Source organism: Bacillus sp. bc15, from assembly GCF_900142585.1.
Classification (GTDB): Bacteria; Bacillota; Bacilli; order Bacillales; family Bacillaceae_G; genus Bacillus_A; species Bacillus_A cereus.
On sequence record NZ_FRBJ01000001.1, the window covers coordinates 345160 to 575845 of the forward strand.

Consider the following 230686-nt stretch of genomic DNA (forward strand, 5'->3'; position numbering starts at 1 on the left):
GTGGTAGGACGAATACATAACAAATTTAAACAATAATAAAGTTTGAAAAAGGATAGGGATAATCCACTATTAATTAGGAAAAGAAACGGGATTATACGTTAGAGATGGTTATAGGATAGGTGATACTAATAAATTGAAGGATTAAGAGAGGGGCATATTAATATACAATCATTTAAGGCCGGAAAATATATTACATATGTTGCAATTGCTATATTACTTGTAGTCGCTATTATGTCTCCTTATGAATTACCTAAAAAGATTGGCTTTATTATAGGTGTTCTTATTTTAGGGGTATGTGCACTTGGTACTAATAAACTTTACGAACGGATATTCCTTATATGGAAGATATAACTGTAACTCAAAAAATGCACGATTTTAGTAGTATTGTAGGTTATGATGAGTATACAGCCAAGGTAGGTGCGGAATATAGTTCGCGCAAGTATGAATTGCTTTTAGAGAAAATTGATGTTCCGGATATTATTCCGTATTTCAGTGATCACGATATAACAATCCGCTTAGAATTGGGAGTAGGGACTTATGGGTATAAGCTTCACATGGGTCAAGAGAAAGGTTTTTATGCATCATACGAAGGTTTTGGAGGAGGTTTTTTCTTGAAACCTGAAAAAAAGGAGTAATCACACATGTTTAAACAAGGACGTATTTTGATGTATATTTTTACCGCGGTTTTATTTTTTTCTTCATTCTTTTTTCCGCAGCCAATGGAAAAAAGGTTTTTAACAGCTATTGCAGCATTGATTATTGGTGGAATAGGTATTGGAATTTCCTATCTATTAGAAATTTTGAGTAACAAGTCGAATATATCTAAAAAGAACGGAGAATGACGATGGAGCTTTTCCCGATTGGTTCAGTTGTGAAGCTAAAAGATCTAAACCAACCTGTTATGATTATTGGAAGAATGGTCATTTCAGCAGATAAACTTGATTTTGATTACGTAGGGGTTCTTTATCCGGTTGGTTATTTAGGCGATGAAAAAGTGTTATGCTTTAATCATGATAAGATTGTAGAGGAAATACATAGAGGGTATTTGAATGAGAGTGAATTAATTTTACGTGAGAGATTAGTAGAATTGTAAAAATATTGAAAAATACATATTGATTTTAAAAATACGATAGGGGAAACAAAATGGGAAAGATAATGAGAACTATAGTAATCATTGGCATACTTGTTCCTCCAGTGCTGCTGTGGAGTGCACCTGGTATTCCTTTAAATGATAAACTGCTGTTTACAGGTTTACAACTAACTGTAGGATTCACCACAGTAGTAGCGTTAGAGATTATATTTAAAAATCGAAAAAAGAAGAGGGCAAAATAGAGATAGATTGTATGGAATAACAGCTGAAAATATGTAACATGTATTATTAATCGTTTTACTTGGGAGGTGACCTACTGGTTGCCTCTTTTAACGTTATGCTTATAGTTTTATCTGAAAAAGAAAAAAGGAGCAATCAAGCATGTTTAAACAAGGGCGTATTTTAATGTGTACTTTTACCGCAGTGCTATTTTTTCTCCCTTCTTCTTTCCACAGCCAATGGGAAAAAAGGTTTTAACAGCTATTGTTGCTCTAATTATTGGTGGAGTATGTATTGAGATTTCCTGTTTATTGGAAAATTTCAGTAGCAAGTCGAAAAATATATCTAAATAAGAAAAGAGAATAACGATAAAGCGTTCCTAATTGGTTCAGTTGAAAAGATAAAAGATTTAAATTGTTTTTTTATGTTATAAAAATTAACAAGCGTTAACAAGTAAATGCGTAGTATATCATATAGTAACGGCAAGCGGAGTACATGTGAATAGATATTAGTTAAGAAGAGGCTACTTATAATAGGCAGCCTCTCCTGCGTGTATTATGCATTATTATCGATACATCGTCCACATCCCAATGTCTTTAAACCCTAGTCGTTTATAAATTCGTCCAGCAGCTGGATTGTTATAAAATAAACAAAGTGTTCGGCCTTCTTTCGTAAAGTCTTGAATCATTTTTTGTAATATGAGTGAAGCGTAGCCATTTCCGCGATAATTCGGGTGTGTACATACACCAACTACCATAGCAGATAATGAATTTTCAGCGGAAGTAGAGGCGGATGCGATGATTGCACCGTCTTTTTCAATATAATATGTACGTCCTGTATTTGTTTCGATAGCCTGCCTTAATATTTTCTCTGATTCATTAGTAGTCGGAAATTCAGCGATGTCACTTCTTAATTGCATAATTCGCTCTACATCATCTAGTGTGGCAAGTTTAATTGTTTCTTGGATAGGCGTGCTAGGTAAGTTGTTGTCATTTAGACATTCGCAAAAATACATTTCATTTTTGGCGCCTAATTGTAGACTTGGAGAAGTTTCAAACCTTTCTACAATAGTTGACTTGCCAGAGAGTTTAAGCGGTTTATATGCGGAAAGAAGTGCCTCATAATCAATGGTAACAAAGTCTTCTTTACTATATGGTATAAATGAATCGTGGAATCGGAGTAGAATTGATTTTAATGTCCCATTCTCTTTAAATACTCCCCATAATTCTTGAAAATCTGTGTCATAACCGAAAGCTTCAATATCTCCAATAATAAACAAGTTAATGGCTGCTTCTTCTTTTAGGTAAGCGAATACTTGTTCATGATCTTTCTTTGTTAATTTTCGCATCATAACGAATCGACTTCTTTTTTTTATTTTTTCTAAATATTACAACTTAAGTTTTTTGAAATCAATATAAAATTTTATGTTTAGTTCACAAACTTTCGGAAAAACTAGGAAAGATATGACAAAGGAGGTTATGAACGGTGGATCATCCAATTCAAGGGTTAATGAAAGCAGCAATGGAAAATTTAAAAGAAATGGTTGATGTAAATACGATTGTTGGAGAGCCTGTTCAAACGGCTGACGGTGGTGTGGTGTTAACGGTTTCTAAAGTAGCGTTCGGTTTTGGAGCAGGAGGTTCTGATTTCCAAACGAATGATGGACAAAGAGCGAACGGTAACCCTGCATTTGGTGGCGGTAGCGCGGGTGGTGTTTCTATTACACCAGTAGCATTTCTTGTGGTGAATAAAGATGGAGTAAATATTCTTCATTTACAAAATGCGACACATTTAGCAGAAAAAATGATTGAATTAGCTCCACAAACAATTGATAAAATTCAATCGATGTTCCAAAAAGAAGAAAAGAAAGAGGGAAATCATCATCCTCAAAACCCTGATGAAATCCTTTAAAAACGCCTGCTTATGAGCAGGCGTTTTTTCTTGTAATCACTATGTAATAAAACACATGAAATTGTAAATAGTTTTTGAAGTTTTTTCTATGTTTCTAAAATTTTTCATGTTAAAATATGCTATAGAATTGAAACATATAAAACGAAGGTGGCTAGGTGCTTTGTCTGGAGGATCTGACCAAGTAAAGAATATGATATATATTAATGGTAATCGTCGAGGTCATTGTTTTATTACATCAGGAATTACGTTTAAAGAGTTTGCGAGTAACATCCCTTCACCGCTTCATCAAGTGTTGCTTTTGAAGCACAACTTTGAATGGACGGATTTTCATTATCATACTTTATTTGAATATGTTGAGGAAGAAAATATACATAAGTTAATTCAAGCAGAGATTGATGAATTTGATGAATTTTGTTGGGTAGATTTTGATGATGCAAGCGATTTAGATGAATTAGAGCCGAAAGAAATTGCAGAATTATTATATTTGGCTCACAAAAAAGAACCACTTGCAAGAACATTCTTTCCGTTACTGAAAAATAGATTTGTTTATTTTTCACATGATGACGGATGGTACAACAAAGTGTATTATCGTAGAATTGCCGATTTTGTAGGAATGTTAAGTAAAGTCATTCCGTATAAACTCGGTGCTTTCGGTAAGAAACGTTTTTCTTTCTTTCAAAAATCAAAAATTTTCCCAGCGATTTCAAAAGAATTGATTATGGGACTTATTCCACTAATGGAAGATGGTCTTTACATTGATCTAGCAGGAAAAATTGAGTCAAGAAGAGGTCTTGAAATTCCGGTATATGTAGTTGGTTCGTATGAAAGTACGGATGAGGTACTAGATAACATTGATGAATTGAAAGAACAAGCAACAGAAACAGGTTGGCTCATTTTTGATAAGAAAGAACAAGAGTGGCAATGGGTTGTTGACTAAGAAAACTTGGCGCATGAAGTCAAGTTTTCTTGTCATTTGAAAGGAGAAAAAATGAAGAAATATTATACAATTGTGGGTATTGTAAGTATTATTCTCGTGGCGATACTACTTATTACTTGTCCGAAAGAATCTGATTTTAATTTGTATTTAGAGGATAAGTATGCGTTGAATTGTAATGAGAGTAGTTTTGAATGCACGCAAAATGTAGATGGTAAAAAAGAAAAACTACAATTTGAAAGTACAGATGCACGAAATGGTGTATTCTTTATGACTGTAAAGCAAACATTTAAAACAGAAGCTGGTGTTTCAAAAGAATATAGCGGAGTAGGAATGTTTGGTACATTTCTTTTTGTTTCAGAGAAGACTTTCTAGTAATAGAAGGTCTTTTTTTTATGCTTATGTTCATATAGATGAAGTAAGACAAGCATAGGAGGGATAGCGATGAAGAACACATGTATCGTTTGCGGTGGTGAGGAGTTTTTTTCCTCAACATTATATGCACGTACGAAACAAGATTGGGCATATGCACCAAACATGTATCGGTTTGAAAAAGTATTTATTGAGCATAGGGATGAAGAAAATTATCCAGTGTTTCAAGAAATTACAGCGAAACATTGTTGTGGATGCGGTCATATTATGTTGTATCATGAATGAACACACCAAGTATAACTTGGTGTGTTTTTTTAAAACGCTGACAAAGCAAGCGGATAAAGTAAAGTAAATAAAACAGAAAAACTACCAAAACCAATTGCTGTATATCCAAGTGTTCTTGCTCCGAAATTGACAGCTAATAGGCCAACTAAAATTGCTAGGGAGCCGAGCGTAACTGGATAAAAAGCAATGGAGAATAACGAAAGAAATAAAGCGACATAGCCTACCATTGCGCCGGTATTTGTACCTTCTATTTCATTTGCAATTTCTTTACGCTTATGTCTAATTGGTATGCCAGCTGGTGATATTTCAGCAGCATACTCTTCGTTTTTTTCACCACTTTTAAAATGATGATTTCTCTTTCTTCGCATGTACATCCCTCTCTTTCAATTGGGTGTACCTATAGTATCTTACATAAAGGTAAGAACATGAGTATGAGTTAAACCCAAGTAAAGCAAAAAATGGAGAATACGTATTCCATCGTTAACATATCCATTTCCTATTGAAGATAAAGTGCGGGATTTTTTCCATCACGACTGATTATCAGCCAGCAACAATTGGATTTTTATGAGCAGTTCTCTCCCATTAACTGGTCCGCATCCATTGAATTTTGAGGTAGGTGTCTTACTGCAAGCGGGATAAAACAGGAATTTTGGAAAATGATGTAGAATGAAATGAATGATAATACGTGAAGGTAGGGGAATGTATGACAACATTTAATTGGCATGAATCAGCAGAGAAGAAATGGGATAGTAGTGCGGAGTTTTGGAATAAAAATAGTCAGGAAATGTGGGATAGCGGGAGTAGGAGCACAATTATTCCGTTTTTTGAACAATACGTAAAGAAAGAAGCACAAGTGCTCGATGTTGGTTGTGGTGATGGGTACGGTACATATAAATTAAGTAGCGCAGGCTATAAAGCAGTGGGAGTAGATTTATCGGAAGTGATGATTCAAAAAGGTAAGGAGCGCGGAGAAGGACCAAATTTATCTTTTATAAAAGGAGATCTTTCTGCATTACCATTTGAAAATGAGCAATTTGAATCAATTATGGCAATTAATTCTTTAGAGTGGACGGAAGAGCCATTACGAGCGTTAAATGAAATAAAGCGTGTGTTAAAGAAAGATGGATATGCATGTATTGCAATTTTAGGACCGACAGCAAAGCCACGAGAGAACAGTTATCCTCGCTTGTATGGAAAAGACGTTGTTTGTAATACGATGATGCCTTGGGAATTTGAACAGTTAGCGAAAGAACAAGGTTTTAAAGTTATAGATGGCATCGGCGTATATAAGCGCGGAGTAAATGAGAAGATGTTAGGTCAACTACCTACAGAGTTACAACAATCGTTAACATTCTTATGGGTATTTATGTTAAAAAACGTATAAAGAAATGAAAGAATTTTTAGGAGGTAAATAAGTGCAGAAAATACAAAAAACTGATACAATATCATCAGAACCAATTAAAGGGGGACTAGGGTATATGACAACTACTACAACAGTGAAATCCGATATTGAAATCGCACAAGAAGCGAGTATGAAGAAGATTCAAGAAATTGCAGCTGATTTAAATATTTTAGAAGATGAATTAGAGCCATACGGGCATTATAAAGGTAAGTTATCTCTTGATATTTTTAAGCGCTTACAAGATGAGAAAGACGGTAAAGTTGTTTTAGTAACAGCAATTAACCCAACTCCAGCTGGAGAAGGTAAATCAACAGTAACAGTTGGTTTAGGTCAAGCTTTTAACAAAATTGGTAAGAAAACAGTAATTGCACTTCGTGAACCATCTCTTGGACCGACGATGGGATTAAAAGGTGGAGCAGCAGGTGGCGGTTTTTCACAAGTCGTACCAATGGAAGACATTAACCTTCACTTTACTGGAGATATCCATGCGATCACAACTGCTAATAACGCATTAGCAGCGTTTATTGATAATCATATCCAACAAGGAAACACACTTGGAATTGATACGCGTAAAATTGTTTGGAAACGCTGTGTTGACTTAAATGATCGTGCCCTTCGTAACGTAGTAATTGGTCTTGGTGGACCTGTACAAGGTGTACCACGTGAAGACGGTTTTGACATTACAGTCGCATCTGAAATTATGGCTGTATTCTGCCTTGCAACAGATATTCAAGACTTAAAAGCGCGTCTATCTCGCATCGTAGTTGCTTATAACTTTGCAAATCAACCTGTAACGGTTAAAGATTTAGGTGTAGAAGGTGCGTTAACGCTATTATTAAAAGACGCATTAAAACCAAACTTAGTACAAACATTAGAAAATACACCAGCTATCATTCATGGCGGACCATTTGCGAATATCGCTCACGGTTGTAACAGTGTTATCGCTACAACAATGGCAGCAAAATTAGGTGATTATGTTATTACAGAAGCTGGATTCGGTGCTGATTTAGGCGCTGAGAAGTTTTTAGATATTAAAGCTCGTGCAGCTGGTATCAAACCAGAAGCAGTTGTTATTGTTGCGACTATTCGTGCACTTAAAATGCATGGCGGCGTAGCAAAAGATCAATTAAAAGAAGAAAATGTAGATGCATTAGCAAAAGGTATGGAAAACTTACAGAAGCATGTTGAAACAATTCAAAGCTTCGGTGTGCCTTTCGTAATTGCAATTAATAAATTCATTACAGATACAGATGCAGAAGTTACATACTTACAAGAGTGGTGTAATGAGCGTGGCTATGCAGTATCCTTAACAGAAGTTTGGGAGAAGGGTGGCCAAGGCGGAGTTGACCTTGCTGAAAAAGTACTAAAAGAAATCGAAAAAGGTGAGAACAACTACGCACCACTTTATGAATTAGAATTACCATTAGAAGAAAAAATTCGTACAATTGCTCAAAAAGTATATGGCGCAAAAGATATTGAATTTGCCCCGAAAGCACGTAAGCAATTAGCTCAATATGAAGGAGAAGGTTGGAGTAACCTACCAGTTTGTATGGCGAAAACACAATACTCTCTTTCTGACGATGCAACGAAATTAGGTCGTCCATCCGACTTTATCGTTACAATTCGTGAGCTAAAACCATCTATCGGTGCAGGTTTTATCGTTGCGTTAACAGGTACAATGTTAACAATGCCAGGTCTTCCAAAACAACCAGCAGCACTTCAAATGGATGTAAATGAAGATGGAAAAGCAGTAGGTTTATTCTAAAAGGTTGTAATTCATCTCGTTTATCTGTAAACTATATATACATCAAGTGGCGCCTTTCCATCGAAAGGCGCCTGTTTTTTGGAGGAAATTATGTTTGATCCAACTGCTTTTGACAATTTAAAAGTAATCGTAGAAGGTGCTGTGTATGATTTTGATCTACATGGAGATATTCTTGTAACAGATCGAAAAGATATGATGGACCTTGCCTCATTAAGTCGTATATATCATATCTCATTTCAATTAACAGAACCGTTCGAACCATTAGTAGAAGCAACATTTTCATTATCTGTGGATGCAAAGAACTTGTCTGGTGAAATACTAGAAGTGCCTCAGTTTACACCAGGTTGTGAAATGAAGCTAGCATTTTCATTCCCGTTAGAACAACCAGAAGTAGGATGCGAAGAAATTGAAACTTTAATGCGTTCTATATGGGGAAAAGAAAGAATGATTATGCAGAAAGTTTCATACGAATATAATAAGCGAGCGATTTCATATCATAATAAGGTAGAGGTTCTATTTCAAAAAGCGATTACAGAAGACCATGTTGATGATTTAATAGCTGTTATTTCACACATGATAGAAACGGTGCGAACAATACAGCATTTTCTTCAAAAATAGAGATAAAGGAGAAAAACAAATGATAAAAGATATGCAACCATTTTTACAACAAGCTTGGGAGAAGGCTGGTTTTAAAGAATTAACTGAAATTCAAAAACAAGCGATTCCAACTATTTTAGAAGGACAAGACGTTATAGCTGAATCTCCAACTGGAACAGGAAAAACGTTAGCGTACTTATTACCCCTTTTACATAAAATTAATCCTGAAGTAAAACAGCCACAAGTTGTTGTTTTAGCGCCAACACGTGAACTTGTAATGCAAATTCATGAAGAGGTTCAAAAGTTTACAGCAGGAACTGAAATTTCAGGTGCATCTTTAATTGGTGGTGCAGATATTAAGCGCCAAGTTGAAAAATTAAAGAAACATCCGAGAGTAATTGTCGGTTCACCAGGACGTATTTTAGAATTAATTCGTATGAAAAAGCTAAAAATGCATGAAGTGAAAACAATTGTATTTGATGAGTTTGATCAAATTGTAAAACAAAAGATGATGGACGCAGTACAAGATGTAATTAAATCAACGATGCGCGACCGTCAATTAGTATTCTTCTCAGCGACAATTACCAAAGCGGCAGAAGACGCGGCACGTGATTTGGCAGTTGAACCACAAGTGGTACGTGTAACACGTGCAGAGTCAAAAAGCTTAGTTGAGCATACGTACATCATTTGTGAGCGACGCGAAAAAAATGATTATGTAAGAAGAATTATGCATATGGGCGATGTAAAAGCAGTTGCTTTCTTAAACGACCCATTCCGTTTAGATGAAATTACTCAGAAATTGCAGTTCCGTAAAATGAAAGCAGCAGCTCTTCATGCAGAAGCAGGTAAGCAAGAGCGTGAAGCAACGATGCGTGCATTCCGCGGCGGAAAATTAGAAATTCTACTTGCTACTGATATTGCAGCACGCGGTATTGATATTGATGATTTAACACATGTAATTCACTTAGAATTACCGGACACAGTAGACCAATATATTCACCGCTCAGGACGTACAGGACGTATGGGTAAAGAAGGAACTGTCGTATCTCTTGTAACTCCACAAGAAGAGCGCAAATTACTACAATTTGCGAAAAAACTAGGCATCGTATTTACGAAGCAAGAAATGTTCAAAGGAACATTTGTAGAATCGAAGCCACCAGCACCTAAGAAAAAGAAACCAGCATTTACTGGGAAGAAAAAGCCTAGATAAATAATGGGGAAGGCGTAACTATTTATAGTTACGTCTTTTTGTTTGTAATTGAATAACAAAGGGAATTTAAATGTATCTATCTTATAAGAAATATCGATAAGGGTGAATCATTTCTCATTTAGTTTGTACAAGGAAGTAATATAAAAAAGTCGAATATTAAACTGATGCGAAATAATAAAAAGAAGGTACATATATGGATAGGAAATTAGGAATGTTTTTGAATACGAAACATATTGAAGTAAACGAAGGAATACAAAAAGCAAGGGAATGGGATTTAGAATATACTCAATTATATGCTATGAATAAAAACTTCAACTTAGCTAATATTCCAGTGGTAGAATGGACTGCTTTAAAGAAAAGCTTATCTTTTAATGGGATAAAGATTCCATCATTAGCAATTAGTTTTGGAGAAAATGGAATTACAGGAACAGAAGCTGACAGTGCAATAAATCAGATTAAATATATTACTGACAGAGGTTTGGAGCTGGGAGCAAAGATAATAACAGCTCATATTGGGAAAGTTCCAGATGATGAAAAAAGTGAGAGCTATGATAAAATGGTGCGGGTTTGTTATGAGATAGGGGAATTAGCATTCAAATTTGGGGGAGTCTTTGCTATTGAGACAGGATCTGAAAAAGCAATAGTATTAAAACGATTTTTAGAAAATGCAAACTCGAAAGGACTAGCTGTTAACTTTGACCCAGCAAATTTAATAAGTGATGTAAATGAAAATCCGTTAGAAGGTTTATTACTATTAAAAGATTATATAGTACAAACTCATATTAAAGATTGTAAAGAAGTGAAAAGTAATAGTTCAAGTAAGTATATAGAAGTAGCGGTAGGAAATGGTGAAGTGGATTTCGATATATTCTTCAAAGTATTAGATGAAATTGGATTCGACGGATATAACATGATTGAAAGAAACAATTATTTTGACGAACTGGATGGGATGAGTCAGTCGATAAATTTTGCAAAGAAGTACATACCAACTCAAAAGGAATAACGATACCAGCTGTAGAAAGCTACATAGAATGTAAAAAAACAATAGGAGGAATACAAATGATTCATAAAGTAGGACAAATTATGTTATATGTAAATAATCAAGATGAGGCAGTAAATTTTTGGACGGAAAAGGTAGGGTTTCATGTAGTTGCGGAGGAAGATAACAAGCAAGGAATGAGATGGATTGAAATTGCTCCAACTAATGGTGCTGAAACGAGCATTATATTACATAATAAAGAAGTTATTTCGAAAATGAGCCCAGAATTAAATCTTGGTACACCGTCCTTAATGTTCTTCTCAGAAAATCTGGATCAATTATATGCAGGTTTAAAAAATAAAAATGTTACTGTTGGAGAAATGGTAACTATGCCTTCTGGTAAAGTGTTTAACTTTGCTGATAGTGAAGGGAATTATTTTGCGGTTATGGAGAAGAATCAATAATAATATTGCTATGTGAAAATCCCCCTCAAATATATTGAGGGGGATTAAATCTTTGAAGTGGATTTTTCATGAGAGAGTTGTTTAATAAAAAATGCACCTTTTTCAATAGCGGTTTCAATGTAACCGACAATTTGATTAAACGTAAACACCTGTAAGTCTTCATGCAAATGTTGCTCGGGATACAACATATCTTCAAAAAGATACTTTCGAAAAGCTAAAACGTTTTCTTTAGAAACCTCTTCAATATCCACAATGTGAGCCTCTTGATTGAGAAGAGAGAAGAGCTGTTGTTCTTTATCGTAATGATGAAGCAACTTTGCATTTAACAATTTAAAATCGTTATAGTACAGGGGTGCGATAGTTTCGTCATTTTCTATTCTATTTTTTAGCCATGGTAGAAAAAAGCCACTTAGCCAATTATCATCGGCAATGAGGTGGGTGTAATAGCCTAAAATAAAGGGGGAATCTATATGTGCTTCGTATTTATGAAAAAATGAATCATAATCTATTCTTCTCGTATAGTTCTTCGTTGTACCAGCATAAAAATGTGAGGTTCCTTTTTCTTTTTTTGAATGAACAGCATCAGGGGCTACAGCTCCAAGTAAGAAAGAAGTTTTATCTTGAATAGATAGTTTCTCAGCAATACCGTTAGCGATAATAACATGCATAATTCGTGATCCCATGAATGCCACCTCTGTTTCAAGTATTCATTTCAGGAAGAAGACTGAACAGTTAGTATTACTTTCCCTGTACTTTTTCTACTTTCGACCCATTCATGTGCTTTCCCTGCATCTTGAAGGGGAAAAGATTTTGTAGCTTTCATTTGCAAACTTCCGTCACGCAAATAACGGAAAACTTCATTTGCCGTTTCTTGGAGTAGTTCAGGACGTTTTTTCCGTGTAGTGCCAAAGCTAAAGCCTAGTATAGAGCGGCAACTTGCGTGTAAATCTTTCGTTTTGAAATTGCCAATTTTACCGCTTGCATTACCGAAATGAACGAGGCGACCGTAATAAGCTAGGCAGTTTAAACTTCTTTCAGAGACAGTTCCAGAAATAGAGTCCAAAATTATATTCACTCCTTCTCCGTTTGTCAGCTCATTGACTTTCTCTACAAAATCTTCATCTTGATGACAAATAACATAATCAGCTCCAGCATCTAAAGCGATTTCTTTTTTCGTTTCACTTCCGACAGTACCGATAACTGTTCCAGCCCCTAATCGTTTTGCAAGTTGAATCGCGGTAGTACCAATTCCGCCAGCAGCTGCATGAATCAGCACGGATTCATTTTGTTGAAGCCTTGCAACATTCACGAGTAAATTATAGCTTGTGAAAGATACGATCGGACAAGCAGCTGCAGTTTGAAAGTCGACTTCATGGGGTAAAACGAAAGTGAGATTTTCATTTGAAACAACGTACTCTGCGTAAGATCCATTTTGAGGAAAAGAAATGACACGCTGTCCAGGTTGAATATTTTTCACATGAGAACCGACGCGTTCTACAATACCAGTTGCATCTATTCCTGGAATAAAAGGTAGTGCTTTATTTCCTTTTTTGCCATAACGTGATTTAATATCAGCGAAATTTACACTAGTAGCAACAACGCGAATTAAAACTTGATCTTCTGAAATAGCCGGTATATCCAAATCTGTATATTTCATCACTTCAGGACCACCGAACGACGTTACAACGATAGCTTTCATCATATATCCTCCTAAATTTGACTATATAAATCATTTTAAATCTTTATCAGAAATTGGAAAATTATATAATAGTTATGCGTGGTTATAAGTGAAGCTTATGAACTCATCGGATCATAATATTAATTTATATAAAAAATTTTTTCGGAAAAATCGAACGAAATATGAATTACTTGTCAATATATAGTGTAAGGCAAAGGAGGGCTGGAATATGAAGGCTGAAATAGATTACGCACATTTAATTCGATTAACTTTATCAGGAAATAAAGAAGCGTATAGCGAATTGTATGATGTAACGATTCAAGAAGTATATAAAACAGCACATTTTTTAATTGAAGATAAAACGGATGTAGATGATGTCGTTCAAGAAGTATACATACAGCTATATGAATCGCTTCGTAAATATGATAGCGAGAAGCCATTTCGCCCTTGGCTAATTGGGCTTGCGATTAAACAAATTCATTCTTATAGAAGAAAGAGGTGGATGCGACTACGAATTATGAAAAAAGCAGAAGAGCAAAGAAAGCCAGTGCAAATTGATTTTTCTAACGATGTTGTAAGTAAAATATCAAACCAAAAACTAATCAAACTCATTCATAAATTACCGTATAAATTGAAACAAGTTATTATCTTAAGATACTTATACGAATATTCACAAGAAGAAGTAGCACAAATATTACATATTCCAATTGGTACAGTGAAGTCTAGAATTCATGCGGCATTAAAGAAACTACGTCAAAAAGAGCAAGTAGAAGAAATCCTTTTAGGAGAGGTAGGGAATGTGAAATGAGTTTAGATTGTAGAGTTAGAGAATCTATACGAGAAGAAGCGAAGGGGATTGTTGCCCCGCCGGAGTTAAAAGAAAAAGTAATTGTTCAAATCAAAATGAATCGCGGGGGAAGTAAGGTGAAGAAACGTCTTATCGCCGGAGTGCTTGCAGCAGCATTTTTAATCCCTACGACCGGTTTTGCATATCAATCTATTATGGCGGATGGTATATACGGATCTTTTGAGAATTTAAAAAAACACGCCGGAGCGATGACATTAGAAACGTATATGCGTTTTAATGCAAAATTATCAGAAGCGAAAGATGAAATGAGTTCGAAGGAATATGAAGAGTTTACAAAAGAACTGAAAAAATTAACTAATGCAAAGCTTGCGTACGGGGATTCGAACGGTAATATAGATTATGATCAATTATCACCAGCTAAAAAAGAGGAATTGAAAAAGGTAGTAATGGAGCTTCATCCGTATTTTGATAAATTAAATGGCCATAAATCTAGTAAAGAAGTATTAACGCAAGAAGAGTTTGATCATCGCTATATGGAAGCTTTAATGACACATGAAATAGTACGAGTGAAGACAAAATCAACTGGTGCAATAAAAATAGAAGAAGTACCTGAGGCGTACAAAGAAAGATTTATTAAAGCGGAGCAGTTTATGGAGTATGTAGATGAAAAGGTGAGATAAGTAAAAAAGCTCAAAGCTTTAGTTTTGAGCTTTCTTTATTAAAAGAAAATAGAGCATTCAATTATATTTTTTCATCGTTGCATTGTCCTTTTGTATAAAACAATCTAAAAGGGAATAACCAGCTATTAAACTAATAATCGTAACAAAAGTTGTATTTATTAGAATAATATTAACTAAATAAGGTAGGTATTCGGCAAGTGGTGAAAAGAGTAGTGCTGGGGAAAAGGAAATAAATAGTGTAGGCACTGTAATAGCAATAAATTTATCCGGTTGAAAGCTCCAGTTTTGTTTACTCGTTTCGCGATTAATAGATTGAAGGAATCGTAATAAAATGCCAACTATAAGAGGGAAGAGTGTAAAGTAGAATAATCTTGGATAAACGTTAAAGTTCACTTGTGCATCTGTATCTAAATAAAATTGAATTTTTACTCCTACAAATAATAATAAGACGATAAATAATGTGAAGCAGAGGTATAGCATCACTTTTTGCATTATATTCCACCATCCTTTACTCAAAATATATTCGAAAAAAGAAGAGATATACAATAACTACTGTTGTATATCTCTTCTTTTACTGTTAGTTAATAGTGGAGTTTGCTTTTTTTTGCTTCGTGAAATAATCAATAATGCCCATTGCGCTAATTTCTATATCTAGATGTAAAATATTATAAACGGAATGATCTGATGGAACGTTTAACTTTGTAAGATGAGAAGAGATTTTATCCATTAACAAAGTTTGTAAAGCTTTAGTTGCTTCATCGAAATCATTATACTTTTCAAAGACTTCCTTACCAGTATGAACGAAAATAGGTAGCCAATATTCCAGTTGATTATATACTTCTGTAACATGAGAGGATGCACCGTAATGACCGAAATAAATAGTATCTACATTCATACTTTGAATGTGATTTTTAGAAGTAATCATCGCATCTGGTTGGAATTGTGAAGGGGACGTTGATGGTAGATATAACTCTACATCAACGTCTGCGAGTTCTCTATAATAAATTCCAATTGTATCGCCAGTAAAAATCCCGTTTGTTAATGAATCGTGAATGCTAATATGGTGCTTCGCATGTCCTGGTGTATCATAAAATGTAAGGGTACGGTTTTTTGCAATTTTTAACGTATCACTATGTTGTACAATATGAACACGTTCTTCTTCAATTGGAAGAATTGGATCAAAGAGTTTATCGAAATCTTCTTTGTAGACAGCTTTTGCACCCAAAATAAGTTTTGTTGGATCAATCATATGACGAGCACCACGAGAATGCACATATAACGTAGCATTTGGGCACTTTTCCATCATTAAACCAGCTGCGCCAGCGTGATCTAAATGCACATGTGTAACGATAATGTTTTTAACATCGTTTAAATCAATATGTAATTGTTGTAAGCCGTCTAAAATATACGGAAGAGAAGGGGCTGCACAAGTTTCAATTAAAGTAATATCGTCACCTAATAAAACGTACGTACCTGTTCGTTCATTATGCTGTAAATCGAAATCATCAATAAGATATAGGTGAGAAGATAATTGCTCTACTTTTTTCATAGTTATCACTCCTTATATACTGCATGTTTTTATTATACGCTAAAATAGAAAAAAGGCAGAAAACGAAGCTCGTCTTCTGCCTTTTTGTAATATTATTATTTCGTTTGTTGTTTATTAATAGACATAATGAACAGTCCAACAATCCCGCCTGCTAATGGAAGCATAATCTCTCCTGCTAAATTAAAGTAGGAGCTTAAGAATAAACCATTTACATCGATTACCCAGCCAGTAACATACAATAACATCATATATAGTACGAAATAAAACTCGCGATTTGAAATCGTTTCATGTTGTGCAGTTTTCATAATGAACACCATCCTTTTCTTTTATAATGGAATATAAACTGTCACATTTTGTTCACATTTCAATTGTAAAACTTTCCATCATAAAAGTCTAGTAGTTTGTGTCGAATTTTCGAACGGAAATAAAGCGCTATCATTACAACTTATAAGTACGTAATAAGAGCTGGATATTCACGAATGTAGTATAGTATAAACATAGAATGATAGTGAAGAGAGGGGCAAAGACAATGACAGTTTATGATTTTTCAGCTAAAACAATTACAGGTGAAGAAAAATCGTTAAAAGATTACGAAGGAAAAGCACTTCTTATTGTCAATGTAGCTAGCAAATGTGGTTTCACACCACAATATAAAGGATTACAAGAGGTATATGATAAATATAAAGACCAAGGACTCGAAATACTCGGATTTCCTTGTAACCAATTCGGGGGACAAGAACCAGGTACAGAAGCGGACATTACTAGTTTTTGTGAATTAAACTACGGTGTAAACTTCCCGATGTTTGCAAAGGTTGATGTGAAAGGTGATAAGGCTCACCCTCTATATACATACATGACAGAACAAGCACCAGGTTTACTTGGTATGAAAGCAGTGAAATGGAATTTTACGAAGTTTTTAATCGGAAAAGACGGGAAAGTAGTAGGGCGTTTTGCTCCGCAGACGAAGCCGGTAGATTTAGAGGTTGAGATTGAGAAGGTGCTTGGGGAATAAGTAGGAGTTTCACTTTATTAAAAAACGTCTCAAAGAACAATGTAGTTCTTTGAGACGTTTTCTTTAAACTCAAATTTTCAAGATTAAATAACTGTATCAAAGCCATCTGATTTAGGTAGAGAAGCTGCTTTTTTCATAAGCACTTCCCATAAGTGTACGGATTTCTTCCATTCTACCGTAGCCTGCCCCTGTTGATACATAGCGTTCTCATAACTGGCAGTAAGTTGTTGCATATCGGCCGAGTTGTAAAGTGTATCGATATGGAGAGCGTATTCTCGGAATGTTTGACTTTCACCCCGTGGTATGCCAATTCTCGCAAATTGTTTTAAAAGTGCACCGTAAGCTTTTTGATAAACAGCATCATCTTTTCGGTATTTATAGAAATGAATAATAAGAAATGTCATCCATTTCATTCTAGTGGTGAAGAGAATGTATCCTATAATACTAATTAGTATCGTAGAGAGGAATACGTACCACCAAGAAAAACTAGTTTTAGAATTTGTGACCTTTTTAGTAGAAGCTTCTTCTGTATTTTCAATTAAACTTTTAAGTTTTGCTTCATTATTTCGTTGTTGTATTTGCTCGTTATTAGAATTATTTGCTTCGCTATTTTGTGAAATAGGAGCAGGCGTATTATTTATAAAATTATAGGGATTAGTAAATCCTTTTGTCGGTTCGAATGGAATCCATCCGTATTCTGGGAAATATACTTCGACCCAAGAGTGTGCGTTATCGTTCGTGATTGTATAAACATCCTCACCTTCTGCAGAGGCAAGTGTATTGTCAAGAGTTCCTTCTGTATAGCCTTTCACCCAGCGAGCTGGAATCCCGGCAGAACGAAGTAGTACAATCATAGACGTCGAAAAATTATTACAGTAGCCGCTTTTTGTATCGAAAAGGAATTGATCTACATAATCTTGGCTTTTGGCAGGGAATGAGACATTCGTTGATTCGTATGTAAAAGAGTTGTCTGTGAAGTAATTTTCAATAGCTAATACTTTATCATATCGGTTGTCTTTATCATTTGTAAGATTGATAGCCAAGTCTTTTACGCGCTGTGGTAATGACTCGGGAAGTTGTGTGTACTTTGTCATAAAATAAGGATTTGTTTCTTGACCTTCATTTGTTTTTACAGCTTTCAAGTTTTTTATGGAAAACTCAGGGATCTCATATGTTACTTTATACGAATGTAAAGTAGTAGAAGAGTCTCCATTCATTGTATAAATTTTTTCTGAAAACGGGTCAACACTGTATGATACATCAGAAGAAGCTTCAACTGTTACTAATCCTGCTGGATAGGTAAGGTGAGGGTAACTTTTTTGCATGGTAATTGTTGCCTCAGTAGTTTCTGTTTTTGTATTTTGTTCGTACCAGCTTACGACGTCGTTTTTATTTTTAAAAGAAACCTTTTTCGGATTTTCAGAAACCTCCCAGCCTTTTCCGGTATAAAAATCTTTCGTTTCGACTCTCCAATATTGTTTGTTTTGCGTTCGTGCTGTGAAAACAATTGTAGGATCCGCCTTAAAAGGACCACCTAATCGTGAGTCATCTAAACCATACCCAATTGTAGAAACTTTTTTTTCTTTACTTGCTTCAGATGTGTTGAATTTTAAGAAATCCATTGGGTTTGGCCATTGAGGGCCAAATTTTGGAGCAAAGTATGCGATGGTTGCTAATAATACAATAAATATTGTAAGTGGTCTAAGTAATTTTGAGATTTCCCTAGCATAATTTTGTAAGTGTTCACGTTCTTTTATTCGTTCTACTTGAAGAAGACTAAGCATAAAAAAGCCGATGACAACAGTACGAATAATAGCGTAGTTTGCATTGTATAAATGTAAGTTATGAAAAGTTGCGATATAAATAATAGTCAATACAAGAAATAGAAACCCACGTTTTTTATGAATAATCCAAAATGAAGTAAAAGAACTCAAAAACCAAAATGAGAGAAAAAATAAAACCGTCGGAAAAACTGGAGAAATATCTAGTAAATTCCCTTGGAAAAACAGGGAGGAATTTCGAAACATATCAGAAAAGAATGCTGTTAGCCAAGATGGATTTATAAAAGCATTTTTATAATATAGGGAATGAATGATAAATAGGACTGTGACAATTTTTATTGGAATCTGCCACCTCGTTTGAAAAAAAGAGAGAGCGAAGCAAATTCCTATAAATGTTACGAAAATATCTAATCTACCTACATTTGTAATACCTATAAGAGGTCTTAGCCATTCTAGTAAAAGAAGAAATACACATGCATGCATAAAGAATCTGTTCGTATCCCACTTGTATTTTGTTTGTAATGTTATCATTTGCTCACCTCAAAAAACACGTTTGTATAACGGTTTTCATAAACCGTGTTTACAAATATTTGTCGTTTTTTTAGAGTTTCTATTATACTGATTTCTCGGTGTGAAAGTTGATTCGCTTTTTCTTTCACGACAAAAACCATACATTTTCTATTTCTTATAGCAGCACAATCAGCCGCCTTTTGAATATCGGGAGAAAGATTACTGGTCACGAGTATAACCGTGACGGGCTCATAAATTTTTCTTAGTTCCATGTCTACACTCTGGGAGAGCGGGAATACACTGTCTGCTTGCACTTTTGCTAAATGACAAAGGATTTGTTGTAACTGCGTATCTCCATTGTCTAAAGGGAAAATAGTTTGTTCTTTTCCGATAGACACGAATGATGCTGGTGAATTTTGTTTCAAGACAGTCCTTACGATAGAGGCAGTAAATGTGACGACTGATTCGAATAGAGGAGACTCGGTTCTGTCTATGAATATCATGACATTATGGCTGCGCTGTTGTTCAAACTCTTTTGTCATAATAGTGTTTGTTCGTGCAGTTGCTTTCCAATCAATCCATGAAAAGCGATCACCAGGTTTATAGTCTCTGACACCGACAGAGATTGTAGAGTCTTTTGCTGAATTTATATTTGCTGAAAGCGCTCCTTGTTCGAAATGATTTTCCAATTGTCGATATGCTATATCTACATACTGGGGATAGACTAAAAATGTATCTGGAACTGAAAAAGTTACTTCTTTCTCTATCATGCCGAATAAATCGCCAGTTTTTACACGAACGCTTGAAAAAGTGTGCTCGCCTCTAGAGATTGTGTCAATAACATATTGAAACGAAATATTTCGTTTCAATCCTGGGAAGAGTACTACCTTATTCATCTTTGTTTGTTTACAACTTATAAATTGTGGTGGCAGTTCATCTTCTATAACTAAATAAAGTAAGGGAAAAGGAAATTTTCTTTTTATTGTAATCGTGCTTATAAATTGTTCTCCTACTACATATCCATTTTGGTTTGTTATTCGTCTTACTTCAGCGTCCCGAAAAGCGTAAAAGGGGAGTAGTAGTGAATAAAGAGCAATGGGAATTGTGCTGTAAAACAAAAACCAACTTACAAACCCTCCTTGAAACATAGCGTACACAAATGTTAAGACTAGACATAAAGGGAGTAGCAATAACTTCGTAACGTGATATAGCGCTCGCAGTATTCGTTTCATCAAGGGTTCATCGTCCTTTGAGTCGGCACAGTAGTTCGTGCAACGATTTTTGCGATAACTTGTTCTCCAGTTATTCCTTCAAATTTTGCTTCCATTTTTAAAATGAGTCTATGTGCTAAAACGTAAGGAGCTAAAAATTTAACATCGTCTGGAATAACATAATTTCTGCCATGGATAAATGCATAAGCTTGTGAAGCTTTCATTAAAGCAATTGAGCCACGTGGACTTGCACCTAGCTGTATAGAACTGTACGTACGAGTCTGATTAACAAGTTTTACAATGTAATGCTTAATTGCTTTGTCCATACTTACTACCCGTACGCTTTGTTGTAAATAAATTAATTCTTCTATTGTAGTAATGGTCTGTAATTGAGAGAGTGGATTTGTTTTTTCCATCCGGTTTAAAATTTCAAATTCTTCTTCTGGTGTAGGATATCCCATTTTTAGTTTCAATAAGAAACGATCGAGCTGAGCTTCTGGTAGAGAATATGTTCCTTCATATTCGACCGGATTTTGTGTAGCCATGACAAAGAACGGCTTTGGTAAAGGCCTTGTAATGCCATCGATTGTAATATTGCCTTCTTCCATACATTCAAGTAAAGCAGATTGTGTCTTTGGAGATGTACGATTAATTTCATCAGCAAGTACAAAATTCCCCATAATTGGTCCAGGCTTGAACTCAAATTGGAGCTCTTTCGGATTATAAATAGAAACTCCTGTTACATCTGACGGCAATAAATCAGGTGTAAATTGAATTCGCTTATAATCAGCATCAATGGATTTAGAAAGAGCACGTACTAGCATTGTTTTCCCGACACCAGGAACATCTTCTAATAGCACATGACCGTCAGCTAAGAGAGCTGTCAAAGCTAAGATCGTTTCTTTTCGTTTTCCGACCATTATTTTTTCAATATTATTGATTATTTTTTCTACAGTGGGATGTAATGAATCAAGCTGGGGCATCGTAATCCTCCTAATGTTATTATCGTTTTCTAATCTATTTAGTGGACATATTTCTAATTCTATTTGTAGATAGTAAAACTTTTACCTTAAATTCTGAGAATATTCAGATTATTTATTTCGATTACATCTAGTATAATTGTTTCCGTAACTAAGGGCAATACAGTAAATAATGATTTGTAGTTTTATGTAAAATCAGACTCGATATAAAATAATAACATTGGGAAAAAATTTTTTACATACAATTTATACTCTTTTCCTTATGGCAGTTTTGAAATAATATCAAAACTCTTTTTCTTTTGCAAAATAGTCGATACCTCAAAATACCATTCTCCTAATAATTAAGATTAACCATAATCTTCACAACGGAACACAAGATTTTCTCACAAACTTATTTTCTACTGAATTTTTGACAATCTCTTGAACTGTGCGAAATGTCACATCTGTATTTTACAACCTCTCTTATAGTAAGGGTATGTAAGAGAGACGTATTAAAGGAGTGAACAGTATGAAGAAAAAAACTTCAGCACTAATGAGACGTTTAAAATATTTTTCACCAATAGATCGTTATAACGATAATCATACACAAGAAACATATGAAGATCGCGAATGGGAAAATGTGTACAGAAAGCGTTGGCAGCATGATAAAGTAATTCGTTCTACACACGGCGTGAACTGTACTGGTTCATGTAGCTGGAATATATATGTGAAAGATGGAATTGTGACGTGGGAAGGGCAGGAGCTTAACTATCCAACGACAGGTCCTGATATGCCAGATTTTGAACCGCGAGGATGCCCACGTGGAGCAAGTTTTTCTTGGTACATTTATAGTCCACTTCGTGTGAAATATCCGTATGTACGTGGTGTTCTTTGGAGTATGTGGCAAGATGAACTACAAAATAACGAGTCACCACTAGATGCTTGGAAAAGTATTGTGGAAAACCCTGAAAAAGCACGTAAGTATAAGCAGGCGCGTGGTAAAGGTGGATTTATTCGTGCGAATTGGGATGAAGTATTACAACTCGTTTCAGCTTCTCTACTTTATACAGTAATTAAATACGGGCCAGATCGAAATGTTGGCTTTTCACCAATTCCAGCTATGTCGATGTTAAGTCATGCTGCTGGTAGTCGTTTTATGCAACTTATGGGTGGGCCGATGCTTAGTTTCTATGATTGGTACGCAGATTTACCACCAGCTTCTCCGCAAATTTGGGGCGATCAAACAGATGTACCAGAAAGTAGTGACTGGTATAACTCTGGTTACATTATGACATGGGGTTCAAATGTACCGATGACGAGAACACCAGATGCTCACTTTTTAGCAGAGGTTCGATATAAAGGAACGAAAGTCGTTTCTGTCAGTCCTGACTTCGCTGAATCTACAAAGTTTGCGGATGATTGGATTAGTGTGAAACAAGGTACAGATGGTGCACTTGCGATGGCAATGGGGCATGTGATCTTACAAGAATTTTACGTAGATAATCAAGTGGAATATTTCACAAAGTATGCGAAGCAATATACTGATTTTCCTTTCTTTGTCACATTGAAACAAAAAGGAGATCAATTCGTTGCTGATCGTTTCTTAAACGCTGCTGATATTGGACGCGAAACGAAGTTAGGAGAATGGAAACCTGTTCTTTGGAACGAGAACACGAATGATTTTGCAACACCTCAAGGCACAATGGGCTCACGTTGGGATAACGAAAAGAAATGGAACTTGCGTTTAGAAGATGAAGAAACAGGTGAAAAGATTGATCCACGTCTTTCTTTACTTGGAATGGAAGAAACGATTGGAACGGTACAAATTCCGTACTTCTCTGATGATGGAAACAAAGTATTAGAACGTACAATTCCAGTGAAAAAGGTTATGACAGAAGAAGGCGAAGTGTTCGTTACAACTGTATACGACTTAACGTTAGCAAATTACGGGGTGAACCGAGGGTTTGGCGGACAAGAGCCGAAAGACTTCAATGATGATGTACCGTTTACACCTGCATGGCAAGAGAAAATGACAGGAGTGAAACGAGAACTAATTATTCAAATCGCTCGTGAGTTCGCACAAAATGCCGCTGATACAAATGGTCGCTCGATGATTATTGTTGGAGCTGGTATTAACCATTGGTTTAATTCTGATACGATTTATCGCGCAGTTTTAAATCTTGTTCTTCTAGTTGGGGCACAAGGAGTAAACGGCGGGGGATGGGCGCATTATGTTGGTCAAGAAAAGTTACGACCTGCAGAAGGATGGCAAACAATCGCGATGGCAAAAGATTGGCAAGGGCCACCAAAATTACAAAATGGTACGTCTTTCTTCTATTTCGTAACAGATCAATGGCGCTATGAAGATACACCTGTTGGACATTTAGCATCACCAATTGAAGGTAACTCACGTTATCAACATCACGGTGATTACAATGTATTAGCAGCACGACTCGGCTGGTTACCTTCTTATCCAACATTCGAGAAAAATGGAATTGAATTATATAAAGAAGCTGTTGCTGCTGGTGCAACAACGCAAGAAGAAATCGGAAAATATGTTGCACAAAAATTAAAAGAAAAAGAACTGAAATTTGCGATTGAAGATCCTGATAATAAAAACAACTTCCCGCGCAACTTATTCGTGTGGCGTGCGAATTTAATTTCAAGTTCTGGTAAAGGGCATGAATATTTCTTAAAACATTTATTAGGTACAACAAACGGATTAATGAATGACGATAGTGATTCATTACGACCAGAAGAAATTAAGTGGCATGAAGAAGCACCAGAAGGGAAGCTTGATTTACTCATTAATTTAGATTTCCGTATGGCTGGAACAGCGCTGTATTCTGATATCGTCTTACCTGCTTCAACTTGGTACGAAAAACATGATTTAAGTAGTACAGATATGCATCCATTTGTGCATCCATTTAATCCAGCAATCGGTTCACCGTGGGAAGCACGCTCTGACTGGGATATTTTCACTTCACTTTCTAAAGCTGTGTCAGATTTAGCGAAGAAAATAGATCTTGAACCAATGAAAGAAGTTGTTGCAACACCACTTCTTCATGATACACCGCAAGAATTAGCGCAACCACTTGGCAAGATTAAAGATTGGAGTAAAGGTGAATGTGAACCAATCCCGGGTAAAACGATGCCACAAATTCATGTTGTTGAAAGGGATTATAAAACGATTTATGACAAAATGACAGCACTTGGACCAAATGCCGGAAAACAACCGATTGGTACGAAAGGGATCTCTTGGTCAGCAGAAAAAGAGTATGAGCAATTAAAGAGCAAATTAGGAGTTGTTCGAACGGATACTATTGCGAAAGGTTGCCCAGACATAAAAGAAGCAATCAATGCTGCTGAAGCGGTATTAACGCTTTCTTCTACAACAAACGGTCATATGGCAGTAAAAGCATGGGAAGCACTTGAAAAACAAACAGATCTAAAATTACGTGATTTAGCAGAAGAACGTGAAGAAGAATGCTTTACATTCGAACAAATTACAGCACAACCGAAAACAGTAATTACTTCTCCGGCCTTTACAGGTTCAGAAAAAGGTGGACGACGTTACTCACCGTTTACAACAAATGTGGAACGTCTTATTCCTTGGAGAACGATAACTGGTCGACAATCTTTCTACTTAGACCATGACATGATGAAAGAATTTGGTGAAACGATGGCAACATTTAAACCAATTCTGCAACATAAACCGTTCCGTAAGTCACGCCCTGAAGTAGAAGGGAAAGAGATTACACTAAACTATTTAACACCGCATAATAAGTGGTCGATTCATAGTATGTATTTCGATTCATTACCGATGTTAACGCTGTTTAGAGGTGGTCCAACTGTTTGGATGAATAAAGAGGACGCTGCAGAAGCTGGCGTTGCTGATAATGATTGGATCGAGTGCTTTAACCGTAACGGTGTTGTCGTAGCGCGTGCTGTTGTAACGCACCGTATACCGAGGGGAATGGCATTTATGCACCATGCGCAAGATCGCCACATTAACGTGCCTGGTACGAAATTAACAAGCACCCGTGGGGGAACGCATAATAGTCCAACCCGTATTCATGTTAAACCAACACATATGATTGGTGGATATGGCCAATTAAGCTATGGATTTAACTATTATGGTCCGACTGGGAACCAGCGTGATTTAAATGTTGTAATCCGTAAACTGAAGGAGGTAGATTGGCTTGAAGATTAAAGCGCAAGTCGGAATGGTAATGAACCTAGATAAATGCATCGGCTGTCATACTTGTAGCGTAACGTGCAAAAACACCTGGACAAATCGTCCAGGTGCGGAATATATGTACTTCAATAACGTAGAAACGAAGCCTGGAATTGGTTATCCGAAACAATGGGAAGATCAGGAGAAATATAAAGGCGGATGGGAATTGAAAAATGGTGAAATTCAGCTGAAATCTGGTTCGAAAATGAAACGTCTTATGAACATTTTCCACAATCCAGATCAACCAACAATTGATGATTACTTTGAACCTTGGAATTATGATTATGAAACATTAACAAATAGCCCGCAGCGTAAGCATCAACCAGTTGCTCGTCCGAAATCAGCAATTACAGGCGAATTTATCGACAAAATTGAATGGGGTCCGAACTGGGAAGATGATTTAGCTGGTGGACATATAACAGGATTACAAGATCCGAACGTAAAGAAAATGGAAGAAGAAATTAAAACAGATTTTGAAAACGTCTTTATGATGTATTTACCACGCATATGTGAACATTGTATGAATCCGTCTTGCGTATCATCTTGTCCATCTGGTGCGATGTATAAACGTGAAGAAGACGGCATTGTTCTTGTAGATCAAAATGCATGTCGTGCTTGGAGGTTCTGCGTATCATCTTGTCCATATAAAAAAGTGTATTTTAACTGGCAAACGAATAAAGCTGAAAAATGTACAATGTGTTTCCCACGTATTGAGGCTGGTATGCCAACAATTTGTTCAGAAACATGTGTGGGACGTATCAGGTATATTGGGGTAATGCTATATGACGCTGACAAAGTAAAAGAAGCAGCTTCTGTTGAAGACGAAAAAGATTTATATGAATCTCAGCTTACTGTTTTCCTAGATCCAAATGATCCAGAAGTAGCAGCTGAAGCGAAAAAACAAGGCATTCCTGAAGAATGGATTAAAGCAGCACAAGAGTCACCAATCTATAAAATGATTATCGATTGGAAAATTGCTCTGCCTCTTCATCCAGAGTACCGTACAATGCCGATGGTTTGGTATATTCCGCCGCTTAGCCCAATTATGAATATGGTGGAAGGGAAAGGCAGTAACTGGCAAGCAGAAGCGATTTTCCCTGCTATCGATAATATGCGTATTCCAATTCAATATTTAGCGAATTTACTCACTGCAGGAGATGAATCACACATTCGTCTTACATTGAAGAAAATGGCTGTTATGCGAACGCATATGAGAGCGCTGCAAATTAATAAAGAGCCAAATGAAGCTGTATTAAAAGAACTTGGTTTAACGAAACAGGATGTAGAAGATATGTATCGTCTTCTTGCTATTGCGAAATATAAAGATCGCTTCGTCATTCCGGGCACTCACCGTGAACAAGTGGCAGATTTATATAGCGAACAAGGAAGCTGTGGTTTAGCATTCGCAGGTGGTCCAGGCTCTTGTATGACAATTTCTTAAATAAAGGGGGCAGAAAATGATGAAACAAAGTTTACAAACTGCTTTTTCTTGTTCTTCTTTTCTTCTCTCCTATCCTGAACTAGGGTGGAGAGAAGCTGTAACTGAATTGCAAGAAGAGATTGAAACGATAGAAAAGGAAGAAGTTAAAGCATCACTTACAGCCTTTATAAAGCAAGCGCTAGATAAAACGAATGATCAACTCATTGATAGTTACGTATATACATTCGATTTTGGTAAGAAAACAAATATGTATCTTACTTATATGAACACTGGTGAACAAAGAGAAAGAGGTATTGAATTATTAGAGTTAAAGCAGCATTATAAAAAATCTGGTTTTGAAGTAACGGATAAAGAACTACCTGATTATTTACCACTTTTTCTTGAGTTTTTTGCAAATGCAAATGAGCAAGACAGTGAACCAATTATGAATAAATACAAGCAGAATATACAAGCATTACACGTTCAGTTAAAAGAAGCAGGTAGTATGTATGAACCAATTCTTGCGGCTGTGCTACTCGCTATCGAAGCATGGGATGTACAGACAAATTAGAAAGGAGAGTTGTTAAAATGATGAATCAATTTCTATGGGTATTGTTTCCCTATATCATTTTTGCAATCTTTATCGGTGGACATATTTTTAGATACAACTATGATCAATTTGGATGGACATCAAAATCTAGTGAACTATTAGAAAAGAAAATGCTCCGAATCGGAAGTCTATTATTCCACTTTGGGATTATGTTCGTAATTGGCGGTCATGTTATGGGGATATTAATTCCAGAAGCTGTATACCGTTCGATAGGTATTTCTGAGCATACGTATCACATAATGGCAATTAGTTTCGGGCTTCCGGCAGGTGTTGCTTCTATCATCGGTTTAATTATATTAACGTACCGCCGCGTAACTGTAAAACGTATCATTGCAACGAGCACAAAGGGAGATTATATTGCGCTTATTTTATTACTTATCGTAATGTTAGCAGGACTTTCTTCAACATTTTTAAATATCGATTCAAAAGGATTTGATTATCGTACAACAATTGGCCCTTGGTTCCGAAGTCTCTTTATTTTCCAACCGAAAGTTGAATATATGACGGAAGTACCAGTATGGTTTAAAATTCATATTCTTGCAGGGATGGGTTTATTCGCAGTGTGGCCATTTACAAGACTAGTACATGTATTTAGTGCCCCAATTAAATATGTAAGCCGTAGTTATGTAATTTACAGAAGACGTATTCCTAATGAGTTGAAAAAATAATACTGCTGTAAACGGATAGGAGTTAGCAGCTAAAACGAAACGAGGTCTCATATGGCAGGCCTCGTTTTTGTTTACATAGGAAATAATCGTTAATAAGTAGTTTAAATTGAAAAAAGATTAGCATCTAAATAAGATGCTAATCAATGCTACAAACAGAAGCAGAGCAATCTTCACAAGCAATTTCACATTTTAAAAATTGTAAATCGTGGATTGTAATCTTTCCTTTATGAATCGAAATTGTACCTTGCTTTTTTAATTCATTTAACATTCGATTTACACTTTCACGTGAAGTTGCACAGAAATTAGCAAGTTCTTGATTCGTTAATGGTAAATCGATGAGAATCCCATTTTCTTTTAATACACCGTAACTATTTGTCATTCGTATAAGAGTAGAATACAGGGCACCTTTTTTGCCGTGTAATACTAAATCTCGAAACTTCGTTTGCATTCTTCTTAAATGTTCACTAATCCATTTCATAAATTCAAATACAAGTGCGGGTTTTTGGAGTAATGCTTTTTCTAAGGTTTCACGCTTTATAACTCCTACTTCAACATCTTCAAGGCATTTTGAATTTAATAAATACTTCGCATTGTCCGTGAATAATGTTAATTCTCCAATAATGTCGTATGCCGAACAAATACGGAGTGTTAATTCTTGCCCGTCAGCACTTAATTTACTAATTTGTACTTTTCCTGAGTGGATGATATAGAGCTCTGTTGCCTCCATACCCTCTTGAAAAATAAAACTACCTTTTTTAATTTGCATTTTATATTCAACAGATGCAAGTAATTCTTTTAAATCTTGAGATAATGTCATACTGTTTGCCACAGTGATCACCTTTCTTCTTATAAGCAATACATTTCCTATTTTGAGTGTAAGTATGATGAAAATGCAAGAGCTATTTTAAAAATAAATTGAAATTTCAATGACCGTAAGGGGAAGAAATCTTCAGTTTTTAGTTTGAAAAATTCAATAGACAAAGCGGATGAGATTAAAGATGTGAACAAAATTCGAACGGATTTGTGAAGAATTTTTGAATGGGGAAAGTAATGTGAGAAAAGTCACATTGAATATGTAGCTTCTTTTTTATAATGAAGGCAAATAAAAAAATTGAAAGCTTACTAAGGATTGCAGCAGAAAAGAAGGGATATAGATGCACGAGAACATGAAAGATTCTTTAGAACGGCCACTTCAAGATTTACGTATTTCAGTTATTGATCGTTGTAATTTTAGGTGTACATACTGTATGCCTGCTGAAGTGTTCGGACCTGATTACACTTTTTTAAAGGAAGAGCTTTTATTAACGTTCGATGAAATAGAAAGATTAGCGAGATTATTTATAAGTATGGGAGTCAATAAAATTAGGCTTACTGGCGGTGAACCTTTATTGCGTAAAGACTTACCGACGTTAATTGCAAGACTTGCAAAGCTAGAAGGCTTAAAAGATATTGGACTCACAACAAACGGTATTCATTTAGCAAAACAAGCAAAGGCGTTAAAAGAAGCGGGATTAAAACGTGTAAATATTAGTTTAGATGCGATAGAGGATTATGTCTTCAAAAAAATTAATGGACGAAATATAAGTACAAAACCTGTATTAAAAGGAATTGAAGAAGCGAAGAACGCAGGGTTAGAAGTAAAGGTAAATATGGTCGTAAAAAAAGGAATGAATGATAGTCAAATTCTTCATATGGCTCGTTACTTTAAAGAACAAGAAATTCAGCTCCGTTTTATAGAGTTTATGGATGTGGGCAGTACAAACGGCTGGAACTTTGAACAAGTTATTACGAAGGAACAATTAATAGAGAAGATTAATCGTGTATATCCGATTGAGCCTGTTAAACCTCGTTACTTTGGAGAGGTTGCGAAAATGTATCGATATGTAGGGAGCGATGCAGAAGTTGGATTTATTACTTCTGTTTCTGAGTCATTTTGTTCTTCTTGTACGAGAGCCCGTATTTCGGCAGATGGTAAGTTTTTTACATGTTTATTTGGAACAAAAGGAACGGATTTGCGAACGCTTCTTCGAGAAAATATTTCTGACGCCTCATTATTAAAAATTTTACAACATACATGGCGATATAGAACAGATCGATATTCAGATGAAAGAACGGTTGAAAGTACAAGTAAACGTCCAAAAGTTGAAATGTCTTACATTGGTGGATAGTGAAAGGCGGAGTTCTTATGCAAGAGCGTTATGCAAGACAAGTATTGTTTTCTAGAATTGGTGAAATGGGACAAAGAAAAATAAGAGAAAAGCATGTGCTCCTAATCGGTGCGGGTGCACTAGGAGCTGCAAATGCAGAAGCTCTTGTTAGAATGGGAATTGGGAAATTGACAATTGCTGACCGTGACTACGTCGAATGGAGTAATTTACAACGGCAACAGTTATATACAGAAGAAGATGCACAGCAGTGCAAACCGAAAGCAATTGCAGCGGCAGAGCATTTAAGAAAGATTAATTCTGAAGTGGAAATTGTATCAGTTGTATCGGATGTCACACTGCAAGAAATAAAAGAGTTAACAAAAGAAGTGGATCTCATATTAGATGCGACTGACAATTTTGATACGCGCCTACTTATAAATGACATTTCACAAAAAGAAAATATACCTTGGATATACGGTGGATGTATTGGAAGTTACGGTGTAACGTATACAATTCTTCCAGGGAAAACACCATGTTTTCGCTGCTTAATGGATCATCCTATGGGTGGTGCAACATGCGATACAGCAGGAATCATTCAACCAGCTGTACAAATGGTCGTTACTCATCAAGTAACAGAGGCGATGAAAATATTGGTGGATGATTTCGAGGCGCTAAGAGGAACAATGTTATCATTTGATATTTGGAACAATCAATATCTCTCATTAAAAGTAAATAGACAGAAGAAAAATACATGTCCATCTTGTGGAAATACACGCACGTACCCAAGTTTAACATTTGAAGCACAGATGAAAATGGAAGTGCTATGCGGACGGAATACGGTTCAAATCCGTTCAGGGGTAAAACGTGTTCTTCATTTAGAGGAAGTTCAAAAACGATTACAAAAAAGTGTACTTGTCCAAAAAACGCCTTACTTACTATCATTTCTAATTGATGAATATCGTTTCGTTTTATTTACAGACGGTAGGGCATTTATTCATGGAACAAATGATGTGAAAATAGCAAAACGATTATACGCAAAATATATAGGATGAACAGAAAGAGAGTTGCCCCTTATTAAAACGAGGTGAAAAAGAATGTTAGAAAAACGTATACCAATTCCAGTGGCAGAAGCAGTTGCACGTGTAATGGAATATGCTTACCAAGGTGAAATAGAAAAGGTTTCTCTTATAGAAAGCTACGGTAGAACACTTGGAGAAGATGTTATTGCAGATCATGATGTCCCGCATTTCAATCGTTCTCCATACGACGGATTTGCGATTCGAGCAGAAGATACAAAAGAAGCAAGTAGCAGTAATCCCATTCTGTTTGAAGTGATTGGTGAAATTGGAGCAGGTTTTGTTTTTACAGAAGATGTGAAAGCATTTCAAGCTGTCCGTATTATGACAGGTGCGGCAATTCCTGCGGGGTGTAATGCAGTAGTTATGTTAGAGCTAACGGAAGGATTTGAAGAAAACGAAAAGACTTATATGAAATTGAAACGCTCCTTTGTTGCTGGGGATAACATTTCTTTTAAAGGAGAAGATGTAAAACAAAATAGCATTCTGGTGAAAAAAGGGACTGTTATTAATCCTGGAGTTGCAGCACTTCTTGCTACGTTTGGTTATAGTACGGTATATGTTGTAAAACAGCCAGTCATTGGAATTGTAACGACAGGAAGTGAACTGCTCGAAGTACATGAACAATTAAAGCCAGGGAAGATTCGAAATAGTAACTCTTATATGGTAGCTGCTCAAATTGAACGAGCAGGTGGAATTGTACAGTATTATGGGCAATTCGCTGACAATTTTGAGACGTGTTATAACACTGTAAAAAAAGCGATAAAAGAAGTTGATATATTAATTACAACTGGTGGCATTTCAGTAGGAGACTATGATTATTTACCGGCTATTTATGAGAGATTACAAGCTAATGTACTTTTTAACAAAATAGCGATGCGACCAGGAAGTGTGACAACTGTAGCTGAGTTAGAGGGAAAACTATTATTTGGTCTATCTGGTAATCCTTCTGCTTGTTATGTCGGATGTGAATTGTATGTTCGACCTGTCATTGGAACATACTTGCATAGGAAAGATCCGCACATATATCGTGCAGAGGCAATTTTACAGAAAGACATTTCGAAAGCAAATCCGTTTACTCGTTTTGTAAGAGGGAGAGTAGAAATTGTAGATGGGCAATTGCAAGTTACACCAGTCGGTTTAGATAAATCTAGCGCAATTTCTTCAATTGCAGAAGCGAATGCATTTATCGTTCTGCCGGGAGGAACAAGAGGATTTGAAACAGGAATAACCGTTTCGGTACTGTTATTAGAATCGAACGTCGGAAGTGAGTGGCCGTGGGAAGAGCCGCTTCGATCATACAAGTAATAGAAAAAGAGATTGCTAACTTATATAAGGATCAGAGGTGCAAGATGACACATACGTATTATGAAGTAATTGATACACCTATTTCAATTGAAGAAGTTACAAACAAAGTAATTCGTCGTGAGTGTGGTGCGGTTACTACTTTTATTGGTACTGTTAGAGAATTTACGAAAGGTCGACGTACACTTTGTTTAGAGTATGTAGCTTATAAGACAATGGCGGAGAAACAACTTGAGAGAATTGGCACTGAAGTAGGAGAGAAGTGGCCGGGGACATATGTCGCTATTACACATCGTATTGGTACATTACAAATTTCTGATCTTGCTGTTGTTGTCGCTGTTTCTACACCACACCGGAAAGCTGCATATGAGGCGAACGAATATATTATGGAGCGTATTAAACAAATTGTTCCAATTTGGAAGAAAGAGTTTTGGGAAAATGGTGAGTCATGGATAGGTGATCAGTTAGAGAAGGTAACATATGCAAATGGTGAGCCTGGAAAGGAGAGGAGTATATGATTGAAGTACTATTATTTGCACATTTACAAGAAGAAGTAAGTAAGCCAGCATTACACATAGATTGTGAAAATATTACAGTTGCGAAGCTGAAGGAAGTTCTGATTAAGGAATATAATGTAGCAATTTCAAACGAGATTATGGTCGCGATAAATGAAGAGTATGCAAATGAGGATGACATCATTCAAGTTGGCGATGTCGTAGCAATGATTCCGCCAGTAAGTGGTGGTTGATTCTTCTCAGCCTAATCATGTTAGGACGTGATTAGGCTGGAGAGAATAAATATAACTATGCATACATAGGAGGGAACAGGATGAAAAGTCCTAATTTTCAATTAATTTTACAAACTTCTAATCTAGTTATCGGTTTTATGGTATGGGTCATTTTATCATCATTAATGCCTTATATTAAAGCGGATATTCCATTAACTGCGGGACAAATTTCTATGGTAACAGCAGTACCGGTTATTTTAGGTTCTGTTCTTCGCATTCCAATTGGTTATTGGACAAATCGTTTCGGAGCAAGAAAATTATTCTTTATTAGTTTTATTTTATTATTATTTCCTGTCTTTTATATTAGTGTTGCCAATTCTATGATGGATTTAATTATTGGTGGATTATTTGTCGGAATCGGTGGTGCTGTATTCTCTGTAGGGGTAACTTCTTTACCAAAATACTTTCCGAAAGAGAGTCACGGTTTTGTAAATGGTATTTACGGTGTAGGTAATGCCGGAACAGCAATTACTTCATTTTTAGCGCCTGTTATCGCAACTTCAGTTGGCTGGAGAGCGACAGTACAATGTTATTTGGTTTTACTTGCAGCATTTGCACTTATGAATTTTTTATTAGGCGATCGTAAAGAGAAAAAGGTGAATACACCATTAATGGAACAAATAAAAGGTGTATATAAAAATGAAAAACTTTGGTTTTTATGTATCTTTTACTTTTTAACATTCGGATCATTTGTCGCATTTACCGTATACTTACCAAACTTTTTAGTATCTCACTTCGGATTAGAGAAAGTAGATGCAGGTATGCGGACAGCTGGATTCATCGTACTCGCAACAATTATGCGCCCAATTGGTGGTTGGCTCGGTGATAAGTTTAATCCATTTAAAATATTAATCTTTGTATTTATCGGTTTAACACTTTCAGGTATTATTTTATCATTTATGCCTAGCATGAACGTGTATACATTTGGTTGCCTACTAGTCGCATTTTGTGCAGGTATAGGTAATGGTACAATCTTTAAACTCGTTCCAATGTATTTCTCAGAACAAGCTGGTATTGTAAATGGTCTCGTATCAGCTTTAGGTGGACTAGGAGGATTCTTCCCACCGCTAATTTTAACGTTACTATTCCAATTAACAGGTCATTATGCAATTGGATTTATGGCGTTATCAGAAGTCGCACTTGCTTGTTTAATCATTACAGTATGGATGTATAGCCAAGAGAAATTGTTAGTGATGTTAAAGAATCATTAATAAGGAAAAAGAACTGTCCCAAAGTATTTTGGGATGGTTCTTTTTGTAATAGGCTTCAACATGTTTTTATTGCTATCTCAACAAACGCTCGTTTTCTAAAAGAATGTGTTTTTAAAATGAAAAACAGAAGGTTTATGGAATTTTATTTTAAAATATAGAAGTCAAAAGTTATTCAATTAAAGGGTAGATTAGTGAAGGAAATCTTAAATCTATTCTAAAGATCGAACTCATTTTTAGAATGCAAATATTTAATTGAATCGGGATGTTTAGATGAAAAAAATATAAGTCCACTCAAGATAAACAAGTATCAGGTATGTTAGGTGTTTTAAGCGACAAGTATGGAATTGATGTAAGTATTCTTCGCATAGTAACTGCAGTATCAGATTTTTCTAGGGCCAGATTTTTTGGTAAGGCTAATGGATATTGTGAAAAAGAATACTTATAAATAAAAAATACCGTTTAGGTTGATAAGATAAAATTATGAATTTGTATAAACAATCCATAATTTTCTTTATGAGTTATATTTGATATGTTAAAGAAAAGAGAGGGGAGGGAAATGAAATAAGAATTTTTGATGAGCATTTTCATATTATTGATTTAAGTTTTCTGATTATTAAGAACTGAGGGTGTTTTCAGACGAAATAAATGTGGTCCATATTTAGTAAAGAGTTTAATCCAACTATAATATATTTGGAATGAGGTTTTACATGTTTGTTTTTATTATATTAGACGTGATATTACCAATATTAATATTGATGCTAATTGGTGCAATCTTACAAAGAAAGTTTCAATTTAACTTAAAGCAGCTATCTACACTTATTACTTATTGCTTGATGCCAGCGGCTGTATTTGTGAATATATATGATATTCGTATAGAAACAGGTTTGTTGCTCCAGATAATATACTATTTAATGCTTTATAGTCTGAGTCTGATCATAGTAAGTCATTTCATTTCAAAAATATTAAAGTTAGAAAAAGGAGAAAGTGCAGCTCTAAAAAATAGCATTTCGTTAATGAATTCCGGTAATTATGGGTTACCAGTAAGTCAATTGATTTTCAGTCACAATCCAGTGGGGGTTTCCATTCAAATTTTTATTGTTATTTTCCAGAATCTTTTAACTTATTCATATGGGATATATAACTTACTATCAGCAACAAAAACAATCGGAGGTATTATTCAATCATTTCTAAGACTGCCTGTATTTCATGCACTCGTATTAGGGGTTTTCTTTCAATCTTTTACAATTCAAATACCTAATTCTATCTTTATTCCTCTTAATCAGCTTGCGAATGGTTTTGTTGCAATAGCACTCATATTGCTAGGGGCACAATTATCCAACATTAAGCTTAATTTTTTCCATCGAGTCATAACATGGGCTTTAATTGGAAGGTTACTGATGGGACCATTATTAGCACTTGCTATGATATATCTACTAAACATGGATGGTATTGTTGCACAATCATTATTTATTGCAAGTTCTTTTCCTACGTCAAGAAATACATCAACCATTGCTATGGAGTATCAAATAGAACCTGAATTACATGCACAAATCGTTTTATTTTCAACACTTTTCAGCATTATTACAGTAACTGTCGTTATTTATTTGTCATATATTTTGTTTTGAATGTACGTGCAAAAAACGAATAGATTTGAGGTGGTAAATGATGGACGGAAATCCCATCGATATGAGAAGAAAACAGTCTTAAATATATTGAGTGTCGTTTACAATTGTACTATGTCTGATAATCAAGTGGCTTAATTCAAAAAAAGGAAACTCATTAGGGGTTATTTCGTATGTAAATCTTTAAAGCATCTACATATAGATTTGCGAAAAAAGACATAATCTCGCTTATAATTGACGTTACATGAGCTTAGGTTGATAGTGATGGGGGAGCGTCAAGTAAGAATTTTATCTTTATTGATTCCATGTAGTTTTTCCGTATTATTGTAAATAAGGGGGATGATTCCAAGTTGAGTAAACAGAATATCAGCACAACAGTTTCAGGAGATATAATTGTTACCCATCTAGTTGGTAATATAAAAACAGATGATGTGTATGAATGGTTTAATGGTTTCGAGCAGGTTTGTCAGCAATTCATTTCCGAAGGGCGGAAATACAAATTGTTGGTGGATAGAAAAGGATACACGCCAAATCATTTTTCTGTTCAAAAAGTATGGAAAGAGAAGTTTTTCAATGAAACCATTTTGAATCACAGTAAGGCAATTGCATTTCTCCTTGAAGAGGGGGAGATAATGGATTATTTACAACAATCTAATACGAAAGAATCTGTGAGATTTTTTGATGATTATGAACAAGCGCTAATTTGGTTGAATGAATATCCAATATAAAACCTATATTGAAGCAGTTGCTCTCAAGCAACTGTTTTTTATGTCCGTAATTGTTGACGTTGTTTCCAGGCTTCCAACACCGTTATTTTTCTTCACAGATTCTTGTCCAATTGCTTGTCTGAGCCTAAAAAACGAAACTAAAGCAAAAAGAACAAACGCCTCTAAAAACGTTTGTTCAAAGTTAATTACTATTTTAGCTGAGTGATAGATTACAATTTGCGAGTATGAGAAAGTTTTTTTATAAGTTTAGGAAGTATAGATGTTAATTCTTGCTTCATGCGCTTCGTAAACGATGGGTCCTTACCTGAAGTTGAAATAGTGACAACATATTCATCATTTCGAATGACACCAGGTGTGTGAAAAGATGATGCTGTACTACCACTTACAACGTTAACCCACTGGAAATCATGAGCGGCCTGTTTGACCATCATATTTACAGCATGTTGATTTGTAGCTGCATAAATAAGATGAGCATCTTTAATATCATCATTACTAAAAGTTTTTTGCTTCCAAGTAATATAAGAAAGTTCCTTCATTTCCTCGCAAATTTCTGGGCTGACAACAGTGACGAAAGCACCTGTATTTTTTAATCCAGACGCTTTTCGATATGCAATTTTACCTCCACCAATGATAACGACCACTTTATTTTGTAGATTAAACATAAGAGGGTACATGTTATACATATATGCATTCCTCCATTCGTTCTAATAATGTTAACTTCATGTATGTATCAAACTGAAGACAGTTACAAGTCGTAACGTGATCATATTTTTTTGTATGCAATTTAATTTTTTGAAGTAATAATCCGGTAAAGAGAAGATACGGCATGACATATACATGGGACGCAGTCGATGTTATAGCCTTGAGCTCAGCAGCAAAAGAGGGAGTTCCTTTCGTTAAAAAGGAACAGGATACTGGCATACCAAGTTTTCGTTCGACAGCTGCTCTGATTTGTTGTAATTCATGTATCGGTTGTGGATCACTACTGCCTCGTCCTACGAGTAAAATACTACTATTTTGCATTGACATAGCTTCACGTATTCTTTTCACTACAAGTTCCACCATATGTGGATGTGTACTAAAAGGAGGTACAACTGAAAATGTTATTTGTGGATATTTCTTTTGTAGTTGCTCTATTTCAAAAGGAATATCACGTTTATAGTGAGCTGCTGCAAATAATAAAACAGGTACAATCATTATTTCAGTTACTCCCTCTATTATCGTTTCTGTAACTGCATCCGAAATAGTAGGTGTCGTTAGTTCTAGAAAAGCTATTTTTTGAATTCTTTCGTTTCGCTCTTTCATAACAGATTGAATAAATTGAATGAATTGTTCATTACCTTCTTGTAGCCGGCTCCCATGTCCAACATATACAATTCCTTTCATTGTCTCACCATGTCTTTCTTCATAAGAGTTTCTTGTAATTGATGATCTACGTTATGAAACCCAACTTTATTTGCATAGTGTAAAGTTGGAACGTCGGTATACGAGAATGGGAGAGTAAGAATATTGATAAAGCCAAGGCGTTTTATTTCTGCTAGAAACGTATCAATAGAAGCACGACCTTCAAATACAATGCTATCCCATGAGAATTCAGAAAGAATACGTGAATGAATTTCATCGAAGCGATGATCAATTGTGTACTCATGAGTCATCATATAGGAACCAGCACCAATTTTTTCTTGAATAACAGCAATTCGGTTAATGTTTCGTCCTAAATAAATCGTTGAATTCGAAGAAAATTGCGCAGGTTTACTGAACAATCCATATTGCATGAGCTTTTCTTGAATAGAAAGGTTCATATACTGAAGTTCTGCCTGTAAGGAACGAATATCTTTATGATATTTACTGCATGATTGCATTAAGATGTCTACACTGTCAGCGGAACAAAATACAAGACGATCAACGTTAAAAATCTTATTGATTTGTTCAGAGGTTAATGTGTATTCTTTCTTTTTGAAAGTTGGAATTTGATATATTTCTGCACCGGACTCTTGTAACATTTGCTTTATTGCGCTTTTTTTATTTGTTGCAGATGCAAATAAAATTTTCTTGCTGTGCAATGGCTTGCGTTCTTTCCAAGAGATTTGATTACGTAAGGAAACGACATCACCAACAATTGTCATAGAAGGATTAGAAATATTTTCGTTTTTGACAATAGAAACAATGGTAGACAGTGTCCCTGTGACAACGCGCTGTTTACCAGTTGTACCCCATTCAATGACTGCTACTGGCGTATCTTCTTTTTTTCCTGCTTGTAGTAAGTTTTCACAAATTGTAGGTAAGTTTTTTATACCCATGTAGTAGGCAATCGTGTCGCTATTGTAAGATGAATTATATTTTCCATGATCGCTTAAAGGACCTTTTGCATGTCCGGTTAATAAAGTGACACTATTACTGTAGTCACGGTGGGTGAGGGGAATACCTGCATAGATACTAGCGGCGATGCTAGATGTAATACCTGGTACAATTTCATATGGAATATTTGCTGATGCTAAAGTTTCTGCTTCTTCACCAACACGGCCAAAAATAGATGGATCTCCGCCTTTTAAGCGGACTACGATTTTTCCTTCTTTCGCAAATTGAAGGAGGTGTGAGTTAATCATTTCTTGACGCATAGTATGATTCTTTGGCATTTTTCCGCAATAAATAAGTTCACATGTTTCTTTTGTATAATTAAGAAAGGAAGGGTTTAATAAGCGGTCATATAAGACGATATCTGCACGATTTAAGCACTCTATCGCTTTTTTTGTAATAAGCCCTTCATCACCTGGTCCTGCACCAACTAAATATACATATCCGTTCATATTCGCACCTCGTCTATTTTTATTTAAAAGGAAGCCAGGGGAGGCTTCCTTTTGTAAATTACATGTATATATAAATATCTCCGTCAATAACTTCTACTTCATACGTTTGAATACAACCGTCATCAGGTTTTTGAACTTCACCTGTTAGTAGTGAAATTTTCCAATCATGTAGTGGACAAAAGACGAATTCTCCAGATACAATACCTTCCGCTAATGGCCCGTTTTTATGAGGACAACGATTTTCTACAGCTCGAATATCGCCATTTGAAAGGCGGAATAGGGCGAAAGACATACCTTTCATTTGCACCTCTTTACCGATTTGAATAGGAAGGTCTTCTGCACGCATAACTTTTATTTTTTCTTTCGTTTGTATCATATAGGTCACAGCTCCTTATTTCACAGTTTCTACTTCATACATCGCTTTTAATGATTTCGTTTCTAGTGCTTGTCCCCATGCTTCTTTATATGTGCCACGAGCTTTTTGGAAACGTTCATTTAACGTAGTAACCATATTTGCATCTTGCAGTATTTCTTTTATGTGATCGAAGCCTAAACGTTCTGTCCAGTAGGCAGTACGCTCTCCGTAAATACCAGTTTCACGATAATATTGCATGTAAGCTGTAGCGATGCGAAGGACATCATCTTCAGTAGGGACAATCATTACAAAATCAGCTTCACGTACTTCTGTGCCACCATTTCCGCCAATACAAAGTTGATATCCATTTTCGACACAAACAACGCCAAAATCTTTCGTCAGTACTTCCGCACAGTTACGCGGACAACCAGTTACACCCATTTTCATTTTATGAGGTGTATCTACCATTTCTAATGATTGTTCAAGCAACATACCAAGTCCTAATGAATCTTTCGTACCGAAACGGCAAAAACGAGAGCCAACACATGATTTTACATTACGAAGAGATTTTGAATACGCATATCCAGAAGTCATATTTAAGTCAGCCCATACGTTAGGTAAATCTTGTTTCTTGACACCGTATAAGCCAATTCGGCTTGCACCGGTAATTTTCACAAGTGGAACATCATACTTCTTCGCAACTTCAGCAATTTTCATTAAATCATCTGCTGTTGTAACGCCTCCGTACATACGTGGAATAACAGAGAATGTACCATCGTGTTGGATGTTACCATTCATTCTTTCATTAACGAAACGGGACGATTTATCATCTTCATATTCTTCTGGAATCGCCATACGTAAATAGTAGTTTAAAGCAGGGCGGCATTTCGAACAGCCGTCTTCATGTGCAAAACCAAGAACATTTCGTACTTCTTTTGGAGATTTTAAGCCTTTCTCGTGAATGGCCGCTACGACTTCATCACGGGATAAAGGTGTACATCCACACATACCGGCAGATTGCGCTGAGGCATCAAAAGCATCTCCAAGTGTATGAGATAAAACTTGTTCCACAAGCGGACGACATTTACCACAAGACCCTGCGGCTTTCGTACAGCCTTTAACTTCTTCAAAAGTCGTTAACTCTTGTTCTAAAATGGCGTGAACGATTGTACCTTTCGTAACACCATTACATCCGCAAATCGTGTCATCAGCACTCATAGTAGCAACGTCAAGTTCACTCTCTTCACCAGCTTTGTGAAGAATGGAAGCTGGTGTATATTCTTGTATATCTTCTTCTTTCTTTAACATGCTAAAGAGGCGTGTACCGTCAGCTGTGTCACCATATAAAACGATACCGACGACTTTATTATCACGAATTAATACTTTTTTATAGGAACGTTTACATTCATCAAAGATGGATATTGCTTTCGTTTGATCATCTTCATAAATTTGACCAGCAGAGAATAAATCACAACCAGCAACTTTTAATTGCGTACCGACGATACTGCCCGAATATCCATCAGTTTGTAAATTTGTTATATGTTTTGCTAATATCGCACCTTGTTCATAAAGAGGAGCAACAAGTCCATATGCGATACCGTCATGCTCTGCACATTCTCCAACTGCATAAATGGACTCATCATTTGTTAGCATATAGTCATTGACTACAATACCGCGATTTACAATTAAACCAGCATCTTTTGCTATTTGCGTATTTGGGCGTATTCCGACAGCCATTACGACTAAATCACAATCTACAACTTCACCATCTTCAAATTGAATGCCCTCAACATGGTCTGTACCAAGAATTTTTGCAGTTTTCTTTTCCATTAGAAATTTCATGCCTTGCGCTTCCAAATCTTCGCGTAATAGAGAAGCTGCTTTCGTATCTAGTTGCTGCTCCATTAAGTTTGGCATTAAATGAACAACATGTACGTCCATCCCTAAGTCAATAAGACCTCTTGCGGCTTCTAAACCAAGTAACCCACCACCAATAACAACGGCCTTTTTCTTTTCTTTAGCGGTGTCTATCATAAATTGTGTATCTTCAATTGTTCGAAATCCTGTTACACCAGGAAGAGTAGAACCTTCAACAGGTAAAATAAAAGCACTAGAACCTGTTGCGATAATGAGTTTGTCATATGTAAGAGTACGATTTTTTTCTGTGATAATGATTTTTGCTTCTCGGTTAATAATTTGAACTCTTTCGTTTGTATATAAAGTTATTTCGTTTTCTTCATACCAACTGTATTCATTCATAATGATATCTTGCATATTTGTTTTGCCTTGTAAAACGTGAGAGAGCATAATGCGATTGTAGTTTGGATGCGGTTCATCTCCCAAAATAGTAATCTCATATGAATCACTATTATGTTTTAATATTTCTTCCATACAGCGTATTCCAGCCATACCATTTCCGATCATAACTAAACGTTTTTTCATTTTCGTTTCCCCTTTTTCTGTGAAATGTTGAACAAAGGATTATATTTCTATTATAGAAAATCCAAAAAAGGGGAAATGTGATATTTATCACATTTTTATAATGATTCACAAATTGTTAAAATTCGGATTTATTCGAGAGGGATGTGTATATTCTTTACCAAATGAAAAAACAGGACATAAGTATGTATACTCATGTCCTGCACTTGATTTATACTCTCGTAATTGCACGTGGAAATAAAATGTTATTTTCTAAATGAATATGCTCAAATAAATCAGACTCTAGTGCTTCAAGGCGTTGGTAAACAAGTCGATAAGTGCCGCAAGCTCCTTCTGGAGGAGTAAAGTCATTTGTAACTTTACGAAGCTCTTTAATAATGTTGCCTGCGTGGTTATGTTCATTTTCCAACTTATCTACTACTTTACGTAAATTCACATAGTTTTCTTCAATTGGATTTTGTTCAAATTCTAAAATTAATGGAAAATCTTCTGTTTCTTCTTTAATTAAATGTTGTTCTAATTCCATCTTTAATTCGTGAAATAGCTTATGAATTTGAGCTAAGTGAGGCTGACTTGCTCCGTGGACGCGTAATACTTTCGTCACATACGGACTTAACTGTGGTAATTCTTCATTTAAATAGCGATGATGCTTATTTATAACATAATCAATCAATTCACGATAAGAAGCATTTTTCCAATCAATTTCAGATTCATTTAATCGTTTCGTATTATTATAAAGTGTATTTAATTCTGTAAGTACTTCTGTTGCTGATAAATTTCTTTCATGAATTGCATCAATAAGTGGTTTATTGCCACCACAACAAAAGTCTATTCTATATGATTTAAAAAGATCACTAGCTTTCGGGAATTGTGTAACGATCTCACCGACAATAGAAGTTTCAGTAAATGCATGTTTCATATGAACGCCTCCATAAAGTTTGAATGTAATAACTAAATTAAGAATAGCGATAAATGAAAATCAATGTGGTGATTGAAATCACTTATTATGTGTCAGTTTTAAGGATAATAAAATGAATTTTATAAAAGGAAGTGGGAGGGGAATTCGTCGTAATAGTTTTTGATAATAAAAAAGAAGCTTACTAGAAGCTTCTTTTTTATTACTATTTTTCGCATGCAACTCCATCGCCATCACGATCAAGATGTGAGTCATAACCTGGTTGTCCTTTATGTAAAGGGGCTTTCCCAGCCGCTCTAACTGCAGCACAATTTTTGTAGTATGCACTACTAGTATTTCCTGAAGCGGGTTGTGTTTGAGTTTGCTGTGCTTTTTGCTCTTCTTGTTGTTGTTTACGAGCCTGTTCGTCAGCCTGACGTTTTTGTTCTCCTTGTTGTTTACGAGCTTGTTCATCAGCTTGTCGTTTTTGTTCTTCTTGTTGCTTACGAGCCTGTTCATCAGCTAGACGTTTTTGTTCTTCTTGTTGTTTACGAGCTTGTTCCTCAGCCTGACGTTTTTCATCTTCTTGCTTACGAGCTTGTTCCTCGGCTTGACGCTTCTCATCTTCTTGCTTTTGAGTTTTTTCGTCCGCCTCTTTCTTTTCTAGCTCTTTTTTCTGTTCACTATCTTTTTGTTCTTCATTGTTAGATGCCACTTTTGTACTAGTTGCTGTCGTTTTTTCAGAAGAAGGAGCTGAAATACCTGATAGCGCAACAAAAATGACAAATAATAAGGCTGTAATAATAAATTGTTTTTTCGCTACACCTGTTTTCTTAATTACAGATAAGATTGCTATAACAAGGAAGAATATAAATAGAATGAAACTTAAAGTAGAAAAAAACTCGACGACGGGGTGTTCCGATTTTGTTGTACCGGTCGTTATTAATATAATAGTAGAAATCATAAAAAGAATAACGGTAGGACGTCCATATTGTTTTGCTTTTCCATTTTTCTTAAAGAATGAAATGATACATAAGATTAAAAGAATAAAAGCAATAGAAAATAAAGCTGCACCAATATTACTCAAAATCGCCATTTTCATACCTCCATTTGTAAGATTTTTCTTATTGATTATATAGGAACTTATTGGATATTACACGTTTTATATAAATTTAGAAAATTAATATTTTTACTAGACTTATAAACGATTATTTTATATATAGGGAAAAATAGATATATTTCCTATTACTTTTTGAAAGATATTTCATAAATTATAGTATATCGATTGAAAGGAGGAGATTTGAATGGAATTTCAATTGTTGGTAACTTGTATATTACAAGAAGGTAATGCTTACTTTTTAGTAACGAAGGTAGACGATGTTATTACGTTAAAAGTACCGATTACTGCGGGAGTAGCAGGTTTATTTTTAGCTTTAGGTGTACCAAGATGTTCTTAATTTAAATCTCTATAGTAGAAGGGGAAGGGACATGCCTTCCTTTTCTACTATTACATAATATAATTATGTAAACTTAAATGTCATATTTGTGATAGCACGTTTGAAATGGACATGCATATACTATAATGTTTCATTGGATGTTAGCGGTGAAAGGTAGTTTTAATAAGTACATCCAGTGATATTTTTAAGCTATGAAAATAAAAGAGGTGCTATTATATATGAAAAGAAAAACATTGGATATTCCAGTTACATTGCGAAGAGAGTGGTTTTTAATAGAGTTAGCTCATTTAACGAAAAAATATGGAATTGAAATTGCAACTAGCAAAATGGATGCTGCACCGTTTTTAAGAGATCAAGTTACAGAATCAAAGATAGGGAAAGGGTTACAATACGATAAATATGATGATGAATATATAATTGAAAATTAAAGGGTAACAACAAAATTAAATTAATTTATAACAAAATATAAAATAAAGCAGATTCTAAATATAGAATCTGCTTTATTATGAAATACTTGTAGTCAACTAACCTCTTTCTAGTGTTTTTCCTACATATTTCTCTTGCGTTATTCCAAAAGATTCACGAAGAATGCGAGCATAATCTTTAGATTCTATTGGTCGTTTATTTTTAGTGCCTTTAAAGGTTTCTGTATAATTTTTATTTGTTAATGATATGTGACCATAAGTAGTTAATTTACAAGTGATAGCCCCTTTATTAAAAGGAGATTCTTTATGCTCTACAATCACTTTTTGAATGTTATTCACTTTTTTCTCATCTATTGGATCTACAGTGAAAGCATAGCCTATTTTCCATTCATTTGAAGGTTCAGATTGTAAGAAACTTGTAGATTCTCCGTTAGCTCCTTTTCTCATTTCTAAAATATGCGTACCTTTTCGAGTATTTCGCTTACGAATTCGATATTCTCCTGTTTGAGAGGAGATGATATCTCCGTTAAAAGGGACTGGATGTAAAGGGAGATGAGATGCAAAACCTGCATCCACAACATAATCTTTATCCTCAAGACTTAATATGATAATGACATGACCATCATCGGGTTTCCATTTATTATCGTACAGATCATAAACAGTACCGGCTACTTTGTATACTTGAAACCCACAATCAATTAAAAAATAATACAATAAGGAGTTTAATTCATAACAAAGTCCACCTCGTTTTTGAATAAGTAACTTTTCTATTAAGTTATCTTTTGAGATATTTTTAATAGTACCAGCCATAATATCAAGATTTTCATAGGGGAGAATCATTCCCATTTTTAAGAGAATTTCATCTAAATCATCAAATGTTATTTCTTTTGCAGGAATTTTTAAGCGTTTAAAAAACTCCTTTTGTAATTTGGTCATCATAAAGTATTCTCCTTTCTTTTTACAGAATTTTCTTCTGCTCACCGATAGGTTAGTACTTCTAAAAAGTTAATTCAAGTGTACGGAAATTATCATAATATATGTTTCTGGAAATATAACTATCTATTCGGAAATTTCAGTTTAATTTTTAATCGTAGGAAAGTCTTATAATATAAGCTCCTTTAAAATTAGTTTGTATTTAATGAAAAGAAAGTACATATCTTTATTATATTTTTAAATAACTAACTAGTAATAAAATGTTTTTTTACTAAAATTTTTTCAAGATTTGTATGCTTTATATAAACAATAATGATTAAAAAAATATCTGGGTGTACCGAAGTTAACAATTATTGAGAAACTTTTTTGTCGTATTCTATCAAAAGGAAGAGGTAGAAACAAAGAGAATAACGAGAGTTAAGGAAGAGGGTATACAACTAGTAACCTTCTAAAAATAGGGCTAACATCTTTTTAAAATAAAAGATTAGCTATTATTAAGGAAGGGAAAATATAAAATATTATAAAGAACACCTTCTTTCAAAAAAATAGGGGGAGTAATATGCGACTGATGAGAAGATGTGTGGCCTTACTAATTGTATTTTTTATCATGGCTCCAACGATTAGCACAAATGTACAGGCAGAAGTTGTAAAAGAGCTTGGAAAGGGGTTTCCTGATACAGAAGTATTCACACCTGGAGAATGGTTTTTAGGCCAAAAACCTGCTAATTATGATGAGAATAAACCGCCAATTCTCTTTGTACAAGGAAGAAATGGTAATGCTGATAGTTGGTATGGAAAGACAGTATATCATGATATAAATGATATGTATGATTATGCTTTAAAAGCAGGCTATCAAACAGTGTTTATACAATTGTATGATGCTGCGGGGAAAGGTTCCGCTAGTCAGTGGGATAACGGAAAATTGTTAGCACAAAAACTTGAAGAAATATATAATCATTTCGGTAAAAAAGTTAATATTGTAGCACATAGTAAAGGTGGTATTGATACACAAGCTGCATTAGTTGAATATGGTGCGAATCGATTTGTTGGAAAGGTTATTACACTTGCTACACCGCATCACGGATCAAATTTAGCAGATTTATCATATAGTTGGTGGGCAGGGTGGCTTGCTTCTATATTAGGTCAAAAAGATGATGGTACGTATTCGTTACAAATAGGTGAAATGGCAAAGTTTCGTTCAACAATAGATAACAACCCAGCAGCTAAATTAAACCGTTACTATACGGCTACTGGGACTAGCTGGGGGCCAACATTTTCTGCATTATCTATGGGCGGGTTATATTTATCGTCGTACGGTTCAAATGATGGACTAGTAAATGAATGGAGTGCGAAGCTATCGTACGGTACACATTTATTTACAGATTCAAGATTTGATCATGACAATATAAGAAAAGGATCAGCTGTTTTTGCACGAATTGAACCATATTTACGTACGACAAATGTGGGGTTACCAGCTTTAGTAGCATCCAGCACTAGTTCAAATGAAAATCTAGAACAATTAAATACAACTTCAAATCAAAATATTTTAGGAGGCGAATTACCACAAAATCAGTGGATAGAGCAAAGTATTTCTGTTGATAAAAAGGCTGAAGGAATAGTTTCTGTACTAACTGCTTCTTCTGATGTAGAAGTACAAATGGTATCTCCAAAAGGAAAAATCTATGCAAACAAAGATAGCGCTATAACTACTGGTGAAGGCGAATCTTTCTTTAATGGGGCGACAATTAGAACATTCAAGTTTGATAAATTGGAAGTAGGCGAATGGAAAATCAAAATGATGGCGAAGCAGTCGAAAGATGCATATTTAGTTGTAAGCGATTACAAGAATGACGCGCCATTTGTTCTTCAAATGCCTACAAAGGTTAAAGTAAATAAACCTGAGTATAAACTGAAAAAATCACCAGTGGCACCTGAAATGAAAGGGGATCTTTCCATAACAGTAAGAGTCGTTAATAAAGAAGGTAAGTTAGTCTCTGAATTTAATGAATTACAAAATGTTAATACGAATACATTTACAGGTGCTTTGAAAGATATAAAACAACCGGGAGTATATAACGTTACGATGGATATAAAAGGGATGAATAAAGAAGGAAAACCATATAATCGTACGATTGTTAAGTCGGTTTATGTAGAGAAATAAGGAAGAATAAATAAGCATAATATAAAAGTGCAGAAATCTTGAGTTAGAAAGAATTCTGCACTTTTTTTGCGTGATGAGAGATAATAAAAGTCGAAGAAAACTGTTATTCAATAAAAAAAGATGCTGAAATAGCATCTGAATGTGAAGAAATAATATTAACTTAGTTTTGTAACTGTTAATTCAACTGAATTTATACCATTGTCACAAGTTACAATACTTTGACGATTAAAGCCACTATTATTTCTAAGTTGAAGAGTTGAATTAGCTGGCACTGTAACAATCGTTTCGCCAACGAGTTGAAGACATTCGTTATTTGATGAAGTATTCATTTGAATAGCGAAGTCACCTTGACTATTAGCAAGTGGATTGTTATTTAAAAATATAGTTATGACTGGGATATGTGGAAATACAGGATTTAAAGTAGTATTAATACTGGAAATGAACGAAACTCTATAATCACCAGCTTGTCTAAATTGTATAGTAGTAGGGTTTAGTAAGGAAACGCCTCCTGCTAAAGGTCCAACGTGATTAAATGGAAAAGGGTTTCCAAAAGGAACAGTTATAAATTCAGTTTGCCAAAAAGTTCCGTATGCAGGACAGCTTCGTTTATGTGAATGGTCACATGAACATTTTTTATTTGAACTGGAAGAAGATTTACATGAGCATTTTTTATACGAGTTTGAAGAATGATAGTATGAACCCAATATATTACCTCCTATTCTTAATAAATGTAAAACACATAATAGTTTATGAAAATGAATCACAATTGGCGTGTATGCTTGTACGATAAAAGGAGATAGATTTAGAATATAAAGTGCTCAAATGATGAAATATAGTATTGGGGTATTACCTGTAACACTTTTTGAAGATGATAAGGTTCATAATTTGATAGAAAAATGAATGGGATTTCTAAATGGATTAAAGTAATGAGGAAACGTTTATCCCGCTATTTTCCGAGCGGTAAGACCCCACCTCAAAATTCAGTGAAAGCAAAGAAGTTAGTTGGGGGATGAACAAAACCCCCACTGAGTAAAGTTTCACTTTACTATATTAATTTCGTCTGACAAACAGCAATATTATCTTTTGCTGTATGGATGTTATCGTTTGGTGAAGTTATAATATTTAATCGTATGTATATTAGATTATTTAGTTTATTTTTTTATTTTATTTGTGTAGCTGGGCAGGAAGAAGTCAGAAAATATAGAATAAATGTACATATGAAGCATCGTTTGTTTTTGGTGTGAATAGTAATTAAAGATACGCTAAAATATTTAAAATTGTAACGAAAGAGAGATTAAATAATAGAAGGAGCAACTTACATGGAAAATATATTAAAGGTATCTTCAAAATCAAGCCCAAATTCAGTCGCGGGTGCAATAGCGGGTGTACTAAGAACAAGTGGTAATGTGGAAATTCAAGCGATTGGGGCTGGAGCTATAAATCAAGCGATTAAAGCAATTGCGATTGCGAGAGGGTTCGTCGCTCCAAGTGGTATTGACTTAGCTTTTGTTCCAGCGTTTCAAGAGATTTCTATCAATAATGAAGAAAGAACAGCGATTAAATTAATTGTAGGCCCTAGAAAGAAAAGGTCTTAAAAGTAATTGTGAATGGTTCGTATCAATACAAAGTTCACAACAGTAAAAGCAAAGCATACTATGTAACTGCTAATCCTGCTTATGTGTATGCAAAATGAAAATTATAAAAGCAGAACTCTCATAAGGTTCTGCTTTTATTTGTTGTAATTAATTATCGCTATCTAGTGTAAATCCCTATATAGTTTTTTTTCTTCAATTAACTTAACATTTTTTAAGTTTACAGACATTTCATATTCTGATTTTTCAACATTTTCATATATTGTATTTTTTATCCTTTTTTTAATAAATCAACGGTGTGTTCTAACCATTCTAAAGGTGTTACTTTTAATCCCTCAAAATATATTCCATCTGCAGCTTCTTTTATATATCTATTTTTTTCTTCCTTACTGTAATCACTTTGAATAAATTTAGTTAAGAAAATAATAGCATCTTGTATATATTCTTTGTTTTCCTCTTCTATTAGTTCTTGAATTACCTCTTCATAGAAAGAATCTTGATGAAAGTTTCCTGCTAGGAATTGATAAATTTCATCTTCTGGATTGTGTTTTAATAACATATTTATCCTCCTATTTATTAATTTGGATAGCCAGTTAAAATAAATTTTCCGTTTGCATCTTTCTTTAAAATAATTTTAGCATTGGTCATTTCCTCAATTGTCGTAGAACCTCTTTGAATTCCTCTACCAATTATTTCATTACCACCTGAGAAAGCCAAATTATCGCCTTTGCTCAATATTTGTCCAGCTTTTGAGATACCTTGAGAGAATTTAGCACCTTGCGCTAGCTTTGCAGCTTTACTGACTCCTTTATCCCCCCAATAAGACCTAATCCAATTTGTGTTAAAGCATACGATCCCCATCTTGCGCGGGTTTCTGCATCTCCATTTATCACATCTTTCTTAAAAGAATCTGATAACGCATCCCACATAGCAGGTAAAGCTTTATCTAAATGGGTAACAGTGTAGCCCATACCTTTCCAAGTTTCCCAGTCACCTAATGCCTTTGATATAGGAAAGAACAGATAGAAAAATAAAACAGGCCTAATTCATTTAGTTTTATATTTTGTGGGGGCACCCACAACCCCACCCGCAATTTACCCACAAAATATAAAAAGTGATGAATCACTATGAAATATCATTTTTATAAAAGCTTGATAAATCAACGTTTTTAGCGCACTTTAAAACTTGATGAATTAAGAGGATATATTTAGAACAAAAGTTCAACAAATGGAAGGGGAATGTTTATTTATCAAGGGGATCTAATACAGTTTAATTAAAAGGTTATTATTTGCTCACATTTTGCTCACAAATAATATAAAAACATGTGAAAAAATATGAAATACCCTTTTGAAGTAGAATATAATATAACAAATAAAAAGCGTCGCAAATGCTTGTATAACAGGCATTTGCGACGCTTTTATAGTTTTTCTGAACATAAAATAAACAACCCTAAAACTGTTCATTCTTCTCCCAAGATTCTACGATATAATGAGCAATCGTCGGATTGAAGCCTTTACCAACTAAAAACATAATCGCAGCAACTTCTGTTAATGCGTGTTCGTGTGATGTATGTTTTGCTTCATTTAAACCGTAATCTACCCATGGTTTTACGAAATCTAGTACGGGTTTCTTGAAAGGTAAAAACTGTGTACCGACAACTTGTTGAATTTGTTGTTGTGTTGGTTCAGTAATTGGTCCAGGTGGTAAGATTTGTGGTTGTGTAATGTCTAATGTTGGTCCTGGCGGTAAAATTTGTGGCTGCGTTGGATCTATTGTTGGTGGTTTAGGTGGTGAGACACGTGCGTCGTAGTTTGGTTGATACATTTGTTGTTGGTATTGCGGTTGTTGTGGTTGAGTTGTGTATGGGTTTTGTGGTGCTGCATATGGATTTTGTTGATATGGTTGTTCTTGGTTTTGTGGTGCTGCATATGGATTTTGCTGATATGGTTGTTCTTGGTTTTGTGGTACCGCATATGGATTTTGAGGATATTCATAATTTGGACGTGTTTCATATGGATTTTGTTGAAATTCAGTTTCTTGATTTTGCGTTGTTGCATATGGGTTTTCGTCATATTGTTGTTCTTGCTGTTGTAACTCTTGTTCTTCGTATTGTTCTGTGTATCTTTGTTCTTGTTGTTGAGGGTAAAATGGTTGCCTTGGATAAGGCGGTTGATTATTATAGAACATATTTATTCCTCCTTCATGATGATGCTTACCACTCAGTGTATGGGCGGACAAGAAAATATGTGATGAAAAAATGTGGGCGTGTTACAATAAGTAACTGGGTGAAGATAAAATGACAAAACAAGAAAAGATTCAAAAAACAATTACTTTTGTAAAACATATTTTAGAAAAAGATGCGAGTGGGCATGATTGGTATCATATTGAACGCGTACATAAACTGGCGATTTCTTTATCCGAGCAAGAAGGGGGAAATCGTTTTATAATTGAAATGGCAGCATTACTTCACGATGTGGCAGATGAGAAGTTAAATGAAAGTGAAGAAGAAGGAATGAAAAAAGTTTCTGATTGGTTAGAAGAGTTACATGTGGAAGAAGAGGAAAGTAAACATGTTCTTCATATTATCGCCAATATGTCTTATAAAGGTGGTCATGGCGGTAAAGTGGATTCACTTGAAGGGAAGCTTGTTCAAGATGCGGATCGCTTAGACGCCCTTGGAGCAATTGGAATAGCTCGCACATTTGCGTATGGTGGAGCGAAAGGGAGATTAATGTATGATCCAACTATTCCTCCGCGTGAAGTGATGACGAAAGATGAATATAGAAAAAATAACGATCCATCTTTAAATCATTTTTATGAAAAACTTTTGAAATTAAAAGACTTAATGAACACGAACGCAGCAAAACAAGAGGCGGAAGTTCGTCATCGTTATATGGAACAGTTTATTGAACAATTTATGAAAGAGTGGAATGCACAAATATGAAAATGTTAACTGTGGAAAACTTATCAAAATCATATGGAGAAAAACCGTTATTTGATGGATTATCATTTAGTATTGCAGAAGGACACCGTGCCGGAATTATCGGTGTAAACGGAACTGGTAAATCGACGTTATTAAAAATTATTGCAGGGGCAGAAATTCCTGATACAGGTGATATGACTCATTCTCGTGGGTATACAATTAGTTATTTATCACAGCAACCAGAGTTTGATGAACAACTAACAGTGCTAGAGCAAGTCTTCCATGGTGATACTCCTTTAATTCGTCTTCTTCGTGAGTATGAAAAGGCGCTATTACATATCGAAAAAGATCCAAGTAATGAAAAAGTACAGGAACAATTATTTGCAGTGCAGCAACGTATGGATGCAATGAGTGCATGGGAAGCAAATGCAAATGCGAAATCTCTTTTAACGAAATTAGGAATTACCGACTTCACTGCAACTGTTGGAAATTTATCTGGTGGACAGAAAAAACGTATTGCGATGGCGCAATGTTTTATTGAAACACCGGATCTATTAATTTTAGATGAGCCTACGAACCATCTTGATCATGAGACAGTGGAATGGTTAGAGGAATATTTAGCTCGATATAATGGCGCAGTATTACTTGTAACCCATGATCGTTATTTCTTAGATCGTGTGACGAATCGTATTTTCGAATTAGATAATGGAAAACTGTATAGTTATGAAGGGAATTACAGTACGTTTTTAGAAGCGAAAGCACTTCGTGAAGAACAAGAAATTGCGCAAGAATCAAAACGTCAAAACTTATATCGCCGCGAACTAGCATGGATCCGCCGCGGTGCAAAAGCCCGTTCAACAAAGCAAAAGGCACGTATTCAACGATTTGATGAGCTAAAGGGCCAAGAAGGGCCAGCTGCAAAACAGTCAGTTGATATTGCACTTAGCGGTAGCCGTCTTGGGAAAAAAGTACTTGAGTTAAAAGATGTGACGAAAAAATTTGGTGATAAAACGGTATTAAACAACTTTAATCATATCGTGAAACCAGGCGATCGCATCGGAATTATTGGAGCGAATGGAAGCGGGAAATCTTCGCTATTAAATATGCTTGCAGGTAAGTTATCTCCTGATAGTGGTGAAATTGAAGTTGGGCAAACTGTAAAAGTTGCTTATTATACGCAAGAAAATGAAGAGATGAATTTAAATCAGCGTATGATTGAATACATTAAAGAGATTGCAGAAGTTATTCATACAACAGATGGAAAAGTAATTGGTGCATCTCAAATGTTAGAACGTTTCTTATTCCCGACTCATTCACATGGTACACCGCTTGGTAAACTATCTGGTGGTGAAAGAAGACGTTTATATTTATTACGTATTTTAATGGGAGAACCAAACGTACTTTTACTTGATGAACCTACGAATGATCTAGATACACAAACATTAACAGTACTAGAAGATTATTTAGAAGATTTCCCAGGTGTCGTTTTAACTGTATCGCATGACCGTTACTTCTTAGATAAAGTAGTAGATGAACTGTTCATCTTTACTGGCGGAGGCGAAGTGCGTGAGTTCCTAGGTAGTTATACAGATTATTTAGAAATGGAAAAAACGAGAGAACTTATGGAGAAAGCGGAAGTTCAAAAAGAGAAAAAAGTAGTAGAAGAAGCTCCAAAACAACAACGTAAACGTAAACTTTCATACAATGAGCAGCGTGAATGGGAAACGATTGAAGATACAATTGCCGAACTTGAAGAAAAAATTGAGTCAATTGGAGAAGAACTTGCGAAAGTTGGATCTGACTTCACAAAAGCACAAGAATTATCTGAAGCACAGCAGAAAACAGAAGAAGAGCTAGAAAAAAAGATGGAAAGATGGAGTGAACTATCAGACATGGTTGAAGGATTAAAATAAAAACAAGCTGCATATATTGAAAAGTAAAGAGAAAAACTTTACACTATTGGTAGAACCTATTTTAGGAGGGAAAAAATGAGAACATCTAATCCAATGTTGAAAAAAGAGGCATTCCGTAAAGAGGGAGCAAGCGCTTCTGCGATGACAATTGGCGGAACAGTAGGCAAAACGTTCATTATGCTTATCTTGCTACTTGCAACGTCTGTCTATTCATACATACAGATGATGCAGGGGACGATGAAGATGCCAGTATTAATTGGTGCTTTAATCGTTGCGGCAATCATCGCATTTGCGTCTATGTTCTTCCCGCGTATTTCACCTTTTGGTGCACCAATCTATGCGGCGGTAGAAGGGGTTGTGTTAGGAAGTATTTCAGCAGTTTATACAATGAAATTTGGCGATTCTATCGTTTTAAATGCTGTATTACTAACAATCTCAATTCTATTTGCAATGTTAGTGTTATATGCAACACGCGTAGTAAAAGTAACGGATAAATTCCGTACAGGCGTTATGGCAGCAACACTCGGAATTATGGTTATGTATTTAGTCGTATTCCTACTAAATATGTTTGGTGTAACTGTTCCATACATTCACCAAGGTGGTACAATCGGTATTATTATTAGTGCAGTTGTTATTGTAGTTGCTGCATTAAACTTATTACTAGATTTCGATTTAATCGAAAATGGTGTACGTAGTCAAGCTCCGAAATATATGGAGTGGTACACTGCAATGGGACTAATGCTTACATTAGTTTGGTTATACTTAGAAATTCTTCGTTTCGTTTCTTACTTTACGAAAAATGACTAATAAAAAAATCCTGCATGAAAAATGCAGGTTTTTTTTATTTTCAAAGATATATTGAACGTATGGTATAATATGGATGTTATCAACTTGAATTGAAGGAGATGGAATATGATGAAAGGGAAGAAGGGGATTATGAAAAAACTATTTTCTAAAAGTTTTTTCATAGAACTAGATGAAGCTTTAACGTATCCATCATCTGAAGTTATTACTTCAGCGATTGAAGGATATGCAACTGAATGCAATGAAAGACTAAAATTTGAGAGTAAAGTTAAACCGATTACTTTTTACTTAGAAAATGTAATGTACCGTGCTGAAATAAAGATGGCTCGCGGAGGATATTACATATCTTGTACTGAAGTGTAATAAATTTTGAAACCATACATGTTTGAACTATGTATGGTTTCTTTTTTTGTTTTGTAAGGTCTAAATTAATACTTTTTACTTACGGATACATCATTTTGTGCTTTTTACCATTCATCCATTTCTCCTTACAATGGAGAAAAATATGTGAGGTGGTATAACTTATGATGAATCGAGTTGTATTAATCGGTAGATTGACAAAGGAGCCAGAATTATACTACACAAAACAAGGCGTTGCTTATGCAAGAATATGTATTGCGGTGAATAGAGGATTTCGAAATAGTTTAGGTGAACAACAAGTCGATTTTATTAATTGTGTCGTTTGGCGAAAATCGGCTGAGAATGTAACTGAATATTGTAAGAAGGGATCACTTGTTGGGATTACAGGGCGTATTCAGACGAGTAATTACGATGATGAACAAGGCAAGAGAATATATAGAACTGAAGTTGTGATTGAGAGTATTACCTTTTTGGAGAGAAGGTGGGAGGGGGCATCGTAATAAAAGGTGATTTTAAGTAATAGCTACGGAAAAAATTGTGGAAAGTATTTTAATAAACTTAAAGAAGGAGTACCGCCAGCTTTTTTTGGAAAACAAGTAAAGAGTATACAAAATTTTATTACGTTTTTCGGCTAATCCAGTAACAATCGAGAACCGTAAAACCCATGCCAGGATAGGAATGTATAAAAAGAAGAATCGAGTGATAGAAAATAAAAAAGGGGATCCTTTCTGAGAGTAAGGAATCCCCCTTTTTATTGTTTCTTGCAAGTGAATTATTTAAATTCTTGTCTATATAATTTAAACGAATAAATAGCTCCAACGAAGAATACAAAGGCTTCAAATAATATAAAGATTTGACGGAAATTCTCAATATCTTTACCAACTAAAGAAATAAATATGCAATTCATTAGAATTTGAGTAGTAAACATACAAGAAATAATTTTAAAATGAATAGGAGTTGTTCTTTCATCTGGTTTACCAATTTTTTTGTAAATAATAATAAGTGTAATTACTGAACCCAAAAATAGAAGTGCTGTAAGTCCTACAACGATATTGAAATTTCCTGTACTTTCTAACATCCATTTATTTAATAAATCAATCATTATTATCTTCCTTTCCTACATAAGAGAATATTTCGTTCTTCTTTTTCACTATAATAAAAAAAGAAAAAGGAAAACATCGAACTTTCTTACAAATACTCGTGTATTCTTACAGTTTTGTCATTTTGCAAATGTATTCATCGCCTTGTCTTTCACTATTTTCTTTGGAAAACATAGTGAATTACGAGAAAGAGCGCTACAAGATCAACTTCCGAGAACGAAAAATATGTAAATAAGCTGTCTATATGGACAGCTTATTATATTTTTTTGCTTAGCGTGTGTTTTTTTTTAATACTGGTGGTACCTCAAGAAATGGATAAAAAATAAAAAGCATCGGAAACGAAAACTTTTAAAACCTCATTCCTAATTTGAAATGTAAATAGAATGAAATAGTATGGTAGCGGGAAGAAAGTAGTAAAATTAAGCATCCGAGTAGGAGTATAGAGTGATAACATGTTACAATACAGCTAAGAACACGCAATAAAGGAGAGTTTTTTACGTGAAGATTAAAGCAATTGAACCGACGCCAAGTCCAAATACAATGAAAGTTATTTTGAATGAAGTATTACCATCAGGAGCGCGTAATAATTATACAAATGAAAATAAAGAACAAGCACCAATGCAAGTGCAAGAAATTTTGAAAATTGAAGGCATTAAAGGTGTGTATCATGTAGCTGACTTTTTAGCAGTCGAGCGAAATGCAAAGTATGACTGGAAAGTATTATTACAACAAGTTCGTGCTGTTTTTGGCGAAGAAGTAGTGGAAGAAAGTGAAGAACAACAACTGTCTCATTTTGGAGAAGTGAAAGTGTTTGTTCAAATGTTCTTTACAATTCCAATGCAAGTAAAGTTAACAGATGGAACATCGGAAGAACGCGTTGGCTTACCAGATCGTTTCAAAGAATCAATTATGAAAGTACAAATGTCTGCACCAAACGTTGTAAAAGAGCGTAAATGGGTAGAACAAAGTACACGTTACGGTAATTTTGAAGAAATTGGGAAAGAAGTAGTAGAAGAGATTGTTGCTGCTTATTCAGAAGAACGTGTAAATGAAACGGTTAAAGAATTATTAAATCAAGCAGGTGCTGTTGAAGTAACGATTCAAAAGCGTGAACCATATAAAGTAACAGAAGAGATGATGAAAGATTCTGACTGGAAAAACCGTTTTGCAGCATTAGAACAAATGGATCCTACTGAAGAAGATATTCCAGTGTTGAAGATGGCGTTAGATGATGAAAAAGTTTCAATACGCCGTTTAGCAACAGCGTATTTAGGTATGGTAAAAGGTGATGAAGTATTACCGTTATTATATAAAGCGTTGTTAGATCGCTCTGTAAGTGTTCGTCGTACTGCAGGAGATTGTTTATCAGATGTAGGTGATCCGGCAGCGATGTTCGTTATGATTAAATCTCTGAAAGATCCAAGTAAATTAGTACGCTGGCGTGCAGCGATGTTTTTATTTGAACTTGGAGATGAAAGTGCGATTCCAGCATTAAAAGCAGCGCAAGATGATTCAGAGTTTGAAGTAGCGATGCAAGCACGTCTAGCATTAGAGCGTATTGAAGGCGGAGAAGAAGCAAAAGGTTCTGTATGGAAACAAATGACGGAGTCTCGTAAAGGGGAATAATGTATGATTGTTTTCTATGATAGTTGGTGTCCGATGTGTACGGCCGTTGCAGAACGTACGAAAAAATTAGATAAAAAGGGTAAGATGAAATTTGCTTCATTTCGAAATGAAGATGTAGTTGAGAAATATAAGCTTTCTCAAGAACTACAAAGTAAAATGGAACAAAGACTGTATATTTTTAAAAATAATAAGTGGTATGACGGCATTCAGAGCATAGATGTATTAGCAAAGGCCGTTCCATCTTATTGGTTTGCAGTTCCTTTTATAAAGCTATCTATCGTACTTGGTTTTGGAAGTAAAGTATACGATTATATCGCTAATAATAGAAAACTTGTTCCAGTGGGACATTGCCGCGGTGGGGTTTGTGAAATCCCTACAAAAAAATGAAATCATCGTTATCTTTCTTTTGCACCTATTAATAGAGCGTGATATGATGAATTTGGAATGAAAGTTGAAGGAGAGATTACAAGATGTCAAATGCTTATGAAGAATACATGCGCCAAATGGTAATCCCAATGCGCCAAGAGTTAGTGCGTTCTGGGTTTGAAGAGTTAACTACAGAAGAAGCTGTAACAGAATTTATGGAAAATACATCAGGTACAACTTTAGTAGTTGTAAACTCTGTTTGTGGTTGTGCAGCTGGTTTAGCACGTCCATCAGCAGGTCAAGCGGTTGTTCGTGCTGAAAAACAACCTGATCATCTTGTAACTGTATTCGCAGGTCAAGATAAAGATGCTACTGCAAAAATGCGTGAATACTTCGGAGAAATTCCTCCATCTTCACCATCTATGGCATTATTAAAAGGAAAAGAAGTTGTTCACTTCATTCACCGTCATGAAATTGAAGGTGCAACTATGGACGAAATTATTACGAACTTAGAGCAAGCTTTCGAAAAGAATTGTTAAAGAAGGGGGAGAGTAAATCTCCCTCTTTTCTTTATATAGAGGTGAAACAATGATCGTAACAACAGCAGGAAGAACAAACAAAGAAATGACAGCATATGCAAAAAAGGTAGCAGAAGAATTAAATCGTTCTTTCATTTTACGTAATGATATACCAGTGCATAAATTACATGAGCAGTATGAACAAGATATACTTGTCGTAGGAAAGAACCGATTAGCTATTTATCCGAAAGGTACGGAAGAATCATTTTTCTTTCATCCGAACTCAGCGATGTTTCGTGTGAAAAGGTTAATGCGTGGAGAACACGATCCGTTTGTACAAGCTGCTAAATTAGAGAGCGGAATGACAGTGTTAGATTGTACGCTCGGTATGGCATCAGATAGTATTGTAGCTAGTTATGTTGTTGGTGAAAGTGGAACAGTAACAGGACTTGAAGGCAATGAATATATGGCTTATATCATGAGAAATGGTTTGAAAACATGGTCTTCATCTGTTTCTGAAATCGATGAAGCAATGCAAAGAATCCAAGTAACGCAAACGGAGCATTTTTCATTTTTAGCGCAATGTGAAGACAATAGTTATGATGTCGTTTACCTTGATCCGATGTTTGAAGAAACTGTCATAGAATCTGACGGAATTAAAGGATTAAAACACTTCGCTTTGTATCATGATATTACTGACGAAACAATTGCGGAGGCAAAACGAGTGGCGAGAAAACGTGTCGTTTTAAAAGATCATTTTCGTAGTTCTAGATTTGAAAAACACAATTTTCATGTATACAAAAGAAAAAGTGCTAAGTTTCACTTTGGTGTAATTGACCCTTGCTAATTGTTTGAAAAGATGTATAATAAGCAATAATTAATTAAATATACTGTCTGTGATGAAGAGAGTAGTCTTTTTTAGAAGGAAAGCGAGCTAGGGATGGTGTGAGCCTAGTACGGAAGAAAAAGATGAAGCGCACTTCGGAGATGCTTCTTGAACGAATAGTAGAGAAAGCCGAGGCCCCCTGTCCTCGTTATAAACGGGAAAGTGGTTCGTAACGAACAACAAGGGTGGTACCACGGGTTCAAACTCGTCTCTTTTTTAGAGACGAGTTTTTTGTGTTTTAAAAAATAAGGAGGTTGTATCATGGATTATAAAATGCAGTTTGCGGAAAGTTTATCTAATATTTTCACGAATGAATTAACGCAAAAACAAATTTTAGATTTAATTGAAACACCGAAACAAGATGAATTTGGAGATGCAGCGTTCCCATGTTTTTCATTAGCGAAGCAATATAAAAAAGCACCAGCTCTTATCGCAAAGGAAGTTGCTGAGAAATTAAATGATCCGTTTTTTACGAAAGTAGAAGCCGTTGGTCCTTATGTAAATGTATTTTTCAATCGTGAAACTGTAAGTGATGCAGTATTAAAAACAGTTTTAGCGGAGAAAGAAGAGTTCGGTCAAAACCACTTTGGCTGTGAAAAAACAGTAGTAATTGATTATTCCTCTCCTAATATCGCGAAACCTTTTTCGATGGGGCATTTACGTTCTACAATGATAGGAAATTCGCTGAAACATATCGCTGAAAAATGTGGCTATGAAGTTGTAGGGATTAATTATATAGGAGATTGGGGAACACAGTTTGGAAAATTAATTACGGCTTATAAAAAATGGGGAAATGAAGCAGTAGTTAAAGAAGATCCAATACGTGAGCTATTTAAGTTATATGTTCAGTTTCATGTAGAAGTAAAAGAGAATGATGAATTAGAAGAAGAAGGACGTGCTTGGTTTAAAAAGCTAGAAGAAGGCGATGAAGAAGCAGTTGAACTTTGGAATTGGTTCCGTCACGAATCATTAAAAGAATTTTCTCGTATTTATGAACTTCTCGGTGTGGAATTTACTAATTTTCAAGGCGAAGCTTTCTATAATGATAAAATGGAAGACTTTATTGGGATTTTAGAAGAGCACGACTTACTGGAAGAATCAGAAGGCGCATTAGTCGTTAATTTAGAAGAAGAAGGAATGCCGCCTTGCTTAATTAGAAAATCAGATGGTGCGACGATTTATGCAACGCGTGACTTAACGGCAGCTTTATATCGTCAAAACACTTATGGGTTTGATAAAGCGCTATATGTTGTTGGTCCAGAACAAAGCTTACATTTCAATCAATTTTTCACCGTATTAAAAAAACTTGGCTATACTTGGGTTGATGGTATGGAACACGTACCGTTTGGCTTCATTTTAAAAGATGGTAAGAAAATGTCGACACGTAAAGGAAGAGTTATTTTACTTGAAGAAGTACTCGAAGAAGCAATCGAACTTGCAAAACAAAATATTGAAGAGAAAAATCCAAACTTAAAACAAAAAGAAGTAGTAGCAAAGCAAGTCGGTGTTGGTGCAGTCATCTTCCACGATTTAAAAAATGAGCGTATGCATAATATCGAATTCTCATTAGAAAATATGCTGAAATTTGAAGGAGAAACAGGACCTTACGTACAGTACACACATGCACGTGCTTGTTCTATTTTAAGAAAAGAAAGTGTAGAATTTGAAACATGTACATTTGCTTTAAAAGACGATCATAGCTGGAGTGTCGTAAAATTACTTAATAAATTCCCTCAAGTAATTGAAGCAGCTTTCAATAAAAATGAGCCATCGATTATTTCGAAATATATATTAGATGTAGCACAATCGTTCAATAAATATTACGGTAATGTTCGTATATTAGAAGAGAGTGAAGAAAAAGACAGCAGACTCGCATTGGTTTATGCTGTGACGGTTGTATTAAAAGAAGGATTACGTTTACTTGGGGTGGAGGCTCCTGAGGAGATGTAGCATAGAAGGTGTATGTATCATTACAGATATGTATGCCTTTTTATTTGGTATAGGAGTCATGTAAGCAGTAATCTCACCTTATTAAAACCAATTTCTGGGGGAATTATTAAAAATGTAGGAATGTTTTTGTTAAATGGAGAATTGTAAGGGGTGTATATAAAAGGAGGCGTTAGAGGTTGGAAACATACGATTGGAACAGTAAACTAGCGTATTTAAAAAATACGAGAGATTTATATTACAATAGCGATTATGTAAGTTTTCTAGTGAATTCAGTTTGGAAGATTTCTGAGCCAGTCCATGTTGTTGATTATGGTTGTGGATATGGTTATTTAGGCTTATTATTAATGCCTTTACTTCCAGAAGGATCAAAGTATACAGGCATTGATAGTGGAGAAACATTATTAGCTGAAGCGAGAGAGTTGTTTCGTTTACTTCCGTACGAGTCAGAATTTCTGGAGGGAGATGCTATAGAAATTGAATTGAACGATACATATGATATAGCAATTTGTCATGCCTTCTTATTACATATGAGTTCACCAAAAACGATGCTACAAAAAATGATTCATTCAGTTAAAAGTGGCGGGAAAATAATCTGTGTTGAACCACATTGGATATCAAATATGTCTTCATACACTTTGGATGGAGAGAACCAATCGGAAATTATCCAGCTAGGCATTTTGCAGAATTTATTTGAAAGTGATAAACAAAGAAATGGTAAAGATGGCAATATAGGCATGAAAATACCGATATATTTAAGTGAATTAGGTGTGAAAAATATTGAATGTAGAGTAAGCGATAAAGTGAACTTTTTAGATTCAAATATGCATCACAATGATAAAAACGATTTGTATCAATCATTAAAAGAAGAGGGGATTGCAGGCAATCCAGGTGATAAGCAGCAATTTATAGAACGTTTAATAGGCAGAGGATTAACATATGATAATGCGCTAGCTCAATATGAAGCTGAACTACGATTTTTTAAAATATTTCATGTACATTCTTCTTTAGTGTACGCTCCGAATATGAAAATTACATTTGGTGACATAGTATGTTAAAAGGTATGATATATAAGGATTGTCATTTAATGTCGATAAGTCGATATTCGACATATAATCGCTGATAAATGTTAAGAATCGGTCTATATAATTTGAAAATCGCCGATAAAATGAAAGAATCGCTGATATATTTGAATTATCGCCGATATAATTTTATGTACTGATTTCAGCTTCTACAAGATAAAAAACCGCATGTTACGTTATTCCATATAATCAAACAAAATACAGAGAAAAACAATCATTTTTACTATATTTTGTTATAAATTTGAATAATATTAATTAATACCATCCATTATAAGAGATTTTAGTTGAATACATACTATATGGTGTGTAAAATCTAAGCAAGTAGCAGTATAAATATAAATTCGAGGTGAATGCATGCTAGATTTTAAGCAGTTAGAAACTTGTTTAAAAGACAAGAGATTTGTAGATGGATTACAGGAAATAAATAATGAAATTGCATATATAAAAGAAACGAATACTTTATCCTATGTGAAGAATTGGCTTGCCAATATTACTTCGCATAAGGAGTTCGATATATTAATTCGCCTTACTGATGAAGGGCTTATGCACCAATACAGTTCATTCCTCATTCGTTACGCTTATAAAAAATTCCCAAATATGAGAACGCTCTCTTTATATTGTGATGAGTTAATTGATGAGCGGAAAATTCTTGAAGCAGAGCAGTTGTTAAAATCTTCTTTAGAAGAGTTAAGTAAAGAAGAAATAGATGCAGATTTTTTAGCGAAAACATATTTTACATTAGTACGATGTCTTTTAGAAATGAAAAGAAATGAAGAAGCGCTAATGTATATGCAAAAAGTAGAGGAGTACAGTACGCGCGTAGTGTTTGATAAATGGGGCTACGTTTATATGCATACAGGCGAATGGGAGAAAGCGGAAGAACAATTTATTGCTGGCATGCAGCATGAAGATTGTGAAGAGTTATCTACCTATTTATTATCACAATTGTATGCAAATAAAGGAGAACAAAAACGTGCGATACAGTTAATTAATGATGCGATTGTAAAGTTCCCACAAGTACCATATTTTCATTTTGAGAAGATAAAGTATTTATTAGATTTAGAGCAATATGAAGAGATGTTAGCGGTAATAGATAACATAAATACTCAGCTGCCATATCATGCTTATAACACTTACTTTGTACATTTACGTGCAGAAGCGCTGTACAAAATGAATAAATTTGCAGATTTACAAAAGCTATTAAAAGAAGAAAAGAGTTTAAAAGAATCTTTATATCATAATTTAGAAAAAAATCCGGATGGAAAAAAGGTTCACTTGCCGATAGTTCCTATTGTACAAAAGGATAATTATTGTGTTCCGACAAGTTTAGAGATGATGTTGCGTATATGGGGAGAGACACGTACACAAGATGAAATAGCAGAGTTTATTTTTGATATGACAGGATCGAAGTTTTCAGATACTGTTTCTTATTTAGAAGAATTAGGTTATGAATATCGTTATTTTAAAGGGAATGAAGAGAATTATAAGAGACTGATTGATGAAGGAATTCCTGTTTTATTAAGTATAGATATTGAGCATGCCTCACACGTACAAGTTCTATCTGGATATGATGATACATTGCAAGCTTTCTATGTTCAAGATCCAAACTTTATAGAACCAGTTCTTGTAGAATATAGTAAATTACAAGAAAAATATCGTTATACAGGCTGTTTAGCAATCACGTTTGTTCCGAAAGAAAAGAAGGCGCAACTAGCGTTTCTAAGTGAGGAAGAAAATCGTTATTTTAAATCTATTTTTTCTCTTACGGATCATTTAGATGAACATGACAAAGAGGGAATTAGTAACTTAGTACAATTTTTAAAAGAAACGAGCGATAATCCAAATACGTGGCTATATACGATAAAGCACTTAGATGTTGAAGTAGATAAAGAATTTATTTTATATTGTATCGATAAGTTAATGGAAAAGTTTCCGAACTCGGACTTTGTTAAATTGCATGGTGCACAGTGTTTTATTCGTCTTCAGGAAGTAGAGAAAGCGGAGCAAATGCTGACAAGCGTTGAGAAGAAAAATAATCGTGCATTATATCATTTGATAAATGGAAGATATGCTTTTGAGCAGGAAAGTTATATAGAAGCGATTTCAAGCTTTCGTTCATCGTTACAATTAGACGCAGATCAGCCTATTGCTTGGAGTTTTCTCGCTTTATCCTATATGTATATTGATCAATCTGAAAAAGCATTGCAATACTCTCAAGTTGCGTTAGAGCGCAGTCCTGAAAGGTTCACTTTAACGAATCACGGTTTAATATTAATAGATTTAGAAAGATATGAAGAAGCATATGAAATCTTTAATGACTTGTTAAAAGAGTATAAATATGAAGCACATGTATGGTATGAACGAGCGAGATGTGCACATCAACTAGGAAAATTATATTTAGCAATAAAAGGGCTTAAAGTAGCGATTCTTTTGGATAGTAATGCACCTTACATTTATACGAAACTTTCGGAAATATACGAATCTGATTTGAAGGATGAGGAAAGTACGAAAGAAATTTTATTAAACGGTATTGAGAATTGTGATGATAAAGCACCTCTTTACGTAAAATTAGGTGACTATAATTTTCAAAATGATAGCTTGGAAGAAGCAGAAGTATTGTATAAGCGTGCTTTAGAAGAAAATGATGAGGATGTTTATTCTCACTTCGGACTTACACAAGTGTATATGGCAAGAGAACAATACAAGGAAGCAAAAGAATATATTCTTGGTCTTGAGAAGCAAATTGAAAAGAGCCAAGATTTCCTCATGAATGCAGGAATGGTTTTATGGGATGCTGAAATTGAACTTGGTGGAAATGAAGAAGGATTTAAAGTAGCGCTATCTAAGTTAGAAAATGGTATAAAGAAAAGTGATTATAATGTAGCAAGTGCGTTAGATGAATATGTGAATCGAATTAAAGGAACGGAATTTGTACAACGAGGTATAGCGTTTTTAAGAACGTTACACAAAGAAAGAAATGAAGTAAGTGAGTACGGTTGTTATGCAGGTATTTTATATGAATCTATTGGACAGTATGGCCAAGCGATGAAAAGATATAATAAGGCGATAGAACAAAAGGACACGGCATTACCGTATTACCGAATTGGTGAAACACTTATGGCATTAGGGCAATTGACGGAAGCAAAACAAGCGTATGAAACATGTTTAGAGCTTGATGGGAATTTCGTAGGTGTACATTTACAGCTTGCGGAAATATACGAAAAAGAAGAAAACCGTTCTAAAGAACAAAGTCATATGGTTCAGGCGATGAAGGAAGAGCCATTGCATATTAATATGGAATATTTGGCACAGCTTTCAGTAGATATGAATCTTCAGGAAGAATTGCTGACGGAACTAGAACAATTAGCGGACGAAGTACCTGAAATATGGCGTTTAGATGCGATTGCATATGTGTACGGAGCGATGAATGAAATAGATAAAGAACAAGAACAGATTGAATACGCGCTACAATTAGATGGTGAGCATATAGAAGTTCTATATCATTATGCAAAAGTATTAGTGAAAAAAAGAAATGTAAAAGCAATTGAAGTTGCAATGAAAGTAATACAAAAAGATTTTGATAATGAACGTATATTTGATGTTTATGTAAAAGCAGTAGAGCAACATAAAAAATTGTCTAACATACGAGATTTTCTTCATACGTTAAAGGTGAAAAAAGCAGAAAGAAGTACAGCATTCATGTATGCTGCAGCTGCGGTTACGGAAATATGGATTGAACGGCAGCTGCATGAACAGCCAAAACGATCTATCATTACGAGAGCTTTTTATCGTATGAAAAATCGTGCGAAAGAAATTTCAATGGTTACTATGATAATTGATTTATATGAAATCTCTTTAAAGTTAAATCCGAAAAATAGTATGGCAGCACAGCGATTTGCGCTATTTTATGAGAATGTAGAGATGAATAAAGAAGCAATAGAGATTTTGCACACGTCACTAGAAAATAGATGGGATTATGAAGTAGCGAAGCAACTTGTAAATCTTTTCGTTGAGTGCGAGGAAGAAGATATGTTAAGAGATGCTTTGGAATTAACGAAGCAAATGGTTCGAGAACTACCAGATGATTATGATACACTTCTTCTGCAAGCACAAGTATTCTTTAAAGCAGGGGAAGAAAGAAAAGCAGAAAAGATGATCTTACAATTAATGGAGCAAACACCGTTCGTAAGTAGAGCATTTCTTGCTTTAGGAGAAATGTATCAAAGTCAAGAAAGGTTTGAAGAGGCAATTCATCTATTAGAAAATGCTTCTATAAATCATCCAAATGAAACAGCAATTCTCCTTTCTTTAGCGTCTTCATATCATGGTGCCGGCCAAACACTAAAGGCAGAAAAAATAACAAATGAAGTATTAACAATGGATGCAAGTGATTTGTTAGCAAGATATGATCGTGCTTGTTATTTAGCACAGTTAAATAGAAATGAAGAGGCGAAGAAAGAGCTTGAAATTGTCCTTCGTGAGGATGAATCGGGATTCTTTGCTGAACTTATTGAGGATGATGAAAATTTAGCAGCATTGCGAGAATTTGAAAAGTAATTGTATAAGAATAGGGGAAAAGATAAGGATATATTTTGAATTAGTTGACAATTAGTTGTCAAATGGCATAAAATAACTTTTAACAAAGTATACAAATCTGAAGACGAGAAAGAGTAAAATAGTGAACTGTTCTCCAGAGAGCCGGTATATTGCTGAAAGCCGGTGGGCAGACGTTATTTGAAAATCATCTCCGAGGAGCCGAGGCTGAAAGTGAGTAAGCCCGGACGGATGTCTATCGTTACAAAGAACACGTATGATAGTACGTTGCTAAGCGCTATTAGTGAAAAAGCTAATAGAATTAGGGTGGTAACGCGGGTAAACCCGTCCCTACTTCATAGGGACGGGTTTTTTGTGTGCTTTTAAAACATTCAAAGGAGTGATTGTAGATGAAGAAAGTAGATGTAAAAGAGTCAGCTGTAGGGAGAGAAACACGTATTCGTAAGCAGTGGAACGAACAAAGCATTTTTGAACAATCAATTCAGAATCGAGAAGGCGCGCAATCGTTTGTGTTTTATGAAGGACCACCAACGGCGAACGGTTTACCACACGTCGGCCATGCACTTGGTCGGGCAATTAAAGATTTAGTAGCAAGATATAAAACGATGGCTGGTTATAAAGTAGTAAGAAAAGCAGGATGGGATACACATGGTTTACCTGTAGAACTAGGTGTTGAGAAGCAACTTGGTATTTCTGGTAAACATGAGATCGAAGAATATGGCATTGAACCATTTATTCAAAAGTGTAAAGAGAGTGTTTTCACATATGAAAAGCAGTGGCGTGAATTCACTGAAAGTATTGGTTATTGGGTAGATATGGATGATCCATATGTAACTTTAAAGAATCCATATATCGAAAGTGTATGGCATATTTTGGGGACAATCCATGAAAAAGGATTGTTATATAAAGGACATAGAGTTTCACCATACTGTCCAAGCTGCCAAACCTCATTGAGCTCACATGAGGTTGCACAAGGGTATAAAACAGTAAAAGATTTAAGTGCAACTGTGAAGTTTAAAGTGAAAGATAGTGAAAATGAGTATTTCTTAGGCTGGACAACAACGCCTTGGACACTTCCAGCAAACGTAGCGCTTGCTGTACATCCAAATATGGAATATGTTAAAGCAAAACAAGAAGGTCATGTATACATTGTTGCGAAAGAACGTGTACAAGAAGTATTAAAAGAAAACTATGAAGTATTATCTGTTCATAAAGGCGAAGAATTATTAAACACATCTTATACAGCGCCATTTCCGATGAAAGAAGTTACAAATGGTTACCGCGTTATCGCAGCAGAGTTTGTAACGGCAGATAGTGGTACAGGACTTGTTCATATTGCTCCAGCATATGGAGAGGACGATTATAGAGTTGTTCAAAGTGAAGGATTGTCATTCTTGCACGTTGTAGATGAAAAAGGTGAGTATACAGAAGCGGTACCATTTTTGAAAGGTAAATTTGTAAAAGATTGTGACGTTGACATTGTTCGTTATTTAGCGAAAGAAGGTTTACTATATCATAAAGAAAAATATGAACATAGCTATCCACATTGCTGGCGTTGTGATTCACCACTTCTTTATTATGCAGGAGAAAGTTGGTTAATCCGAACAACTGCAATTAAAGATACATTTTTACAAAATAATGATTCAGTTACTTGGTATCCGGATCATATGAAACATGGACGCTTTGGTAAGTTTTTAGAAAATATGGTGGACTGGAATATTAGCCGAAATAGATATTGGGGAACGCCATTAAACGTATGGGAATGTGAAAGTTGTGATCATCAGTTTGCGCCGAAAAGCATTGCCAAATTAAGAAAGCATAGTACGAAAGAAACACCGGAAGATTTAGAATTGCATAAGCCTTATGTAGATGAAGTTCAAGTCTGCTGCGAAAAATGCGGAGGCACAATGAATCGTACACCAGAAGTAATTGATGTTTGGTTTGATAGTGGTTCCATGCCATTTGCACAATATCATTACCCATTTGAAAATAAAGAGTTATTTGAAGAGCAGTTTCCAGCTGATGTTATTGCAGAGGGAATTGATCAAACACGCGGCTGGTTTTATAGTTTATTAGCAGTCTCAGCACTGTATACAGGAAAAGTACCGTATAAACGAGTGTTATCACTAGGGCATGTTTTAGATGAAGAAGGGCAGAAAATGTCTAAAAGTAAAGGGAATGCACTAGATCCAGTTGATTTAGTAGATAAGTTTGGTGCAGATGCGCTAAGATGGGCTTTACTTGTTGATAGTGCTCCGTGGAATGCGAAGCGTTTTTCTGAAAGAACCGTACTGGAAGCGAAATCTAAATTTGTAGATACATTAGTCAATGTGTATAGCTTCTACGTTTTATATGCAAATTTAGATGAGTATAACCCGAAAGAAACGTATGATGTAAAGCGTACGAAATTAGACGAATGGGTATTATCAAGATTGCATAGTACAACGAAAAAAGTGAGAACAGCACTTGATGATTATCAATTTACGAATGCAGCTCGTGAAATTGCAGCACTTGTAGATGAAGTGAGTAACTGGTATGTAAGACGCTCACGTAATCGTTTCTGGGAATCTGGTATGAACGCTGAAAAAGCTGCTGCGTATGAGACACTTCATGAAGTACTTGTAACAATTAGTAAATTAATTGCACCATTCACACCGTTTGTCGCGGAAGACATTCATCTTAATTTAGAAGGAAGTAGCGTTCATTTAGCTGATTATCCAGTTGTAAATGAATCACTACTTCAGCCGAAATTAGAAGCGGAAATGGATGCTGTTTTACAAGTTGTTGAACTTGGAAGAAGTAACCGTAATCAGCATTCTTTAAAAGTAAAACAGCCGCTAGCAGAACTTGTATTACTTGAGCATAACGAGAATGATATGGATTGGGAATCTTATCATGATATCGTTATGGATGAGTTAAATGTAAAAGCGTTCCATGTTGAACTCGATGAAACAAAATACACATCATATCAATTAAAGCTCAATTTTAAAACAGCAGGGCCGAAATTCGGTAAAAATGTGAATGCAGTGAATGGTTGGCTAAAACAATTATCACAAGAAGAAGTACAAAACTTTGTATCAACAGAAAGAGCAGTTTACGAAGCAACACCAGGAGAAGAAGTAGTTGTAACTGCTGAAGATGTGTTAGTTGAGAAAGTTGCAAAATCAGGATTCTCTAACACGACTAACGGACAATATACGGTTATGTTAGATACGAATGTAACGGAAGAATTGTTACAAGAAGGAGTAGCGCGTGAATTCATTCGTGCGGTTCAAGAATATCGTAAACAGTTGAATTTACCAGTTAATTTACGAGTCGATGTTATTCTCGATACAGAAGAAGAACTACAACGAACGTTAACGAACCATAAAGATTTATTGGAAGAAAACTTACTCGTTAAACAATTTACATTTGGTCACTTAACGAACGAAGACGATGAACTTTCTTTAGGTGAAACAAAACTTAGAATTAAATTAAGTGCAGCTAATTAAAGAAAAAAGGAAGTTGGAATGATTCCAACTTCCTTTTTCGTATGGAGGTAAATTAACTAGCTAATTTCCTCATAATCCATTCAATAGGTCCTCTAGAAAATTTCTTTCTCCATAATACGCTAAACAAAATACTGAAAATGAAAAATACAGTAGCAAATAATAAAACGAAAAGTAGTGTTTGATGTTCCATTCTATTGAATAGAATTAATGTCCCAATCCCGATAAATACATGACTTACATAATGAGTTAATGTTAATTGACCTGTTTGTATAATGGAAGTAACAAACCAATTATTTTCATATTTTTCAGTGATATAGAGGCAAAGTATTAATATAGCAATAGCAGATCCTGTTGCAGATAAAATGTACAATACATTTGGTAAAATGGGTCCTGTATTAAACAAAAATGTAGCAACTGCTTTGCCAATGTGTGGAATGAAGTAGTACGTGAGCCCTTTTGATAAAAGTTCTATCAGTATGGTGAATGTAATACCGAGCAAGAGCAACCTATCTCTAATCTTTTTATTATGAAGATCTAATCTGCCAATTATCATACCGATTAAGAAGAATGAAAACCATGGGAAAAAAGGGTGATAACCATTAAAGAATAAATTGCGAAGAAAACCGTTAACTGTCCAGAAGTCTACATAGTTTATAAATGGAGTAGGGCCTCCCCAACCTTCGAAAGCATTGAAAGTAAGCTGAAGAGATTGTGCCAAGAGTAGGATAATAATAGATAAGAAGAGTAATGCTTTTTTTCGGACTGTAATGAGTAAGGCAGCAACGAAAAGGTAAACACCGTAGTAGTGTAATATATCCCCAGTCCACTCCATTACGTATAAAAATAATCCTAAAATAAATAAGAATAGTGCCCGTTTCCAGATGATTTTTCGGCTATTAGAAATTTTTATTTTTTCATTGCTAGCAACAGATGATCTAGTCATTAAAGATATGCCCATTCCAGCAAGTATAACAAACAAGGCAGAAGCTCTACCTTCAAAAAGTGACATGAAAGTTATTAAAAATGGGGGACCATTTCCTTCTGCACCTGTTATCACCATAAAATTAACAAGCAGCATACCAAACATCGCCAAGGCCCTAGCAAAGTCTAAGCCGATAATTCGTTTTTTAGTATTCAATTCAATCCCTTCTTTCAAAAATACTGTTTACAGCTTCCATCCATATTTGTCTATAATCTATATCCACATGTAACATCATAAAATTCCCGACATTATCAAGCACTAATGCTAACATATGAGCTTTTGAAACTAGATTTTTATTTTCAATCAATTGAAGCTCATTTGCTTTTGTAAGGAGGGATTCAAATCCTTGTAAATATTCTGTTTGCACAGTTAGTAATCGATCTTTGTACATATCATTTCTTGAAGATAGTAATACATATTCTTGCAACACACGATTAAAATAAGGATCGTTCTGCTGTTCATCAATTATTTTGAATCCAATTTCAATGCATTTCTCAATAAAATTTTCTTTCGTAAACTCTTCTGTATGGAAGAAGGAAGAAAACTGCATCGCAGCACATAATTCTGTGAAAATACATTCGATTAATGCATCTTTAGATTTAAAGTAATAATAAATGGACGGTTTAGCAATTCCGACTTCTTCAGCAATCATTGAATAAGTCGTTTTGGTAATACCATGTCCGGCAAACAGTCGATAGCTTGCTTCCATAATTGAAGAGAGTGTTTCTTCACTTTTGCTCATAATAAAGCCTCCTAAAAAAAGGTTATATAAATCGTATCATTCATTAATGTTTTTTCAACCTACCGTTAGGTAAAAAAGTGGCCTGTTTTTTACAAAGTCATTTAAAAAGTTTAAGAGTTAAGGAATTGCTTTAGAAATATATTTCTAAAGTATTGTGTTCACTTTACACATAAATATTGAGAAAATTTCACTTACCCTAAATGAAAAGGTAATAGAAGTGTTTATAGAGAATTACTCGTAGATTCAATTTTTATCCCCCCATTTTGTGGGGAATGATTGCCTAGTGGTAATGGGATAAGGTTGAGCTACTTTATTAGGGGGAGTGGTTCTATGTTTAATAAAAAAATGGTGGCAATGGCAATGACTGTACCGTTAGTAATGGGGACGATTTCTACGGTTTCGGCATTGGAAAAACAACAGCAAGTAAAGTTAGAAGCTTATTCGCCACAGAAAAAAGCAACTGAATATTTAAAAGAAAATGCTGCGCAGTATGGATTGAAAACAGACCTTTCAGACTTGCAATATATTTCTACAACAGAAACGTCAGTAGCTTCATATGTTAGGTTCCAACAAGTTGTTAATGGTGCACCTGTATTTTCAAAACAAATAACAGTTACGCTTAACGGAGAGGGAAAGGGAGTACTCGCTGTTTCTGATTATCAGCCTGTTACAGGTGTGAAGGAAGTAACGACAAAAATTAGTGAAAAAGATGCAATACAAAAATCAATGGCGTATGTTGGAGAAGCAAGTGAGCAAAATTTATGGGCTCCTACAGATAAAGAGTTCGGATATATTGTTGAAGAAGGAATTGCTCGTCCAGTATATAAAGTTGTAGTCCATTCTAATAATCCATTTGGTGCATGGGAAACATTTATTGATGCAGAAAATGGAAAGTTAATTAAAAAGGTTGATATAAACCGAAAAGCTGAAGGGTCAGGGAAAGTATTTTTACCTAACCCAGTCGTATCTAGCGGTAGTAAAGTAGGCTTAAAAGATAATAACGATGCAGATTCAACAGCTCTAACGAACCAACTGAAAACTGTTACGTTAAAAGGTTTAGATGGAACAGGATTTTTAATTGGAGAATATGTAACGATTTCTTCAAAAGCGAAAACAAAATCTACGAATTTACAATTTAACTATACACGCGCAAATGATAGCTTTGAAGATGTTATGTCGTACTATCATATCGACACATTGCAACGTTACATTCAAAGTCTAGGTTTTAAAAATATTAATAACCGTTCGATAAAAGTGAATGTTAATGGTACAACTGATGATAACTCATTCTATTCTCCATCAACAAAAGCTTTAACTTTCGGTACTGGCGGTGTTGATGATGCAGAAGATGCTGGTATTATCGCACATGAATATGGGCATTCGATTCAAGATAACCAAGTTCCTGGCTTTGGTAGTTCAGCAGAAGGTGGAGCGATGGGAGAAGGATTTGGCGACTTCTTAGGTGCTACATATGAAGATGCAGTATCGACTACTGGATATGGTAAAGCATGTGTTGGAGAATGGGATGCGACAGCTTATTCTAGTTCAGATCCAACATGCTTACGCCGATTAGATACGAATAAAGTATATCCGAAAGATATAACGAATGAAGTGCATGATGATGGTGAAATTTGGGCTCAAGGTCAATACGAAATGGCACAAGCTTTTGGCCGTGATGTAGCAACGAAAATCATTTTACAATCACACTGGTCATTAACACCAAACTCTAAATTCAGTGATGGAGCAAAAGCGATTAAGCAAGCGGATGCTCTTTTATATGGCGGACAACATGCTGCTGATATCGATCGCATTTGGGCAGCGAGAGGCATTAGTACGAATTAATATAAAAAGTCGTGGCATTTATAAGCCACGACTTTTTAATTTGCTTACGAACTGGTACTAGTAAATAAAGCTATATCAATGATAGTGTGAATATATCCGTATCCCATTTACTTTTTAGCTTCTTTAAAAACAAAATGCTCTTTAAATTTTCTAGATTCAACTTTTTGACCATTTCGCATCGATCGGAATGGGTGCTCTTGCCATGTAATAATAACATCAACTTCATCTGCTTTTGTAGCAACAGGTAAATTAGCGTGTTCAAATCCAGTTTTTCCACTTGCTAAACGACTTTCCTTTAGGGAAAAGAGTTCATATTTCGTTTTCTTATTTGGTTCGTTGCGGAATACTTCGACGTTTACGTTATATACCTCACTATTCCCAACATTCTTTACTGAAAAATGATATGTTTGAAATTCATCTTTTTTAGCTTGAAGCATATTCTTGTTTGTTTTTTTCGGTTTATCAATATTCACTTGCCATTGATCAGAGTTTTGAGAGATTGGTAAAGATTTTGGTGAATAGGCGTATGTTTCGTTTACTACAATTAGGCAAAACAATAGGAGAAAGAAACTAATTGCTTTTTGCATATACACACCTCGCTATAAAATTTTTTATTAATATGCGTAAATGAATTGGGTTTTATGTAAAAAATGGAAAAATGTTAGAGGTGTAATTTCGAATTTGATACATAAGAATATGTATTACAAAATTAACTTTTCACACTTTAGAAGAATTTAGGAGTTAGAAAATCAGAATGTTTCAAAAAAGGCTTGCGTTTTATAAGGAGAGGAGTTAGAATACTCTGTAAATATAAAAAGTGATGATCAGGAAAAGTACATGGTGCAAAGGTCTACAGAGAGCAGCCGGTTGCTGGGAAGGTTGCGATACCGCATGATGGAAAGACACCTGTGAGCGTTGCTTTGAACGTGATTATTAGTAAAAGCAAACGGTACCTACCGTTATCAGGGCTAAGATGATCAGTATGACAATTTGGGTGGTACCGCGGAAAAAAATCCGTCCCTATTTATAGGGGCGGATTTTTGTATTCTTTGAAAGGGGGTGAGTGACCGTGGATGATGACGATGACAACAATAACGTAAATAAATATAAAATTACTGGAGGGAAAAATAATGGATTCAATAATGAAGCGTTCACTCACAAAAGAATGTACAAAGCAAAGTGGAAAGGTTGTATTACTTCAAGGATGGGTAAAAAAAATTCGGCACCTTGGAAATGTTAGTTTTTTATTATTACGGGACAGAACAGGAGTAATTCAATGTGTATTAGAAAATGAATTGGCCGGATATAAAGTTGATGTAGAAAGTGTTGTCCATGTAATCGGTGAGATAGTCGAGACGTCGAAAACGGAATTGGGTGTTGAAGTACTTGCTCATGAAGTGAAAGTAATAAACGGTGCAGAACCACTTCCATTTGAAATAAACAAAAAGAAGTTACAAGTTGGATTAGATCAACTATTGAATGAGCGGGTACTCTCACTAAGACATGAGCGAACCGCAGCGATTTTTAAAGTGAAATCTACACTCGTTCAGAGCTTTAGTGAATTTCTTATAGAGAACGATTTCACACGTATATTTACGCCGAAAATTGTTTCGCAAGGGGCAGAAGGAGGAGCAAATGTTTTTAAGCTTCCATACTTCCAAAAAGAAGCTTATTTAGCGCAATCACCACAGTTCTACAAACAAATGATGGTAGCGGGTGGGTTAGAACGAGTTTTTGAAATTGCACCTGTATATAGAGCAGAACATCATAACTCTTCCCGTCATTTGAATGAATATATATCGTTAGACGTAGAACTTGGTTTTATTCATGATTTTTATGAAGTGATGCAACTAGAAACTGATGTTTTACGATATATGTTTCAACAAGTAGCGAAAAAATGTGAAATAGAACTACAACTATTACAAATAGAAGTACCTGTTATTACTGAAATACCTAAAATTACATTGTTAGAAGCACAAGAAATTTTGAAAAGTAAGTATCGTAAAGAATCTCCTGTAGGGGATTTAGATACAGAAGGTGAAAAGTTACTAGGGAAATATGTAAAGGAAACATATAATAGTGAATTTGTTTTCATTACACATTATCCGAAAGAAGCGAGACCGATGTATACGATGCAAAATAAAGAGAATCCAGCTATTACTGATTCATTCGACTTATTATATAAAGGGTTAGAAATAACGTCAGGGGCACAGCGAATTCATAATTATGAAATGTTACTCGCTTCGTTTAAAGAAAAAGGATTACACCCAGAGAAATTTCAATCTTATTTAAATACATTCCGATACGGTTGTCCCCCGCATGGAGGTTTCGGAATTGGGTTAGAAAGGATTGTATATAAACTATTAGAATTAACAAATGTACGAGAGGCGAGTGCTTTTCCGAGAGATTGTACTCGTCTTATACCGTAAAAAGAATCTTCGCGACTATCGTGAAGATTCTTTTTTTATAGTTCGTTTGAAAAGGTGAAAATATAGACTCTTTCTTTTGCTAATAAGCTTAGTGAAAGTGAGTTATCAATATGAACCATTTCGACAAAAAATCAATATATTCCTTGACAGTTACAAATATAACCGATATACTTCATATTAATTTCAAAAGAAAATATATTCTAAATATTAAAATGTGTTGAATAGGAGTAGTAAGGTCATGTATTTGTACAGAGAGCTATGGGTTGGTGCGACATAGTCAAATGACATCCTGAACTCGCCTAGGAGCAGTAAGGTGGAACGGAATCACATTCTTAGTAAATCTTAACGGTTAACCTTCGATATTAGGTTTGTAATCAAACGATTACTACTAAGGTGGATTCATAATGGAATCAATAAGGGTGGTACCGCGTTAAGTAAATGGCTTAGCGTCTCTTTATATAGAGATGCTAGGCCATTTTTTATTATATGGAAGAAGAAATGGAGGGTTTGTTTGGATAGGTCTATAAAATTTATTTATTTATATAAAAAGATTTAATTAGGAGGAAAATGAGATGAAACAGACGGAGCAATGGACTTCGAAATTAGGGTTTATAATGGCTGCAGCAGGATCAGCAATTGGACTTGGTGCGATATGGAAGTTTCCTTATATCGCTGGGAAGAGTGGGGGAGGAGCGTTCTTTTTAATCTTTATATTATTTACTGTTTTAATTGGACTACCGCTACTTATAGCTGAATTTATGATTGGACGCAGTACGCAGAAACAAGCAGTTGGAGCATTTAAAAGCATCGCACCAAATACAGGATGGCACTGGATCGGACGCCTTGGCGTTGGAACGTGTTTTATACTACTTTCGTTTTATAGTGTTGTAGGTGGATGGGTATTAATTTATTTATTCAGAGGAATAACTGGACAACTGATTACTCCAGGACAAAATTACGGTGCGTTATTTACTGAAACAATTGGGAATCCCACTTGGGCTATTATAGGACATTTCGCTTTTATGTTCATTACGATATGGGTTGTATCAAAGGGTGTACAAAACGGAATTGAAAAAGCAAGTAAATATATGTTGCCAGCATTGTTCGTTTTATTTGTCGCTCTTATTATTCGTTCGTTAACACTTGATGATGCAATGAAAGGTGTGAAGTTTTTCTTACAACCAGATTTCTCAAAGATTACTTCGGAAAGTATTTTGTTCGCAATGGGGCAATCATTCTTTGCGATTAGTATCGGGATTTCAATTATGGTTACCTATAGTTCCTATTTAAATAAAAAAGAAAGTTTACCAAAATCAGCAATAACAATTGTTGGATTGAATTTATTTGTTTCTTTATTTGCGGGTCTTGCCATTTTTCCGGCCGTATTTTCATTAGGAATGGAGCCGACAGAAGGACCTGGATTACTATTTATCGTATTACCATCTGTATTTAGTCAAATCCCATTCGGTGGATTTTTCTTAACAGTATTCCTTGCACTATTTACATTTGCGACATTAACATCGGCATTTTCTCTACTAGAAACTGTTGTTTCAGCATTAGCAAATGGTGAACAAGAAAGAAGAACGAAACTATCATGGATCATTGGTTTCTGTATTTTCTTAGTAGGTATACCATCTGCGTTATCATTTGGAGTATGGAGTGATATTACGATTTTTGGAAAGAATATTTTTGATGCGGTAGACTTTTTATCTAGTAATATATTAATGCCACTTGGAGCACTATTTATTAGTATTTTCGTTTCATTCAAAATGGAGAAGAAGGTACTAGAAGCAGAGTTTTTTGTAGGTGGTAATTATGGAAAGAAAGTATTTACTTGTTGGGCATTTTTACTTCGATTTGTAGCACCACTTGCAATAATTATAGTCTTCTTAAATGTAATAGGGATTATTTAACATTAAATGTTATAATATTCAGTAAAAAAGGGAGGTGATGATCATAAAGGCAAATTTGATAGAAGCAGGGAAATACATGCATATTAAAGGCAAAAAGCTATACGTTGAAACGCATGGAAACCCTAAAAATCAACCAGTTCTATACTTGCATGGTGGACCAGGAGAAAGTTGTTACGATTTTTCATTTCATCAAGCGGAACGTTTAAAAGATTCTTTATATGTAATGATGATAGATCAAAGGGGTGTTTGTCGCTCAGAAGAAATTACTGAGGATGAAGCTTTTGGATTAAATGATTTAATTGAAGACTGTGAGGAACTAAGAAAAGCATTACAAATTGAAAAGTGGTCTGTAATTGGACATTCTTTCGGTGGCTATTTAGCATTGTTATATGCGTCGATATATCCAAGTTCAATAGAGAAAATAATATTTGAAGGGCCAACTTTCGACTTTGCATTAACAAGTAGAGCTTTGTTGCAAAAGACAGGGCATTTATTAAAAAAATATGGAAAAGAAGAAGTAGCAGAAGAGTCTCTTGCTTATTCATCTAGCAATGCTAGTTCAAAAGAGTTGTTAGAAGCTTATATAAGACTAAGCAATGAATTAGAAGAAAAAAGAATGGAGATTTACAATTATAAGGAAGATAGGACAGATGAGAGTTTATACAGTGATGAAGAGTGGGAAGTATTTTCAAATCGCTCTCAAATTCATTTTGATAGATTAAAATTAGAGGGCTTATGTCATACGTCATTATTATATAAAATAAAAGAAGTACAGAATCAAATGTTATTAATTGTAGGAAAACATGATGTAGTAACGTGTGAAGAACAAATTAAAACATTTAATAAAGATGCCCGAAACGGCAAGTATATCGTATTTGAAGAGAGCGGTCATTCACCTCATTATGAGGAAGCAGATAGGTTTGCAGAAACAGTCATATATTTTTTGAAATGAAGAAAAGGGTGCTTCTATAAATGCGGGGCACCCTTTCTATATTTCTGGATATGTGATTGTGATGTTAGGCCACTTACTTTGCCAATTCTTTTTTATAACTCTGTTTTTGTACATATGTAATCGTTCTTTCGATTCAAGAAAATGAGCTGTTGGTCTCACTTGTAAGGAAAGGACATCTTCAATACCACATGGGGCTGTTAATATGACGTTGTTTAGTTCATCAAGTGTAACTCCTAAAGCTGTTGCTGTTTCAGGAAATTTAGAAATAGCATCAACAGAAGAATATGGTGGCATATTATTCACTACATGCATACGAGCTTGATTTTTTACAGACCAAGGGATAGTAGCATCAATATTCCTTAATTTCGTTTCTAATGATTGTTCGTATATCTCATCTTGATGTAGACTATCATAATAAATTACATCAACATCAGGCATAGCCGTTTTAGCTTCATAGTCATGTAAAGTATCCCAAATTTTAGAACGAACAAAGCCGGCACAAACCCACCAATCAGGTAACTCTAGTGATTTTGCCATTTGTAATACATTCATCATCCATTCGTCGTTTTCTATTAAGCGAATGATATCTTGTTCTGTTTGTATAGTCATTTGTTATCTCACCTGCTTTTTTTTAGAGAGTAAATTTAATTCATAAGCTTTATAATCCATGTAATCCAGTAAGCACCTGGTATGAATAACAGTTGAGCTAGTAATGTACCAAAAAGTCTAGAAATCATTAGCCAAGCATACATTTTACTCATTGCTTCAGCACCTTCTTCTGATTGAAGAGCTCGCTCTGTTAAAAGAGCAATACGTGGATCTAGTAGCACTGTTAATAAAATAGTAGCAAAACCATTAATAAGACCAGAAGCTGTAGTGGCTTTTGTTGCGAAATCTGGAATTAAAAAAGAAGCATATAGTGCGGAAAGAACTCCCGCTGTATAAATTGCAGTAGCGAACATGTTAATAAGCATTATACGCTTTGGAATACCGCCGATACGCAGTCTATGAATCATTTCTAACTTTGGAAAGCGGACATATTTTTTTGTGTACTTTAATTTTTGAATGTTATTCGTTTTCATCATTCGAATGAAAGAACCGTCTGTTTCAAAGTTTTGAATGACATATCCAAATAGTTTTGTCAAAGTTGGATACAGTATAATCGCAAGCAATGTACCGATAGAAGCAGATAATAGTACAAGACGTATAATATGCTCTAAATCAATAGAAGGATCTAGTTTTGCTTCGTCCACAATCCCGCCAAGTAAAAAGGCTTGTAGTAAGTTTGACGTTCTTGAAATGAGTAATACGATTCCTACGACGGATAATGCGACAGCAATCTTCTTTAAACGAACCCCCGCTAATCGAATACTATAAGAGCTTGTTTCAACTGCGTGGATTACAATTGTGAAAGCCATTATAAAAATTAACGTAATTGACATTTGTTTCACCAGTTTCTATTAAAATAATTGTAACTTTTTTACTTTATCATATCTATCGTATTTTGTAACTGAAAGTATGTGACATATGGAAATTGATTTTTCGAAAAAATAGATAATGATAGTATAATAGGGAGAAGTGGAAGAGATGTTAGCAGTTATTTATACAGCAAATTAAGTGGAGGAATGAAACATGTATAAAACATTTCTATTTGATTTAGATGGAACTTTAACGGATCCGAAAGAAGGGATTGTAAATTCGGTTTTGTATGCGTTAAAAAAAGTAGGAATTGAAGAAGTACATATAAGTGAGTTAGATTCATTTATAGGTCCTCCTATTCAGCAATCATTCATAGAGAGATATAATATGAGTGAAGGAGAGCTTGAACGTGCTGTTCTTTATTTCCGTGAGTATTTAAAGCAGCGTGGATTGTTTGAGAATAATGTATACGAGGGGATTCTGAAGCTCTTGCAACAATTAAAAAGTTCAGGGAATCGCATATTTGTAGCTACTTCAAAGCCCACTGTATTTGCGAAACAAGTTATAGAACATTTTCAATTAACGAATTATTTCGAAGATATCATTGGAAGTAATTTAGATGGTACGAGAATAAAAAAAGAAGAAATAATTGCTCATATTTTACAAACAAATGAAGAACTAAATAAAGAAGAAATGATAATGATTGGTGATAGAAAGCACGATATAATAGGTGCGAATCAGAATGGAATTGCTTCAATTGGTGTTTTATATGGCTATGGCTGTGAGAAAGAACTGACTGAAGTTAGTGCGACTTACATAGTGAAAGATGTTGAAGAACTGTATCATTTTTGTGCAGAAAAAAGTTTAATAAATTAGTAAATATAGATGCTAGCAATCCCTTTATAACGTATGATGAGGAATTCGTTTCTGTTTAAAGGGATTTTTCATATGTAATCGAATATTTATAATTAGACATTTTTAGCATGAAAAAATTGCATGAATAAGAGGAGGGATGTCAGAATTAAAAGATTAGTAGAAGTTTATCAATAAAATTTAGAATATTCTGTTTAATGGAGGGGTAAAATTGGAGTTAGTTATTATATTATTAGCACTAAGTTTACTTATGTTCGTAGCATACAGAGGCTTTTCTGTTATTCTATTCGCACCGATATTTGCATTATTTGCAGTATTTTTGACAGAACCTAGTTATGTATTACCTTTCTTTTCTAATATCTTTATGGAGAAAATGGTTGGATTTATAAAGTTATATTTTCCTGTGTTTTTATTAGGAGCAATATTTGGAAAAGTAGTGGAAATGTCAGGAATTGCAGATTCTATCGCAAAAACGATTATTGAGTTAGTTGGTGAAAAACGTACTATATTAGCGATTGTATTAATGGGGGCTATTTTAACGTATAGTGGTGTTAGTGTGTATGTAGTAGTGTTTGCTGTTTATCCGTTCGCAGCTAAGTTGTTTCGACAAGCTAATATTCCAAAACGTTTAATCCCTGGAACGATTGTTCTTGGAGCAGTAACGTTTACAATGGATGCACTACCTGGATCACCACAAATTCAAAATGTAATACCTACAACATTTTTTAAAACGGATATTTATGCTGCACCGATACTTGGGATTGTAGGAGCAATTTTTGTTCTTACATTAGGTTTACTATATTTAGAGAGTAGACGTAAGAAGGCAAAAGCAGCAGGTGAAGGGTATTTTGGTTTTAATAATGGAAATACTGAAATGGCAGCATCTTTGCAATTAGAACAAAAAAATATGCCATTAATTAATAACATTGAAATCACAAGAGCACAACAACTTATTGCATTTATACCACTTATTTTAGTAGGTGTAATGAATAAAGTGTTTACTATTATGATACCGAAGTGGTATCCAAGCGGTTTTGATTTTTCTGCAATTGGTATGAAAGCATTTGGAAAAGTAGAATTAAGTGCAGTAGTAGGAATCTGGTCTGTAGAATTGGCACTTATTATAGGGATCTTAACAACGTTATTATTATATTGGAAGCGAGTAGTAACAGGTTTCCAAGCTGGATTGAATACAAGTATTGGTGGAGCACTACTTGCAACGATGAATACAGGAGCTGAGTTTGGATTCGGTGGTGTCATTGCAGCACTTCCAGGCTTCGCAATTATGAGAGATGGTATCTCTGCTACTTTCACAAATCCGTTAGTGAATGGTGCAGTAACGACGAATATTTTAGCTGGAATTACAGGCTCTGCATCAGGAGGTATGGGAATAGTATTAAGTGCAATGGGAGATAAATTTATTGCAGCGGCCAATCAATTTGATATTCCATTAGAAGTTATGCACCGTATCGTATCAATGGCATCAGGAGGAATGGATACACTACCGCATAACGGGGCTATTATTACTATTCTTACAGTAACAGGATTAACACATAAACAGTCCTATAAAGATATATTTGCTATTACAATTTTGAAAACGGTTGCTGTATTTTTAGTTATCGCGTTCTATACTTTAACAGGACTCTATTAAACATTCGAATCGTAAAGATTCATCAAATCGATAATTTATATCATAAAATATTAATTAGGATAAGAAGGGGTGGAGTACTTGCAAGAAGTTTCTGAGTTTCGTATGCCAAAGTCGGTATTATATGGAAGGAATTCGCTTGAAAAACTGGGGGAACAATCAAAAAAGTTAGGGAAAAGAGCTTTTATAGTTACTGATACAATTATGGAGAAATTAGGATATGTTGAAAAGTGTATAAAACAACTAAATAAGAAAAGTATTACTGTTAGTACATATAATAAAGTAGATGCTGAGCCTACAAATATACACGTGTTAGAAGCGTTATCTCTTTGTAAAGAGGAAAAGTGTGATTTTATTATCGGTATTGGTGGTGGAAGTTGTATTGATGCTGCGAAAGCAGTAGCGGTTTTATATACAAATGGTGGAGAAGTTGAGGATTATGTCCAAAAGGATATTGAAATAGAAAACAACCCACTACCACTTATTGCAATTCCGACAACTTCTGGTACTGGATCGGAAGTTACAAGTGTAGCAGTAATTACGAATAAAAAAACAGATGTAAAAATGATGATGAAGCATCCTAGTTTTATACCGAAAGTAGCAATTATAGATCCAGTTTTGACAAGTTCATTACCACCACAAATTACGGCAGCAACAGGAATAGATGCGTTATGTCATGCAATTGAAGCGTATATTTCTAAAGTTTCACAACCACTTACAGATGTACTTGCTCTTTCAGCTATTGAAAGTATTATGAAATATTTACGTATAGCATATGAAGATGGACGTAATATGGAGGCAAGAGAAGCGATGATGATTGCTTCCTTACAAGCTGGAATTGCATTTTCTAATGCATCAGTTACATTAGTTCATGGAATGTCAAGGCCAGTGGGAGCATTATTTCATGTACCGCATGGAATATCAAATGCCATACTATTACCTACAGTGTTAGAGTTTACAAAAACAAGTGCAATGAAAAGGTTAGCAAAAATTGGACGTAGTTTAAATAAGGATTTGTATTCGAATTCTGATGAGGAAGTAGCAGATTACACACTTGGTGAAATAAAAAAACTTTGCTTTGATCTTCGTATTCCAAATTTAAAAGAATACGGAATCGATGAAATTGAATTTGAAAATGCTATTTCTAAAATGGCATCAGATGCAATTGAAAGTGGTAGCCCAGCTAATAACCCACGTGTTCCATCATATGATGAAATCAAAGAGCTGTATCGAGAGTGTTTTAATTATAAGTATAAAGAATTCATAAAAAAATCAGATTACTAATTTCAGAATATTATATAAAAATTTCCTTGGAAATGAAAGTAGAATTATTCTTTATTATTTCCGTATTTTCCGTTAAAACAAGACTTTATATTCCAAACTTAAAGTCTTGTTTTATTATGTATAATATACATAATAAAACATTGCTATTAGTTTTATAAAAATAGTTTAGGTAGGTGTTTGTATGAAAACGATAGGTCTTATAGGTGGTATGAGTTGGGAATCAACTTCTGAATATTATCGAATTATTAATGAAGAAATAAAAGAGAGATTAGGAGGGCTACATTCAGCAAAATGTTTGATTAATAGTGTGGACTTTGAAGAGATTGAAAGATTCCAGTCTAGAGGAGATTGGAATGGAGCAGGTGAAGTTTTAGCGAATGCGGCGTATTCATTACAGAAGGGAGGAGCAGACTTTATAATCATTTGTACAAATACAATGCATAAGGTAGTTGGAAAAATAAAGGAGAAAATTGATATTCCAGTCTTACATATTGCTGATGCAACTGCAAAAGCAATTAAAAGAAAAGACATTCAAAAGGTTGGTCTGCTTGGAACTAAATATACAATGGAGCAAGATTTCTATAAGTCACGTATAGAAGAAAATAATATAAAAGTAATAGTACCATCAGAAAAAAATAGAAAAGAAATAAATAAAGTAATATATACAGAATTATGTTTAGGAAAAATAGTATTTCAATCTAGAGAGTATTATAAAAGGGTTATAGAAGAATTAGTACAAGAAGGAGCACAAGGAATTATATTAGGTTGTACGGAAATAGGTTTATTAATAAAGCAAGAAAACGTATCAGTCCCGATATTTGATACGACTTATATACATGCAATTGAAGCAGTCAAGGTAGCTTTAGATAAATAGATTATAATTATATTATGTAAACTTAATTCATATATCTGGAAAACATTCAGAAAATATTTTATAATGTAAGTGGTTACATTTAAGGGGGAATGCGTATGTTTTCAGTTCAACCAATCGCATTTGTACATAATGAAAGAAAGGAAATAAAAGATGATGATTGGGGAGAAGTAAGATCCCGTATAACTTTAACTGAAATGTATGCAGAAGAAAGTATACAAGGGATTGAAGATTTTTCCCATATTGAAGTTGTTTTTTATTTTCATAAAGTAACTGACGAGCAAATTCAGTATTTTGCTAGACATCCTAGAAATAATAAAGATTATCCTGAAGTAGGTATTTTTGCACAGCGCGGAAAAAATCGCCCGAATCGCATAGGTGTAACAATTGTAAAGGTGATCAAAAGAGAAGGTAAATCAATTATTGTTGAGGGATTAGATGCTATTAATGGTACTCCTATATTGGATATAAAACCAATAATGAAAGAGTTTATGCCGAAAGAAGAAATACACCAGCCTAAATGGGCAACGGATATAATGAGACAGTATTGGAAGGGGAATGGAGTAAAATGAGAATATATGAGGCAACAATTGCAGATTTAGATGGACTAGCATCAGTTTTTAATAACTATCGCATGTTTTATAGGCAGGATTCTGATTTAGAAGGTGCAAAAGTATTTTTACGAAATCGAATTGAGAAAAAAGAGTCCGTTATTTTCGTAGCAGTTGAAGACGGCGAATATATTGGGTTCACACAACTATATCCATCATTTTCTTCCATTTCAATGAAAGAATTATGGATTTTAAATGATTTATTTGTACAAGCGGCGAAGCGTGGAGCCGGAACAGGTAAAAAATTATTAGAAGCTGCTAAAGAATACGCATTAGAGAATGGAGCAAAAGGTGTAAAATTGCAAACAGAGATTGATAATTTATCAGCACAACGATTATATGCTGAAAATGGTTATTTGAGAGATAATCGTTATTTCCATTACGAATTAACGTTTTAAAAAATTAAGTTGAAAGAGACATTTTCAAGAAAAAGAATTTCTTTGTAATGAGAAATTCTTTTTTATTTTTGCCTAAATTAAACGCAATGAAAACGATATTTATTTATTGTTAAACGATAAAAAATATGATAAAATTATGTTATCATTAAAAAAATGAGGTATTGTAAATGAATCTTAAACGAAGTTCAACAACGTTCTTAAAAGTAATTATTTTTCTTGCTGGAATTTCAGTACTTGCTTTATGCATATTTTTAGTGCCGGAAATGGCGGATTTCACAGAGAATTTGTATCCTAATATTGCTTCGATAAAATATCTTGTTTTCATTGTGATGTATGGAGCAGCTGTGCCTTTTTACGTTGCTCTTTATCAGGCTTTCAATCTTTTACAGTATATTGACGAGAACACAGCGTTCTCGGAATTATCTGTAAAGGCGTTAAAGAATATAAAGCACTGTGCAGTTACAATCAGTGGTTTGTATGTATTGGGTTTGCCACTTTTTCATTTTATAGCGAAAAAAATGGACCCTCCTATTGGGTTAGTGGGACTTATTATCGTTTTTGCTTCGCTCGTTATCGCCGTTTTTGCCGCTATCCTTCAACGCCTTCTACAAGAAGCAATTAACATAAAATCAGAAAATGATTTGACAGTCTGAGGTGGTGGATATGACAATTATTATTAATATTGACGTCATGTTAGCAAAACGAAAGATGAGTGTAACGGAACTTTCGGAGAAGGTTGGAATTACGATGGCGAATCTTTCTATTTTGAAAAATGGGAAAGCAAAAGCGGTTCGTTTTTCAACATTAGAAGCGATATGTAAAGCTTTGGAGTGTCAGCCAGGGGATATTTTGGAGTATAAAAACGATGAGAATACTCAATAAAAAAAGATAACAAATGTAAATAATAGAAGTCAATAAAGAAGGGATAGCCACTAAGCTATTCCTTCTTTACGTTAATTGCTGTTACTAATAAAAAATAAAATTTGAATTGCAATGTTTGCTTATCAAAAGGGAACTTGCTACCTTTTGAGGTAATCCGTTTTGTGGAAGACAATTATTTGCCAAAAAGGCTATTTTAACTATGTTTTAAATTATTTTGAGCGCATCAAAATCTTCATTTGTATTATAGTTGATTTAAAACCCAGTTTGTTGCATCTTCAAAGTTATCTGCAATGTAGTTTGGTTCAATATGTGCCCATTTGTCTCGGTACGTATGCAAAGCATCATACCCAGCGCCTGTTCGGACTAGAATCGTTGTCGCATTTACTTTTGCTCCTGCAACAATATCAGTCCAGCGATCACCAACTACAGCACATTGTGTTAAATCAAGCCCATGTTTTTTTGCTGCTTTAAGCAGCATGCCTGTACTTGGTTTACGGCATTCACAACCATCACCGTGTTTATGAGGACATACATAAATATCATCAAAACCGAAGCCTTCTAATTCTTGTACAAAATCGGCTACAGTTGCTATTCCATCTGCGATACCAGGTTGATTTGTGAAAGAGAAAATTTTTATATTTTTAGCTTTTAGTTTTTGCAAGGATGTTTTTGTGAATGGAAATAATGTAAAAGATCCTGGATAATGTATTGTAGTGTCACCACCAATTGTACCGTCACGATCAATGAAAATTGCTTTAATGTTTGTCATAGTTATAGTCCCTTCAATTATAAGTAGTTTAAAAATGTTTTACAAATCGGTAGCCATTTACTTCATATCCTAATTTTTTGTAAAAAGGATGAGCTTCTACTCTTTTTGTTCCACTAACTAGCCATGTGCCAATGCAATTATGTTTCTTTGCTAATTGCTCTGCATAATCCATCAATACTTGTCCAATGCCTTTCCGTCGTATGTTAGAATCGACGCTAATAATTGAAATCTCTCCATAACGTGTTACATCTTCTAAATTTTCACGTATACGAAATCCAAGTAATCCAAATATAGCTTCTTCTTCCTCGTAAACATATAAAAAATCAAACGGACTCATTTGTACGAATTGTAATCGATTGTTCATATCTTCATAGGAAATAGAGGAACCTTTTAATTCTTTCGTTAAAGAACAAAGTGCGTCTATATCATCTATCGTTGCTTCACGAATTTGAAAAGACATATTATTCACCCCAATAAAATGTAATCAAACATTTAATATTCTGTTAAAAAATGTTTTTTCCTGCTATGAAAATAAATATTTTATAATGATATACAGATAGTTATATGTTATTCTTTTCCTTGATTGTATTGGAAATGGAAAGAGGGGAAATGCATGTTAGAAGTAAATATCCGCTCAGCCGGATATGAAATAGGCGAAAAAACAATTCATGATATAGCTTTTTCTATCGAAAAAGGTGAACTAGTTGCTCTTATTGGAGCAAATGGTGCTGGGAAGAGTACGACGATAAAAACGATGCTCGGATTACTTGTAAATATGGACGGTGAAATATCATTCGGTGAAAAGAAAAATCCGTATGCATACGTGCCAGAACATCCAACATACTATGATTACTTGACGCTCTGGGAACATATTGAATTATTAATGGCTGCTCGTGGAAGTGAAATGGGAAGCTGGGAAGAACGAGCGGAACAATTATTACATACTTTTCGAATGGATAAGCATAAACATGAGTATTTATCAAAGTTTTCAAAAGGTATGAAACAAAAATCGATGCTAATATTGGCGTTTTTAACTGAGCCAGATTTTTATATCATTGATGAACCCTTTATCGGTTTAGATCCAGTAGCTACGAAAGAGTTTTTAAGTTATTTATATAAAGAAAAAGAGCGCGGAGCAGGAATTTTACTTTGTACGCACGTATTGGATACTGCTGAAAAAATTTGTGAAAGATTTTTACTCATTTCACAAGGTACATTAGTCGCAGATGGACATTTAGAATCTATTCAAATGTTAGCGGAAATGCCGGGTAGCTCATTACTAGACTGCTTTGATGTAATCGTAAGGCGTGAACAACATGATTAAACAACAATTTTATAAAAGATTACGCCATGAGCTTCAGCGGAAGTGGAAGTCTATACGTTCGGTAACAGATTGGACAGTTGCATTATATATTATTATTCCAGCACTTATATTTATGGGAATTTATTATCGATCGCTATGGATGGGAAATTTATCAATGGAAGAGACGATTTATTTCGGATTAGGATTACTCGTATTTTATCTAATAACATATCCGAGAGGAGTTCGTTCGTTTTTTGAACAAGCGGATAGTTTATTTTTAATTTCATATCCAAATCATATGCGAAAATTAGTCCAGTACGGCATGATGTACACATTTGTTCGAATAGCGATAACGAATGTAATAGTAGTTGTTATTATGTTACCGGTGTTGATGAAAAGTATCGGAGTAACAGAGATACAAGTCCTATTATTTTGGGTATTCTTTACTATATTTCGATTTATGATGTCGTTGTTAACGAGATTTATTCATGTACATGCGGAGAAACGATGGGTTTTATGGATTGTAAAAAATGTAGTATTTTCTATGAGCGTGTCCTTTTTTGGAATTAGTTTATTTTTTATTTATAAAAATCCATTTTATTCAATTCTATTTATCGGTTTAGTAATTTTCTTAAGTAGTGTATTAGTAAAAGCGAAAATGAATTATAAAAAGTTCTTTTTTAAAGAAATTGAGAAAGAAAAGGAGGAAAGCATGCGCTGGACGAGCGGAATTATGCAAGTTGGTGGTCATGCGGCTAAACCGAGTAGTTCGAATAAAAAACCGTGGATGTTTCCGTACTCTAAAAGACTTTTAGGAAAAAAAGCTGATTCTCGTATTGTCGAATCTTTTTTGAAAGAATTTTTCCGTACAAGTACTGCACGAATATTTTATATTCAAATTGTATGTATCAGTACTGCAAGTATAATTATGACTCCTAGGTGGATTGCAGCTATTGTTCTCGTATTTGCTGTAGTTGCAATTTCTCGCTATGCACGTGATTATTGGAATGAATTTACGAATAAGATGTTTCTTCATTTATATTGTGATGAAGGGAACTTACTTTTGTTAAGATGGAAGGCAAATCGTTATTTACTACTACCAGCAATACTTTTGTATGGAATAGTTATACTTGCCCAGTTTTATTTATTGCCAGCTGTGATTGGTGGCATTATTTTTATTTTATTAATTGTATGGATTGTATTTTTACCATTAAAAAAGAGCCATTGACGGCTCTTTTTCTAGTCTGTAACACATTGATAAATAAAATATACTAAAACGAGTATGCTTGCGGCGGAATACATGACATCTAAAGTCATCTGATCGCCTCCTTATTATTGTTGTATTTTTATTGTATGAAACCTTACAATTTCATATTCAAGTGAAAAATATGTGAACGTTAACAAAATTGTAAAGTGCAAAAATTACAATCATTTTGTATAATAGAAGAAACCACCGTTATATAAAAAAATAATGAGTGAAAGGGGAGGGAACATAAATGCCAAATTGGTTTAGAAAAACCTTAGTCGCATTAATTACCGTATTTACATTTGGTTTAGTGACGCCTCCTTCCATATTACTTGATAATGCCAAAGCTGCGGACAAGCCTACGAGCACAGCTGGGCAACAAAGTTTGGAGAGCACGTCCTATACATATGAAGAAACGAATGACAGGTTAACCACCGATACTTTTATTACTTATGCAATGCAAGAAGCAGAAAAGCAGTCGATGCAAAAGTTTGGTACTAAAATTGGTCCAGTAATTGAAGATGAGTTTAAAGATGTAATATTACCGAAAATTGAAGAGGCAATTGCTGAGCTTGCTAGTGATGTACCAGAAGATTCACTACAATCATTAGCGATTTCTCAAAAACCAGCTGGTGGAAATAATGAAAAGATTTTTCACGTCTACGATACGAAATCAGGAAATGATTTATTGCGTTTCCATGTAAGAAGAGATCATCCGCCGCAAGATGGTTATTATTTTAATTTCCATTATCACCGTTTTGATGATGGATACTCTGGACATCATGAGTTAGGAAATATTTATTGGAATACGAATGTACCGCCGAAATGGTTGTCTTAAAAAGAACAAGAGAAAATCTTGTTCTTTTTTATTTTTATAGAAGGGACAGACAACTATGTTGTTGAATAACATAGGTTTAGAAAAAAGAAGCAAAAGGAGTATGGAGATGCAAAAATATATTGTTTTTGACTTTGATGGCACATTAGTAGATTCACAAAATATATTTGTACCGATTTATAATCAACTTGCTGAAAAACATGGGTATAAAGCAGTAAAGGAAGACGAAATTGAACATTTACGTAAATTAACGATGACAGAGAGATGTAAACAACTCGATGTACCACTGTATAAATTACCGATATTAGCTTTGGAATTTTATAAATTGTATCAGCCTGCTATAAAAAATCTTGTTTTATTTCATGGGATGAAGGATGTATTAGATGAACTACATAAAACAGGATACGGTATTGCGGTCATATCATCTAACTCAGAAGAGCATATTCGGGCGTTTTTGCACAATAATGGTATCGAAAATATTCAAGAAGTGTATTGTTCTAAAAATTTGTTTGGTAAAGATAAAATGATAAAAAGATTTTTAAAATCGAAAAAGATAACAGAGCAAGATATGTTATACATTGGTGATGAACAGCGAGATGTAGCAGCTTGTAAAAAGGCTGGGGTGAATGTAATTTGGGTATCTTGGGGATATGATGTTATTGAAACAGTGAAAAAAGACGCACCCGATTATATGGTTCATAAGCCGATGGAAATTGTGCAAGTAGTACAAGGAGTGTATTCATCATATTGAATTTTGAGTAGCAAATTTAGAGGAATCCATTTCTTATTATGATAAGTTGTTTCCGATAATTGGATGGAGAAAGTTAAATGAAGTAGCATATAGCACGGGAGAAAGTGAAATATACTTTAAAGAAGTAGATGAGGAAATCGTAAGGACGTTAGGTCCTAGACATATTTGTTATCAAGCTATTCATAGAGAAGTAGTTGATGAAGTAGCAGATTTTCTTTCTAGTACGAAAGTGAAGGTAATACGTGGTCCAATTGAAATGAATCATTATTCAAAAAGGTACTATACGATTGATTTTTACGATTCGAATGGATTTATTGTAGAAGTAGCCTATACACCAAATGCAGAAATGTAAGGGAAATAGATATGAAGATAATTACAGCACGGCAAAACAATATACAAATTGTAAAAGATGCAGCGAATATTGAAGAAATTTCTAAAGGTTTCTCTCCAGATAAGAAATATGTAATTACGAATGCAAATAATGAAAAATATTTATTTCGGACAGGAGATATAAAAGAGTATGAAAGAAAGAAAATAGAGTTTCAAATTTTAAATGAAATGGTAAAACGTAACGTACAGGCACAAAGGCCAATTGAAATAGGTATATTGGAAGAAGAAGGTGTATGCTATAGTATTTTTTCATATTTAGAAGGGGAAGATGCGAAGAAGCTATTGCCTACGTATTCACCAAAAGAACAATATGATATTGGCATAGAGGCAGGAAAAGATTTAGCAAAAATGCATACATATGAAGCTCCTAATGATATACTTCCATGGCATGAAAGAGCAATGAAAAAACATAGTAAATATTTAGAAGCATACAAAACATGCGGAATAAAAATAAAAAATGATGATAAGATTATTAAGTTTATAGATGAAAATGAAATGTATGTAAAGGATCGCCCAAATCGATTTCAACACGATGATTTTCATTTAGAAAATATAATTGTACGGGATGGGAAATATGTAGGTGTAGTTGATTTTAATGGTTATGACTGGGGCGATCCACTGCATGATTTCGTGAAAATTGCACTATTTGCAAGGGACATTAGTATTCCGTATTCAATCGGACAAATAGAAGGATACTTTAATAGGAGAATACCAGAGGAGTTCTGGAAATTATATGCGGTGTACGTTGGCATGACAGTTTTCTCATCAGTTGTCTGGACATTAAGAGCAGCACCACATATGTTGGATGATACGTTAGAGCGTCTTACTATTGTATTGGAAGATCATAAAAACTTTGAGTTATCAAAACCAAGTTGGTTTCAACCAGATAAGATTGATATGAAATAGAAAAGGTAGGTGTGATTTGCACCTACCTTTATTTTTTACCATCAAAATAATTATTTAATTTTCTTAAATGTAAGCGGCTGTGTACTTAACATAGCAGGTACATGTAACTGAAGGGATGGGAATTCACCACGTACATTCATTTCATAAGCGAATAATAAGCTCATTTTCATTTGGAATAAGTCAACTTTTGTAGAGAAGATGTCGTAATGATGATGCCCTAATTGAATATCCATTTCCATAAATTGTACATATAACGAATCATCTCGTTTGTATACTTGTAATGTTCCGTATGCAGGATGTTCAAAAGTACCAGTATAATCCTCTAACTTGTGCGAAGGTGTAGTCCCTTTAATTTGTTCAGGGAGGGATTCAGTTGCTTCTTTCATCATTTCCTTCATTTTTTTAGTATCTTCTACAGCACGTTTATGCCAATCAATGGATTCTAATTCAAGTAGTTCGTCATAAATTTGATTAGCGAGATAAGTAGGAAGTAATGTTCCTCCAGCATTCGTTAAAATGACAAGGCCTATGTTTTCTGTTGGTATAAATGAAACAAGCGCTGAAAATCCATCGATATTACCGCCATGATGAATCACTTTTTTACCACGATAAGCGCTAATAAACCAACCAAGACCGTAACTATTTAATGGAGATTCAGGGAGTGATAAAACCGGTTGGTCTGGAATTGAATTGTGTGGTGTATACATTTGTTGTAATAATTCAGAGGAGATTAATTCATGATCTCCAAATTTTCCTTCATTTAAGTGGAGAAGTACCCAATTTGCCATATCTTCAATTGTGGAATTAATACACCCAGCAGCGCCAACTGTATCGATGTTACGGAATGGAACTGCTTTTATTTCACCGTCATTTTCAATGTAAGGTAAAGCATAATCATCTGTAGTTTGTGAATCGTTAACAGAGAAGTTTGTATGTCTCATATTTAAAGGTTCTAAAATATGTTCTGTAGTGTATTGCTCCCACGTTTGATTTGTAATGTTTTCAACAATGTAGCTAATTGTTGCATACATTAAGTTGTTATATAGAAATGCAGTCCGGAACGGTGCATCAAGTGGTAAATGTTTTATTTTTTCAACGAGATCTTTTCGAGATAAGGAAGAACTATACCAAAGAGCCTCATGACGACTTACTCCAGTTCGATGAGAAGCTAAATCCCGTCCTGTAACTTGTGAGCTAGCAAGTAGTTCAGATAAAGTAAAGTTAGGTATATAAGACTGGATAGGGGTATCCCAATTAAACTTTTTTTGCTGTGCTAACAAGCTTAATGAAAGTGTGCCAAATGCTTTCGTTGAGGAACCGATTGCGAATCGAGTATTCGGTGTAACAGCCTCTTTTGTTTCTATATTACGATAGCCGAAACCTTCTGAAATAATAACTTCACCGTCTTTTATAACAGCGACAGCAGCACCAGGAACATTTAAATCCTTCATCATTTTTTCAACCGCTGTTTGTAAAGAAGTCATAACAGGCGTTTCAATTTTAGACATACTTCTAACCTCCAAATATAAATTTTGTTCTACCGCACTATACTTTCGGTAATAGAAAATGAAAACCTTTTTAAATTTGGAAAGTTAATAATTTTGTAAGAATTAGCGGAAGAAATTTTATTAATTAGGATTATTAAATTTACCATTTTTCATGTTATGATAAATTGCATATACGATTGAAAGAAGGTTTTCCTACATATGAAACATGCTGAAAATGAATACTTAAATTTATGCCGCCATGTAATGGAACATGGTACGAAGAAAGAAGATCGTACAGGGACAGGAACTGTATCTGTATTTGGATATCAAATGCGTTTTGATTTGAGTAAAGGATTTCCTTTATTAACGACAAAAAGAGTACCATTTCGCCTTGTAGCAAGTGAACTACTTTGGTTTATGAAAGGTGATACAAATATTCGCTATTTATTGCAGCATAATAATAATATTTGGAATGAATGGGCGTTTAAGAGCTGGGTAGAAAGTGATGAGTATACTGGTCCTGACATGACGGATTTTGGTCTTCGCTCACAACAAGATGAAGAATTTAAAGTACAGTACGATGAGCAGATGGAATTGTTTAAAAAGAACGTTTTAGAAGATGATGATTTCTCAAATAAATATGGTTATTTAGGAGACGTTTACGGTAAACAGTGGCGAGCTTGGAAAACGACAGCTGGTGAGACACTTGATCAATTAAAAGATGTAATTGAAATGATTAAAAAAACACCAGACTCACGTCGTTTAATCGTTTCTGCTTGGAATCCTGAAGACGTACCAAGTATGGCATTACCCCCTTGTCATACATTATTCCAGTTTTATGTAGCGGACGGAAAGCTTTCTTGTCAGCTATATCAAAGAAGTGGTGACATATTCCTTGGAATACCATTTAACATCGCAAGTTATTCACTACTAACACATTTAATTGCACACGAATGTGGTCTTGAAGTAGGGGGATTTGTTCATACAATTGGTGATGCACACATTTATACAAATCATTTTGAACAAGTAGAAAAGCAATTGGCACGTGAACCACGTCCGTTCCCGAAACTTACATTAAATCCAGATGTGAAATCTGTTTTCGATTTTGAAATGGAAGATTTAACGATTGAAGGATACGATCCGCATCCAGCAATTAAAGCACCGGTTGCAGTATAATTGTAGAGGAGATGAAAAAATGATTGTTTCATTTATGGTCGCAATGGACGAAAATAGAGTAATTGGTAAAGATAATAATTTACCTTGGCGTTTACCGAGTGAATTACAATACGTGAAGAAAACAACGATGGGTCACCCGCTTATTATGGGAAGAAAGAACTATGAAGCGATTGGTAGACCGCTGCCTGGAAGACGTAATATTATTGTAACTCGTAATGAAGGATATCACGTTGAAGGATGTGAAGTTGTTCATTCTGTAGAAGAAGTATTCGAACTATGTAAAAATGAAGAAGAGATTTTTATTTTTGGCGGAGCGCAAATTTACGATCTCTTTTTACCATACGTAGACAAGTTGTATATAACAAAAATTCATTATGCATTTGAAGGAGATACATTCTTCCCAGAAATGGATATGACAAATTGGAAAGAGATTTTTGTAGAAAAAGGTTTAACAGATGAAAAAAACCCGTATACGTATTATTACCACGTATATGAGAAACAACAATAATAAAGAAGATTGATGTGAGAATTCGCATCAATCTTTTTATTTATATTCACCAATATAAGTTTATAGATGAGATTCGATAGTGCTATAATGATAGGTAGCATGTAAAAATGCTAAAATTTTCAAAAGTACTAATATAGAAAGAGGAGGAGAATCGATTGAGAAAGATATGGGGGATTCTTTTTCTTTGCTTAACATTCATGTTAGTTGGATGTGGTAAAGAAGAAAAACCACAAGAAGCGTTTGATACATATGTAAAAGCGTGGAATAAACAAAAATTTGCAGATATGTATGATCAACTATCAAAAAATGCAAAAAAAGATATTTCAAAGAAAGAGTTTACTGAGAAATATGAAAAAATTTATTCTGGTATCGAAGTGAAAGACTTAAAGGTAGAAACAGGGGAAATAAAAGAAGATAAAAAAGATGAAGGCCCTGTTCCTTTTAAAGTAAGCATGGATACAGTTGGTGGTAAAATTACTTTTGGCCATGAAGCAAAAATGGTGAAAGAAAAAGATGGAGATAAAGAATCTTGGAAAATAGATTGGACTCCTGATTTTATTTTCCCTGGCATGACGAAAGATAGTAAAGTACGTATGCAGACAACACAGCCAAAACGTGGTGAAATATACGATCGTAATGGAAAAGGTCTTGCAACGAATGGGAAAGCTTCTGAAATCGGATTGATTCCTGAAAAGTTAGGCGATACTGCTCCGCAAACGAAAGAAACAGTAGCGAAGTTATTAAATATGTCTGTAGAAGAAATTGATCAAAAATTAGCTGCTAAATGGGTAAAACCAGGGTATCTCGTACCAATTGGAATTTTGCCTGAAGGGGCAACGCAAAATACGTACATTGATTTACCAGGTGTTTCAACAAAACCTGTAAATGTTCGTACATATCCGTTAGGGGAAGCGGCAGCTCATCTGACTGGTTATATTGGAAAGGTAAATGCTGAAGATTTAAAAACGCTACAAAAGAAAGGCTATCAAGCTGATGACCCAGTTGGTAAAGCTGGTTTAGAGCAAGTATTAGAGGAAAAGCTACGCGGTAAAAAAGGTGGCCGTGTCTTTGTAGAAGATGCGCAAGGAAAAGAAATTAAAAACTTGGCAAAAACAGATGCTGTTGATGGAGAAAATGTAACTTTAACTATTGATAGTGCTGTTCAAGAAAAAACGTATAATGAAATGAAGGGCGAAGCTGGTTCAAGTGCAGCAATCAATCCGAAAAGTGGAGAAACAATTGCACTAGTAAGTAGTCCAGCATATGATCCTAATTTAATTGCACGAGGAACATCGAAAGCGCAACGCGAAGCTTGGAATAATGATCCGAAAAAACCGATGACGAATCGCTTTACACAATTATCGGTACCGGGTTCTGTATTTAAACCAATTACAGCTGCAATTGGTCTTGAAACGAAAACAATCGATCCAAAAGAAGAGTTGAAAATTGAAGGATTAAAATGGACAAAAGATTCTTCTTGGGGTAATTATTATGTAACGCGTGTGAAAGATGCAAATCCGATTGATTTTGATAAGGCGATGAAATACTCGGATAATATTTACTTCGCACAAGAAGCTTTGAAAATCGGAAAAGACAAGTTTATGAGTGAAGCGAAAAAATTCGGATTCGATGAGAAACTACCAATTGAATATGGATTCCCTGCTTCTAAAATTGCAAATGACGGCATTAAAAATGATATTCAAATGGCTGATACAGGATATGGACAAGGTCAAGTATTAATGACTCCTCTTCATTTAGCTTTAACGTATGCGCCAATTGTAAATGATGGAACGATTCCATCACCGTATATTATTAAAACAGATAAACAACCAAAAGCTTGGAAAGAAAATGTAATTTCTAAAGGAAATCAGGATATATTAAAAACTGCTATGACGAAAGTAATTAATGATCCGGATGGTACAGGGAAAATTGCTAAAATTGATGGAATGACTCTTGCTGGAAAAACAGGTACAGCGGAATTAAAAGTATCAAAAGAGGCCGAAGGAAAAGAACTAGGCTGGTTCGCTGCATTTGATTTGAATGCGCCAGATATGGTCATTACAATGATGATTGAAGATGTAAAAGGTAGAGGTGGAAGTAACATTCCAGCTGAAAAAGTAAAACATGTTTTTCAAAAATAATATGTAATAAAAGGCTATCTCTATAATTTATAGAGGTAGCCTTTTTGTATGAGAAGTCTTAATATCTGTATACTAAATTTTAGAGAAACAAAATAAATCATTAACTTACGAAAAAAAAGTAGCTATTTTTTATTGACATTGAATAAAACTTTTTGTATTATACTTACATAAGGTAAGTTATTAACTTTTAAAAAACAAATCTTGAATTGAAGATAAAGAGGAAAAAGGGAGAGAATACAATGACAAAAGTACTATTTATCACAGCAAATCCAAATTCAGCAGAAGGTTCTTTCGGAATGGCAGTAGGGGAAGCTTTCATCGAGGCTTATAAAAACGAGCATCCACAAGACGAAGTTGTAACAATTGATCTATTCAATACTACTGTACCAGCAATCGATGCAGATGTATTTGCCGCTTGGGGTAAATTTGCAGCAGGTGAAGGCTTTGAAACTTTAACGGAAGCTCAACAACAAAAAGTAGCAGCAATGAACACAAACTTAGAAACATTTATGCATGCAGATCGTTATGTATTCGTAACTCCAATGTGGAACTTTAGCTATCCACCAGTAGTAAAAGCATACTTAGATAACGTAGCAATCGCAGGTAAAACATTCAAATATACTGAAAATGGTCCAGTCGGCTTATTAGAAGGTAAAAAAGCACTTCACATTCAAGCAACAGGTGGCGTATATTCTGAAGGAGCATACGCAGCTGTAGACTTCGGACGCAATCATTTAAAAACTGTATTAGGATTTGTCGGTGTAAATGATACTGATTATATTGCAGTTGAGGGTATGAATGCAAACCCTGAAAAAGCACAAGAAATTAAAGAAGCGGCAATTGCTAATGCTCGTGAATTAGCAAAACGTTTCTAATATAGAATGCTTAAAAAGTCCAAACACTTGCTGTTTGGACTTTTTTTCTTCTTTTTCCTTCGTTTGTCTAGTATAATGAAGGTCGGAATGATAATAGGTGGGGGTTCTGTATGATTCAAACGTTTTTTAAAATCTTTTATTTAATTTTAATTGTAATTGCGATTACACCGAGAATGTGGCGTCTTAAAAGACAAGTAAATACGATGGCGCCAAAAGAAAAAGATAATGCTGTGTATAAAACGACAAATTGGTTTGGTAAGAAAATGGTACGTGTAGCTGGAGGGACAGTAGAAGTGAAAGGGCTTGAAAATGTTCCGAAAGACAAGCCGGTACTAGTTGTAAGTAATCACCAAAGTAATATGGATATCCCTGTTTTACTAGGTTACTTAAATAAACCAATTGGATTCGTGTCAAAGGCAGAGATTAAAAAGTTCCCAGTTGTACCAACTTGGATGGAACTTATGAATTGTGTATTTATGGATCGTAGCGATCGTCGTCAATCTCTTAAAGCAATTAAAGATGGAATCGAACTATTAAAGAATGGACATTCTATCGTAATTTTCCCAGAAGGAACGAGAAGTAAAGGTGGCGAAGTTGGAGAGTTTAAGGCTGGTAGTTTCCATCTTGCAGTAAAATCAGGTGTAGCAATTTTACCTGTAACGTTAGATGGTACATATAAGATGTTTGAAGCGAATGGAAATCGTATGAAGTCAGCTCATGCAACAGTAACAATTTCTAAGCCGATTACACCTGAAGAGTATGCGAATATGGATATTAAAGAATTAACGAAGCATACACAGGAAGTTATCGCATTACAATTACATAAGTAATAAAAAAGGTTTCAGCTTATAGTAAGCTGAAACCTTTTTTATTATGCTGTAGGTAAGACATAAAAGAGTACACAGAAGAACATCATCGTACTACCACCTAAAACGAACAGGTGCCATATGGCATGGTTGAAAGGTAGCTTTTCCCAAAGGAAGAATATAGCTCCGACAGAATATAAAATTCCACCTGCTAAAAGTAGTGAAAAACCATGTCCAGTTAGATTTTCATAAAGTGGTTTAATGGCAACGATTATGAGCCAGCCCATAATGATGTAACATAAAGTTGATGCCTTTATAAAGCGACGTACAAAGAAGATTTTGAAGACGATACCTCCGATTGCAAGTGTCCAAATTATAGCAAGCAACGTCCATCCTAATGGGCCACGAAGTGTAATAAGTAGAAAAGGAGTATACGTGCCAGCAATCAATAAATAAATGGCTGAATGATCTAAAATAGTAAATATTTTTTCTACTTTAGGATGATGAATGCTATGTAGCAATGTTGAAAACAAGTACAGTAAGAACATGCTTACACCATAAACAGTAAATGCGACTACAGCTGATGCGGTACCGTGCTTAGAAGCATGAATAATCAATATGATTAAGGCAGGGATGCTTAAAATGGCACCGATACCATGTGTAATTGCATTTGCAATTTCTTCTTTTACAAATTGGGTCATTCGTGTCATTTTTTCAGTCATAATGCAAATCCTTTCTACTATCATAAAATAATATGTCATTTCCCTTACCATATCATACACAAGAGCAATAGAAAATGAAATTTGTATAATTGATTATATTTTTGAATTTTTTTGACAAAAGGCAATGGATTTGTTGACGTTTTCAAACTTTTTTGACAAAATAAAATTATGTAATAGTAGGACAAGGAAACTACTAATAAAGGGGATGGGGAAATGTTTTCAAATATTGGCTTTCCAGGGTTAATTTTAATTTTAGTAGCAGTACTCATTTTATTTGGACCTAAAAAATTGCCGGAAATCGGGAAGGCTTTAGGGGAAACGTTAAAAGAGTTTAAAAAATCAACGAAAGAATTGACAGATGACGCATTTCAAGAAAAGGAAAAGAAAGAAAAACTGTAATGTATTTTCCTTGTAATGGATAAATAAAGTGTGGTGAACGAGATGGAAGATCGGGAAATGAGCGTAGTAGAACATATTGTTGAACTTCGAAAAAGAGTAATATATACGGTGTTATCCTTTGTACTATTTTTAATTATTGGATTTACTTTTACAAAGGATATTTATTTTTGGCTTGTAAAAGATTTACCAATGAAATTAACTGTTCTCGGTCCAAGTGATGTATTGTGGATTTTTTTCTCGATTGCTACAGTATTTGCTATCGTTTGTACAATTCCTTTTGCTGCTATACAAATTTGGTTATTTGTAAAACCGGGTTTACATCCAAATGAACAAAAGATGACAATAATGTATATACCGGTATTGTCTATATTATTTATCGCAGGTTTATGTTTTGGATACTTTATTGTAATGCCGTTTCTATTTCACTTTTTAACTACGATAGGTAATGAAATGTTTAATACGATGTTTACGACAGAAAAGTATTTTCATTTTGTACTTAATTTAACAGTTCCATTTGCGGTGATTTTTGAATTGCCAGTTGTTGTAATGTTTTTAACTAGTATTGGAATACTTACGGCGGAATTTTTAATAAAAATAAGAAGGTACGCTTACGTAGCATTGATTATCATTGCATCTTGTATATCACCGCCTGACTTTTTATCTCATAGTTTAGTTGCGGTGCCGCTTATTTGTATTTATGAAGTAAGTATTGCTTTATCAAAGGTTGTAAGTAAGAGGAAAAAGAAAAGAGAAGAAATGCAGTCGAAAAGTGCCTCGTTATAAAGGCACTTTTTTATTTATTTGTTATACTATAGCTATAAACGTATACAATATATAGAAGAAAAAAATTATAGAATCTCCAAAATTTAGACAAACTTTGCGCTTTTATAAGCTTATACTAAATGTATTAAACAATTGATGGGTAATGAGGTTCCCGTCTCAGGGATATTTAGGACGGGAAGATGGATTAGGTGGAGATGAATAGAGTATAAATCTTCTAGCCATAAGGACTACAGAAATCATATAAGTCTGATTTTACTCCACTTTAAACAACGTCTTACAGCGCAAAGTAGAGGAAGTTCAAAAATCCAATGAAAAAGAGGATTGATATTGTGATTACGAAAAGTTTTTATTTCACTCATTCAACAGGGGATTGTATTAAAATATTCGAAATCCCTGTCCTACAGGCACAGCATCCATTATCGTTTCTAATTCAGTCTCGTCTTCAATTATTTATTGCAAAAATTCAAAAACAAAAACATCCAAGATTTTCATATTCTTTCCGTGAATATTTACAAAATTGTTTGAAGTGGAATGATTATTTAAATGTATATAAAACAAATACTCTTGAAAAAAATGCATGATATAGAGTAGAGACAGGGTTAGGAGCTCTGTCTTTTTCATTTTAGATATAAAAATATAATTAATTTGATGAAATTTCGTTCCAAATTGTTGAAAGCAGTGGGAATACTAGTATAATAACAAGGAGAGCGTATTGGAAAGGGAAGAATATAATATGCAAAAAATTAAAATTGTAACAGATTCAACGGCAGATTTATCACAAGAGGTAATCGAGAAGTATGACATTCATGTTCTACCATTATCAATCTCTGTAAATGGACAAACATATTTAGATCGCGTTGATCTACAACCAGATGAATTTATTGAAGAAATGATTAAATCAGAGGAACTACCAAAAACATCACAACCTGCAATGGGTACATTTGTAGAAATGTACGACAAGTTAGGTGAAGATGGAAGTGAAGTACTTTCCATTCATATGACAAGTGGAATGAGTGGTACTGTAGCAACTGCAAATAGTGCTGCATCAATGACTGATACAAAAGTAACAGTTGTTGATTCTCAATTTATTACACATGCTTTAGCATATCAAGTGATTGAAGCTGCAAAAATGGCAAATGAAGGACGCTCACTAGAAGAAATTTTAAAACGTGTAGATGAAGTAAGAAAGAATACTCGTTTATATGTAGTAGTAGATACATTAGAAAACTTAGTGAAGGGTGGACGTATCGGTAAAGGAAAGGCGTTTATCGGTTCGCTGCTTAATATAAAGCCAATTGCTAGTCTTGAAGATGGTGTTTATAATCCTGTAACGAAAGTTCGTAGCCAAGGCCAAATTGTAAAAACATTAGCTAAGTTATTTGAGCAAGATACAGCTGGAAAAGTTGTAAAGGCTGTTGCAATTCCGCATGCGAAAGCAATTCCTTTAGCTGAAAGTATGAAAGCGGCGGTTGAAAAAGTGAGTGGGTTTGCTCAATCAGAAATTTTCTATACAACGCCTATAATTAGTACTCATACAGGTCCAGGTGCAATCGGATTTATGTATTTAGCAGAGTAATAAAAAAGCTACTTGAAAATATATTTCAAGTAGCTTTTTTATGTAAATAGAAAGTAAGAAATAAGAAGAGCTATACAGGCACTACCGCTAATAATATAGCGAGTCTGTAAATATTCATTCATAGATAACACCCTTTATCCTGCTATTTGCGGACAGTAAAACTCCCACCTCAAAATTTAGCTGGAGCAAAGAGGTTAGGTGGCGGGCTGTCCGTAAAAGCCCGATTGGTGAAGGTTAATAATCAGTGGGGATAAAGAAACTCCCACTGATTAAAATTTCATTATAGGATTTTCTATATTATATGTTGGATATAGAAAATCAGTCGTTACGTTACACTACACATGTAAAGTTTCAATTTTTTCATTTACTTGCTTATCATTTGTTGCGTTACTATAAATAAAAGTTTGGCCTAAAAAGAGTACATGCAGTTGTTCCCATGGTAACATGCGCAAATTCCAATTATTTCGAAGTCTAGTTATTGCTTCACGAGGTGTTTCATCGGCGAGTGCAAAAGCTCCGTAATGCATCGGTATAAAATGCGTAGCGTTTAAATCTAAATAAGCTTGCACAGCTTCTTCAGGTGAAACATGAGATACTTTCATAAACCATTCTGGTTCATAAGCGCCAATGGGCATAAGAGCAATATCAATTAAAAAGCGTTCACCGATTTCTTTGAAACCTTGGAAATAGCCACTGTCGCCACAAAAATATATGGTTTCCATAGTCGTTTCATTATCAATAATCCATCCGCCCCAGTGAGACGTATTCATATCAAATAAGAATCTTCTCGTCCAGTGCTGAGCAGGTACGAAGTGAAAAGAAACTTCGTTAATTATCGTACTTTCCCACCATTTATACTCTTCTACATGTTTAAATTTCTTACGAGTAAATAATTTTTTTAATCCGATAGGTACAAGATATAGAACATCATCATTCAACTGACGAAGAGTTGAAAAGTCTAAATGATCATAATGACCATGTGAAATAAGGACAATATCAATTTTAGGCAGTGCTTCTATAGAGAGTCCAGGTTCTGTAAGTCTTGTAACTAGCTTTAATTTATTGGCCCATACTGGATCTGTTAATATATTAAGTCCATTCGTTTGGATAAGAAAAGTAGAATGCCCAATCCATGTGACAGTCGTTTTTTTTACATTACTTTGCAAAAATGCACTTTGTTTAACGGGTGATTGTTCTACTAAGAAAGAAAAATCTTTTTTGTTTTGCTTTCGTTCTTTACGCCAGCGTAAAAAAGAGCGAATTGATTTTTTTGTACTAACATTATCCATATTTTCATAGCGCTTTGCCATGAACATCACCTCATTTACAATCGTTGTATTTGTATTGTACCGAAATGTTGTTAAGGAATACAGTGTAAAACATGGATTAATGTTTAAGGAATTGTTAAAAAATAGGGAGAGGTATTTACAAAAGTAACAATAAAATTAGTTTTATCAATTCTATTTATAGAAATAATAGTAAAAAAATATATTTTGTCTAGTAATTCGCTTGAAATAAAGAAGTAACATACGTAAATTCGTACGATTTCGTGAACAAATGTAGTAAACAATTTTCTCGTAGTGTTAACTTTTGTTATTATAAACATAACCTATTTAAATTTAGGATAGAGAAAAGAGGTTTATAAATGAAGCGTTATCAAAAAATAATTGGTCTTATGGTTGTATTTTGTCTCTTTGTACTTGCTGGATGTAGTGAATCAGGTTCAAAGCTTCGTAAACCATTAAATTGGGATTTAGAAACTTTCCAATTTACAAATCAAGATGGAAAGCAATTTGGTACAAAAGATTTAAAAGGGAAAGTTTGGGTTGCAGATTTTATGTTCACAAATTGTCAAACAGTTTGTCCACCAATGACTGCAAATATGGCCAAGCTGCAAAAGATGGCAAAAGAAGAGAAGATAGACGTTCAGTTTGTTTCATTTAGTGTAGATCCAGACCTTGATAAGCCGGAAAATCTGAAAGCTTTTATTCAAAAGTTTACAGAGGATACTAGTAACTGGAATTTATTAACGGGATATTCGTTAGAAGATATTACGAAGTTTTCAAAAGATAATTTCCAATCACTTGTAGATAAGCCGGAGAATGGTCAGGTCATGCATGGTACATCATTTTATTTAATTGATCAAAACGGAAAAGTAATGAAAAAGTATAGTGGAATTAGTAATACGCCATATGAAGACATTATACGTGATATGAAGCGATTAGTGGATTAAAAATAAGGGTGCTATGCACCCTTATTTTTTTGCATTAGTCTATGGATAAAATGTCATGTTGTTGGGGAAGTTTCGGCGCCCGAATTTCTAATACGCCGTTTTGATAAGAAGCTTTTGCTGCTTTTTTATTAATTGAATACGGCAACTTAATCAATCTTGATGCTTCTGAAATGGAACGTTCCCGGCGATAATAGTTATGGGATGTTTCTTCTTCTTCTTCGAGTATCTCTTCTTTTACAGAGACTTTTAAGTATTCACTTTGTATTTCAATTTGAATTTGCTCTTTTTGTATACCTGGTAGTTCAGCTGTAACAACGAGTTCTTCACCAACTTCATATAAATCTACAGGGAATGTTAATAAACGGTTTCCTTTTTGGAAAAAATGATTTAAATCAGCGATTACATTGCGAAGAGGTGTTTGCTCGAAGAAATCATCAATTTGCTTTAAGTAATTACGAACCGGTGGGCGAGAAGAATCTTTTTTTTCTTCACTCATGGTATTCCCTCCTAGAAATCAATTTGCAATATCATATGACAAAAGCGGAGAAAGGTGAGTGCCTAGTTTTCATGTTTTCATAAAAAATTGTTAAAAATGTGAAATGGAGTGATTTTTTTATAGTTTTTGGTCGCCATATTCAGTTGATTATGCTAGTATAAATAGGGTTGATATAGTAGTATAGAAACAGAATGAAAACCGAAAGAGGGTAAGAAGTATGTGTGGTTTTGTAGGATGTTTATGTGAAAACCCTAGAGAGTTTTCAGAAACAGAAAAACATCAATTTGAAAATATGAACACGATGATTTTCCACCGTGGTCCAGATGACGAAGGATATTTTCGTGATGAACATGTACAATTTGGCTTCCGCCGTTTAAGTATCATTGACTTAGAGGCAGGACATCAGCCGCTAACTTATGAAAATGATCGATATGTAATTATTTTTAATGGTGAAATTTACAACTATGTAGAATTACGTGAAATGTTACTTGAAAAAGGTGCAACGTTTGCAACACAATCTGATACAGAAGTTATCATTGCATTGTATGCACATATGAAAGAAAAATGTGTAGACTATCTTCGTGGTATGTTTGCATTTATGATTTGGGATCGTGAAGAGAAGAAACTTTTCGGTGCACGTGACCACTTCGGTATTAAACCTTTATACGTCGCACAACAAGGTGATACTACATTCTTCGCATCTGAGAAGAAAAGTATTATGCATGTCATGGAAGATAAAGGAGTTAATCCAACGTCACTACAACATTACTTTACGTACCAATATGGTCCAGAGCCAGAAACATTAACAATTGATGTTAATAAAATTGAGCCTGGTCATTATTTCGTAAAAGAAATCGGTAAAGAGATGGAGATCCATCGCTACTGGAAACCTTATTTCAATGCTTCAAGCGCAACGAAAGAGGAGCATATCCAAGCAATTCGTGATGTGTTATACGATTCAGTAAAAGTGCATATGCGCAGTGATGTACCAGTAGGTTCATTCTTATCTGGTGGTATCGATTCATCTATTATCGCTTCTATCGCAAGAGAAATGAATCCAAATCTTTTAACATTCTCTATTGGTTTTGAACAACGTGGTTTCAGTGAAGTTGATGTTGCCAAAGAAACTGCTGAGAAATTAGGCGTTAAAAACCATAACGTATTCATTTCAGCGAAAGAGTTTATGGATGAGTTCCCAAAAATCATTTGGCATATGGATGATCCTTTAGCAGATCCAGCAGCTGTACCATTGTACTTCGTTGCAAAAGAAGCACGTAAGCATGTAACAGTTGTTCTTTCAGGTGAAGGTGCAGACGAGCTATTTGGTGGTTATAACATTTATCGTGAGCCAAACTCACTAAAAATGTTCTCTTACATTCCTAGCCCAGGTAAGAGCGTTCTAAAAGCATTAAGTGGTGCTCTTAAAGAAGGATTTAAAGGTAAGAGCTTCCTAGAGCGTGGATGTACGCCAATTGAAGAGCGTTACTATGGAAACGCGAAAATCTTCCGTGAAGAAGAGAAAGTTGAATTAATGAAGTATTACAATGAAAGTGTTAACTATATGGATATCACGAAACCATTGTATAACGAGATTAAAGATTATGATGATGTAAGCAAAATGCAGTACATTGACATGTTCACATGGTTACGTGGTGACATTTTATTAAAAGCTGATAAAATGACAATGGCAAACTCATTAGAACTTCGTGTACCGTTCTTAGATAAAGAAGTATTCGATGTTGCATCTAAAATTCCAACTGAATTTAAGATTGCTAACGGAACTACGAAAGCTATTTTACGTGAAGCAGCACGCGGAATCGTTCCAGATCACGTATTAGATCGTAAAAAACTTGGATTCCCAGTACCAATTCGTCACTGGTTAAAAGACGAAATGCATGATTGGGCTATCAATATTATAAACGAGAGTAAAACAGAGCATTTAATCGACAAACAGTATGTATTAAACTTACTGGAAGCACATTGTGCAGATAAAGGCGATTATAGCCGTAAAATTTGGACTGTCCTTGCGTTTATGGTATGGCACCAAATTTATGTTGAGCATAAATACGATACGAATAAGTTCCATGAAGAAACAAAACGTGCGTATAGCTTAGTTTAATTAGAAAAACCTTAAGATCGCATACGGTCTTAAGGTTTTTTTCATAAATAGGAAATATTATTGATACAATAATAGTAAAAGGATGGACGACATATGATTACGTTTGAGAAAGTTACTGTAGAAAATGAAAGCGTTGTTAAAGAAATGTTTAAATCGCATAGTTTAGGTGAGAAAAAGGTACAGTACTGTGTGAAAGTTGATGATACATATATTGGTGTAATAGATTATAGTGTTCAAGAGGAACGAGCTGTTTTATCACAGCTAATTATTCATTTTGATTACCAAGGTTACGGTTATGGTGCAAATACGTATTTTACATTTGAAGAAATGATGAAACAAAGAAATGTGAAAGAAATAAAAGTGCTACAAGAGGAATTAACAGAAAAGGCGAAGTCTTTCATAGAGAGTTTTGGTTTTACTTCAGAAGATGAAGAGTATGTAAAGAAAATATAACGATGATTACTTATGCGATAAAATAAATATAAGGCAGGTGGATGTATGACGATGACTTCTGGTCTTGTATTAATTGGAGGGTGCTTTATAGTAGCAGAATTATGTCATATACTCATTCGGAAAAGAATGAGTAAGAAAAAAAAGCCGTATGAATTACAATACGTCCCTGTCTTTTTCATTATGTTTTGTATGCTTAGTACATTACAAAATCTAATGAACTTTCCACCACTTGTGAATGTTTTTTTAAAGTTCGGTTTACTTTATAGTGGTGCTGGAATAACACTTTTATTTATTTTATTTTGCATACGTTATGTTCACTATCAATCGTATATATTTATTTTAAATTGGTTAAAGCAAGATGATAGAAAACGCCTTACATAAGGCGTTTTTTTTATTTGTAATTGTAACAGAACTTGTACATTTCACATAAAATAGGACGAGTAGCAATGCAAACATATTACAAGAAAGGGGCGGGGCAATAAAATGAAACTTGTTATAGACGCAGGGCACGGTGGATATGATTCTGGTGCTGTTGGTAATGGTTTAGTAGAAAAAAACTTAACACTTCAAATTGCTAGACGCGTTCGAGACATTTTAACGGTAAATTACCCAATTACAATTAAAATGACACGTGATAGTGATGTGTTTATTGCTTTATCGGAACGTGCTAATATTGCCAATGCTTTTGGTGCGGATTATTTTATTTCATTTCATATTAATAGCGGCGGGGGTACAGGTTTTGAAAGCTATATTTATAATGCGTTATCCAACAGCAGCACTGCATATGCAAAGCAACAAAAGATGCATACAGCAGTAAATCCTGTATTAACAAAATACGGTCTTCGTGATCGAGGAGCAAAAAAAGAAAATTATGCGGTATTAAGAGAAACCACAATGGATGCAATTTTAACTGAGACTGCCTTTATTGATACAACGTTTGATGCAAATTTATTAAAAAATCCACAATTTATTGAAGATCTAAGTCAAGCGTATGCGAATGGAATAGCGGCTATTTTTGGAGTAGCTCCAAATCCACAACCTCCTAACCCACAACCGACACCTCAAACGAAGGGAATCGCTTATATCCTTGGGAAAAATGTAAATTTAAGAAATGGTCCATCAACTTCTTCCTCAGTTATTCGTCAATTAAATTCTCCAGAATCTTACGTTGTATATCAGGAAAGTAACGGATGGTTAGATTTGGGGAATGGACAATGGGTGTATAATGATCCTTCTTACATTAATTTTGTAAAGACAAGTAATAGTGATGGAAGTCCGATTGGGGTTGCATATATACAAGGGATGAATGTAAATTTAAGAAGTGGTCCATCAACTACATCTGCAGTTATCCGCCAATTAAATTCTCCAGAATCTTATTTAGTATATATAAATGAAAATGGTTGGTTAAACCTTGGTGGAAAGCAGTGGGTATATAATGATCCATCGTATATTAAGTATACTCAATATTAGCAATTAAAATGATAATGCAATATGGATGCGTATCTTTGTTATGTATAACAAGGGTACGCATTTTAATAACAACATTTATTCTCATACTTATGCACTATGTTTTAAAAAGAAACATTAGAAAAGCGGATAGAATCTAAATAGTATATATTAAAAAAGTTTTCTGATATACATTGACAATGTATGTAGGATACATTAATCTTTAATTGCTAATGATAATCGATTTCATCTAGGGAGGACATATGATACATACTAAAAAACTAATTATGTTCTGCATTATGATACTCATGGTTGTAATTGCAGGATGTAGTAAAGAAGAGAAAAAGGAAAATGATATATCAGCGAAAGCAAAAGATTCATATACGGTAAAGCATGCAATGGGCGAAACGACAGTAAATGGTACACCTAAAAAAGTTGTTGTTTTAACGAATGAAGGTGCAGAGGCTCTTCTAGCTGTGGGCGTAACTCCAGTGGGGACTACAAAACCACGTGCTGGTGATGAATGGTATCCTCATGTAGCGAAAGAGTTAAAAAATACGGAAGTTGTAGGAACTGAACGTGATATTAATTTAGAGGCTGTAATGAAGCTTAAGCCAGATTTAATTATCGGAAATAAAATGCGTCACGAAAAAATATATGATCAGCTAAAAGAAATCGCACCAACTGTTTATGCAGAAACATTACGCGGTGATTGGAAAGAAAACTTTACGCTTTATACAAAAGCTGTAAATAGAGAAAAAGAAGGGCAAAAAGCTCTTGATGATTATAAAAAACGTATTGAAGGAATGAAAGAGAAGTTAGGCGATAAATTGAATTCTAAAGTTTCTATTATTCGTTTCGTGCCAGGTGATGTTCGTATTTATCAAAAAAACTCATTCTCGGGAGTTGTGTTAAATGATATTGGGTTTAAACGACCACCATTACAAGATAAAGATGATTTTGCGATAAAAGGAATTACAAAAGAGCAAATTCCAAATATGGACGGAGACTACTTATTCTATTTCACGTCTGATAAAGATGCAGATAAGAATAATGAAGGAAATTCGTTAGCAAAGGAATGGACAGAAGATCCACTCTTTAAGCAACTACAGGCTTCTAAAAATAATAAAGTATTCCAAGCAGATGAGGTAATCTGGAATACAGCAGGCGGTATTAAAGCTGCGAACCTTATGTTAGATGATATTGAAAAATATTTCCTTAAATAAATGATAAAATACATCACTTTTACGAAGTGATGTATTTTTTGTTTGTGAAAATACAGAAAATTCCTTCTTTCGGGGTGACATAAGTTGTACAATAAAATCAATCATGTGATAAAGGAGTGGGGAAGAATGAAAGCTACTCATAAAGATTGGATCTTGTTTAATGGGAGAATGATTAATACGAAGGAAGAACAGCCGATGGTCGCATTAGAAGAGCGCGGTTTCCAATTTGGTGATGGTATTTATGAAGTATTTAGACTATACGATGGCAAGCCTCATTTATTAGATTTACATTTAGAACGATTCTTTAACTCTATGGCAGAAATAAAACTAATTCCACCATTTACGAAGGAAGAATTAGTAGAAGAGTTATATCAAATGATTGAAAAAAATCAATTTCAAGAAGATGGGAATGTATATTTACAAATATCAAGAGGTGCACAACCGCGCAATCATGTATATGAATCAGATTTACAACCGACATATTTTGCAAATCTTGTTTCGTTCCCAAGACCAGTTGCTTCAATGGAGGCAGGGATTAAGGTAACAGTAGAAGAGGACATCAGGTGGAAGTTTTGCCATATAAAATCTTTAAATTTACTTCCTAATATTATGATCAAAAACAAAATAAATGAACAAGGATATCAAGAAGCAATATTAGTACGGGATGGCATTGTGACTGAAGGGTGTCATTCCAATTTCTTTATTGTGAAAAATAATAAGTTAATTACACATCCAGCGGATCATTTCATTTTACATGGTATTACACGTCACTACGTGATTACATTAGCGAAAGAGTTACATATCGAAGTAGAAGAACGAGAGTTTTCGTTACAAGAAGTATATGAAGCTGATGAGTGCTTCTTTACAGCGACGCCACTTGAAATATTCCCAGTCATTCAGATTGGTGATGAACAGTTTGGAGCTGGTGAAAGAGGACCAATTACGAAAAAATTACAAGCTGCATATGAAGAGAGTATTCGTTTGTTTAAAGTGACAAATTAATCATGAAGAAAAAAGCTGGTATTCTTCCGGCTTTTTTTCATGATATAATTCAAGCATAGGACAAGTTTTGAAAACGCTGTAAAAAGGGGATTTAATATATGAATTATGAAGATTTTAAAGAAGTAATTCACGGAAGACGAAGTGTTAGAAAGTTTAAAGATCAAGAAGTATCTACTAATGATATAAAAGAAATAATTGATTGTGCGCGTTACGCACCGAGTGATACGAATTCACAAACGTGGGAATTCTTAGTTATCATGAATCGAGAGAAGATTAAAGAAATTGAACAAATGACATGGGATGCATTACATAAACTTGCGGCAAAAGCAGCAGAAAATGGAGAAGAGAAAGCAGGGAAATTACTTACACGTTCTTTCGGACCATATGCAACAGCTTTCTCGGAGGCACCAGTATTAATCGTATGTTTGGCAACACCATATGAATCAAAGTTCCGTGAAAAGATATTTGATCCAATTGCTTTTGTTCCAGATTCAGTTTGGGAAGAAGAAGGGATTAAGAGTAGCTGTTTAGCGGCACAAAACTTAATGTTAGCTGCACATGCAAAGGGACTTGGTACTTGTCCAATGACAGGGCCAGTATTGCTAGCTCAAGATGAACTGCGCCAATATTTACAAATTGAGCCTGAAAAACAAATAAATATGGTTATTTCACTAGGATTTCCGAAAGATAAGCCAAAAAAACTTCCAAGAAAAGAAGTAGAAGAAATCACAACATTTGTTTTTTAAAGTGCTACATAGAAAAGACATTGGACATATCAATGTCTTTTTATTTTTGAGGGGGTATTATATCGATTTGTTGGGCTAAAATGATAAATAAGAAGGAATTACTATTTATTTCATAAAAAAAATTAATGTTCTATTAAGGAAAGTATGATACATTAATCGTGAGCAAGCTTCTATATGTTCATAAAAGTTTTAAAAGTTGTCTTAAAATTTAAAAGTTATTTTTGTATAATAAATTATAATCAAATGACAGGGGGGATGAATTTTGAAAAAATTCATAATCACTGGATTGTCTGTATTGTTATTAGTTGGTTGCGGTGCTCCACAGGAAAAAGAGGACGCGCAATCAAAACAGGAAGAACAAGTTGTAAACGCAAGTGATGAGAATATGGTTGTATTTCCTGAAGGAGCAATGTCAATTGGAGAAGGGAAAGTAAAAGTTATTACTCCAGATGGTACTTCTGAAAACGGCAATATACCGACTGTATTCATCAAAAAGGATACGTTAATTCAGCAAGTTGAATTAGAACTTTCTAATTTTCAAAGTGATAAAGAAACATTCGTATTTGTAGATCAAATGTATACAGATAAACATCAAGTAACTAGTACAACGCAGACAACAGTGCAGTTAAAAGAAAAAACGCTGGAAACAGGTAGTCATACAATTACTGCAGTTCAGTATGAAAACAATGACCCGAAAGGAAAGGTTATTAGTTTTAATCAAGCAACATTTGAGACAAAACCTGCGTCTTAACAAGAATAAAAAGTACATTACTCAAAAAGTAGTGTGCTTTTTTGTTTGGACTAGAGTGTGCAAGAGTGAATAACTTATTTCATTTTCTAATACGATTAAATAGGAAGTAATCACTTGTTACTACTATGACAGAGAAAGAGGTTGAAGATGTGAATCGGTGTATTCGTATCGTCTTGATTAGTATGATGATGGCAGTATTTTGGTTTACGATACAAGAGATGATTCAAGCTACGCTCAATTATCAAATTCATGACTTATCAATAGGAGCTATTTGTTTTACCATTGTTTATCTATTATATCCCGCACTAACGGGCAGTAAGACCTTACCTTAAAACTCGGTATAGGTGAGGAGATTAGGTGGGAGATCAGCTGCCTGTAAATGCACGATTGATGAGGGCTGATAATCATTGGAGATGAACAAACTCTCCAATGATTAAAGTTTCACTTTATGATAAACTCGAATTAAGGTAAGTTTTACAAGAAAAATGTAGGTATTTCATTTGAAATGTCGAATAGTACATACGATGTCGTAATAACAAATTTTCTATTGTTTACTGTGAAACAGAAGAAGGAGAGATAGTAGTTATGAAACGAGCTCTTATTAATATTGATTATACATATGATTTTGTAGCGGAAAAAGGTGCTTTAACTTGCGGAAAACCAGGACAGGAAATTGAGAAGGAAATTGTACATATAACGAAGCAATATATTGAAAATGGAGATTACGTTGTCTTTGCTATTGATAAACATGAAGAAAATGATGTATATCATCCAGAATCAAAGTTATTCCCGCCTCATAATATAGCTGGTACAAATGGAAGAGATTTGTTTGGTGAATTACAAGATGTGTACGAAACATATAAAAATGCAGAGAATGTATATTACATGGATAAAACACGGTATAGTGCATTTGCAGGAACAGACTTAGAGATGAAGCTAAGAGAAAGAGGAATAGCAGAAGTTCATCTTGTAGGTGTTTGTACTGATATTTGTGTTCTTCATACAGCAGTAGATGCTTATAATAAAGGGTTTAAAATTGTAGTTTTTGAAAAGGCGGTTGCATCTTTTAATGCACAAGGGCATGAATATGCACTTGGACATTTTAAGTCATGCCTACATGCAGAAGTGAAGTGAAAAAAGAGGCCTTTAAAAAAGGTCTCTTTTATTTGTCCTTGTTCATTGAAAACAGCTACCGCAACGCCTAATAAATTGAGTGGTCTTGATCCGACAACTTCTCTAATTTCTTCGATATACCCCATTGTAGGTAACCTCATTAAGGAAAAATAAGAGCATATAAACTATTCGTTATTATATAAATATATTCATCTTTATAAATGTAAGAGATGTCAAATATCTCATGTGTTTTATTTGGTAAAATATACATCAAAAAAGGTCAAACAAAAACTTTGACCTTTTTTGACCAAATGTTATAATAAAGGCAGAAAGAGATAATCTTTCATTCATAAATAATAAGGAGGAAAAAATATGCGTAATTTATTTCCAGAGATAACAAAACGTCAAAATGGTATTTTTGATTTTGGGCCTTCTTTATTAGAAGGGATGACAGATGCTTTCTTTAAGCCACTGAACATGGATACTTTTAAAGTAGATGTTCATGAGCAATCTGATAAATATACTGTGAAAGCAGATTTACCAGGTTTTCAAAAAGAAAACATTCAAGTTGATTTTGAACAAGATGTATTAACGATTCAAGCAACTAATCATAATGAAGTAGAAGAAAAAAATGAGAATGGCACATATATTCGTAAAGAACGTTCTATAGGTTCTGTAACTCGACGCTTTAGTTTTAAACAAGTTGAGGAAGAAAATGTTAGAGCAAATTATAAAGATGGCGTACTGACAATTGAATTGCCAAAATTGAAAGAAGAAAAAAGTAGTAAGACAACAATTAATATCGAATAAAAGAGCTGATAAATTCAGCTCTTTTTTTACGTAGTTAATGAATAAATGAGTTGAAATCGTAATGAGATGAATAAAGTTTTAACGTATAAAAAAATTTCACGATTTGCTCCCCCTTAGGTTATTAAAAAGGGTATATTTAAAGGGAAAGGAAAAAGAACAGCTAGACATACTGTTTAAAGTGAATTAGTAATAGAGTCAAAATACATAGTAAGGGTAGCGGCATTTTAGATTAGGATAATAGATTTTTCTGGAACAAACTTAGGCGATTATGAATTTTTTAATTAGTAAGGAAGTGGTTAAATGAGCTTATTAACGTATACGGAAGAATTTTTTAATTATGTAAGAGAGTTTTTACTTTTAAGATTTTTACTATTTGCTTTAGTTTTAATCATTATTTCTTTTGTAATAAACCGTATTATTGATTGGTTTTTTAGGAAATCAAGCTTTTTTGATGAAGAGGTAGAGCAGACAATTCAAAGTGTAATTCGATCTATTTTTAGATATATCATTATCATCAGTCTTATCATATATTTAATTAGCCAATTTGTAGATATAAAAAGTATTATTGCAGGTGCAGGGATAGCTGGAGTTGTCATCGGTTTTGCTGCACAACAGATGCTAAAAGATGTTATATTAGGTTTTGCAAGATTAGCGGACAAAGAGTTTCGAGTTGGTGATTTTGTAACTTTTAACGGAACAAATTCAGGAACTATTGAAGAGATTAGTATTCGTTTTATGCAAATTCGTGAATGGTCAGGAAAACTACTTACCATCCCGCACGGAGAGATTAGAACGATACAAAATTTTAATAAAGGATGGATGCGTGTAATTGAACGCATCACGGTAAGTTATCAGGAAGATCCAACAAGAGTGAAGGAATTGTTAGAAGAAGTATGTGTTATATGCAATGAAAAATTGAATCAAACTCTTTATAGAGTAGAGGATGAGGCTGTTGAACCATTTAAATACGTTGGTGTTACAGACTTAAATCCTAACTTGAAATATGTTGGCTATGAATTTTGTATTACAGGTTTAATAAAGCCAGAAGATTATTTTGAAACTTCTAGACAAGTAAGATTTGAATTAATGTCTATGTTCCATAAGAATCAAGTGCAAATGCCAGCAGCGAATATGGTTGTTACTACTGAAGGTTTACAGCATATCCATGGTGGACAATCTTTATCGGACAGCTAAAGTAGAATCGTTTGTTAACAAAAATTCTGCTTCCAACATTGGATAGAATAACAATAATAAAATGATTGATATAAAGAAAGGGCTGAAGGAATTCGGTTCTTTTTTTATTTATAGAATTTAGAAATTTCTTAATGTTATAATTGTAGTTGGTGATGAGAATGAACTTTGAAGAAAAAGAGATGCGTCGTTTAGAAGCATTAAAAGAAATTGCTGAATTATTAAATGAAGCAACAAACTTACAGGATATGTTAGAAAAAGTGTTGCATACATTGTTACAAGTAATGAATTTACAAACAGGGTGGATATTCTTTATTGATGAAAGTGGAAAGCACAGTATGCTTGTAGACGAAAATTTACCAGAGGCTCTTACGTGGCAAAAGAAGAAGCCGATGTGTGAAGGAAACTGTTGGTGTGTAGAACGTTTTGTAAATGGGAGATTGGAAAAAGCGACTAATATTATTGAATGTAAGCGAATAGAAGATGCAATTGAATGTAATTGGGGAGAGACAGAAGATGTTACACATCATGCGACAATTCCGCTTAGGTCTGGATCAGAAAAATTTGGTCTACTAAATGTGGCTGCACCTCATAAGACTCATTTTTCTGAGGAAGAGTTAGCATTATTAGAATCAATTGCATTTCAAATTGGAACGACAATACAACGTATTCAATTAGTTGAGAAAGAACGTAAATATGTAGTGGTAGCGGAAAGAAATCGACTTGCACGTGATTTACATGATTCAGTAAAACAATTGTTATTTTCTATTATGCTAACAGCGAAAGGTACTCTGAATATGACACAAGATAGAGAATTGCAAGAGATGTTAAGTTATATTGGGGAATTATCACAAGAAGCATTACAAGAGATGACGCTATTAATTTGGCAATTAAGACCTGAAGGATTGGAGAAAGGATTAGCAGAAGCAATTCAAAATTACGGGAAGTTATTAGGAGTTCAAGTGGAAGTTCGAATTGATGGGATGGTTTCAATGGGGGATGAAATAGAAGAAGTTTTATGGCGTATTAGCCAAGAGGCGCTACATAATTGTAAAAAGCATGCTTCGTGTGAAAAGGTACATATTCTTTTGAAAATAGAAAATAACCAGTTACATTTTTACATAGAAGACAATGGAATAGGATTTATACAAGAACAGGTAAGGGAATCAGCACTTGGCCTGAAAAGTATGGAGGAACGTATTCAGTTAATGAAGGGATCGTTTCAAATTATAACAGAGCTGAAAAAGGGTACAAAAATAGAAATTCAATTGCCGATTTGAAGGGGAGAATAAGGTTGAAGATTAAACTGCTACTAGTTGAGGATCATCATATCGTTCGAAGAGGACTTGTATTCTTTTTGAAAACGAGAGAAGAATTTGAAATTATTGGGGAAGCGGAAAATGGCGAAGAGGCATTACATTTCGTGCAAAAAGAAAGACCAGATGTCGTACTAATGGATGTATCGATGCCGAAAATGGATGGAATTGAGGCAACAAAACGTCTAAAGCAATATGATGAGACAATAAAGGTACTTATATTAAGTAGTTTTTCAGAGCAAGATTATGTTATACCAGCACTTGAAGCTGGAGCAGATGGTTATCAATTAAAAGAAGTACAACCTGAGCAACTTGTCGCTTCTATTATTGCAGTACATCAAGGAAATGCGAATTTTCACCCGAAAGTAACACCTGCATTAATGGGGCGTTCTGCAGTAAAGAAGGAAGTAGAAAATCCTTTTTCAATGTTAACGAAAAGAGAGCAAGAGGTACTTCGCGAAATTGCGAAAGGAAGAAGCAACAAGGAGATTGCAGCAGAACTTCATATTACAGAACAAACTGTGAAAACACACGTTTCAAACGTTTTAGCTAAATTGGAAGTGGATGATCGTACGCAAGCCGCATTATACGCAGTGAAACATGGAGAGAATTATTCATAAGCATGAATAATTCTGTTATATCGTATGACAGAATACATAGGAGCAATTAAAAATTATAGTAATCCCTAATATAGGTTTTTCTTCTTTCGATAATTAGGTACAATAAAGTGAAACTCTAATCAGTGGAGGACCATCCCCACTGATGATTAGTTCAACTAATCGGTTTTTACAGGATAAAGCTACGATGGAAGGGGAGGATATGCTATGCCTGGTACAAGAAGTGGGATTGGAAAGATTCAGGCTTCGTTAAATGGTTTATCACCGAAATTGCGAAGTATTGCCGAACATATTTTGAAACATCCACAAGATGTTGTACATAAATCTATTACAGAATTAGCTGAAGTTACGAGTAGTTCCGAAGCGACGATATTCCGCTTATGTAAACACCTTGGTTTGCAAGGTTTTCAAGATTTAAAGATTACATTAGCTCGTGAAATTGTACATACACCGATGCAAAATATTCATGAAGAGGTATCAGCAGAAGATAGTATGGTAACTGTTGCTAAAAAAGTTTTTCATTCGCATATTACAGGACTGCAAGATACTTTACATTTGCTAAATGAAACAGCACTTGAGCAGGCTGTACGAGCTTTGCAAGAAGCAAGGCGAATTGAGTTTTATGGAAATGGTGGCTCTGGTATTATTGCGATGGATGCGTATCATAAGTTTATGAGAACGGGTATTTCTTGTATCGCTCATACTGATTCGCATTTTCAAATTATGGGAGCAGGTTTACTCTCGGAAAATTCAGTTGTTATTGGCATTTCTCATTCTGGTAGCAATAAAGGGTTACTTGAAGCGTTAGAAGTAGCGAAAGCAAGAGGGGCCAAAATTATTGCGATTACGAGCTATAAGAAATCAGCATTAAGTCAGCTTGCTGATATAACGTTATATACATCAACACGTGAGACTGAATTCCGTACAGAAGCAAGTTCATCACGATTAGCACAGTTAAGCTTATTAGATACTTTGTATGTAGGGTTGTCGTTGCAGCGACAAGAAGAAACACTAAAAAATTTACAAAGTATACGTGAAACGATTTCGATGAAGCGAATATAAAAAAGCTCTTCAAATGAAGAGCTTTCAGATTGTAGACAAACTATTTTTGGAGAGTTCAAATGCTAAAAATAGTTTGTCTCGTATTTTATGGATAATTTATCTAATTGTATTTATATGTAGTGCTTTCTATATATAATTTACTATAAGTGAGGAAGGTGTCTTATGAAAATATCCGTTTATGTTGCAAGTGCATTTAGCAAGGGTCATAAAGGCGGAAATAAAGCAGGAGTGGTATTTATTGAGAATACAAATACATTGACCACTACTCAAAAAATGACAATAGCGAAACAACTGGGTTATGCGGAAACCGCATTTATATCAGAATCTGAAATTGCTGATTATAAATTTGAGTATTTTACTCCAAAAGAAGAAGTTGATTTATGTGGTCATGCCACAATTGGCTCTTTCGCGATACTGATGCATTTAAATAAAATTTTCAAGAATCGCTATACGATTGAAACGAACAGCGGTGTTCTTACTATTACCATAACAGATGACATCATATTCATGGAACAAAATAAACCGATATTCTATGATTTTGTATCTCCAAATGAGTTCACCGACTGTTTTGACATTAAAGATATAGACAATAAATACCCAATCCAAATTGTCTCCACGGGCTTAAAAGATATTTTAATTCCTATAAAAAGCGAAACACAATTACATGCACTGCAACCTAATTTTGAAAAAATTAAAGAAATCAGCAAGTATTATAATGTTGTTGGGATGCATCTATATACTTTTAATGACAATCGAATTATATGCAGAAATTTTGCTCCACTATACGACATTAATGAAGAAGCAGCGACTGGAACTTCAAACGGTGCATTAGCTTGCTACCTTTATGAACAGCACTATTTGCAAAAAGAAGTCTATGTATTTGAACAAGGTTATTCTTTACACTCGCCTTCCGAAATATTAGTTAAATTAGCAACCAATAGCAAAAATAAAATAGAAAAAGTTTATGTTGGCGGTAAAGGCTATTACTGTGAAACTAAGTGTTTAAATATAGAAAATATTGAGTGAAGAGCTTTTTTATCGATGAGAAGTTTGTTACTTTATTTTCTTTTAGAAATGTATGACTTACTTATAGTCAGTGATAAACTCTCATTTTTAAAAATTTAAAATAAAGACCGATTTGTGTAATAATTCAAATATTGTTCATAATTTCACAAATTGTTTATGAAGTGTCATGTTATGATGAAGATGTAAAGATGATTGAACACTTAAATTTGGTACAATAACTAGCCAAAGTAGTGAGGAAAGTAGTTGTGAGATAAACTCATTAAAACGCTAAAACACTAAAGGGGAGATCACATATGAAAGCAGTAGTGGTTAATAAAAACAGCAAAGCAAACATCGAAGTGATTGAAAAAGAATTACGTCCGTTACGCTTAGGCGAAGCGTTAGTAGATGTAGAGTATTGTGGAGTTTGCCACACTGATTTACACGTTGCGAATCATGATTTTGGTAACACTGATGGCCGTATTCTTGGTCATGAGGGTGTAGGTATTGTTACGAAAATAGCTGATGATGTTAATTCGCTAAAGATAGGTGACCGTGTAAGTATTGCATGGATGTTCCAATCTTGTGGACGTTGTGAATATTGCGTAACTGGTAGAGAAACATTTTGCCGTGAAGTTAAAAACGCAGGTTATTCAGTAGATGGTGGTATGGCTGAACAATGTATCGTTACAGCTGATTATGCGGTAAAAGTACCAGAAGGATTAGATCCTGCTCAAGCATCATCAATTACATGTGCTGGTGTAACTACATATAAAGCTATTAAAGTATCAGATATTAAACCTGGTCAACCTATTGTAATCTATGGCTGCGGTGGATTAGGTAACTTAGCTATCCAATATGCTAAAAATGTATTTGGTGCAAAGGTAATCGCAGTAGACATTAATGACGACAAATTAGCCTTAGCGAAAGAAGTTGGTGCTGATATGACTATCAATCCAATTTCTCAAGGTCCTGCTGATAAAATTGTTCAAGAGGAGCTTGGTGGCGCTTATGCTGCGGTAGTAACAGCAGTCTCTAAAGTAGCCTTTAACTCAGCAGTTGATGCAGTACGTGCTTGCGGTAAAGTAGTTGCAGTAGGGCTACCAGTAGAAACAATGGACTTAAACATCCCGCGACTTGTACTGGATGGAATTGAAGTAGTTGGTTCTCTAGTGGGTACTCGTAAAGATTTGGAAGAGGCGTTTATGTTTGGGGCAGAAGGAAAAGTAGTGCCGGTTGTTCAAACTTGTTCGCTAGATAAAGTACAAAATGTATTCGAAGAAATGGAACAAGGTAGAATTCAAGGGCGTATGGTAATTGATTTTAAAAAACATAATTGTGATTGCAAATAATTCACTTTAAATATAAAAAGCATGAGTCTAGCAAAGGACATGTAAAAAAGTTAAACAGCATAAGAAGATGATCCCTGTATTTAATAGGGATCATCTTCTTTATTTTCTACTAATATCGATGCCAATTAATACTTGATTAATGAGAAATGATTAAAGGTTTACTTTATTTGCAAACGAAAAGGAATCTTTATGTTTAACAAATTTTTTATGATCTGGAACGTTTTGAATTGCTACAATTTGCGAATCTCTTGCTTTCAGTGCATCTTGAATCCCGATGGTCATAAGCTTAATAAATAGAATCGTAATAAAGAATGAAGCGAGAGTATAAAAAATAATCCACCATGAAAGATTCATTTCATTACGATTTAATCCAATAAGACCTGCCCAATCATTAGATAGAGAAACAGGTTTGAGCACTCCGTCATAGAGTTCACGCATTTGTATGCCGCCAATTACAATGTTAAGCAACGCTAAATGGATAACGAGTATGAGTGTTTGGACGATATGTTCCATAAATAATACAAATAAGCGGTCAAGTAATAAGACTCGTAAGTGTTTTTTAATAATATGAAAACGACTAGCCCCCAGTAATTGTGAACTTAAGATGTAATCTTGTTTCATAAATTCATCAACCTCTGAGGATATGTATAAAGAAAGTGTAGGCAGAGCGACGAAAATAAGTACGAGTACTTGATAAAACGTAAATGAAATATTTGGATCTACCCCATCAGCATTTGATGTGATTATAATATTAACGGGCGTGATGAGTATGAATGCGATAAATAGAGTTGGAATATAATAAAAAACTTCTGAGCATGACTGGAAAAATCTCTTGAGTTTTGGAGCATATAAACTTAAGAGGATTCCTATACATGTTCCGCATAAAATTCGAAAGAAGCTAATTGCTACGGCTAATAAAATAGTGAATTTTGCTCCTTCTACAATTTGTAAGAAAACAGACTCTCCAAAACGATCAGATCCAAAAGGTGGAATTAACGATGGCGGAAAGGGGGCCTTTCCAAGTAATTCGTTATTGTCATTGTAAAGTAACTGAGGAGGTTTTGGGATGTTATCTTTAAAGAACCAACTATAAATAAAACTAGCTGAAATAAGTATGAATAGATAAGTAAAGCCGATTAAAAAGCGTTTTGATTTCCAAATAGATTTCATAATGATACTCCTTTCAATTGCTTTTTCCATCTATTCATCATGAATGAGACTATTTGGAAAATGGCATAAAACGGTAAAATAATCATAACAAGTATGATAAATGCAGCGGGAGGTGAAACAAACGCCTTATTAAATAGAAATTGAATAATGCCTTCCATATTAAAAACAAATTCTAAAATGAATAAATTAGAAAGTAAGAAAACAAAAATCGTTTTTAAATGGTGAAAGAAGTGGATAGATATATTTTTGAATAAATGAATGCAGAGTATATAACTTGATGAAAGACCTTTTCCATATGCAACCTCTACGTAATGTTTTCCTTCTTCTTCTTTTATGTATAACACCATCATCCGAAACATTTGTAATGTAGGTAAGACAGCTAATGATAAAATAGGGAGTAAATAAGCTCGATTTTCATTAAAAGAAATAATAGTGACAGGAGATTCCCCGAATTTTTGAAGTACCCATATGAAGAATATTTGCAAACAAATCATCATCATCATATCAGGGACAGCTTCTAATATGAACACAATTCGGTTTATCCATTTTTTTATATAATCTTTCGCTAAAAAATAAAAAAATGCCATGCTAGATGATAGAAAGAGAGCAAGAAAAAAGGCTAAAAATAATATAGTAAATGAATATAGGTAAGGTTCTAAAACAGTTGGAAATAATGGTGTTTTTTTGAAATGGCCAAACTTCGGGTCTGATCCTATAATCACTAATGATTCAGGGGAGAAGACCTGTTTTAACATGGTAACGATCTGATTAAAAAAATAAATTGGTTGAAAGGTAAACCCTTGTTGAGTGATAAATAAATAAGGTAAATTTAATAATAGTAAGAGTGATAAAAGAATTGATGAAAGCTTAATTGTGAATTGAGATATTTTATTTAACATTAAATCCCTCCGACATCTTTTTACAACATTATACAATAAATTCTATATTATTGTTTTATTTTTCTGAAAAATAAAAATACTATTAAATTTTATAGTATGTAAGATATATTTACAAGATAAAAAAGTGATAGCAGGGGGGCCGCGCTCTATGTTTATCAAGATAAAAGGACTAGTGAATCTAAAACAATAAACAAGAGCAAAATGCACAGAATTCTCATTCTGCGGGTAGTTACTTTTCTTGGCTTGATGGTTATGTAACGTGATCCCTAAAAATGAATATTGCTTTTCAACGCTTTTTCATGCAAATGAGTAGAACGTATGGAGGACTATGTATGTGTTGTTAATGAGAGGAAAGAGTGTATTGCGTAAAGAAGATAACGTAATTTTACCGCACGGAAAAGCTAAATTTAGTATATAAGTGAAATGGAATGAGGGGATTTACTTTTTGTTGTGAAAAAAATTTTCTTTTTATAACTTGATAAATAAAAAATATTTTATATAATAATTCATGTAAACGGTTTACTAAATCGTATTTTGCTAGAAATGAAGGGAAGATTCGCATGGAAACAAGGGGGAGAGTAATCGGGATTGATATCGGTACCACAAGTACAAAAACGGTTGTGTTCACAGAAAAAGGAAAAGTCATTGCATCACATGCAATCGATTACCCAATTATTCAACCGAATGTAGGATGGGCTGAGCAAGATCCTGATGTAATATGTGCCGCTGTATACAAAAGTGTAAGCGTTGCCATTGAAAAAGGTAATGTATTACCAGAAGATATTTCTTCAATCGGTATTAGTACAGCTATGCACGCATTAATTGCAGTAGATGAAAATGGTGCGCCATTAACGCGTTCTATCATTTGGGCAGATAATCGAAGTACGAAGCAATCAGAAAAATTATTACAACAAATGAATGGGCATGAAATTTATAGACGTACAGGTACACCGATTCATCCGATGTCACCACTTTCTAAATTGTTATGGATGAAAGAAGAGGAACCAGAGTTATATACAAGTGCCTATAAATTCATTTCCATTAAAGAGTATGTGATTTACCAATTATTTTCACGCTACGTAGTTGATTATTCGATTGCTTCTGCTACAGGGTTATTTAAATTAGAAACATTAAACTGGGATGAAGATGTTTTGACTATGTTACATATGTCACCAGAACAATTATCAACCCCTGTACCCACTACATATATTTTATCAGGTATGAAGCCAGAATTAGCACAGAAGATGGGGATAAGTGCAGAAACACCAATTGTCATCGGAGCAAGTGATGGGGTTCTTGCAAATGTAGGAGTTGGTGCGATATCACCGGGTGCGGCTGCAATTACGATTGGAACGAGTGGTGCGGTTCGAACAATCTCATCAAATATAAATACAGATGAGAAAGGGAGAACGTTTTGTTACGCATTAACAGATGAGCACTGGGTAATCGGTGGTCCAACGAATAACGGCGGAATATTACTGAGATGGTTACGTGATGAATTTGGTAGTCCAGAGCAAGAAGTAGCAAGAAAGCTCGGCATTGATCCTTATGATTTATTAATTAAATATGCAGAAAGCGTACCAGCTGGAGCGGATGGGCTATTGTTCTTACCTTTCTTATCTGGAGAACGCGCACCTTACTGGAATGCAAACGCTCGTGGTACATTCTTTGGAATCAATCTTCAACATAAACGAGAACATTTTATACGTGCAGTGATGGAAGGTGTTTGTATGAGTGTATATTCAGTAGCACTCGCAATCAGGGATTGTACAGGGCCACTTACTGAAATACGAGTTTCAGGAGGATTTGCAAAATCTGCATTTTGGAGACAAATGTTGTCCGATATGATGGGAAAAGAATTGCTTGTACCTGAAAGTCATGAAGCATCTGCGCTTGGGGCGGCGGCAGTTGCTTTATATGCTGTAGGAAAAATTGATTCTCTTGAAGAGGTAAAGGATTGGATTGATATTGTCCATCATCATGTACCGAATAAAGAAAATACGGCTATATATTTAGAAATGTTTTATATGTATGAACGACTTTACAATCGCTTGAAAGAAGAATTTGATTGTATAGCTGCTTTCCAACGTAAACAATAGGGGGATTGGGAGAAATGGTAGTTGGGATCGTACTAGCGGCAGTTGTCATACTACTTTTACTTATTACGGTAGTAAAATGGCATCCATTTGTCGCATTAATTTTAACAGCAATTGGTGTAGGTTTAGCAATGGGAATGCCTTTAATTGGAACTTCACCAAAAGATCCAGGGATTATTGATTCTATTAAACTAGGGCTTGGTAATACGTTAGGCTTTTTAGCGATAGTTTTAGCACTAGGAACGATGCTTGGAAAAATGATGGCCGAATCTGGCGGTGCTGAACGTATCGCTAACACATTAATTAATCGTTTTGGGAAGAAACGAGTTCACTGGGCGATGATGTTCGTTGCATTTTTAGTAGGGATTCCGGTATTTTTCCAAGTTGGATTCGTCCTATTAATTCCGTTAGTATTTACAATTGCGTTAGAAACCGGGGTATCACTTATTACAATCGGTATTCCGCTAGTAGCAGGACTGTCAGTCGTACACGGACTTGTCCCACCGCATCCAGCGGCAATGGCGGCAGTGGGTATTTTTAAAGCAGATGTAGGGAAGACAATTTTATATGCGTTAATTGTCGGACTTCCAACTGCAATTATTTCAGGTCCACTTTACGGGAAATGGATTGGTGCTCGTATACATAAGGAAGTACCATTAGATATAGCGGAGCAATTTATTGAAAGAGATAAGAAGAAAGAACTTCCTAGCTTCGGAAATACATTGTTTACTATTTTACTTCCAGTATTTCTTATGCTTGGTGCATCCATTGCTGAAGTAGCGTTACATAAAACGAGTCAACTTGCACAAGTGTTACACTTTATTGGAGATCCAATAGTCGCTTTATTAATTGCAACGATTTATTCTTTCTTTAGCCTTGGTTATGCAAAAGGATTTTCTAAAGATAAAGTATTACAATTTACAAATGATTGCCTTGGGCCAATTGCAAACATACTGTTAGTAATTGGTGCTGGTGGTGCATTTAATAAGGTATTATTAGATTCTGGAATTGGTACTACAATTGCTGAAATGGCGAAAGAATCACATATTTCACCAATATTACTTGGATGGGGAATTGCTGCACTTATCCGAGTTGCGACAGGATCGGCAACTGTTTCTATGATGACAGCAGCTGGTATTGTTGCGCCGATTGCAGCAAGTACACCAGGTGTAAATGTTGAATTATTAGCACTTGCAACAGGTGCAGGGTCATTAATTTTATCACACGTGAATGATTCAGGATTTTGGATGATTAAAGAGTATTTCGGAATGACTGTGAAAGAAACGTTATTAACATGGACTGCAATGGAGACTATATTATCTGTAGTAGCACTTGGGCTAATTTCGATATTAAATATATTTGTATAGAATAGGAGATTGATTAATATGAAACTAGGATTAATTGGATTAGGAAAAATGGGATTCCCATTAGCTGAACACTTACATGAAGACAAGCATGAAGTAGTTGTATACGATGTAAATAAAGAGCTTGTAGAAAAGGCAGGAAAACTAGGAATTACTGCACGTCATACATTAAAAGAAATGATCGCTGAATTAGAAGCTCCTCGTACGATCTGGGTAATGGTGCCTGCAGGAGAAGTTGTAGAGTCAGTATTAAAAGATGTGTATCCGTTATTAGATGAAGGTGATATCGTTATTGAAGGTGGAAATTCATTCTATAAAGATACGTTACGCCGTGCTGAAGAAGCAAAAAGCTTCGGATTACATTATGTAGATATCGGTACATCTGGCGGTGTAGAAGGAGCTAGATACGGTGCTTGTTTAATGGTTGGTGGAGAAAAAGAAATTTACGACCAATTAGAACCTTTATTTAAAGATTTAGCAGTAGAAAATGGCTATTCTTATGCTGGCCGCGTTGGTAGTGGTCATTTCTTAAAAATGGTTCATAACGGTATTGAATACGGCATGATGCAAGCAATTGCTGAAGGATTTGAAGTACTAGATAAGAGTGACTTTGATTTCAATTATGAAGATGTTGCAAAAGTATGGGCGAACGGATCAGTAATCCGCGGTTGGTTAATGGACTTAACTGAAAAAGCATTTGCAGATGATCCTAAACTTGATGGCATTAAAGGTGTAATGAACTCTTCAGGAGAAGGGAAATGGACTGTTGAAACTGCGCTTGAGTTACAAGCAGCGGCACCAGTAATCGCGATGTCATTATTTATGCGCTATCGTTCTCAGGAAGATGATACATTCCATGGAAAAGTAGTTTCAGCACTACGTAATCAGTTCGGTGGACATGAAGTTGTAAAAAAATAAGGATGTTTTTGAAAAGAAACTTGTGCATAAGCGCAAGTTTCTTTTTTATAGTTTAAGAAATTACTAATTTAAAAATACCAATCAATCATCGTTTTTTTGTCACAAATGACAGCTTCAACATTCATTGATTGAACAATATATTCTATATTTTCTTCTTTAGCTAATAATAAGGTTGTAAAGGAATCGTATATACTCATAAACGCATACTCATTGTCTTCTCCAGTAATAATTAACTCATTATTGCTAATGTCCCAAATATCTAATGAAGTAGTATTATTTACCTGTAATAATCCGTTTGTATCAAGAATTGGTTCAGAGAAATATAGATTTTTTGCACCTTTAGAACCGAGGAGTTTAAGTAATTTGTGTAATAAAAATATAGACGTATAATCTTCTGTTGGATAATAAAGATCTTTTTTTAAGTTTGAATGTAGCTTTTCAGCTAAATCCTCTCTTTTATATTCTTCTGAAAAGGCACTAATGGAAGTCAACATGGCCATTGCTAGGTCTGCGTATGAATGTAATCCACTACAAGACATCATTTCCTTCCAAGAAACGGATTTCCCATTGTGAATGATTTCTTCAGCGCTAGGATAGATGTGCTCATATGGTCTTTTTCTCACAGACTTTTCCCATCCTAAAGGCATTTGGACAAATGGATGTAGCAATATAGCTGCAGATTTAAAATTACTTGGTAGTTGTTCTAAAATTGGTGATTTGTCATTTAGCCAAATGTAATCCAACAAAATATAACCTCCTCTTATACTTTGAAATGTACGGATTCCCGTATTATGTTTTTTTGTATTGATTGTATCAAATATAAAGCGAAGCATGAAATATGTCCCAACATAAAAGTAAGAATAAATAAAATGAAGTTTTCATAAATAGTAAAAGGGTGCTTATGTCATCAGTATAGCTAAAAAATGTTGTTACATATGAGAAGAGCGTGTTAATAAAATATGAGGTGGTTAAATGGGAAATGAGCAAGTGAAGTCTGTAAAGGAAGAAAAAAAGTTATGTCTTTGTATGATTGTCAAAAATGAGTCTAGAATTATGGAAAGATGTTTAAATGCAACAAAATCAATTGTAGATTATGTTTCTATTTGTGATACTGGATCGACGGATAATACGCCTGAAATTATAGAAAATTGGTGTAAGGAAAATGAGATACCTGGGACAGTTCATCATGAGCCGTTTAAAAACTTTGGTTATAACAGAAGCTTAGCAGTTTCATTAGCGCAAAAAACATATCCAGAAGCGGATTATTTATTAATATTAGATGCGGATATGATTTTAGAGGTTGATCCGAATTTCGATAAAACGAGCTTAACGGAAGATCATTATCTTACATTGCAATATGATGTTCATATTAAATATTGGCTTACACGTCTATTAAAAGCTTCTTTACCATGGAAATCTGTCGGTGTTACTCATGAGTATTGGGATATAGATCGCTCAAAAGTTGGAGCGAATTACAATACGAGGGTAGATCGGTTAGAGACTCTTGTCGTGAATGATCCCGGAGATGGCGGGAGTAAAGCTGATAAATTTGAAAGAGATGAGAGGTTGTTGTTACAAGGAATAAACGACCCAGAAACAACGCCAGATTTGCATATAAGATATTTATTTTATTTAGCCCAAACTTATTTTCATTTAAGTCAATTTGAAGATTCGATTAAATGGTATAAAAAACGAGTGGAAGCAGGGGGTTGGGTTGAAGAGGTATTCTATTCGTTATTGCGAATAGGGTTTTGTTATGAGCAGTTAGCAAATCGTTCAGCAAATAAACAAAATGAAGTGACAGATGCTGATGAAAAAGAAACTGTTAAAGGGCAAGAAGAGAAATATTTAGCATTAGCTGTTTTTTATTTTCAAAAAGCGTGGGAATATAGACCAACTCGGGCTGAACCATTATACCAACTTGCAAGGTTGTATCGATTACGATCTCAAAACAATATTGCTTTGATGTATGCTCTGCAAGGGAAGGAAATTCCTTTTCCAAAGGATGATCTTTTATTTGTAGATTATCATGTGTATGATTACTTATTTGACTATGAAATTTCTATTAGTGCTTTCTATATACCTCATAAAAAACATTTAGGGGCCGTGTCGCAAAAGTATTTGGAATCGATTAAAGAAGAGATTCCATTTCATATAGCAAATGTAGTAGAGAATAATGCGAAATTTTATTAAATACATTTTCGGTTAAAGGAGTAGTGGAGTAATCATGGAATTAATGCGATGGGCGATTGAACTAGGAGAATCGGTGCATGGAAATACGTATGAAGAATTAATGCCACTACTAGACTATTATTATGACCGTGATCATTTAAAAGCGTATTGTATCGCAAATCTTCTTTTAAACATGGATGTATTAGATGAACATCGTGAAAGAATCGAATTAAGAAGATGCATCGCTGCTTATTATGCTGGATTATATAAAGTAGCAAGAAAACATGCAAATGAGTTAGTGCTTAAACATCCGGATGTAGATTTATATAAAAATAATTTAAAATTAATGGAAGCTTATTTGAATAAAGAATATGATTATTGTCTTTTTATATGCCCAAAGACATACGGTAGTTTCATAGATGTTGCGCGAGCTTTAAAGTGGCGGTTGGAGCAGGAGGGAAATACAGTAATTATATCAGAAACAATACTAGAAAATGTAAAGAATACAGTTGTTTTTGGAGCACATACATACGCATATAACCCGAATCTTCTTCCGAAAGATGCAATTATTTATAATTTAGAACAGCTATACGAAGGAAGTCCATATGCGCACCCCCTTTATTTAATATTATTAAAAGATAGAGTGATTTGGGATTATAGTAAACAAAATATAGAATGGCTAAAACAAAAAGGGGTAGGAAAAGAAATAAAACATGTAAAAATGAACTATGCTCCAACTTTGGAAATAAAAAAAGATGCATTTGAAGATGACATTACTGAAGATATTGATATTCTGTTTATAGGTGCTCTTAATCCGAGGCGGCAAGCTATTTTTGATCATCTAAAAGCGATTGCCCCAAATTTAAATATAGTTTTTAAAAATAATGCGTGGGGAATTGTTAGAAATGAATTGATTGCTAGAGCTAAAATTATATTAAATATTCATTTTTACTTATCAGGAATTCTTGAAACACCTCGCGTGTCTTATGCAGTCGCAAATAAGAAATTTATTATTTCCGAAAATAGTAATCCAGAAGATGAGGTAGAGTGGCCGGGAATTGTATTTACTCCGTACGAAAAAATAATTGAAAACGTAATGAAATATATAGAATTACCAGAAGAACGGAAAAAATTAGCGGGAAAAGCATATAATCATTTTGAAGTAAATGAAAGTTTAGGTACATTGAGTCTGAGAGATGAAACGAAGTAATTGTGCGAAACTCATACGAAAGTATGAGTTCTTTTTTGTTTATCATACTATTTTATGAAACAAGTTAACTCTTTATATTGTGTTTTGTATAGAAATTTCTGATAATATATAAGTAGAACTTGAAAACAAAGGGGAGAAATAATCATGAAACTAGTCGTTATTAACGGTACACCAAGAAAATTTGGTAGAACTCGCGTGGTGGCAAAATATATTGCGGATCAATTTGAAGGGGAATTATATGATTTAGCAATTGAGGAGTTACCTTTATACAATGGAGAAGAGTCACAACGTGATTTAGAGGCAGTAAAAAAATTGAAAACGTTAGTGAAAGCTGCGGATGGGGTTGTATTATGTACACCAGAATATCATAATGCGATGAGCGGTGCGCTGAAAAACTCTTTAGATTACTTAAGTAGTAGTGAATTTATTCATAAACCAGTTGCGTTGTTAGCGGTTGCTGGTGGCGGTAAAGGTGGAATAAATGCATTAAACAGCATGCGAACGGTCGCTAGAGGTGTTTATGCAAATGCCATTCCAAAACAAGTTGTGCTTGATGGATTACATGTGCAAGATGGTGAACTTGGGGAAGATGCCAAACCATTAATTCATGATGTAGTTAAAGAATTAAAAGCATATATGAGCGTATATAAAGAGGTGAAAAAGCAACTAGGAGTGGAGTGATATGTCCTCACTTTATCATGATTCTCGATTGTATTACATTCTAGGGGCCAATAGTCTATCTGCTATTGGTTCCGGAATTGTTATGATAACGATTCCGTGGCTGTTAATTAAAGAGAGTGGAGGAGAGACAACGTTTGGTTATGTTTCTATCATTGCAACCCTCATTATGTTTTTATTAACACCATTCATTGGGCAAAGTATTAATCGTTTTTCAAGAAAATCTTTATTGCTATGTAACGAAGGAATCGGAATTGCCGTAATTGGAATAATGGTTATATGGGGATTTGCTGGGCAACCTTATCATTCTATTCACTATATTCTTATTTATATAGCCGGATCATTCTACTATTTATTATTTTATCCTACAATATTTGCGTTCAACCAAGAGATATTTCAAGCGGAACATTATAAAAGTTTAAGTGGAACGATGGAAATACAAGGACAGTTAACACAAGTTATTTCTGGAGCGGCCGCGAGCTTCTTAATTGAAATTGTATCTTTGAAGTGGATTTTGTTAGTAGACATGTTAACTTTTGCTGGAGCATTTTTTCTTTTCTTATGTATACCGTACGTAAAGAAAAAAGAAGTGAAAAGAAAAATAACATTTAAGAAGCAATTGTTTGAAGGAATTCACTTTATGAAAAAACGTCCTAAGCTCTTTTGGTTCTTACTGGCTACTTATATGCCGTTTATAGGTGTCATGATGGCAAATTATTTAATACCCGTGTATATTTCGGATATACTCAAAGCCAATGCCTCTGTATACGCAGTAGAGGGCACGATGTACGGTGTCGGAGCGGTTGTTGCAGGAATTTGTATTCCACTCATAATGAAATATGTCAAAACAGAAGTTTCAATCGTTATGACGATGTTCATTTATGTAATTTCAATTACCGCAATGAGTATTGAACCTTCCGTAATGTTGTTATATGGACTAGCGATTTTTCATGCAATTGGAAATGCGGGGACAAGAGTGGCGAGAAATGTATTGATGATGGAGGAAATTCCAAATGAAGTAATGGGACGTGTAGACAGCTTATTTCGCCTAATTGGTACTGGAATACGAATTTTATTATTAATGTTGTTTACAGCGGGTGTATCTAAAGTGGGAGTCATGCTGCCGTTTTACGTACTAAGCTGCATATTGATCTTCTCATTAGGAATCGCTATTTATTATGTACTATCACAACGTAAAGTAGCGGCGCATGTTTCTAATAAATCAATCGTTTGAAAAAACACTTCTGCCTCCCTTTCTTTTTCTATATAATAACAAGAAAGGGAGTGAATACTTATTTATGAACAAATGGATCTTTCTTATAATTTTATTATTACCGCCACTATACATCATTTATATGACGTTTCGAATGAACAAAGTTGCTCGTGAAAAGTTGAGCTATCACTCTCCGTACGTTCTTATACTGGGTGCAAAGTTATTTGGAGATAGACCGTCTTTATCTCTTCAAAATCGTTTGGATGTAGCGTTGGAGTATTTATTTTCCCATCCTGAAGCGAAAGTAATTGTTTCAGGTGGTCAAGGAGAAGATGAAGATATACCGGAAGCTCATAGCATGAGAAATTATTTAATGGTACACGGTATAGATGAGAGTCGTATTTTAATAGAAGATCAATCTACAAATACGTATGAAAACTTAAAATTTAGTATGGATTTATATAATGTGAAACATGCGGTAGTTGTAAGTAATACATATCATTTATATCGAACGAAAATAATTGCAAAGCGTTTAGGCATGAAGATGGAGGCGCTAGCTGCTGAAACACCAATTCGTTCTAAGAGAAAAATGTATGTTCGCGAATATGCTGCTATTATGAAAACAATATTGTTCGACCGTTAGAGCTCAAATGCGAGCTCTTTTTTAATTTAAAAGCGTATCATTTGAAATGAATGCCATATTCCATCAAAATAAAGGAAACAACAGTAAAGGAGTTGTGTTTGTGATTCAATTTAATCATGTGTCAAAATCGTATGAAGATGGCACGAAAGCAGTGGATTCATTGCATTTAGAAATTAAAAAGGGAGAATTTTTCGTTCTCATCGGTCCGAGTGGTTGCGGGAAAACAACGACAATGAAGATGATTAATCGTTTAATCGAAACGACTGAAGGATCGATTTTAATCGATGGAAAAGATATTCAACAATATAATATAAACGAATTACGTTGGGATATAGGATACGTGTTGCAGCAAATCGCTTTGTTTCCTCATATGACAATCGCTGAAAATATTGCAGTTGTTCCTGAAATGAGGCAATGGAGCAAAAAGGAAATAAAAGCACGCGTCGATGACTTGTTACATATGGTTGGATTAGATCCGGATATATATCGAGATCGTATGCCTGATGAATTGTCAGGAGGACAAAAACAACGTGTCGGTGTCGTGCGAGCATTAGCCGCAAACCCGAAAATCGTTCTTATGGATGAACCATTTAGTGCGTTAGATCCATTAAGTAGGGAACAGCTTCAGAAGGATATTGTACAGTTGCAAAAAAAGATTCAAAAAACAATCGTGTTCGTAACACATGATATGCAAGAAGCATTATCACTTGGAGATCGCATTTGTATTATGAAAGAAGGAAAAGTTGTTCAACTAGATACACCAGAAGGAATTATACATAATCCGAAAAATGAATTTGTAGAGGAGTTCATTGGAAATCGTGGACGAACTTGGTATGAGGAGAAAAGTGTAGCAGATGTATTGCCGCTTGATCAAAGTGTGCAATTAGAAGGGCAGGCACTATCATTACATTCTTCTTTACAAGAAGCGTTAGTTCGTGTGCGTGATGAGGAAATCGTTCCAGTTGAAGAAAACGGTCAATATATTGGAGCGTTAACAAGTCGTCATATCGTCAATTACATTGTTGAACAAATGAAGGAAAGAGGCTAAACAGTGACTAATTTTATACAAACGTTCCAAGAACGAAAAATAGAATTACTAACTGCATTAAGTGAGCATTTACAAATATCGCTTATTTCATTATTTTTTGCAGTAATTATAGCGGTGCCACTTGGCATTTTATTAACAAGAAAAGAACGAATGGCTGAATTTATAATAGGAACTTCTGCAGTAATGCAGACAGTGCCATCACTTGCATTACTCGGACTATTAATTCCGTTAGTAGGAATCGGAAAACTTCCAGCGATTATTGCATTAGTTGTGTATGCACTATTACCTATTTTACGAAATACATATACAGGAATAAGGGAATTAGATGAATCACTAATAGAAGCCGCGAGAGCTATGGGGATGAATAGTTGGAGAAGGCTGTGGAAGGTAGAGCTTCCTCTTGCATTGCCTATCATTATGGCCGGTATTCGTACAGCGATGGTATTAATTGTTGGAACGGCTACATTAGCAGCTCTCATTGGTGCTGGTGGGCTCGGTAAGCTTATCTTATTAGGCATAGATCGAAATGATCATGCACTTATCATTTTAGGGGCCGTACCAGCCGCGTTACTCGCTTTATTCTTTGATATAGTACTTCGCATACTTGAACGACCGAAACGCTCTTCTAAGCGTGTTATATTGATGATATGTATAGTTGTAGTAATGATTGCTTCTCCATTTCTTTGGAGTACAGAAAAGAAAGATATTGTTATTGCGGGCAAACTTGGATCAGAACCTGAAATTTTAATTCAAATGTATAAGCAGCTTATTGAACAAGATACCGATTTAAACGTACAATTAAAACCAGGTCTTGGAAAAACAGCATTTGTATTTGAAGCGTTGAAATCCGGGGAAGTAGATATATACCCAGAATTTTCAGGAACAGCTTTATCTACTTTCGTGAAAGAAGAACCAAAGAGCACAAATCGTGATGAAGTATATGATCAGGCTCGCATTGGAATGGAAAAGAAATATAATATGGTTATGTTGAAGCCAATGGAGTATAACAATACATATGCACTAGCCATGCCGAAAAAAATAGCAGATCAAAAGAATATAAATACAATTTCTGATTTAGGGAATGTTGCGCAGGAAGCCAAAGTAGGGTTTACATTGGAATTTGCTGATCGTGAAGATGGTTATAAAGGAATGCAAAAATTATATAACTATAAGTTCTCGAATGTTAAAACGATGGAGCCGAAGCTGCGTTATAGCGCAATTCAATCTGGAGATGTTAACGTAATTGATGCATATTCAACAGATAGTGAATTGGAGCAATACGGACTGAAAGTGCTAAAAGATGATAAAGGGTTATTCCCACCTTATCAAGGGGCACCATTATTAAGAAAAGAAACGTTACAGAAATATCCTGAACTTGAAAAGGTATTAAATAAATTATCTGGAAAGATTACAGATGAAGAAATGCGAAAAATGAATTATGAAGTTAACGTAAATGGTAAAAGTAGTGAAGAAGTCGCAAAACAATTTTTAGAAAAAGAGAATTTACTTCGTTAAATTTACAAGAAATATACAAATTTATATGTTTGAAATGACCGTTCATTACAAAATGAGCGGTTTTTTTGTGCATACTTATACATTTTTTCAAAAAAGTATTCCATTTTTGTTCATTTTCTTTTAGAATAAGTAATGTTTTCCTGAAAAAATATAAGAGAAACGTCTATTAGAGAAAAAGGTGACTTTAATAGTTGAACGAACATAACACCTAGAATGACAGATGGGGTGGTACAAATAGAAAAGAAGTTAGGATTTTTTCCGTTAATCGCATTAGTAGTTGGAACAATGGTTGGTGGAGGTGTTTTTAGTTTACCGCATGATTTAGCAGTAGGAGCAAACAGTGGTGCAATAATAATTGGCTGGTGTATTACAGCGATGGGAATGATTCCACTTGCGCTCGTATATCAAACGTTAGCAAGACAAAAACCGGAACTTGAAGGTGGAATTTATAGTTATGCACGTGCTGGTTTCGGTGAATATATTGGATTTAATAGTGCTTGGGGATATTGGCTAGCAGGAATCTTAGGTAATGTCGCAACAATTATGTTACTGTTTAGTACATTAGGTTATTTCTTTCCAATTTTCAAAGGAGGAAATAATGTTGCATCTATCGTTGGGGCATCACTTTTATTATGGACACTTCATTTTCTAATTTTATTTGGAATCCGTGAAGCTTCTATTATGAATGTTATCGCAACAATAGGGAAGTTAGTTCCAATCGTTTTATTTATTGTTGTAATGGTAACAGCCTTTCGCTGGGACACATTTACACATGATTTTTGGGGAGAAGGAACCTTCTCACTTTCCGCTATACTTGGTCAAGTGAAAAATACAATGCTTGTAACACTTTGGGTTTTCATTGGAGTTGAAGGAGCGGTTGTATTATCCGGAAGAGCGAAGAATAGCCGAGATGTTGGTAAGGCAACAGTAATGGGACTTATTTTAGTAATGTCCATATATATTTTAATTTCTGTTCTGTCAATGGGAGCGATGACAAGAAGCGAACTTTCTGTGCTAGAAACTCCGTCAATGGGACATGTATTAGAGCATGTTGTTGGTCCATGGGGTGCAGTTGCGATTAACATTGGGTTAGTTGCTTCACTTGTCGGTACATTAATTGGCTGGTTTTTACTTGTTTCTGAAATTTCTCATGTAGCCGGAAAAGATGGCGTATTTCCGAAAGTCTTTACGAAAACAAATAAAAAGCAAACACCGCACATGGCATTATGGATTTCAAATGGTGTTGCCCAAATTATATTTATCATCGTTCTGTTTTCAGAATCAACATATCAAATTATGTATTTCATTGCATCAACATCAATTTTATTACCATATTTATTATCAGCGTTATTCCAATTTAAATTAGTCATTACAAACGAGCTAAAAGACGCTAAATTAAAAAATGGAGCGTTAGCTTTAATTGCTTCTATTTACTCTGTATGGCTTCTTTATGCAGCTGGTTTAAAGAATTTACTACTAGTTTCAATTGTGTATGGAATTGGAATTATTGTTTACACGTTTGCAAGAAAAGAACAAGGGAACCGTTGCTTTGCAGGTGCAGAGAAATATGTGATGTGGGCAATTATTATTGCGGCTATCACATCACTGTATATGTTATTAACTGGAAATATAAAAATGTAAAAAGTCCTTTTCATTTAAAGGGCTTTTTTCTTTGTTTAGAGAATATTTACTACATAAGATATTCAGGAGGGATGAGAATGGAAGAAAAAGAACAGCTGTCTAGAATAATTGATTTAGCTAGTGAGTTAAGGAAAGTATTAGTGCAAGAATCTTTTTTTAATCATCATCCTGAGTTGAGAGGAGTCATTGAGAATTTAGCAAGTTCTGTTGAAAATTTAGCGGAATTGCAAAAAAGTAAAGATGAAAATGCTGAAGATCGATTACGTTACGTACTTGCTAAAATGAAAATTGCTCATAATGCAATTTTACAAGAGAAAAAAGCATTTCCTTCTCATTAATATACGTTTTAATTTTGAACCTGGCGGATAACGTCAGGTTTTTTATTTCTAGTTTTTCGTTTCTTTCATACACTAAGAATAGTATGAAAAAAGAAGGTGACTAAGGTGAAATTACATAAAGCTCTTCAGCCAAGTTTTATAAAACGAATGTACTATATGAGATTTTTAGGGGAATTTACAAAAGCTGAAAAAGAGAAGAGTGGAGAGAATTTCTTTGTACAATGCTTATCGCCAATACCATTCACTTTACAGGAACAATTTGCAAATGAACCCTATGTATTTGAAGGATTATGTAGTAATAAAAAGAATGAAAAAATCTTTTTGGAATTAAAGAAGAGGAAATTAGAAAAGCAATTAGTGATGTTTCGTCTTTATTATGAAAGAGGAAATGTATACGTGGAGTTAATATGTACAGAAGAACCGAAAGAAATAGCAAGCAGCTATAAAATGATTCCGGCACCTAAAGTTACAAATAATAAAAAAAGAGAATCTTTAGAACGAAAACTTAGCAACGGTTATTTATCATTTCTTATGCCAAAATTTCCGAAAGACTTTGAGCCTCCCGAATTATTGTGGCACGATGGAAGACTGTATGGAAACATATCCTTAAAGTCATCAATTAGCTCAATCGCATATTTTGAACAGAAACGTGAATGTAAATATATAAACTGCAGTGACTGGACGAAGTATGTAGAAATAGCGGTAGAAGATCAATTATATTTTGTAAGTGATCATGTGTATGAGCAATTAAAAAAACGAATGCATGAAGAAGGTAAGCTAGTTGAAGTAGAGGATATAAAAGTGCAAAAAGATGAATGGGAATGGGATGAGCGTGAATCGTCCTTTTTACAGTATGTACAAAGTATGGTGCATAATAAAGGGCTATATTTGGATGCAACGGATATATATAATTTCCATATAAGTGTAAAAACAAATATGTTAACGATTCTTGGTGGTATACCGGGCGTTGGGAAATCACGTTTTGTGCAAACTTATGCAGAAGCATTAGGATTACAGTATGGGGAAGAATTGGTTTGGATTCCAATTTCACCATCGTATCAAGAACCACATGATTTACTTGGTTACCTTCATCCAAATGGTACTTTTATTGAAAGTGAAACGAAGTTAGTTAGGACGTTAATGAAGGCGAAAGAAAATCCCAATCAACTGTATATAATCGTTTTTGATGAAATGAACATGTCACATATTGAGCATTGGTTTACTCCATTTTTATCTGTTCTTCAACTTGAAACAAAAAATCGTATTTTAAACTTGTATGAGGGTGTTCAGGACATTGAGAATTCAATTCCATCAACAATTGAAATTGGAGAAAATATTATATTTGTAGGTACTGTGAATTTTGATGAAACAACGAAAGAGCTCTCCGATCGATTATTAGACCGAACGAACTTAATAACGTTACAAAAAATTCCGTTTTGTGAGATGGGCATGGAACTGGGGAAAGTCGTATTACACCCACCTTTGAAAGTAACAGCGGGAGAATTTCGGATAAATTGGATGAGAAATAAAGCGATGATTGAAGTGTTTTCTGAAGAAGAATTAGAGCTATTAGATAAGTTGCATGTCGTATTGTCATCACATGATGCGTCTAAGGGAATTTCTTTCCGATGTGCAAACGCAATTGCGACTTATTTGCAAAATATACCGTTCCAAAATAACCATACCTATATGATTAGTAGAGAAGAAGGGTTTGATTTACAAATAAAGCAGCGTGTATTGACGAAAATCAGAGGGACCGAAATGATGGTTGGTTCTTTACTTTCTGAAGAAGCAAAAAGGGGAGCGACCTTAGTACCTCTTTTGCAATCTGCACTTGCAAACAGAGTATCTACATTTGAACACTCTTTAGCATATATACGAGAAAAACGTAGGGAACTGGAGCTGTATGGATATGCAAAATGAAGGGCGTTACGAAACAAAAATCGTTGATACGAATGAAACGCTCCCTTTTGTATTAAAGTTAATCATTGGAAATGAGGGGAAAGGAGATTATATTTTATTAAATCGTCTTTGTACATCTACTACAGCATTAGTTCAATGCATTTATAAAGTACAAGAATTAAAACCGATTAGATTGCAGTACAATTATGAAATCCCAATGAATATTACTTTTATATGGAATAAAGTATATGAGGGACAGAAAAATATAAAAGAGGCTCAATATGAAATAAATGAAAAAAAACAAAGAGTATTAATATATGAACATGGGAAAACAGAATTCTTTTATCCATGGCGCTGTGGTTTATACCATTTTGAAGTTCGTATAGAAGATACAACGTATTATGGTGCTTTTCAAATCGTACCGAAAAACTTTTTTGATGATCAATTTGAAATGATTCAAGACTATGTGAAGTCAATTTTAAATGAGTTGATTTTGGATAGAGGTTATTATAAAAAGACTTTCTCTGCACTTAGCGATATTGAGGATTCTTCTTATTTAGTGTTGCTTAGAAAGTTACCCCAAAAAATGAAGATGATAAAGCAAATCTTTAAGAAAATAGAATCAAGCTCAAAATTTATAAATGCATATAAATGGGAAGGAAAAGAGAGAAAGCCAACAAGAAAAGGAACCATAGTGGCAGAAAGAAAACCTTATGCAAAACATTATAATCGTAAGTTTATGGAACAAAAAAATAGTAAGGAAAATGCATTTCTTAAATATAAATCGATGCAATTTTATCATTATTTAATTGAAGCTAAAAGTTTTTTACGTCAAACAATTGAAATATTAGAAAGAGAAAAAAAGAAAAAATCAGAAGAGTTTCAAGCCGTAAAAACAATTATACAAACAATTGAGCGTAATGGATCAGTAACCGATAGAGAGAAGCAAAAATATAAAAATATACATTTACTAAAAGAAGCCGATTTACGAAAGAGCTCAATGAAAATACAAGAATATAAAATATTGGCGCACATTGTTCATGAAAATGTACAATATTTTCAAATGTTAATGCACTCCTCGTTTTGGAGGGAAGTTACTGAAACAAGTAACATGAACTTACATGATTTACCGATACCACATCAACAATTACTACATCATTTAGAAGTACTCCCGCAATATACGGATCAATCTCCATCGTTATTATTTGTTTATAAGCCAACGTTTTTAGTGTATGAATATTACGCTTTTTTTATCGTTATTTCAATTTTAGAGCAAATTGGTTTTGAGGCTAGAAATTCCATTCGTGAACAAATACAAGAACATTTTTATGTAGATGGATTACAAGATGGAACGACAGTAGTTTTACAACGAGATGATTTAAAGGTGCATGTCGCATTTAATGACTTAATTGAAACACATCCTCTTATTGCATTAAGTAAAGGGAGTAATTTTTACAATGGTGAGGATACGAAGAAGCCAGATATTCGCTTAGACTGTTATGTAAAAGAAGATGGGAAATACGTATATAAATCTTCTATTATTATTGAAGTGAAGTATAGTCCAATGTACAATATTTTTCAGCACGTCGGAAATACGAAAGCAACTGAGCAAATGTATAAGTATTGGTCTATAAAGTATGTAGAAGAACAGGATGGAAAGCGAGTCTATTATCGAAGGTCAATTTATGAAGTCATTTGTGTATATCCAGGAAGCCATATGCATAGTAAAAAAATTGAGTCTGGATGCGGTGTTTTCTTGCAGTTATATCCATATAAGACGAAACAAGGGGAAGAGAAATTAGCTGGAAAACACGGGATGGTACAAATTTTTGAAAAGTGGTTAAAAAGCATTGAGAAGTAAAAGAAATCCTTTTTCATAAAGGATTTTTTTAGATTAAGAAGAATTATATGCTGTATGGAAAGAAACATATTGTAAGTTAGATTTGAAAAGTGATACAAATGTGTTATTAAAAGGAATGTGAGCGCGGGATAAAAGTCGATTAAATTGGAATCTAATTCATTTTGCAGAATATAATAAGTAATAAATATTTTTAGTTGCATACGAAGATTTGTTCTTATATGATAGATAGTGAAAGCGTTATCAAAAAACAGAGCGACGATGGGAAAGGCGGTTAAATATGTTCCAGCGTGTTCAAACAAAGGAAGAACATTTTGGGTTCGAGCAACTATGGGGAGATTTTTGTGAAGAAAGAAACTTAATGTTCGTAGAACGTAATTTAAATCCATCACGATTTTTATTAATAGAAGATGAACATCCTATTGGTACAGTAGAATGTATTAAGTATACGGTACCTGAACAATCAAATTCTGAGTTTTTCTATCCGTTTTCTAAAAATGATTTAGTAAAAGATTTGAAGAATGTGTATGAAATAGGCAAGTTAAGTATTTCGAAAACGTCTCGTGGGAGAGGACATTTTAAAAGGTTAACAGCTATTTTATTTATACATGCGTTAGAAACAAAAGCTGAATGGTACATTGCAGCAGTAACAAAAAGAATGTATATGTATTTACTTACACTCGGTTTTCCAATTGAACCGATAGATAATCCATTTCAGTTTCATGATACTTTACAAGGTGTACCAGTAAGAATTCATGCTCGAAAAGGGGTTACGCATTTGTATTCTTTAAAAGAATTTCGTGATGTGATTCAAGGGAATGCTCATGCACAGGCATTAATTGCAGAATACAGTAAAAATATTATGTTAACGAAATAAAACGAAGTGAATATGTATAATAAAGAGAATAATATTTTTATAAGATATAACTCTTCATTAAAAAAGACCCTTATTATTTTAATAAGGGTCTAAAAATTATAATCCAAATATACTAAAAATCATTTTGCGGCGCTTCGGTTTCTTTTCTCGTTCGTATGTTGGTTTTGAATCAGGAGTAATATAAATGGGTTCTTCTTTCGTTAGGGCAGCTTCTAACTTTTGAATTCGTTCTAACATTTCCTCCATTTCACGACGGTGTTGTAAAAGTTGGTACGTGACGACATCATTTGCCTTATCTTGCATTTGTTCTTCCATTCGATCGAGTCTTCTCGTAATAGTGTTTAATTGATCAGCTAATTGTTCAAAATCATTCGATGATATGTTTTGAACAATTGTATTGACTTGAGTTTTTAATTCTTCAACCTCATTTGAGGAAGTTTTTTGAGTAGGTTGAGGATTTTGAGACTGCTCTATTTGAAATAGATGGTGTTCTAACATTTGATCGACATCATCTTGTGTAAAAATAAAGTGGCCATATTTGTTTTTTTCTATCGTAAGATTTAATTGTTGCGCGATCCGGACAACAGCCTTTGGGCTAACACCTAATTTTTTTGCGATAAATGGTGTTTTATATTCCAAAATAATCCCTCCTATATATATCCTGTTGAATGATTTCGAGCTATGAAGTAAGTTCCCTTCTAGTGCGACAAAAGAAGTGTGGAATCGGCAAAGAAAGTGTTTTTTCACGAAATTGAGTTGAGAAGAATAGTTCGTTTAAATAAAAAAATTTTATCGTAACATTTAGAATAATTTGACGAGTGTAAATGAATTAGATTATCATAATGATAAATATCTTTTTTATGTATGCATATAATATATAAAAAGGTGGTTGCTAATGTAGAATTTTGTTAGAGTATTAGAATGCTTACTTCACTTGAATAAAATTAAGTAGGAGGTGGCTTCCTTGCTTACAATGTAAGTAAGGAAAAGTATTTGGACATATATAGTATAAGTATAGTGATTGTTTTAATTGCCTTAACGGCATTTTTCGTTGCAGCAGAATTTGCAATTGTTAAAGTGAGAAGTTCACGAATTGACTATTTAATTGCAGAAGGAAATAATCGTGCAACATCGGTCAAAACAGTCATTACAAACTTAGACGAATATTTATCTGCTTGTCAGTTAGGAATTACTGTTACAGCTTTAGGAATTGGGTGGTTTGGTAAACCTGCGTTAAAGCAAATGTTTGATACGCTTTTTGCAAATTGGAATATCTCTACTCAACTAGCAGACATTTTTGCTGTAACTTTAGTATTTTTGTTAATTACTTTTTTACATGTTGTAATAGGGGAATTGGCCCCAAAAACATTTGCAATTCAAAAATCTGAACAAGTGAGTTTGCTTGTTTCTAAGCCGTTAATTTTCTTTTATCGTATTGCATTCCCATTCATTTGGCTATTAAATGGTTCAGCTCGAATCATTACGAAGCTGCTAGGGCTGAAACCGCCGAAGGGGCATGATGAGGTTCATTCAGAAGAAGAATTACGGTTGTTAGTTTCAGAAAGTTATAAAAATGGTGAGATTAATCAATCTGAATATAAATATGTAAATAAAATTTTTGAATTTGATGATCGGATTGCAAAAGAAATAATGGTACCTCGAACTGAAATGAATATTATAAGTAAAGAAATGCCTGCTGAAGAAGCTTTGCAAAAAATGTCTCGCGAAAAATATACAAGGTATCCAGTTGTTGATGGTGACAAAGACCACGTAATAGGTTTTGTGAATTTTAAAGATATTTTTACTGAGTTTGTACAACATAAAGCTGTTAATAAGAAGACAGTAGAGCAATATATGAGACCAATTATTTTAGTTATCGATTCTATTCCAATTCATGATTTGTTTTTAAAAATGCAAAAAGAAAGAACACATATTGCTATATTGATAGATGAATATGGTGGGACATCTGGACTTGTTACTGTTGAAGATATTTTGGAAGAAATTGTTGGAGATATTCAGGATGAGTTTGATACGGATGAGCAGCCAGAAATTCAAAAGGTTAGTGAAACGAAGACGATACTAGAGGGAAAAGTACTTGTTAGTGAAGTGAATACGTTATTTGGTTTAGGGATTGATGATGATGGTGTTGATACAATCGGTGGTTGGATTTTAACGAAGAATATAGAGATTGCTGAAGAGGATTCCGTTGAAATTGAAAATTATAAGTTTTGTGTGAAAGAATTAGATGGACATTATATAAAAAGATTAGAAGTTACAAAGATAGTAGAATCGATTGTTATTTTAGAAGATGAAAAACAAATTTCGTTACAAGAGCAAATTAGCTCGTAAACTCTGCTATATAGCAGAGTTTTTTTGAGCATAATGTTTTTTGAGGGATAAGGGCTATGATACAATGACATAAGTTGAAACCTTCACTAGGTGAAGTATTGTTGTATACATATATTTGGAAGGAGAAGAAGTATGAAAAAGCATTTATATATAAACGGAAATTGGAAATCTGTAAACACGTATAAACCATTATACGCACCATATTCTGAAGAAACATTAGCGGAAATTGCACAAGGAACGGAAGAAGATGTAAAAGAGGCTGTTACTGCTGCAAAAAATGCAATGATAAAAATGAATAAATTATCTGCATATGATCGTGCGACTATTTTAGAGAAAGTTGCACAAAAAATGGATGAAAGAAGAGAAGAATTTGCAGAGATTATTGCAAAAGAAGCTGCAAAACCAATACGTGCTGCAAGGGGAGAAGTAGATCGTACTGTTCAAACGTACAAATTTGCAGCTGAAGAAGCGAAGCGTATATATGGTGAGACATTGCCATTAGACGCCGCACCTGGTGCGGATGGGCGTATTGCATATACAATCCGAAAGCCGATTGGGGTTATAGGGGCTATTACACCATTTAATTTCCCGTTAAATTTAGTAGCGCATAAAGTTGGACCAGCAATTGCTGCTGGAAATACAGTTGTATTAAAGCCAGCTGATCAAACGCCATTATCATCTTATGCATTAGTTGAGTTATTTGAAGAGGCAGGATTGCCAAATGGAGCTTTAAATATCATTTCTGGCCCTGGCGTCACGGTTGGTGAGGCAATCGTCAAAAATGATTACGTTGCTTCTATTACTTTTACTGGAAGTCCAAAAGTTGGAATCGGAATAAAACAAAAGGCTCGGCTAAAACGAGTTACGTTAGAACTAGGCTCAAATGCTGCTGTTATTATTGATGAAGATGTAGAGTTAACAGATGAAATAATTGAACGTGTAAAATGGGGAGCATTTGTTAATAATGGGCAAGTTTGTATTTCCGTACAACGTGTTTTTGTACATGAAACGAAAATGCATGAATTTCTCTCGAAGCTAAAGAAAGCGATGGAATCAGTTGTTGTTGGTGATCCACTGCTTGAGGAAACGGATGTATCAGCTTTAATTTCAAAAAAAGATGTAGAGCGAATTGATATGTGGGTTCAAGAAGCAATTAAGGAAGGAGCAACTGTTTTATGCGGTGGTAAGAAGCGGGATGCAAGAATTTTTGAACCAACTGTATTAACAAATGTTCCAGATCATGTATCTGTGCAGTGCCAAGAAGTATTCGGTCCACTCATGACAGTAAATACATTTAAAGAATTTGATGAAGCGATTGAGCAAGTAAATAATTCGCGTTACGGCTTACAGGCAGGAGTATTTACAAATAATTTATTTAAAGCAATGCGTGCAATTGATGAGCTAGAGGTTGGTGGTGTCATGATTAATGATATTCCAACGTTCAGAGTAGATCATATGCCTTATGGTGGTGTGAAAGAAAGTGGCACGGGGCGCGAAGGAATTAAATATGCAATAGAAGAAATGACAGAAATGAAATTAGTATGTATTAAAAAATAAAATAGAAAACTTAAAATTTGCGCTAAAAAACGAGTAGGGAATGTTTACGATTCCATACTCGTTTTTTTACGCTTTTAGTAACTATTTAATTAAGTGTAACTTTTACTTCATTTCTTGTTTGAAAATAGTATCTTCTACATAAATTTGTTCTTTATCTACAGCAGTAGCATGAGTTAATACTAAACCGATTGGTGTTTCTGTATCTTTATTTTGAACAATTGTAAAAGGAACATTTTTTTCGTTTGCTAATTTAATGTATTTTGATAAATGTGGGTAAGCAATGCTACCATTTAGGAGGAGTTGTAATGATTGAGAAGAGCGCATGCTACCTGCCACTTCAGAGTATACATTACTTTGCATTACTTGACCGATCGTTAAAGCGATTTCTACACGCTCACGTAATGTAGTTAAATACATATTACGTTCTTCTGGTTTGTTTTGCTTTTGGCCGTAAATGCCTTCTTGGAGATAATCTTCCACATTTTTATTTACCATATTTTTCACACCTTTCATTTTCTATTGTACGCAAGAATTAAAAATGATGCAAAAAAAAGTCGTTTTGACTACGGAAATAATGAAAATATGTGAAGGAAAAAGGGAATTTGCATACAATTAGTTAAATAAGAAAGAAAAAATAATTTTATCAACAGAAATTAACAAAATGTGACAAAAATCTATTAACGAATCGTATTTTTTGTGTTAATATTCAAAATATAAAGGGTATTCGTCGTATGGAAATGGAGGGAATGGAGGTTTTTCCAATCGATAAGGATATTAAAGAAATATTTTGTTCACACTTGAAAAACAATAGGCACCAATTCGTAGAGAACTGGAAAAACAAAATGATAATTTCCGAAAAAGATCCATTTAAACTAGAAGTAGTTCAAAATGGAGAGGATTTACTAGAGTTAATTATCGAACTTACTATGGAAGATAAAGATATAAATTATCTTCAACCGTTATGCGAGAAAATTGCTATTGAACGTGCTGGAGCAGATGCGAATATTGGAGATTTTGTTTATAACGCAAACGTGGGAAGAAATGAACTTTTCGAAGCGATGTGTGAATTAGATGTTAGCGCTCGTGAATTGAAACCAATTATGGCAAAAATACATACTTGTTTTGACAAATTAATTTATTATACTGTTTTAAAATACTCGGAAATTATATCGAAGAATTTAGAGGAAAAACAGCAATATATTAACGAAACACATAAAGAAAGGCTGACGATTCTAGGACAAATGTCAGCTAGTTTTGTACATGAATTTCGTAATCCGCTTACTTCCATTATGGGGTTTGTCAAATTATTAAAGGCAGATCATCCGAGTTTATCGTATTTAGATATTATTTCGCATGAATTAGATCAATTAAATTTTCGCATTTCGCAATTTTTACTCGTATCGAAAAAAGAAATGTGGAATGAATCGGAACGGTTTTGGCTTAATGACTTGTTTCAAGACATTATACAATTCTTATATCCGAGTTTGGTCAATGCGAATGTTTTGATTGAAAAGAATTTACCGTATCCAATTCCGCTTGTTGGTTATCGAAGTGAAGTGAGACAAGTATTTTTAAACATATTAATGAATTCAATTGATGCTCTTGAATCAATGAAAGAAGAACGAAAAATTATCATTGATGTATTTGAAGAAGATCAAGCTATTCGAATTGTGATAAAAAATAATGGACCAATGATTCCAGCTGAAAATGTAGAAACGATTTTTGAACCATTTGTAACTACTAAAAAGTTAGGAACTGGTATTGGATTATTTGTATGTAAACAAATTGTGGAAAAACATAATGGATCCATTATGTGTCGATCAGATAACGATTGGACAGAATTTCAAATTGCATTTCAAAAATAAACAGTCTACACCAAATGAATGGTGTAGACTGTTTTAATTTGTAAGTATAACGGCTTCTAATTTAGGATCTTTAGTTGAATAACCTACTATTGAAATTGTATAAATAACATTTGGTTCAACATTGAATTTCGGAATAGTCAATAAAACGTTTTTATTATCTGCGAGTGAAATTTCAATATCTGCTGTACCAGGGCTAACTTGTAAAAAATCTGTTATTTGTTTAAAGAGTACATTTTCAAATAAATGATCTCCATCTTTTAAATCTACATTTACAACAGGGGTATCTGGAGAGAAATGTGCAAAGCGTATTTTAGCTTGACCAGCTGGTAAATGTGTATTATCAAGTATAGGTTGTAATTGTAGGTGATTATCACTATTTATTGCAGCAAGAGTATAAGTATGATTTCCCATTATTGGTACCAATGCTGAAAAGATTGGAGTTTCATTTCCGACAGGGACAATATCTATACGGTATTTACCTTGCACTAATGATAAATAAGGGCTGAATTGCTTAAATGAAATACTTTTAATAACCTTTTGTCCGTTTACTAAAATATCAACCGCTGATATATTTGGATCGGCATGAAAAATTCTTATATGTGACGGTAAAGCAGCTTCTTGTGAATCCCTTTTCTCATGCGCCTGTACAAGTTTTGAAAGTGCATCGCAATATTTCATATATAATTCTATATATTTTTTAGGATTACGAAACTGATAGTAACGTGCGAGCTGTTCGTATTGCGTAACTTCTTGTCCATATTTTTCAATTTCAGATTGAGACATGAACATTCCTCCTTTGTCATCATTAAAACTATATGCGAAGCAAGAAAGCGGTTATGCGAAAAAAATAATTTTATAAAGGGAAAATTAAAAATTGACAACAAATATGTTTTCATAAAGAGGTGCTGGTGCTTATGAGTATTTGGCAGAGTAAAGCAGTACATATGACTGCACGAAAGTAAAATAAATGCCAAATTGAAACTGCATTTCAATTAACATATTGAATACATGTCCAGCAATCGCTAGAAAACTAGAGTTTTTTTTAATTATAGGCAAATACACATACAAAGTGATAATTGTCCTACATAAATTATAAAGGAAAGGTAGTTTGAATCTGAGGAAAGGGGTGCCACTTCGGGATAGGGATATCCCGATAGTAATTGTGAATGAAGTTATGAAAAGGTTTTGTCTTATAGGCTGTAGGATGAATTTGTAAACATGATTTTTCTATTTATTTTAGCAATTGACAGTATTAACCCATAAGAGAGCGTCATGACGAACTGATTAGTGTGGTTAATCGGTTCTTTTTTTATAGTTTAAAAATGAAAAGTTTACATATTAAATATGAATTTGAATTGGTTAGTAAGGTGGGATGTCGAAATTTGTTTTAAAATATGCAATTTAAAGTAGGATATTAGGAAGGAGTTTAACGGGAGTTCCGTCGAAGTGTACAGAATGTCGGCATTTAAGGGCAGCTGGCATTATGCTATAAAAACATTTGGTGATGTAGTCATTTCATATAAAAGGGAGGGTTATTTGGGCGTATAGAAAAGGATTGGTCTTCACTTTGAGTTCTGAATTTTCTGTTTTATAAATATTTTTAAGCACTCATTTGTATATTTTATAATAGTTTTTTGATAAATTCACTGCTTTTGCAGAGGATTCTTTTTTATGAAAGAAACGTCAATTTTCTTCATATATATATACAAATTGGAGAAATGGGGGAGCGCTATGCGCGATTACTTAATTAAACCACTTGTTGGTCAGCCGTATCCAATGATTTCACATGGAAAAGGTGTTTATTTGTATGATCAAAATGGTAATAAATATTTTGATGGTTCGTCAGGAGCAATTACGGCAGGTATTGGGCATGGCGTAAAGGAGATTGCAGACGTTATTAAAAAGCAAGCTGAGGAGATTGCTTTTGTTTATAGATCACAGTTTACGAGTGAACCAGCTGAAAAATTAGCAAAGAAGTTAAGTGATTTAAGTGTAGGAGATTTGAACTGGAGTTTCTTTGTAAATAGTGGTACGGAAGCAAATGAAACAGCTATGAAAATTGCAATTCAGCATTTTCAAGAGCGAGGTATTCAAGGGAAACATAAAATATTATCAAGATGGATGAGTTATCACGGTATTACGATGGGTGCGTTATCGATGTCTGGTCACCCACTACGTAGACAACGTTTCGTATCTATTTTGGAAGATTATCCGACTATACCAGCTCCATATTGTTTCAGATGCCCTGTTCAAAAGGTATATCCAACTTGTCAGCTGGCATGTGCGACTGAACTAGAAAGATCAATTGAAAGAATTGGTGCAGAGCATATTGCTGCTTTTATTGCTGAGCCGATTATCGGAGCAGCTGGAGGCGCGGTTGTTCCGCCGAAAGACTATTATAAAGTCATTAAAGATATTTGCGACCATTACGATATTTTATTTATTGCGGATGAAGTGATGACTGGGCTTGGTCGTACTGGAGCATGGTTTGCAATGGAGCATTGGGGTGTAGAACCGGATATCATGACACTTGGTAAAGGGTTAGGAGCGGGATATACACCGATGGCAGCGACAGTTGTAAGTGATCGTGTTATGGAACCAATATTACGTGGGTCACGTTCAGTAATGAGCGGTCATACGTTAAGTGCCAATCCATTGTCTGCAGCAACGGCTTTAGCTGTTATTGAATATATGGAGAAACATAATCTCCCTGAAAAAACAGCAGAAAAGGGAGAGTATTTAATAAAAGGCTTACAGAAAGTTCAGCAACAATCGACAATCATTGCTGATGTGCGCGGAAAAGGGTTGCTAATCGGAGTAGAATTGCAACCGTTTACAAAAGCGTCGGAGCTTATTTCAGTTGCAGCTAAAAATGGCCTACTTTTATACCAAGCAGTTTCAGGGCAAGCAGGAAAAGAAGATAGTGCACTGCTTGTAGCACCGCCAATGACAACTACATATTCCGAGTTAGATGAATTACTTTCAATTTTCTCTAAAAGTGTGGAAGAGATGATGCAAAAAGGAGGGCATAGTATCGCATGACAACTATTACAAATACATTCGGTAAATTAAAAGAAATTGAGGAAGTAATTTCTTTGTTCCATGATGATATGACATTAATGTTTGGGGGATTTGGAGGGATTGGATCCCCTCCATCTTTAATACAGGCAATTTTAGAAAAAGGCGTTACAAATTTAAATTTGATTGGAAATGACACTGGATTCCCTGATGTAGGTATCGGTCGTCTTGTTACAAATGAAAGAGTTAAATCACTAATTACTTCTCATATTGGCTCCAACCCAAATGCAGGAAGGCAACTAAACGAGGGAAGATTACAAATTGAGTTTTCTCCGCAGGGAACATTAGCAGAGCGCATTCGCGCTGGTGGCGTTGGTCTTGGTGGTGTTTTAGTTGATGTTGGTGTTGATACGATTGTGGAAGAGGGAAAACGAACAGTTGAAATGAATGGTAAGACCTACTTAGTTGAAACAGCATTAACTGCTGAAGTTTCAATTGTATATGCGAAAAAGGCAGATCCGTTTGGTAACCTTGTATTTGACAAAAGTGCACGAAATATGAATCCTCATGTAGCGATGGCTGGGGATATAACAATTGTAGAAGCAGAAGAAATAGTCCCGCTTGGAAGTTTAGATCCAGAGGAAATTGTCGTTCCAGGTGTTTTCGTAAATTATATTGTACCGTCGGAAGGAGTGAACTGGGAATGGGTATGGGCGTAGAAGTGAGGGATAAGATTGCTAGGCGTGCGGCGAAAGAAATACAAAATGGTATGATTGTAAATTTAGGTATTGGCATACCATCGCTTGTACCAAATCATTTGCCTGACGATATAAATGTTATGTTTCATGCGGAAAATGGAATCGTCGGCATGGGACCAACGCCAAGTAAAGGGAATGAAGACGAAAATTTGTGTAATGCAGCAGGTTTACCAACTTCTCTTATAACAGGAGCGAGTTATTTCGATAGTTGCACAGCGTTTGGTATGATTCGAAAAGGTTTGCTAGATATAACGATTCTTGGTTCATTACAAGTAAGTGAAAATGGTGATTTAGCAAACTGGATTGTACCTGGAAAACGTGTTCCAGGTATTGGTGGAGCAATGGATTTAGCACAAAAAGCGAAGCGGGTCGTTGTTGTGATGAATCATGTTGATAAGTACGGAAATGCAAAAATTGTTTCAGAGTGTACATTGCCATTAACTTCAAAGAAATGTGTAGATTTAATTATTACTGATATGGCAGTCATGGAGGTAACTCCGAGTGGACTTATATTACAAGAATTAATGAGCCCATACACAGTAGAAGATATAAAACGACATACAGAAGCTGATTTTCAAATTAATTCTAACTTACTAGTAATTGAATGAAGGGAGATGTAATATATGGAGCAATTAAAAAAGCAAGTTTGTGATTATATTGAGAGCCATGAAGAGGAAAGTGTGAAATTTTTAAAACGATTAATTCAAGAAAAGAGCGTATCTGGTGATGAAAGCGGTGCGCAGGCGATTGTGATTGAAAAATTACGTGAATTAGGTTTAGACCTCGATATATGGGAGCCTTCTTTTTCTAAAATGAAAGATCATCCTTATTTTGTATCACCCCGTACAAGTTTTTCAGATAGCCCAAATATTGTAGCAACTTTAAAAGGAAGTGGCGACGGGAAATCTATGATATTAAATGGGCATATTGATGTAGTTCCAGAAGGGGATGTGAATCAGTGGGAACATCATCCTTATAGCGGTGAGAAAATAGGAAATCGTATATATGGCCGTGGAACGACGGATATGAAAGGTGGAAATGTCGCACTCATGCTTGCAATGGAAGCGATTATTGAATCTAGCATTGAATTAAAAGGAGACATCTATTTTCAAAGTGTAATAGAAGAGGAAAGTGGCGGAGCAGGGACATTAGCAACTATATTACGAGGATATAAGGCAGATGGTGTCATTATTCCAGAGCCTACTAATATGAAGTTTTTCCCGAAACAACAAGGTTCCATGTGGTTTCGTTTACGTGTAAAAGGGAAAGCTGCACACGGTGGAACGCGTTATGAAGGGGTTAGTGCAATTGAAAAAAGTATGTTTGTTATAGAACATGTAAGAAAGCTAGAGGAGAAAAGAAATAGTCGAATTACAGATCCTTTATTTAAAGGGATTCCGATTCCAATTCCAATTAACATTGGGAAAATTGAAGGAGGGAGTTGGCCAAGTTCTGTTCCAGATGAATTAATTTTAGAAGGAAGATGCGGTGTTGCGCCGAATGAGACTATAGAGGCGGCAAAAGAAGAGTTTGAGAATTGGATTGTTGAATTAAATGATGTGGACAATTGGTTTGTTGAAAATCCAGTAGAAGTAGAGTGGTTTGGAGCGAGATGGGTTCCTGGTGAATTAGAAGAGAATCATGAACTCATTACAACACTTCATCACAACTTTGTTGAAATCGAAGGGAACGAACCAATTATTGAAGCATCTCCGTGGGGGACTGATGGAGGTTTATTTACACAAATTGCAAACGTACCAACAATAGTATTTGGTCCAGGAGAGACGAAAGTAGCACACTATCCAAACGAATATATAGAAGTTGATAAAATGATAGCTGCCGCAAAAATTATTGCATGTACATTACTAGATTGGTGTGAGGTGAAAAAATGAAATACTATGAATCTTTTAGAGAACAGACGAATTGTTATACAGTAGAAGGCGTTTTAGATTATTTTAATAAGCGTATTCGGGTAGATCACTATACAGGAAATGTTGAAAGTATTATACAGACAATTGACGAACTAGCAGAGGAACATTCTTTCACTAAATGTATTATTAAAGGAAAGGGAGAGCATGTTTCAACATGGCTCTCTTTCGGTTTTTTGTTGGAAGCAACGATACCTCATTATTTTCAAGGACACGATGCATACTTTTTTGTGAAATATAATAATGATGAAAGACGAAATAGTATGCATTGGACTGAGGAAGATACTATATTAAGCGGTGTAAAAGGAAAAGAAATAAAAGAAAAAGTAGTTCCAGAGAAATTTTTGCTGAGAAAAGCGACTGAAGAAGATGCAGAAGAATTAGCAACTGTATTCGGAAAAGTATTTGAAGTGTATCCGACACCTTTAAATGAAGCGAGTTATGTATTACAGACGATGAAAGAAGACGATACAATTTACTACGTATATGAATATGAGGGAAAAATTATTAGTACAGCATCTGCAGAAATGAATATAAAAGAAGGGAATGCAGAATTAACGAATTGTGCTACTTTACCTGAATATCGTAAACATGGATTTATGAAAAGTTTACTAATTAAATTAGAGGAAGAGCTTCGAGAAAGATCTATTTTCTGCTCCTATACAATTGCTCGATCGCTTTCTTTCGGAATGAATGCTGCCTTTCATCAATTAGGTTATACGTATAGAGGAAGACTGGCGAATAATTGCTACATTTTCGATAAGTTGGAAGATATGAATATATGGGTGAAAGATTTATCTAGCTATTCGAAAGCAGTAAAACTTCCGCCTCAAAATTCGGCTGTAAAGCAAAACAGTTAGGTGGAGCTGGGTGTTCGAAAAGCTGTACTAATTAGAGTTTCGAGTTATCTAATGAAAATATAAAATTGGTCAAAATTATAGAACGGAATCGTCATGCTTACAATCGCACATAGGTGTGCCGAAAATTCGGCATATAATTGCTGGATTTTCGGCAAGAGGGGGGATGACATTGCTAGCAGTTTCGACACAAGAAGTCATTGAAGCGATTTTGGGCAGTATTGATGAGGCTATACACGCTGTAGATGAGAATGGAATTACAATATTTTATAATTCTGTAGCTGCGAAACACGATGGATCGAAGATTGAAAAAGTGTTAGGGAAACATCTGTTAGAAGCGTTCCCGTCTTTATCAAGGGAAACGAGTACATTGATGAAAGTACTAGATACAAAAAAACCTATCGTACATCAAGCACAGCATTATCAAAATTTAAATGGTGAAGATGTTTGTACAGTAAATACGACGTTACCTATTTTTATAGATGGGAATATTGCTGGGGCTGTTGAAATTGCAAAGGATTACTCTACAATTCAAAAACTTACTGACACAATTGTTGACTTACAGTCGAAAATAAAGCGAACATCTAGAAAAAAAGTGATTAAAAAGCATGCTGCATTTGAGACGATAGTGACAAATGATACGCGGTTTAAACAGACGAAAGAGTTAGCAGAAAAAGTAGCACCAACAGACGCAAATGTTTTAATATATGGTGAAACAGGAACAGGAAAAGAACTGTTCGTACAAGCAATTCATGAAGCTTCTAAAAGAAAAAACAAGCCATTTATTGCACAAAACTGTGCAGCTTTACCAGAGTCGCTATTAGAAAGTTTATTGTTTGGAACGACAAAAGGAAGCTATACAGGAGCGATTGAAAGAGCTGGGCTATTTGAACTTGTTGATGGTGGTACATTATTTTTAGATGAACTGAATTCAATGCCTCTTGATTTGCAGGCAAAAATGTTACGAGTGTTAGAAGATGGAGTCATTAGAAGAATTGGTGATAATAAGACGAGAAAAGTAGATGTTCGTGTTATTACCGCAATGAACCAGCCTCCAGAAATATGTTTACGAGAGAATAAAATTCGCACTGATTTATATTATCGCTTAAACGTATTTTCATTATATATCCCACCGCTTCGTGAAAGAACTGAGGATGTACTATTATTAGCATCTTATTTTTTGAAAGAATATAATAAAAGTTATAAAAAAGGTGTACTTCAAATTGATGAGGAAGCGAAAGATAGACTGCAAGCTTATCAGTGGCCTGGAAATGTCCGAGAGTTAAAACATACGATTGAACATGCTGTTATTATTGCAGAAGGGAATACATTAACAGCCAATTGTTTACCACGTACATTTCGGAAAGAGAATTTTTCGAAGAAGAAGAGTATAATGCCACTTAGAGAAGCACTTCATCAAACAGAAAAAGAATTAATAGATCAAGCGTTGATTGAAACGGAAGGGAATATATTACAAGCCGCAAAAATGTTAGGTATCCCTCGTCAAACGCTTCAATATAAACTGAGCAAGTACGACAAAACCGCCGAATAATCGGCGGTTTTTGTGTGTTTGCACGAATAAAAGAGCGTTTACATATATAAAAAGTAATGAATATGATGTTAAGTATTGATTTCATACAACGCTTAAAAATATTTTTTCGCTTATGTAATAGGGTTCTCCGCACATTTACTTATCAACAATGTAAAGTTGGCATAACTATTGCTTATATAAAGGATGAGCGTATAAAAAGGGGGAATAGCAATGTTACATGATGTATACAAACCAAATCGTCACTGGAAGGATATCGAATTATGGAAAGATGTTACTGAAGAGCAATGGAATGATTGGGTTTGGCAATTAACGAATACGATCAAAACGTTAGATGACTTAAGAAAAGTAATTAACTTAACACCTGAAGAAGAAGAGGGCGTTAAAATTTCAACGAAAACGATCCCGTTAAACATTACACCGTACTATGCTTGGCTAATGAATCCTGATGATCCACGCTGTCCGATTCGGATGCAATCAGTACCGATTTCGGAAGAGTTATATAAAACAAAATATGATTTAGAAGATCCGCTTCACGAAGATGAAGATTCACCAGTTCCAGGGCTAACACATCGTTATCCGGACCGTGTACTATTCTTAGTAACAAATCAATGTTCTATGTATTGTCGTTACTGTACACGCCGTCGTTTTAGTGGACAAATTGGAATGGGTGTACCGAAGAAACAATTAGATGATGCGATTGCTTATATTAGTGAAACACCACAAGTACGAGATGTATTAATCTCCGGTGGTGATGGACTTCTAATTAACGATAAAATTTTAGAATATGTATTAAAAAATTTACGCGAGATTCCGCATGTTGAGATTATTCGTATCGGAACGAGAGCACCAGTAGTATTCCCACAACGTATTACAGAAAATTTATGTAACATTATTAAAAAATACCATCCAGTATGGTTAAATACACATTTCAATACATCTATTGAAATTACTGAAGAATCGAAAAAGGCATGTGAAATGTTAGCGAATGCTGGTGTTCCAGTCGGAAACCAAGCAGTAATTTTAGCTGGTATTAACGACAGCGTTCCAATTATGAAAAAACTTATGCATGACTTAGTAAAAATCCGTGTACGTCCATATTACATTTATCAATGTGATTTATCTGAAGGTATCGGTCACTTCCGTGCACCAGTATCTAAAGGTCTTGAAATTATTGAAGGTTTACGTGGACACACATCTGGTTATGCTGTTCCGACATTCGTTGTTGATGCGCCAGGTGGAGGCGGTAAAATTGCACTTCAACCAAACTATTTAATCTCACAAAGTGCAGATAAAGTTGTACTTCGTAACTTTGAAGGTGTTATTACGACGTATCCAGAGCCAGAGAGCTATATTCCAGGAAGAGCGGAAGGATACTTTAAAGAGATTTATCCGAACTACGAAGAAAAACGTTCAGATGTTGGTATCGCAGGTCTTATGAGCGATAAGAAATTTAACCTCGTTCCAGACGACTTACAGCGTATGAACCGTCGTAAAGACTATGAAGATAATGATACGCATGCATCTTTAAAAGATAAACGTGATAAGCGTGATCAATTAAAAGATAAAAAATATCAAGCACAAATGGCTAAATTAGAAGAAAACGACAAAAAAACTGAGGGTGATGCAGTATGAATTGTATGTGGTGTGACAGTACAGAAGCGAAAGAAAGCTTGAATACTGTATATTGGGAATTACCAGATGGTACGAAAGCCATTGAAATCCAAAAGACACCATGTATTTCTTGTTCCTCGTGCGGGATGGACTATCAATCAGACCATACAGTAAAAGAAATTGAAGATCAATTATTTTTAATTTACACGAAAGATTTACCAAAACAACTAACGTATGAAGAATTAATGGGAAGACCGCGTCTATTAAAAAGAAATTATTTCGACTTTTAACCAGCTTTTATGCTGGTTTTTTTCTTTTTCGCCTTGTATAATGTACCCAAGTTAGAAAGGTAGGGAATATTTTTGAAAAAAACATTTTACCATTATATGATGAAGCATCGTGCAGCTTTATTTAGAAATGAAATTTCAGATTTAGCAGAGGCGATGTATGATGATTTAAGTTTTCCGAAGCAATCTGAAGACTATGATGAAATTAGTTCATACTTAGAGTTGAGCGGAATGCTAGAAAGTATGTCTATATTTGATGAAGCCTGGGATTTATACATACAAGATAGATAAAAACTATTTGAAAACATACAGAATACATTACTTTGTTTAAAGTGAAGTATTCTGTATGTTTTTTTATACGAAATTTGTTGATTTGAAGCTAGTCTAGTTACTAGCTTTTTTTTGAGTGTAACGTAAATTTTATAAGATTATAATTTTTATTGAAAAAATTTATGAATATAAGCTTCTGTGATAAGCGTTTTTATGTAGGTTGCATATACTGATATCAAAATCACGACGTCAAAAAAAGGAGAGATAGAGATGGCAAGAAAAAAACAACCTAAATACAACGTAGGGGACATAGTCGTGATTACGCTATATGGAACCGTTGGGAAAATCACAAATATGAAGATTTTAGATGGAGTTTATGTATACGAAGTCAATAATCACGATGGATTTTACGTAGAGCAAACATTGCAGCACGTTACAGAGCAAGATATGAAAAAGGGCGATACGGAGTGGATTGAATTAAATTATAATTTCACGTTTGGTGATCTTGTGCAAGTAACTGGATATGATAAAGATGTTTTCCGTATTGTTGGTTTTCGTACAGAAGTATGGAGATATAAGAATGACGCATGGGAAGATACAATTTATGAATTGTCACGGATTACGGATGGTGAATGGTTAGAAGCGGATGAGTCAGATTTAACGTTACTTGCGAATGCTCAAACGGCAAATGCAATTTTGAAGAAACTGAAACAAGATAAAGCAGGTATGAATAAATTAGATTTAGGTAAGTTAAAGTCAATTAACAACTCGAAAAAAGTGAGTGTTAAGACGAATCGTCAAGAAATCATTGATGGGTTACTTGATATTTATAACGATTATCAATTATTGTTCGATACATTTAAAGATGAAGAATATAAAATTGTAATGGATGTTGTTCATAATTATTTAGTTAAATTGACAGAGAAAAAATAGTTAACTAGAAAGAGAGAATAAATTGAACAACAACATATGCAGTATAAGGTATGCCTACAACTATTAAAAAAATAAAAAGCCACTTTATAAGAGAGTCTGCCCATTGATCTTCATGCATGAACTCTTCTTTTGTTTGTCCTACTTCATATTGATTTTCCATTATTATTTCCCCCTTTGAATAGCTTGTACTACAATCGTATGCATCTCGTCCAAAGCTTATGACCTATAAAAAAATAAAATCTATTTTTCTAATCTCATATACATAATTTTGAGATTTTTTCATAAAACAGAAATAAAGGAGTGATGCTCATGAAGGAAATTGAAGTCGTGATTGATACGGAAGAGATTGCGGAGTTTTTTTATGAGCAACTAATTGAAAGAGGGTACGTCCCAAAACGAGAAGAAATTGAAGATCTCGCAGATATTACATTTGAGTATTTATTAGAGAAATGTATGATTGATGAAGTTTTTGATGAAGAGGATGAATGAAAGTAACGACGGGCATAACTCGTCGTTTTTTACTCTTTACAAACCTGTCACAAATATAGTCAATAATTATTGGTATAATGAAAAGGAAATTTTACTCAAGAGGTGAAGGAATGTTCAAAAAAATTATTGATTCTTTATTAGGAAAGAAAAAATATCGTTCGTATTCAAGTAGTGATTATCGTCGTAGAGGGCGCTCTTATTCAAGTAGCGATTATAAACGACGTTCATCTGGTTATGGACATCAACATTATAAAAGAAAACGTAAAAGCCGTAGCTTCTTTTCAAGTAGCTGATGAAATGGCGTCGTGTACTAGCTTTATTTGATAGACCACTGCGAAAAAATACAATTGTTGCAGAACGTTATAAAATTGAATCAGTAATTGGAATGGGCAGTTATGGGGTTACATATGTCGTTAATGATTTACAAATAAATAGATATAAAGTCTTAAAACAATTAAGACAAAGTAAACAAAGATATGAGTCTGGTAGAAAATCATTTGAACAAGAGAAAATGATTTTACAAACATTGAATCATCATGCAATTCCTAGTCTATATGATCATTTCATATGGGAGAAAAAGAGCTTCTTTGTAATGGAGTACATGCCTGGTAAAAATTTTGAAGATTATATTTTCATAGATGGGTATGTATATACAGAACGTGAAGTTTTTGAGATTTTATATGAAATATTAGAAATTGTATCGGTGTTTCATAGTGAAGGCATTATTCATCGAGATTTACGCATTCCAAACATACTAATGAAAGAAAATCAAATTAGTATTATTGATTTTGGATTGGCTAAATGGAAAGGTGAGGATGATGAGCGAGCTACAACTTACGAAGGTGAACAAGCTTTGATGCGAGAAGTTCACTTTCGTAGTGACTTTTATGCGCTCGGTCATTTCTCATTATTTTTATTATATGCAGGATATGAATCTAATGAAAAAAAGGAAAAACCATGGTACGAAGAATTAACTTTGGAAAATTATAATCGCGAAATGCTTATGCGAATGTTACAAATAAAAACGCCGTACTATGAGAATGTACAAGATTTAAAACAAGATGTAGCTTCTGCTTTAGAAAGGATGAAGACTCCATGTTTCAAAAATTTTTAGCAAGCGTTGGTATTGGAAGTGCAAAGGTAGATACTGTTCTTGAAAAAGATGAGTATATTGTTGGGGAAGAAATAGTTGGAAAGGTTCATATAACTGGAGGTTCAGTTAGCCAACAAATTGAAAGCATTTACTTAACATTATCGACGTCTTATGTACGAGAAGTGGATGATAAAAAAGTAACAGCAACATATGATTTAGAGCGAGTACGCTTAACAGAACCTTTTTCTGTAGAACCGAATGAAAAAGTTGAAATTCCATTTTCTTTTCCAATGCCAATTGAAGCACCACTTACACTTGGTATGAAAACGGTTTGGATTCATACAGGTCTTGATATTAAACGTAGTATAGACCCAAGTGACCGCGACTACGTTCAAGTGTTACCCAATGCATTATTAAGTAGTGTTTTAGATAGTGTAAATGAATTAGGGTTTAAAGCACGTCATATAGAATGTGAAGAATTACCGCATCGATTATGTAAGCAAGTTCCATTCGCACAAGAATTTGAGTTTATTCCGGTTTCTGGAGAGCATTATGGGAAATTAGATGAATTAGAATTATTAATCTTGCCACGTGCATACGACCGACTAGAAATTATTATGGAAGTAGATAGAAAATCCCGTGGTTTAGCTGGATTATTCGCTGAGGCGCTTGATCTTGATGAGAAGGTGATTCGTTTTACCGTAACAAGAGAAGATATCCCTGAGATGAAGCAAAAAATTAATAATTATATTTTTTAATAAACTATGCATAAAAAAGAAATGGAGAGGAAAACTAAAACAACCGCTCCATTTTTTTGCATAGTGAGGTTATGTATGTGAAACGATATCGACATTTATACTTGCTAAGTTTTACGTTACTCATTTGTTTTGTCGTATTATCACTTTCGTATCATACCGCTTGTATTGAGAATTTCGACAATATAGTCGCACATTTTATTCAAAGCTTTCGAAACGATTATTTGACGACCTATTTTACTTGGGTGTCTTTTATCGGTTCCAAAAGAATATATTTTCCATTACTCATTATTCTTGTAATGTATTTTCTCGTTAGAAAAAAGTTGCTTAGTGCGTTACTTCTAACAATTAATTACTACGGATCTCGTTATTTAAACAGTATGCTTAAACTATGGTACGAACGAGCAAGACCTGATGTCACGCAGCTTGTTACTGCAACTGGATATAGTTTTCCGAGCGGTCATACGATGAATGCTACTGCTTTTTTAGGATTTATTGCATACGTCACAATTACTGAAGATCGTATTTCATTGCATAAAAAATTATTAATTATTCTTATAGCAAGCTTTGTTGTATTATCTATTTCAGTTAGCCGAATATATCTTGGCGTGCACTATCCATCTGACGTATTAGCAGGATGGGCAGCTGGCGGTAGCTGGCTCGTTTTATGTGTTATATTTCATAAAACGTTCATAAAAAAAGAACCTATGTCATAATAGGTTCTTTTTTCATTGGCTCAACATGAATGTGTGCATGGTAAATCCCAAACTTTTTGCGAAGCATAGCCTCGATATTGTCAGTAATACAGTGACTTTCTCCAACATCCATACGAGCATCTACTTCAATTGTAATATCAACGTACGTTTGATTCCCGTACATACGAGCTCGAATATCTACAATGTTTTCCACACCGCCAATATGTTCAATAGCATCAGCGTATTCCTCCATTTTATCAGGATCAATTCCATCTGTTAGCATATGAGAAGATTCTACGAAAATCTCCCATGCAGTTTTACAAATAATAAGACCGACAATTAAAGCGGCAATAGGGTCTAAAATAGGCATTTGGAACTGAGAACCGACAATACCTACTACAGTACCAATACTTACGAGTGCATCTGATAAATTATCCTTTGCAGCGGCTTCTAATGATTTACTTTTTGTTCGTGCTGCAATTTTTTTCGTATACAAATACACGCAGTACATAACGACAGCAGAAAATAGAGCAACCCATGCAGCGAGTACATTAGGTGCTGCTTGTTTCGGATTTAAGAAAGATTGAATGGCACTAATAACAACTTCTAATCCGACTGTTGCCATAATGAAGGACGCAACAAGTGATGCGATTTGTTCGGCCCGCGAATGCCCATACGGATGATCTGGGTCACGAGGTTTACGAGATATTTTTAGACCAATTAATATCGCTAAAGAAGCACCGATATCCGTTAAGTTATTTAAACCGTCAGCACGTAATGCACTAGAGAGGGTAATATAACTGATGATGATTTTCATAGAGGATAAAAATATGTAGGCCATAATGCTGACAATAGCACCTTTATCAGCTTCTTTATGAGAAAGAGTATCCATTTTAATCACTCACCTTTCTTTAAAGGAATTCTTTCTATAAATAGAGTATCAAACGAAAGTCGTGTGGGTCTATACAAACATTGTTGACGTTTTATAGCTTTTTAAGAAGGGGATAACAAAGTTTCGTGAAGGAAAAATATGTTGAAAAGTACAAAGTCAGGGTGTAAACCGAATTGGAGTTTATTTACTAAAGAGATAGGAGGGGAGATGGATGAGGAAACGAATACTTTTCTTACTATGTATTATTCTTATAATGACAAGGTGTAATTCATTAAACGATGAAAAACGTCAAAAGGTAAGTGTGAAAATAGATGAAAGCCCTCTGAAAAATATTTTCCAGAGGGCTTTTATTTTAGTATGCTTCTAAAAACTCAGTAACTTGCTCTTCAGTTTTTGCGTTAGCACTATGTAAGTGGCCTAACTTCTCACCATTTTGGTATACAAGTAAACTTGGAATACCCATTACTTGATACTCTTCAGCGATACTTGGAAACTCATCTTTATTAATAGAATACCATTCAAATTTATTGAACTCTTCCATTACATCTCCGATAAAGTTGTCCATACGTACGCAATCTGGGCACCATGTAGTAAAGAACTTAACAACTACAGGCTCCTTGCTTGCGATGATGTCTTTGAATTCTTGTTCTGTTTTAATTTCTTTCATAAGTAAAACTCCTTTCAATATCACACGAATTTATATGCAAAATTCGTATTTGCAAACATGTTGCAAACTTATTATTTGTTTTTTAGTTTTGTAGTTCGTTCACACTTATAAAATTGTATGTAACATGACTGCGCTACTAAGTGTGAAAATAACGAAACCTCACTTTTCTTTATAAGCTTTTTCCAGGATTGTGTCAAACTTTTGAATTTTATACAAAAATTAAAGAAGCCCACACTTTGATTGAGTATGGGCAGAGGGACTAAAATTAATCGCTTATTAATTTCGAATAGATATTTAAATCGATAAGCTTTCCAGCTGATTTTTCGCTCTTTCTCAGAGTACCTTCAAAAGTAAAGTTTAATTTTTCTAATACTTTTATGGAATTTACATTTGCAGGTTCAACTTTTGCTTCAACACGATATAGTTTTAGATGTGTAAAAGCATAATCTAATAAAGAGGATATTGCTTCAGGTGCATATCCTCTACCCCAAAATGTTTTTGAAATATCATAGCCAATCTCAGTCTTTGAGTTTTCAAAATCTAAGGAATTATAGCCACATGAACCGATAATGTGATTAGATTCTTTTTCAATAATAGTAAAACGTATAGCTTTATTATTTTGAGCGAGTTCGTTAAGGAATTGAATCATATCTTTTGCCTGGTTCTCATCAGTGAAATTACTTATATTCATGAATTTAGTAACATCAGGATCAGACCATATTTTAAACATACTTAGTGAATCAGATGCTTTCATTTTCCTTAAATATAATCTCTGTGAGTGTAGTTCTGTAATCAATACTTTTACCTCCGTTATGTTGTAATGATAGGTAGATTAAAAATATTGATATCTGCGCATAATTCAGTCCCTTCTAGATTAATTAACTTTTATTATACAAGAAAATTACTACATTGAACAAAGGCGTTAATTGGAGGTAACGAAATGACAAACTCATCAATTGAATATTGCGTTCAGTGTGATTAAGAAAGTGGTGTATAAAGATGGGACGAGATGAGAGTTACTTCCAAACTAAAAAAAGAGTAGATAATTTAAAAACATTTTACATTCATTTAACCATCTACATACTAGTCAATCTGATGCTTTTTTACTTTTTAAGTAGTGAATTAGCTATTTTTTATTTTAATTACAAAAATTGAATAAGGTTAGAAATTATATGGTTGTAATGGGAATTGAGGGATATGAATAAAAAATTTTATCCCGCATTAACGGGCAGTAAGCCCCCACTGATTAAAGTTTCACTTTATTAGGGGTTTGCCTTAAACATTTATTACAGTCAAGAATATTTATAATAATATGAACTAAAAAAGGTCCAATTTTTGTAATGTTGGAGGGGATTATTGTGGACATAACTCAAAGCGTGGCAAGAATAGTGGTTAATGGGAAAGACCTTTCTTTCACTTCAGTTCAAACCTCTGCATGGAATCATGGACCTGTAAATGATTTAATCATTACGACGAATCAGAGGGTGAATGAGCTTTTTCAATTCATGTGGTCACAAGTACCGGTTACGATGTCGATATATTTTCTTCAAGGGGCGGATTTACTTAGGTTCGTTAGGGTTGCGGGAATTAATGAGCGTGTAACAGGAGAATATGTATATCATTTCATTTGGTAATAAGAAGGAGTCAAAGTAGTCTAGCAGCTACTTTTTTATTTTGTCATTTGAATATAAGCGAGCGGACTAGCTTTATAGTACCCACTGAAATAAAGAATCATAATATAATTTGTAATAAATTATACGGAAGTGAGTTGAAAATCATGTTTTATTCATATTTTAATTCTCAAGCTGGCATGCGACCAGCGTATGGTACGTCTATAACGTATAGTGGAGCACAAAGTACAGTCCAAGCTATTCAACAAGCATTGCAAATGCAACAACAAATGCAAATGCAGCAGCAAGGTGTACAACCATATTACTCATCCGTAGAGTATTTTTACCCAGTACATCAAGTTACACCGTACGGAAGTTCTTTTCTGACTATTCCATATGGGACTGTATACAACTTATAACTAGTAAGGAATGAAGTGGTGTATATAAATAAGGGTGCAGGTTAATAGCGCCCTTATGAATAATAAAAATAGCTAGTCCAAACCTTATAAATCAATCTTACATAATATGTAGTAATAAGTTTGAAAGGGGAATTAGTATGTCTTGTTATTACTACTGTAAGTATTGTAAGGAGTATAAAAAGAAGCATCATGATTGTTGTAAGAACACTTGTAAGTGCCATGATAACAAGGACAATCTTGTTAGAGCATCCGCATTTAGAGCTAGAAATACAGTAAATCAAAATGTTCCTGCTAATACTTTTGTGAAAGTGTTATTTCAAAATGAACAATTTGATTTAGCGAATGAGTATAATCCAGCAACATCTATTTTTATGCCGAAGACTAAAGGAGTATATTCTATTATTGGAACGATTGGTTTCTTTCCAAACGATCCAACTTTAAATTATAGAGCGCGTGTAGAAATTCGTGTGAATGGAAACGCAGCGATAGCTATAGATAATGACTTTTTTGGTCCCATAAGTTTTGGAAATGTAGTAAGTGTTTCGACGATTGTTCAATTGAATGCAGGGGATGAAGTTGAGATTTATGCACAAAGTAGTATAGATGGAGTTTTAAGTCCTTTAGAAGATGGTGCACATTTTGAAGCAGCAAGATTTCCTTCTTCAATTAAATAAAGTCATTAAACAATGAGTTTACAGAAGCTTAAAGGTAAACCCTCACCGAAATGGTGAAGGTTTTTTACTCTATTAAAAATAGTAACAGGTCGTCCAAGCTATTCTAATCTATATAGCATACTATGTAAAAATAAGTGTAAAGGAAAGGGGGACTAACTATGTCTTATTATTACTGTAAGTATTGTAAAGATTACAAAAAGGAAAGTCATGATTGTTATAGGAAAAGTAGTAAATGTGATAGGAAGTATGTAAAGGTGAAGTGTTGTGATGATAAGAAAGAGGAGCTTGTAAGGGCATCGGCATTTAGAGCTGTGAATACAGTTAATCAACCTGTTCTAGCAAATACTCCTGTTAAAGTATTATTTCAAAATGAACAATTTGATCTAGCGAATGAATATAATCCAGTAACATCCATTTTCACTCCGAAAACTAGAGGGGTATATAGTGTATTAGGAAATATAACATTTTCTCCAAATGATTTTAATGTGAATTACAGAGCTAGAGTAGAAATTCGTGTGAATGGAAATCCAGCAATAGCGATAGATAATGATTTCTTTGGAACAGGAGTATTTTTTAATAATGATGTTTCCGTAACTACTATTCTTCAATTAGAAGCAGGAGATGTAGTTGAAATTTTTGCAGAAAGTAGTATTGCTGGCGTAATTGTACAAAATGTTAATGGTGTAAATACGGTTCACTTTGAAGTGGCAAGATTTCCTTCTCCAATTAAATAAAACAGATCATTAAATGTTTTTTAGTAGGTTTAGTTAATCCCCTTACCAAATGGTGGGGGATTATTATTGTTTTTCTAAAATATATAAGTAAACAGGTTAAGTATAGTTTAATTTGTAAGGGTTTCAATCTTCTTCAGATAATAAACAGAATAATAAGTAACATGCTTGTACAAACTCATTGTTAGTAAGTTTACTAGTTTTCTTATAGAACAAGAAAGAAGGAATACATAAAAGATCGTATCGTTACGTTTTTTCTTTACTATATAGAAATTATATATTGAACATAGATTTGTGAAGGTAATACTAATACACTGAAAAGAATAACATAAAGGCGATTACACTATATAAAAACAAAATCAATCCTAAGATGAGTAGTATTGGATGCAGCTTGAACATATTTGACCTCCTTGAGTATATAAAGAATTTTAATATATTATTGGTCAATTTAGAAGGGGGACGGTTGCATAAAAAAAGAGCATACATAATAAGTACGCTCTAAAGAAAGATAGGTTTTATGAGTGGATAATCTCCATACGATAATATATGTTCTTTTAATAAAAACGTGTAAAAAATCAATGAATTATCAATGGAATATCATAAAATGTGTAATTTTAGTTTAGGAATGCATTTATTTTCTTTCTCAGTTATTTTAGGTAACAAATTTGTGAAAATCGTACATTATGCGGACTAACAACGGGATAGCGATCGTACTTCAGTCACATATTTCTTAAAGTCTGGATATTGCGTGATAGTTTGACATTTAGGGGTGCATAGTTGATTAATTATAGACACATTTGTAATTACTTCGTTACAAGGACCGAAAAATGTAACTTTTAGTTTTGAATTTGGTGGGATTTTGAACACGATAGGTTTTTTTTCCATGAAATCAGCTCCTAATATTGAGTATTATAAGTTAAAGGATGTAGAGTCGTATTAGTATAATATGAAACTTCAGTGGATTTGCTTATAATAAAGAATTTCATAGTAGTAAAATTGCTTAAAGATGTAAAGGGGAAATTGAGAATGCGAAATAAAACGTTTAATTAATATAATCAATAAATACGCAAATGGTTAATATAACTAATGCATTTTTTTATTTTCTACATATTATGTTAGTAAGAATTGTATAAGGAGGTAGTATAAAATAGTGGAAGAAAATGTACAAGCTCAGCTTTCGCCACCGTGGATCACATATTTTAATGAATTAAAAAATTCAATAGGTGCTGATCCAACTGTTACAGTTGGGCCGCTTATTCCTGTTGGTGGTAATTATATTATTTTAGTGCATGCGTTAAGTTTGGAAGTTTTAATTTAATAATGTAGGGGGATGTTTTCTAATATCCGTAAAAATGATTGATACCTGGATTGATAGGACGAGATTACATAACAAATGAATAGTAGGGTATATTTCAAATATGAGAATGTTTTATATGGTATATATGTTAAAGTTAATAGAAATATTTCTGAAAGAGAATATATTTTTTAAAACAGTAACGATTCTTTTTATTTATATTATAGATAGCTAGTTTTAGAGAGATAAGGCTTACAATAAAACAAGCTATGAATAAGACATTAAAAAGGAGCTGGAATGTATGGGGTATATTGTAGATATTTCAAAATGGAATGGAACTATCAATTGGGATATTGCAGCATCTCAGCTAGATTTAGTGATTGCTAGAGTTCAAGATGGCTCTAATACGGTGGATTTTATGTATCAAAATTATGTTAGTGAAATGAAAAAGTATAGTATCCCATTCGGTAATTATGCCTTTTGCCGTTTTATATCTATTGCTGATGCAAAGAAAGAGGCACAAGATTTTTGGAATCGTGGTGATCAATCAGCTAAGTTTTGGGTGGCGGACGTAGAAGTTCAAACGATGGCAGATATGCAAGGCGGGACACAGGCATTTATTGATGAATTACGCCGTTTAGGTGCGGAAAAAGTAGGATTATATGTAGGGCATCACATGTATTTATCATTTGGAGCACGTAATATTGAAGCTGATTTCGTATGGATCCCTCGTTATGGAGGGAATAAGCCAGCATATCCATGTGATATTTGGCAATATACGGATTCAGGGAATGTTCCTGGGATTGGGAAATGTGATCTGAATCGATTAGTAGGAAATAAGTCACTTTCTTGGTTTATAGATTCGAACAAAGCAAATCAATCTAACATAGTGTATAAACAGCAACCGAATGGCATTGGTATTGCAGTTTCGAAATATCCTGATGGATACGGAATAAATTTATATGAGAACCCCATGAATCCTCAATTTACAGGTGCACTCACTCAGAAAATTCCATATTTAATCTTAACAGGTTATTGGGGAGGCGGTGAGCAAGATATGATTTGTTTAGGGAACGATAAGCAGTGGGCATATTTAAAACATTTTAAGGTGAAATGGTTTTATGCAACTTCGAAATATCCTGTCGGCTACAGAGTAAATTATTATGAAGAGCCTGAATGTATGAATTATAAAGGAAATATAGATGGATCGACATCTTTTCGAGTGTGGGGTAGAGTGGGAAATGCGGTAGATATCGGGCAGAATAGTTGGATACCTGAAGAACATGTAAGTATTAAGTAACTATAGCAGCCGTATTGTTTTTGAGGTGTATGTAAAGAGTCTTCTTACTATACATAATAGTAAGAAGACTCTTTATGTTTAAAAATGGAAATGCATGATACATAGTCAACTCATATGAAATGAATTACATGCAGAAAACACACTGTTTTCACAATGCCTGTGTATAGTTAATTTGCATAATGATAAAAGTGAGGTATTTGAATTGAAAAAGAAAAAAATATTTATTGGAACAATTATTTCATGCGTGATGCTAGCATTATCTGCATGTGGTTCTTCAGACAACGTAGTAACATCAAAAGTAGGAAATGTTACAGAGAAAGAATTAAGTAAAGAATTAAGACAACAATATGGAGAAAGTACTTTATATCAAATGATGTTAAGTAAGGCATTGTTAGATAAATATAAAGTTTCGGATGAGGAAGCAAAAAAGAAAGTAGAAGAAGCAAAAGATAAAATGGGTGAGAACTTTAAATCAACTTTAGAACAACTTGGATTGAAAAATGAAGATGAATTAAAAGAAAAAATGAAGCCAGAAATTGCATTTGAGAAAGCGATTAAAGCAACAGTCACAGAAAAAGATGTGAAAAATAACTATAAACCAGAAATGAAAGTAAGTCACATTTTAGTGAAAGATGAAAAGACAGCTAAAGAAGTAAAGGAGAAAGTAAATAATGGTGAAGATTTTGCTGCCTTAGCAAAACAGTATTCAGAAGATACTGGTTCAAAGGAACAGGGCGGGGAAATATCTGGTTTTGCTCCTGGACAAACTGTGAAAGAATTTGAGGAAGCTGCGTATAAATTAGATGCAGGCCAAGTAAGTGATCCAGTTAAAACAACTTACGGTTACCATATTATTAAAGTGACGGATAAAAAAGAATTGAAGCCATTTGATGAAGTAAAGGAAAAAATTCGTAAAGATTTAGAACAACAAAGACTACAAGATACGACAGGTAAATGGAAACAACAAGTAGTCAATGATTTATTGAAAGATGCTGATATTAAAGTGAATAATAAAGAATTTAAAGATACATTTAAATTTCTAGAAAAGAAATAATGATTGTAATCATAATTAGAAAAGGGAACTCATATAGAGTTCCCTTTTCTAATTAGTGTGTGAGTTATAAATAGATAGTAAGACAATACAATATTACATTTAAATATTAAGAATTACAATGGGAAATAATGGATATCGAACATGATTTAAAAAATAATACATATAATGTTTTTGAATAAATATTTAATATGGATAATTAGTAAAAAGCTGAGCATTCGAATGGAAAGGATGTTCTTTTTGGTGTGAAAATTTTAGGATAAATAATGAATCGTATTAAACGCGTCATTTACCACATCAATAAATTAAGGTGGGGAGAATATATGAAAGTAATCTTTCAAGGAGAGGGCGGCGCGAAAATTTTTGAGTCATATGATGAAAATGTAAGTGATTTATTAGCTATATTAAAAGAAACGAAAGGGATTAAAATCGGGATTGTTGAGTATAAAGTGTTAAAGTACGAACTTAATTATTTTCGTCATCCGAAAAAAGCGGATACAGAGAGAGAGTTACATATAATAGTACAACCTAAGTATATGTAATGAAATATAATAATAAAAATCACTGATTCAGTTTTGTAAAGTTTCATAGAGTATGTAAGAAAAGAGAGTGTTGTAAATGCTCTCTTTTCTTATGCTTTGTGAGTTCGTTCATCATAGTATATGTGTTCAGTTATAGATGGTTAATAAACGAAAAAATTTAAAACTTTTTTGTTTAGGCAGGGATTTTATATTTAAGTAAATAAATATACTATGAAGTATTTTTTATACGAATATTGGAGGAGTATAAAATGAGTTTAGCAAGTTACATAGGCTGTAATGTAGAAATTCCGTTAACGGAGCCCGATTCTAATGATGTAATTGTTTTTGGATCATGTTTTGCAGAGGAAAGTATGCTTGAAATGGTACAAGAGTATCAATTCCAAAAAAATTACATATATGAGGTTTCAACTAGTTGGGGAATTGAACTTGTCGAGTGGCAAAACGTAAAGGAAAAAAAGAAGCGAAAGAAAAACTTTTAACTTTATGCAAGATTATGGAAGGTTATTTGGAAGATGGAGACTATTTCGAATTATTCAGTTGTTGGGTTGGTGATGAAGATAAGGAACGAGTAGGGGAATTGAAATTAAAAATAAATCATTTTAATATAGATGAATTATGTATTCCAGAAAGAACATTAGTTAGGATAGAAAAATAAACATTGAAATATTTTTTAAGAAAAGGCGATTTCACTTTGTGTGAAGTCGCCTTTTAGTTGTTATATGCATTTTACATAAGAAATGAGAAGTTTATTTGATAAAGGAAAAAAGTATGGAGATAAATAAAATTATGTTTTTTGTTAAAAAATAATAAGTATGGCTCTTCTCAAAAGAACGTAAGTTCGTGTATAATAAGAACGAATGTTCTTTTGAGAGGTAACCTAATTATAGTTTAGAAGTAAATCCGAGTTTAGTGCGTATTAAAAATAACTAAGGGATAGTATGGCTAAATAAATGTATAAATGATCAAGGAGATAAAAATGAACGATGTAAAGATACAAAAGGAAGAAAGAGAGTGGGTTCCGTTTACAGTAATATCCGAACAACTTTTAAATATGAGAAAGATTATTGGAGAGAAATTAAAAGTACAAAAACCGCTTTTAACAAACGAAGCAAAAGAGAGAATTTCTGATAAATTATTAACGTCATTACTGTCTGAGAAAGAAATATTGGTAACATATTTTGAAGATGGTTACATACTAACAAACTACATGACTGTTGTACATATCAATCCGGTAAAACAAATTGTAATTTGTACAGACGCCTTTTATAAAACTTACGTATTTAACGCTATGGATATTATTGAAATAACGTAAAAGAAGCTGAATATTAAATGGCAGCTTCTTTTATTTCTGATTTATGAGACAAATAATACAAGAAAAAGCAGCTAGCTTCGTGCTAGCTGCTGAGCCCCAGGGAAAGGGAGAAAAAGATAGGGTACTCCAAAATCAACAAGAGCTGTCAAACAGCCTGATTATAGTATAGACAAATTAAGATTTTCTATACTAAAAGTTGAACATAAGATTAGGCTGTACCCACTTGGTTTTGATCTGCAAGGTCAGAATCAAATGTATTGGTCGCGCTAACACCGCTAAAAGTATTAACAACAAAACCAACGTTTGATGCGCCAGAGCCATTATAAGCTTTCGTATTTTCTTTTGGAGAAACGTTGTAGAAATCACCTAAGTTAAATGAACCATTACTATTTTGTACAACTAAATTCCCTACAACTGATGGCATAATTTTCACCTGCTTTATAATAAGTTGTTAACATTACTATATGGAGTTATAGTCCAGATGGTTCATATAATAAAAATTGTGGAATAGTAAAACGTTTGGAGCATGGATTTCAATAAAAGTGTGTTAAAATTAATATAATAAAGTTGAGTAATTTTTTTAAAAATTTGTATAATTGATATATACGAAAATAAAGGAGGCAAAATGTAATGAAAGATATTATGAAAAAAGTTGATTTAACAGATGCCAAATCAAGTAATCTTGTTGCACTAATTTATAGTAATGAAGTTATATTAGTTGAAGACGCATTTTGTCCAAATGAAATAAAATTAAAGTTTAATGAAATTGCAATTTTATCTGCAATTAAAACAGCTCATATTGCGAAAGTGTCTATTAGGAAAGAACTTGAAGCGCTTTTTCATGATACGGGTGTTATATTAGTGAAACAAAATGTTGATTATGGTAGTAGCCAATCTATTACCATGCATTTTGAGCAATTTAAAAAATTGCAATATGAGATTGAATATTTAAATAAAAGTATGTAATAAGGCAGCTAAATAAAGGTTCTATCATAAAGGTGGAATGTGTTGTGTTGAAAAAGTGGTTTGAAAATTATTTGGGTGAATCGCATTGTAAACATAAATATATTTTTATTAAGATGCAGGATAATGAGGATTTTAAAAAAGATACATTAGGTGTAGTTTATATTTACCAGTGTGAAAAATGTGGAAAAGAGAAGTTGAAATGTAAAAACGATAATGAAATAAACAATGAATTTTTAGATATATAGCAAAAAGTAACCATGATGGTTACTTTTTTTATTTATGTATGCAATATCAAAACCATTACTAAAGTATGAGTTGAGTTGATACTATAGTAAATGGCTGAATAAAAATGAAGAGAGTAAGATATAGGGAAGGAGGATGAGAGAAATGCAGAGAAAAGAAATTGGTAAATCTGTAATTATTACAGGTGTGACACAAGGGTTAGGACGTGCGATGGTTGACCGATTTGATGAATTAGGGTGGAACATATATGGTTGTGGACGTTCAAAAGATAAAATTGAAGAACTAAAAAAACAGTACAGTAAAATACATGATTTTCAAGTAATTGATGTTTCAGATTCTCAGCAAGTTAACAACTGGGCAAATTATATACTTAATAGACATACGGCTCCCGATATGATAATAAATAATGCATCGATTGTAAATCAAAATGCACAACTTTGGAAAATTACGGCTCAAGAATTCGAAAATGTAATGAATGTAAACGTGAATGGTGTAGTAAATGTAATAAGAGCGTTTGTTCCCGCAATGGTAGCTAGGAAAGAAGGAATTATCATTAATATGAGTTCTAGTTGGGGGAGAGAAGGTGAAGCTGAGCTTGCGCCATATTGTGCCTCAAAATTTGCAATTGAAGGTATCACTAAATCTATGGCACTGGAATTACCTCATGGCATGGCTGTAGTTGCTTTAGATCCTGGAGGGAGTATTAGTACTCCAATGCTGAAGTCATGTGCGCCACAATATATAAATGAATCACCTACACCTGAAACTTGGTCACATAAAGCAACTCAATATATATTGAATATAACAATAGATAAAAATGGAGATTCACTGACATGCCCAGCATGCATATAAAAAGCACCTTTAAGGTGCTTTTTATATTAGTAGCACATTATATCATTCACAAAATTACATTTAAAAAATAAAATAAAAGATTAAGGGTGGAATTTATTTATTCCGCTATTTGCCGATTAGTAAGACCCCTACCTCAAAATTCAGCGAAAGCAAAGAATTTAGGAGGGGGATGAAGAAAACCCCACTGATTAAAGTTTCACTTTATTTTGAAAGGTTTAGAAAATATTTAAATAGGTGATAAAAATGAATCCAAGCGGTTTAAAAGTTACAGGGGCATGGTTTCAAGTAGGTGGGAACCTTACAGCTGCAATTGGAACGACAAGAGGATTTATTGGAGAAGAGAAAGTTGAATCGGATCTCGTTATTGTAGGAAGCTCATTACAAGCCCTCGGGTATATATTACAAATCATTGCGAGCAATTATGATGATGGGGAAGAAAAAAGAGAAAATCAAAATATAGGCTTAGAGAATCAAAGTAAATTACTTGATCAAATAGGAATTGAGCTATTAGCATTAGGGAATATATCAAATGTAATAGGAACATATTTTAATATAAATGAACAATCGAAAGAAAATGATTATCTTATTATTACAGGGAACAGTTTACAATCGATCGGTGCTTTTTTAGGAGTAGAAGCAGCTTTGATGGATATAAATGTACTACAGAAAATTATTATATTAGGTAACTCCATGCAAAGTTTAGGTGCTGGATTACAAGCGTATCAAGGTGTTTCAAATGTATTGAAAGATGAGAGAGAAAATGAAGATAGTATTTTTGATAAGAAGGATGAGAGAATAATTGCACTCATTGGTATTTGGATACAAGCGATAGGAACGTTAATTTCTGCAATTGGAGTAACTGCAATAGAGGAAGAAAATAGGCTAGAAAACAATGAAAAGGTTGAAATACTTATATAAATAGAAGGAGATACATGAATTTTATAGGTACGTTAAGATTAAAATAGTAGTAGGTTTTTTTGCCTATAGATAGAATATATAAAGTAAGAGATGTTATATATACTTAATGAAAATTTATGTAACAACAACATCATAAGGTTTCTTTACGTATGTTTTGAAAAGGGATATATAAAATACAAAATAAGGAGTTTTCAAGGGATGATGTATTTATTAGCAATTTTTCTTCCACCTGTTGCTGTACTATTTTGTGGAAAACCAATTCAGGCAATAATAAATTTCATATTAACATTAATATTTTGGGTGCCAGGAGTTATACATGCAATTCTTGTAGTGCATGATAAAAAAGCTGATCGGCGTTTGAAAAAACAAATTCAAGCATATGATGAAATTAATAAGAGGAATCGAAGATAATTCATCTGTGAAATGTTTTTAAAAGAAAGGAGGATTAACCTCCTTTTTTTAGTGGGTGTTAAGTTTAAATTTTTGTGTGGCGGAAAGAATTTTTAATATAAGTTTTATGATAATAACTTTTAGATTGTGCATGTAATAGGCCAGTATAAATACTTTCTGGTACATTAAAGAAATCGTACATACCATTCTTTAATTGGATTCGCAAAATCATAGAAAAAGGATTATAGCCAACAGCAACTATATTTTTTGAAATCACGGGAGATAGCTTCATCATTACGCAACTCCTCACTTTTCATTTTTAATAATTTCTTGTAGATATTGAGGTTGTGAAGTTGAAATCCTTATAAATTAAGAGGTATTATACTTATATGCAATATATTAAATGTTTGTTATACGTAATTATAAGGAAGTTCACACGAAGTACATATCGTTGTGCTATTTTTATTTCACCTTTGATTTATAAATAAGAAAATATTGACCATTTGAAAAAAAGGTATATTATTTATACGAGGTATTAAAAATTCACTTTTTACATTCTATGCTTAAAGGGGCAGCGTTATTAGGAAAAATAGAAGTGAAAATAGTTTGTATAAGAAGTATTCTAAAATTTATAATCTGTGAATTGGGAAAATATTGAATGCTCCAGGTCAATATACTTTCTTAATCAAATGCATTTTAGAAAGTGACCTCAATATTTTTAAGTAAATCAACGGGAGAATTGAAAGGCAGGAGAAAGTAACATGTCAGAAAATTATCGTTCTCGAGAGGAACGACGACAAGTTAAAAAGAAAAAACAACCAGCTTCTAAAACACAAAAACCAAAAGGTAAAACATCATTCTTTCGCAAGTTTTTAATTACTTGTTTATTACTTGGTATTGTTGGTTTAGTGGCGGGGGTTGCTACCTTTTTCGTAATGATTAAGGATGCACCAAAACTTGAGAAAGCAAAACTTGTTAATCCGTTATCCTCAAAAATTTATGATAAAAACGGGGATTTGGTATATGAATATGGAAAAGAAAAAAGGACGAATGTTACGTATGAGCAAATACCTAAATTAGTAGAAAATGCATTTTTAGCGACAGAAGATTCACGTTTTTATGAGCATAGCGGAGTAGATTTTAAAGGTACTGCGCGTGCTGTTCTAGTAAGTCTTAAAGGAGATTACGGTTCTCAAGGTGGAAGTACGATAACACAGCAAGTTATTAAAAACTACTTCTTATCAATGGACAAAACACCAAAGCGTAAGGCGCAAGAAATATATTTAGCTTATAAGCTAGAACAACAGTATTCAAAACATGAAATATTAGAGATGTACTTAAATAAAATTAACTTAGGAAACCGTTCATATGGGATCGCAACAGCAGCACAAAACTACTATGGTAAAGAATTGAAGGACTTAACATTACCAGAAGTTGCGATGCTGGCAGGTTTACCGAAAGCACCGAATAACTATGATCCAACGAAAAAAGAAAATGTTCAAAAAGCAACAGAAAGAAGAAATGTTGTTCTAAACTTAATGAATCGACATGGATATATAACAAAACAGGAAATGGAAGAAGCATTAAAAGTTGACGTAGAAAAGGGACTCAAGCCTGCAACTCAACTACAAACAATGCCATACCCTGCATTTATGGATGCAGTTGTGAAAGAAGTAGAAAAAGAATTGCCAGATGCTAATATTGGTTCTGATGGTTTAGAAATTTATACAACGTTAGATCCGAAAGCACAGAAACTCGCTGATAATATTTTAAATAATAATATCATTGATTATCCGAACGATAAATTCCAAGGTGCATTTACATTTATGGATACGAAAACAGGAGAAGTTCGTGCTATAGGTAGTGGCCGTGGAGAAAATAAAGCTGTATTTAAAGGGCATAATATGGCAATTGAATTAGATCGTGCAGCTGGTTCAACGATGAAGCCGATTTTCGACTACGCTCCTGCAATTGAATATTTAAAATGGGCCACGTACCATCAAATTGATGACTCTCCATTTAAGTATTCAACGGGACAAGAAGTACGAAATTCAGATAGAAGTCATATGGGACCTATTACAATGCGTGTAGCATTAGAAAAGTCACGAAATATCCCAGCAATTAAGACTGCGAAAGAAGTTGGAATTAATAAATCAAAAGACTTCTCTGAGAAATTAGGCATTACATTTAATGCGGCACCGACTGAATCAACAGCGATTGGTACAAATGAAGTATCACCAACTGAAATAGCGGGCGCTTATGCGGCATTTGGTAATGATGGTAAATATACGAAACCGCATTTTGTTAAGAAAGTTGTTTATCCAGATGGTAAGTCACAAAGTTTTGGACAAAAGCCAAAACAAGTTATGACAGATTCTACGGCATATATGATTACAGATATGCTTCGTTCTGTAGTTACATCAGGTACTGGTACATCTGCAAATATAGCATCTTTAGATGTAGCTGGTAAAACGGGTACGACAAACTACTCATCAAAACAATTAGCTCAATATAAAATTCCAGAAAGTGCAACTCGTGATAGTTGGTTTGCTGGATATACACCGCAATATACGATGGCAGTATGGACGGGGTATATGAAAGATGGTAAAGACGAGTATATTAGTAGTAAAAATACGAAAATTGCACAGTTGATCTTTAAAGAAATGATGAGTGAAATGGCTACAGATAAATCACGCTTTAAAATGCCAAGTAGCGTTATTCAAGAAGGTAGTGAGCTACGTATAAAAGGTGAAAAACGTGATTCATCGCCAAATACTAGCGTACCGGATACAACGGAGCAACCAAAACAAGATCAACAGCAAAAAACTGAAGAAGAGAAAAAGCAAGAAGAATTAAAGAAACAAGAAGAACTGAAAAAACAAGAAGAGCAAAAGAAACAAGAGGAACTTAAGAAGCAAGAAGAACAAAAGAAACTAGAAGAGCAAAAGAAACAAGAAGAAGAAAAGAAACAAAATGAACAAAATAACGGAAAAGGTCAAGGAACGACACCTCCAGCGAATAACGGAGGAGGCCAAGGAACGACACCTCCAGCAAATAACGGAGGAGGTCAAGGAACGACACCTCCAGCGAATAACGGAGGAGGCCAAGGAACGACACCTCCAGCAAATAACGGAGGAGGACAAGGAACGACACCTCCAGCGAATAATAATGGAGGTCAAGGAACTCCAACCCCACCTGCAACAGTACAACCAAATAATGGTGGAAATGCAGGAGAGGTTCCTGCCAATAATGGACAATAAGAAAAATTTATAGAAAAGTTTTCAAAAGAGCACTTAAGATTTGTAGGAATTTACAATCTTAAGTGCTCTTTTCATTTTGCTACAGAAAATGTAATGTTAAGGGCTGGATAGAAAAAGAGTGAATGTAGTTTATGTGAAATATAACGTAAAGAGAGAAATGATTGTACGTGCGGGTTATCCCGGAAAGGGACTAACTGTGATGGATTACATAAACCATTAAATGAGTGGGAATTATATTCAAATCTTTAATAAATGTCTTTCTTTAACGGTTACTTTAGTTTGGAAAACAATTAAAAAGTCGAATTTCTTATTTAAGGAATTCGACTTTTTATGTTGAAACTGGATTAAAGGTTCGCCTTATTAAAATGTAGGGGTAATACAGTGATAGCTATTAAATGTTAAACGTACCATAAAAATTTTGAAAAAAAATTGAAGGGAAATGATAAAAGACTTGAGTCGGAGGTAGTGGAGGATAACTATGGCTATGAATGGGAGTACTACTGGGGTGTGTACCATGATGCCAAAATGATGGGGTAACTTGACCGGGAATTTGATATTGCTGCCAAGTTGCGGGAAGTTCAATTCCTACATCGGAGCTAGCTGTATGAACTGCAGGAACATGTATTCCAGGAGTCGAAGGAACTACGGCAGTTACTCTTAATAATACCCACATGAAATATTCACTCCTAAGTTGTGATAATAAATTAGTATATTCTTTTCTCACATATAAAGGCACATATATAGGACTTTCGTTTAAAACATGCGTACAAAGTCTTAAGACTAATGTAAGCTGATGGTGGACTATTTAATATGAAAAGATACGTCTATTTGCGGAGGGAAAAGAGATAAAAAAAATGTACAATGAGGGTGTTAATCGTAATATTTTACGAGTGTATGGAGGTATTTTTATGGAACGATTATGGACGAAATCATTTATTCAAATGACTTTCGCAATGTTATTTTTATTTACAGGATTTTATTTACTTGTTCCAACGCTCCCGCTCTTTATTAAAGAGATAGGTGGCAATGAATCGCAAGTTGGACTCATGATGGGAATGTTTACAATAGCTGCTGTTGTAATACGACCGATTATTGGAGGAATGTTAGATCAATATGGTAGAAGATCCTTTATTATTTTCGGACTCATCTTTTTTGGATTAACGATGTATTCCTATAATATAGCATCGACTATTGTCCTTTTAGCTGTTTTACGTGTTATTCACGGAGTAACATGGGCTGTTTCTACAACAGCTGTTGGAACAGCAATAACGGATATTATTCCAGATTCACGCCGTGGTGAAGGTATGGGCTGGTACGGGATGGCGATGACAATTGCAATGGCGATCGGACCAATGATTGGACTATGGGTTGTACAAAATTATTCATTTCATGGTCTATTTTTATTAGCGACGTTGTTATCTTTTATGGCAGTCGTATTATCACTAATAACGAAGATGCCATTTACGCCACAAAAAGAAAAAGGGAAAATTCAGCTATTTGAGAAATCTGTATTAACAATCACGATTGTAGTATTCTTTTTATCGTTTGCATATGGAGGAATAACAACCTTTTTACCGTTATTTGCATCATCAATTCATGTGAATCCAGGAACTTTCTTTCTTGTATATGCAATTGCATTAACAATTGTAAGACCAATTTCAGGGAAACTATTAGATAAGTATGGAGAAGTATTCATCATACTCCCAGCATTATGTATTACTATTTTAGCTATAGTTGTTTTAACTATTTCAAATGGTTTGTTAGGTGTAATTATCGCAGCAACATTATACGGTATTGGATTTGGTTCAGCGCAGCCAGCTTTGCAAGCGGCAATGCTTACAATTGTCGATCCGAGTAAAAGAGGAGTTGCAAATGCTTCATTTTTTACAGCGTTTGACTTAGGAATCGGGTTAGGTGCTATTTTACTTGGAGTTGTTTCACAAATGTTTGGTTATCGTATTTTATTTTCAGGGAGTGCAATTTCGGCATTAATAGCCTTAATCATTTTCGTCTTCTTTGTAAAACAACGATTAGGAAAAAAAGAGTTTGCGTAAACTGGAGGAATAAAGATGAGAATTTCAATTGATCGTAAAGCTCTGCAATGGTTCCAGGAAGAATTACGTATAAAGCACGGTGAATCTGTACGTTTTACTGTAAGGTACGGAGGGGATAGTTCAATTCAGCCCGGATATTCTTTAGGGGTTGTTGCTGAGAAACCAGATGGGGAAATAGTGTCAGTTGAGAAGGAAGGTATTATATTTTTTGTAGATTCTGATGATCTTTGGTATTTTCAAAACTATGATTTATTTGTAAGTTATCATGAGGAAATGGAAGAAATTCAATTTAATTATGTAAAATAATAACTTTATTAAAAATGAATAAGTTTTATATAAAAATTATATTTAAGAGATAGTGAAATAAATATCATATAGTAACGAGCTGTATTTATGTACAGCTCGTTTTTTTTATTTCTCAAATAAAATTAGAATAATTGTATATTTGGCGGTGTTATATGAAAAATCTTTATATCTTGTTTTTGAAAATACGCAAAAAAGTCTATTCTTTCTTTATAAAATATAAGAATTATTTTCAAAAAATTGTATTGTTACAGTAAGAAAAGTGTAGGAAACTTATCATTATAAAATAAATTGAAATCTTCTAAAAACTCTGATACATTGAAATAGAAATGTAGTTTCACAATATTGTAAAGGCTTACAGTTATGTGCACGAAGATCTATTAGGATTGGAGGAAATAATGATGAAAGCTGAAGAAAAATTTTCCCCGGGATTAGATGGTATAGTGGCAGCGGAGACGAAAATCTCGTTTCTTGACACAGTAAAAGGTGAAATTGTAATTCAAGGGTATGACTTAATCGAACTCTCAAAAACAAAAGAGTATTTAGACATTGTGCACCTTTTATTGGAGGAACATCTACCGAATGAAGATGAAAAAGCAACACTTGAAAAGAAATTAAAAGAAGAATATGCAGTACCAGAAGGTGTATTCAACGTACTAAAGGCATTGCCTAAAGAGACGCATCCCATGGATGGATTACGTACAGGTGTGTCAGCGTTAGCTGGTTACGATAATGATATCGAAAACCGCTCGTTAGAAGTGAATAAAAGCCGAGGGTACAAGCTGTTAAGTAAAGTGCCAAACATTGTAGCGAATAGCTATCATATTTTAAATAATGAGGAGCCAATTGAACCTCTTAAAGAATTATCTTATAGTGCGAATTTCTTCTATATGTTAACTGGTAAAAAACCAACTGAACTTGAGGAAAAGATCTTTGATCGTTCCCTTGTTTTATATAGTGAGCATGAAATGCCAAACTCTACATTTACAGCGCGCGTTATTGCATCAACACAATCAGATTTATACGGTGCTTTAACAGGTGCAGTTGCATCTTTAAAAGGAAGTTTACATGGCGGTGCAAATGAAGCGGTTATGTACATGCTTTTAGAAGCTGGTAATGTTGAGAAATTTGAAGAGTTATTACAGAAGAAACTATATAACAAAGAAAAAATTATGGGCTTTGGACACCGTGTTTATATGAAGAAGATGGATCCAAGAGCACTTATGATGAAGGAAGCTTTAAAACAGTTATGTGATGTAAAAGGTGATTATACACTATATGAAATGTGTGAAGCTGGAGAAAAGATTATGGAAAAGGAAAAAGGAATTTATCCAAATCTTGATTATTATGCAGCTCCAGTATATTGGATGCTAGGTATTCCAATTCAACTTTACACACCTATCTTCTTTAGCTCTAGAACAGTGGGATTATGTGCGCACGTTATTGAGCAACATGCAAATAATCGTTTGTTCCGTCCGCGTGTAAATTATATTGGCGAGCGACATGTACTTAGTAAATAAGAACAACTGGGGAGTTGTTAGCACCGCCCGCCAGATGGGTGTTTGACCGACACCCATCATTAATAATAACGAATTTTCGACAGAAAGGGAAGGATAGCATGATTAAAACAAATGAAATTAAGCAAAAAGATGCATTATTAGAAGAGATTACGGATTATGTATTAAATAAAGAGGTTACTAGTGCAGAAGCATTCAGTACAGCTCGTTACGTATTACTTGATACACTTGGATGTGGAATTTTAGCACTACAATATCCAGAATGTACGAAATTACTAGGACCAGTTGTGCCAGGAACAGTCGTGCCAAATGGTACACGTGTACCAGGTACGTCTTATGTACTAGATCCAGTAAAAGGTGCATTTAATATCGGATGTATGATCCGTTGGTTAGACTATAACGATACTTGGCTTGCAGCAGAGTGGGGACATCCATCTGATAACCTAGGCGGAATTTTAGCGGTCGCAGATTATATTAGCCGTGTTCGTATTTCAGAAGGAAAAGAAGCTTTAAAAGTACGTGAAGTATTAGAAATGATGATTAAAGCACATGAAATTCAAGGCGTGCTTGCTTTAGAAAACAGCTTAAACAGAGTTGGTCTTGACCATGTATTATATGTAAAAGTAGCAACAACTGCAGTAGTTGCGAAAATGCTTGGCGGAACACGTGAAGAAATCTTTAATGCATTATCACATGCGTGGATTGATAATTCTAGTCTTCGTACATATCGTCATGCTCCAAATACGGGCTCACGTAAATCATGGGCTGCAGGTGACGCAACGAGCCGCGGTGTTCATCTTGCAATGACTGCTCTAAAAGGTGAAATGGGTTATCCAACAGCATTATCTGCGCCAGGATGGGGATTCCAAGATGTATTATTCAATAAACAAGAATTAAAATTAGCAAGACCACTAGGGTCATATGTAATGGAAAATGTGTTATTTAAAGTGTCATATCCAGCAGAATTCCATGCACAAACGGCTGCAGAATGTGCAGTGAAGTTGCATCCGGAAATTAAAGAGAGATTAGATGAAATTGACCGTATTACAATTACAACTCATGAATCAGCAATTCGTATTATTGATAAAGAAGGGCCATTAAATAACCCAGCTGATCGTGATCATTGCTTACAATACATTACGGCAATTGGTTTATTAAAAGGAGATATCGTTGCAGACGATTATGAAGATGCAGTAGCAAACGATCCACGTGTAGATGAATTACGTAATAAGATGGTTGTTGTTGAAAACAAACAGTACAGTTTAGATTACCTTGACCCGAACAAGCGCTCAATCGCCAACGCTGTTCAAGTTCACTTTAAAGATGGCACAGTAACAGAAAATGTGGAATGTGAATATCCACTTGGTCACCGTTTCCGTAGAGACGAAGCAATTCCAAAAGTTGTTCAAAAATTCACTGCAAATATGGCAGGTCATTATTCTAGTAAGCAACAAGAACAAATTCATGAAGTTTGTTTAAATGAAGAAAAACTAGAAAATATGAATGTAAACGAATTTGTAGATCTATTCTTAATTTAATAATAGGGGGAATTTAGAATGGCTTGGGTTGTGAAAAAGCAGTCAACACAAGAGGAGCTTGCGAATCGATTCCGAGCTTTAGTAGAAGCAAATGAAATTTTGCAAATTCCAGGTGCTCATGATGCAATGGCGGCTTTAGTTGCAAAAAATACAGGTTTTTCAGCTCTTTATTTATCAGGAGCTGCTTATACTGCAAGTAAAGGCTTACCAGATTTAGGTATCGTGACGTCTACTGAAGTGGCTGAGAGAGCAAGAGATTTAGTAAGAGCTACAGACTTACCTGTTCTTGTTGACATTGATACAGGATTTGGTGGTGTACTAAATGTAGCGAGAACAGCTGTAGAAATGGTGGAAGCGAAAGTAGCAGCTGTCCAAATTGAAGATCAGCAATTACCAAAAAAATGTGGACATTTAAATGGCAAGAAACTTGTTACTACAGAAGAATTGGTTCAAAAAATTAAAGCGATTAAAGAAGTTGCACCGAGCTTATACATTGTAGCACGTACTGATGCTCGCGGCGTTGAAGGATTAGATGAAGCAATTGAAAGAGCAAATGCATATGTAAAAGCAGGTGCAGACGCAATTTTCCCTGAAGCGCTTCAATCAGAGGAAGAATTCCGTCTATTTAATAGTAAGGTAAATGCACCTTTGCTTGCGAATATGACTGAATTCGGAAAAACTCCATATTATAGTGCAGAGGAATTTGCGAATATGGGCTTCCAAATGGTTATTTATCCTGTAACTTCACTTCGCGTTGCAGCGAAAGCATATGAAAATGTGTTTGCTTTAATTAAAGAAACAGGTTCTCAAAAAGATGCACTTTCTAATATGCAAACGAGAAGTGAATTATACGAAACAATTTCATATCATGACTTTGAAGAGTTAGATACTGGTATTGCAAAAACAGTATTATCAGAAGATCAATAGATAAAGCAGCGAAGGCGATGAAAATACATCTTTGGCAAAATAAAATGCTTGATGTGAAAAATCATCGCCTTCTATTTTCAAAAAAGATATTCCACTCATCGTAGACGAGCATAAGCAAAAAGCTATGAAAGCCGAATGATAGGGGGATACATATGGAGAAAACGAAGTTACCATGGGATGAATTTTTTTCACTTAATAAAGATATAAATCATACTTACTTTACACCAGAAGATTTTTCAGGTGATGAAGATTTAATCGCAAAAACGACAGAACAATTCGTTAAACAAGAAATTGTTCCACAAATGGAGAATATTGAACAACATAACTATAAAGTTTCTCGTCAATTATTTGAGAAAGCTGGGGAACTTGGATTATTAGGCATTGAGGTACCAGAAGATTATGGCGGGTTCGAGTTAGGAAAGGCTGTCTCAGGTCTTGTAGCAGAGAAAATGGGTTACGCTGGTGCGTTTAGCGTTTCTTTTAATATACACGCTGGTGTCGGTACATTGCCTTACATATATTATGGAACGAAAGAGCAAAAAGAAAAATATTTACCGAAAATCGCATCGGGAGAATGGATTGGGGCTTATGCTTTAACGGAGCCAAATGCTGGTTCGGATGCATTAAGTGCAAAAACAAGCGCCGTATTGAATGAAGGGGGAACAGCTTGGAAGTTAAATGGTGAGAAGCAATGGATTACAAATGCTCATATGGCAGATGTATACGTTGTTTTTGCGAAGACAAATAAAGGAATGACAGCGTTTATTGTCGAAAGAACATGTGAAGGTGTATCTATTGGATTAGAAGAAAAGAAAATGGGGATTAAAGGTTCTTCAACAGCGACTCTTATTTTAGAAGATGTTGTCATCCCTGCTGAAAATGTTTTAGGGGAAGTTGGGAAAGGGCATCACGTAGCCCTTAATATTCTTAACTTTGCTAGACTTAAACTTGCTTTTGGAAATATTGGAACAGCAAAACAAGCAATTGGTTTGTCGGTTCAATATGGAAAAGAGCGAAAACAGTTCCAAACGGAATTAGTAGACTTTACGATGATTCAAGAGAAAATTGCAAATATGATTATTGCTACATATGGAGCCGAAAGTGCAGCTTATCGTACAGCAGGTGTAATCGATGAAGCAATTCATGAGAGCGATGAAGATCTTATGAAGAAAATGTCTCAATTTGCAATTGAATGTGCACTGAATAAAGTAAATGCTTCTGAAACACTTGCTTATATCGTAGATGAAGCTGTACAAATTCATGGTGGTTACGGTTATATGCAAGAGTATGAGGTAGAACGATTATATCGTGATGCAAGAATTAGTCGTATTTTTGAAGGAACGAACGAAATTAATAGATTAACAGTTGCTAAAATGTTAATGAAACAAATCGAACAATTAGAAGATACTGAAGTAGAAAGTGATGTAGCAAATGTAGAAAGAAACCATCGTTACATTTTATTAGCGAAAAAATTGTTGAAACAATCTTTGAAAACGCTCTCTAAAACTCCAGGTCTAAAAATTGACCAAGAACAAGAATATTCACGTGTAATATCAAATATGTTGACGGACGTGTACATCATGGAATCAGCGTTTTTACGTACGAGAAAAGCGGTACGTAAAAATGGAGAGGAAAAAGAACGTACGAAGCAACTCATAACGGATGTTATTTGTGAAGAAGGATACCGTAAAGTAGAAGAAGCGGCGATTTCTGTACTTTCAGCAGCTGTCACAAAAGAACAAGATAGAAATGTGATTTTAGCTGAAATCCGTCAATTATTAGTGCCTTTATACACGAACGTATTTACGAAGAAGAGAGAAATTGCGAAAGCTATTATAAATCGCGGGAAATATATTGTGTAAATAGGAGGAAAGCGATATGAAAAAGATTGGTTTTATCGGTTTAGGTAACATGGGTCTTCCAATGTCAAAAAATCTAGTTAAATCAGGTTACACAGTATATGGCGTGGACTTAAATAAAGAGGCGGAAGCGTCCTTTGAAAAAGAAGGCGGAATTATCGGTCTATCAATCTCAAAACTAGCAGAAACATGTGATGTAGTTTTTACAAGTTTACCTTCACCTCGCGCTGTTGAAGCGGTATATTTTGGAGCAGAAGGATTATTTGAAAATGGTCACTCGAATGTAGTTTTCATTGATACAAGTACGGTATCGCCGCAGTTAAACAAACAATTAGAGGAAGCTGCAAAGGAAAAGAAAGTAGACTTTTTAGCAGCACCTGTGAGCGGTGGTGTAATCGGAGCCGAAAACCGAACATTAACGTTTATGGTTGGTGGATCAAAAGAGGTATATGAGAAAACGGAATCTATCATGGGCGTACTAGGCGCGAACATTTTCCACGTTAGTGAGCAGATTGATAGTGGTACAACTGTTAAGTTAATTAATAACTTATTAATTGGTTTTTATACAGCTGGTGTGAGTGAAGCTTTAACATTAGCGAAAAAGAACAATATGGATTTAGATAAAATGTTTGATATTTTAAATGTAAGTTACGGTCAAAGTAGAATTTATGAACGTAATTATAAAAGTTTTATAGCACCTGAAAACTACGAGCCAGGATTTACTGTGAACTTATTGAAAAAAGATTTAGGATTTGCAGTTGACTTAGCTAAGGAAAGCGAACTCCATTTACCGGTAAGCGAAATGTTATTAAACGTATATGAAGAAGCGAGTCAAGCTGGATATGGTGAAAACGATATGGCTGCTTTATATAAGAAAGTTAGCGAGCAATTAATTTCTAATCAAAAATAAATTATACAAAGGAGAGAATACAATGATTACAACTGAAATTAAACGAGTAAAAAATCACATTAACGGTGAGTGGGTTGAATCGACAGGTACGGAAGTAGAAGCAGTTCCAAATCCAGCGACTGGAAAAATTATCGCTTACGTTCCACTATCTCCAAAAGAAGATGTTGAAAAAGCTGTTGAAGCGGCAAAATCAGCATTCGAAACATGGTCTAAAGTACCAGTTCCAAATCGTTCAAGAAATTTATATAAATATTTACAGCTATTACAAGAAAATAAAGATGAGCTTGCAAAAATCATTACGCTAGAAAATGGTAAGACGCTAACGGATGCAACAGGTGAAGTACAGCGTGGTATTGAAGCGGTAGAACTTGCAACATCTACGCCAAATTTAATGATGGGTCAAGCACTTCCGAATATTGCTAGCGGAATTGATGGATCAATTTGGCGCTACCCAATCGGAGTTGTTGCTGGTATTACGCCGTTTAACTTCCCGATGATGATTCCGTTATGGATGTTCCCACTTGCAATTGCTTGCGGTAATACATTCGTATTAAAAACATCTGAAAGAACGCCACTTTTAGCGGAGCGACTTGTAGAATTATTCTATGAAGCAGGTTTCCCAAAAGGCGTATTAAATTTAGTACAAGGCGGAAAAGATGTTGTAAATAGCATTTTAGAAAATAAAGATATTCAGGCTGTTTCGTTCGTTGGCTCTGAGCCGGTAGCTCGTTACGTATATGAAACAGGTACGAAACACGGAAAACGTGTACAAGCGTTAGCAGGTGCGAAAAACCATGCGATTGTAATGCCAGATTGCAATCTTGAGAAAACAGTACAAGGTGTAATTGGATCTGCATTTGCAAGTAGTGGAGAGCGCTGCATGGCATGCTCAGTAGTAGCAGTAGTGGATGAAATTGCTGATGAATTCATTGATGTATTAGTAGCAGAAACGAAAAAATTAAAAGTAGGCGATGGCTTTAACGAAGATAACTATGTTGGACCATTAATCCGTGAATCTCATAAAGAGCGCGTTTTAGGCTATATTAATAGCGGTGTAGCAGATGGGGCAACTTTATTAGTAGATGGCCGTAAAATTAATGAAGAAGTTGGAGAAGGTTACTTTGTAGGTGCGACAATCTTTGATGGCGTGAATCAAGAAATGAAAATTTGGCAAGATGAGATTTTTGCTCCAGTATTAAGCATTGTACGAGTTAAAGATTTAGAAGAAGGTATTAAACTAACAAATCAATCTAAATTTGCAAATGGTGCAGTTATTTATACGTCAAACGGTAAACATGCCCAAACGTTCCGTGATAACATCGATGCTGGTATGATCGGTGTAAATGTAAACGTTCCAGCACCAATGGCATTCTTCGCATTTGCAGGAAATAAAGCTTCATTCTTTGGTGATTTAGGTACAAATGGTACAGATGGCGTTCAATTCTATACACGTAAAAAAGTTGTAACTGAGCGCTGGTTTTAATATAGAGTAAATAACCAAATCAGTTATTAAATGAAACCACCACTATTAATAGTGGTGGTTTTCGTCTTGTTAATTATTTTTTTCAAAAGCTAGTTTAATACCAAATCCAATTAGGACGACTCCTGTTAGCCCTTGAATATAACGTTGCGTCTTCGGTTTTTTCATAAAAGCACTAATTTTATCAATTAAAAATATATAAAATGCAAACCAAATGACTGTTAAAACGAGGTAAGTAAGGCCCATTACAAGAAGTTGAATAAATGTATTATGATTTGGATTTAAAAATTGCGGTAAAAAAGTTAAAAAGAAGACTGCAACTTTAGGGTTTAATAAATTTGTAAGAAATCCTTGGCGAAAGCAAGAAGTATGTTCGTTTTCATTATTCAAAGATAGATCATTTGTATCTAAGTTTTCTTTGTTTCTTACTGCTAAAAGGGCTTTAATACCGATATAAATTAAATAGAGAGCCCCAACGTACTTGAAAATAGAAAATAATAGAGCTGACTTTACAATAAGTGCAGAAAGACCAATTACAGCAGCTAAAGTATGAATTAATAGTGCAATACATGTACCAAACACTGTTTTCACTCCACCGACTTTACCAGCAGCCAATGTATTTTTCGTAGCCATTGCTGTATCTGGACCAGGTAAAATGATAAGGCAAATAGACATAATGATGAAAAGAAGATAATTTTCTATCATAGCCGCCCCTCCTTTTTATTTTTAGAATATTTGATTAAAAATAGTGTAGCACAAAAATGGATTTAATAAAATTAAATTTTGTTAAAAATAATTAAATAAAAAAGGCTATATAGTAGCTGTAATTACACTACTATATAGCTTCGATTTTATACCGCTATTTGCGGGTAGTAAGATTTTCACCGCACAAGATTTAGCTGAAGCAAAGAAGTTAGGTAGGGGATGAACAAAACATCCCCTCATGACAATTTCATTTTATGCATTAAGTAAGTTAAAGAAACGATTCACATCTTCTTCTGAAACGTCACTTAACTGTTTATATTTATAATTCGGATTTTGATCTTTATCAACGACAACGGAGCGTACTCCTTCGAAGAAATCTTCATGTCTCATGAAATTTTTAGCAAGTATAAGGTCCGTAGCGAAACATTCTTCAACGGATTTATCTTTTCCATCAATAAACTGTTTTAATGTTACTTTTAGTGAAATAGGGGATTTTGATAACAGTGTTTCTTTCGTTTTTAGAGCAAAGGAACTTTCATCTTTCTCCAATGAATGGATGATTTCTTCAATTGTATCGAAAGCAAAATGTGAATTGATTACTTCTAATGAAGGAGCGAGCTCGCTTTCTAAGTTTGGAGCAGTTGCAAATGTACGAATAACTTCTTTTAAATTAGTATGTACATCATCTTCTTTATGCCAATTTACACTTTCAAGTTCAGTAAGAAACTTTGGTAATGAATCAGATGTCATAAAGTAATCAGCAGCATTAATAAATAATACGTCAGAAGCTTTTAAAATAGATGCTGTTAAAGCAACGAATCGTCCTGTATATCCAGGCGCTTTATTTAAGAAATATGCAGCTCCGACGTCTGGGAAGAAGCCGATATTCATCTCTGGCATTGCCCATTTCGTACGCTCAGTTACAATGCGATACTTCGCACCATTTGTAAGACCGACACCACCGCCCATTACAATTCCATCTAAACAAGCAATAATCGGTTTTGTATATTGATAAATATATGTATCAATTTCATACTCTTCTTCAAAAAAACGTTCTGCATGTTGCAATGCCACTTCATTGGAACGCGCTTCATAAAGAGTTTTAATGTCGCCGCCTGCACAAAAACCTTTTGTGCCAGCTCCTTTTAACACGATAAGTGCAATACGCTCATCGTGTTCCCACTCTTTAAGTTTTTGTCCGATAGGTTGTAACATGTCATAAGATAAAGAATTAAGTGCTTTTGGACGGTTTAAAGTAATTGTCGCAACGCCGTTTTCACTAACAGAAAATAAAACTTGTTCAGTCATAATGCATCCTCCCTTACATATCTTCTTATTCTTAATTCTTGATATGTACTGAAATGTCCTTTATAAATTTTGTCAAAAGTTGACGGTAAATATTAATTTGGTCACCGCATATTTTGACGAGTTATCTTTGCAGGATTTCAGAGACTGAGGGGGAATATTACAACATTACTGTAAGTGTAATTATTTGAAGTTATAATGATAAAAGCGCTATTATATAGGTGTGAATTGTTCATTATCAATTCTAAAAAGAGTGTTTGAAGAAAAAATGAATCGTACAATTGTAATAAAAAATTTTACACTGAATTAGAAATAGAGAAAGGAGAAATCGGAATGCCAGGACCTTTACTATTGTCGGTTATTATTTTGTCTTCTTTAATGATAGGGATAACGCAGTATTTTCATCATACAGATACGACAGAAGAAGTGAAGGATAAAGTACGTCTCGTATTTCCGATTTTTATAATATCTATTTCATTCTGTATTTTATTAAATAAAGATGGGTACATTGTCGCAGTGTTCTCATTTTTCGTCGCAATCGTTTTAATTACCGTTTTATATTATGTAATGAAAGACTTTATACAAAAATAAAGATGTCACAATAGGCATTTTTATTTTGGAGAAAATATAAAATTTCACATACCGTATTTTATATAAAATACATAAAACATATAACCATAGAAAAGTGTGTACTTTGCTGTGTATGTACTTGTCAATCTTGCATAGCCACTATACTATTAAAATGTAGAGATTATAAAAAGGGGTTGTATCTATCATGAAATTTGAGATGCACACAAAAATTATTTCAAATGAAAAAGAAGTAAGATTACATATTGAAGAAAATATATTTCAATTAATATTGGATGGTTATCACTTATTTACAATTCAAGAAATATTGCCTTTATATAAATCAAATGAAGAAAGAATTGGAAGTGCAACGATATTGAAGCTAGAGTGGGAGAACGGAAAAACTACAATAAACTATCAACTCGTTTCACTAAAATCAGTAAATTAAAAGGAGTAGAAAAATATGAAGTTATTTCATACAGCGGATTGGCATTTAGGTAAGCTTGTTCATGGCGTGTATATGACTGAAGACCAAAAGATTGTATTAGATCAGTTTGTACAGGCTGTTGAAGAAGAAAAACCAGATGCTGTAATTATTGCAGGGGATTTATATGACCGAGCAATTCCACCTACAGAAGCAGTAGACTTATTAAATGATGTGCTGCAAAAAATAGTTATTGATTTACAAACACCAGTTATTGCAGTAGCTGGTAATCATGATAGTCCGGATCGTATCCATTTTGGGAGTAGTTTAATGAAAAAACAGGGATTACATATTGCAGGCCAATTTCAATTCCCGTATGAACCTGTTGTACTAAATGATGAATATGGAGAGGTTCACTTCCATCTAATACCGTATGCAGACCCAAGCATAGTTAGACACGTGTTGAAAAATGAAGACGTACGTTCTCATGATGATGCGATGCGCATTTTTATGAATGAGCTCTCTGAAACAATGGATAAAGAAGCTAGACATGTATTTGTTGGACATGCATTTGTAACTTCTTCAGGAGAAGCGGAGGAGAATACAAGTGATGCAGAACGACCACTTTCAATTGGTGGTGCTGAATATGTAAATAGTCATTATTTTGATAAGTTTCATTACACTGCGCTTGGACATTTACATCAAGCGCATTTCGTACGTAATGAGACCATTAGATATTCAGGTTCACCACTTGCCTATTCAATTTCTGAAGAGAAACATAAAAAAGGTTATTACATTGTAGAACTGAATGAAACTGGTGAAGTAGCAATTGAAAAAAGGTTACTTTCACCACGTCGTAAAATGCGAACAGTAGAAGCGAAAATAGATGAATTATTACAGCACCCAGTAAGTGAAGATTACGTATTTGTAAAATTATTAGATGAAAACCCTGTCTTACAGCCAATGGAGAAAATACGATCTGTATATCCAAATGCAATGCACGTTGAAAGAGCGATGCAAAGGCGAGAACTCACAGATACAAATGAAGTAACGGTTTCAAGACATAAAACGGATGATTTATCTCTTTTAAAGGCTTTCTATAAAGAAATGAAAGGGTTAGATTTATCAGAAGAGAAAGAACGCCTATTTATAGATGTATTACAAACAGTGCAAGAACGGGAAGGTGAACGAGGATGAGACCGATTCAGCTTATTATGACAGCATTCGGGCCATATAAACAGAAAGAAGTAATCGATTTTGAAGATCTTGGAGAACATCGTATTTTCGCTATTTCTGGGAATACGGGAGCTGGAAAAACAACGATTTTTGATGCGATTTGTTATGTGTTATATGGTGAGGCTAGTGGAGAAGAACGTAGTGATACGAGCATGCTTCGAAGTCAATTTGCTGATGATGATGTTTATACAAGTGTAGAATTAACCTTTCAATTAAAAGGGAAACGCTATGAAATAAAAAGACAACTTGGACATAAAAAACAAGGGAATAAGACCATTACAGGACATGCAGTAGAATTATATGAAGTTATTGATGGAGAAAACGTTCCAGCCGTCGATCGTTTTCATGTAACAGACGTAAACAAAAAAGTGGAAGATTTAATTGGTTTAAGTAAACATCAATTTAGTCAAATTGTTATGTTACCACAAGGTGAATTCCGAAAACTATTAACATCTGAGACGGAAAACAAAGAAGAGATTTTACGTCGTATTTTTAAAACGGATCGTTATAAATTAATGCGTGAGTTACTTGATCAAAAGAGAAAACAATGGAAAGATGTTTTACAAGAAAAACAAAAAGAGAGAGAGCTCTATTTCCGTAATGTTTTTAAATTACCAATCCGTGATGGAGCATTATTAGAGACATTAGCGGCACAAGAACATGTAAATACGCATCAAGTAGTAGAAGCGTTAGAACAAGAAACAACAGTGTATAAGGCAGAGGTTGAGCAATTACAAGTAGAACAAGATGTTCAAACGAAGCAATTAAAGGATGCAGAAACACGTTTTCATGCAGCAAAATCTGTAAATGAGAAATTTATAGATTTACAACAAAAGAATGAGAAATATAACACTTTACAAGAGAACCGTGCAGCAATTGAAAGGAAAGAAAAATCCTTTAAACGTGCGGAACAAGCAAAGCGCTTATTACCATTTGAACAATGGTATGAAGAAGCGATGCAAAATGAGCAGAAAGCTGAAAGTTTGTTAAAACAGATAATCGTCAAACAAGAACAGATAATGAACAGCTTTGAACTTGCTCAGGAGAAGTATGAAGTAGTAAAGAATAAAGAAGCTGAACGAGAAGAGGCTAAAAAACTTGTTCAAAGATTAGAAGAGTTACAAGCAATCATTGAATCATTAGCTGAGAGAAAGCTGAATTTACAAAATGCCGAAATTCAAATAGGGAAATTAAAAGAAAGTATGCAAAAGTTGGATCAACAACTAGAAGAGCATACAAGCCAAAAACAGAGAATGTCTGATGAATTGCATCAATTAGAACAAGCACTTGAGCAATATGTAGCTAAAGTAGAAGAACTAACGAATATGCGAGAAGATGCAAAAGTTTTAAAGCAAGCATACGATGTTTGGCAAGAAAAACAAAAATTCGAGCAAGAAAAAGAAGTGGCAAATAATAAAATGCACGTGGCAGTTCGTGCATATGAAAACATGGAGCGCCGCTGGTTAAGTGAACAGGCTGGTATATTAGCTCTTCATTTACATGACGGTGCATCTTGTCCGGTATGTGGTAGTACGAATCATCCGCAAAAAGCTACAGAGCAAAGTAATGCGATCGATGAAAAAGAGTTAAACGATTTAAGAGATAAGAAGAACATTGCTGAAAAATTACATGTGCAAGTAGAGGAGAAATGGAATTTTTATCGACTACAATATGAACAAGTGATAGAAGAAGTTGTGAAGCGTGGCTATAACTCCGAAAAATTAGTTGAAACATATAGTGCACTTGTTCAAAAAGGAAAACAATTAGCAGCAGACGTTAATACGTTAAAAGCAAGTGAAGAAACACGTAAGCAGATTGCTGCGAACATGAAAAGCGTAGAAGAAAAAATAGAAGAACTTCAGAAACAAAAACGGGAAGTAGAAACAATGCAGCACCGTACAGAAATAGAGTGCATGCAACTTCGTACGTCATATGAACATGATAAACGAAATATTCCAGAAAACTTGCAAACAGTACAAGCTTGGAAATCACAGTTTGACCAAGCTATGCACGAACTTAGGTTAATGGAGGACGAATGGAAGAAAGTGCAGGAAGCGTATCAACATTGGCAAAATGAAAATATACGTATTCAAGCAGAACAGAAAGGTGCTTCTAATCAATTTGAAAGTGCAAAATTGAAGAAAGAAGAGACTTTCGCACGCTTTATGAAAGAGCTAGAACAAAGCGGATTTACAGATCAATTCACGTATAAAGAAGCCAAATTAAGCGACGCCGAGATGGAGATGTTACAGAAAGAAATTCAAGGTTATTATTCATCTCTTGAAGTGCTTGCAAAACAAATTGAAGAGCTAAACTCAGAATTAAAAGATAAAGAGTACATGGATATTACATCTTTAGGTGAACACATAAAAGAACTAGAAATTAATCTCGATATCATTAAAGAAAAACGTCAACGTGCGCAAAATGCGGTAACATATATTTCTGATTTACATGAAAACATTAGACGTATTGACGAACAAATTCACGAGGAAGAAAAAGCCTTCCAAGAACTTGTTGATTTATATGAAGTAATGAAAGGTGATAACGAAAGTCGTATATCATTTGAACGTTACATTTTAATTGAGTATTTAGAACAAATCGTTCAAATCGCAAACGAACGACTACGTAAATTATCAAATGGACAATTTTATTTAAAACGAAGTGAACGAGTTGAAAAAAGAAACCGTCAAAGTGGATTAGGCTTAGATGTGTACGATGCATACACTGGCCAAACGCGCGATGTAAAAACATTATCCGGCGGAGAGAAATTTAACGCATCACTTTGCTTAGCGCTAGGAATGGCAGATGTCATTCAAGCATATGAAGGTGGTATTTCCATCGAAACGATGTTCATCGATGAAGGGTTCGGTTCATTAGATGAAGAATCATTAACGAAAGCAGTAGATGCCTTAATTGACCTACAAAAATCAGGCCGATTTATCGGTGTCATTTCACACGTACAAGAACTGAAAAACGCAATGCCAGCTGTATTAGAAGTAACGAAGCAGAAGGATGGATGTAGTCAGACTAGGTTTGTGGTGAAGTAAGCTTAGAAAATGGAGTAGGGAATCTACCGATACTTTTAGTGTCATATGTATGAATCATAAAACGTCGTCTCTTCATATTGGAGGCGACGTTTTATTTTATAAAATATCTATGAATTATCTGTAGAAGGCGGCGTATTCTCCAAACGATTATAAGTTTTAAAGGCTGAAATTGCTGAGATAACCCCGCCTACTAAAAATAAAGCGGATCCTCCAACTAAGATGATACGACTGACATATGTTTCCCGTGCTTCTTCGACTTCTTCTTGTAACGCTGTAGGCATATGAATTCCCCTTTATAAAAGTTGTTTTATAAATAGTATATACAAACGCCTAAAATGTGTTAAAATAACTGATGATTTTATGCAGTGGGTAATTAGATGAGTAGGATGCGAGTGGCTAAATAAATCTTCATCACAAATTTATGCGAACTTCACATAGAGCACATATTAACATTGTATTATGTATATGTACCAAATAAATAAAGTGAATGTAAGTTCTGTTTTCAAAAATTTAAAATCCTTTTATTTCTATATGAAAGTTTTAATCGAGGGTTTTAAAAATTTTGGAAATAGATCTTATAAAAATGGAATTCATATAAAAGGGGAATGTCTTATGACAACATATACAAGTGAAATGAAAAAAACTTTAGTTTCAGAAGAAGATGTAGATATTTTAAAAATTATGGCGCATCCAATCCGACTGCAAATTGTAAATGAATTAAGTACGAGAAAAACTTGTAATGTAACACAATTAACAGAGTTACTGAACATCCCACAATCTACTGTTTCACAACATTTATCAAAAATGAAGGGTAAAGTGTTACGAGCAGAGAGAAGAGGTTTAGAAATTTATTATCATATTAACAATTTAAAAGCGAGTAAGATTGTTAATGTTTTAGGGTATATAAACTAGTGAAATATTTTTATATAAAATAGCCCCTGCTGTTTAGCAGGGGCTATTTTGTGTTGTTTTATGTATTTGTATTTAAAACTTTATAGTTTTTATGATTTACAATTGTTCGATCAAATTCAAAAGTACCACCGCTTACATTTGTAATTTCAACTAAGACCGATTCAGTATAAAGTTTTAGTACAGATCCTGTAATCTTTAAATTGTTTCGTTGAAAAAGTATAGTATCCCCTACGTTTGCTTTCATAGTACCTCCTCATTAAAGACAGAAATATTTTTTTATTATATATATTAAACCACGGATAGATATATTAGTGAATATTTAGTTTTATTTATTGGAAAAAAATTTGTGATTTTATAAAAAATAAGGTGAATCGAAGTATAAAAATTTTTTTCTATTGTATTTAATCAGTAGTTTTTTGTATTTCATCCTTCGTTTTTTGTAACTGATTCCATGTTTTTGACGCTCTATCTTGTAAGTGCTTACATAAACAAAAACATCTTATACAATGAAGGTGTCAAATCAAAAGAGGTGACCAAAATGAACATAAAAAAAGTAAATTTAGCGAATAGCATTGAAATAGAAAGAGGAGGCGGAAAGGTATGAAAAAATCAACTGTTAATCCATGGTTTGTTGTCCTTGGCACAGTCATAGTACAAATGGGGCTTGGGACGATATATACATGGAGTTTATTCAATCAGCCTTTAGTTAGTAAATACGGTTGGAGTCTTAACGCTGTTGCGATAACTTTTTCAATTACTAGTCTTTCTTTAGCATTTTCAACTTTATTTGCGAGTAAATTGCAAGAAAAATGGGGACTTCGTAAACTTATTATGATAGCTGGATTAGCATTAGGACTAGGGTTAATACTTAGTTCACAAGCTTCTTCATTAATATTGCTTTATGTACTAGCAGGAGTTGTTGTAGGTTATGCAGATGGTACAGCATATATCACTTCACTATCAAATTTAATAAAGTGGTTTCCAGAGCGTAAAGGTTTAATTGCTGGTATTTCTGTCTCTGCATATGGTTCAGGTAGCTTAATCTTTAAATACGTTAACGCACAGTTGATTGAATCAGTTGGTGTATCGCAAGCATTTATATACTGGGGTTTAATTGTTACAGCTATGATTGTAATTGGTGCTTGTTTAATCCATCAAGCTGCAGATCAAGGAGCAGTTCATGAAACAAAAACTAAGGAATACACAACGAAAGAAATGTTAGGCACAAAACAAGTATACTTATTATTTATCATGTTATTTACATCATGTATGAGTGGCTTATACTTAATTGGTATGGTAAAAGACATTGGTGTTCAACTTGTAGGACTTAGCGCAGCAACAGCAGCTAATGCGGTGGCTATGGTTGCAATCTTCAATACATTAGGTCGTATCATTTTAGGACCGTTATCGGATAAAATTGGGCGTTTAAAAATCGTTACTGGTACTTTTGTTGTTATGGCGAGTTCAGTCTTAGTTCTAAGTTTTGTAGATTTAAATTATGGTATTTACTTCGTATGTGTAGCAAGTGTAGCGTTTTGCTTTGGTGGAAATATCACTATTTTCCCAGCTATTGTTGGTGATTTCTTCGGTATGAAAAATCATAGTAAGAACTACGGAATTGTGTATCAAGGATTTGGATTCGGGGCGCTTGCAGGTTCCTTTATCGGTGCACTTCTAGGTGGATTCAAACCAACGTTCATGGTGATCGGTGTATTATGTGTCGTGTCATTCATTATCGCAATTTTAATTCAAGCACCTAAACAGAAAAAAGAACACGAAGAAGAGTATCGCAGCGTAGCGTAAGTATACAAATCTTCTATAACGCTATGATTACGAAAAAGCATCCTATTCTATTAATTAGGATGCTTTTTTTATGAGTTATTTTAACAAGGTTAAATTATTTTTGGGATTTTTATAGATGTAAAAGTGAGTGGGATATATTGGAATATAATGAATTGATACATCGCATTTGAAATATATATTAAATCTTAAATGATAAAGAAGACATTCGTTAGTATTTGTAAGATATATTTTCAGAAAAATATTGAGAAAATATATACTTGAGTTTTTCATAAAGCATTGTAAATGAACGTATCTCTAGTTTGTCTTCTTCAATTTTAAAAAGAGGATTTGGAATTTTATTTATAATATAAGTACATTTAATACGTTTACATATGATTTTATTAAGAAGCATTAAAATACTTTGTCTGAAAAATAAAAAAAGATTGACAAGTTTATTGAGAAACATTATCATTTCGGTGTAAGATAGTAAATGAAAAACATTATCAATAAAATGGATTTTAAAGTAATGCGCACTTGACCAATTAGTTTAGTAAGTGTATTATTTTTTACAACACCACTGATAATGAAAATCAATATCAGTGGTGTTGCTTAATGAAATTAATGTTTATGTGAAAGGATAGAGAAAATGAACTTAGGGGAATTTGATGGGAAAACAGTTTTAGTAACAGGTGCAGCACAAGGCATAGGCAGTGTTGTTGCCAAAATGTTTTTAGAAAGAGGAGCCACAGTTATTGCGGTTGATCAAAATGAAGAGGGGTTAAATGTACTCTTAAATCAAAATGAATTAAATAATACACGTATGAAAACGTTTCGTTTAGATGTGAGTGATAGCGCTGCTGTTGAAGACATGGTAAATCATATTGCAAATGAAATAGCGCCAATAGATATTTTAATAAATGTTGCAGGGGTTTTACGTATGGGACCAATTCATTCGTTAAGTGATGAAGATTGGAATAAAACATTCTCTGTAAATACTACAGGGGTTTTCAATATGTCCCGAGCGGTAAGTAAAAATATGATGTTAAGAAAATCAGGGGCAATTGTTACAGTCGGTTCAAATGCGGCAAATACGCCGAGAATGGAGATGGCTGCGTATGCTGCGTCAAAGGCTGCAACGACAATGTTTATGAAATGTTTAGGACTAGAGCTTGCGGCATACAATATACGCTGCAACTTAGTTTCTCCAGGTTCTACTGAAACTGAGATGCAAAGATTACTATGGGCTGATGAGAATGGAGCTAAAAATATAATTACTGGTTCTCAAAATACATATAGACTCGGAATTCCATTACAAAAAATTGCACAACCTTCAGAAGTTGCTGAAGCAGTGTTATTTTTAGCCTCAGATAGAGCAAGTCATATTACAATGCACAATTTATGTGTCGATGGCGGTGCTACGTTAGGAGTTTAATAAAAATTCAGGAGGTTATTATATTATGAATGAACATATAGCTGTAAAGGAATTGTCAGAAAAACTTTTAGAAGATTATAAGACTGAATCTTCATTCTTTTTCGCTTCACCAACTCGAACTATATTAGCAGAAGGAGAGTTTACTACAGTAAAGCATCGTGAAATTGAAAATTTCCCAGAGCTTGTGCAAGCGACATTAAGTAATGCGAAACAAGCTGGAAATCCAAATCCTATCGTTGTGGGTGCTTTGCCATTCGATCGTAGAAAAGAAGTCCAACTTATCGTACCAGAATATAGTAGGATTTCTGAGCGTTTACAATTGGATACAACAAATCAGCTTGAAACAAATGAGAACGTAACATTTGAAATGACGCCAGTACCAGACCCTGAAGTTTATATGAATGGTGTGAAGCAAGGAATTAAAAAAATACAGGACGGTGATTTAAAGAAAATCGTTCTATCTAGATCGTTAGATGTTAAATCTTCGGAAAAGATTGATAAGCAAAAACTTCTGCGAGAATTAGCAGAACATAATAAGCATGGTTATACATTTGCTGTGAATTTACCGAAAGATGAAAAAGAGAACAGTAAGACGCTAATTGGAGCAAGTCCTGAATTACTTGTTTCACGTAATGGTATGCAAGTTATTTCTAATCCGTTAGCTGGTTCAAGGCCACGTAGTGAGGACCCAGTAGAAGATAAAAGAAGAGCAGAGGAATTACTTTCTTCTCCAAAAGATTTACATGAACATGCGGTAGTAGTTGAAGCGGTTGCCGCTGCACTTCGTCCGTATTGTCATACATTACATGTTCCAGAAAAGCCATCAGTTATTCATAGTGAAGCGATGTGGCATTTGTCTACAGAAGTGAAAGGTGAACTGAAGGATCCAAATACTTCTTCTTTACAATTAGCAATTGCCCTTCATCCTACGCCAGCAGTTTGCGGAACTCCGATGGAAAAAGCAAGAGAGGCTATACAGCATATTGAGCCATTTGACCGCGAGTTCTTTACAGGAATGCTAGGATGGAGCGATTTAAATGGAGATGGAGAATGGATTGTTACAATTCGTTGTGCTGAAGTACAAGAAAATACACTGCGTTTATATGCAGGAGCTGGAGTTGTTGCTGAGTCAAAACCAGAAGATGAGTTAGCAGAAACATCAGCTAAGTTCCAAACAATGCTAAAAGCTTTAGGGTTAAGAGATAGTTCACTTAATGAAAAATAGGGGGAAGAAAGAATGCTAGTAGGTTATACAGAATGGCCAAAAGAATTTGCCGATCATTATCGAGATGAAGGATGTTGGCTTGGTGAAACATTTGGAGGAGTGTTAAGAGAGCGGGCTGAGAAATATGGAGATCGAATCGCGGTTGTAAGTGGTAAGAAGCATATAACATATAGTGAACTTGATAAAAATGCAGATCGTTTAGCAGCAGGTTTACTGAATTTAGGAATAAAGAAAGAGGACAGAGTTGTAATCCAGTTACCTAACATTATCGAGTTTTTCGAAATATGTTTTGCACTATTTCGAATTGGAGCGCTTCCTGTCTTTGCACTACCTTCACATCGAAGCAGTGAAATTAGTTATTTTTGTGAGTTTGGCGAGGCGAGCGCTTACGTTATTTCAGATAAGGCTCTCGGTTTTGATTATCGAAAACTAGCAAGAGAAGTGAAAGAGAAAGTGCCAACTTTACAACGTGTAATTGTAGTGGGGGAAGAAGAAGAGTTTGTGAACATAAATGATCTGTATATGGATCCCGTCTCATTACCAGAAGTTCAGCCAAGTGATGTTGCATTTCTCCAATTATCAGGAGGGACAACAGGTCTTTCTAAATTAATTCCTAGAACACATGATGACTATATTTATAGTTTACGTGTAAGCGCTGAAATTTGTAATTTGAATGCAGAAAGCGTCTATATGGCAGTTCTTCCAGTAGCACACAATTACCCAATGAGTTCTCCAGGGACATTTGGAACTTTCTATGCGGGTGGAAAAGTGGTATTGGCAACTGGTGGTAGTCCAGATGAGGCATTTGCTCTTATTGAAAAAGAAAAAGTTACAATTACAGCGCTCGTTCCGCCATTAGCAATGATTTGGCTTGATGCTGCATCTTCTCGTAATACCGATTTATCGAGCCTAGTGGTTATTCAAGTAGGTGGTGCTAAGTTTAGCGCTGAGGTTGCAAGACGTATACGCCCTACATTTGGATGTACGTTACAGCAAGTATTCGGTATGGCGGAAGGATTAGTGAACTATACAAGATTAGACGATCCGGAAGAAATTATTATTCATACACAAGGTAGACCAATGTCTGCACTCGATGAAGTACGAGTTGTTGATGAAAATGACAACGATGTACAACCTGGCGAAGTAGGTAGTTTATTAACAAGAGGTCCATATACAATTCGTGGTTACTATAAAGCTGAAGAGCATAATGCACGATCATTTACAAAGGATGGATTTTATCGCACAGGTGATCTTGTAAAAGTAAATGAACAAGGATACATCATTGTAGAAGGAAGAGATAAAGATCAAATTAACCGTGGTGGTGAGAAAGTTGCTGCGGAAGAAGTTGAAAATCATTTATTAGCACACGATGCGGTCCATGACGTAGCAATTGTATCTATGCCTGACGATTATTTAGGTGAACGCACCTGTGCTTTTGTTATAGCTCGCGGACAAGTTCCGGCAGTAAGTGAATTAAAAATGTTTTTAAGAGAACGTGGTATAGCGGCTTATAAAATTCCAGATCGAATTGAATTTATTGAATCATTCCCGCAAACAGGAGTCGGAAAAGTCAGCAAAAAAGAACTACGTAAAGTCATTGCTGAAAAACTTATTACAGTAAAACAATAATAAAAACCGGAAGGAAGTGATTAGATGGCTATCCCATCTATTTCAGTATATAAAATGCCAATTGAATCAGAACTACCAAAAAATAAAGTGAATTGGACACCAGACCCGAAACGTGCAGTACTTTTAATTCATGACATGCAAGAATATTTTCTTGATGCATATAGCGATAAAGAATCACCAAAAGTAGAACTTATTTCAAATATTAAAATGATAAGAGAAAAATGTAAACAACTTGGTATACCAGTTGTTTATACAGCGCAACCTGGTGGACAAACGTTAGAACAAAGAGGTTTATTACAAGACTTTTGGGGTGACGGTATTCCTGCTGGACCAGATAAAAAGAAAATTGTTGATGAACTTACTCCTGATGAGGATGATATATTCCTAACAAAATGGAGATATAGTGCATTTAAAAAGACAAATCTATTAGAAATTTTAAATGAACAAGGAAGAGATCAACTCATTATTTGCGGTATTTATGCGCATATTGGATGCCTTTTAACAGCTTGTGAAGCATTTATGGATGGTATAGAGCCGTTCTTTGTAGCAGATGCAGTTGCTGATTTTTCACTAGAGCATCATAAACAAGCATTGGAGTATGCATCTAATAGATGCGCAGTAACGACATCAACAAACCTACTGTTAAAAGATTTACAAAGTGTAAAAGGTGATGAGAGTGAAGGAATCACTATACAGCAAGTACATGAACTAGTTGCACAACTACTTCGTGAGTCAGTAGAGAGTATTGATATTGATGAGGACTTATTAAATAGAGGGCTTGATTCGGTCAGAATTATGAGTTTAGTAGAGAAGTGGCGTCGTGAAGGGAAAGAAATCACGTTTGCAGATTTAGCAGAACGTCCAACTGTTGCAGGTTGGTACAGCTTATTATCTTCACAAACAGCACAGGTGCTGTAACAAATAGACTACATAATAAAGGGGTAGTAAAGAATGCCTAACAGTCAAAAGATTCGTCATTCGTTATCATCTGCGCAGTCTGGTATGTGGTTTGCGCAACAATTAGATCCGCTTAATCCGATATATAATACTGGGGAATATGTAGAAATAAACGGGAATATTCATCAAGACATTTTTGAATTAGCTGTACGTAAAGTTGTAATGGAAGCAGAAGCACTTCACGTTCGCTTCGAAGAGGATGAAATTGGCCCATGGCAAGTTATTGAAGAATCACAGTTTCATATGCATTTTATTGACGCTCGGAAAGAAGAAAACCCTGAAGAAGCTGCTAAAGTATGGATGAAAAATGATTTATCTATACCAGTCAATTTGAAAAAAGATACATTATTTACTGAAGCACTTATTCAAGTTGAAAATAATCGTTTCTTTTGGTATCAGCGCATCCATCACATTGTGATGGATGGCTATGGATTTTCACTTCTTAGCCAAAAGGTAGCGAATGAGTATACATCACTTATAGAAGAAACAAACAAGAGTGAAAAGCCATTTGGTTCTCTTGCAAAAGTCGTGCAAGAAGATATCGAGTATCGTGAGTCTAAACAATTTCAGGAAAATCGTACTTTTTGGTTAGAAAAGTTTGCAGATGCCCCAGAAGTTGTAAGTTTGGCAGAACGAGCACCGAGAACATCAAATGGATTTTCACGAGAAACAGCTTATTTATCTAGTTCTAGCACGAAAACTTTACTAGAAGATATCAATATTTCGTTAACAAGTTGGCCGGAATTCATTGTGGCTGTAACAAGTATTTATATGCATAAATTAACAGGTGAAAATGATATTGTTTTAGGTTTACCGATGATGGGACGTCTAGGTTCTGTATCTATTCATACACCAAGTATGGTAATGAATTTAGTTCCACTTCGTATTACAGTAACTCCAAATATAACTCTTGCGGAATTATTGCAGCAAGTTTCTAAAGAAATCCGAGATGTACGTCACCATCATAAATACCGTCATGAGGAATTAAGAAGAGACTTAAAGTTACTAGGTGAAAATCAAAGGTTGTTTGGACCGTTAGTGAATGTTATGCCTTTTGATTACGGGCTTAATTTTGCTGGAAATCGTGGTATTACGCATAACTTATCAGCAGGACCTGTAGATGATTTATCGATAAATGTATATAAACGTTTTGATCAAAATGAGCTAATGATTCATTTTGATGCGAATCCCGAAGTATATAATGGCGCAGAGCTAGCATTGCATAAAGAAAGATTTATGAATCTATTTGAATTAGTAATAAATAATTATGAGAAAAACGAGCCGATTGGAAAAATAAACATTACTCTGCCTGAAGAAAATCATAAAGTTTTATTGGAATGGAATGAAACGAAGGAAGACGATGAGTTAATCAGTTTACCTATATCATTTGAAAAACAAGTGCAAAAAAATCCAAATAAACTAGCGATTACTTGTGACGGTGTAATCCTTACGTATAAAGAGCTAAATGAACGAGCGAATGAACTAGCACATTATTTAGTAGAAGAAGGAATACGACCAAATCAGTTTGTAGCTTTAGTATTCCCTAGATCAATAGAAATGGTAGTTAGTATGCTAGCAGTCTTAAAGGCTGGTGCAGCGTATTTACCAATAGATCCAGAATACCCAGCAGAAAGAGTTAATTATATAGTAAATGATGCAAAACCAGTTTGTATCATAACACATTCATCTGTTTCATCTAAGTTAGTTATAGAAAAGGATATGAAAAAAATTGTATTAGATGACGAAGAAACGAAACTAGCGTTACATACATATTCTCGTATGAATATAGCATGTAAGAATGATGTATCACTTTTAAACCCAGCCTATACAATATATACTTCAGGCTCAACAGGAAACCCAAAAGGTGTAATTGTTCCTATGAGAGGTTTAAGTAACTTTTTAATGGCTATGCAGCAAAAGTTTTCATTAAATGAAAATGATCATTTATTAGCAGTTACAACGTTTGCGTTTGATATTTCTGCTCTAGAAATTTATTTACCTCTTATTAGTGGTGCAAGTTTAACAATTGCGCAAAAAGAAGACATACAAGAGCCATCAGCATTAACGACACTTTTACAAGAAGAAAGAGTGACAATTATGCAGGCTACACCGACGCTTTGGCAGGCGTTAGTAACTGATTATCCAGAGAAGCTACAAGGGCTAAATATACTTGTTGGTGGTGAAGCTCTCCCAGCGCATTTAGCAAATAAATTAAAAGAATTAGGTTGTTCAATAACTAATTTATATGGACCAACTGAAACGACGATTTGGTCTACTTTCATGAACATTGATGAAGGTGAAAAGGGTATACCACCTATTGGAAAGCCAATTTGCAATACAGAAGTGTATGTATTGGATGCAGGGCTACAACCAGTTCCACCTGGAATTATTGGTGAATTATATATTGCAGGGGAAGGACTTGCAAGCGGATATTTAGGAAAACCTGAGTTAACAGCTGAACGGTTTGTTGCAAATCCTTATGGAGAATCAGGGAAGCGCATGTACCGTACAGGAGATCTTGTGAAATGGCGTAGTGATGGTGCGTTAGAGTACATTAGTCGCGCAGATCATCAAATTAAAATTCGTGGATTCCGAATTGAATTAGCTGAAATTGAAACGGTATTACAACGACATGAAAATATTCAACAAGCGGTAGTAATGGTACGAGAAGATCGTGCAAATGATAAACGCATCATTGCGTATATCATTGCAGAAGAAAAGGAACCGATTAATCTTTCAGAAATTCGTTCTTATGTTTCAGAAAGTTTAGCGAATTATATGATACCATCGGCATTTGTTGTGCTAGAAGAATTACCATTAACGCCAAATGGTAAGGTTGACAGAAAGAAATTACCTGCTCCTGATTTTAATGGAATGAACAACGAGAGAGTTGCTAGAAATCCGAAAGAAGAAATATTATGTGATTTATTTGCAGAAGTACTTGGTGTTTCTCGAATTAGCATTGATGATAATTTCTTTGAAATGGGTGGACATTCACTTCTCGCATCTCGTTTAATGGCAAGAATTCGTGAAACGTTAAGTGTGGAATTAGGAATTGGGAAACTATTTGAATCACCAACTGTTGCCGAACTGGCGAAACAATTAAACCATGCAAAAAGCGCAAGACCAGCTATTCAGAAAGCAAGTAGGCCAAATGAAGTTCCACTTTCATTTGCACAGCGCAGGTTATGGTTCTTAAATTGTTTAGAAGGTCCAAGTCCTACTTATAATATTCCGCTAGTCATTCGTATGAATGGAATATTGAATCGGGAAGCATTACAAGGTGCTTTTTATGATGTAGTTGAGAAACATGAAACACTTAGAACAATTTTCCCTAACGTATTAGGTAGTTCCTATCAGAAAATTTTAGATATGGAAAATTTAAATCTAGAAATGGTTATAACTAATACATGTAAAGATGAATTAGAAAGTGTACTTTCAGAGGCGGTAAGATATAGCTTTAACCTCGATATTGAGCCGGCAGTTCGTTTGCAACTTTTTACAGTGAGTGAAAACGAACATGTATTATTAATTTTATTACATCATATTGTAGGTGATGGCTGGTCATTACAGCCGTTAACGAGAGATTTTACAGCGGCGTATAAAGCACGATGTCAAGGTGACAGAGTTCAGCTGGAGACACTACCAGTTCAATACGCAGATTATGCACTTTGGCAACAGCAATTGCTAGGTGATGAAACGACACCAGAGAGTCTTATTTCAACACAATTAGATTTTTGGAAAGAAGAACTTAAAGGTTTACCAGACCAAATGGAGTTACCTACAGATTTCCAGCGTCCAATTGAGACGAGTTACCGCGGGGAAACAATTCATTTTCATATAGATGAAGGTATGCATAGTAGGTTAGTAGAGCTTGCACGTAAAAATGGAGTTAGTTTGTTTATGGTATTGCAAGCAGGGCTTAGTGCACTATTTACAAGATTAGGTGCAGGCACTGATATACCAATTGGAAGTCCGATTGCTGGAAGAAATGATGATGTACTTTCAGATATCGTTGGTTTATTTGTAAATACATTAGTGTTACGTACAAATACGTCAGGAGATCCAAGTTTTAAAGAATTATTAAATAGAGTGAAGCAGGTAAATCTTGCAGCTTATGAAAATCAAGATGTTCCATTTGAAAGGCTTGTTGAAGTGTTAAATCCAGTACGTACTCGAAACAGCCACCCGTTGTTTCAAGTTATGTTAGCTTTTCAAAATACACCAGAAGCAACGTTTAATGCACCAGATTTAGAAGCGAGCCTTGAAATTCAAAGCGTTGGTTCTGCAAAATTTGATTTAACATTTGAAATTAGTGAGAGTAACGAGGTTGATGGTACTCCGAACGGTTTATATGGATTACTAGAGTTTAGTACCGATTTATATAAACGTGAAACGGTTCAAAAACTAATAGAACGATTCATTTTGTTATTAGATGATGCAGCTACAAATCCGGATCAATCAATTGGCAGATTAGAAATATTAACTGTAGCAGAGAAAAATACAGTGTTAGAAAAGTGGAATGGTGGTTTTCAAATTGCACCAGAAATGACATTGCCACAATTGTTTGAAAAGCAGGCTCATATAAATCCAAATTCTATAGCTGTTGTCTTTGAAAATAAGAAATTAACTTATGAAGAGTTAAATAGAAAAGCAAATAAAATAGCTCGATTCCTAATAGCAAAAGGGATTGGTCCTGATCAACTCGTTGCTTTAGCGATGCCAAGATCATTAAACATGGTTGTAAGCTTATTAGCTGTTCTTAAAGCTGGTGCCGGATACCTTCCGTTAGATCCAGATTACCCAGCAGACCGCATTTCATTTATGCTACACGATGCGAAACCATCATGTGTTTTAACGAATTCAGAAGTGGAAATTGAATGTGATGAGGCACTAAAAGTTTTAGTTGATGATGTGAAAGTAATAGCAGAAGTTGAGAAATATAGTGATGACAATATTGATGAAGTGGAACGAATTAAGCCATTATCTCCATCACATATTGCTTACGTTATTTATACGTCAGGCTCAACGGGTAGACCGAAAGGCGTTATGATACCTCATCAAAATGTAGTAAGACTTTTAGGAGCAACTGATCATTGGTTCCAGTTTGACGGAAACGATGTTTGGACGATGTTCCATTCATACGCTTTTGATTTCTCGGTTTGGGAAATTTGGGGACCTTTATTATACGGAGGGCGTTTAGTTGTAGTGCCACATACTGTAAGTCGCTCACCGAAAGAATTTTTACAGCTTCTTGTTAAAGAAAAGGTTACGGTTTTAAACCAAACTCCATCAGCGTTCTATCAATTGATGCAAGCAGATCGTGAAAATGAAGAGATTGGCCAAAAATTATCTTTACGATATGTTGTTTTTGGAGGAGAAGCACTTGAGCTAAGTCGCTTAGAAGATTGGTATAGTCGACATCCTCATAATGCACCAAAGCTTATTAATATGTACGGTATTACGGAGACGACAGTACATGTTAGTTATATTGAATTAGATGAAACTATCGTCTCTTTACGAGCAAATAGTTTAATTGGGTGCAGTATACCTGACCTTAAAGTGTATGTGTTAGACAACTATTTACAACCAGTGCCACCTGGAGTAGTTGGAGAAATGTATGTTGCAGGTGCAGGGCTTGCGCGTGGATATTTAGGAAGAGCAGGATTAACGGCTGAACGCTTTATCGCAGATCCATTTGGCAAGCCAGGTACAAGAATGTATCGTACAGGAGACTTAGCTCGCTGGCGTAAAGATGGGACGCTAGATTATATAGGACGTGCAGATCATCAAATAAAAATTCGTGGATTCCGAATGGAATTAGGAGAAATAGAAGCAGTCATAATGAAGCACCCTAAAGTTGAGCAAGTAGCCGTTATTGTACGGGAAGATCAACCAGGGGATAAACGGTTAGTTTCTTATATCGTTGCATCAAATAATGAAGCGATTGATACGAATGAAATGCGTCAGTTTGCTAGTGGTAGTTTACCAGATTATATGGTTCCATACGCTTTTGTAGTAGTAAATGAGTTACCTTTAACTCCAAACGGTAAGTTAGATAGAAAGGCATTGCCAGCTCCAGAATTTATCGCATCATCTTCTAGTCGTGGTCCAAGAACACCGCAAGAAGAAATGTTATGTGACTTGTTTACAGAAGTGCTAAGTGTACCTCAAATTGGAATTGATGACGGATTCTTTGATCTTGGTGGCCATTCACTCCTTGCAGTGCAGCTTATGAGCCGCATTAAAGAGGCGCTTGGAGTGGAACTAAACATTGGTACTTTATTTGCAGCACCGACTGTTGCAGGGTTAGCTGAAAGACTTGAGATGGGGAATGGTCAAAGTGCACTTGATGTGTTGCTTCCATTACGAGCAAGCGGGGAGCAATTACCACTATTTTGTGTACATCCAGCAGGTGGATTAAGTTGGTGCTATGCAGGACTTATGAAATCTTTAGGAACAGATTATCCAATCTATGGTGTACAAGCACGTGGTATCGCTAAAAATGAAGAACTTCCAAAAAGTTTAGAGGAGATGGCGGCGGATTACTTGAAACACGTTCGCGAAGTACAGCCTCATGGACCATATCGTTTATTAGGTTGGTCGCTTGGAGGAAATGTTGTGCATGCAATGGCGGCGCAACTACAAAATGAAGGGGAAGAAGTAGAATTACTCGTTATGCTTGATTCTTATCCTGGACACTTCTTACCGAATACGGAAGCGCCTACTGAAGAGGAAGCGTTAATCGCATTACTCGCTTTAGGCGGATATGACCCAGATAACATGGATGGTAAACCACTTACAATGGAAAGTGCAGTTGAAATCCTTCGTAAAGATGGAAGTGCATTAGCAAGTCTTGAAGAAGAGACTATATTGAACTTGAAAGAAACATATGTAAATTCAGTAGGGTTGTTAGGGAAATATGTACCGAAAGTTTATAACGGAGACATCTTATTCTTTAGATCTACTGTTATACCAGACTGGTTTGATCCTATTTCTCCAAATACGTGGCTAAATTATTTAGATGGGCAAATTGTGCAGCATGATATTGACTGTAGACATAAAGATTTATGTCAGCCAGGTCCACTTACGGAAATTGGACAAGTATTAGCGAAATATTTGCAGAATAAGAAAGGGGTAAGTAGAGTATGACGAATCCATTTGAAAATGATAATTACACATATAAAGTATTAATAAATGAGGAGGGCCAGTATTCTCTCTGGCCTGCTTTTCTCGATGTACCTATTGGCTGGAGTGTCGTATATGAAGAAGCTAGTAGGCAGAGTTGCTTAGAATATGTTGAATATAACTGGAAAGATTTGAATCCAAAAAGTAATCAAGTTCGTGAAAAAACATTAGCAGGAAAACGATAATGAAAGCAAAACTAAATCCAAAAGTAGTCGTAAGTATCGTTTATATAACTGCGATGTTTATGGCTGCGATGGATGCAACGATTGTAAATGTAGCACTACAAACGATAAGTAAAGAACTACAAGTACCTCCATCTGCAATGGGGACGGTTAATGTTGGGTATTTAGTTAGTTTAGCTGTTTTCCTTCCGATTTCTGGTTGGTTAGGAGATCGATTTGGTACGAAAAGAGTATTTTTAATTGCTCTTTTCGTATTTACAATTGCCTCTGCTTTATGCGGAATGGCTAATGATATTACTTCATTGAATATTTTCCGTATTATTCAAGGTGCTGGTGGAGGGCTTTTAACACCGGTCGGAATGGCGATGTTATTTCGAACATTTTCACCAGAGGAAAGACCGAAGATTTCTCGGTTCATTGTACTTCCAATTGCTGTAGCACCAGCAATTGGTCCTATCATCGGTGGTTTCTTTGTAGATCAAATGTCTTGGCGTTGGGCATTTTATATTAATCTACCGTTTGGAATCGTTGCATTGCTCTTTGGACTTCTATTTTTAGCAGAGCATGTTGAAAAATCAGCTGGTCGCTTTGATTCTCTCGGCTTTATTTTATCAGCACCAGGATTTGCGATGCTCATATATGCACTCAGCCAGGGACCATCAAAAGGGTGGATTTCTCCAGAAATTATGAGTACTGGGATAGCTGGGGTTGTATTCATTACATTGTTTATAATCGTAGAACTGAAAGTAAAGCAACCAATGTTAGATTTACGCTTATTAAAAGAACCAGTCTTTAGAAAGATGAGCCTTATATCATTATTTTCATCAGCTGGTTTACTAGGAATGTTATTTGTTTTTCCACTTATGTATCAAAATGTGATAGGAGTTTCCGCGCTAGAATCAGGACTTACGACATTTCCAGAGGCGATTGGATTAATGATTTCTTCACAAATTGTGCCATGGTCATATAAGAAATTAGGAGCTCGAAAGGTAATTTCTATAGGATTAATTTGTACGGCGATTATCTTTGTTTTATTAAGTTTTGTAAATCACGATACGAATCCGTGGCAAATTCGGGCATTATTGTTTGGTATCGGTATTTTCTTAGGTCAATCTGTCGGTGCGGTTCAATTTTCTGCCTTTAACAATATCACGCCGCCTTCCATGGGGAGAGCGACTACTATATTCAATGTGCAAAATCGATTAGGTTCAGCGATAGGAGTAGCTGTTTTAGCTAGTATACTAGCTGGTTTTGGAAGTAATAACGTTCAATCCGATTTTTTACCATATCAAGCAGCATTAATTGGATCAGCAATATTTTTGCTCATAGCACTACTATTTTCTTTACGTATTTCCGATAAAGAGGTAATGTCAAATAAGAAAGAAAAAACATTATCTGTATCAAAAAAAGAGAAAGCACTCGTCAATGAATAACAATATACGTATGCTTTTTTATGAAAATTGATATTCGTTGAATAAAGGAGAGTTTACATGATAGAAAGTAAAGTTGCAGATTCTGTTCCAACTTTGAATGAGAATGATTGTCAAATATGGTGGGCAAGAATTTCAGATTTACAATCATGGCATTACAATTTACTAAATGATATAGAGCGAGAGAAAGCAAATTCGTATCATCATTCGGCAGATCGAGCTCGTTTTATAATAGGTTGCGTAATTAGTAGATTAGTTCTCGGCAAAATACTTTCTATGTCACCAGTCCAAGTACCAATTGATCGAATGTGCTCAGTATGTAAATTGCAACATGGTAGACCACAATTACCAGAAGGTATGCCGCAATTATCTGTTTCGCATTCAGGTGAGTGGGTTGTCGTTGCATTTACAAAATCTGCACCTGTTGGCATAGATGTAGAACAAATGAATCCAAATGTAGATGTTATGAAAATGGCAAAAGGTGTATTAACAGACATTGAAATAGTGCAAGTTATGAAACTACCAAATGAACAGAAAATAGAAGGTTTTTTAACATATTGGACTCGAAAAGAAGCGGTGCTGAAAGCGACAGGCGAAGGACTATTGATTCCACCAGTACATATTACAGTATCAGCTCCAAATACTCCTCCAAAATTGTTAGTTTTTAAAGATAAGCAAGAGTTGGCAGATAATACAATGATGGAAGATGTAAGGCCTAGTTTAGATTATATGGCTTCTGTTGCAGTATTCAGTAAGGAAGTGACTGAAATTACGCAATTAGACGCGGTAGCACTTTTAAATCTTAAATAAAAAAATTATAGAAGAGGTGTTCCTCATGTTAGTGGCGGAAAATAGAAAGAATGAATTCACTTATAACATACAAGCAATTAAAAATATTTTATTTTCTGGAGATACATCATCCATTCATGCTTTAGAAAAGCTTTTAAATGATACAGTTCAGTTTGATGTTCTTGAACAAGAGGCACTTGGTAGACAGTACATTCCGAAAGAAGCAAAGAATTTCTTTGATAAAGATGGAACATTTCTTTACCGTGTATCTAATGTTAGTTATAAAGGCAAGGTGTTATCTGAAAATCTAATTTTTGCAGACACTTCGTTTTTACCGGACGCAATAAAGAGTGAATTAGAGAGTGGAAATATTCCTGTTGAAAAGCTTATAGAAAAGATGGAAGTAAGAAGAAACGTATTATATGAAGGATATCAGCCATCTGGAAATATTATCGAATTGTTTGATGGATGTTCTGTTACAGCGAATGTGTATCCAACTAGAAAGTATCAAATTGTCAGTAACTGCAAATGTGTATTTTATATTTGTGAAGTGTATCATGCAGAGAATATAAAGCAATTGCTTAAATAAAAACAAGAAACCAGCCTATAAAATGGCTGGTTTCTTGTTTATTTAACAGCTTCTTTTAATTCTTTACCTGCTTTAAATGCAGGAACTTTACCAGCTGCGATTTGAATTTCTTCGCCAGTTTGCGGATTACGTCCTGTACGAGCAGATCTTTCGCGCACTTCAAAAGTTCCAAATCCGATTAATTGAACTTTATCGCCAGATTGTAATGCATTAGCAATTGTGTCAAATACGGATTGTACAGCTGCAGAAGCGTCCTTTTGAGAAATATCAGCTGATTGTGCTACGTTTTTAATTAATTCTGTTTTGTTCATGTTTTCACCTCATAAAAAAATTTTTGGAATGAATGTTTTAGTATAATAGATAGTAAAGATAAAGCTATCACTATGATTAGAAAGAATACTATATAATTATGTTAATTTCGTTGCAAGAGACTGAATCCCTTCTATTATTTGGGGATTAATTAAGAATCGATGCATATAAAAAGCTTTAGTATGAGGATGAGGGGGAGTATACGAATGATTTTTCGTGAAAAAAATGAGAAGGAAAGTATATTAATTCGTCAACATGATCATGGTTTTTTAGCTGGAGAGATTGCAAAGCATATAAAAGAACACTTTTTTGAAGGTAAAACATATTTAAAAGAAACAGTTGATGCAATATATGAGCATGACAGAGGATGGATAGAGCTTGATAAAGTACCAATTTTAAATGATGCTAAAAATATTCCATATACATTTATGGATTGTCCAAGCCCATTACGTTTTGTTTTTTATACGATTGGTTTGAATGAAATTGAAAATTCTAATCCATACGGGGCATTGCTTTGTAGTAAACATTTTTTATCATTTCCACTAAACGAGGAAGATGAAGAGATGATGTCATTTTATAAACATGAATTAGAACGACAAAAAAGAATCTTGAAAACGTTAACAAAGGAACAGTTTGCGATGTTCGATAAACATTATAGATTATTAAAGTTTTGTGATGAACTTTCTTTATACGTATGTATGAATAAGCCTGGTGTCAAAAAGAAAGATGAAATTGATTTATTTAAAGATGGTTTTGAAGGAACAGAAATGTTTAATAGTAAAGAGGAGAAACTTATTCAAGCTGAATGGGTGGATGAGGAAACAATTCGGATTACACCATTTCCATTTCAAACGGAATTTTATACGTATGTAAAATATAAAACGATAAATAAGCATGAAATGAAAGAAAAAGGGATTGCAAAGGCTGATAGAGAATCAGAAATGAAGAAACAAACCATTCGTTTCATACAATAAGGAGGTAATATAAATTGAAAGATTATATATTAAAACAGTGTGATTATCATGCTTGGGCTAATACAAGATTATTCAATCGATTAAAAGAGTTACCAAACTATGAGACCATTTTTAAGGAGCAGATACAGAGTGTATTTCCATCCATTAAGGATACTTTTGTGCATATTTATATTACAGATCAAGTGTGGTTACATATATTGCATGGTAAAAGTATGAATGAAGCAATACAAGACCGAGAAGATTTACGAAAACAAATTGAAACTAAATCGTTACATGAATTAGAAAAAATGTTTGAAAACATGGCAAATCAATATAAAGATTTTTTAATTACAATACAAGATGTGAATGCTGTATTTGTTATTGAGAATCCATATGTAGGGAAATTAGAAACTTCGATTTTAGAATTAGTGCAACATGTCGTAAATCATGGTACATATCATAGAGGAAATATAACAGCGATGATCCGTCAACTTGGTCATTCGTCGACAATGATGGATTTTGTACTGTATTTACATATGGTTAAAAAGCAGGGAGAGTAATATAGTTTGTAAGAAGGAGAGGCTTTAATTATAGAAGTCTCTCCTTCTATTTTATTCCGCATTCATGGTAGATCGACTGATTAAAGTTTTCTTAAGAAGCTTTATTTTCTTGTAATTGCTTAGCGTATTGTACAGCCTTATATGCATTGACTCTACCGTTTTTCCAGTACGTACCTGTACCACTAATTTTATCAGAAGTTGACTCAATAATTTGGCGAATTTGTGTATTACTATATCCTTGATTTGCTAAAAGAGCAGCGACTCCTGCAACATGAGGTGTTGCCATAGATGTACCACTTAATGATTGATACGTGCTTCCTTTATATGTTGAATATATATTTGAACCTGGTGCTGCAACATCTACCCAGCTACCATAAGTAGAAAATGAAGATTTTCTATCTGATTGATCTGTAGAACCAACTGCAATTACTTCGCTGTAATAAGCAGGGTAATTAGCTTTTGTATTTCCAGCATTTCCAGCAGCTGCAACTATAACAGAGCCTTTATTCCATGCATATTGAACGGCTTGTTGTAATGCAGTACCACCATTTGGAGCTCCTAAACTTAAACTAATTACTTTTGCACCCGAATCAGCAGCTTCTCGAATACCTTGCGCTACAGCATCAAGAGTACCACTTCCTTGATTATCTAATACGCGGACAGCATAAATTGAAGTTTGTGGGGCAACACCAGCAATTCCGACACTGTTATTCGTAAGTGCTCCAGTAATTCCAGCGCAATGTGTACCATGACCATTACCATCATCAGATGTATTGTCGTTATCAACATAATCATGCCCGTAAATTACTTTCGAAGCCAAATCAGGATGTGAACCTTGAACTCCTGTATCAATAATAGCTACTTTTACACCAGGATCACTTCGTTGGCTATCCCAAGCTTGTGGAGCTTGAATCTTTTGTAATCCATATTGATTTTTAAAATATGGGTCGTTTGGAGTCCAAAAGGCGTGAACGTAATAATTCGGTTCTGCATATTCTACATCTGGATTATTTTTATAACTCTTTATTTTTTCTTTTACAGTACCCTTTGAAAATTGTACGACTTCAAAACCTAACTTATCATCTTTAGATAAGACATTAGCTCCGACAGATTTATGAAAAGATTGCACATTACTTAAAGATGCATTTTGCTTGAACTTAACGATTAATTGGTTAGGAACGTAATCAGTAGATGATGTTTCAGCGCTTGAAGTATTTGTGTTAAAGAAGAAACCACCAATAATAAATGATAAAACAGATAGGAAAACAATGATTTTGTTTTTCAAAAGATTTTTCCTCCCTTTTCTTGGATGAGTTTTTCAGCGACACTTTAATGTCGCATTCCTTTTCAACTATATAGTTAGACCATACGATTTATGACATTTATGTGAAAAACTTTTGGAGGAATAAAAAGGAGTAAACATTGATATAAATATATTTTTAATGATAGTAATTAAGTAAAAGAGGGGATGAAAAAAGGAATGCTCATCATGTATGAGTCATTCCTTTTTTCATAGATTAACTTGCCTGTTTTTTATTATTTTCTTTCAATTTCTCTGCTTGTAAAAAGCGATTCGTTTCAGCAACAACAATACTACTTAATCCAATTAGACCAATTAAGTTTGGAATGGCCATAAGTCCATTTGCAATATCAGCAAATGTCCATACGATTCCTAGCTTTAAATTAGCACCAATTGCAATCATGACGATAAAGATTGCTTTATAATATTTAACAGCACTTTCTCCGAATAAATAAGCTACACATTTTTCTCCATAATACGACCAGCCTAAAATAGTAGAGTAGGCAAATAAAATAATTGCGATACCGAGAATCATACTACCAGCAGTACCAAATACAGATTGGAATGCAAGTGTTGTAGCTTCAACGCCAGTTTTACCAGATTTCCAAGCACCTGTAGTAATTAATACTAGTCCTGTAATTGTACATACAATAAACGTATCTAGAAAAGTACCAGTCATTGAAACTAAAGCTTGTTTTGCAGGTGAATCAGTTTTTGCAGCCGCAGCAGCAATTGGTGCACTCCCTAAACCAGCTTCGTTCGCAAATACACCACGCGCCATTCCAATTTGAATAGCTGATGCAACTGTTGACCCAATAAAACCACCAGCAGCTGCTGTACCATTAAATGCACCAGAAAAAATAAGTGAAAATGCTTCAGGAATTTGGTCGTAGTGATAGAAAATAATTATAAGACCAGCAATTATATAAAAGAAAGCTTTAATAGGAACGACATATCCCGTCACTTTCCCGATTTTTTTTACACCGCCTAAAATAACAATTGCGATTAAAAATGCCATTAGTATACCAGTTAAAGCAGGAGGGAAAGAGAAATTAATTCGCATTGCCTCTGCAACTGAATTAGATTGCACCATATTACCAATACCGAAAGAAGCAGTTGTACCGAATATAGCGAATAATACTGCTAGCCATTTCTTACCCAAACCACGTTCTAAATAATACATTGGCCCACCTGAATATTCACCATTTTCATTACTAACACGGTATTTCACTGCAAGTATTGCTTCAGCATACTTTGTTGCCATACCGAACAATGCGGTAATCCACATCCAAAATATTGCACCAGGTCCACCTATAGTGACAGCTGTTGCAACACCGGCTATATTTCCCATACCAATCGTTGCGGCCATAGCTGTCATGAGTGCTTGGAAGTGACTAATATCTCCAGAAGAAGAAGTATCTTCTGATTTTTTAAACGCTAGTTTGTGAGCGTATAATAGTTTACTAAACTGTAAACCTTTCAAACGCATTGTGAGAATGACACCAGTTCCAACGAGTAGCAACAAAGTTGGTAATCCCCACACGTATTGATTTAGTTGTTCTAATACTTTACTTACTGTCTCCATCTTTATTCTCCTTTTTTAGAAAAAATAAAAACCACTTCAAGTAAATGAAATGGTCTCTGGAGAAACAAGGGATAGAAAAATAAACCGATACAATCGGCTTTTTCTTTCGCTTGTCTCTGTCCTTTTACCTGAGAGATTATCCGCTAAAGTAGCGGATTTGCTCCTTCGGTGCTCGTTTTCCTCCGCGCTCTATAAAAGCGAGAGGGAGTCTCTCCAGAGATTCGTCCCCATGCAGTTCTACTTGTAACCAAGACCTGAGAGTTTCAAAGTTGGTATAACAACTTTTTGCCCCGTCGGTAGATCAATAGACCTTCTCCTGAATGGTTCATCCGAATTATAAAATTTATAAACACATTGATTGTAAATCAATAAAAATATTATAGACATACAAATTGTGAATTGCAATCATTTTTTATTTTAAAATAGTAAATAGTTTTATTTTTTTGTAAGTCCTAATTTATCTTCAACTTCATTTAAAGTAGATAAAGCGATGACAATATGTTGATCCGCAAGTCCTAAAGCTTGTTTTGTTTTTTCAATAGTTTCATTGGTTGGAATAGAGTTATTTGTTCCGTCTATAATCAAATTTGCTGCATTTTTCATGAAATTTGATGCGGATTTAAACTGAGTTGTGAATTGAATTAGTTGTTTTTGTATATCTATATCTGTGATGTTTTCTTCAATTTTAAGTGTGTCTATTTCGTTCATAATTGTTTCATACTGCTTGGAAACGGCATTCATTGTAACTAATAGTTTATTTCGATCTACTGAATCTCCATTCGTGTTAATCTCTTCCCAGGCAGGCAACCAATCTTTTTCAATGATTTCATTATAATTAGTAGTCAATTCATTAATTTTAGGTTGTAATTTCGTTTTGAAAGTTTTTGTATCCGCTGTTTCTACAGGTGCTTTTTCGTTGTTATTTTTAACATTAGTAACGTAGAAAATTGTACCGAAAATGATGAAAATAGAAATAATAACTGTCCATTTAGTAAAAAGTAATTTCTGCAATATGTAACGCCTCCAAAATTTAAAAACTTATAATTATAATATATAACAATAATGTTGTTTGGAGTAGAGAAAATAGGTTGGAAATGATTTAAATTATATCTTTTCTATACATAAATAATTAAAGTTAGTAAAATGATGAAAGTTATATGTGAGAAAAGAGGGTTTTTAGTGAAAATGAATAGAAGAAAACTAGTTTCAAGTATTTCAATGGCTATGTTATTAGTTGGTGTAATTGCATTCATATTTATGAATAAAGAATCTAAAATTAAAGGTTTTCCAGTACCAATGTCAGCAATTCATATTAACGATGATAAGGAAGAGGATTATCAATATATAAGTGTAATGCCAATTACAAAGGCGAGTGGATGGGAGAACTTAGGGGAAAACGGGCATACTGTTAGTTTTAAAAAGGGGGAGCGGAAGGTAACTGTATTACATTATCCAGGAGAAATTACGTATTATTTGTTTGAAAAATAATTGATGATAAAAGAGATAGGGAGTAGATGATAATGTAAGATTGTTTACTTTCTATCTTTTTGGATTTTAATTCTGAATTGTTTGAATTAAAATTATTATGCGTATAGTATAAAATAATATGTTTTATTGAATGATATAGATAATCGGTAATACATAATAATGTTATGTAAACTATAAACAGGGTAAGAAAGCAAGAGATTTTAATTTTTATATTTTAGATGTATTTTTACACGGTAAGTATTCCAATAATCAACTTACAACATTTACGGAGGGCATCAAACTTTGAATAAGTAATGGAGTTGATAACAAAATAAATTAACGTTTGTGTATATGGAAAAATAGAAAGTATGGCGAGTGGGAAATGGATCGAATCATAAGGGGGAATTAAAAATGTTACTAAAAACAATCTACTGTAAGGTGGAAGAAGAGAAAAAAGAATTGTTTTCCAGTGCGCAAGAAAAATGGCGTGATATACAACACCTAGAGGGTTTTCATGGACAATTTGGTGGATGGAATGAAGATGAGGCATGTGTATTTACTTTATGGGAAGATAGAAGTGTATATCAATCATTTATGAATGGAGCTCACGATACAATTTATTTAAATAGTAATCAAGAGGATACGTTTCTTTCATGTGAAATTGAATTATTTCAAACGTTGTATGATATAACTGATATGCATTTGAAAGACGTTGTAATAGAGGGGGCATTCGTAAGAGTTGCTATATGTGATGTAAAGTTGGAAAAGGAAAAGTATTTTTTACATAAGCAAGAAACAATTTGGAATAAAGGAATGGAAAAAGCAAAAGGAATGCTAGGTGGAGTAGTTGGGAAGTCTTTAAAAAATGAAAATCGTTACATAGTGTTAACGTATTGGAAAGATGAAATAGCGCACCAACATTATGTGGAAGAGATTTTCCCAGATTTATATAAATTAGCTAATATTCATGAAGATATAGAAAAGATACAAGGAAAACAAGCTGTATGTAAGGAAGAATGGCTTGTATATTAAACGATGAAAAAGTGCATAAATGATTGTATAATAACGATATTTTCTTATAAACAACTAATTAATAGAAGACGTTATATACCCTTTCATGTTAATATATTTAAGTTATAATAGGAGGCTTACCCTTTTGTATTGTACGGTAGAAGCAGTGTGAGCTTGAAATTTTTTTAGAAAAGGATGTGCCTAATTTGCGTATCAATAAATTTATTAGTGAAGCTGGAAAAGCGTCTCGACGTGGAGCGGATAAACTAATTAATGAGAGAAGAGTAATTATTAACGGTAAGGTTGCAAAAATTGGTGACCAAGTGAACCCAGGTGATGATGTACGAGTAAATGGAGAGCAGCTTCGAATTGCTCGAGATCACGTATATATCGCTTTAAATAAACCAGTAGGTATTACATGTACGAGTGAAAAAGCTGTAAAAGGTAATATTATCGATTTAGTGAACCATCCTTTACGAATTAGTCACATTGGACGTCTTGATAAAGACTCAGACGGTTTAATTTTATTAACGAATGATGGTGATATTGTTAATGAAATTTTACGTGCTGAAAACAAACATGAGAAAGAATATATCGTTTCAGTAGATAAGCCAATTACACCTGATTTCTTAGAGAAAATGGCAGCGGGTGTTAAAATTTTAGGAACAAAAACGCTTCCTTGTGAGGTTACACAGTTATCAAAATATGAGTTCCAAATTATTTTAACACAAGGGCTAAATCGTCAAATTCGCCGTATGTGTGAAGCTTTAGGTTATCAAGTATACACGTTAAAACGTACGAGAATTATGAATATCGAATTGAATAATTTACCAGTTGGGCAGTGGAGAGATTTAACGAAGAAAGAGAAAAGACGTCTATTTGCAGACTTAAATTACGAACCACAAGATTGGTAAAATTGTGAAGTGAAACCAAAAAAATTTGGTTTCACTTTTTTAATTAAATAAATAATTTTTTTAAACACTTGCAAAAATAAAATGAATAAGATATATTAAATAACAATAAATGGATGTTTTACAAAAAGCAAAGAAAAGGACACGAGTTATTTTACCCGGTTATACAGAGAAGGAAGGAGAGCTGAGAACTTCCTAACGCAGAAAAATAACTTACCACCTTAGAGCTGCACTAGGGAAATTAAGTATCTAGTGCCGTGTATGCGACGTTATCGCAAAAGAAGCCATTATGTTTTTTGTGATGGGAATCTGGGTGGAACCACGGATATAAGCATATTCGTCCCTATATTTAGGGATGAATATGCTTTTTTGCATTCAATTTCATAATAAGCGAAGAAAAGGACACGAGTTATTTTACCCGGTTATACAGAGAAGGAAGGAAAGCTGAGAACTTCCTAACGCAGAAAAATAACTTACCACCTTAGAGCTGCACTGGGGAAATTAAGTATCTAGTGCCGTATAAACGACGTTACCGTAAAAGAAGCCATTGCATTTTGTGATGGGAATCTGGGTGGAACCACGGGTATAAGCACGCTCGTCCCTATTTTAGGGATGAGTGTGCTTTTTATTATGAAATGGAGAGATGAAAAATGAAAGAACAAATGATTGAAATTAAATTTCCAGATGGTAGCGTGAAAGAATTTGGAAAAGGAATTACTTTAGAAGAAATTGCGGGATCTATTAGTAGTAGTTTGAAAAAGAAAGCAGTCGCGGGGAAAGTAAATGATGGATTATATGATTTACGCCGAAATATTGAAGAAAATGCGGAAGTAGAAATCATTACTATAGATTCAAATGAAGGTGTAGAAATTGCAAGACACTCTGCGGCACATATTTTAGCCCAAGCTGTAAAAAGAATGTATGGTGATATAAATCTTGGGGTAGGGCCTGTTATTGAAAATGGATTTTATTATGATATGGATCTTCCAAGTAGTGTAAACATAGAAGATTTACGAAAAATCGAAAAAGAAATGAAAAAGATTATAAATGAAAATATAAAGATAGAACGAGTTGAGGTTTCTCGAGAAGAAGCAGCAAAACTGTTTCAAGAAATGAACGATCGCTTGAAATTAGAACTTTTAGAAGCAATTCCTAGTGGGGAAAGTGTAACACTATATAAACAAGGTGAATTTGTAGATTTATGTAGAGGGCCACATTTACCATCAACAGGTTATTTGAAAGCATTTCAATTAACTCACGTTTCCGGTGCATATTGGCGAGGTGATAGTAATAACCAAGTGCTTCAGCGCATATATGGTGTTGCATTCTCTTCTCAAAAAGAATTAGAAGAGTATTTACATTTCGTTGAAGAAGCAGCAAAAAGAAATCATCGTAAGTTAGGCAATGAGCTTGAGTTATTTATGTTTTCTGAAGAGGCTCCGGGAATGCCGTTTTATTTACCGAAAGGACAAATGATTCGTAACGAATTGGAAGCATTTTTAAGAGGAATTCAAAAAGAGTACAATTATCAAGAAGTACGCACTCCGTTCATGATGAACCAAGAAGTATGGGAGAGATCAGGGCACTGGGGACATTATAAAGATAATATGTATTTCTCTGAAGTAGATAATAAAAGTTTTGCATTAAAACCGATGAACTGCCCAGGGCACATGCTTATGTTTAAAAATAAATTGCATTCTTATCGTGAATTACCGATTCGTATGTGTGAATTCGGTCAAGTACATCGCCATGAATTTAGTGGTGCGTTAAACGGATTATTAAGAGTACGTACTTTCTGCCAAGATGATGCACATTTATTTGTAACTCCAAAACAAATTGAAAATGAAATCAAATCCGTAATGGCGCAAATTGATTACGTATATAAAACTTTTGGATTCGAATATGAAGTAGAGCTTTCTACTCGTCCAGAAGATTCAATGGGTGACGATAAATTATGGGAGCAAGCAGAAGCAGCATTAGAAAATGTATTACAATCGCTAAATTATAAATATAGACTAAATGAAGGTGACGGTGCATTTTACGGGCCGAAAATTGATTTTCATATTAAAGATGCTTTAAATAGAAGTCACCAGTGCGGAACAATCCAGCTTGATTTCCAAATGCCAGAGAAATTTGATTTAAATTATATAGATGAAAATAATGAAAAGAAAAGACCAGTTGTTATTCACAGGGCAGTTTTAGGGTCATTAGATCGCTTCTTAGCAATATTAATTGAGCACTTTGGAGGGGCGTTCCCGGCATGGGTGGCACCAGTTCAAGTGAAAGTAATTCCAGTTTCAAATGCAGTACATGAACAATATGCCAATGAGATTGCACATAAATTAGCACAAGCTGGAGTTCGTGTTGAAGAGGATGCACGAGATGAAAAATTAGGATATAAAATAAGAGAAGCACAAATGCAAAAAGTACCGTATATTCTTGTTATTGGGGATAAGGAAATGGAAAACGGAGCTGTAAATGTACGTAAATATGGAGAAGAGAAGTCAGAAGTTGTTGCGCTAGATGTATTTGTGGCAAGTATTGAAGAAGAAATAAAGAATAGAAAATATTGATTGTAAAGAAAACACACTATTAGAAATTAGTGTGTTTTCTTTTTTATCTTACAAAAATGTAAGGTAAATGTAAGCAAAATCGAGGGAACGAGTTGTAGAAAAATGAGAATATGAAGTAGGAAATAGGTTCATGTTAAGGGTGTAACTCTTATTGGATGAATAATTAAAAAATTCTTAAGAATTTACATGACAAAATAATAAGAAATATGTGAGAAATTGATTTTATACAAAAGGGATGGAGTGAAAGAGATGTCAACAAATGTAGTTACTGTAGAAAGTGTAGAAAAAACGTATGGGAAAAGAAATGAGAATCAGTCAAAAGCATTAAGAGGCGTATCGTTAAGTATTAAAGAAGGAGAATTTGTCGGGATCATGGGGCCTTCTGGATCTGGAAAAACGACATTACTTAATGTGATAAGTACACTTGACCAGGCGACAGGTGGTAGTGTGACGATAGCTGGTACAAATATTACTTCTATGAAAGGTAATGCATTATCAGATTTTCGATCTCAAAAATTAGGTTTTATCTTTCAAGATTTTAACTTACTAGAAAATTTATCAATTTATGAAAATATCGCTTTACCACTTTCTTTGCAAGGCGTACCATCAAGTGAGATTACTGGAAAGGTAAATGACGTTGCGAAGAAATTAGGCATCACTGAAATTTTAACAAAATATCCGACGGCTGTTTCTGGGGGACAAAAGCAAAGAACAGCGGCGGCAAGAGCTTTAGTACATAATCCAGCAATTGTATTAGCAGATGAACCGACAGGAGCGCTTGATAGTAAAAATGCAAAAAGTTTATTAGAAGCGATGCAAGATTTACATGAAAATCATAATGTAAGTATTTTGATGGTTACACACGATGCATTTAGTGCAAGTTATTGTGAGCGTATTTTATTTATTCAAGATGGTCTTCTTTATAAAGAATTAAATCGTCAAGGCACTCGAGAGAATTTCTATCAAGACATTTTAGGTGTGCTCGCTCATATGGGCTCAGCTGCTGAGTCTAAGTAGGGGGGCGAAACTATG

General features: G+C 34.4%; 229 protein-coding genes, 7 pseudogenes, 1 riboswitch and 5 other annotated features (1 of these 242 cut by a window edge). Of the genes and pseudogenes, 177 read left to right on the plus strand and 59 right to left on the minus strand.

Going from position 1 to position 230686, the window contains the following annotated elements; translation table 11 throughout:
- Positions 1 to 162: 162 nt before the first annotated feature.
- From BUA87_RS01795 to BUA87_RS32085, 6 genes and pseudogenes are all read left to right on the plus strand, one after another.
- A complete protein-coding gene (locus BUA87_RS01795) occupies positions 163 to 351 on the plus strand; it encodes a hypothetical protein (RefSeq protein WP_003270359.1) in 189 nt (62 codons plus the stop codon).
- Positions 339 to 635, plus strand: a complete 297-nt coding sequence (locus BUA87_RS01800; protein ID WP_002093967.1) for a hypothetical protein — start codon at positions 339 to 341, stop codon at positions 633 to 635. Before BUA87_RS01795 ends, BUA87_RS01800 begins: the two co-directional genes overlap by 13 nt.
- A gap of 6 nt (positions 636 to 641) precedes the next feature.
- A complete protein-coding gene (locus tag BUA87_RS01805) occupies positions 642 to 842 on the plus strand; it encodes a hypothetical protein (RefSeq protein WP_000476183.1) in 201 nt (66 codons plus the stop codon).
- Positions 843 to 844: 2 nt separating this feature from the next.
- Complete coding sequence (locus BUA87_RS01810) at positions 845 to 1093, plus strand: DUF4176 domain-containing protein (RefSeq protein WP_000418713.1); 249 nt, start codon at positions 845 to 847, stop codon at positions 1091 to 1093.
- Positions 1094 to 1143: 50 nt separating this feature from the next.
- The gene (locus tag BUA87_RS01815; protein WP_000516417.1) at positions 1144 to 1332 is read left to right on the plus strand and encodes a hypothetical protein; all 189 of its coding nucleotides are present in this window, start codon (positions 1144 to 1146) and stop codon (positions 1330 to 1332) included.
- 139 nt (positions 1333 to 1471) lie between these two features.
- Positions 1472 to 1662 (plus strand): annotated as a pseudogene (locus BUA87_RS32085) (hypothetical protein).
- A gap of 212 nt (positions 1663 to 1874) precedes the next feature.
- Here BUA87_RS32085 and BUA87_RS01820 read toward each other — a convergent pair.
- A complete protein-coding gene (locus tag BUA87_RS01820; protein WP_000984744.1) occupies positions 1875 to 2660 on the minus strand; it encodes a GNAT family N-acetyltransferase in 786 nt (261 codons plus the stop codon).
- Positions 2661 to 2794: 134 nt separating this feature from the next.
- Here BUA87_RS01820 and ytfJ point away from each other — a divergent pair, with 134 nt between their 5' ends.
- The 4 genes from ytfJ to BUA87_RS01840 all read left to right on the plus strand — a co-directional run bounded on the left by ytfJ (position 2795) and on the right by BUA87_RS01840 (position 4811).
- Positions 2795 to 3220 carry a GerW family sporulation protein gene (ytfJ, locus tag BUA87_RS01825; protein WP_000349991.1) on the plus strand — a complete coding sequence of 142 codons (426 nt, stop codon included), beginning with the start codon at positions 2795 to 2797 and terminating at the stop codon, positions 3218 to 3220.
- A 160-nt stretch (positions 3221 to 3380) separates the two neighbouring features.
- Positions 3381 to 4157 (plus strand): hypothetical protein, encoded by a 777-nt coding sequence (locus BUA87_RS01830; protein ID WP_000014088.1) that lies wholly within the window; start codon positions 3381 to 3383, stop codon positions 4155 to 4157.
- Positions 4158 to 4208: 51 nt separating this feature from the next.
- Positions 4209 to 4529: a hypothetical protein gene (locus tag BUA87_RS01835; protein WP_000761185.1), complete on the plus strand. Its 321-nt coding sequence runs from the start codon at positions 4209 to 4211 to the stop codon at positions 4527 to 4529.
- A gap of 69 nt (positions 4530 to 4598) precedes the next feature.
- Positions 4599 to 4811: a hypothetical protein gene (locus BUA87_RS01840; RefSeq protein ID WP_000798747.1), complete on the plus strand. Its 213-nt coding sequence runs from the start codon at positions 4599 to 4601 to the stop codon at positions 4809 to 4811.
- Between the two features lie 29 nt (positions 4812 to 4840).
- Here BUA87_RS01840 and BUA87_RS01845 read toward each other — a convergent pair whose 3' ends face one another.
- Positions 4841 to 5179, minus strand: coding sequence for a hypothetical protein (locus tag BUA87_RS01845; protein ID WP_001253201.1), 339 nt, complete (start codon positions 5177 to 5179; stop codon positions 4841 to 4843).
- Positions 5180 to 5514: 335 nt separating this feature from the next.
- Here BUA87_RS01845 and BUA87_RS01850 point away from each other — a divergent pair, with 335 nt between their 5' ends.
- The 6 genes from BUA87_RS01850 (at position 5515) to BUA87_RS01875 (ending at position 11228) form a co-directional block, all read left to right on the plus strand.
- Positions 5515 to 6195 (plus strand): class I SAM-dependent methyltransferase, encoded by a 681-nt coding sequence (locus BUA87_RS01850; protein WP_000206577.1) that lies wholly within the window; start codon positions 5515 to 5517, stop codon positions 6193 to 6195.
- A 94-nt stretch (positions 6196 to 6289) separates the two neighbouring features.
- Positions 6290 to 7978, plus strand: coding sequence for a formate--tetrahydrofolate ligase (locus tag BUA87_RS01855; RefSeq protein ID WP_014482011.1), 1689 nt, complete (start codon positions 6290 to 6292; stop codon positions 7976 to 7978).
- Between the two features lie 90 nt (positions 7979 to 8068).
- Positions 8069 to 8596, plus strand: a complete 528-nt coding sequence (locus BUA87_RS01860) for a hypothetical protein (RefSeq protein ID WP_071714380.1) — start codon at positions 8069 to 8071, stop codon at positions 8594 to 8596.
- A gap of 19 nt (positions 8597 to 8615) precedes the next feature.
- Entirely contained in the window at positions 8616 to 9785 is a 1170-nt protein-coding gene (locus tag BUA87_RS01865) for a DEAD/DEAH box helicase (RefSeq protein ID WP_072938254.1), read from the plus strand.
- A gap of 193 nt (positions 9786 to 9978) precedes the next feature.
- A complete protein-coding gene (locus tag BUA87_RS01870; protein ID WP_065228735.1) occupies positions 9979 to 10788 on the plus strand; it encodes a sugar phosphate isomerase/epimerase family protein in 810 nt (269 codons plus the stop codon).
- A gap of 56 nt (positions 10789 to 10844) precedes the next feature.
- On the plus strand, positions 10845 to 11228 hold the full coding sequence (locus BUA87_RS01875) for a VOC family protein (protein WP_000581475.1): 384 nt from the start codon (positions 10845 to 10847) through the stop codon (positions 11226 to 11228).
- 44 nt (positions 11229 to 11272) lie between these two features.
- Here the strand turns inward: BUA87_RS01875 and BUA87_RS01880 are convergent, their stop codons facing one another.
- Both BUA87_RS01880 and BUA87_RS01885 read right to left on the minus strand, forming a co-directional pair.
- Complete coding sequence (locus BUA87_RS01880) at positions 11273 to 11911, minus strand: zinc dependent phospholipase C family protein (RefSeq protein WP_000535626.1); 639 nt, start codon at positions 11909 to 11911, stop codon at positions 11273 to 11275.
- Positions 11912 to 11940: 29 nt separating this feature from the next.
- The gene (locus tag BUA87_RS01885; protein WP_071714379.1) at positions 11941 to 12927 is read right to left on the minus strand and encodes a quinone oxidoreductase family protein; all 987 of its coding nucleotides are present in this window, start codon (positions 12925 to 12927) and stop codon (positions 11941 to 11943) included.
- A 208-nt stretch (positions 12928 to 13135) separates the two neighbouring features.
- On the opposite strand from BUA87_RS01885, the gene BUA87_RS01890 reads away from it, so the two are divergent.
- Positions 13136 to 13714 carry a sigma-70 family RNA polymerase sigma factor gene (locus tag BUA87_RS01890; protein WP_000642665.1) on the plus strand — a complete coding sequence of 193 codons (579 nt, stop codon included), beginning with the start codon at positions 13136 to 13138 and terminating at the stop codon, positions 13712 to 13714.
- Positions 13711 to 14394, plus strand: a complete 684-nt coding sequence (locus BUA87_RS01895; RefSeq protein WP_000050704.1) for a DUF3600 domain-containing protein — start codon at positions 13711 to 13713, stop codon at positions 14392 to 14394. Before BUA87_RS01890 ends, BUA87_RS01895 begins: the two co-directional genes overlap by 4 nt.
- A 57-nt stretch (positions 14395 to 14451) precedes the next feature.
- On the opposite strand, the gene BUA87_RS01900 is transcribed toward BUA87_RS01895, so the two are convergent.
- The 3 genes from BUA87_RS01900 to BUA87_RS01910 form a co-directional block, all read right to left on the minus strand.
- Positions 14452 to 14886: a hypothetical protein gene (locus BUA87_RS01900; protein WP_001174535.1), complete on the minus strand. Its 435-nt coding sequence runs from the start codon at positions 14884 to 14886 to the stop codon at positions 14452 to 14454.
- Positions 14887 to 14971: 85 nt separating this feature from the next.
- Positions 14972 to 15943 carry an MBL fold metallo-hydrolase gene (locus BUA87_RS01905; protein WP_072938258.1) on the minus strand — a complete coding sequence of 324 codons (972 nt, stop codon included), beginning with the start codon at positions 15941 to 15943 and terminating at the stop codon, positions 14972 to 14974.
- Between the two features lie 95 nt (positions 15944 to 16038).
- On the minus strand, positions 16039 to 16248 hold the full coding sequence (locus tag BUA87_RS01910) for a DUF3925 domain-containing protein (protein WP_000844983.1): 210 nt from the start codon (positions 16246 to 16248) through the stop codon (positions 16039 to 16041).
- 224 nt (positions 16249 to 16472) lie between these two features.
- Between BUA87_RS01910 and bsaA the strand changes: the two genes are divergently transcribed.
- On the plus strand, positions 16473 to 16955 hold the full coding sequence (gene bsaA / locus BUA87_RS01915; protein ID WP_000219434.1) for a glutathione peroxidase: 483 nt from the start codon (positions 16473 to 16475) through the stop codon (positions 16953 to 16955).
- An 83-nt stretch (positions 16956 to 17038) separates the two neighbouring features.
- On the opposite strand, the gene BUA87_RS01920 is transcribed toward bsaA, so the two are convergent.
- The 3 genes from BUA87_RS01920 to BUA87_RS01930 are packed head-to-tail and all read right to left on the minus strand — an operon-like array spanning position 17039 to position 21440.
- Positions 17039 to 19267, minus strand: a complete 2229-nt coding sequence (locus BUA87_RS01920; protein ID WP_061661188.1) for a transglutaminase TgpA family protein — start codon at positions 19265 to 19267, stop codon at positions 17039 to 17041.
- The gene (locus BUA87_RS01925; protein ID WP_000821908.1) at positions 19264 to 20478 is read right to left on the minus strand and encodes a DUF58 domain-containing protein; all 1215 of its coding nucleotides are present in this window, start codon (positions 20476 to 20478) and stop codon (positions 19264 to 19266) included. Before BUA87_RS01925 ends, BUA87_RS01920 begins: the two co-directional genes overlap by 4 nt.
- Positions 20478 to 21440 carry an AAA family ATPase gene (locus tag BUA87_RS01930; RefSeq protein WP_001135799.1) on the minus strand — a complete coding sequence of 321 codons (963 nt, stop codon included), beginning with the start codon at positions 21438 to 21440 and terminating at the stop codon, positions 20478 to 20480. Before BUA87_RS01930 ends, BUA87_RS01925 begins: the two co-directional genes overlap by 1 nt.
- A gap of 505 nt (positions 21441 to 21945) precedes the next feature.
- On the opposite strand from BUA87_RS01930, the gene BUA87_RS01935 reads away from it, so the two are divergent.
- Genes BUA87_RS01935 through narI form a run of 4 tightly spaced genes read left to right on the plus strand, consistent with a single transcriptional unit; the run spans position 21946 to position 28351 of the window.
- Positions 21946 to 25629: a nitrate reductase subunit alpha gene (locus tag BUA87_RS01935; protein WP_000730786.1), complete on the plus strand. Its 3684-nt coding sequence runs from the start codon at positions 21946 to 21948 to the stop codon at positions 25627 to 25629.
- A complete protein-coding gene (gene narH / locus BUA87_RS01940; RefSeq protein ID WP_000692669.1) occupies positions 25619 to 27094 on the plus strand; it encodes a nitrate reductase subunit beta in 1476 nt (491 codons plus the stop codon). Before BUA87_RS01935 ends, narH begins: the two co-directional genes overlap by 11 nt.
- Positions 27095 to 27113: 19 nt before the next feature.
- Positions 27114 to 27644 carry a nitrate reductase molybdenum cofactor assembly chaperone gene (gene narJ / locus BUA87_RS01945; protein WP_002153026.1) on the plus strand — a complete coding sequence of 177 codons (531 nt, stop codon included), beginning with the start codon at positions 27114 to 27116 and terminating at the stop codon, positions 27642 to 27644.
- Between the two features lie 17 nt (positions 27645 to 27661).
- A complete protein-coding gene (gene narI / locus BUA87_RS01950; protein ID WP_000981851.1) occupies positions 27662 to 28351 on the plus strand; it encodes a respiratory nitrate reductase subunit gamma in 690 nt (229 codons plus the stop codon).
- Between the two features lie 136 nt (positions 28352 to 28487).
- Here the strand turns inward: narI and BUA87_RS01955 are convergent, their stop codons facing one another.
- Positions 28488 to 29180, minus strand: coding sequence for a Crp/Fnr family transcriptional regulator (locus BUA87_RS01955; RefSeq protein ID WP_000013863.1), 693 nt, complete (start codon positions 29178 to 29180; stop codon positions 28488 to 28490).
- Between the two features lie 325 nt (positions 29181 to 29505).
- On the opposite strand from BUA87_RS01955, the gene moaA reads away from it, so the two are divergent.
- From moaA to BUA87_RS01995, 9 genes and pseudogenes are all read left to right on the plus strand, one after another.
- Positions 29506 to 30519: a GTP 3',8-cyclase MoaA gene (moaA, locus tag BUA87_RS01960; protein ID WP_000545013.1), complete on the plus strand. Its 1014-nt coding sequence runs from the start codon at positions 29506 to 29508 to the stop codon at positions 30517 to 30519.
- Positions 30520 to 30536: 17 nt separating this feature from the next.
- Positions 30537 to 31550, plus strand: a complete 1014-nt coding sequence (locus BUA87_RS01965) for a molybdopterin-synthase adenylyltransferase MoeB (RefSeq protein WP_001158065.1) — start codon at positions 30537 to 30539, stop codon at positions 31548 to 31550.
- Between the two features lie 42 nt (positions 31551 to 31592).
- Complete coding sequence (gene glp / locus BUA87_RS01970) at positions 31593 to 32882, plus strand: molybdopterin molybdotransferase MoeA (protein ID WP_000890785.1); 1290 nt, start codon at positions 31593 to 31595, stop codon at positions 32880 to 32882.
- Between the two features lie 44 nt (positions 32883 to 32926).
- Positions 32927 to 33397 carry a molybdenum cofactor biosynthesis protein MoaE gene (locus BUA87_RS01975; protein WP_000149961.1) on the plus strand — a complete coding sequence of 157 codons (471 nt, stop codon included), beginning with the start codon at positions 32927 to 32929 and terminating at the stop codon, positions 33395 to 33397.
- On the plus strand, positions 33394 to 33627 hold the full coding sequence (moaD, locus tag BUA87_RS01980) for a molybdopterin converting factor subunit 1 (protein WP_000573676.1): 234 nt from the start codon (positions 33394 to 33396) through the stop codon (positions 33625 to 33627). The genes BUA87_RS01975 and moaD overlap by 4 nt, the downstream gene beginning before the upstream one ends.
- Before the next feature lie 80 nt (positions 33628 to 33707).
- Positions 33708 to 34877 (plus strand): nitrate transporter NarK, encoded by a 1170-nt coding sequence (gene narK / locus BUA87_RS01985; protein ID WP_000841839.1) that lies wholly within the window; start codon positions 33708 to 33710, stop codon positions 34875 to 34877.
- A gap of 274 nt (positions 34878 to 35151) precedes the next feature.
- Positions 35152 to 35265: pseudogene (locus BUA87_RS31570) on the plus strand (PspC domain-containing protein); the annotation flags it as partial.
- Between the two features lie 319 nt (positions 35266 to 35584).
- Positions 35585 to 36502 carry an AEC family transporter gene (locus BUA87_RS01990; RefSeq protein ID WP_000497496.1) on the plus strand — a complete coding sequence of 306 codons (918 nt, stop codon included), beginning with the start codon at positions 35585 to 35587 and terminating at the stop codon, positions 36500 to 36502.
- Between the two features lie 317 nt (positions 36503 to 36819).
- On the plus strand, positions 36820 to 37227 hold the full coding sequence (locus tag BUA87_RS01995) for an STAS/SEC14 domain-containing protein (protein WP_232292659.1): 408 nt from the start codon (positions 36820 to 36822) through the stop codon (positions 37225 to 37227).
- A 209-nt stretch (positions 37228 to 37436) separates the two neighbouring features.
- Here BUA87_RS01995 and BUA87_RS02000 read toward each other — a convergent pair whose 3' ends face one another.
- From BUA87_RS02000 to BUA87_RS02030, 7 genes are all read right to left on the minus strand, one after another.
- A complete protein-coding gene (locus BUA87_RS02000) occupies positions 37437 to 37910 on the minus strand; it encodes a precorrin-2 dehydrogenase (RefSeq protein WP_000282601.1) in 474 nt (157 codons plus the stop codon).
- Entirely contained in the window at positions 37903 to 38613 is a 711-nt protein-coding gene (locus BUA87_RS02005) for a sirohydrochlorin chelatase (RefSeq protein ID WP_000676477.1), read from the minus strand. Before BUA87_RS02005 ends, BUA87_RS02000 begins: the two co-directional genes overlap by 8 nt.
- The gene (locus BUA87_RS02010) at positions 38610 to 40034 is read right to left on the minus strand and encodes a uroporphyrin-III C-methyltransferase (protein WP_001014974.1); all 1425 of its coding nucleotides are present in this window, start codon (positions 40032 to 40034) and stop codon (positions 38610 to 38612) included. The genes BUA87_RS02005 and BUA87_RS02010 overlap by 4 nt, the downstream gene beginning before the upstream one ends.
- A gap of 58 nt (positions 40035 to 40092) precedes the next feature.
- On the minus strand, positions 40093 to 40410 hold the full coding sequence (gene nirD / locus BUA87_RS02015) for a nitrite reductase small subunit NirD (protein ID WP_000616683.1): 318 nt from the start codon (positions 40408 to 40410) through the stop codon (positions 40093 to 40095).
- A 15-nt stretch (positions 40411 to 40425) separates the two neighbouring features.
- Positions 40426 to 42831, minus strand: a complete 2406-nt coding sequence (gene nirB, locus BUA87_RS02020; RefSeq protein WP_072938261.1) for an NADPH-nitrite reductase large subunit — start codon at positions 42829 to 42831, stop codon at positions 40426 to 40428.
- A 208-nt stretch (positions 42832 to 43039) separates the two neighbouring features.
- A complete protein-coding gene (gene ric, locus BUA87_RS02025) occupies positions 43040 to 43747 on the minus strand; it encodes an iron-sulfur cluster repair di-iron protein (protein ID WP_000679631.1) in 708 nt (235 codons plus the stop codon).
- 202 nt (positions 43748 to 43949) lie between these two features.
- Positions 43950 to 44819 carry an excalibur calcium-binding domain-containing protein gene (locus BUA87_RS02030; RefSeq protein ID WP_083530601.1) on the minus strand — a complete coding sequence of 290 codons (870 nt, stop codon included), beginning with the start codon at positions 44817 to 44819 and terminating at the stop codon, positions 43950 to 43952.
- A gap of 208 nt (positions 44820 to 45027) precedes the next feature.
- On the opposite strand from BUA87_RS02030, the gene exsG reads away from it, so the two are divergent.
- Together exsG and BUA87_RS02040 are read left to right on the plus strand one after the other, a co-directional pair.
- The gene (exsG, locus tag BUA87_RS02035) at positions 45028 to 45180 is read left to right on the plus strand and encodes an exosporium protein ExsG (RefSeq protein WP_000395679.1); all 153 of its coding nucleotides are present in this window, start codon (positions 45028 to 45030) and stop codon (positions 45178 to 45180) included.
- A gap of 218 nt (positions 45181 to 45398) precedes the next feature.
- Complete coding sequence (locus tag BUA87_RS02040) at positions 45399 to 45608, plus strand: hypothetical protein (RefSeq protein ID WP_000824207.1); 210 nt, start codon at positions 45399 to 45401, stop codon at positions 45606 to 45608.
- Between the two features lie 96 nt (positions 45609 to 45704).
- Here the strand turns inward: BUA87_RS02040 and BUA87_RS02045 are convergent, their stop codons facing one another.
- The gene (locus tag BUA87_RS02045) at positions 45705 to 46544 is read right to left on the minus strand and encodes an arylamine N-acetyltransferase family protein (RefSeq protein ID WP_072938266.1); all 840 of its coding nucleotides are present in this window, start codon (positions 46542 to 46544) and stop codon (positions 45705 to 45707) included.
- A gap of 553 nt (positions 46545 to 47097) precedes the next feature.
- Here BUA87_RS02045 and BUA87_RS02050 point away from each other — a divergent pair.
- Positions 47098 to 48699 carry an esterase/lipase family protein gene (locus BUA87_RS02050; protein ID WP_071714369.1) on the plus strand — a complete coding sequence of 534 codons (1602 nt, stop codon included), beginning with the start codon at positions 47098 to 47100 and terminating at the stop codon, positions 48697 to 48699.
- 155 nt (positions 48700 to 48854) lie between these two features.
- Here the strand turns inward: BUA87_RS02050 and BUA87_RS02055 are convergent, their stop codons facing one another.
- Entirely contained in the window at positions 48855 to 49403 is a 549-nt protein-coding gene (locus BUA87_RS02055) for a hypothetical protein (RefSeq protein ID WP_000536156.1), read from the minus strand.
- Between the two features lie 615 nt (positions 49404 to 50018).
- On the opposite strand from BUA87_RS02055, the gene BUA87_RS02060 reads away from it, so the two are divergent.
- Together BUA87_RS02060 and BUA87_RS31575 are read left to right on the plus strand one after the other, a co-directional pair.
- Positions 50019 to 50294 carry a stage V sporulation protein S gene (locus BUA87_RS02060; RefSeq protein ID WP_000427801.1) on the plus strand — a complete coding sequence of 92 codons (276 nt, stop codon included), beginning with the start codon at positions 50019 to 50021 and terminating at the stop codon, positions 50292 to 50294.
- Positions 50291 to 50392: pseudogene (locus BUA87_RS31575) on the plus strand (N-acetylmuramoyl-L-alanine amidase); the annotation flags it as partial. The gene BUA87_RS02060 and the pseudogene BUA87_RS31575, both read left to right, overlap by 4 nt.
- Positions 50393 to 50562: 170 nt before the next feature.
- Here the strand turns inward: BUA87_RS31575 and BUA87_RS02070 are convergent.
- From BUA87_RS02070 to BUA87_RS02080, 4 genes and pseudogenes are all read right to left on the minus strand, one after another.
- The gene (locus BUA87_RS02070) at positions 50563 to 50850 is read right to left on the minus strand and encodes a contact-dependent growth inhibition system immunity protein (protein ID WP_000924765.1); all 288 of its coding nucleotides are present in this window, start codon (positions 50848 to 50850) and stop codon (positions 50563 to 50565) included.
- Positions 50851 to 50867: 17 nt separating this feature from the next.
- Positions 50868 to 51008, minus strand: coding sequence for an RNase A-like domain-containing protein (locus BUA87_RS31580; protein ID WP_234410008.1), 141 nt, complete (start codon positions 51006 to 51008; stop codon positions 50868 to 50870).
- Positions 50988 to 51295: pseudogene (locus BUA87_RS32090) on the minus strand (WXG100 family type VII secretion target); the annotation flags it as partial. The pseudogene BUA87_RS32090 and the gene BUA87_RS31580, both read right to left, overlap by 21 nt.
- Positions 51296 to 51740: 445 nt before the next feature.
- A complete protein-coding gene (locus tag BUA87_RS02080) occupies positions 51741 to 52478 on the minus strand; it encodes a hypothetical protein (RefSeq protein WP_061660812.1) in 738 nt (245 codons plus the stop codon).
- A gap of 109 nt (positions 52479 to 52587) precedes the next feature.
- Between BUA87_RS02080 and BUA87_RS02085 the strand changes: the two genes are divergently transcribed.
- The 5 genes from BUA87_RS02085 (at position 52588) to BUA87_RS02105 (ending at position 56791) form a co-directional block, all read left to right on the plus strand.
- Positions 52588 to 53235 carry an HD domain-containing protein gene (locus BUA87_RS02085; RefSeq protein ID WP_000165961.1) on the plus strand — a complete coding sequence of 216 codons (648 nt, stop codon included), beginning with the start codon at positions 52588 to 52590 and terminating at the stop codon, positions 53233 to 53235.
- The gene (locus BUA87_RS02090; RefSeq protein WP_000783192.1) at positions 53232 to 55127 is read left to right on the plus strand and encodes an ABC-F family ATP-binding cassette domain-containing protein; all 1896 of its coding nucleotides are present in this window, start codon (positions 53232 to 53234) and stop codon (positions 55125 to 55127) included. Before BUA87_RS02085 ends, BUA87_RS02090 begins: the two co-directional genes overlap by 4 nt.
- 75 nt (positions 55128 to 55202) lie before the next feature.
- Positions 55203 to 55934: a Bax inhibitor-1/YccA family protein gene (locus BUA87_RS02095; RefSeq protein ID WP_001260655.1), complete on the plus strand. Its 732-nt coding sequence runs from the start codon at positions 55203 to 55205 to the stop codon at positions 55932 to 55934.
- A 105-nt stretch (positions 55935 to 56039) separates the two neighbouring features.
- Positions 56040 to 56294 (plus strand): DUF4318 domain-containing protein, encoded by a 255-nt coding sequence (locus BUA87_RS02100; protein ID WP_053564643.1) that lies wholly within the window; start codon positions 56040 to 56042, stop codon positions 56292 to 56294.
- Between the two features lie 161 nt (positions 56295 to 56455).
- Complete coding sequence (locus BUA87_RS02105; RefSeq protein ID WP_072938273.1) at positions 56456 to 56791, plus strand: single-stranded DNA-binding protein; 336 nt, start codon at positions 56456 to 56458, stop codon at positions 56789 to 56791.
- A 272-nt stretch (positions 56792 to 57063) separates the two neighbouring features.
- Here the strand turns inward: BUA87_RS02105 and BUA87_RS02110 are convergent, their stop codons facing one another.
- Positions 57064 to 57393: a 6-aminohexanoate hydrolase gene (locus tag BUA87_RS02110; protein ID WP_065483389.1), complete on the minus strand. Its 330-nt coding sequence runs from the start codon at positions 57391 to 57393 to the stop codon at positions 57064 to 57066.
- A gap of 496 nt (positions 57394 to 57889) precedes the next feature.
- Between BUA87_RS02110 and BUA87_RS02120 the strand changes: the two genes are divergently transcribed.
- The 8 genes from BUA87_RS02120 to ileS all read left to right on the plus strand — a co-directional run bounded on the left by BUA87_RS02120 (position 57890) and on the right by ileS (position 71861).
- Positions 57890 to 59017, plus strand: coding sequence for a conserved virulence factor C family protein (locus tag BUA87_RS02120; RefSeq protein WP_000692587.1), 1128 nt, complete (start codon positions 57890 to 57892; stop codon positions 59015 to 59017).
- Between the two features lie 3 nt (positions 59018 to 59020).
- Complete coding sequence (locus tag BUA87_RS02125) at positions 59021 to 59404, plus strand: thiol-disulfide oxidoreductase DCC family protein (RefSeq protein ID WP_072938276.1); 384 nt, start codon at positions 59021 to 59023, stop codon at positions 59402 to 59404.
- 83 nt (positions 59405 to 59487) lie between these two features.
- Positions 59488 to 59922 carry a BrxA/BrxB family bacilliredoxin gene (locus tag BUA87_RS02130; protein ID WP_000063706.1) on the plus strand — a complete coding sequence of 145 codons (435 nt, stop codon included), beginning with the start codon at positions 59488 to 59490 and terminating at the stop codon, positions 59920 to 59922.
- Between the two features lie 49 nt (positions 59923 to 59971).
- A complete protein-coding gene (locus tag BUA87_RS02135) occupies positions 59972 to 60748 on the plus strand; it encodes a class I SAM-dependent methyltransferase (protein ID WP_053564641.1) in 777 nt (258 codons plus the stop codon).
- Positions 60749 to 60788: 40 nt separating this feature from the next.
- Positions 60789 to 61003, plus strand: a binding site (T-box leader).
- A 45-nt stretch (positions 61004 to 61048) separates the two neighbouring features.
- Positions 61049 to 62737, plus strand: coding sequence for an arginine--tRNA ligase (argS, locus tag BUA87_RS02140; protein ID WP_072938279.1), 1689 nt, complete (start codon positions 61049 to 61051; stop codon positions 62735 to 62737).
- Positions 62738 to 62913: 176 nt separating this feature from the next.
- A complete protein-coding gene (locus tag BUA87_RS02145) occupies positions 62914 to 63792 on the plus strand; it encodes a class I SAM-dependent methyltransferase (RefSeq protein ID WP_072938282.1) in 879 nt (292 codons plus the stop codon).
- A gap of 378 nt (positions 63793 to 64170) precedes the next feature.
- Complete coding sequence (locus BUA87_RS02150; protein ID WP_072938285.1) at positions 64171 to 68373, plus strand: bacteriocin-processing peptidase family protein; 4203 nt, start codon at positions 64171 to 64173, stop codon at positions 68371 to 68373.
- 91 nt (positions 68374 to 68464) lie between these two features.
- Positions 68465 to 68705, plus strand: a binding site (T-box leader).
- Positions 68706 to 68759: 54 nt separating this feature from the next.
- Positions 68760 to 71861, plus strand: a complete 3102-nt coding sequence (gene ileS / locus BUA87_RS02155) for an isoleucine--tRNA ligase (RefSeq protein WP_072938288.1) — start codon at positions 68760 to 68762, stop codon at positions 71859 to 71861.
- A gap of 52 nt (positions 71862 to 71913) precedes the next feature.
- Here the strand turns inward: ileS and BUA87_RS02160 are convergent, their stop codons facing one another.
- Entirely contained in the window at positions 71914 to 72999 is a 1086-nt protein-coding gene (locus BUA87_RS02160; protein WP_071714358.1) for a DUF418 domain-containing protein, read from the minus strand.
- Position 73000: 1 nt separating this feature from the next.
- Positions 73001 to 73585 (minus strand): TetR/AcrR family transcriptional regulator, encoded by a 585-nt coding sequence (locus BUA87_RS02165; RefSeq protein WP_000045218.1) that lies wholly within the window; start codon positions 73583 to 73585, stop codon positions 73001 to 73003.
- A gap of 330 nt (positions 73586 to 73915) precedes the next feature.
- Here BUA87_RS02165 and BUA87_RS02170 point away from each other — a divergent pair, with 330 nt between their 5' ends.
- On the plus strand, positions 73916 to 75427 hold the full coding sequence (locus tag BUA87_RS02170) for a M36 family metallopeptidase (protein WP_000482274.1): 1512 nt from the start codon (positions 73916 to 73918) through the stop codon (positions 75425 to 75427).
- 107 nt (positions 75428 to 75534) lie between these two features.
- Here BUA87_RS02170 and BUA87_RS02175 read toward each other — a convergent pair whose 3' ends face one another.
- Positions 75535 to 76014 carry a hypothetical protein gene (locus BUA87_RS02175; RefSeq protein ID WP_001167912.1) on the minus strand — a complete coding sequence of 160 codons (480 nt, stop codon included), beginning with the start codon at positions 76012 to 76014 and terminating at the stop codon, positions 75535 to 75537.
- A 224-nt stretch (positions 76015 to 76238) separates the two neighbouring features.
- Positions 76239 to 76452: a binding site (T-box leader), on the plus strand.
- A gap of 105 nt (positions 76453 to 76557) precedes the next feature.
- Between BUA87_RS02175 and aspS the strand changes: the two genes are divergently transcribed.
- From aspS to BUA87_RS02195, 3 genes are all read left to right on the plus strand, one after another.
- Positions 76558 to 77856, plus strand: a complete 1299-nt coding sequence (gene aspS / locus BUA87_RS02185; protein ID WP_016081806.1) for an aspartate--tRNA(Asn) ligase — start codon at positions 76558 to 76560, stop codon at positions 77854 to 77856.
- 208 nt (positions 77857 to 78064) lie between these two features.
- Positions 78065 to 78313 (plus strand) — a binding site (T-box leader).
- Positions 78314 to 78428: 115 nt separating this feature from the next.
- Positions 78429 to 79769: a sodium-dependent transporter gene (locus BUA87_RS02190; protein ID WP_072938291.1), complete on the plus strand. Its 1341-nt coding sequence runs from the start codon at positions 78429 to 78431 to the stop codon at positions 79767 to 79769.
- A gap of 37 nt (positions 79770 to 79806) precedes the next feature.
- A complete protein-coding gene (locus BUA87_RS02195; protein WP_072938294.1) occupies positions 79807 to 80721 on the plus strand; it encodes an alpha/beta fold hydrolase in 915 nt (304 codons plus the stop codon).
- A 36-nt stretch (positions 80722 to 80757) separates the two neighbouring features.
- On the opposite strand, the gene BUA87_RS02200 is transcribed toward BUA87_RS02195, so the two are convergent.
- Both BUA87_RS02200 and BUA87_RS02205 read right to left on the minus strand, forming a co-directional pair.
- Positions 80758 to 81330 (minus strand): nucleotidyltransferase family protein, encoded by a 573-nt coding sequence (locus tag BUA87_RS02200; RefSeq protein WP_072938297.1) that lies wholly within the window; start codon positions 81328 to 81330, stop codon positions 80758 to 80760.
- 35 nt (positions 81331 to 81365) lie between these two features.
- Complete coding sequence (locus tag BUA87_RS02205; RefSeq protein WP_072938300.1) at positions 81366 to 82163, minus strand: lipid II flippase Amj family protein; 798 nt, start codon at positions 82161 to 82163, stop codon at positions 81366 to 81368.
- A gap of 190 nt (positions 82164 to 82353) precedes the next feature.
- On the opposite strand from BUA87_RS02205, the gene BUA87_RS02210 reads away from it, so the two are divergent.
- The 8 genes from BUA87_RS02210 to BUA87_RS02245 all read left to right on the plus strand — a co-directional run bounded on the left by BUA87_RS02210 (position 82354) and on the right by BUA87_RS02245 (position 88707).
- Positions 82354 to 83016 carry an HAD family hydrolase gene (locus tag BUA87_RS02210; protein ID WP_072938303.1) on the plus strand — a complete coding sequence of 221 codons (663 nt, stop codon included), beginning with the start codon at positions 82354 to 82356 and terminating at the stop codon, positions 83014 to 83016.
- 208 nt (positions 83017 to 83224) lie between these two features.
- The gene (locus BUA87_RS02215) at positions 83225 to 84664 is read left to right on the plus strand and encodes a GntP family permease (protein ID WP_000424331.1); all 1440 of its coding nucleotides are present in this window, start codon (positions 83225 to 83227) and stop codon (positions 84662 to 84664) included.
- Between the two features lie 78 nt (positions 84665 to 84742).
- Positions 84743 to 85945 carry an iron-containing alcohol dehydrogenase gene (locus tag BUA87_RS02220; RefSeq protein WP_001158665.1) on the plus strand — a complete coding sequence of 401 codons (1203 nt, stop codon included), beginning with the start codon at positions 84743 to 84745 and terminating at the stop codon, positions 85943 to 85945.
- A 181-nt stretch (positions 85946 to 86126) separates the two neighbouring features.
- The gene (locus BUA87_RS02225; protein WP_069355519.1) at positions 86127 to 86819 is read left to right on the plus strand and encodes an aspartate/glutamate racemase family protein; all 693 of its coding nucleotides are present in this window, start codon (positions 86127 to 86129) and stop codon (positions 86817 to 86819) included.
- A gap of 95 nt (positions 86820 to 86914) precedes the next feature.
- Positions 86915 to 87388, plus strand: a complete 474-nt coding sequence (locus BUA87_RS02230) for an SAM-dependent methyltransferase (protein WP_072938307.1) — start codon at positions 86915 to 86917, stop codon at positions 87386 to 87388.
- On the plus strand, positions 87385 to 87825 hold the full coding sequence (locus BUA87_RS02235; RefSeq protein WP_001223866.1) for a GNAT family N-acetyltransferase: 441 nt from the start codon (positions 87385 to 87387) through the stop codon (positions 87823 to 87825). Before BUA87_RS02230 ends, BUA87_RS02235 begins: the two co-directional genes overlap by 4 nt.
- A gap of 167 nt (positions 87826 to 87992) precedes the next feature.
- Entirely contained in the window at positions 87993 to 88478 is a 486-nt protein-coding gene (locus BUA87_RS02240) for a DUF2975 domain-containing protein (RefSeq protein WP_071714354.1), read from the plus strand.
- Between the two features lie 10 nt (positions 88479 to 88488).
- Positions 88489 to 88707 (plus strand): helix-turn-helix domain-containing protein, encoded by a 219-nt coding sequence (locus BUA87_RS02245; protein WP_000152534.1) that lies wholly within the window; start codon positions 88489 to 88491, stop codon positions 88705 to 88707.
- Between the two features lie 241 nt (positions 88708 to 88948).
- On the opposite strand, the gene BUA87_RS02250 is transcribed toward BUA87_RS02245, so the two are convergent.
- A complete protein-coding gene (locus tag BUA87_RS02250; protein WP_000181782.1) occupies positions 88949 to 89476 on the minus strand; it encodes an HAD-IIIA family hydrolase in 528 nt (175 codons plus the stop codon).
- Between the two features lie 28 nt (positions 89477 to 89504).
- A complete protein-coding gene (locus tag BUA87_RS02255; RefSeq protein ID WP_000009776.1) occupies positions 89505 to 89936 on the minus strand; it encodes a GNAT family N-acetyltransferase in 432 nt (143 codons plus the stop codon).
- 153 nt (positions 89937 to 90089) lie between these two features.
- On the opposite strand from BUA87_RS02255, the gene BUA87_RS02260 reads away from it, so the two are divergent.
- From BUA87_RS02260 to BUA87_RS02285, 6 genes and pseudogenes are all read left to right on the plus strand, one after another.
- Positions 90090 to 90800: an ABC transporter ATP-binding protein gene (locus BUA87_RS02260; RefSeq protein ID WP_000895234.1), complete on the plus strand. Its 711-nt coding sequence runs from the start codon at positions 90090 to 90092 to the stop codon at positions 90798 to 90800.
- Positions 90793 to 92007 carry an ABC transporter permease gene (locus BUA87_RS02265; RefSeq protein WP_072938311.1) on the plus strand — a complete coding sequence of 405 codons (1215 nt, stop codon included), beginning with the start codon at positions 90793 to 90795 and terminating at the stop codon, positions 92005 to 92007. The genes BUA87_RS02260 and BUA87_RS02265 overlap by 8 nt, the downstream gene beginning before the upstream one ends.
- A 268-nt stretch (positions 92008 to 92275) precedes the next feature.
- Positions 92276 to 92863 carry a YpjP family protein gene (locus BUA87_RS02270; protein WP_001134421.1) on the plus strand — a complete coding sequence of 196 codons (588 nt, stop codon included), beginning with the start codon at positions 92276 to 92278 and terminating at the stop codon, positions 92861 to 92863.
- 106 nt (positions 92864 to 92969) lie between these two features.
- Positions 92970 to 93611 carry an HAD family hydrolase gene (locus tag BUA87_RS02275; RefSeq protein WP_001174995.1) on the plus strand — a complete coding sequence of 214 codons (642 nt, stop codon included), beginning with the start codon at positions 92970 to 92972 and terminating at the stop codon, positions 93609 to 93611.
- Positions 93598 to 93963, plus strand: a pseudogene (locus BUA87_RS02280) (VOC family protein). The gene BUA87_RS02275 and the pseudogene BUA87_RS02280 overlap by 14 nt, the downstream one beginning before the upstream one ends.
- Before the next feature lie 11 nt (positions 93964 to 93974).
- Positions 93975 to 94907: an aminoglycoside phosphotransferase family protein gene (locus BUA87_RS02285; protein ID WP_000692072.1), complete on the plus strand. Its 933-nt coding sequence runs from the start codon at positions 93975 to 93977 to the stop codon at positions 94905 to 94907.
- Between the two features lie 50 nt (positions 94908 to 94957).
- Here BUA87_RS02285 and BUA87_RS02290 read toward each other — a convergent pair whose 3' ends face one another.
- Entirely contained in the window at positions 94958 to 96415 is a 1458-nt protein-coding gene (locus tag BUA87_RS02290; protein ID WP_000034318.1) for a serine hydrolase, read from the minus strand.
- 198 nt (positions 96416 to 96613) lie between these two features.
- Between BUA87_RS02290 and BUA87_RS02295 the strand changes: the two genes are divergently transcribed.
- The 5 genes from BUA87_RS02295 (at position 96614) to BUA87_RS02315 (ending at position 101924) form a co-directional block, all read left to right on the plus strand.
- A complete protein-coding gene (locus BUA87_RS02295; RefSeq protein ID WP_072938314.1) occupies positions 96614 to 97570 on the plus strand; it encodes a thymidylate synthase in 957 nt (318 codons plus the stop codon).
- Positions 97571 to 97589: 19 nt separating this feature from the next.
- Entirely contained in the window at positions 97590 to 98078 is a 489-nt protein-coding gene (locus BUA87_RS02300) for a dihydrofolate reductase (protein WP_000637207.1), read from the plus strand.
- 155 nt (positions 98079 to 98233) lie between these two features.
- Positions 98234 to 100219 (plus strand): penicillin-binding protein 3, encoded by a 1986-nt coding sequence (pbpC, locus tag BUA87_RS02305; RefSeq protein ID WP_001227231.1) that lies wholly within the window; start codon positions 98234 to 98236, stop codon positions 100217 to 100219.
- Positions 100220 to 100458: 239 nt separating this feature from the next.
- Positions 100459 to 101094 carry an FMN-dependent NADH-azoreductase gene (locus BUA87_RS02310; RefSeq protein ID WP_000170028.1) on the plus strand — a complete coding sequence of 212 codons (636 nt, stop codon included), beginning with the start codon at positions 100459 to 100461 and terminating at the stop codon, positions 101092 to 101094.
- A 110-nt stretch (positions 101095 to 101204) separates the two neighbouring features.
- Positions 101205 to 101924: a lysophospholipid acyltransferase family protein gene (locus tag BUA87_RS02315; RefSeq protein ID WP_000616580.1), complete on the plus strand. Its 720-nt coding sequence runs from the start codon at positions 101205 to 101207 to the stop codon at positions 101922 to 101924.
- A gap of 41 nt (positions 101925 to 101965) precedes the next feature.
- On the opposite strand, the gene BUA87_RS02320 is transcribed toward BUA87_RS02315, so the two are convergent.
- Complete coding sequence (locus tag BUA87_RS02320; RefSeq protein ID WP_000136890.1) at positions 101966 to 102622, minus strand: PAQR family membrane homeostasis protein TrhA; 657 nt, start codon at positions 102620 to 102622, stop codon at positions 101966 to 101968.
- A 213-nt stretch (positions 102623 to 102835) separates the two neighbouring features.
- Here BUA87_RS02320 and BUA87_RS02325 point away from each other — a divergent pair, with 213 nt between their 5' ends.
- The 4 genes from BUA87_RS02325 to BUA87_RS02340 all read left to right on the plus strand — a co-directional run bounded on the left by BUA87_RS02325 (position 102836) and on the right by BUA87_RS02340 (position 105380).
- On the plus strand, positions 102836 to 103021 hold the full coding sequence (locus BUA87_RS02325; protein WP_000492442.1) for a twin-arginine translocase TatA/TatE family subunit: 186 nt from the start codon (positions 102836 to 102838) through the stop codon (positions 103019 to 103021).
- Between the two features lie 42 nt (positions 103022 to 103063).
- On the plus strand, positions 103064 to 103804 hold the full coding sequence (gene tatC / locus BUA87_RS02330) for a twin-arginine translocase subunit TatC (protein WP_000390119.1): 741 nt from the start codon (positions 103064 to 103066) through the stop codon (positions 103802 to 103804).
- 329 nt (positions 103805 to 104133) lie between these two features.
- A complete protein-coding gene (locus BUA87_RS02335) occupies positions 104134 to 104385 on the plus strand; it encodes a DUF2535 family protein (RefSeq protein ID WP_000629012.1) in 252 nt (83 codons plus the stop codon).
- Between the two features lie 152 nt (positions 104386 to 104537).
- Positions 104538 to 105380: a DegV family protein gene (locus BUA87_RS02340; protein ID WP_029948540.1), complete on the plus strand. Its 843-nt coding sequence runs from the start codon at positions 104538 to 104540 to the stop codon at positions 105378 to 105380.
- Between the two features lie 335 nt (positions 105381 to 105715).
- On the opposite strand, the gene BUA87_RS02345 is transcribed toward BUA87_RS02340, so the two are convergent.
- A complete protein-coding gene (locus BUA87_RS02345) occupies positions 105716 to 106690 on the minus strand; it encodes an MBL fold metallo-hydrolase (RefSeq protein ID WP_001129640.1) in 975 nt (324 codons plus the stop codon).
- A 335-nt stretch (positions 106691 to 107025) separates the two neighbouring features.
- On the opposite strand from BUA87_RS02345, the gene BUA87_RS02350 reads away from it, so the two are divergent.
- Positions 107026 to 107613 (plus strand): SCO family protein, encoded by a 588-nt coding sequence (locus BUA87_RS02350; RefSeq protein WP_000833332.1) that lies wholly within the window; start codon positions 107026 to 107028, stop codon positions 107611 to 107613.
- A gap of 34 nt (positions 107614 to 107647) precedes the next feature.
- Here the strand turns inward: BUA87_RS02350 and BUA87_RS02355 are convergent, their stop codons facing one another.
- On the minus strand, positions 107648 to 108109 hold the full coding sequence (locus tag BUA87_RS02355; RefSeq protein ID WP_001288086.1) for an Hsp20/alpha crystallin family protein: 462 nt from the start codon (positions 108107 to 108109) through the stop codon (positions 107648 to 107650).
- Between the two features lie 217 nt (positions 108110 to 108326).
- Here BUA87_RS02355 and asnB point away from each other — a divergent pair, with 217 nt between their 5' ends.
- The 10 genes from asnB to BUA87_RS02405 all read left to right on the plus strand — a co-directional run bounded on the left by asnB (position 108327) and on the right by BUA87_RS02405 (position 116986).
- A complete protein-coding gene (gene asnB, locus BUA87_RS02360; RefSeq protein ID WP_000333826.1) occupies positions 108327 to 110228 on the plus strand; it encodes an asparagine synthase (glutamine-hydrolyzing) in 1902 nt (633 codons plus the stop codon).
- A 93-nt stretch (positions 110229 to 110321) separates the two neighbouring features.
- Positions 110322 to 110681 carry a GNAT family N-acetyltransferase gene (locus BUA87_RS02365; RefSeq protein WP_000627519.1) on the plus strand — a complete coding sequence of 120 codons (360 nt, stop codon included), beginning with the start codon at positions 110322 to 110324 and terminating at the stop codon, positions 110679 to 110681.
- Positions 110682 to 110732: 51 nt separating this feature from the next.
- Complete coding sequence (locus tag BUA87_RS02370) at positions 110733 to 111062, plus strand: hypothetical protein (protein ID WP_000200465.1); 330 nt, start codon at positions 110733 to 110735, stop codon at positions 111060 to 111062.
- 102 nt (positions 111063 to 111164) lie between these two features.
- A complete protein-coding gene (locus tag BUA87_RS02375; RefSeq protein ID WP_072938317.1) occupies positions 111165 to 112151 on the plus strand; it encodes an N-acetylmuramoyl-L-alanine amidase in 987 nt (328 codons plus the stop codon).
- A gap of 239 nt (positions 112152 to 112390) precedes the next feature.
- Positions 112391 to 113353 (plus strand): ABC transporter substrate-binding protein, encoded by a 963-nt coding sequence (locus tag BUA87_RS02380; protein WP_000581985.1) that lies wholly within the window; start codon positions 112391 to 112393, stop codon positions 113351 to 113353.
- Positions 113354 to 113479: 126 nt separating this feature from the next.
- The gene (dat, locus tag BUA87_RS02385) at positions 113480 to 114355 is read left to right on the plus strand and encodes a D-amino-acid transaminase (protein ID WP_000648384.1); all 876 of its coding nucleotides are present in this window, start codon (positions 113480 to 113482) and stop codon (positions 114353 to 114355) included.
- A gap of 98 nt (positions 114356 to 114453) precedes the next feature.
- Entirely contained in the window at positions 114454 to 115101 is a 648-nt protein-coding gene (locus BUA87_RS02390) for a nitroreductase family protein (RefSeq protein ID WP_001105280.1), read from the plus strand.
- A gap of 262 nt (positions 115102 to 115363) precedes the next feature.
- Complete coding sequence (locus BUA87_RS02395; RefSeq protein WP_000713496.1) at positions 115364 to 115852, plus strand: putative periplasmic lipoprotein; 489 nt, start codon at positions 115364 to 115366, stop codon at positions 115850 to 115852.
- Between the two features lie 125 nt (positions 115853 to 115977).
- The gene (locus BUA87_RS02400) at positions 115978 to 116184 is read left to right on the plus strand and encodes a hypothetical protein (RefSeq protein WP_000136534.1); all 207 of its coding nucleotides are present in this window, start codon (positions 115978 to 115980) and stop codon (positions 116182 to 116184) included.
- 253 nt (positions 116185 to 116437) lie between these two features.
- The gene (locus BUA87_RS02405; RefSeq protein WP_000816757.1) at positions 116438 to 116986 is read left to right on the plus strand and encodes a cysteine hydrolase family protein; all 549 of its coding nucleotides are present in this window, start codon (positions 116438 to 116440) and stop codon (positions 116984 to 116986) included.
- A 29-nt stretch (positions 116987 to 117015) separates the two neighbouring features.
- Here the strand turns inward: BUA87_RS02405 and BUA87_RS31590 are convergent.
- Positions 117016 to 117111, minus strand: a pseudogene (locus BUA87_RS31590) (DNA mismatch repair protein MutT); the annotation flags it as partial.
- A 226-nt stretch (positions 117112 to 117337) separates the two neighbouring features.
- On the opposite strand from BUA87_RS31590, the gene BUA87_RS02415 reads away from it, so the two are divergent.
- From BUA87_RS02415 to adhP, 7 genes are all read left to right on the plus strand, one after another.
- Positions 117338 to 117775: an Hsp20/alpha crystallin family protein gene (locus tag BUA87_RS02415; protein ID WP_001245053.1), complete on the plus strand. Its 438-nt coding sequence runs from the start codon at positions 117338 to 117340 to the stop codon at positions 117773 to 117775.
- A gap of 300 nt (positions 117776 to 118075) precedes the next feature.
- On the plus strand, positions 118076 to 118969 hold the full coding sequence (locus BUA87_RS02420) for a mechanosensitive ion channel family protein (RefSeq protein WP_000055434.1): 894 nt from the start codon (positions 118076 to 118078) through the stop codon (positions 118967 to 118969).
- 179 nt (positions 118970 to 119148) lie between these two features.
- Positions 119149 to 120246 carry a two-component system sensor histidine kinase CasK gene (casK, locus tag BUA87_RS02425; protein ID WP_170857911.1) on the plus strand — a complete coding sequence of 366 codons (1098 nt, stop codon included), beginning with the start codon at positions 119149 to 119151 and terminating at the stop codon, positions 120244 to 120246.
- Between the two features lie 14 nt (positions 120247 to 120260).
- Complete coding sequence (gene casR, locus BUA87_RS02430; RefSeq protein WP_000694629.1) at positions 120261 to 120902, plus strand: two-component system response regulator CasR; 642 nt, start codon at positions 120261 to 120263, stop codon at positions 120900 to 120902.
- Positions 120903 to 121106: 204 nt separating this feature from the next.
- Entirely contained in the window at positions 121107 to 121961 is an 855-nt protein-coding gene (locus tag BUA87_RS02435) for a MurR/RpiR family transcriptional regulator (protein ID WP_001119651.1), read from the plus strand.
- Positions 121962 to 122123: 162 nt separating this feature from the next.
- Entirely contained in the window at positions 122124 to 122987 is an 864-nt protein-coding gene (locus tag BUA87_RS02440; RefSeq protein ID WP_072938320.1) for a PhzF family phenazine biosynthesis protein, read from the plus strand.
- A gap of 293 nt (positions 122988 to 123280) precedes the next feature.
- Positions 123281 to 124318 (plus strand): alcohol dehydrogenase AdhP, encoded by a 1038-nt coding sequence (gene adhP / locus BUA87_RS02445; protein ID WP_071714350.1) that lies wholly within the window; start codon positions 123281 to 123283, stop codon positions 124316 to 124318.
- A 150-nt stretch (positions 124319 to 124468) separates the two neighbouring features.
- Here adhP and BUA87_RS02450 read toward each other — a convergent pair whose 3' ends face one another.
- Both BUA87_RS02450 and BUA87_RS02455 read right to left on the minus strand, forming a co-directional pair.
- Positions 124469 to 125488 carry an ABC transporter permease gene (locus BUA87_RS02450; protein ID WP_000836572.1) on the minus strand — a complete coding sequence of 340 codons (1020 nt, stop codon included), beginning with the start codon at positions 125486 to 125488 and terminating at the stop codon, positions 124469 to 124471.
- Positions 125485 to 126387 (minus strand): ABC transporter permease subunit, encoded by a 903-nt coding sequence (locus BUA87_RS02455; protein ID WP_000932680.1) that lies wholly within the window; start codon positions 126385 to 126387, stop codon positions 125485 to 125487. The genes BUA87_RS02450 and BUA87_RS02455 overlap by 4 nt, the downstream gene beginning before the upstream one ends.
- 560 nt (positions 126388 to 126947) lie before the next feature.
- On the opposite strand from BUA87_RS02455, the gene gntK reads away from it, so the two are divergent.
- The 3 genes from gntK to gnd are packed head-to-tail and all read left to right on the plus strand — an operon-like array spanning position 126948 to position 130765.
- On the plus strand, positions 126948 to 128486 hold the full coding sequence (gene gntK, locus BUA87_RS02460) for a gluconokinase (protein ID WP_000449995.1): 1539 nt from the start codon (positions 126948 to 126950) through the stop codon (positions 128484 to 128486).
- 14 nt (positions 128487 to 128500) lie between these two features.
- Positions 128501 to 129850 (plus strand): GntP family permease, encoded by a 1350-nt coding sequence (locus BUA87_RS02465; RefSeq protein WP_000260205.1) that lies wholly within the window; start codon positions 128501 to 128503, stop codon positions 129848 to 129850.
- An 18-nt stretch (positions 129851 to 129868) separates the two neighbouring features.
- Positions 129869 to 130765 (plus strand): phosphogluconate dehydrogenase (NAD(+)-dependent, decarboxylating), encoded by an 897-nt coding sequence (gene gnd / locus BUA87_RS02470; protein WP_000765981.1) that lies wholly within the window; start codon positions 129869 to 129871, stop codon positions 130763 to 130765.
- Between the two features lie 68 nt (positions 130766 to 130833).
- Here gnd and BUA87_RS02475 read toward each other — a convergent pair whose 3' ends face one another.
- Positions 130834 to 131598 (minus strand): DUF2711 domain-containing protein, encoded by a 765-nt coding sequence (locus BUA87_RS02475; protein ID WP_072938323.1) that lies wholly within the window; start codon positions 131596 to 131598, stop codon positions 130834 to 130836.
- Between the two features lie 139 nt (positions 131599 to 131737).
- On the opposite strand from BUA87_RS02475, the gene BUA87_RS02480 reads away from it, so the two are divergent.
- The 12 genes from BUA87_RS02480 (at position 131738) to BUA87_RS02535 (ending at position 145860) form a co-directional block, all read left to right on the plus strand.
- Positions 131738 to 132958 (plus strand): glycosyltransferase, encoded by a 1221-nt coding sequence (locus BUA87_RS02480; protein ID WP_065228786.1) that lies wholly within the window; start codon positions 131738 to 131740, stop codon positions 132956 to 132958.
- 34 nt (positions 132959 to 132992) lie between these two features.
- Positions 132993 to 134147 carry a CgeB family protein gene (locus tag BUA87_RS02485; RefSeq protein WP_072938326.1) on the plus strand — a complete coding sequence of 385 codons (1155 nt, stop codon included), beginning with the start codon at positions 132993 to 132995 and terminating at the stop codon, positions 134145 to 134147.
- A 144-nt stretch (positions 134148 to 134291) separates the two neighbouring features.
- Positions 134292 to 134828 carry an NADPH-dependent FMN reductase gene (locus BUA87_RS02490; protein WP_000780355.1) on the plus strand — a complete coding sequence of 179 codons (537 nt, stop codon included), beginning with the start codon at positions 134292 to 134294 and terminating at the stop codon, positions 134826 to 134828.
- Between the two features lies 1 nt (position 134829).
- Entirely contained in the window at positions 134830 to 136059 is a 1230-nt protein-coding gene (locus tag BUA87_RS02495) for an MFS transporter (RefSeq protein ID WP_072938329.1), read from the plus strand.
- Between the two features lie 64 nt (positions 136060 to 136123).
- A complete protein-coding gene (locus tag BUA87_RS02500) occupies positions 136124 to 136681 on the plus strand; it encodes a YdcF family protein (protein WP_001045713.1) in 558 nt (185 codons plus the stop codon).
- Positions 136682 to 136781: 100 nt separating this feature from the next.
- The gene (locus BUA87_RS02505) at positions 136782 to 137729 is read left to right on the plus strand and encodes an ABC transporter ATP-binding protein (protein WP_000614076.1); all 948 of its coding nucleotides are present in this window, start codon (positions 136782 to 136784) and stop codon (positions 137727 to 137729) included.
- A 3-nt stretch (positions 137730 to 137732) separates the two neighbouring features.
- Positions 137733 to 139244 carry an ABC transporter permease/substrate-binding protein gene (locus BUA87_RS02510; RefSeq protein ID WP_072938331.1) on the plus strand — a complete coding sequence of 504 codons (1512 nt, stop codon included), beginning with the start codon at positions 137733 to 137735 and terminating at the stop codon, positions 139242 to 139244.
- A 213-nt stretch (positions 139245 to 139457) separates the two neighbouring features.
- Positions 139458 to 140885: a basic amino acid/polyamine antiporter gene (locus tag BUA87_RS02515; RefSeq protein WP_000129441.1), complete on the plus strand. Its 1428-nt coding sequence runs from the start codon at positions 139458 to 139460 to the stop codon at positions 140883 to 140885.
- Positions 140886 to 140962: 77 nt separating this feature from the next.
- On the plus strand, positions 140963 to 141223 hold the full coding sequence (locus tag BUA87_RS02520) for a hypothetical protein (RefSeq protein WP_000391447.1): 261 nt from the start codon (positions 140963 to 140965) through the stop codon (positions 141221 to 141223).
- 105 nt (positions 141224 to 141328) lie between these two features.
- Positions 141329 to 143146, plus strand: coding sequence for an AAA family ATPase (locus BUA87_RS02525; protein ID WP_071714346.1), 1818 nt, complete (start codon positions 141329 to 141331; stop codon positions 143144 to 143146).
- Positions 143136 to 144986 (plus strand): hypothetical protein, encoded by a 1851-nt coding sequence (locus BUA87_RS02530; protein ID WP_001178725.1) that lies wholly within the window; start codon positions 143136 to 143138, stop codon positions 144984 to 144986. Before BUA87_RS02525 ends, BUA87_RS02530 begins: the two co-directional genes overlap by 11 nt.
- Positions 144987 to 145263: 277 nt before the next feature.
- Positions 145264 to 145860: a hypothetical protein gene (locus BUA87_RS02535; RefSeq protein WP_000487795.1), complete on the plus strand. Its 597-nt coding sequence runs from the start codon at positions 145264 to 145266 to the stop codon at positions 145858 to 145860.
- A gap of 96 nt (positions 145861 to 145956) precedes the next feature.
- Here BUA87_RS02535 and racA read toward each other — a convergent pair whose 3' ends face one another.
- On the minus strand, positions 145957 to 146499 hold the full coding sequence (gene racA, locus BUA87_RS02540) for a chromosome-anchoring protein RacA (protein WP_000456013.1): 543 nt from the start codon (positions 146497 to 146499) through the stop codon (positions 145957 to 145959).
- A gap of 354 nt (positions 146500 to 146853) precedes the next feature.
- Here racA and BUA87_RS02545 point away from each other — a divergent pair, with 354 nt between their 5' ends.
- Both BUA87_RS02545 and BUA87_RS02550 read left to right on the plus strand, forming a co-directional pair.
- Positions 146854 to 148209: a hemolysin family protein gene (locus tag BUA87_RS02545; protein ID WP_000356253.1), complete on the plus strand. Its 1356-nt coding sequence runs from the start codon at positions 146854 to 146856 to the stop codon at positions 148207 to 148209.
- Between the two features lie 132 nt (positions 148210 to 148341).
- Positions 148342 to 149766 carry an aldehyde dehydrogenase family protein gene (locus BUA87_RS02550; RefSeq protein WP_000716481.1) on the plus strand — a complete coding sequence of 475 codons (1425 nt, stop codon included), beginning with the start codon at positions 148342 to 148344 and terminating at the stop codon, positions 149764 to 149766.
- A gap of 102 nt (positions 149767 to 149868) precedes the next feature.
- Here BUA87_RS02550 and BUA87_RS02555 read toward each other — a convergent pair whose 3' ends face one another.
- Positions 149869 to 150261 (minus strand): YueI family protein, encoded by a 393-nt coding sequence (locus BUA87_RS02555; RefSeq protein ID WP_000247562.1) that lies wholly within the window; start codon positions 150259 to 150261, stop codon positions 149869 to 149871.
- A gap of 236 nt (positions 150262 to 150497) precedes the next feature.
- On the opposite strand from BUA87_RS02555, the gene BUA87_RS02560 reads away from it, so the two are divergent.
- Positions 150498 to 151631: a BA2291 family sporulation histidine kinase gene (locus BUA87_RS02560; RefSeq protein ID WP_000425086.1), complete on the plus strand. Its 1134-nt coding sequence runs from the start codon at positions 150498 to 150500 to the stop codon at positions 151629 to 151631.
- Positions 151632 to 151664: 33 nt separating this feature from the next.
- Here BUA87_RS02560 and BUA87_RS02565 read toward each other — a convergent pair whose 3' ends face one another.
- The gene (locus tag BUA87_RS02565; protein ID WP_000083276.1) at positions 151665 to 152414 is read right to left on the minus strand and encodes a DUF4397 domain-containing protein; all 750 of its coding nucleotides are present in this window, start codon (positions 152412 to 152414) and stop codon (positions 151665 to 151667) included.
- A gap of 948 nt (positions 152415 to 153362) precedes the next feature.
- Here BUA87_RS02565 and BUA87_RS02570 point away from each other — a divergent pair.
- The 10 genes from BUA87_RS02570 (at position 153363) to BUA87_RS02615 (ending at position 162845) form a co-directional block, all read left to right on the plus strand.
- Entirely contained in the window at positions 153363 to 154673 is a 1311-nt protein-coding gene (locus tag BUA87_RS02570) for an aspartate aminotransferase family protein (protein WP_001205877.1), read from the plus strand.
- Entirely contained in the window at positions 154670 to 155368 is a 699-nt protein-coding gene (gene atoD / locus BUA87_RS02575) for an acetate CoA-transferase subunit alpha (protein ID WP_072938334.1), read from the plus strand. Before BUA87_RS02570 ends, atoD begins: the two co-directional genes overlap by 4 nt.
- Positions 155353 to 156015, plus strand: a complete 663-nt coding sequence (locus BUA87_RS02580; RefSeq protein WP_000525276.1) for a CoA transferase subunit B — start codon at positions 155353 to 155355, stop codon at positions 156013 to 156015. The genes atoD and BUA87_RS02580 overlap by 16 nt, the downstream gene beginning before the upstream one ends.
- 15 nt (positions 156016 to 156030) lie before the next feature.
- Complete coding sequence (locus BUA87_RS02585) at positions 156031 to 157299, plus strand: peptidase (protein WP_000436691.1); 1269 nt, start codon at positions 156031 to 156033, stop codon at positions 157297 to 157299.
- A complete protein-coding gene (gene ablB, locus BUA87_RS02590; protein WP_072938337.1) occupies positions 157296 to 158195 on the plus strand; it encodes a putative beta-lysine N-acetyltransferase in 900 nt (299 codons plus the stop codon). Before BUA87_RS02585 ends, ablB begins: the two co-directional genes overlap by 4 nt.
- A 163-nt stretch (positions 158196 to 158358) precedes the next feature.
- Positions 158359 to 159744, plus strand: coding sequence for an arginine utilization transcriptional regulator RocR (rocR, locus tag BUA87_RS02595; RefSeq protein WP_083530603.1), 1386 nt, complete (start codon positions 158359 to 158361; stop codon positions 159742 to 159744).
- Positions 159745 to 159954: 210 nt separating this feature from the next.
- Positions 159955 to 161376: a lysine 2,3-aminomutase gene (gene ablA, locus BUA87_RS02600; protein WP_000902145.1), complete on the plus strand. Its 1422-nt coding sequence runs from the start codon at positions 159955 to 159957 to the stop codon at positions 161374 to 161376.
- Positions 161373 to 161645 (plus strand): YokU family protein, encoded by a 273-nt coding sequence (locus BUA87_RS02605; protein ID WP_000995766.1) that lies wholly within the window; start codon positions 161373 to 161375, stop codon positions 161643 to 161645. Before ablA ends, BUA87_RS02605 begins: the two co-directional genes overlap by 4 nt.
- Before the next feature lie 72 nt (positions 161646 to 161717).
- On the plus strand, positions 161718 to 161933 hold the full coding sequence (locus tag BUA87_RS02610) for a YozE family protein (RefSeq protein WP_000750717.1): 216 nt from the start codon (positions 161718 to 161720) through the stop codon (positions 161931 to 161933).
- 249 nt (positions 161934 to 162182) lie between these two features.
- Entirely contained in the window at positions 162183 to 162845 is a 663-nt protein-coding gene (locus tag BUA87_RS02615; protein ID WP_000101490.1) for a hypothetical protein, read from the plus strand.
- A 4-nt stretch (positions 162846 to 162849) separates the two neighbouring features.
- On the opposite strand, the gene BUA87_RS02620 is transcribed toward BUA87_RS02615, so the two are convergent.
- Positions 162850 to 163005 (minus strand): DUF3930 family protein, encoded by a 156-nt coding sequence (locus BUA87_RS02620; protein ID WP_000431486.1) that lies wholly within the window; start codon positions 163003 to 163005, stop codon positions 162850 to 162852.
- A gap of 149 nt (positions 163006 to 163154) precedes the next feature.
- Here BUA87_RS02620 and BUA87_RS02625 point away from each other — a divergent pair, with 149 nt between their 5' ends.
- The 5 genes from BUA87_RS02625 (at position 163155) to BUA87_RS02645 (ending at position 165898) form a co-directional block, all read left to right on the plus strand.
- Positions 163155 to 163334: a YozD family protein gene (locus tag BUA87_RS02625; RefSeq protein WP_000658451.1), complete on the plus strand. Its 180-nt coding sequence runs from the start codon at positions 163155 to 163157 to the stop codon at positions 163332 to 163334.
- Positions 163335 to 163444: 110 nt separating this feature from the next.
- A complete protein-coding gene (locus tag BUA87_RS02630; protein ID WP_000473371.1) occupies positions 163445 to 163627 on the plus strand; it encodes a hypothetical protein in 183 nt (60 codons plus the stop codon).
- Positions 163627 to 164448 (plus strand): serine/threonine protein kinase, encoded by an 822-nt coding sequence (locus BUA87_RS02635; protein ID WP_000872058.1) that lies wholly within the window; start codon positions 163627 to 163629, stop codon positions 164446 to 164448. Before BUA87_RS02630 ends, BUA87_RS02635 begins: the two co-directional genes overlap by 1 nt.
- Positions 164430 to 165185 carry a sporulation protein gene (locus BUA87_RS02640; protein WP_000486624.1) on the plus strand — a complete coding sequence of 252 codons (756 nt, stop codon included), beginning with the start codon at positions 164430 to 164432 and terminating at the stop codon, positions 165183 to 165185. The genes BUA87_RS02635 and BUA87_RS02640 overlap by 19 nt, the downstream gene beginning before the upstream one ends.
- A gap of 77 nt (positions 165186 to 165262) precedes the next feature.
- Positions 165263 to 165898, plus strand: a complete 636-nt coding sequence (locus tag BUA87_RS02645; protein WP_000833369.1) for a phosphatase PAP2 family protein — start codon at positions 165263 to 165265, stop codon at positions 165896 to 165898.
- Here the strand turns inward: BUA87_RS02645 and BUA87_RS02650 are convergent.
- From BUA87_RS02650 to BUA87_RS02660, 3 genes are all read right to left on the minus strand, one after another.
- The gene (locus tag BUA87_RS02650) at positions 165888 to 166769 is read right to left on the minus strand and encodes a cation diffusion facilitator family transporter (RefSeq protein ID WP_000380385.1); all 882 of its coding nucleotides are present in this window, start codon (positions 166767 to 166769) and stop codon (positions 165888 to 165890) included. The genes BUA87_RS02645 and BUA87_RS02650 overlap by 11 nt on opposite strands.
- A gap of 352 nt (positions 166770 to 167121) precedes the next feature.
- Positions 167122 to 167436 (minus strand): thioredoxin family protein, encoded by a 315-nt coding sequence (locus tag BUA87_RS02655; RefSeq protein ID WP_072938343.1) that lies wholly within the window; start codon positions 167434 to 167436, stop codon positions 167122 to 167124.
- Between the two features lie 265 nt (positions 167437 to 167701).
- Entirely contained in the window at positions 167702 to 168232 is a 531-nt protein-coding gene (locus BUA87_RS02660) for a GNAT family N-acetyltransferase (protein WP_000627262.1), read from the minus strand.
- A 203-nt stretch (positions 168233 to 168435) separates the two neighbouring features.
- On the opposite strand from BUA87_RS02660, the pseudogene BUA87_RS02665 reads away from it, so the two are divergent.
- The 5 genes and pseudogenes from BUA87_RS02665 to BUA87_RS02685 all read left to right on the plus strand — a co-directional run.
- A pseudogene (locus BUA87_RS02665) lies at positions 168436 to 168540 on the plus strand (2TM domain-containing protein); the annotation flags it as partial.
- Between the two features lie 254 nt (positions 168541 to 168794).
- Positions 168795 to 169070: a hypothetical protein gene (locus BUA87_RS02670; RefSeq protein ID WP_000355690.1), complete on the plus strand. Its 276-nt coding sequence runs from the start codon at positions 168795 to 168797 to the stop codon at positions 169068 to 169070.
- Positions 169071 to 169213: 143 nt separating this feature from the next.
- Entirely contained in the window at positions 169214 to 169465 is a 252-nt protein-coding gene (locus BUA87_RS02675) for a DUF3947 family protein (protein WP_000500102.1), read from the plus strand.
- Positions 169466 to 169602: 137 nt separating this feature from the next.
- Positions 169603 to 170139, plus strand: coding sequence for a C1q-like domain-containing protein (locus tag BUA87_RS02680; RefSeq protein WP_001278087.1), 537 nt, complete (start codon positions 169603 to 169605; stop codon positions 170137 to 170139).
- A gap of 158 nt (positions 170140 to 170297) precedes the next feature.
- A complete protein-coding gene (locus tag BUA87_RS02685; protein ID WP_000122945.1) occupies positions 170298 to 170873 on the plus strand; it encodes a complement C1q domain-containing protein in 576 nt (191 codons plus the stop codon).
- Between the two features lie 687 nt (positions 170874 to 171560).
- Here the strand turns inward: BUA87_RS02685 and BUA87_RS02690 are convergent.
- Positions 171561 to 171755 (minus strand): hypothetical protein, encoded by a 195-nt coding sequence (locus BUA87_RS02690; RefSeq protein ID WP_000412557.1) that lies wholly within the window; start codon positions 171753 to 171755, stop codon positions 171561 to 171563.
- A 265-nt stretch (positions 171756 to 172020) separates the two neighbouring features.
- Between BUA87_RS02690 and BUA87_RS31150 the strand changes: the two genes are divergently transcribed.
- The 7 genes from BUA87_RS31150 to BUA87_RS02715 all read left to right on the plus strand — a co-directional run bounded on the left by BUA87_RS31150 (position 172021) and on the right by BUA87_RS02715 (position 176369).
- The gene (locus BUA87_RS31150) at positions 172021 to 172188 is read left to right on the plus strand and encodes a hypothetical protein (protein ID WP_000392277.1); all 168 of its coding nucleotides are present in this window, start codon (positions 172021 to 172023) and stop codon (positions 172186 to 172188) included.
- A 277-nt stretch (positions 172189 to 172465) separates the two neighbouring features.
- A complete protein-coding gene (locus tag BUA87_RS02695; RefSeq protein ID WP_000540668.1) occupies positions 172466 to 173464 on the plus strand; it encodes a glycoside hydrolase family 25 protein in 999 nt (332 codons plus the stop codon).
- Between the two features lie 202 nt (positions 173465 to 173666).
- On the plus strand, positions 173667 to 174518 hold the full coding sequence (locus BUA87_RS02700) for a peptidylprolyl isomerase PrsA (RefSeq protein ID WP_000727353.1): 852 nt from the start codon (positions 173667 to 173669) through the stop codon (positions 174516 to 174518).
- Positions 174519 to 174838: 320 nt separating this feature from the next.
- A complete protein-coding gene (locus tag BUA87_RS02705; protein ID WP_000864277.1) occupies positions 174839 to 175057 on the plus strand; it encodes a hypothetical protein in 219 nt (72 codons plus the stop codon).
- A 248-nt stretch (positions 175058 to 175305) separates the two neighbouring features.
- Entirely contained in the window at positions 175306 to 175536 is a 231-nt protein-coding gene (locus BUA87_RS31595; RefSeq protein ID WP_002152962.1) for a hypothetical protein, read from the plus strand.
- The gene (locus tag BUA87_RS31600; RefSeq protein ID WP_002093987.1) at positions 175491 to 175712 is read left to right on the plus strand and encodes a hypothetical protein; all 222 of its coding nucleotides are present in this window, start codon (positions 175491 to 175493) and stop codon (positions 175710 to 175712) included. Before BUA87_RS31595 ends, BUA87_RS31600 begins: the two co-directional genes overlap by 46 nt.
- Before the next feature lie 321 nt (positions 175713 to 176033).
- The gene (locus tag BUA87_RS02715) at positions 176034 to 176369 is read left to right on the plus strand and encodes a YolD-like family protein (RefSeq protein ID WP_002093988.1); all 336 of its coding nucleotides are present in this window, start codon (positions 176034 to 176036) and stop codon (positions 176367 to 176369) included.
- A 208-nt stretch (positions 176370 to 176577) separates the two neighbouring features.
- Here the strand turns inward: BUA87_RS02715 and gerPF are convergent, their stop codons facing one another.
- Complete coding sequence (gene gerPF / locus BUA87_RS02720) at positions 176578 to 176793, minus strand: spore germination protein GerPF (RefSeq protein WP_001141569.1); 216 nt, start codon at positions 176791 to 176793, stop codon at positions 176578 to 176580.
- Between the two features lie 206 nt (positions 176794 to 176999).
- Between gerPF and BUA87_RS02725 the strand changes: the two genes are divergently transcribed.
- From BUA87_RS02725 to BUA87_RS02745, 5 genes are all read left to right on the plus strand, one after another.
- Complete coding sequence (locus BUA87_RS02725) at positions 177000 to 177335, plus strand: hypothetical protein (RefSeq protein ID WP_000651909.1); 336 nt, start codon at positions 177000 to 177002, stop codon at positions 177333 to 177335.
- Positions 177336 to 177379: 44 nt separating this feature from the next.
- The gene (locus tag BUA87_RS02730) at positions 177380 to 177580 is read left to right on the plus strand and encodes a hypothetical protein (protein ID WP_000915134.1); all 201 of its coding nucleotides are present in this window, start codon (positions 177380 to 177382) and stop codon (positions 177578 to 177580) included.
- A gap of 142 nt (positions 177581 to 177722) precedes the next feature.
- The gene (locus tag BUA87_RS02735; RefSeq protein WP_001189038.1) at positions 177723 to 178430 is read left to right on the plus strand and encodes an SDR family oxidoreductase; all 708 of its coding nucleotides are present in this window, start codon (positions 177723 to 177725) and stop codon (positions 178428 to 178430) included.
- Between the two features lie 243 nt (positions 178431 to 178673).
- On the plus strand, positions 178674 to 179348 hold the full coding sequence (locus BUA87_RS02740; RefSeq protein WP_001069869.1) for a DUF6944 family repetitive protein: 675 nt from the start codon (positions 178674 to 178676) through the stop codon (positions 179346 to 179348).
- 198 nt (positions 179349 to 179546) lie between these two features.
- The gene (locus tag BUA87_RS02745; RefSeq protein ID WP_000990219.1) at positions 179547 to 179759 is read left to right on the plus strand and encodes a YqaE/Pmp3 family membrane protein; all 213 of its coding nucleotides are present in this window, start codon (positions 179547 to 179549) and stop codon (positions 179757 to 179759) included.
- A 64-nt stretch (positions 179760 to 179823) separates the two neighbouring features.
- Here the strand turns inward: BUA87_RS02745 and BUA87_RS02750 are convergent, their stop codons facing one another.
- Positions 179824 to 180033 (minus strand): KTSC domain-containing protein, encoded by a 210-nt coding sequence (locus tag BUA87_RS02750; RefSeq protein ID WP_000977080.1) that lies wholly within the window; start codon positions 180031 to 180033, stop codon positions 179824 to 179826.
- A gap of 466 nt (positions 180034 to 180499) precedes the next feature.
- Here BUA87_RS02750 and BUA87_RS02755 point away from each other — a divergent pair, with 466 nt between their 5' ends.
- Positions 180500 to 182998, plus strand: coding sequence for a transglycosylase domain-containing protein (locus BUA87_RS02755; protein WP_072938346.1), 2499 nt, complete (start codon positions 180500 to 180502; stop codon positions 182996 to 182998).
- A gap of 391 nt (positions 182999 to 183389) precedes the next feature.
- On the opposite strand, the gene BUA87_RS02760 is transcribed toward BUA87_RS02755, so the two are convergent.
- Positions 183390 to 183671: a hypothetical protein gene (locus BUA87_RS02760; RefSeq protein WP_000270089.1), complete on the minus strand. Its 282-nt coding sequence runs from the start codon at positions 183669 to 183671 to the stop codon at positions 183390 to 183392.
- A gap of 235 nt (positions 183672 to 183906) precedes the next feature.
- Between BUA87_RS02760 and BUA87_RS02765 the strand changes: the two genes are divergently transcribed.
- The 8 genes from BUA87_RS02765 (at position 183907) to BUA87_RS02800 (ending at position 193589) form a co-directional block, all read left to right on the plus strand.
- Positions 183907 to 185052: an MFS transporter gene (locus BUA87_RS02765; protein WP_014482022.1), complete on the plus strand. Its 1146-nt coding sequence runs from the start codon at positions 183907 to 183909 to the stop codon at positions 185050 to 185052.
- A 15-nt stretch (positions 185053 to 185067) separates the two neighbouring features.
- Positions 185068 to 185358 (plus strand): HesB/YadR/YfhF family protein, encoded by a 291-nt coding sequence (locus tag BUA87_RS02770; protein WP_001222842.1) that lies wholly within the window; start codon positions 185068 to 185070, stop codon positions 185356 to 185358.
- A 395-nt stretch (positions 185359 to 185753) separates the two neighbouring features.
- On the plus strand, positions 185754 to 186875 hold the full coding sequence (gene mmgD / locus BUA87_RS02775) for a citrate synthase (protein ID WP_001987369.1): 1122 nt from the start codon (positions 185754 to 185756) through the stop codon (positions 186873 to 186875).
- Positions 186876 to 186973: 98 nt separating this feature from the next.
- On the plus strand, positions 186974 to 188410 hold the full coding sequence (prpD, locus tag BUA87_RS02780; RefSeq protein ID WP_072938349.1) for a 2-methylcitrate dehydratase: 1437 nt from the start codon (positions 186974 to 186976) through the stop codon (positions 188408 to 188410).
- Between the two features lie 18 nt (positions 188411 to 188428).
- On the plus strand, positions 188429 to 189337 hold the full coding sequence (gene prpB, locus BUA87_RS02785; protein ID WP_000312639.1) for a methylisocitrate lyase: 909 nt from the start codon (positions 188429 to 188431) through the stop codon (positions 189335 to 189337).
- A gap of 152 nt (positions 189338 to 189489) precedes the next feature.
- Positions 189490 to 191199 carry an acyl-CoA dehydrogenase family protein gene (locus tag BUA87_RS02790; RefSeq protein ID WP_016512872.1) on the plus strand — a complete coding sequence of 570 codons (1710 nt, stop codon included), beginning with the start codon at positions 189490 to 189492 and terminating at the stop codon, positions 191197 to 191199.
- Between the two features lie 16 nt (positions 191200 to 191215).
- Entirely contained in the window at positions 191216 to 192106 is an 891-nt protein-coding gene (locus tag BUA87_RS02795) for an NAD(P)-dependent oxidoreductase (protein WP_016512871.1), read from the plus strand.
- 22 nt (positions 192107 to 192128) lie between these two features.
- Positions 192129 to 193589 carry a CoA-acylating methylmalonate-semialdehyde dehydrogenase gene (locus BUA87_RS02800; RefSeq protein ID WP_000633363.1) on the plus strand — a complete coding sequence of 487 codons (1461 nt, stop codon included), beginning with the start codon at positions 192129 to 192131 and terminating at the stop codon, positions 193587 to 193589.
- Between the two features lie 69 nt (positions 193590 to 193658).
- Here the strand turns inward: BUA87_RS02800 and BUA87_RS02805 are convergent, their stop codons facing one another.
- Together BUA87_RS02805 and BUA87_RS02810 are read right to left on the minus strand one after the other, a co-directional pair.
- On the minus strand, positions 193659 to 194291 hold the full coding sequence (locus BUA87_RS02805; RefSeq protein ID WP_000572345.1) for a LysE family translocator: 633 nt from the start codon (positions 194289 to 194291) through the stop codon (positions 193659 to 193661).
- Positions 194292 to 194543: 252 nt separating this feature from the next.
- A complete protein-coding gene (locus BUA87_RS02810; RefSeq protein ID WP_000139782.1) occupies positions 194544 to 195599 on the minus strand; it encodes an enoyl-CoA hydratase/isomerase family protein in 1056 nt (351 codons plus the stop codon).
- 330 nt (positions 195600 to 195929) lie between these two features.
- On the opposite strand from BUA87_RS02810, the gene BUA87_RS02815 reads away from it, so the two are divergent.
- The 4 genes from BUA87_RS02815 (at position 195930) to BUA87_RS02830 (ending at position 200870) form a co-directional block, all read left to right on the plus strand.
- Positions 195930 to 196187 carry a hypothetical protein gene (locus tag BUA87_RS02815; protein WP_001119409.1) on the plus strand — a complete coding sequence of 86 codons (258 nt, stop codon included), beginning with the start codon at positions 195930 to 195932 and terminating at the stop codon, positions 196185 to 196187.
- Positions 196188 to 196371: 184 nt separating this feature from the next.
- Positions 196372 to 196611: a DUF2584 family protein gene (locus BUA87_RS02820; RefSeq protein WP_000667344.1), complete on the plus strand. Its 240-nt coding sequence runs from the start codon at positions 196372 to 196374 to the stop codon at positions 196609 to 196611.
- A 15-nt stretch (positions 196612 to 196626) separates the two neighbouring features.
- Complete coding sequence (locus BUA87_RS02825; protein ID WP_000765150.1) at positions 196627 to 197784, plus strand: exonuclease SbcCD subunit D; 1158 nt, start codon at positions 196627 to 196629, stop codon at positions 197782 to 197784.
- Positions 197781 to 200870: an AAA family ATPase gene (locus BUA87_RS02830; protein WP_001247451.1), complete on the plus strand. Its 3090-nt coding sequence runs from the start codon at positions 197781 to 197783 to the stop codon at positions 200868 to 200870. Before BUA87_RS02825 ends, BUA87_RS02830 begins: the two co-directional genes overlap by 4 nt.
- Before the next feature lie 107 nt (positions 200871 to 200977).
- Here BUA87_RS02830 and BUA87_RS31155 read toward each other — a convergent pair whose 3' ends face one another.
- A complete protein-coding gene (locus BUA87_RS31155; protein WP_001141667.1) occupies positions 200978 to 201151 on the minus strand; it encodes a hypothetical protein in 174 nt (57 codons plus the stop codon).
- Positions 201152 to 201482: 331 nt separating this feature from the next.
- Here BUA87_RS31155 and BUA87_RS02835 point away from each other — a divergent pair, with 331 nt between their 5' ends.
- Positions 201483 to 201782, plus strand: coding sequence for an ArsR/SmtB family transcription factor (locus tag BUA87_RS02835; protein WP_000214794.1), 300 nt, complete (start codon positions 201483 to 201485; stop codon positions 201780 to 201782).
- 58 nt (positions 201783 to 201840) lie between these two features.
- Here the strand turns inward: BUA87_RS02835 and BUA87_RS02840 are convergent, their stop codons facing one another.
- Complete coding sequence (locus BUA87_RS02840; protein WP_000646793.1) at positions 201841 to 202026, minus strand: YkvS family protein; 186 nt, start codon at positions 202024 to 202026, stop codon at positions 201841 to 201843.
- Positions 202027 to 202382: 356 nt separating this feature from the next.
- On the opposite strand from BUA87_RS02840, the gene BUA87_RS02845 reads away from it, so the two are divergent.
- The 10 genes from BUA87_RS02845 to BUA87_RS02895 all read left to right on the plus strand — a co-directional run bounded on the left by BUA87_RS02845 (position 202383) and on the right by BUA87_RS02895 (position 218985).
- Positions 202383 to 203585, plus strand: a complete 1203-nt coding sequence (locus tag BUA87_RS02845) for an L-lactate MFS transporter (RefSeq protein ID WP_000750109.1) — start codon at positions 202383 to 202385, stop codon at positions 203583 to 203585.
- A 625-nt stretch (positions 203586 to 204210) separates the two neighbouring features.
- Positions 204211 to 204996: a 2,3-dihydro-2,3-dihydroxybenzoate dehydrogenase gene (dhbA, locus tag BUA87_RS02855; RefSeq protein WP_001048431.1), complete on the plus strand. Its 786-nt coding sequence runs from the start codon at positions 204211 to 204213 to the stop codon at positions 204994 to 204996.
- Between the two features lie 25 nt (positions 204997 to 205021).
- Positions 205022 to 206221 carry an isochorismate synthase DhbC gene (gene dhbC, locus BUA87_RS02860; RefSeq protein WP_001002071.1) on the plus strand — a complete coding sequence of 400 codons (1200 nt, stop codon included), beginning with the start codon at positions 205022 to 205024 and terminating at the stop codon, positions 206219 to 206221.
- Positions 206222 to 206233: 12 nt separating this feature from the next.
- The gene (locus BUA87_RS02865) at positions 206234 to 207850 is read left to right on the plus strand and encodes a (2,3-dihydroxybenzoyl)adenylate synthase (protein ID WP_000960111.1); all 1617 of its coding nucleotides are present in this window, start codon (positions 206234 to 206236) and stop codon (positions 207848 to 207850) included.
- Between the two features lie 24 nt (positions 207851 to 207874).
- On the plus strand, positions 207875 to 208768 hold the full coding sequence (locus BUA87_RS02870) for an isochorismatase family protein (RefSeq protein WP_016512869.1): 894 nt from the start codon (positions 207875 to 207877) through the stop codon (positions 208766 to 208768).
- Between the two features lie 33 nt (positions 208769 to 208801).
- Positions 208802 to 215959, plus strand: a complete 7158-nt coding sequence (locus tag BUA87_RS02875; RefSeq protein WP_072938355.1) for an amino acid adenylation domain-containing protein — start codon at positions 208802 to 208804, stop codon at positions 215957 to 215959.
- The gene (locus BUA87_RS02880; RefSeq protein WP_000184060.1) at positions 215956 to 216180 is read left to right on the plus strand and encodes an MbtH family protein; all 225 of its coding nucleotides are present in this window, start codon (positions 215956 to 215958) and stop codon (positions 216178 to 216180) included. The genes BUA87_RS02875 and BUA87_RS02880 overlap by 4 nt, the downstream gene beginning before the upstream one ends.
- Entirely contained in the window at positions 216180 to 217610 is a 1431-nt protein-coding gene (locus tag BUA87_RS02885; RefSeq protein WP_000644934.1) for an MDR family MFS transporter, read from the plus strand. The genes BUA87_RS02880 and BUA87_RS02885 overlap by 1 nt, the downstream gene beginning before the upstream one ends.
- Positions 217611 to 217667: 57 nt before the next feature.
- Positions 217668 to 218417, plus strand: coding sequence for a 4'-phosphopantetheinyl transferase Sfp (gene sfp, locus BUA87_RS02890; protein ID WP_072938358.1), 750 nt, complete (start codon positions 217668 to 217670; stop codon positions 218415 to 218417).
- 25 nt (positions 218418 to 218442) lie between these two features.
- Positions 218443 to 218985 carry a hypothetical protein gene (locus BUA87_RS02895; protein ID WP_000959120.1) on the plus strand — a complete coding sequence of 181 codons (543 nt, stop codon included), beginning with the start codon at positions 218443 to 218445 and terminating at the stop codon, positions 218983 to 218985.
- Positions 218986 to 219023: 38 nt separating this feature from the next.
- Here the strand turns inward: BUA87_RS02895 and BUA87_RS02900 are convergent, their stop codons facing one another.
- Positions 219024 to 219296 (minus strand): HU family DNA-binding protein, encoded by a 273-nt coding sequence (locus BUA87_RS02900; RefSeq protein WP_001043905.1) that lies wholly within the window; start codon positions 219294 to 219296, stop codon positions 219024 to 219026.
- Between the two features lie 204 nt (positions 219297 to 219500).
- Between BUA87_RS02900 and BUA87_RS02905 the strand changes: the two genes are divergently transcribed.
- Both BUA87_RS02905 and BUA87_RS02910 read left to right on the plus strand, forming a co-directional pair.
- Positions 219501 to 220268: a DUF3891 family protein gene (locus BUA87_RS02905; protein WP_000577301.1), complete on the plus strand. Its 768-nt coding sequence runs from the start codon at positions 219501 to 219503 to the stop codon at positions 220266 to 220268.
- A 14-nt stretch (positions 220269 to 220282) separates the two neighbouring features.
- The gene (locus BUA87_RS02910) at positions 220283 to 220807 is read left to right on the plus strand and encodes a DinB family protein (RefSeq protein ID WP_000656263.1); all 525 of its coding nucleotides are present in this window, start codon (positions 220283 to 220285) and stop codon (positions 220805 to 220807) included.
- A 91-nt stretch (positions 220808 to 220898) separates the two neighbouring features.
- On the opposite strand, the gene BUA87_RS02915 is transcribed toward BUA87_RS02910, so the two are convergent.
- From BUA87_RS02915 to BUA87_RS02925, 3 genes are all read right to left on the minus strand, one after another.
- Complete coding sequence (locus tag BUA87_RS02915) at positions 220899 to 222092, minus strand: S8 family peptidase (RefSeq protein ID WP_000790932.1); 1194 nt, start codon at positions 222090 to 222092, stop codon at positions 220899 to 220901.
- A 232-nt stretch (positions 222093 to 222324) separates the two neighbouring features.
- Positions 222325 to 223692: an alanine/glycine:cation symporter family protein gene (locus tag BUA87_RS02920; RefSeq protein ID WP_016512868.1), complete on the minus strand. Its 1368-nt coding sequence runs from the start codon at positions 223690 to 223692 to the stop codon at positions 222325 to 222327.
- 106 nt (positions 223693 to 223798) lie between these two features.
- A riboswitch (glycine riboswitch) is annotated at positions 223799 to 223919 on the minus strand.
- A 208-nt stretch (positions 223920 to 224127) separates the two neighbouring features.
- A complete protein-coding gene (locus BUA87_RS02925) occupies positions 224128 to 224703 on the minus strand; it encodes a hypothetical protein (RefSeq protein ID WP_001170865.1) in 576 nt (191 codons plus the stop codon).
- A gap of 132 nt (positions 224704 to 224835) precedes the next feature.
- On the opposite strand from BUA87_RS02925, the gene BUA87_RS02930 reads away from it, so the two are divergent.
- From BUA87_RS02930 to BUA87_RS02955, 6 genes are all read left to right on the plus strand, one after another.
- Positions 224836 to 225180 carry a hypothetical protein gene (locus BUA87_RS02930; RefSeq protein WP_003278183.1) on the plus strand — a complete coding sequence of 115 codons (345 nt, stop codon included), beginning with the start codon at positions 224836 to 224838 and terminating at the stop codon, positions 225178 to 225180.
- Between the two features lie 390 nt (positions 225181 to 225570).
- Positions 225571 to 226191 (plus strand): YdbC family protein, encoded by a 621-nt coding sequence (locus BUA87_RS02935; RefSeq protein ID WP_000925176.1) that lies wholly within the window; start codon positions 225571 to 225573, stop codon positions 226189 to 226191.
- Positions 226192 to 226376: 185 nt separating this feature from the next.
- Positions 226377 to 227084 (plus strand): 23S rRNA pseudouridine(2604) synthase RluF, encoded by a 708-nt coding sequence (gene rluF, locus BUA87_RS02940; RefSeq protein ID WP_001222162.1) that lies wholly within the window; start codon positions 226377 to 226379, stop codon positions 227082 to 227084.
- A 121-nt stretch (positions 227085 to 227205) separates the two neighbouring features.
- Positions 227206 to 227429: a binding site (T-box leader), on the plus strand.
- 302 nt (positions 227430 to 227731) lie between these two features.
- Positions 227732 to 229654 carry a threonine--tRNA ligase gene (thrS, locus tag BUA87_RS02945; RefSeq protein ID WP_000663044.1) on the plus strand — a complete coding sequence of 641 codons (1923 nt, stop codon included), beginning with the start codon at positions 227732 to 227734 and terminating at the stop codon, positions 229652 to 229654.
- A 249-nt stretch (positions 229655 to 229903) separates the two neighbouring features.
- On the plus strand, positions 229904 to 230671 hold the full coding sequence (locus BUA87_RS02950; protein WP_000106426.1) for an ABC transporter ATP-binding protein: 768 nt from the start codon (positions 229904 to 229906) through the stop codon (positions 230669 to 230671).
- A gap of 12 nt (positions 230672 to 230683) precedes the next feature.
- Positions 230684 to 230686, plus strand: the 5' end (the start) of a protein-coding gene (locus BUA87_RS02955) for an FtsX-like permease family protein (protein ID WP_072938362.1). 1878 nt of this gene lie beyond the right edge of the window; 3 of the gene's 1881 nt are visible here — the first part of the coding sequence; the start codon lies at positions 230684 to 230686; its stop codon lies beyond the right edge, outside the window.

Coding starts and splice junctions, on each gene's coding strand:
- BUA87_RS31155 (WP_001141667.1), bottom strand. CDS start 201,151: ATGCCTACAGCGTTACAAGAAGAAGTCGAAGAAGCACGGGAAACATAT.
- BUA87_RS02450 (WP_000836572.1), bottom strand. CDS start 125,488: ATGAAATCTATTTGGAAATCAAAACGCTTTTTAATCGGCTTTACTTAT.
- BUA87_RS02165 (WP_000045218.1), bottom strand. CDS start 73,585: ATGAGCAAAAGTGAAGAAACACTCTCTTCAATTATGGAAGCAAGCTAT.
- BUA87_RS01810 (WP_000418713.1), top strand. CDS start 845: ATGGAGCTTTTCCCGATTGGTTCAGTTGTGAAGCTAAAAGATCTAAAC.
- atoD (WP_072938334.1), top strand. CDS start 154,670: ATGACAACTATTACAAATACATTCGGTAAATTAAAAGAAATTGAGGAA.
- BUA87_RS02740 (WP_001069869.1), top strand. CDS start 178,674: ATGAATCCAAGCGGTTTAAAAGTTACAGGGGCATGGTTTCAAGTAGGT.
- BUA87_RS02900 (WP_001043905.1), bottom strand. CDS start 219,296: ATGAACAAAACAGAATTAATTAAAAACGTAGCACAATCAGCTGATATT.
- BUA87_RS02865 (WP_000960111.1), top strand. CDS start 206,234: ATGCTAGTAGGTTATACAGAATGGCCAAAAGAATTTGCCGATCATTAT.
- BUA87_RS02465 (WP_000260205.1), top strand. CDS start 128,501: ATGGTAGTTGGGATCGTACTAGCGGCAGTTGTCATACTACTTTTACTT.
- BUA87_RS02175 (WP_001167912.1), bottom strand. CDS start 76,014: ATGCAAAAAGCAATTAGTTTCTTTCTCCTATTGTTTTGCCTAATTGTA.
- BUA87_RS02705 (WP_000864277.1), top strand. CDS start 174,839: ATGAAAGTAATCTTTCAAGGAGAGGGCGGCGCGAAAATTTTTGAGTCA.
- BUA87_RS02345 (WP_001129640.1), bottom strand. CDS start 106,690: ATGGCAAAGCGCTATGAAAATATGGATAATGTTAGTACAAAAAAATCA.
- BUA87_RS02200 (WP_072938297.1), bottom strand. CDS start 81,330: ATGACTATACAAACAGAACAAGATATCATTCGCTTAATAGAAAACGAC.
- BUA87_RS02110 (WP_065483389.1), bottom strand. CDS start 57,393: ATGATTGATTTATTAAATAAATGGATGTTAGAAAGTACAGGAAATTTC.
- BUA87_RS01860 (WP_071714380.1), top strand. CDS start 8,069: ATGTTTGATCCAACTGCTTTTGACAATTTAAAAGTAATCGTAGAAGGT.
- BUA87_RS02455 (WP_000932680.1), bottom strand. CDS start 126,387: ATGTTAAATAAAATATCTCAATTCACAATTAAGCTTTCATCAATTCTT.
- BUA87_RS01880 (WP_000535626.1), bottom strand. CDS start 11,911: ATGGGATCACGAATTATGCATGTTATTATCGCTAACGGTATTGCTGAG.
- BUA87_RS02820 (WP_000667344.1), top strand. CDS start 196,372: ATGAAATTTGAGATGCACACAAAAATTATTTCAAATGAAAAAGAAGTA.
- BUA87_RS02830 (WP_001247451.1), top strand. CDS start 197,781: ATGAGACCGATTCAGCTTATTATGACAGCATTCGGGCCATATAAACAG.
- BUA87_RS02125 (WP_072938276.1), top strand. CDS start 59,021: ATGATTGTTTTCTATGATAGTTGGTGTCCGATGTGTACGGCCGTTGCA.
- BUA87_RS02190 (WP_072938291.1), top strand. CDS start 78,429: ATGAAACAGACGGAGCAATGGACTTCGAAATTAGGGTTTATAATGGCT.
- BUA87_RS01840 (WP_000798747.1), top strand. CDS start 4,599: ATGAAGAACACATGTATCGTTTGCGGTGGTGAGGAGTTTTTTTCCTCA.
- BUA87_RS02265 (WP_072938311.1), top strand. CDS start 90,793: ATGATTAAACAACAATTTTATAAAAGATTACGCCATGAGCTTCAGCGG.
- BUA87_RS02845 (WP_000750109.1), top strand. CDS start 202,383: ATGAAAAAATCAACTGTTAATCCATGGTTTGTTGTCCTTGGCACAGTC.
- BUA87_RS01820 (WP_000984744.1), bottom strand. CDS start 2,660: ATGATGCGAAAATTAACAAAGAAAGATCATGAACAAGTATTCGCTTAC.
- BUA87_RS02275 (WP_001174995.1), top strand. CDS start 92,970: ATGCAAAAATATATTGTTTTTGACTTTGATGGCACATTAGTAGATTCA.
- BUA87_RS02295 (WP_072938314.1), top strand. CDS start 96,614: ATGAAACATGCTGAAAATGAATACTTAAATTTATGCCGCCATGTAATG.
- BUA87_RS01815 (WP_000516417.1), top strand. CDS start 1,144: ATGGGAAAGATAATGAGAACTATAGTAATCATTGGCATACTTGTTCCT.
- bsaA (WP_000219434.1), top strand. CDS start 16,473: ATGACAGTTTATGATTTTTCAGCTAAAACAATTACAGGTGAAGAAAAA.
- tatC (WP_000390119.1), top strand. CDS start 103,064: ATGGAAGATCGGGAAATGAGCGTAGTAGAACATATTGTTGAACTTCGA.
- BUA87_RS02225 (WP_069355519.1), top strand. CDS start 86,127: ATGAAAACGATAGGTCTTATAGGTGGTATGAGTTGGGAATCAACTTCT.
- narJ (WP_002153026.1), top strand. CDS start 27,114: ATGAAACAAAGTTTACAAACTGCTTTTTCTTGTTCTTCTTTTCTTCTC.
- BUA87_RS02130 (WP_000063706.1), top strand. CDS start 59,488: ATGTCAAATGCTTATGAAGAATACATGCGCCAAATGGTAATCCCAATG.
- BUA87_RS01905 (WP_072938258.1), bottom strand. CDS start 15,943: ATGAAAAAAGTAGAGCAATTATCTTCTCACCTATATCTTATTGATGAT.
- BUA87_RS02205 (WP_072938300.1), bottom strand. CDS start 82,163: ATGTCAATTACGTTAATTTTTATAATGGCTTTCACAATTGTAATCCAC.
- BUA87_RS02905 (WP_000577301.1), top strand. CDS start 219,501: ATGATTTTTCGTGAAAAAAATGAGAAGGAAAGTATATTAATTCGTCAA.
- BUA87_RS02315 (WP_000616580.1), top strand. CDS start 101,205: ATGATTCAAACGTTTTTTAAAATCTTTTATTTAATTTTAATTGTAATT.
- BUA87_RS02515 (WP_000129441.1), top strand. CDS start 139,458: ATGACAGATGGGGTGGTACAAATAGAAAAGAAGTTAGGATTTTTTCCG.
- BUA87_RS02520 (WP_000391447.1), top strand. CDS start 140,963: ATGGAAGAAAAAGAACAGCTGTCTAGAATAATTGATTTAGCTAGTGAG.
- dhbC (WP_001002071.1), top strand. CDS start 205,022: ATGAATGAACATATAGCTGTAAAGGAATTGTCAGAAAAACTTTTAGAA.
- BUA87_RS02755 (WP_072938346.1), top strand. CDS start 180,500: ATGTCAGAAAATTATCGTTCTCGAGAGGAACGACGACAAGTTAAAAAG.
- BUA87_RS01965 (WP_001158065.1), top strand. CDS start 30,537: ATGCAAGAGCGTTATGCAAGACAAGTATTGTTTTCTAGAATTGGTGAA.
- BUA87_RS02760 (WP_000270089.1), bottom strand. CDS start 183,671: ATGTGGGTATTATTAAGAGTAACTGCCGTAGTTCCTTCGACTCCTGGA.
- BUA87_RS01875 (WP_000581475.1), top strand. CDS start 10,845: ATGATTCATAAAGTAGGACAAATTATGTTATATGTAAATAATCAAGAT.
- BUA87_RS02005 (WP_000676477.1), bottom strand. CDS start 38,613: ATGAAAGGAATTGTATATGTTGGACATGGGAGCCGGCTACAAGAAGGT.
- BUA87_RS01900 (WP_001174535.1), bottom strand. CDS start 14,886: ATGCAAAAAGTGATGCTATACCTCTGCTTCACATTATTTATCGTCTTA.
- BUA87_RS02285 (WP_000692072.1), top strand. CDS start 93,975: ATGAAGATAATTACAGCACGGCAAAACAATATACAAATTGTAAAAGAT.
- ric (WP_000679631.1), bottom strand. CDS start 43,747: ATGAAACATGCATTTACTGAAACTTCTATTGTCGGTGAGATCGTTACA.
- BUA87_RS02010 (WP_001014974.1), bottom strand. CDS start 40,034: ATGAACGGATATGTATATTTAGTTGGTGCAGGACCAGGTGATGAAGGG.
- BUA87_RS31595 (WP_002152962.1), top strand. CDS start 175,306: ATGAGTTTAGCAAGTTACATAGGCTGTAATGTAGAAATTCCGTTAACG.
- nirB (WP_072938261.1), bottom strand. CDS start 42,831: ATGAAAAAACGTTTAGTTATGATCGGAAATGGTATGGCTGGAATACGC.
- BUA87_RS02835 (WP_000214794.1), top strand. CDS start 201,483: ATGACAACATATACAAGTGAAATGAAAAAAACTTTAGTTTCAGAAGAA.
- BUA87_RS02800 (WP_000633363.1), top strand. CDS start 192,129: ATGATTACAACTGAAATTAAACGAGTAAAAAATCACATTAACGGTGAG.
- BUA87_RS02495 (WP_072938329.1), top strand. CDS start 134,830: ATGTCCTCACTTTATCATGATTCTCGATTGTATTACATTCTAGGGGCC.
- BUA87_RS02690 (WP_000412557.1), bottom strand. CDS start 171,755: ATGGAAAAAAAACCTATCGTGTTCAAAATCCCACCAAATTCAAAACTA.
- rocR (WP_083530603.1), top strand. CDS start 158,359: ATGACATTGCTAGCAGTTTCGACACAAGAAGTCATTGAAGCGATTTTG.
- BUA87_RS02375 (WP_072938317.1), top strand. CDS start 111,165: ATGAAACTTGTTATAGACGCAGGGCACGGTGGATATGATTCTGGTGCT.
- BUA87_RS02695 (WP_000540668.1), top strand. CDS start 172,466: ATGGGGTATATTGTAGATATTTCAAAATGGAATGGAACTATCAATTGG.
- casK (WP_170857911.1), top strand. CDS start 119,149: ATGCGTCGTTTAGAAGCATTAAAAGAAATTGCTGAATTATTAAATGAA.
- BUA87_RS02605 (WP_000995766.1), top strand. CDS start 161,373: ATGAATTGTATGTGGTGTGACAGTACAGAAGCGAAAGAAAGCTTGAAT.
- BUA87_RS02440 (WP_072938320.1), top strand. CDS start 122,124: ATGAAAATATCCGTTTATGTTGCAAGTGCATTTAGCAAGGGTCATAAA.
- narI (WP_000981851.1), top strand. CDS start 27,662: ATGATGAATCAATTTCTATGGGTATTGTTTCCCTATATCATTTTTGCA.
- BUA87_RS02400 (WP_000136534.1), top strand. CDS start 115,978: ATGACAGAGAAAGAGGTTGAAGATGTGAATCGGTGTATTCGTATCGTC.
- BUA87_RS02210 (WP_072938303.1), top strand. CDS start 82,354: ATGTATAAAACATTTCTATTTGATTTAGATGGAACTTTAACGGATCCG.
- BUA87_RS02325 (WP_000492442.1), top strand. CDS start 102,836: ATGTTTTCAAATATTGGCTTTCCAGGGTTAATTTTAATTTTAGTAGCA.
- BUA87_RS02030 (WP_083530601.1), bottom strand. CDS start 44,819: ATGGCGATTTTGAGTAATATTGGTGCAGCTTTATTTTCTATTGCTTTT.
- BUA87_RS02090 (WP_000783192.1), top strand. CDS start 53,232: ATGAAAATGTTAACTGTGGAAAACTTATCAAAATCATATGGAGAAAAA.
- mmgD (WP_001987369.1), top strand. CDS start 185,754: ATGATGAAAGCTGAAGAAAAATTTTCCCCGGGATTAGATGGTATAGTG.
- BUA87_RS02255 (WP_000009776.1), bottom strand. CDS start 89,936: ATGTCTTTTCAAATTCGTGAAGCAACGATAGATGATATAGACGCACTT.
- BUA87_RS02535 (WP_000487795.1), top strand. CDS start 145,264: ATGTTCCAGCGTGTTCAAACAAAGGAAGAACATTTTGGGTTCGAGCAA.
- BUA87_RS02880 (WP_000184060.1), top strand. CDS start 215,956: ATGACGAATCCATTTGAAAATGATAATTACACATATAAAGTATTAATA.
- adhP (WP_071714350.1), top strand. CDS start 123,281: ATGAAAGCAGTAGTGGTTAATAAAAACAGCAAAGCAAACATCGAAGTG.
- BUA87_RS02580 (WP_000525276.1), top strand. CDS start 155,353: ATGGGTATGGGCGTAGAAGTGAGGGATAAGATTGCTAGGCGTGCGGCG.
- moaA (WP_000545013.1), top strand. CDS start 29,506: ATGCACGAGAACATGAAAGATTCTTTAGAACGGCCACTTCAAGATTTA.
- BUA87_RS02930 (WP_003278183.1), top strand. CDS start 224,836: ATGATGAAAGTTATATGTGAGAAAAGAGGGTTTTTAGTGAAAATGAAT.
- BUA87_RS01890 (WP_000642665.1), top strand. CDS start 13,136: ATGAAGGCTGAAATAGATTACGCACATTTAATTCGATTAACTTTATCA.
- BUA87_RS02585 (WP_000436691.1), top strand. CDS start 156,031: ATGGAGCAATTAAAAAAGCAAGTTTGTGATTATATTGAGAGCCATGAA.
- BUA87_RS02365 (WP_000627519.1), top strand. CDS start 110,322: ATGATTACGTTTGAGAAAGTTACTGTAGAAAATGAAAGCGTTGTTAAA.
- BUA87_RS02270 (WP_001134421.1), top strand. CDS start 92,276: ATGCCAAATTGGTTTAGAAAAACCTTAGTCGCATTAATTACCGTATTT.
- BUA87_RS02885 (WP_000644934.1), top strand. CDS start 216,180: ATGAAAGCAAAACTAAATCCAAAAGTAGTCGTAAGTATCGTTTATATA.
- BUA87_RS02615 (WP_000101490.1), top strand. CDS start 162,183: ATGGCAAGAAAAAAACAACCTAAATACAACGTAGGGGACATAGTCGTG.
- BUA87_RS01850 (WP_000206577.1), top strand. CDS start 5,515: ATGACAACATTTAATTGGCATGAATCAGCAGAGAAGAAATGGGATAGT.
- narK (WP_000841839.1), top strand. CDS start 33,708: ATGAAAAGTCCTAATTTTCAATTAATTTTACAAACTTCTAATCTAGTT.
- BUA87_RS01990 (WP_000497496.1), top strand. CDS start 35,585: ATGTTTGTTTTTATTATATTAGACGTGATATTACCAATATTAATATTG.
- BUA87_RS01910 (WP_000844983.1), bottom strand. CDS start 16,248: ATGAAAACTGCACAACATGAAACGATTTCAAATCGCGAGTTTTATTTC.
- BUA87_RS02500 (WP_001045713.1), top strand. CDS start 136,124: ATGAACAAATGGATCTTTCTTATAATTTTATTATTACCGCCACTATAC.
- BUA87_RS02485 (WP_072938326.1), top strand. CDS start 132,993: ATGGAATTAATGCGATGGGCGATTGAACTAGGAGAATCGGTGCATGGA.
- BUA87_RS02490 (WP_000780355.1), top strand. CDS start 134,292: ATGAAACTAGTCGTTATTAACGGTACACCAAGAAAATTTGGTAGAACT.
- dat (WP_000648384.1), top strand. CDS start 113,480: ATGAAAGCTACTCATAAAGATTGGATCTTGTTTAATGGGAGAATGATT.
- BUA87_RS02685 (WP_000122945.1), top strand. CDS start 170,298: ATGTCTTATTATTACTGTAAGTATTGTAAAGATTACAAAAAGGAAAGT.
- BUA87_RS02745 (WP_000990219.1), top strand. CDS start 179,547: ATGATGTATTTATTAGCAATTTTTCTTCCACCTGTTGCTGTACTATTT.
- BUA87_RS02435 (WP_001119651.1), top strand. CDS start 121,107: ATGCCTGGTACAAGAAGTGGGATTGGAAAGATTCAGGCTTCGTTAAAT.
- BUA87_RS02875 (WP_072938355.1), top strand. CDS start 208,802: ATGCCTAACAGTCAAAAGATTCGTCATTCGTTATCATCTGCGCAGTCT.
- BUA87_RS02350 (WP_000833332.1), top strand. CDS start 107,026: ATGAAGCGTTATCAAAAAATAATTGGTCTTATGGTTGTATTTTGTCTC.
- BUA87_RS01895 (WP_000050704.1), top strand. CDS start 13,711: ATGAGTTTAGATTGTAGAGTTAGAGAATCTATACGAGAAGAAGCGAAG.
- BUA87_RS01975 (WP_000149961.1), top strand. CDS start 32,927: ATGACACATACGTATTATGAAGTAATTGATACACCTATTTCAATTGAA.
- BUA87_RS02640 (WP_000486624.1), top strand. CDS start 164,430: ATGTTTCAAAAATTTTTAGCAAGCGTTGGTATTGGAAGTGCAAAGGTA.
- BUA87_RS01935 (WP_000730786.1), top strand. CDS start 21,946: ATGAAGAAAAAAACTTCAGCACTAATGAGACGTTTAAAATATTTTTCA.
- BUA87_RS02000 (WP_000282601.1), bottom strand. CDS start 37,910: ATGTATAACATGTACCCTCTTATGTTTAATCTACAAAATAAAGTGGTC.
- BUA87_RS02805 (WP_000572345.1), bottom strand. CDS start 194,291: ATGATAGAAAATTATCTTCTTTTCATCATTATGTCTATTTGCCTTATC.
- BUA87_RS01835 (WP_000761185.1), top strand. CDS start 4,209: ATGAAGAAATATTATACAATTGTGGGTATTGTAAGTATTATTCTCGTG.
- BUA87_RS02625 (WP_000658451.1), top strand. CDS start 163,155: ATGAAGGAAATTGAAGTCGTGATTGATACGGAAGAGATTGCGGAGTTT.
- BUA87_RS02195 (WP_072938294.1), top strand. CDS start 79,807: ATGATCATAAAGGCAAATTTGATAGAAGCAGGGAAATACATGCATATT.
- BUA87_RS02675 (WP_000500102.1), top strand. CDS start 169,214: ATGTTTTATTCATATTTTAATTCTCAAGCTGGCATGCGACCAGCGTAT.
- gntK (WP_000449995.1), top strand. CDS start 126,948: ATGGAAACAAGGGGGAGAGTAATCGGGATTGATATCGGTACCACAAGT.
- BUA87_RS02245 (WP_000152534.1), top strand. CDS start 88,489: ATGACAATTATTATTAATATTGACGTCATGTTAGCAAAACGAAAGATG.
- BUA87_RS02100 (WP_053564643.1), top strand. CDS start 56,040: ATGATGAAAGGGAAGAAGGGGATTATGAAAAAACTATTTTCTAAAAGT.
- BUA87_RS02870 (WP_016512869.1), top strand. CDS start 207,875: ATGGCTATCCCATCTATTTCAGTATATAAAATGCCAATTGAATCAGAA.
- BUA87_RS02105 (WP_072938273.1), top strand. CDS start 56,456: ATGATGAATCGAGTTGTATTAATCGGTAGATTGACAAAGGAGCCAGAA.
- BUA87_RS02420 (WP_000055434.1), top strand. CDS start 118,076: ATGAGCTTATTAACGTATACGGAAGAATTTTTTAATTATGTAAGAGAG.
- BUA87_RS02405 (WP_000816757.1), top strand. CDS start 116,438: ATGAAACGAGCTCTTATTAATATTGATTATACATATGATTTTGTAGCG.
- BUA87_RS02045 (WP_072938266.1), bottom strand. CDS start 46,544: ATGATGACCAAATTACAAAAGGAGTTTTTTAAACGCTTAAAAATTCCT.
- BUA87_RS02555 (WP_000247562.1), bottom strand. CDS start 150,261: ATGGTAAATAAAAATGTGGAAGATTATCTCCAAGAAGGCATTTACGGC.
- BUA87_RS02050 (WP_071714369.1), top strand. CDS start 47,098: ATGCGACTGATGAGAAGATGTGTGGCCTTACTAATTGTATTTTTTATC.
- BUA87_RS01870 (WP_065228735.1), top strand. CDS start 9,979: ATGGATAGGAAATTAGGAATGTTTTTGAATACGAAACATATTGAAGTA.
- prpD (WP_072938349.1), top strand. CDS start 186,974: ATGATTAAAACAAATGAAATTAAGCAAAAAGATGCATTATTAGAAGAG.
- BUA87_RS01885 (WP_071714379.1), bottom strand. CDS start 12,927: ATGAAAGCTATCGTTGTAACGTCGTTCGGTGGTCCTGAAGTGATGAAA.
- gnd (WP_000765981.1), top strand. CDS start 129,869: ATGAAACTAGGATTAATTGGATTAGGAAAAATGGGATTCCCATTAGCT.
- BUA87_RS02260 (WP_000895234.1), top strand. CDS start 90,090: ATGTTAGAAGTAAATATCCGCTCAGCCGGATATGAAATAGGCGAAAAA.
- BUA87_RS02950 (WP_000106426.1), top strand. CDS start 229,904: ATGTCAACAAATGTAGTTACTGTAGAAAGTGTAGAAAAAACGTATGGG.
- ileS (WP_072938288.1), top strand. CDS start 68,760: ATGAAGAAAGTAGATGTAAAAGAGTCAGCTGTAGGGAGAGAAACACGT.
- BUA87_RS02550 (WP_000716481.1), top strand. CDS start 148,342: ATGAAAAAGCATTTATATATAAACGGAAATTGGAAATCTGTAAACACG.
- BUA87_RS02340 (WP_029948540.1), top strand. CDS start 104,538: ATGCAAAAAATTAAAATTGTAACAGATTCAACGGCAGATTTATCACAA.
- dhbA (WP_001048431.1), top strand. CDS start 204,211: ATGAACTTAGGGGAATTTGATGGGAAAACAGTTTTAGTAACAGGTGCA.
- BUA87_RS02390 (WP_001105280.1), top strand. CDS start 114,454: ATGAATTATGAAGATTTTAAAGAAGTAATTCACGGAAGACGAAGTGTT.
- BUA87_RS02715 (WP_002093988.1), top strand. CDS start 176,034: ATGAACGATGTAAAGATACAAAAGGAAGAAAGAGAGTGGGTTCCGTTT.
- BUA87_RS02380 (WP_000581985.1), top strand. CDS start 112,391: ATGATACATACTAAAAAACTAATTATGTTCTGCATTATGATACTCATG.
- BUA87_RS01865 (WP_072938254.1), top strand. CDS start 8,616: ATGATAAAAGATATGCAACCATTTTTACAACAAGCTTGGGAGAAGGCT.
- BUA87_RS02735 (WP_001189038.1), top strand. CDS start 177,723: ATGCAGAGAAAAGAAATTGGTAAATCTGTAATTATTACAGGTGTGACA.
- BUA87_RS02300 (WP_000637207.1), top strand. CDS start 97,590: ATGATTGTTTCATTTATGGTCGCAATGGACGAAAATAGAGTAATTGGT.
- BUA87_RS01920 (WP_061661188.1), bottom strand. CDS start 19,267: ATGATAACATTACAAACAAAATACAAGTGGGATACGAACAGATTCTTT.
- BUA87_RS02320 (WP_000136890.1), bottom strand. CDS start 102,622: ATGACTGAAAAAATGACACGAATGACCCAATTTGTAAAAGAAGAAATT.
- BUA87_RS01800 (WP_002093967.1), top strand. CDS start 339: ATGGAAGATATAACTGTAACTCAAAAAATGCACGATTTTAGTAGTATT.
- BUA87_RS02135 (WP_053564641.1), top strand. CDS start 59,972: ATGATCGTAACAACAGCAGGAAGAACAAACAAAGAAATGACAGCATAT.
- BUA87_RS01930 (WP_001135799.1), bottom strand. CDS start 21,440: ATGCCCCAGCTTGATTCATTACATCCCACTGTAGAAAAAATAATCAAT.
- moaD (WP_000573676.1), top strand. CDS start 33,394: ATGATTGAAGTACTATTATTTGCACATTTACAAGAAGAAGTAAGTAAG.
- BUA87_RS02150 (WP_072938285.1), top strand. CDS start 64,171: ATGCTAGATTTTAAGCAGTTAGAAACTTGTTTAAAAGACAAGAGATTT.
- BUA87_RS02290 (WP_000034318.1), bottom strand. CDS start 96,415: ATGTCTAAAATTGAAACGCCTGTTATGACTTCTTTACAAACAGCGGTT.
- BUA87_RS02840 (WP_000646793.1), bottom strand. CDS start 202,026: ATGAAAGCAAACGTAGGGGATACTATACTTTTTCAACGAAACAATTTA.
- BUA87_RS02240 (WP_071714354.1), top strand. CDS start 87,993: ATGAATCTTAAACGAAGTTCAACAACGTTCTTAAAAGTAATTATTTTT.
- BUA87_RS02565 (WP_000083276.1), bottom strand. CDS start 152,414: ATGTCTCAATCTGAAATTGAAAAATATGGACAAGAAGTTACGCAATAC.
- BUA87_RS02810 (WP_000139782.1), bottom strand. CDS start 195,599: ATGACTGAACAAGTTTTATTTTCTGTTAGTGAAAACGGCGTTGCGACA.
- BUA87_RS02530 (WP_001178725.1), top strand. CDS start 143,136: ATGCAAAATGAAGGGCGTTACGAAACAAAAATCGTTGATACGAATGAA.
- BUA87_RS02750 (WP_000977080.1), bottom strand. CDS start 180,033: ATGATGAAGCTATCTCCCGTGATTTCAAAAAATATAGTTGCTGTTGGC.
- exsG (WP_000395679.1), top strand. CDS start 45,028: ATGGAATTTCAATTGTTGGTAACTTGTATATTACAAGAAGGTAATGCT.
- BUA87_RS01855 (WP_014482011.1), top strand. CDS start 6,290: ATGACAACTACTACAACAGTGAAATCCGATATTGAAATCGCACAAGAA.
- BUA87_RS02060 (WP_000427801.1), top strand. CDS start 50,019: ATGGAAAATATATTAAAGGTATCTTCAAAATCAAGCCCAAATTCAGTC.
- BUA87_RS02825 (WP_000765150.1), top strand. CDS start 196,627: ATGAAGTTATTTCATACAGCGGATTGGCATTTAGGTAAGCTTGTTCAT.
- BUA87_RS02795 (WP_016512871.1), top strand. CDS start 191,216: ATGAAAAAGATTGGTTTTATCGGTTTAGGTAACATGGGTCTTCCAATG.
- BUA87_RS02920 (WP_016512868.1), bottom strand. CDS start 223,692: ATGGAGACAGTAAGTAAAGTATTAGAACAACTAAATCAATACGTGTGG.
- prpB (WP_000312639.1), top strand. CDS start 188,429: ATGGCTTGGGTTGTGAAAAAGCAGTCAACACAAGAGGAGCTTGCGAAT.
- BUA87_RS02415 (WP_001245053.1), top strand. CDS start 117,338: ATGCGTAATTTATTTCCAGAGATAACAAAACGTCAAAATGGTATTTTT.
- BUA87_RS02480 (WP_065228786.1), top strand. CDS start 131,738: ATGGGAAATGAGCAAGTGAAGTCTGTAAAGGAAGAAAAAAAGTTATGT.
- BUA87_RS02355 (WP_001288086.1), bottom strand. CDS start 108,109: ATGAGTGAAGAAAAAAAAGATTCTTCTCGCCCACCGGTTCGTAATTAC.
- BUA87_RS02635 (WP_000872058.1), top strand. CDS start 163,627: ATGAAATGGCGTCGTGTACTAGCTTTATTTGATAGACCACTGCGAAAA.
- BUA87_RS02680 (WP_001278087.1), top strand. CDS start 169,603: ATGTCTTGTTATTACTACTGTAAGTATTGTAAGGAGTATAAAAAGAAG.
- ablB (WP_072938337.1), top strand. CDS start 157,296: ATGAAATACTATGAATCTTTTAGAGAACAGACGAATTGTTATACAGTA.
- BUA87_RS02370 (WP_000200465.1), top strand. CDS start 110,733: ATGACTTCTGGTCTTGTATTAATTGGAGGGTGCTTTATAGTAGCAGAA.
- argS (WP_072938279.1), top strand. CDS start 61,049: ATGGATTATAAAATGCAGTTTGCGGAAAGTTTATCTAATATTTTCACG.
- BUA87_RS02095 (WP_001260655.1), top strand. CDS start 55,203: ATGAGAACATCTAATCCAATGTTGAAAAAAGAGGCATTCCGTAAAGAG.
- BUA87_RS02725 (WP_000651909.1), top strand. CDS start 177,000: ATGAAAGATATTATGAAAAAAGTTGATTTAACAGATGCCAAATCAAGT.
- BUA87_RS02475 (WP_072938323.1), bottom strand. CDS start 131,598: ATGCTTCGCTTTATATTTGATACAATCAATACAAAAAAACATAATACG.
- BUA87_RS02630 (WP_000473371.1), top strand. CDS start 163,445: ATGTTCAAAAAAATTATTGATTCTTTATTAGGAAAGAAAAAATATCGT.
- BUA87_RS02070 (WP_000924765.1), bottom strand. CDS start 50,850: ATGTTATTAAAACACAATCCAGAAGATGAAATTTATCAATTCCTAGCA.
- BUA87_RS02770 (WP_001222842.1), top strand. CDS start 185,068: ATGAGAATTTCAATTGATCGTAAAGCTCTGCAATGGTTCCAGGAAGAA.
- BUA87_RS01925 (WP_000821908.1), bottom strand. CDS start 20,478: ATGAAACGAATACTGCGAGCGCTATATCACGTTACGAAGTTATTGCTA.
- thrS (WP_000663044.1), top strand. CDS start 227,732: ATGAAAGAACAAATGATTGAAATTAAATTTCCAGATGGTAGCGTGAAA.
- BUA87_RS01805 (WP_000476183.1), top strand. CDS start 642: ATGTTTAAACAAGGACGTATTTTGATGTATATTTTTACCGCGGTTTTA.
- glp (WP_000890785.1), top strand. CDS start 31,593: ATGTTAGAAAAACGTATACCAATTCCAGTGGCAGAAGCAGTTGCACGT.
- BUA87_RS02250 (WP_000181782.1), bottom strand. CDS start 89,476: ATGACAAACATTAAAGCAATTTTCATTGATCGTGACGGTACAATTGGT.
- asnB (WP_000333826.1), top strand. CDS start 108,327: ATGTGTGGTTTTGTAGGATGTTTATGTGAAAACCCTAGAGAGTTTTCA.
- sfp (WP_072938358.1), top strand. CDS start 217,668: ATGATAGAAAGTAAAGTTGCAGATTCTGTTCCAACTTTGAATGAGAAT.
- BUA87_RS02310 (WP_000170028.1), top strand. CDS start 100,459: ATGACAAAAGTACTATTTATCACAGCAAATCCAAATTCAGCAGAAGGT.
- BUA87_RS02895 (WP_000959120.1), top strand. CDS start 218,443: ATGTTAGTGGCGGAAAATAGAAAGAATGAATTCACTTATAACATACAA.
- BUA87_RS02085 (WP_000165961.1), top strand. CDS start 52,588: ATGACAAAACAAGAAAAGATTCAAAAAACAATTACTTTTGTAAAACAT.
- BUA87_RS02815 (WP_001119409.1), top strand. CDS start 195,930: ATGCCAGGACCTTTACTATTGTCGGTTATTATTTTGTCTTCTTTAATG.
- BUA87_RS02655 (WP_072938343.1), bottom strand. CDS start 167,436: ATGAAAGAAATTAAAACAGAACAAGAATTCAAAGACATCATCGCAAGC.
- BUA87_RS01845 (WP_001253201.1), bottom strand. CDS start 5,179: ATGCGAAGAAAGAGAAATCATCATTTTAAAAGTGGTGAAAAAAACGAA.
- BUA87_RS02170 (WP_000482274.1), top strand. CDS start 73,916: ATGTTTAATAAAAAAATGGTGGCAATGGCAATGACTGTACCGTTAGTA.
- BUA87_RS02935 (WP_000925176.1), top strand. CDS start 225,571: ATGTTACTAAAAACAATCTACTGTAAGGTGGAAGAAGAGAAAAAAGAA.
- BUA87_RS02080 (WP_061660812.1), bottom strand. CDS start 52,478: ATGTTCTATAATAATCAACCGCCTTATCCAAGGCAACCATTTTACCCT.
- gerPF (WP_001141569.1), bottom strand. CDS start 176,793: ATGCCATCAGTTGTAGGGAATTTAGTTGTACAAAATAGTAATGGTTCA.
- BUA87_RS02650 (WP_000380385.1), bottom strand. CDS start 166,769: ATGGATACTCTTTCTCATAAAGAAGCTGATAAAGGTGCTATTGTCAGC.
- BUA87_RS02765 (WP_014482022.1), top strand. CDS start 183,907: ATGGAACGATTATGGACGAAATCATTTATTCAAATGACTTTCGCAATG.
- BUA87_RS02620 (WP_000431486.1), bottom strand. CDS start 163,005: ATGGAAAATCAATATGAAGTAGGACAAACAAAAGAAGAGTTCATGCAT.
- BUA87_RS02040 (WP_000824207.1), top strand. CDS start 45,399: ATGAAAAGAAAAACATTGGATATTCCAGTTACATTGCGAAGAGAGTGG.
- BUA87_RS02230 (WP_072938307.1), top strand. CDS start 86,915: ATGTTTTCAGTTCAACCAATCGCATTTGTACATAATGAAAGAAAGGAA.
- ablA (WP_000902145.1), top strand. CDS start 159,955: ATGTTACATGATGTATACAAACCAAATCGTCACTGGAAGGATATCGAA.
- BUA87_RS02560 (WP_000425086.1), top strand. CDS start 150,498: ATGGAAATGGAGGGAATGGAGGTTTTTCCAATCGATAAGGATATTAAA.
- BUA87_RS02235 (WP_001223866.1), top strand. CDS start 87,385: ATGAGAATATATGAGGCAACAATTGCAGATTTAGATGGACTAGCATCA.
- nirD (WP_000616683.1), bottom strand. CDS start 40,410: ATGATACAAACGAAAGAAAAAATAAAAGTTATGCGTGCAGAAGACCTT.
- BUA87_RS02570 (WP_001205877.1), top strand. CDS start 153,363: ATGCGCGATTACTTAATTAAACCACTTGTTGGTCAGCCGTATCCAATG.
- BUA87_RS02790 (WP_016512872.1), top strand. CDS start 189,490: ATGGAGAAAACGAAGTTACCATGGGATGAATTTTTTTCACTTAATAAA.
- aspS (WP_016081806.1), top strand. CDS start 76,558: ATGGATTCAATAATGAAGCGTTCACTCACAAAAGAATGTACAAAGCAA.